The following is a 230686-nucleotide window of genomic DNA, read 5'->3' as shown; positions in this document are numbered from 1 at the left end:
AAAGGCCCCGGCCACGCCAAATGTTATGATCGGAAACATTATTCGCCCGATCAAGCGCATACCTGACCAGCGGCAAGCCTCATGGACACCCACCTCACCAAATCCGCCGACACGTCCTCCACCGATCTCGGCCGGCGCGTGCGCGCCGCCCGTCAAGCGCAGGATCTGACGCTCGAAACCGCGAGCCGCCTGTGCGGTGTCTCGCGCTCGACGCTGTCGAAGGTCGAAAACGGCCTGATGTCCCCCACGTTCGACGTGCTGCAAAAAATCGTGCTGGGCCTGAAGATCGAAATTGGCGAACTGTTCGGCTCGACGCCGAAAGTCAGCGCGAGCGGCCGGCGCGCGCTGACGCGCAAGAACGAAGGCCAGCGCCACGCTTATCGCGGCTATCAGATGGAGTTGCTCGCCACCGACCTGGCGCACAAGGCGATGCTGCCGTTTCGCATCCGCATCTCGGCGCACACGCTCGATGCATTCGACGACTGGGGCCGCCACGAAGGCGAGGAGTTTCTCTACGTGATCAGCGGCAGCGTGTGCCTCTATTCGGAGCTGTACGCGCCGACACATCTGAACACGGGCGACAGCCTCTACTTCGACAGCCGCACGGGTCACGCGGCGGTGTCGACCAGCGAGGAAGACGCCGAAGTGTTGTGGATGGCGACCAATGCGGACCTTCCGCATACACCGCCTGCCGCGAACGAGTCAGCGAAGAAATAAAATAGCGCGCCCTGCACTCAGCGCGCCGCCAGCGCCCGTTGCGCGAGTTGCGCGATATGCAGTGCGTGTCGCCCTGTGCCGTGCTCGATCTGCTCGCGACAACTGAAGCCGTTGGTCAGCACGATCGTTTCCGCATTCGCCGCCATAGCGTCGCGCACGGCCTCAAACATGTCCTCGCCGATCTTTTCCGACAATGCGTGATGCTCGGTGTTGAAGCCGAACGATCCCGCCATCCCGCAGCAGCCGGTATCGAGCAGCTTCCATTTGACGCCGAGCTTGTTCAGCAACGCCGTGTCGCCCTGCATGCCGAATAGCGCCTTCTGATGACAATGGCCATGCACGATCACATCGGCCGCGAGCGTCGGCCACTCGAACGGCTGACGCGCGACGAAATCGGCAAACAGATATGTTTGCGCGGACAGCTTCTTCGCCAACGCATGATCGGGGAGTTGCTTCAGCAACTCGTCCTTGAACACCGATAGACAGCCAGGTTCCAGACCGACCAGCGGCACGCCGGCGGCGATGTCGTCCGCGAGGTCGTCGACGATATGCGTGAGCAGCTCGCGCGCGCGTTCGAGCAGGCCGAAGTCGTACAGCGGACGCCCGCAACACAAACGTTTCTTCGGCAACACGACGTGCCAGCCGAGTTGCGTGAGCACCTCAGCGGCGGCCTGCGCGATCTCGGGCGTGAAGTGCTCGTTGAATGTATCGACCCACAGGATCACCTTCTTTGCGTCGCCGCCGAGCGCATGAATCGCGGATGCTTGCGACGACGCACTCCGTCTATAAGTTGCAGCGGCGAACCGCGGCAACGCACGCGTCTGCGCCACACCCGCGATCCATTTGCCGAGCGCGGACAAAACGGGCGCCGTCGTCAGAAAGTTCGTCGCGCGCGGAAAACGTGCGGCCCACGGTGCCCATTCGCCGATTCGTCCCATGAACAGCGCCTGACGCGGCCGACGATTGTTCTCATAGTAGTGGGAAAGGAACTCCGCCTTGTACGACGCCATGTCCGTATGCGTCGGGCAATCGGACTTGCAGCCCTTGCATGCGAGGCAGGTATCGAGCGCTTCTTTCACTTCGCGGCTGTTCCAGCCGTCGGCGATCACGTCGCCTTGCAGCATTTCCCAGAACAGATGCGCACGCCCGCGCGTCGAGTACTTTTCCTCGCGCGTGCCGCGATAGCTCGGACACATCGTGCCGCCTTCGAGCGAGCGGCATTTGCCCATGCCGATGCAGCGTTCGATCGCACGCTGAAAGCCGTCGCCTTCCTGGCTCGCGAACGCGAGCTTCGTATGCAGCGTCACCGGCTTGTACGCAAGGCCCATGCGCAGGTTTTCGTCGGCGCGGTATGCATGCACGACTTTGCCCGGATTCAGACGATTCGCCGGGTCCCAGATCGCCTTGAACTGCTCCATCGCCTGCATCAGCTCGGGGCCGTACATGATCGGCAGAAACTCGGCCTTCGCCTGGCCATCGCCGTGTTCGCCCGACAGCGAGCCGCCGAATTCGACCACCAGTTCCGCCGCTTCGCGCAAGAACCCGCGCCACGTCGCGATACCTTCCGCGCTGCGCAGATCGAATGTGATGCGCGCGTGCACGCAGCCGTCGCCGAAATGGCCGTACAGGCTCGTCTCGTAGCCATGGCGATCGACGAGCGCCTGAAACGCGCGCAGATAATCGCCGAGCCGCAGCGGATCGACCGCCGCGTCTTCCCAGCCGACGACCGGATCGGGCTTGTCGCGATCCACTGACAACGCGACCGCCGACGCCCCTGTCTCGCGAATCGACCACACCTTCGCCTGCAAGGCGCGATCTTCGACGAGCATCGTCGAGATTTGCGGCCCGGCCGCGCCCGATTGGAAATACGCGGCCGCGTCGCGTGCCTGTTGCAGCACCTCGTCCTGTGTGTCCGCGCCGAATTCGAGCACGACCCACGCATCGCCTTCGGGCAGCAGTGCGATCTCGTCCTTCTTCAGGCCGCGCGACTGCAAGCCGCGAATGATCGCGCGGTCGAGTCCCTCGACCGCGATCGGCCCGCAGCGCATGAAATGCGGCACCGCGTCCGCCGCCGTATAGATGTCGGTAAAGCCGACCACGACGATCACGCGCCTGGCCGGACTCTTCACGAGCCTCACTTTCGCCTGCAACGTGACCGCGCACGTGCCTTCGCTACCGACGAGCGCACGCGCGACGTTGAAGCCGTTTTCCGGCAGCAGTTGATCGAGATTGAAGCCCGACACGCGCCGCTTGATCTGCGGGAATTTCGCGCGAATCCGTTCGGCGTAGGTGTCGCGCAGTTGCTCGAGCGCCGCGTAGATTTCGCCTTGTCGGCCACCCGCCGCGATGATGCGTTCGAGTTCTTCCCCGGAGGTCGGGCCGACCCAGAAACGCGCGCCGTCGAAGGTCGCGATTTCGAGCGCTTCGATGTTCTCGACGGTCTTACCGGCCATCACCGAATGCGCGCCGCACGAGTTGTTCGCGATCATGCCGCCGAGCGTGCAGCGGCTATGCGTGGCGGGATCGGGTGCGAACGTGAGGCCGTGCTGTTCGGCGGCATCGCGCAAGGAGTCGCACACCACGCCCGGCTCGACGACCGCGACGCCCGCGAGCGGATCGATCGAGACGACGCGGTTCAGATACTTGCTCGCGTCGGCCACGACCGCGACGTTTACGCATTGGCCGTTCTGCGACGTGCCGCCACCGCGCGCGAGAAACGGCACGTCGTTGCGACGGCATGCGGCGAGCGTTGCGAGCAGATCGTCGATATCGGCCGGCACCACGACACCGAGCGGGACTTGCCGATAGTTCGACGCATCCGATGCGTACAATGCTTTGGAACCCTGATCGAATCGCACCTCGCCGCGCACGTGCTGGCGCAGGTCGCTTTCGAGCGCCTGCAATAGCTCCGCGCTGGCCGAGAAAGGCGTGGCGACACGCGGTTCATTCAAAGCGCCCCGCTGCGCGCCAACCCGCCGCTCTTCATCCAATGACAATGACGTCCCCACTGCGCACCTCGTCTGCGATGCCGGCGCTCGCGCCGCCGTAAGCGCTCAGGCCGCCTGGCTCGCGGTCATCCGGAAGATGCCCTGTGCGTTGCCCGCGTCGAAACGCAGGTCCGTTTCCCAGCGGCGCGCGTCCTGATCGAAACTGCGCTTGCGCGTAATGAATTCGTAGAACGAGCCCGGCACGTCGCGCGTGACGACGCTGCCGTCGGCCGCGCAAAATTCACGCTGCACGACATCCGCGCGATACGCGGTCTGGAACACGCGGCCCGAACGCGAATGCTCGACTTCGGGCTTCATCGGCCGACCCTTCGCCTTCTGTTCGTCCGACAACTTGAAGACGTCCGCGACGCGATCGGTCGCGTGATTGAACGCGTTACCTTCGGTCGCGATCCACGCCATCTCCGCCGATTCCTTCAACAATACTTCGTAATCGGCTTCGCGTGGCATGTCGTGCTGACGCGCGAACGCACCGACGATCACCGGTAGCAACTCCTGCGCCGCATCGAGCGGCAGCACGCCATCGCGTTCGAGTTCCCACAAGAGGCCATGGGCGCGCGGCGTCAACGGATCGCGCGAGGCACCGATCACGTTCGTCACCGCCTGCTGGAACGCCGCGGAAAAACGCTCCGGGTGCAGTTCGCTGACGAAGAACTGCGCGATCTCGTCGGCGGCGTCCTCATGCGCCCACGCGCGGCCTGTCATGCCGAGACGATCGAGCGGGTAACGGCCGTTGATCCGAAAGCCGAGCGGCCGCAGGATGCGCGCGAACGCGGCCTCGCCGGGCGGCAGCGCGCCGCTGTGCGGCCAGCGCACGGTGCGCAGCGCGCCATGATCGAAGTACACGCTGCCGCCGGCGGCGACGGTTTCCTCCGTATAGCGGCGGCCGTTTTCCGAGCGCGCGAGCAGATCGTCGAACAGCGCCATGTTCATCGCCTGTGCGAGTTCGGCGCGCGTGACGCTGCCGCTTTCCCACTCGTTCAACACACGCGGATGATTCAGCGTCGCAAACAGGCGCGCGGCTTTCTCCGCGCCCAGCAGCTTCACCAGCAGTTGTTCGACGTTCGCATTCTTCAGGTTTCGCATCCGGCTTCTCCACGCTATACGTTGAGCGCTGCACGAGCGCCTCATAACGGGCGAAATTATTCAAAATGCGCTGTGCCCCGTAAAGCGAGATAAACTCGCCACTTGATGCGTTTCTGGAATTAACGTGCGAAAGTTCAAGATTCCCAACATGGGCGCGCTGCTCGCGTTCGAAGCCGCCGCGCGGCACCAGAGCTTCACGCATGCGGCGCGCGAACTGTTCCTCACCGAAAGCGCGGTGTCGCGACAGATCAATACGCTCGAAAGCAATCTCGGCGTGCGGCTATTCGTGCGCGTCAAGCAACGCGTGGTGCTGACGCGCGCGGGCAAGGTCTACAGCGCGCAGGTGCGACGCTCGCTCGAACACCTCGATCGCGACACGCTATCGATCATCGCGCACGGCAGCGGCGGCGGCTATCTGGAACTCGCGGTATTGCCGACGTTCGCATCGCAATGGCTGATTCCGCGCATGGCCACATTCAATGAACAATACCCGGACGTGCGCGTGAACATGGGCGTGCGTACCGCGACGTTCCCGTTCGCCGAGACGCATTTCGAAGCGGCAATTCACTACGGCAAGCCGACGTGGCCGGGTACGTCGGCCGATTTTCTGTTCCGCGAGGAAGTGGTGCCGGTCTGCGCAGAGAGTCTGCTGAAGCGGCCGGTTCGCAACGTCGCCGAACTACTCAACTATCCGCTGCTGCATTCGACGACGCGACCCGACGGCTGGGCGAGCTGGTTCGCGAATTTCGGCGTCGACGACAACCGCACGATGCAGGGCGTGCGCTACGAACTGCACACGATGCTGATCAGCGCTGCCGCGGCCGGACTCGGCATCGCGCTGGTGCCGCGCTTTTTCGTCGACACGCAGTTGCAGCAGTTCGGTCTCGTGATTCCGTTCGACACACCCGCGCTCGCCGAGGCCGCGTACTACCTTGTCTATCCGACCGAGTTGAGTCACGGCAAGCCGCTCGCGAGTTTCCGCGAGTGGCTGCTGCGTGAGGCCGCCGCATACGGCGCGATTTATCCGGAGTTGGTGGAGCGGCCCGAGGGGGCGTGAGGTGACGAAAGCCGCATGCGTAAGTGATCCAATCATGCATGCGACTACGCGCAGTGTTCAGCTGCCGGTGCGCGCCTGGGCCAATGCGGCGAGATTGCCTTCGCCGAAGCCATGATGTCCCTGGCGTTGCACGATCTCGAAGAAAATCTCGCCGGCGCGGCGGCGCACGAAGGTCTGGAAAAACAGCAGCGGCACGCCGTCCGCGCCGATCTCGCCATCTACGAGCACGTGCGTGCGCCGCAGTCGCTCGACATCGAGCCCGTGGCCCGGCAAACGTGCATCGAGCTGCTCGTAGTAGCGCGGCGGCGGCTCGACGAATTCGACGCCGTTCGCGAGCAGACGCTCGACGCACGCGAAGATGTCGTCGGTGGCGAGCGCGATGTGCTGCACGCCTTCGCCCGGATGATCGGGCAAATACTCGTGCATCAGGTCGGTCCGACCCGTGCCTTCCTCGTACAGCGGCACGCGGATCGCGCCGCACGGCGACACCATCACGCGCGATTCCGCCGACACATGCCAGTTGGCGTGCAGCTCGTGGATCTCGCGGAAATTCAGCAGGTCGCGATAGAAGTCGATCCACTCCTGCATGCGGCCTTCGCCAACGGTTTGCGTCAGATGGTCGACCGCGATCAGGCCGCTGCCCGCATGATTCAGATCGGCTGCGGCCGTGTCGATTTCGATGGGCCGGAAGTCGATGTCGAAGATCGAGATATCGCCGAGGCCGCCGCGCTGACCGCCTCGCCCGCGCCAACGATCGACGAAATAGATGTGCGAATCGCCGATGCCTTGAATGGCCGGAATCAGCAGTTCGCCGGCACCGAGGCGTTCGCCTTCGAACGCCCACGCGCCGAGTTCCACCGCGCGTTCGAACGCGCGCTGCGCGTCGGCGACGCGAATCCCGATCGCGCAGATGCCGACCCCGTATTCTTCCGCGTAGCGCGCTGCGAACGAATCGGGCTCCGCGTTGATCAGGAAATTCATCTCGCCCTGGCGATACAGCGTCACATCCTTGCTGATATGACGCGCGATCGCCTTGAAGCCGAGCCGCGTGAAGGTCTCGCCGAGCGCCTGCGGATCGCGCGCGGCGAACTCGACGAACTCGAGGCCGGCCGTGCCGAGCGGATTGTGCTGCGGCGCCAATACGGCGCGCTGCGCGGCCTCTGGAGTGGGCAAGTCGCTGGGCATGGCAATCTCCTTGTACGGTCTTTCGACGCGGGGCCGGTCTTTCCGGGTTCGGCGCGAAGTGTTCCGGTCGTTCGCGAGGGGCTGCGTGGTGCGTGCTCGCTCGTGGCGCGCACGCGGCGTGCCGCAGGAACAACGGTCTGCGGCGGCTTTCGCACCGTGTTTTTACACCGGGTCGCGGGGCGTTCGCAACCGTCTGCCCCGCGCGACCTCGCGCACCGCCTCGATGAACGCGCGTCCCACCGTCGACGGCTGCGTATCCGAGCGACGAATCAGCCCCACCGGCTCGCCGGTGCCCGCAAACGGCAGCGGCAAGCGCACCAGCATGCCGTGCGCGAGTTCGTATTCGACCGCGCTTTGCGGCACGAACCACACCGCGCCGTTTTCGAGCGTCAGCGCGCGCCCCGTCGATACCGACAACACCTCGACGAACGCCGACAACGGCGGCACGCCCCACGCGCCGAGCAGGCTCTCGGCCGATTGGCGGATCAGCGTGCCGAACGGCGGCAGCACGATCGGAAATTCCTCCAGCGACGTGGCGGGCGAGGCCTTCCCTTGCGCCAGCGGATGCCCGGCGCGCACGACCGCGATCAGCGGCTCGGTAAACAGTTGCTCGAAACTCAGGCCGACCATCCGCTCCGGGTCCGCGAGGCGGCCGATCGCGAATTCGATCGACCCCGCTTTCAGGCGTTCGAGCAATTCCGGATTTGCGCCGGTCGCGAGGCGCACGATCACGCGCGGCCACTGCGTCGCGAACTGTCTCAGCACGGGCGGTACCAGCACCGCGGCGACAGTGGGCAGCACACCGACTTCGAGCGTCGCGGCGGCCGCGCCCTCGGCCCGCGCAAGCAGATCGACGCCCTGGCGCAGCGCGCTCACGCAGGCGCTCGCGTGCGGCATGAAAAGCTGCCCCTCGCGCGTCGGCACCGCGCCGTGACGGCCGCGCTCGAACAGCTTCACGCCGAGAATGGTCTCCAGCTCGGCGACCGTCTTCGATACCGCCGGCTGCGTGATGGACAAACTGTCCGCCGCCCGCTGGACGCTGCCGAACTGCGCGACGGCCAGAAAGCACTGGAGATGACGGAATTTGACGCGGCTATCCGCGAGACTGCGTTGCATAACGGAAGGTTATACGAAACGGGCAAAAACGTCATTTTTCATAACCACACGCTTTGTATAAAGTGCGAGTCATAACGTCGCATCCCGCGATTCCTCCAACGGAGACACCTCATGGAAGATTCAATTCTTTCGCCGCGAGATTTCGCGTCCCATCCCGAGTACATCTATCCGCCGTACGGTTCGTCGGTCAAACGCGGTCCGTCGCGTCCGCTGATTCCGCTGAAGGAGCGGCTGCGCGACCAGCGCGTACCGGTCTACGGCACCGACGACCTCGACCCGCTCGACAGCGACCTGACCCGCAACGCGGTGCGCAATGGCGAACCGCTCGGCGAGCGCATCATCGTGACCGGCCGTGTGCTCGACGAAGGCGGCCGCCCGGTGCGCAACACGCTGGTGGAAGTGTGGCAAGCGAACGCCGCCGGCCGCTATGTGCACAAGGCCGACCAGCACGACGCGCCGCTCGACCCGAACTTCCTCGGCGCGGGCCGCTGCATCACCGACAACGAAGGCCGTTACCGCTTCATGAGCATCAAGCCGGGCGCGTATCCGTGGGGCAACCATCCGAACGCCTGGCGTCCGCAGCACATCCATTTCTCGCTGTTCGGCGACCACTTCGGCTCGCGTCTCGTCACGCAGATGTACTTTCCCGGCGATCCGCTGCTCGCATTCGACCCGATCTACCAGGGCACGCCCGAGCACGCCCGCGAGCGCATGATCTCGAAGTTCTCGCTCGACACCACGCAAGAGGCCTACGCGCTCGGCTACGATTTCGACATCGTGCTGCGCGGCCCGAACGAAACCCCGATGGAGCGCTAAGCCATGACGACTCTCAAGCAAACGCCTTCGCAAACCGTTGGTCCGTACTTCGCCTACGGTCTTTGTCCGCAGCAATACGATTTCGACTTCAAGAGCCTGTTCACGAACGTTCTGGCCGACATGGAATCGGCCGGCGAGCACATCACGATCGTCGGTCAGGTGTTCGACGGCGACGGCAAGGTGATCGGCGACGCGATGATCGAGATGTCGCAAGTCGACTCGAACGGCCACTATCCGGAATCGCGCGAAGAAATTTTGAAGACCGGCTTTCACGGCTTTGCGCGCGTCGGTACGGGCACGGATCCGCACAAGCGCTTCATCGTCGAGACGGTGAAGCCGGGCCGCGCGAATCCCGACGAAGCGCCGCACATCGACGTAATCCTGACGATGCGCGGCATGCTGCTGCACACGTTCACGCGCATCTATTTCGAGGACGAAGCGCAGGCGAACGAGCAGGACACCGTGCTGGCGTCGGTGCCGGCCGAGCGCCGTAATACGCTGATCGCGCGCCGCGTTGCCGGTACGGCCAACGTGTATCGCTTCGACATCCACATGCAGGGCGATCAGGAAACCGTGTTTTTCGACCTGTGATGCGCGATTCGTCGCGAGACTCCGAGCCGTAAAGATCGAGCCCGCCTTGCGCGGGCTTTTTTTCGCGCGGGCGTTTCGCGGTGCGCCTGCGCGCGCTCAGCAGCGGAAATGATCGATGCTTTGTCCGGCGTGAATCGCGCGCGCGAGCCACGCCGGTTTATCGCCGCGACCGTCCCACGTGTTACCGAACGCGTCGCGATACAGCACCGCGGCCACGGCGTTCGCATCGGCTTCGAGCGATTCGGCCAGCGCTTCGAATGTGATGCCGTGGTCGTCCATGCGTCGGCGGATCCACGCGATCATGCGCTCGCGCAGGTTCTCGTCGCGTTCGAACAGTCGTTGTTGTCCTTCTCGTTGTTTCATAACGTATTGGTGTCGCAGCTCTTGCTGGCATTAGACAAACGGGCAACTCGCATAGCAACGCGAGGCTCGTGCGTAATTCAATTTGAATGGAAGCAATTCGACGAATTCACGCGATCCATGCAAATGCGTGAAAACCCGCATTTGCTAGTGATGCCTGTCAGATCCTGAATTAAAGCGCCTGAAGTAAAGCGCCTGAGTTGAAGCGCTGGGATCAACCGAATCGGCTACTCGAAAAATCGGCGTGGCTCGAATTGCGCCCGTGTTTCGCGTCGTGCGTCGCCTCGTCGTGACCAGGGAGCTTCCGCGTATGGAAAGTCATTCTAGCATTCGATGTATTTTGGCCGCAGCAAAGAACTTTTTCTAATTTCACTGATTGCACGACTTCCGGGTTTTCGCTATTCGTGGCTTCCGCCGCGCGATTGGCGGACAATGCGAGACTCTGTATTCGCCCAGAACATCTGGCATCGGCCCGACATCAGGAGACACGACCATGCCCGCCTCGACCGCCATCCTCACGATCCTCGCCGCGCTGCTATTGGGCGCGATGAGTCCGGGGCCCAGCTTCGTCATCGTCGCACGCAATGCGATCGGTCTGTCGCGCGGCGACGGTCTCGCGACAGCGCTCGGCATGGGTATCGGCGGTGTGTTTTTTAGCGGCATCGCGCTGCTCGGGCTCTATACGCTGCTCGCGACGGTCGAATGGCTCTACGTCGGGCTGAAAGTGGCCGGCGGCGTCTACCTGGTCTATCTGGCGTCGAAAATCTGGCGCGGCGCCGCGAAGCCGCTCGCGTTCAGCGAAACGCGAACCGGCAGCGGCGGCAATCCGCGCAAGTCGTTCTGGATCGGCTTGAGCACGCAGCTCAGCAATCCGAAAACGGCGGTCTATTACGGCAGTATCTTCGCTGCGCTGCTGCCGCAGCATCCGCCGGTGTGGTGCTATTTCGCGCTGCCGCCGGCGATCTTCGCGATCGAGGCGGGCTGGTACACGATCGTCGCACTGTGCTTTTCGAGCCAACGGCCGCGCGAAATCTATCTGCGCTGGAAGGGGTGGATCGATCGGATCGCCGCGAGCGCGGTGACCGCGCTGGGCCTGCGGCTGATTTTTAACGCGCACAAGGTGGGAATTTGACGGCAACACGAAGCGGCGCGCACCGTCGCGACTCGATGCGCGCCACTCGCGCCGCCCTGAGTCAGCGGTAATCGCGGCGCGTTACCCTTTCCCCTCCGCCTTGATCCGCGCGCGCAACTCGAACTTCTGGATCTTCCCCGTCGACGTCTTGGGCAACTCGCCGAAGCGCACCGCCTTCGGCAACTTGTAGCCGGCCAGAAACAGCCGGCAGTGCGCGATGATTTCCTCCTCGGTCACCTGCGCGCCTTCCTTCAACTCGATGAACGCGCACGGCACCTCGCCCCACTTCGGATCGGCCATCGCGACCACCGCCGCCACCGACACCGCGGGATGCCGGTACAGCGTGTCCTCGACCTCGATGCTCGAAATGTTCTCTCCGCCCGAAATGATGATGTCCTTGCTGCGGTCGCGGATGCGGATATAGCCGTCGGCCGTGCGCACGCCGAGATCGCCGGTATGGAACCAGCCGCCTTCGAAAGCCGCTTCGGTCGCGCGCTCGTTCTTCAGATAGCCCTTCATGCAGATGTTGCCGCGAAACATGATCTCGCCGATCGTTTCGCCGTCGTCCGGCACCGGCGCGAGCGTGTCCGCATAGAGCACCGCGACCGCCGCCTGCAGGTGATAACGCACGCCCTGGCGCGCGGTCAGGTCGGCGCGGATTTGATCGTCGAGCGCGTCCCATTCGTCCTGCTTCGCGCAGACGGCCGCCGGCCCGTAGGTTTCGGTGAGCCCGTACACGTGCGTCAGATCGAAGCCGATCTGCTTCATCTTCGCGATCACCGCGGGCGGTGGCGCGGCGCCCGCGACCATCGTCGACACGCGATGCGTGATGCCCCCGCGCCATTCGGCCGGCGCATTCACGAGCGAACTCTGTACGATCGGCGCTCCGCAGTAATGCGTGATGTGTTCGCGGCGAATCAACTCGAACACGATCTTCGCGTCGAACTTGCGCAGACAGACGTTGACGCCCGCGCGGGCCGCCACCGTCCACGGAAAGCACCAGCCGTTGCAGTGGAACAGCGGCAGCGTCCACAGATAGACCGCGTGCTTCGGCATGTCCCATTCGAGAATGTTGCTCAGCGCGTTCAGATATGCGCCACGGTGATGGTAGACGACGCCCTTCGGGTCACCGGTCGTGCCCGATGTGTAGTTCAGCGCGATCGCGTCCCATTCGTCGGCGGGCGGGGTCCACTCGAAGGAAGGGTCGCCGGTTTGCAGGAACTGCTCGTAGTCGGTCGCGCGAATGAACTGCGCGGCGTCGGCGGGCTGCGCGTCGGCCACGCTGATCACGCGGAGCTCCGGGAATTCTAGCGCCGCGCGATGCGCGAACTCGCCGTATTCGGTGTCGACGATCAGCGCCTTCGCCTCACCGTGGCGCAGCATGAACAGCAGCGTCGCGACGTCGAGCCGCGTGTTCAGTGTATTCAGCACGGCGCCGGCCATCGGCACGCCGAAGTGCGCCTCGACCATCGGCGGGATGTTCGGCAGCAGCGCGGCGACCGTGTCGCCGCGGCCGATGCCGGCCTCGTGCAGCGCGCTCGCGAGCCGCCGCGCACGCTCATAGGTCTCGCGCCAGTTGCGACGGATCTCCCCATGGACGATCGCGAGCCGCTCGCCATACACTTGCGCTGCGCGCACGAGGAAATCGATCGGCGTCAACGGGACATAATTGGCCTCGCGCCGCCCGAGGCCTTCGTCGAACATGTGCTGTGTCATTGCTTCATCTCCTGAGGCGCGGGCCGCGCCGCCGATTGTTGTGACCGTGTTCTATGAAAGAACCAGGGCCTAGCCTAGCAATTGTCGTCATGAACTGTCTGTCATTCAAATGACAGAGTGGCGCCACTGACGCCCCGCCTTGACCTGGCTCAGCCGGCACCGCTCCCAAACCGCTTATCGCCGATGACCGACGCTCCGCTGACTGACCGCGCCGACACCCGGCCGCCCCAACGTGTCGCGCCCGCCGACCTCGCGCGACAGTTCGTCGCGTGCGCGTGGTTTCGCGCGCTCGCCGCCGATCATCAGGCGATGGTGCTCGCCAGCGCACACGCCGAGCACTTTGAAGGCGGTGCGTGGATCGCCCACCGCCAGCAACCGTCCGACTATTGGATCGGCGTGCACTCGGGGCTCGTCAAGCTCGCTATCTACAACGCGTCGGGCCGCAGCTGCACGCTGTCGGGCGTGCCGCCGGGCGGCTGGTTCGGCGAAGGCAGCGTGATCAAGCGCGAATTGCGCAAATACGACGTGGCCGCGATCCAGCCGTCGCTCGTGATGTTCGTGCCGTCCGCGACCTTCCATGCGTTGCTCGAACCGAGTCTGCCGTTCGCGGGCTTCGTGATCCGGCAATTGAACAACCGGATGGGGGAATTCATCGCGTCGATCCAGAACACCCGACTGCTCGACGTGGACGCACGCGTCGCGCAATCGCTCGCTCAGCTGTTCAATCCGGATCTGTATCCGGACACGGGTCGCACACTGGCGATTTCACAGGAAGAAGTCGGTCTGCTCGCGGGAGTGTCGCGGCAGCGCATCAATCAGGCGCTGCAGAACCTCGAGAAGCTGCGGATTTTGCGACTGTCGTATAACCGGATCGAGGTGCTCGATCTCGAGCGGCTGGCTGCGTACGGGCGGGAACAGATCTAGCGGCGCGACTGGCGCTCGCTACCCGGCGCGCACGCCGCCCTTGCGCGTCGCGCGCGTTTCGAGAGCGTCGTCGGTCTTGAACAGCGCGAGCATGATCGCGCTCAACACGCCCGTCTTTTTCCAGCGCAGATAGTAGCGATGCGCGGTCTGGTACGGGACGTAGTGCTCGGGCATTGCGCTCCACGGCGCGCGCGTGTGCAGCACCCACATCACGCTATTGAGCACGTGGCGAATTTCGATCGGCGGACGACCACGACGCGGGCCGTCATCATGCAAGGTTTCAGGTAACAGCGGCGCGACCCGCTGCCATTGCTGGTCGGTCAGCTCCTGAACGACTGGCGAGGTCGCGATGGATTCGGAAGATGGACTATTCATGCGTGAAAGCGCACGCGTAAAACGCGTGCTGGCGTCGCTCCGAAAGTCGCGTCGATACGTCAATTCGCTCGAGACTACTCGAAGCTTGCCTGGGAGAAAGTCAATTTTTGTCACCAGGAACGGCGCAATTGCCAAAAATGGCAATAGGTCATTGCGCGAGAGCGGCGATGGCGCGGCGCGGACGGCGATCTATCATCGGCGCGCCCGGCGGCGCCCCACTCGGCGCGCGCCGCGTCCGGCGTTTTTTTTTCAAAGGCCTGACGGTGGCCGCGATGTACTCATTCGGCACGAACTCGGAATCGACCGGCGGCGGCGGCTTCTCGGGCCAGATGCCAAGCCATCTCGGCGCGGGCAACATGTACGGCTTCACGCTGTCGTACGTGGCGGGTCCGCTATCGGTCGCGGCCGGCGTGCAGCAGAACAGCGACAACAGCAATCACAAGCAGACCATCTTCAACGCGAACGCGGTCTATGCGTTCAGCTCGACGAAGCTGTACGTCGGCTATCTGCATTCGAAGGACGACACCGGCTTCGTCGACAGCGCGCTCGCGCAGCAGACGCTCGTGCCGGGCGTCGATATCGTCAAGGGCTCGGGCCGCATCGACAACCGACCGTTCGCCGGCGTCACGTGGCAGACCACGCGCGCGCTGACGCTGACGGGCGCCGCGTACTACGACCACATGTCGAACGCGGCGATCGGCGCTGGTCAGCTCGGCAGTGGCTATCGCTACACGTTCGTCGCACTGGCCGAGTACGCGCTGTCGAAGCGCACCGAGGTGTACGGCACCGTCGATTTCGACAAGGTGTCGGGCGCGGCGTCGGTCGAACTGCCGGGCCGCGACAACCAGACCGGCGTTGCGCTCGGTTTGCGGACAATTTTCTGAATCGTTTCACGTCGTCATGGCAAAACGGGCGTCCCCAGGGACGCCCGTTTTTTTCGCCTCGCATACGGAAACCGGCTCACCGGTCTGCCGCGCGCATAAAAAAAGGTGCCGCGAACGGCACCTTTCTGTACTACAGGCAGCTTCTGCTGAAGCTTAGAAGCGGTGACGCAGACCGACCGTAGCAGCCGTCTGGTTCTTCGACGACGAGGTCGGAACCGTGTTGTCGCCGCTGTAGATCGAAGCCACGCCGCCGTCACCCATTGCGTGCTGGTACACAGCCTGAGCGTAGACGTCGGTGCGACGCGACAGCGAGTAGTCAGCCTGCAGGCCGATCTGGTGGTAACGGGTCTTCATGTCGTTACCGTCGGCGTTGATGCCGTAGCCGCGCGCGTCGGTGAACGTGTACGCGACGCCGAGAGCCATAGCCGGGGTCACGTTGTACTTGCCGTTGATTTCGTAGTTGTTGGTGTGGCCTTGACGCTGACCAGGAGCTTCACCAACCAGGTTGTCGACGCGCGATTGCGTCCATGCCACGCCAACCAGCGCCGGGCCGAAGCCGTACGAAGCGCCTGCGCCGAACTGACGCTGACGGAAGTCGCCTTGCAGCACGCCCGCGGTGTTCGCCAGAACGCCGTCCGATGCGCCGCTTGCGTTAGCAGCCGGGTTGTTTTGCTGAGCGTAGGCAGCACCGAGGTGCAGGCCTTGCCACTGGTATGCGGCGCCCAAGCTGTACTGACGGTTGTTTGCGAAGCCACCAGCCTGGTTCGAGAAGCCGTACGTGCCGCCGAACGTGAAGCCAGCGTAGTTAGCGCTCGAGTACTTGACCGAGTTGTTGACCGACAGACCACCGTTGGTGTTCAGGTTGTCGTTGTTGAAAGGGTGCGCGAAGTACGTGCCGCCCCAGCTGCCCGTTGCGGTCAGCGGTGCCAGGTAGTCCTGCGCTGCGTCGTACTGGCGACCCAGCGTGACCGTACCGAATTGCGAGCTCGACAGACCGACGAAGGCCTGGCGGTTGAACATGCCGTTGTTGTTAGCGTACTTGCCGTTGTTGATGTTGAAGCCGCTTTCCAACGTGAAGATTGCCTTCAGACCGCCGCCCAGATCTTCCGAACCACGCAGGCCGAACATGCTCTGGTTGATGCCGCCGCTACCTGCTGCCCACTTGGAGTTGTGGGCAACGTTGCTGGTGTACGTCAGACCTGCGTCGAGCAGACCGTACAGGGTCACGCTGCTTTGTGCGTGAGCGACCGAAGCGAACGATGCGGCAGCCGAAACGACGATGAGACTCTTTTTCATGGGAACTCCAATTCGAAAAATTTATACGGGGAGCAGGACCTGCTTCAGCAGCCGATGCATCGCATTTGCCGCCGCCCGCTTGGCCGAACCGTGGGGATCGACCGGGCACCCTTGAAGCGAAGCGTGAGTGTAGGGGGACACCCTGGTACCGACGCAGGCAATTCACGCAACAGGATTTTTCGAATTTCGCAACAATGTTGGACCCGATGGGGATAACTTCTTGTTTTTCCACCGTTTATTGCAAGATCTAGGTGCCGGATCGCCAGCTCCACCCAAAACGAATTTGCAACGCGTCAATATTCTAAGTTGCGCGTTTGCAACAGTGCTTTAATACGCGTGACGTAATCGGGTCGGAGCAAATTGACGAAAAGACCGGCCGATATTTTTTGTAATCAAATGGTTGAAGTGACGGTTTTCCGGGTCGTTTGAGATTTATTTTTGGAGCGTCGGAACTTAATAGAGTTAAATGCAGTCTTGCTCGCGCACCCGCCAATTGATGGTTTCCGGCGGGGCGATTAACTCGTCGAATCACCAAGACGGCTTATTCACCTAATCTTTATTGACCGAGTCAAGCAATCGCTGCCGCCCCCGGGCAGCGCAACGGTTCGAGCCCACCGCGTCGAATCGGCATTCACTATTGAGACACTGCCATTGCGGCGGTCTTCTGATTTCTCGCTTTAGCGAGCACCCTCTGTCACGTCTCTATAAGATGCGCGTGCGATTCGAAAAAACCTTCAGCATGGGCGTTGCCCGGAGGTGAATTGCGACGCCGGCCGCCGCGTGACAAGACCCGCACTGAAAGCGGACGGCATGCATCAACAAGCCTTCCGCATTCAATTAACGGCGGGGTTGCGCCCGCTTTTACACGGAGTTTCCCTGATTACGCGTGATCACCGCTTATGGCTGGCGCGGAGCGCGCTTAAGCGCCTCCTCGTCCGCGGGCGAGGCCCGGCGCGAGCGGGTCGGTGTCGGGCGGTGTGTGGGGCAACGGACGCGGCTCGCCGCGGTTGAGGCTGGACACTGGGTCGCCCAGCTGAGGCAGTCGAAGACCGCCCAAAAACAAAAAAGGGTTCCGGAATTCGGAACCCTTTTTTCGATACTTTGGTGGGCCGGGTGGGGTTCGAACCCACGATGTCCTTTCGGAGGTGGATTATGAGTCCACTGCCTGCAACCAACACGGCGTCCAGCCCAAGAAAAAAGACCCGGTCGTGAAGGCCGGGCCCGTTTCGTCGATTGGCCGACATACTACACGAAAAAGGAGCCTCCGCAACCGCTTCGCTTCGGCGAAACGACCGGGAGGCCCCTTTGATCGCATCATTTGCGGCCAACCGCGGCCGTCGCCGTCAATTCCCTTCGAGGAATGACTTCAGCTTGTCCGAACGGCTCGGATGACGCAGCTTGCGCAGCGCCTTCGCCTCGATCTGACGAATTCGCTCACGCGTCACGTCGAACTGCTTACCGACTTCTTCGAGCGTGTGATCCGTGCTCATCTCGATACCGAAACGCATGCGCAACACCTTCGCTTCGCGCGGCGTCAGCGAATCGAGCACGTCCTTGACGACGTCGCGCATACTCGCGTGCAACGCCGCATCCGCCGGGGCGACCGTGTTCGTATCTTCGATGAAGTCGCCCAGATGAGAATCGTCGTCGTCACCGATCGGCGTTTCCATCGAGATCGGCTCCTTCGCGATCTTCATGATCTTGCGGATCTTGTCTTCCGGCATTTCCATCTTCTCGGCCAGCGTCGCCGGATCCGGCTCGAGACCGGTTTCCTGCAGGATCTGACGCGAGATGCGGTTCATCTTGTTGATCGTTTCGATCATGTGAACCGGAATCCGGATCGTGCGCGCCTGGTCGGCGATCGAACGCGTAATGGCCTGGCGGATCCACCACGTCGCATACGTGGAGAACTTGTAGCCACGACGGTATTCGAACTTGTCCACCGCCTTCATCAGGCCGATGTTGCCTTCCTGAATCAGGTCGAGGAACTGCAGACCGCGGTTCGTGTACTTCTTCGCGATCGAGATCACGAGACGCAGGTTGGCCTCGGTCATTTCGCGCTTCGCCTGGCGCGCCTTAAGCTCGCCGGCCGCCATCTGACGGTTGGTTTCCTTCAGGTCCTTCAGCGGCAGTACCACGCGCGCCTGCAGATCGAGCAGACGTTGCTGCTGTTCGCGGATCGCCGGAATGTTGCGCGTGAGGATCGCGCTATACCCGTGACCTTCGGCGACGATCTTGTCGGCCCATTCGAGGTCCGTCTCGCTGCCCGGGAAACGCGCGATGAATTCCGCACGCGGCATGCCGCACTTGTCGACGACCGTATGCAGGATCTGACGCTCGACCTGACGCACTTCATCCACCTGCGCGCGCAGCGTGTCGCACAGACGTTCGACGGTACGCGCGGTGAAGCGGATCGTCATCAGCTCGTTCTGGATGGTTTCCTGCGCCTTCAAATACGACTTGGACTTGTAGCCTTCCTTCTCGAACGCGCGACGCATCTTGTCGAACCATTCGCTGATCGACGCGAATTTTTCGAGCGACGCGCGCCGCAGCGCTTCGAGCTGCGCGGCGTTGGCGGTGGCTTGCGCCGCGCCATCGTCTTCTTCCTCGTCCTGTTCGTCCTCTTCCTCGGCTTCCTCGTCTTCATTCTCGATCGCTTCCGCCTCCTGCGCGGAGAAGCCGTCGGCGTCTGCCGCGTCGGCGTCGATCAGACCGTCGACGAGTTCGTCGATGCGTGCTTCGTCGTTGGCGACGCGCTCGGCCATCGCGAGAATGTCGGCGATCGTGGTCGGGCACGCAGAGATCGCCATCACCATGTGCTTCAGGCCGTCTTCGATGCGCTTCGCGATTTCGATTTCGCCTTCACGCGTAAGCAGCTCGACCGTGCCCATTTCGCGCATGTACATACGCACGGGATCGGTGGTGCGGCCAAATTCGGAGTCGACGGTGGACAGCGCGACTTCAGCTTCCTCTTCGACTTCGTCGTCTGACGAAGCCGCGGGCGCGTTGTCGTTGAGCAGCAGCGTTTCAGCGTCCGGGGCCTGTTCGTAGACCGCGACGCCCATGTCGTTGAACGTGCTGATGATGCCTTCGATCGCCTCGGTCTCGGTGAAGTTGTCCGGCAGGTGATCGTTGATTTCAGCGTACGTGAGGAAGCCGCGCTCCTTGCCGAGCTTGATCAGGGCGCGCAGCTTGGAGCGACGCTCCTCGAGTTCCTCCACCGTGCCAGGCTGCGACGACGCGAACGCATCCTTCAGCAGCGCTTTTTCCTTTGCACGACGGTCGCGAGCCTTGACCTTCTCCGGCTTGCCCGGTGCGGCGGCAGCGGTTTCTTCGGTCTGGGTTGCATCGTCATCGACGGGTACTTCATTCAGCTTTTTCGTCATGGAGTTCGCCGTACCGGCTGTAGTCTCGACCCCCGGCTGTTGGACAACAGCCGGTTGAACCGTGGATACTGAAGTCACGCGCGCTGCCGCATCGTCCTGAACGGCAGCCGCTTCCCTTGCGCTTCTGACACCCGCCCGCTTGGCAGCCGGCGGTGCTACAGCTTTCGCCGCCCGAACCGGTGCGGCCTGCGCGGCCGCAGTGGTCGACGACTTCTTCCCGGCAGCCGGTGCAACGCTGACAGCAGACGTTCTTCTGGCGGATGCAGTCAGCCTGGCTTCGGTAACTTTTCCGGTGCGCTCTTTAGCGCGTGAGCCCGTTGCATGATTTCCGCCTGTCGTCTTTGCCATCGCATCGCCTTTCGCCTTTGCTAGGAAAACCCTTGAAAAACAAACCGCTAGAAACTTTTGATTATACCACCCGAGGTTTCGGCCTCTCCGCTACAGCCCGAGTTGACGCTTCATGTCGGCCCGCTTCCGGTTGAGCTCCGAAAACTCGGCAAACTCGTCCGGCGTATGCCGCGACTGTCGCGAAAGCTGTTCGAGACGATCGCAATAAGCGTCGTATCGCATCTTCAAAATCGCGGCTTTCAGCTCCTCGCCGACAATTCGTTCCTGCTCGCGCCGTTCCTCGATGACGGCCGCGTCCTGCGGGTCTTTCAGCAGCAAATCCCGGACGTTTTCATCATAGTCTAGAATTTTGCGAAAGATTTCCTCGAAAGTTGGGGCGTTCGCGCCATTTCGCAAGAGATCGGACAACAACTGGAACGCTGCCGAATCGCCTAGGGCTCGCGCGTGCGTCGTCACTTCCGCGAACAGTTCGCCGTGCCGGGTCACGGTGAGCAGCGCCTCTTCGGCCGCTTCGTCGAGCATCGCGACCGTGCGCGGATACATCACCAGATTGCGCAGCGTCTTTTCCTCGATGCCGGTCACGCTGCGCCGGTCCTTGCGGGCCGGCGCCTTGCGCGACGCGGCCGCGATCCGCGCGTCGACTTCGCAAAGCGCCGCGACTTCGCTGAATGGCACATCGAGCCGGTCTGCGAACATATGCATGATCTGCGCGCGCAGCGCATTGGCCGGCAACGCCTGCAGCAGCGGTTTCGCGTCGAACAGCGCGCGGGCCTTGCCTTCGGGCTGATCGAGCTCCTTGCCGGTCAACACCTCGTTGAGCATGAACTGCGACAACGGCATCGCCCGTTCGACCTGCTCGGCGACAGCCTCGGTGCCGAACTCGCGCACGTAGCTGTCGGGATCATGCTCGCTGGGCAGGAACAGGAAACGGATCGTCCGGTTGTCGGCGGCGTGCGGCAGGCACGCATCGAGCGCGCGACGCGCGGCGCGCCGGCCGGCCGCGTCGCCGTCGAAACTGAAGATGACCGTATCGGTCTGGCGCATCAGTTTCTGCACATGAATCGGCGTGCAAGCGGTGCCGAGGGTCGCGACGGCGTTCTGGAAGCCCAATTGGGCCAGCGCGACCACGTCCATATAACCTTCGACGACCAGCACGTAATGTTGCTCTCGAATCGCAAGACGCGCCTCGAACAGCCCGTACAGCTCGCTGCCCTTGTTAAACAGCGGCGTTTCCGGTGAATTCAAATACTTTGGCTCGCCGCCGTCGAGCACGCGGCCGCCGAAGCCGATCACCTGCCCTTTGACATTGCGGATCGGGAACATGATCCGCTCGCGAAAGCGGTCGTAGCGGCGGTTCTGACCCTGCGCGTCCGACTTTTCGCTGACGATCACGAGACCCGCTTCGACCAGGGCGTCGTCGCGATAGTTCGGGAACGCCGCCTCGAGGTTTTGCCACCCGTCCGGCGCATAGCCGAGACCGAAGCGCGCGGCGACTTCGCCGGTCAGGCCGCGCTTCTTCAAATATTGGATCGCGCCCGGCGCACCGCGCAGTTGCTTACGGTAGTAGTCGCAGGCGGTCTGCATGAGATCGGACAGCGCGGTTGTCACGGCCTTCGATGCCGCCGGCGCGTAGCCGCCGCCAGCTCCGCCACCACCGCCGCCGCCATATCCGGGAGAAGGCTCGTGCGGTACGGTGAGACCCACCGATTGCGCGAGCTCGTTGACCGCTTCGGGAAACGACGCGCCCACGTGTTCCATCAGGAAACCGATGGCCGTACCATGCGCACCGCAGCCGAAGCAGTGATAAAACTGTTTAGTCGGACTAACCGTAAACGAGGGGCTCTTCTCGTTGTGAAACGGGCACAGCCCCATGAAGTTCGCGCCGCCCTTTTTCAGCTGCACATACCGGCCGACCACGTCGACGATATCGACGCGGTTGAGCAGGTCCTGCAGGAATGACGGTGGGATCACAGTAAATAACGCTGCCTGGAAAGCTTCAAAATCCAAGCCCGGAGCCCGGGCTCGACACCGCGCCCGGGCCCCACGCCTCGCCTTCAGGAGGCGCGGGGCCCGGACAAATCGACAGAGTTACTTAGCGAGCGCGGCCTTGACCTGTGCGGAGACGGCGGTCATGTCGGCGCGGCCGGCCAGCTTCGGCTTCAGCACGCCCATCACCTTGCCCATGTCCTGCGGGCCGGCAGCGCCGGTTTGCGCGACCGCCGCCTGCACCTCGGCAACGATTTCCGCTTCGGACATCTGCTCAGGCATGTACGCGGAAAGAATGGCCAACTCGGCCTTTTCCTTGTCCGCAAGATCCGTACGTCCTGCGGCCTCGAACTGGCTGATCGAATCCTTGCGCTGCTTGATCATCTTGTCGATGACGGAGGTTATGGCGGCATCGTCGAGCGTGACCCGCTCATCGACTTCACGCTGCTTGATCGCGGCGAGCAGCAGGCGGATCGTCCCGAGACGTTCGGTCTCGCGCGCCCGCATGGCGGCTTTCATATCGTCGTTGATCCGGTCCTTGAGACTCATCACTCACCTGAATTGCGTTGAAAAGTTGAAAAACCGGCCGGTCGACGGCGGCGATACCGCCGCATCAGCACAAAAACCCGCTTGGGACTTCTTCCTCAAGCGGGTTGGCGCAATTTTGCGTAGTGGATGCGACCCTGCCGGTTGGCCCGATGGGCCGGGTTTGTCATGATGACACCTGTCGTGCCGCCATCGGCTTGGATGCTGCCGCGCCGCGTACAGCGGGCAACGCCAGAATCAGTAGAGCTTCCTTGGCAGCATCTGGCCACGCAGACGCTTGAAATGACGCTTCACTGCCGCCGCTTTCTTGCGCTTGCGTTCGGCTGTGGGTTTCTCGTAAAACTCGCGAGCGCGAAGTTCCGTCAGTAAGCCGTTTTTCTCCATGGTGCGCTTGAAACGGCGCATGGCGATTTCGAACGGCTCATTGTCTTTTACGCGGATGGTCGTCATTTTTCACAATAACGGAACTTTGTAAAGGTTCAGGAGTATAGCAGAGCTTTCTCACAAAGCCATTGCGCCGTCAAGCCCCCGGGCATATTCGGCCGCCGCCTCGCCCGCCGCGACACCCGACGCCCACGCCCACTGGAAGTTGTAGCCGCCGAGCCAACCGGTCACGTCGACCGCCTCGCCGATGAAGTAGAGGCCCGGCACCCGCGCGCTCATCATCGTGGTCGATGACAAACCGCGCGTATCGACCCCGCCGCGCGTCACTTCGGCCTTGCGATAACCCTCGGTGCCGTTCGGCGTGACGGTCCAGCGCGACAGCGCCTCACCGATGCCGCGCAGCGCCTTGTCCGGCAGATCGGCGACGCGGGCCTCGGCGGCCACCTGGTGAGTGTCGAGCCACACGTGCGCGAGCCGCTGCGGCACCCATTCCGATAGCAGATTGGCGATCTGCCGCTTCGTGCCGCTTTTCGCGTCGATGAGCGCAGTCGCGGCGTCGCGCTCCGGCAGCAGATTGATGTGAATCGGCTCGCCGGGCTGCCAGTAGCTCGAGATCTGCAGCACGCCTGGGCCCGACAGGCCGCGGTGCGTGAGCAGCAGATCTTCGGTGAATTCGGCGCCGGTCTTCGTATTGCCAGTCGACAGCTGTACTTCAAGCGACACGCCCGATAGCGCCGCGAACGGCTCCCAGTCGGCCGGAGCGAAGGTCAGCGGAACCAGCGCGGGACGCGTGTCGATCAACTTGTGGCCGAACTGCCTGGCGATCCGGTACGCGAAATCGGTCGCGCCGATCTTCGGGATCGACAGACCGCCCGTCGCGATCACGAGCGCACGGGCGGCGATCGTGCCCGCCGTCGTGCCGAGCAGGAACTGTCCTTCGGCGTCCTGGCGCACCTCTTCGACCGACAGCGGCGTGCGCCATGCAACCCCGCCGGCGTCGCACTCGTTCTTCAGCACGTCGATGACCGCGTCGCTCGACTGATCGCAGAACAGCTGGCCCTTGTGCTTCTCGTGCCATGTCACGCGATGCTGCTTCAGCAGCGCCATGAAATCGCGCGGCGTATAGCGCGCGAGCGCCGAGCGGCAAAAATGCGGATTCGCCGACAGATAATTGGCCGGCCCCGCATACAGATTCGTGAAGTTGCACCGGCCACCGCCGGAAATGCGGATTTTTTCCGCGAGACGCTGCGAGTGGTCGATCAGCGCCACACGCCGGCCGAGTTGACCGGCCACGGCCGCGCACATCATGCCGGCCGCGCCCGCGCCGATCACCGCGATATCGAAGGATTCCATGGGGCCGCATTGTACCTGCCGGGCCCTCGCGTCCATGCCCGTGCTCAGCCGACCGCCTGCGGCTGCCTGTCCGCGCTGGTATACTTTCAGGCTTACCTTTCACTTCCGGACGCGCGACGCGCGCGCCCGTCTCAAGCGATTCATCATGCTCGTTCTCGGCATCGAAAGCTCCTGCGACGAAACCGGTCTCGCGCTCTACGACACGGAGCGCGGCCTGCTCGCGCACGCGCTGCATTCGCAGATTGCGATGCATCGGGAGTACGGCGGCGTCGTGCCGGAGCTTGCATCGCGCGACCATATCCGCCGCGCGCTGCCGCTGCTCGAAGAGGTGATGGAGCGCGCCGGCGTCGCGCGCGGCGACATCGACGCGATCGCTTACACGCAAGGGCCCGGGCTCGCGGGCGCGCTGCTGGTCGGCGCGAGCGTCGCGAATTCGCTGGCGATGGCGTGGAACAAGCCGACCGTGGGCATTCACCATCTCGAAGGGCATCTGCTGTCGCCGCTGCTCGTCGACGAGCCGCCGCCGTTCCCGTTCGTCGCGCTGCTGGTCTCGGGCGGCCACACGCAGTTGATGCGCGTGACGGACGTCGGCTTCTACGAGACGCTCGGCGAGACGCTCGACGACGCCGCCGGCGAAGCCTTCGACAAAACCGCCAAGCTGCTGGGCCTCGGCTATCCGGGGGGCCCCGAAGTCTCGCGCATGGCCGAGTTCGGTACACCCGGCGCAGTCGTGCTGCCGCGCCCGATGCTGCATTCCGGCGACCTCGATTTCAGCTTCAGCGGCCTGAAGACCGCCGTGCTCACGCACGCGAACCGGCTGGGCGGTGCGAACATCTGCGAGCAGGCCAAGGCCGACCTCGCGCGCGGTTTCGTCGATGCCGCCGTCGACGTGCTGGCCGCGAAATCTCTAGCGGCGCTCAAGCGCACGAAGCTGAACCGGCTGGTGGTGGCGGGCGGCGTCGGCGCGAACCGGCAATTGCGCGAAGCGCTGTCGGCCGCCGCGCAGAAGCGCAATTTCTACGTCCACTACCCGGACCTGTCGCTGTGCACGGACAACGGGGCGATGATCGCGCTGGCCGGCGCGCTGCGTTTGCAACGCTGGCCCGAACAGGCCGGCCACGACTACGCGTTCACCGTGAAGCCGCGTTGGGATCTGACGTCGCTCGCGCACTGAACCGCCGCCCCAAGAGGACAAAAAGCCGCTTTACAAGCGGCTTTTTTGCTTCAATGCTTTCGCAACGAAACGGCGTGGAGCGATCAGGAACGTATCAGGCAAGGCGCTTGTCCCGCTCGATCACCGCATACGCGCTGTGATTGTGAATCGACTCGAAGTTCTCCGCTTCGAGCACATACGCGACGATGCGCTCGTCGGCATTCAGACGCTGGGCAACGTCGCGCACGAGGTCTTCGACGAACTTCGGATTTTCATACGCGCGCTCGGTGACGAACTTCTCGTCCGGGCGCTTGAGCAGGCCCCACAGTTCACACGACGCTTCTTCCTCGGCGATACGGATCAACTCTTCGACAGCGACGTCGCCGCTCAGCTCGGCATCGATCGTCACGTGCGAACGCTGATTGTGCGCGCCGTACTGCGAGATCTTCTTCGAGCACGGGCACAGGCTCGTGACCGGCACCAGCACCCTCAGGAACACCCGCGTCGCGCCATGGCGGGTCTCGCCGGTCAGCGTGACTTCATAATCGAGCAAGCTCTGCACGCCCGACACCGGCGCGGTCTTGTTCACGAAGTACGGGAACGACACTTCGATGCGGCCCGCCTCGGCCTCGAGTTTTTCGAGCATAGCCGCGAGCATCGTGCGGAACGTGGCCGGTTCGAGCGGCGCCTTGTTCTCTTCGAGCAACGCGACGAAGCGCGACATGTGGGTGCCCTTCTGCTCGGCCGGCAGATGCACGTCGAGATTCCACGTGCCGACCGACGGCTGCACTTCGCCACCTTGCGTGCGAATCGTCAACGGATGACGCACGCCCCTCACGCCGACCCGCTGGATCGGAATCTGACGCGTGTCGGGGGTGCTTTGCACGTCGGGCATCACGAAAGCGGGATTCATCTGATTCATTCTTTTGTCCTTTCTGGAAAGCGCCGGGCTGCGCCAAGGTCTCGCTGCATCGGCGACTATCGCGCAGCGAGTGCGAGGCACCCATCGGCCATGCGGATCAGTGCGCGCAACGGCGAACGCCGGCTCGCGCCGGCGTTGGGTGACGGGCCGCAACACCCGTCGGTTCAAACTGGAGATTGCCGAAGCCGCCGTCGCATGACGGCGGCATGAGTCGCACCTACGACGGCACGACAGCCGACAGCGCTTTACGCGACGCGCTTCACGGACGACTGACCGCCGACCGCGCCGCTCGCAAGGAAGCGTTCGCGGATCGACCGGGCGATACCCGCGGCGTCGAGACCGCACGCGGCGAGCAGCTTGGCCGGGTCCCCGTGATCGATGAACCGATCGGGGAGGCCCAATTGTAGTACGGGACGCATAACCCCACTTGCGAGCAGGGCTTCGACGCACGCCGAACCCGCGCCACCCATGATGCAGCCTTCCTCGACGGTGACGATCGCGTCATGCGTCTCGGCCAGCTTGCGCACGAGTTCGGTGTCGAGCGGCTTCACGAAGCGCATGTTCGCGACGGTGGCGTCGAGTTGCTCGGCGGCCGCGAGCGACGGCGCGACCATCGTGCCGAACGCGAGAATCGCGATGCGTTTGCCGGCCGGCGCCGACGTCTCGCGACGCACTTCGCCCTTGCCGAGCGGCAACGCGGCCATCTGCTTGACCGTTGCGACCCCGGTACCCGCGCCGCGCGGGTAGCGCACAGCGGTCGGATGCGACTGCTGCAACGCGGTGTACAGCATCTGGCGGCACTCGTTTTCGTCCGACGGCGCCATCACGGTCATGTTCGGAATACACCGCATGAACGCGAGGTCGTACGCGCCCGCATGCGTCGCGCCGTCCGCACCAACGAGACCCGCACGATCGATTGCGAACACCACCGGCAGGTTTTGCAGCGCGACGTCGTGAATCAGCTGGTCATACGCGCGTTGCAGAAAGGTCGAATAGATCGCGACGACCGGCTTCATGCCGTCCGCGGCAAGGCCGCCCGCGAACGTCACCGCGTGCTGCTCGGCGATGCCGACGTCGAAGTAACGATCCGGGAAGCGCCTTTCGAACTCGACCATGCCCGAGCCTTCACGCATTGCCGGCGTAATGCCGATCACGCGCGAGTCGAGCTCGGCCGCGTCGCACAGCCACTCGCCGAACACCTGCGTGTAGGTCTTTTTCGACGGCGTCGCGGCCGGTTTGATACCCTCGGCCGGATTGAACTTGCCGGGGCCGTGGTACAGCACCGGATCAGCCTCGGCCAGCTTGTAGCCCTGGCCTTTCTTCGTGACCACGTGCAGGAATTGCGGCCCGCGCAGTTCCTTGATGTTTTGCAGCGTCGGAATCAGCGAATCGAGATCGTGACCGTCGATCGGCCCTATGTAGTTGAAGCCGAACTCTTCGAACAGCGTAGCCGGCACGATCATGCCCTTCGCGTGCTCCTCGAGCTTGCGCGCGAGATCGAGCACCGGCGGCGCGACGCGCAGCACGCGCTCGACGCCCGCGCGCGCGGCCGCATAGAAGCGCCCAGACATCAGACGCGCGAGATGGCGATTCAGCGCGCCGACCGGCGGCGAGATCGACATGTCGTTGTCGTTGAGGATCACGAGCAGCGGCACGTCGTCTTCGACGCCCGCGTTGTTCATTGCCTCGAAGGCCATGCCGGCCGTCATCGCGCCGTCGCCGATCACGGCGATGCCCATGCGGTTGTCGCCTTGCAGCTTGCTCGCGATCGCCATGCCGAGCGCGGCCGAAATCGACGTGCTCGAGTGCGCGGTGCCGAAGGTGTCGTATTCCGATTCGTCGCGCTTCGGGAAGCCCGAGATGCCGCCCAACTGACGCAGCGTGTGCATCTGGTCGCGACGACCGGTCAGGATTTTGTGCGGATAGGTCTGATGGCCGACGTCCCAGACGATCCGGTCGTGCGGCGTATCGAAGACGTAGTGCAGCGCGATGGTCAACTCGACCGTGCCGAGGTTGGACGAGAGATGGCCGCCCGTCTGCGATACGCTGTCGAGCACGAAGGCACGCAACTCGTCGGCAAGCGGTTGCAATTGGCGGCGATCGAGGCGGCGCAGGGCTGCCGGGTCGTCGATGGTTTTCAGCAAGTCGTACATCGTCGTTCCATTGTAGGAAAACTTACGCGCCCGCACTTCATACATGCACCCCGGGGATGGAGGGTGCGCGGCGGCGGGCTTTCGCGTTCAGCTGACCCGGTTCACCACCAGGTCGGCCAGTTCGGCAAGACGCTGCGCGCGCGCGCCGAACGGCGCGAGCGCGGCGTGCGCGTCGCCGCGCAGTTGCGCCGCGAGCGCGCGCGACGCGTCGAGCCCAATAATCGACACGTAGGTCGGCTTGCCGTCCTTCGCGTCCTTGCCGGCGGTCTTGCCGAGCGTTGCGGAGTCGGTCGTGACGTCGAGAATGTCGTCGACGACCTGAAACGCAAGACCGACCGCGGCGGCGTAGGCGTCGAGCGACGCCAGACCCTGCGCGTCCGGCGTCTCGCCGGCCAATGCGCCCATGCGCACGGCCGCGCGCAGCAGCGCGCCGGTCTTCATGCGATGCATGGTCTCGAGCTGCGGGCGGGTCAGCGTGTGGCCGACGCTCGCCAGATCGATGGCCTGGCCGCCGCACATGCCGATCGAGCCGCTTGCGAGCGCGAGTTCGCGTACGAGCGAGGCCTGCTGCGGCCGGCCGAGTACGTCGGACGTGAGCACGATGAATGCTTGCGACTGCAGCGCGTCGCCAACCAGCAGCGCGGTCGCTTCGTCATACTTGACGTGGACCGTCGGCTTGCCGCGGCGCAGTTCGTCGTCGTCCATGCAGGGCATGTCGTCGTGCACGAGCGAGTACACGTGAATCATTTCCAGCGCCGCCGCCGCCGCATCGAGGCATTCGGCACGCGCGCCGGTCAGCTCGCCGGCCGCGTGGCACAGGAGCGGCCGCACCCGCTTGCCGCCGCCGAGCACCGCATAGCGCATCGCCTCGTGCAACCTGGCGGGTTCGGTCGTCTCGGCCGGCAGATAGTGTTCCAGAGCCGTTTCGACGCGTTCGAGCACCGAGCGCGTCCATTGTTCGAATGTCATAGGTCGTCCCCGCTCTCAGTCGCGGCTGTTCCTGCGGTATTCATGGGCAGCGGCTTGAGGGTCTCGCCATCGAGGACCCGCACCTGCTGCTCGACCTTTTCGAGCTGCTGTTGACAGAATGCGACAAGTGTCGCCCCGCGACGGTAAGCGGCCAGCGATTCCTCGAGGCTCAGACTGCCGCCTTCCATGCGCGCGACGAGCTCTTCCAGTTCGGTCTGCGCGGCCTCGTAGTTCTCCGGCAGCGGCGCGCTATCGCCGCTTTCGGCTGGTGCGGCGGCGGAATCGTTCGATGCGGTCTTCGCCATGAATAGTCGCAAAATTAAAACAAGTCGGACATTCTACGGCAAAAGCGACATTTTCGATCCGCTCGCCGGCCTGCGCCCCGCCGTGCTGTCTCGCTTCGAGCCTGTCCGATGCCCACCCTTGCCCCGCTTCGACCCTGAAGTCTCGCAGAAAAAAAGCTCGAGGTCTGCGGCGAAAATGCCGAACTTTCTTGACATTTTTAACCCAAATCAGGGACTTAAGTGCCCCTGTCACAGGGAAACGGGTATAATTGCGGGCTCCCTAAATCGAATCTTCGATGGTTGGGTTGTTCACTGCTTTCACGTCTTCATCGGGAGTGGGAATGTCCAATCTGAGCAATGCATTGCAGTTGCGGTCTGTTCACAGCCAGCTGCCAGTCACGGCTTACTTTGACGAAGCGCTTCTTACGCGCGAAATCGACACCCTTTTCAAGAAAGGTCCTCGCTACATCGGCCACGATCTCATGGTGCCCGAAGCGGGGGATTATTTTGCCTTGCCCAGCGAACGCGAGGGGCGGGTACTCGTCCGTAACCAGCAGTCGCAAGTCGAGTTGCTGTCGAACGTGTGCCGCCACCGGCAAGCCATCATGCTCAACGGCCGCGGCCAGACGCAGAACATCGTCTGTCCGCTGCATCGCTGGACGTACGACCTGAAGGGCGAGCTGCTCGGCGCGCCCCATTTCGCCGACAACCCGTGCCTGAATCTCGGCGCCACGCCACTGCAGAACTGGCAGGGTCTGCTGTTCGAGGCTCAAGGTCGGGATGTCGCGAAAGATCTCGCACGCCTCGGCACCAAGCGCCATTTCGATTTCTCGGGCTTCATGTTCGATCACGTCGAAGTCCATGAGTGCAACTACAACTGGAAGACCTTCATCGAGGTCTATCTGGAGGACTATCACGTCGCACCGTTCCATCCGGGCCTCGGCAGCTTCGTCAATTGCGACGATCTGACGTGGGAGTTCGGCGACTGGTACAGCGTGCAGACGGTCGGCGTGCACAAGGCGCTCGAGCAACCGGGCAGCCCGACGTATCGCAGGTGGCACGACGAAGTGCTGCGCTTTCGCGACGGCAATCCGCCCGAGTTCGGCGCGATCTGGATGGTGTACTACCCGGGCATCATGATCGAGTGGTATCCGCACGTGCTGGTCGTGTCGTGGCTGATTCCGCGCGGTCCGCAGAAGACCACCAACGTGGTGGAGTTCTATTACCCCGAGGAAATCGCGCTGTTCGAGCGCGACTTCGTCGAAGCCGAGCGCGCCGCCTATATGGAGACAGCCCGCGAAGACGACGAGATCGCCGAGCGCATGGACGCCGGCCGCCTCGCGTTGATGGAGCGCGGCGAATCACAGGTCGGACCGTATCAGAGCCCGATGGAAGACGGTATGCAGCACTTCCACGAGTTTCTGCGGCGCGAACTCGGCACGATCTGATCCGCGCCGCGTGGCGCATCGATCGACTCAAGGAAAGACGGGCTTCGACCCGTCTTTTTTTGTTTAGACTACCGATATAGACCGGCCATGCGCCAGCCGCGTGAACGACGCGGCCCGCAGCCGCCATCGCCCGTATCGAGGAGACGCTCATGCCCCACACTCATTACACCACCCTGATCTCCGCGACCAATCTTGCCGGGCGGCTCACGGCCGCGCCGGGCAGCGTGTTCGTGATCGACTGCCGGTTCGACCTCGCCGATACCGACGCGGGCGAGAAAGCCTGGCTGGCCGGCCATCTGCCGGGCGCGCACTATCTGCATCTCGATCGCGATCTGTCCGGGCCGAAGAACGGCTCGAACGGCCGGCATCCGCTGCCCGATCGCGCGCGGCTCGTCGAAACGCTGGAGTCGCGGGGACTGAAGCAAGGTCAACAGGTCGTCGCATATGACGCACAAGGCGGCATGTACGCAGCGCGCGTCTGGTGGCTTTTGCGCTGGCTCGGTCACGACGCGGTCGCGCTGCTCGACGGCGGGCTGCAGGCATGGGAAGCGGCTGGCCAACCGCTGACGCAGGACGTGCCCGCGCAGAACACCGGCGACTTCAAGGCGGCCGCGCCGCTCGCCGTGACTATCGATACCCAGGCGGTCGAGCGCAACCTGGGTTCGAAGGAGCGAATCGTCGTCGATGCGCGCGCGGCCGATCGCTATCGCGGCGAAAACGAGACGCTCGACCGCGTCGGCGGCCATATCCCGGGCGCGCTGAACCGCTTCTTCAAGGACAACCTGACCCCCGACGGCCGCTTCAAGCCGGCGCACACACTGCGTGAGGAATTCCACGCGCTGCTCGGCGACACGCCGCCCGAACACGTGGTGCTGCAATGCGGCTCGGGCGTGACCGCCTGCATCAATTCGCTTGCGATGGAGGTTGCCGGTCTGCATGGTTCAGCGTTGTACGCGGGCTCCTGGAGCGAATGGAGTTCCGACCCGAAACGGCCGGTGGCGACGGGGGCGAAACCTTGAGCGCGAGCCGCCGCTCGTCGTAACCAGACGCGAGGAATTCGAGCAGCGCTTCAAGCCACGCCGTGCTGCTTGAACCACACGAGCGCGCGACGCCAGCCATCCTCGGCATCGGCCTTCCTGTAGCTCGGACGGTAATCGGCGAAAAACGCGTGACCCGCGTCGTCATAAACGACGAACTGCGAGCCGCGTCCTGCTTGCGGCCCTTGCGCGATCGCCTGCTTCATCTGCTCGAGCGTGTCCTGCGGATTGCTTTGATCCTGGCGCCCGTACAGGCCGAGCACCGGCGCATGAAGGTCAGCGACGAGATCGATCGGATTGGCCGGCGTCATCGCATTCTTCGCGCCGGTCACGCGACCGTACCAGGCGACCCCCGCCTTCACGCGCGGATTGTGTTCGGCATAGAGCCACGAGATGCGCCCACCCCAGCAGAAGCCGTTCACGCCGAGCCGGTTCAGGTCGCCGCCGTTTTCGCCGGCCCACGCGACGGCTGCGTCGAGGTCGGCCAGCACCTGCTCGTCGGGTACCTTGCTGAGCAGTTGCTCGCTCAGTTGCTGGATGCTCGTGTAGACGGTCGGATCGCCCTCGCGCTCGAACAGGTTCGGCGCGATTGCCAGATAGCCCAGCTTCGCGAAGCGCCGGCAGACGTCCGCGATATGCTCGTGCACGCCGAAAGCCTCATGCACGACGAGGATCACCGGCAGATGCGTCTTGCCCTTCGGCTGCGCGCGGTAGGCCGGTATCAGCGTGCCGAGCGAATGGAACGCCACCTCCCCTGCTTCGAGGCCGTCGCTGTCGGTATGAATGGTTTGCGCCGAGACCGGCAGCACCGCCGCCGCGAAGCCGGAGCCCAGCGTCGCCTTGATGAAGGTGCGCCGATCGAAAGGAACGTGCGGGATCAGACAGTCGACTTCAGGCTTCAGCACGGGACGCTCCTCGAAGTATTGTTAGAGGCAACAGGATACGCCTTGCGCGCATCCCGTTGCACATTCAACTGAGGAGATCGTCCGCGCGCGTCAGTGCAGCTTGACGCGCGGCAGCGTGGTACGGCGCAACCAATGCGCGAAGGTGTCGAGCACCATGCGCGGATAGCCGTGCAGCGCCGCGATATGCAGCCGGTACAGCGACATGTACATGAAGCGCGCGAACAGCCCTTCGATCAGCATATTGCCGCCAATCACCCCGCCCATCAGATTGCCGACCGCGCTGAAGTGGCCGAGCGAGACCAGCGAGCCGAAGTCGCGATAAGTGAATTCCGGTAGTGGCCTGTTGTCGAGGCGCGCCGCCAGTCCTTTCATCAGAAAGCTCGCCTGCTGATGCGCGGCCTGCGCGCGCGGCGGCACGTTGCGCTCGTTGCCCGGCCACTCGCAGGCCGCGCAGTCGCCGAGCGCGAAGATGTTGTCGTCGATCCCGGTTTGCAGCGTACGGCGCACGACCAGTTGGCCGAGCCGGTTGACCGGCAAGCCGTCGAGCTGACCGAGCACCGCCGGCGCCTTGATGCCCGCCGCCCACACGGTCAGATCGGCCCGCACGGTGTGACCGCTCGCGGTGCGGATATAGCCCGGCGCGACCTCGGCCACCGTCTCGCCGATCATCAGCTTCACGCCGAGCCTGGTCAGCAATTCGGCGGTGGCCGTGGAAACGCGCTCCTGCAACGCGGGCAGAATGCGCGGCCCCGCCTCGATCAGCACGATGCCGACGTCATGCCGCGGATCGAGCTTGTGCAAGCCATACGCGGACAACACCTGCGCGGTATTGCGCAACTCCGCCGACAACTCGACCCCCGTCGCGCCGCCGCCGACGATCGCCACCTGAATGCGCGGCTCGCTGGACGTCCACGTGCCGGGTCCCGGTCTCGACTCGACGGGCTCGTGTGCCTGATGCTCGGCGCGCATGCACGCCGCGATCAGGCGCTTGCGGAAACGCTCTGCCTCGCTAACCGTATCCAGTGCAATGGAGAATTCGGCCGCTCCCTTGACGCCGAAGAAGGCCGTGGTACTGCCGATCGCGATGATCAGCGTGTCGTACTCGAGCTCGCGTTCGGGCAGCAGTTCAGCGCCGTCGTCGTCCAGCACGGTGCCGAGCGTAATGCGTCGGTTCGTGCGGTCGAGTGCGGTCAGGTCGCCTTGCTGGAATGCGAAGCCATGCCAGCGCGCCTGCGCCGCGTACGGGAGCTCCTGCGTGAACGGGTCCATGCTGCCCGCCGCCACCTCGTGCAGCAGCGGCTTCCAGATATGCGTCGGATAGCGGTCGACCAGCGTCACCTGGGCCTGCGCGCTGCGCCCCTTCTTGTCGGCCCCATAGCGATCGCCAAGACGCGTCGCCAGTTCCAATCCTCCCGCACCTCCGCCAACGACGATAAATCGATGCATTGCACTTCTCCGTGTAGCCGATGAATTATCTGTCGCGACGCTGCGCATGAATGCGCCGTCCTGAACCGATTGTCCTCGACCCGCCTAAGAAGTCACAAGTCGCCAAAACCCATGTGTCACATGCGCACGACGTTATCGTGCGCATGTCACGGGCATGTCAATGCGCTTCCTCCCAGTTCAGGCCCGCACCGACCTCGGCGACGAGCGGCACCTTCAGCGCGGCGACGCCGCACATCAGTTCTGGCAGGCGCTTGCGGACTTCGGACAACTCAGCGTCGGGCACTTCGAGAATCAGTTCGTCATGCACCTGCATGATCATCCGCGTGCCGATCTTCGAGTCTTCGATCCAGTTCTGCACGGCGATCATCGAAAGCTTGATCAGGTCAGCCGCGGTGCCCTGCATCGGCGCGTTGATCGCGGCACGCTCGGCGGCCTGGCGGCGCGGACCGTTGCCGCCGTTGATCTCGGGCAGCCACAGACGACGGCCGAACACCGTTTCGACGTAGCCCTTCGCCTTCGCGCTCAAACGCGTCTCGTCCATATAGCGCGCGACGCCGGGATAGCGCGCGAAGTAGCGGTCGATATAAATCTTCGCCGCGTCGCGCGTGATGCCGAGGTTCGACGCGAGTCCGAACGCGCTCATGCCGTAGATGAGCCCAAAGTTGATGACCTTCGCGACGCGCCGCTGATCGCTCGACACTTCGAGCGGCGTCACGCTGAAGATTTCCGACGCGGTGGCGCGGTGAATGTCCTCGCCCTGCGAAAACGCGCGCAACAACGATTCGTCGCCCGAGATGTGGGCCATGATGCGCAATTCGATCTGCGAATAATCGGCGGAGACGAGCTTGTGCCCGAGCGGCGCGATGAACGCCTCGCGGATGCGCCGACCTTCGCCGGTACGCGCCGGAATGTTCTGCAGGTTTGGATCGTTCGATGCGAGCCGCCCCGTCACCGCGACGGCCTGCGCGTAGTTCGTATGCACGCGGCCGGTGTGCGGATTGACCATGCGCGGCAGCTTGTCGGTATAGGTCGACTTCAGTTTCGACAGGCCGCGATGTTCGAGCAGAATCTTCGGCAGCGGATAGTCTTCGGCGAGCTTCTGCAACACCTCTTCGTCGGTGGAAGGCGCACCGCTCGGCGTCTTCTTGATGACCGGCAGTTCGAGCTTCTCGAAGAAAATCTGACCAATCTGCTTTGGCGAGCCGAGGTTGAATTCGCCGCCGGCCAGTTCGTACGCCTTGCCTTCGAGTTCGATCAGACGCGTGGCGATCTCACTGCTCTGCTGACGCAGTTTCTCCGCGTCGATCAGCACGCCGGTCCGCTCCATCTTGCGCAGTACGCGCGAAGTCGGCACTTCGATCTCGCGATACACGTGGTCGAGCGACTTCTCCGCGGCGATCTGCGGATACAAGGCCTGATGCAAACGCAGCGTGATGTCTGCGTCTTCGGCCGCATATTCGGCGGCTTTGTCGAGCGCGACTTCGTCGAAGCCGATCTGCTGCGCGCCCTTGCCCGCGACCTCTTCGTACTTGATCGTCTTCACGCCGAGATGACGCAGCGCGAGGCTGTCCATGTCGTGCGTGCGATGCGATTCGAGCACGTACGACTCGAGCAGCGTGTCATGCTCGACGCCGCGCATTTCGATGCCGTAATTCGCGAGCACCTGTTCGTCGTACTTCAGATGCTGGCCGACCTTCTTGTGGCCGGCGCTTTCGAGCCACGGCTTGAGCTTCGCGAGCACTTCGTCGCGCGGCAGCTGCACCGGCGCGTCGGGGCCGCGATGCGCGAGCGGCACATACGCGGCGCGGCCCGCTTCGACCGACAGCGACAAGCCGACGATCTGCGCGATCATCGGATCGAGCGACGTGGTCTCGGTATCGAACGAGGTCAGCTCGGCCGCATTGATCCTGTCGAGCCACGCGTCGAGCTGCTCCCATGTTTGCACGGTCTCGTAGTGGCGCTCGTGATCGACGGACAACGCGGGGGGCACGTCGGTTTCCGGACCTTCGACCGCATCGGCGATTTCGACTTCGCGCAGCCACGTCTTGAAGCCGTGGCGCGTGAACACCTCGCGCAACTCTTCGCGCGATTCGGGAAGGCTCGGCAAACTCTCCTCGATCGACACGATGTGCCCGGTCAGATCGCAATGACGCTCGACTGTGACGAGCTTGCGCGCCATCGGCAAAAAGTCCAGCGCGCGGCGCAGATTCTCGCCGACCGCGCCCTTGATCTCGCTCGCATGCCCGACGATGCCATCTAGCGACTCATATTGCGTCAGCCATTTGACCGCGGTTTTCGGACCGCACTTCTCGACGCCCGGCACGTTGTCGACGGTATCGCCGATCAGCGACAGATAATCGATGATGCGCTCCGGCGGCACACCGAACTTCGCGACCACGCCGTCGCGGTCGAGCGTTTCGTTGGTCATCGTATTGACGAGCGTCACGCGGTTCGACACGAGCTGCGCGAGGTCCTTGTCGCCGGTCGACACGACCACGTTCATGCCGAGCTTTTCCGCTTCGGTGCACAGCGTGCCGATCACGTCATCCGCTTCGACGCGATCGATCATCAGCAGCGGCCAGCCGAGCGCACGCACCGCGACGTGAATCGGCTCGATCTGACGGGCAAGATCTTCCGGCATCGACGGACGGTTCGCCTTGTATTCCGGATACCAGTCGTCGCGAAACGTTTTGCCCTTGGCGTCGAACACGCACGCGCTATACTCTGCTGTGACTTCCTTGCGCATGCGCCGCAGCATGTTGATCATCCCGTAGAGCGCACCCGTCGGGCCACCCTCGGGACCGCGCAGATCAGGCATCGCATGGTAGGCCCGGTACAGATAACTCGAACCGTCGACCAACAGCAGGGTCTTACCTTCAAGGCTTCGTTCTTCAGGCATTATGACTAAGAGAAAAGTGATTCCGAGTCTGCGATCGCTCGCAGATCAAGAGCGCGCAACGGCCAAGAAAGCCCGCGCATCGTGGCAGATGTTCACGATTATGGCAGAGTTTATCGAGGCGACCGAGTACCTGTCGGAGATTCGCCCGGCGGTCAGCATCTACGGTTCGGCGCGCCTGAAACCGAACTCGCCGTACTACAAACTCGCCACGCAGATCGCGCGCAAATTGTCGGATGCTGGCTTCGCGGTGATCTCCGGCGGCGGCCCCGGCATCATGGAAGCGGCCAACAAGGGCGCGCATGCGGGCAAGGCGCCTTCGGTCGGTCTGAACATCGAGTTGCCGCACGAGCAGTCGGGCAACCAGTGGCAGGACATCTCGCTGCGCTTCCGCCATTTCTTCACGCGCAAGGTCACGTTCGTGAAGAACTCGGACGCGGTGATCGTGATGCCCGGCGGCTTCGGCACGCTCGACGAACTGGCCGAAGTGCTCACGCTGATCCAGACCAAGAAGTCGCGCCATGTGCCGATCATTCTGGTCGGCGCCGAGTTCTGGGAAGGTCTGCTCGCGTGGTTCAAGAGCGCTCTGATTCCGATGGGTTTGATCAATCCGACCGACATCGATCTGATGCAGGTGATCGACAATCCGGACCAGGTGCTCGAAGCGGTGCTCAAGTTCTACGAAGACCGCGAGGAAGGCGAAGTTCATCCGGTCAAGTCGGAAGAAGACCGGATGTTCTACCTGTGATGGCAAGAGGCTGCGCGCCTCGCATTGCGCGTAGCACGATGCCCATCGTCGCGCACATGGCGGGCAGCCTTCGGGCTGCCCGCTTTCGTTTAGCAGGCCAGTTTGCGGCGCGCTGACTGTCAACCGGATTGGCGAACAAATCGTTTGCACGCTTGCCGTCCGGCGCTAACGTGCTCAGCTGGTACTCGAAGCTCGCAATCTGAACGAACTCACCTCACCCGAAGCCGCGCTCGCGCGCCGCGCACTCGTCGATGCTGCGACTGCCGCTGCTGCCGACGATGCTCGTGCTCACGCCGCTCAGCATTTATCTTGCTGCAAGGAGCGCGCGATGAACGACATGCTCGATTCCCTTGCGGCGATTTTTAGTCAGCTGTCGCTGCTCGCGTTCGGCGGCGGCAATACGATCCTTCCGGAGATGCAGCGGCAGGTGGTCGACGTGCATCACTGGATGCCGGCCAGCGAGTTCAGCGCGCTGTTCGCGCTCGCTCAAGCCGCGCCCGGCCCGAACCAGATGATCGTCACGCTGATCGACTGGCATGTGGCCGGCTGGGCCGGCATGCTCGTCACGTCGATTGCGAAGTTCGGGCCGTCGTCGCTCCTGACGATCCTCGCGCTGCATGCGTGGGACCGCTTCAAGGACCGTCCGTGGCGCCGCTTTGCGCAGCTGGGACTCGTGCCGGTGACGACCGGCCTCGTCGCGGCGAGCGCGGCGCTGATCGCACGCGCGTCGAATCCGACCGCGATAGCGTGGGCGATTACTGCGTTCACGGCCGTGATGGCGACGAAGACGCGGATTCATCCGCTGTGGCTGCTGGCGGCGGGGAGCTTGATCGGGTTGACCCGGTTTCGGGCAGGGTTGAGCCGGCGAGCGTCACCTCGACAACCAACGAAGATTGGTTCCGACGTCGCTCGCGAGCCATCTTCAAAGCGGCACATCCAGCGTAAGCGGGCTGTTTATCAGTGCCTCGGTCTGAGTTACTGAAACGCGACTTCCGCGAAACTGCGCAGCTTGCGGCTATGCAATCGATGCAGCCCATTCATCCGCAGCAGTTCCATCGCCTTCACGCCGATCTGCAGATGCTGATCGACCTGCGCGCGATAGAACTGATCGGCCATGCCCGGCAGCTTCAGCTCGCCGTGCAGCGGCTTGTCCGACACGCACAGCAACGTGCCGTAAGGCACGCGGAAGCGGAAACCGTTCGCGGCGATCGTCGCGCTTTCCATATCGAGCGCGATTGCACGGCTTTGCGACAGCCGCTGCACCGGCTCGCGATGATCGCGCAGCTCCCAGTTGCGATTGTCGACGCTCGCCACCGTGCCCGTGCGCATCACGCGCTTCAGCTCGACGCCGTCGAGCTGCGTGACCTGCGCGACCGCGCGCTCGAGCGCGACCTGCACTTCGGCGAGCGCCGGAATCGGCACCCACAGCGGCAGATCGGCATCGAGCACATGATCTTCGCGCACATAGCCGTGCGCGAGCACGTAGTCGCCGAGACGCTGCGTGTTGCGCAGTCCCGCGCAGTGGCCGAGCATGATCCACGCATGCGGACGCAGCACCGCGATGTGATCGGTGATGGTCTTCGCATTCGACGGCCCGACCCCAATGTTGATCATCGTGATGCCGCTGCCGTCCGCGCGTTTCAGGTGATAGGCCGGCATCTGCGGCAGACGTGGCGGCAGCGTGCCCTCCTGCGCCTGCTCGCCGAGATTCTCGTTGTAGGTGATGACGTCGCCGGGCTCGACGAACGACGTGTATTCGCTGCGATAGGCGCGCAATTCCTCGTCGTCGGTACGGGCCATCATGCCCCGGCCGAGCTTGACGAATTCGTCGATATAGAACTGGTAGTTGGTGTACAGCACGTAGTTCTGCACATGCGTCGGCGAGGTCGCCGTGTAGTGCTTCAGCCGATGCAGTGAAAAATCGACGCGCGCCGCCGTGAACAACGCGAGCGGATGCGGCTCGCCCGGCAGCGGCTCGTACGTGCCGTTGACGATGCGGTCGTCGAGCAGCGCGAGGTCCGGTATATCGAAGATGTCGCGCATCAGGAACAGGCGCTCGCGGTCCAGATCGCCTTCGAGGTGGATGCCCTCGGCGAACGCGAAATGAATCGGAATCGGCTGGTCCGACACACCGACTTCGATCTGCACGTGATGATTCTTCGCCAGCAGCCGCAGTTGCTCGCGATAGTAGTTGCCGAACAGGTCTGGCCGCGTGACGGTCGTCTCGAACACGCCCGGCCCCGCGACGAAACCGTACGAGCGGCGTGAATCGACGTGCGTGTTGACCTCGGTACGCACGCGCACGAACGGATAACAGGCGCGCACGCGATGGTCGAACTGCTCGTTGCGGCGATAGCGCGCGAACGCATCGCGCAGGAACGACGTGTTCGCCTCGTAGATCGCGGCGAGGCGGGTGACGGCCTCGGCCGCGTCGTCGAAGCCTTCGGTTGGGAAGCTGTTGGCGGGAGTCTGCACCGTGCGCTGATTGATATCGTTGTTGATCATCATCGTTCACCCTTTTTGATGAGACGACATTACCACGGAACCCGCTGTTGCCAAATGTCGGCGGCGACGCTTGCAACAGCGCCCGCGAGAACGCGCAGGTTGCGCGAAACCGGCGCAAAATAAGGCTTGGCGCCCGTGCGTCAGGCCGGATTTGCTAGAATCCGGGCACCCAATCGGAGAATCACCATGAAGCTGCTCCTTCCCATCGCTGTTGCGCTGGCTCTGGCCTTCGGCAACGCCGCGATGGCTGCCCAGCCCGTCGATGAACCGCCGGCCGCCGGCGTGCCCCAGTCCGCCAATGAACGGGCCGGTCTGCCGGACCTGGACAAGATCAATCGTCCGGGCGCAGAGGTCAGCTCGAAGGTCGACATCAACGTTCCGCGCACGCCGAGCTTTCACGAAGTCAGCCCGAACGGCACCGAAATCACTGAATTCCGCGACAAGGGCAAGCCGGTCGAAATCAACGTGCATTCGAATTTCGGCACCCGCTACCAGATGAGCGCGTCGCCCGACACGTCGCCCACCGTCCACGACAGCGGCAAGCCCAGTACGCGCTTGCCATCGGTGAATCTCCACTATTGATCGTTACGAAAGCGGCACGCCGGCAACGGCGGCCGCGGCGCGAGCGCGCCCCCGCTTAATCCGATCGCGGCCGCTGCGCGATGAACCCGCGCTGAATGCGGCGACGCTTGCACTTCGCCGTTCCGCATTCGTCGCCCGCTCCGCCACATTCGTTTGTCTCACCTCGCACTGGCCGCACCGCGCCAGCCCGAACAACCTGATCCGACGTTTCCGCATGGCCGTCTTCACCGCTGTCAACGAATCCCAACTCGCAGAATGGATGAGTCACTACGATCTCGGCGATGTCGTCGAGTTTCGCGGCATTTCGTCCGGCATTGAAAACAGCAACTTCTTTCTGACGACGACGCGCGGCGAATACGTGCTGACGATTTTCGAAAAGCTGACAGCTGAACAACTGCCGTTCTATCTGAACCTGATGCGGCATCTTGCCGCGCATCGCGTGCCGGTACCGGATCCGATGCCGCGTCTCGACGGCGCGCTGTTCGGCATGCTGCTCGGCAAACCCGCGACCATCGTGACGAAGCTCGAAGGCGCACCCGAACTCTCGCCGGGCGTCGAGCATTGCGTCGAGGTCGGCCAGATGCTCGCGCGCCTGCACCTCGCGGGCCGCGACTATCCGCGCTATCAGCCGAACCTGCGCAGCCTGCCGTGGTGGCGCGAAGCCGTGCCGACGATCCTGCCGTATCTGGAAGGCGAGCAGCGCGATCTGCTGGCGTCCGAGCTTGCGCATCAGGAAGCGTTCTTCGCCTCCGCCGATTACGCGGCAATGCCCGCGGGCCCGTGCCACGCCGACCTGTTCCGCGACAACGCGATGTTCGCTCACGCGGCGCCCGACACCGGCCACGAAGTGCGGCTCGGTGGTTTCTTCGATTTCTATTTCGCCGGCTGCGACAAGTGGCTGTTCGACGTCGCGGTGACGGTCAACGACTGGTGCGTCGACCTCGCGACCGGCAAGCTCGACGCCGAGCGCACCGAGGCGCTGTTGCGCGCGTATCAGACGGTGCGGCCGTTCACCGTCGAGGAAAACCATCACTGGGGCGACATGCTGCGTGCGGGCGCATACCGTTTCTGGGTCTCGCGCCTGTATGATTTTCATTTGCCGCGCGCGGCCGAACTGCTGAAGCCGCACGACCCCGGTCATTTCGAACGCATTCTGCGCGAGCGCCTGCAGGGCGTCGCGAATCCAGGCATCCATACCTCATGCAACTGATCGAAGTCCCCGCGAAAACCGGCTATGTGTGGTTCCGCCAGGGTATCTGGCTATTCCGCAAGAATCCGCTCGCCTTTCTGACGCTGTTCTTCACCTATTTGCTGGTGATGACGCTCGTGTCGCAGATTCCGGTGGTCGGCGGCGTGTTGCCGCTATTGTTCATTCCCGGTGTCGCGGTCGGCTTCATGGCCGCATGCCGCAACACGATCGCGGGCAAACCGGTGTTTCCGACCATCCTTGTCGACGGCTTTCATTCGTACGGCCCGGTGGTCGCGCGGCGGCTGCTCGTGCTCGGCGTGCTGTATGTCATCGCCATGGCGCTCGTGCTGGCAGGCTCGGCGCTCGCCGACGGCGGCATGCTGCTGAAGGTGATGCTCGGCAACGCGTCGATGGACGAGAACACGATCGCCAACAGCAATATCCCGCTCGCGGTGATCACCGCGCTCGCGTTCTACATACCGGTCGCGATGCTGTTCTGGTTCTCGCCCATCCTCGCCGCCTGGCACGACGTACCGCCCATCAAGGCGATGTTCTTCAGCGTCGTCAGTTGCTGGCGCAATCGCGGCGCTTTCGTCGTATTTGCGGCGCTGTGGTTTGCAGTCGCAACGGTCGTGTCGATCGGACTGTCCGCACTGATGCAGGCGCTCGGCGCGGCCGACTTCGCGTTCGCGATCCTGATGCCCGCGACGATGATCGTCACGACCATGCTGTACTGCTCGTTCTACGCGACCTATCGCGGCTGCTTCGGCGTGCAGACGCCGCAAACGCCGGATCTGCCGACCACGCCGGCGGCCTGATCCGTCGTTCCGGCGCGGGAGCCGTTCTGGCGCCCGCGCGCGCCGCGTGTTCCGCGCGCACCTTCCCGACGTCTCTGTCGACACACCTGTTCCCGACGCTCGGCATCCTGAATCGACTTGCGGCACAATGGTTTGCGTGCAATCCATTTGCACGCTCTTTTTGCCGAGATGAATCATGACCCAGCGCCCCGCTCTCCCCTTCACGCTCGACGAGCAACTGTGCTTCGCGCTCTACTCGACCTCGCTCGCGATGACGAAAGCGTACAAGCCGCTGCTCGAAAAGCTCGGACTCACGTATCCACAGTATCTGGCGATGCTCGTGCTGTGGGAAACCGACGAGGTCACCGTCAAGGACATGGCCGCGCGCCTGAATCTCGATCCGGCGACGGTCACGCCGCTGCTCAAGCGTCTCGAAGCGCAAGGACTCGTCGCGCGCGCGCGCGGCACCGACGATGAGCGCCTCGTCTACATTCGCCTGACGGGCGCGGGCAAGGCGCTCAAGCGTCAGGCGCGCGACGTGCCCGGCGAAATCTTCTGCGCGACGCAGCAGACGGCGGACTTCCTGCTGCGTCTGCGCGACGACCTCACACGCCTGCGCACGACGCTCAACGACTTCATGGACCAGTAGGGCGATAACTGAAAAGGACTAGTTCCGGTTCCATCGCAAAATTCATTTGCACACAAATGATTTGTGTACTATCTTGCTCACATGCCGCTTCGCTAGCGCTTCGCCAGACCGGCGAACCGGCAGCCAGCGGCAAACAAACCAACCCTGACACCCCAGACTAGGAACCGCACCATGAACATCCTCTACAAGGCAAGCGCAACGAGCACCGGCGGCCGCGACGGCCGCGCCGTATCGTCGGACGATGCATTGGACGTGAAGCTGGCGGCACCGCGTGAACTCGGCGGAAATGGCGCAGCAGGCACGAATCCCGAACAGCTGTTTGCAGCCGGCTACTCGGCCTGTTTCCTGAGCGCCATGAAGTTTGTCGCCGGCCAGCGCAAACAGGCCCTGCCGGCCGACACGCAGGTTTCCGGCGACGTCGGCATCGGTCCGAACGACAAGGGCGGCTTCGCGCTCGACATCGACCTGCGTATCACTCTGCCGGGTCTGGCTGCGGACGCTGCCAGGGAACTGGTGGATGCAGCGCACCAGGTCTGCCCGTACTCGAACGCTACGCGTAACAACGTCGCGGTTCGTCTGCACGTCGCTTGAGGTCAGGTCGGCCGTTGCGCCGATCAGCAATGCTCAAGAAGAACCGCTCACGGCGCATTACCCGGTGCCGTCGCGAGCAGCGCCCGCACCCTGCACAATAGGGCCGGGCGCTGATTGTTTTCGCGCGCACGGCACGCATCCTGCGTAGCCGGTCCTCGACCACCTTCAGCCCGACCGCCTCTCCCGATGACATGCGCCCGCCGCCTGCACGACAGCTTCGACTCCGGCCTCGTCTGGTTCCGCCGCGATCTGTGCAGCACCGATCATGCCGCGCTGTAGTACGCGCCCAAGCATTGCGAGCGTATCTGGTGCGTGTTCGTATTCGACACGACGATCCTGCAGCCGATTGTCGATGCCTGGCAGACGCGCCACCCAGGCGAGCCGGGGCAGGATCGCCACACTCGACCAGCTCGGCTTCGCGCCTGGCAACCTGACGGACTTGCAACTGCCCGCCGGCATGAGCGGCGCCCAACAGCCGCTCGACGATTTCCTCACGCGCATCGACAGCTACGCGGAACGGCGCGATTTCCCCGCTGTGAAAAGCCGAGCTATCTGTCGGTGCATCTGCGCTTCGGCACGGTGTCGATCCGCACATTGGCGCGGCTCGCGTACGAGATGTCGCTGCAACCCGACGGCAAAGGCGCCGCGACATGGCTGTCGGGACCGATCTGGTGGGATTTTTACTTCATGGTCCTCGCGCACCACCCGCGCCTCGCGAAAAGCGCGCCGTTCAAGCCGGAATACGAGCAGTTGCACCAGGAAAAAGGCCGCTCGGCCGACGCAGCGTTCGCCGCCTGGTGCGACGGCCGCACCGGCTATCCGCTCGTCGATGCCGCGATGCTGCAGTTGAACCAGACCGGCTATATGCACAACCGTCTGCGGATGGTCACGGCAAGCTTCCTCGCGAAGGATCTCGGCATCGACTGGCGGCTCGGCGAGCGATACTTCGCCGATTTGCTGAACGACTTCGATTTCTCGGCGAACAACGGCGGCTGGCAGTGGGCCGCCTCGACCGGCTACGGCGCGCAACCTTACCCCCGTATTTTCAATCCGGTCACGCGAGCCGAAAAATTCGACCCCGACGGCGCTTTATCGAACGATATCTACCGCAGCTCGCGAACTTGCCGGCAAAATGGATTCACGCGCGGTGGCTGGCCGGCGCTGAGCGGCTCGCGGAATTCGGTGCATGGTACTGGGCGGGAATTATCCCGAACGGATCGTCGACCAGGCACAGGCCCGCGAGCGCACACTGGCCTGATACGGAAAGTGAGTGCCTGCTCACATTATTGAATAAGAAGGTCTGAAGGGGGCGAAGATGCGCCGTCTGCCGTCGCTGCTCGTGTTTTTGATCCTGACGCTGGCGGCCGGCTGGGCCGCGAGTCTGTCTCTGCCGGACGCGTGGTACACGGGCCTGCAAAAGCCTGTGTTCAATCCGCCGATCTGGGTTTTCCCACCGGTCTGGACCGTACTTTACGTGCTGATGGCGTTTTCCGCGTGGCGCGTGTGGAAGCGCGACGGCCTGACCGCGGCGATCGTACTGTGGGTCGTGCAGCTGGTGTTCAACGCCGCGTGGATGTGGCTGTTTTTCGGCCTGCATCGGCCGGAGACGGCGCTGATCGACATCCTGATTCTGCTGCTACTGATCGTGATGCTGACGTATGTGTTCTGGCGGCGCGATCGCCTCGCGGGCATTCTGCTCGTGCCGTATGTCGTGTGGGTCGCGTACGCCGCGCTTTTGAACTACGCGTTGTGGCAGTTGAATCCGGCTGCTTGAGTGGAGTCTGCCAAGCGGGCGCGAAGGCCGCGCGATGAGTAAAGGGGAGTGCGCGATACGGGCAATGGCCTTGATGGCCAACCCCAAACACCAGCGCCTCACCACGCGCCGATGTTCCGATTGCTGACGGCCTGATCCCGGTTACAGGCAGTCGGCTTAGCCGTAGTGCTGGCTCATCCACGACGGACGCGCGTTCGTCTCTTGATCGAGCTTGCGCATGCGGAATTCGAGATCGTAGAGATCGGTCGCTTCAGCGAGATAGGCGTCAGCGCGCTCCTTCGCGAGCTGGTCCGGCGACTTGGTCAGAAACAGGAACAGGCGGCTGATCAGATACATGGTTCACCTCGGCAGTGATAGCTAGGCGTTTACGCCTAAGGGATAACCCGCATTATAGGGAAAACCCTGATTTCATGCCACTGCTCATTTTCGAGGTGTTGCGCGGACGTCACCGCCCGACCGACGATGCCGCCAATCCTTCCGCGATGCGGCCCGCGTCCGTGCGACGCTGATGCCGGAAAAACTCCCACAGCATGGCGCTCGCGTCCGGGCCCTTGGACGAGTGGAAGGGCAGCGCATCGTCGCCGCCGGCCCATGCGTGACCCAGCCCCTGCACACGACAAACCCGTACCACGCGCCGCCCGCCGCGCAGATAATCGCGCATCACGACGCCATTTTTGCGGTCCTCGCGCGTCTCGCCGGCTTTGCGCGCGCCGTTTACGTCAATGAGGCGGTTCAGACGCAGAAACTGTGTCGCCAACTGGTCCGCGTTGACCGGCGCCACCACATGGTCGGCATCGCCGTGGACGATCAATGCCGGCATGCCCGGGTATTGCGCGACGTTCGTGGTTTCGTCGACGAGTTCCGCCGGCTCGCGACGCGCGCCGCGCCGCATCACGTCCATCGCGGTAATGCCGGAGCGCGCCTCGCCGAAAGCGGGGCCGGAATGCAGCGCGACCGCGGCGAAATGGCCGGGGTACTTGACGGCCAATAGCGCGGTCAGCCCCGCGCCCGCTGAAATCCCCGCCACGTAGACACGCGCGCGGTCAAAGCCGTGTTGCTCGACCAGCGAATCCACCAGCGACACGACCGCGCGCGCTTCCGCGCCGCCCGCGTTATCGCCGGCATCGTACCAATGCCAGCAGCGGTGCGAGTGCGCGTGCTTCGATTGCTCCGGATACACGACCGCGAAGCCGTAGCGGTCGGCGAGCAGGTTCATGCGCGTACCCTCGGCGAATTCGTCGATCGACTGCGTGCAGCCATGCAGCATCACGACCAGCGGCATCGCCTCATGCGCATGCCCGGACGGGATATAGAGCCCGTACTGCAGGTGATTGACCAGCCGGCCCGGCGCGGCCGGCGCGGAATGGAACGAGCGCGTCCACGCGCCGCTCGCCCACGCGGCCGCGCGTGGACGCACGCGCGACTCGCGCGGCGCTTCGCGTTTCATCGGCGTGCGTAGCGCGGCAGCCGGCTTCAGTGGATGAGCCTTGCTCGACGGTTTGGTGGTGGCGGCGCGAACCGGTCGCGCCTGCGCTCGCTTGGCGGTTTTTTGCGCGTGTTCGGTTTGGATCGCGAGCAGGCGCTTGAAACCACGCAGCCAGATTTTCGACAGGCTTTTTGCCATCGGCGATAACCTCGCAAAAGGGACAAAGGCGGACCCCAAAACTGCGGATCAGATGAAGTTGTGCAATGCACAATAACATCATTTTTCCTGCGGTGCTGAACACAGCGCCGCTCTTCGTGCCCCATTTCGATCGTCGCGAACCTTGCCGGGGCCCTGTCGTCAAACCACGTCGACAGCCGTTCGGCAGCTCACATTCGGCGTGCAAAAGCGCTGTGCGCCGCAAGACCGTCGCGCGACACCCGACTATACTGGCGGTTGATCTCCCGACGTGTCGATCCGGGCCGCATCGGCGTTTCGTGCCGGCCGCGCGCCGATTTCCACCAACCCGATTTCACGCGACCCGCGTCGCGCTCCCGCCATGCCCGATTTACCGATCCACCTGTGGTATTCGATCACCAGCCTCGGCGGCGCCGGCTTGACGCTGCCGCTCGCGCTCGCCATCGCGCTGTGGTTGGCGGTCGGCTACTCGTGGCGGCTCGCGGCCTGCTGGCTCGCGCTGCTCGGTACGGCGATCGGCGTCGTGACCGTGACCAAGCTCGCCTTCCTCGGCTGGGGCGTCGGCGTGCGCGAGCTCGATTTCACCGGCGTCAGCGGTCACTCCATGCTGTCCACGGCCGTCTATCCGGTCGCGCTGTTTTTGATGCTATTGCCCGCGCGCCGCGCCGTCCGGCTGCTCGGCGTGCTCGGTGGGCTTGCCGCCGGCCTGGCGGTGGGCTTGTCGCGCGTCGTGCTGAGCGCGCATTCGCCGTCCGAAGCCGTGACTGGCTGCCTCGTCGGCGCGCTCGCCGCGCTCGTGTTCGTGCGCATCGCGTGGAATGCGGAGCCGGGCCGGCTGTCGGCGCTCCCGGTCACCGTCAGCCTGATGGTGCTGGCAATCCTGATGCACGGCGTGCACGTGCCCACGCAGCGCTGGGTCACGCATATCGCATTGAAGGTGTCCGGCCACGACCGGCCGTTCATTCGCGCGAAATGGCTGTCCCCACGCGACATTCGACCGTCGGCCGCGCCGCTGTCGCAAACGCGCAATACGCTCCAGCCGATGCGCGCGTCGGACATCTGAGCACGCTGCGCCGGCCCTTCCGCCGCGTTTTCAAGCTTCCTTTTACAGTTTCGTAGCACTTCCCTCGCGCTTCACGCCATACGTGAAGCGCTGCGCCGAATCGACCGTTTCGCCCACCGCTATAACCGCGCATATATTACGATAGCGTTTTTAAGCTACTGCTTCCCGTTCACGTCAGACTCCAGGTCCTTCATGACACTCTCTTGCCATCTGAAGCAGTACGCGCTGTGCGTCGCAGCCGCCGTCGCCGTCGTGGTCAGCGTCAATGCCCACGCCGATGAACTGGTGGTCTCGGCCGCCGCCAGCCTGACCAATGCGTTCAAGGCGGTCGGCGACGCGTTCGAGCAACAGCATCCGGGCACCAAGGTTCTGTTGAACTTCGGCGCGTCCGACGTGCTGATGCAACAAATCGTCAAAGGCGCGCCCGCCGACGTATTCGCGTCCGCGGATCAGAAGGCAATGGACAAGGCCGCCGCCGAAAAGGTGATCGTGCCGTCGACGCGGCGCGACTTCGCCGCCAACTCGCTGGTGCTGATCGTGCCAGCCGACAGTCATTTCGCGCCCGCCAACCTCAATGCGCTGACGACCGCGAACGTCAAGCGAGTCGCGTTCGGCGATCCGGCCTCGGTGCCGGTTGGCCGCTACACGCAGGGCGCGCTTCAGGCCGCCGGCGTATGGGACGCGGTCAGCGCGAAGGCGGTGCTCGCGTCGAACGTGCGTCAGAGCCTTGATTACGTCGCGCGCGGCGAAGTCGACGCCGGCTTCGTGTTCGGCACCGATGCCGCGATCATGCCCGACAAGGTCAAGGTCGCGCTGAACCTGCCGACGCAAACGCCGATCGGCTATCCGATCGCGCAGGTCGAAGGAAGCCATCACGCGGCCGACGCGCAAGCCTTCATCGACTTCGTGCTATCGCCGGCCGGCCAGGCGGTGCTCGCGAAGTACGGCTTCAAGCCGGCGCATTGATTCACGGGGAGAGCACACGCTCATGCAACAGGCCTGGGTTCCGCTGCTGCTATCGCTGAAGGTCGCAGGATGGGCCACCGCGCTCACTCTCGTGCTCGGCGTCGCGGCCGCGCTCGGCCTGTCGCGCTGGCGCTCCGGCGCGCGCGACGTGATCGATTCGCTGCTGATGCTGCCGCTCGTGCTGCCGCCCACCGTGCTCGGCTATTACCTGCTCGTGCTGCTCGGCCGACGCGGCGTGATCGGCGCGTGGCTCGACCGCTTCGACATCCAGCTCGTCTTCACGTGGCAGGGCGCGGTGATCGCGTCGACGGTGGTCGCGTTTCCGCTCGTGCTGAAGTCCGCGCGCGCCGCCTTTGAGGGCGTCGATCCGCAGTTGGAGCGCGCGGCGCGCACGCTCGGCGTCAGCGAAGCCGCGGTGTTTTTCCGCGTGACGCTGCCGCTCGCCGCGCGCGGGATCCTCGCGGGCGGCCTGCTCGCGTTCGCGCGCGCGCTCGGCGAATTCGGCGCGACGCTGATGATCGCGGGCAATCTGCCTGGCCGCACGCAGACACTGTCGGTCGCGGTCTATTCGGCGGTGCAGGCCGGCGACGACAGCACCGCCAACTTCCTCGTGCTCGTGACATCGGTCGCGTGCGTGACGATCCTGCTGCTCGCGGGGCGTCTCGTGCCGCAGCACACGCTTCTGAGAGCCCGCTGACATGCCGCTCAACGTCGCCATCCGCAAGACCTTCGAGACCGCCGAGCGGCGCTTCACGCTCGACGTCGCGTTCAGCGCGAGCACGCAGCGGCTCGTGCTGTTCGGGCCGTCGGGTGCGGGCAAGAGCCTGACCTTGCAGGCGATCGCCGGCTTGCTGCGTCCCGATGAAGGGACCATCACGCTGCACGGCACCACCTTGTTCGATAGCGCGGTCGGCATCGATCAGAAGCCGCAGGCGCGCAAGATCGCGTATCTGTTTCAGGACTACGCGCTGTTTCCGCATCTGAATGTGCGGCAGAACATCGGCTTCGGGCTGCACCGGGGCTGGCTCAATCCGCGTGCGCGCGGCGCGCATGCGCAGGTCGATTACTGGCTCGATGCGCTCGAATTGAGGGGCTTGGCGGGCAATCACCCGGCGCAGTTGTCGGGCGGGCAGAAGCAGCGTGTGGCGCTCGCGCGCGCGCTGGTTTCGCAGCCGCGCCTGCTGTTGCTCGACGAGCCGTTTTCCGCACTGGATAGTGAGTTGCGCCAGCGCATGCGACGCGAGCTATCGGACCTGCAAACGCGGCTCGATATTCCGATGGTGCTGATCACGCACGATCCGGACGACGTCGCCGCATTCGGCGATCAGGTCGTGCGGGTCAGCGACGGCCGCGTGCGCGAGGATCATCCGTTCGCAGGATATGCGCGCAGCGAGGCGTCGCCTCGTTGAGCGGGTGGCATTGCGCCTTGGTTACGCCCCGGCAACCTCAATCCTTCACGCCAAGTATTACGCTCGACGCCTTGAACACCGCGACCGCGCTCGCGCCTTCCTGCAAACCGAGCATGTCGACGCTGCCGTTGGTGACGACCGCCGTGACCACCGCGCCGCCTTCGAGCCCCAGCGACACTTCCGCGCTCACCGCGCCGCGCTTCACGCTGTGCACGGTGCCACGCAACTGATTGCGCGCCGACAGGTTCAACGGCGCATCGCGATCGCCATCACCCGGTACGAGCAAAACGACCCACGACGCCTTGATCAGCGCAAACGCCGCCACGCCGATCGCGAGCCCGAGGGCTTCGGTGCTCTCGTGCGTGAGCACGGCGACGATCGTGTGGCCGCCGGGCAGCGCGAGCGACACTTCGTCGTTGACGGTGCCGCGCTCGATCGCCGACACCGTGCCGTAGAACTGATTGCGCGCGCTCGTCTTCACGCCGATGCGGCCGATCAGGTCCCAGTCCGTCGCGAAGCCCTCGCCAATCGCCGCGCCCGCGCGTTCGAGAAAGCGTCGATGCTCGCGCTCGACCGCGCGAAACGTCTCGATCAGCTTCACCGCGCGCGGCGTCAGCGTCGTGCCGCCGCCGCCCTTGCCGCCGGTCAGACGCACGACGAGCGGCTCGCCGGCGAGGTTGTTCATCGTGTCGATGGCATCCCACGCGCCTTTGTAGCTGATGCCGACCGCCTTCGCCGCGCTCGTGATCGAGCCGGTCTCGCCAATCGCCGCAAGCAGCGCGATGCGGGCCGCGCCGCCGAGCGTCTGCGTGCCCGCCTGAAACCAGACGGAGCCGCCGAGTTCGAGGGCATCGCGGGGAGGTTCGGGGCGGTCGACGGTCATGGCAGAGAGTGGTTGAGGGTACGTGGAAGGGCGGCGAATCATTATAGCGACGCGCTCTTCCGCCGCTGGCCCCTACGCTTGCCGCTCACCATGGCACGACTCTGCCGAGGTAGTCGAGGTAATGCAAACCGGCACGGCCGTCGTAAGCGTCGATCGTGCTGACCAGGTTCGGGATGCTTTCGTCGATGCTCAGACGCGCGTCCGGCCCGCCCATATCGGTTCGCACCCAGCCGGGCGCCATCAGCAGCAGGGTTCTGGTATCGCTTCGATGACGCGCGGCAAAGCTTCGCATGAACATGTTGAGCGCGGCCTTGCTGCCGCGATAGACCTCGTAGTTGCCGTTCTCGTTGTTGGCGACGCTGCCCTGCCCCGACGACATCACGCCGATCGTGCCAGTCGGCCGAACGAGATCCTGCAGCGCCTCGACGACCCGCATCGGACTCAACGCGTTCGTCACCATCACGCGCACGAATTCGTCGGTCGATACATCCGCGATCGTTTCACTATCGTCGTTCTTGACGCCGGCGTTGACGAACAGCAGGTCGATCGGACGTCCTTCGAGGCGGCCCCGCAACGCGGCGACCTGTTCGGGCATCGTGATGTCGACCGTTTCGACTTCGAGTGCGTCATGTGACGCCGTCGCAAGCTGAAGGAGCCTGGTCGTGGAATTTTGCCTGCCGGTCGCGATGACTCGCCAGCCGCGCTTCAGATACTCCTCGACCATCGCAAAGCCGAGGCCGCGCGAGGCGCCGATCAGAAGCACGGTTTTTTGCTGGTTTGCGGGTTGCATGGAACGTTTCCTGTCGATGGACTCGGGTTAAAGCCGGTCCAGGAAATATAGTCCCGCGTGATACAGGGCGGAAGATGCAATGCTTGCACTTACCGACCGTGAATCGTCGACAATGAGCAAGCGCCCGAACCAGGAGACCCCGCGATGTCACCCTCTCGTGAATACTGGTTCCCAGCCAAACGCTATGGCTGGGGTTGGGGCCTTCCCGTGCGCTGGCAAGGATGGGTGACGCTGCTCGCGTATTTCGTGTTGCTCGGGGTGGTCGTATTCCGGTTTCAACCCGCGGGTCATCCGCTCACGTTCGCCTTGCTGGTCGCGCTATTAACCGTGGCTCTCGTGGTCGTGTGCTGGCTGAAGGGCGAGCCGCCGCGCTGGCGGTGGGGTAAGGACTAGCAAGTCCGCTCAGCCACGCCAGCACCCACGTCTCTAGCCGGGTTTGCAGGTGGTCGGGTTCATTCGGTTTCGCTGTCGTCGGTGTCGGCATTGGAGTTGATTTCGTGTCGCATCGCCGAGCCTGCAAGTACGCTTGCTTGCAGGGGCGCGGCCTCCTTGCGCTCGCTGTACCGATCGGTCAGATAGTCCGAACGGTCCCGCACGAGCAGCGTGAACTTGATCAGTTCTTCCATCACGTCGACCACGCGATCATAGTAGGACGAGGACTTCATACGGCCATCGGAATCGAATTCCTGGTATGCCTTCGCGACCGACGACTGATTGGGGATGGTCACCATCCGCATCCAGCGGCCAAGCACGCGCAGCGCGTTTACCGCATTGAACGATTGCGAGCCTCCGCACACCTGCATCACAGCCAGCGTGCGCCCTTGGGTCGGCCGTATTCCCGCGCTTTCGAGCGGCAGCCAGTCGATCTGATTCTTGAATACGGCCGTGAGATTGCCGTGGCGTTCCGGGCTGCACCAAACCTGCCCCTCCGACCACTCGGACAGCTTGCGCAGTTCGACGACCTTCGGATGATCTGCCGGGACGCTATCGGCGAGCGGCAGGCCGTGCGGGTCGAATACCCGCGTTTGCGCTCCGAAATGACGGAGGATGCGCTCGGCTTCGAGCGTCAGCAGCCGGCTATACGACGTTGCTCGCAGCGACCCGTAAAGCAGCAGGATGCGTGGCGGATGCGTTGAAGTCGTCACGGGTGCCAGCTTGTCCACGTCCGGTATATCGAGGTGAATAGGGCTGACGTTCGGCAGATCACTCATCACGATCCGTTTCTCCCCAAGTTGGGCGCGGCGTTCCGCTGCCCTGATTCGTACCATGCTTGCGAACGGTTCACGACCCCCACGACGAGCAGCATCACGGGGACCTCGATCAGAACCCCAACCACCGTTGCCAGTGCGGCACCCGAATGAAAACCGAACAGGCTGATGGCCGTGGCCACGGCGAGTTCGAAGAAGTTGCTTGCGCCAATCAGACTCGACGGGCCAGCGACGCAATGTGCGACGCCCAGCTGGCGGTTGAGCAGGTAGGCCAGTCCCGAGTTCAGAAACACCTGAATGAGGATTGGCACGGCGAGCATCGCGATCACCAGCGGCTGCTCAACGATCTGCTGACCCTGAAACGCAAACAGCAGGACCAGCGTCACGAGCAAGGCGCAGATGGACCAGGGACCGAGACGGGCAACGACGCTACGGAAATGCTCTTCGCCCTTTCGAAGAAAGCGTTGGCGCAGCAGTTGCGCGAGGATGACCGGGATCACTATGTAAAGGCCAACCGAAGCGATCAGTGTGTCCCAAGGCACTGTAATCGCGGACAGCCCGAGCAGTAACGCGACGAGTGGCGCGAACGCCACGACCATGATCGAGTCGTTCAGCGCGACCTGCGACAGAGTGAAATACGGGTCGCCCTTGCACAGCTGCGACCACACGAAGACCATTGCCGTGCACGGCGCGGCGGCGAGCAGGATGAGACCTGCGAGGTAGCTGTCGAGTTGCTCGACGGGCAGCCACGGCCTGAACACGTGACGAATGAACACCCAGCCCAACACGGCCATCGAGAACGGTTTGACGAGCCAGTTGACCGCGAGCGTCACGCCGATGCCGCGCCATTGGCTGCCGACCTGCTTCATCGCCGAGAAGTCGATCTTGATGAGCATCGGGATGATCATCACCCAGATCAGCACGCCGACGGGCAGGTTGACGTGCGCGACTTCCATGCGCCCGAGCGCCTGAAATGCGCCCGGCAACAACTGGCCGAGTATCACGCCTGCCACGATGCACAGCGCGACCCACACCGTCAGATAGCGCTCGAAGAAGCCGATAGCCGGGCGCGCGGCGGCACGAGCCTCAGCGCGACTCATTGGTTTCCTCTGCCGGACGCTCGCCAATGGCGCGCATTTCGCGCTGGATTGCGTCGTGGTTGAGCGCGTGCAGCGGCAGGTTCACGAACTGGCTCACGCGATTCATGATCTGTCGATAAACCTTGTCGAAAACTTCGCGCTTCTCGTCGTCGGTTCCCTGGCAGGCTGCGGGATCTTCAAAGCCCCAGTGCGCGCTGATCGGCTTGCCGGGCCAGATCGGGCAGACCTCGCCCGCGGCCTGATCGCATACGGTAATGACGAAGTCCATCTGCGGCGCGTCGGGCGTTGCGAACTCGTCCCAGCTCTTACTGCGCATCTTCGCGGTGTCGTAGCCCAGTGCCGCGCATTTCTCGATCGCGAACGGATTGACTGCGCCGGATGGATGGCTGCCCGCGCTGTACGCGCGAAACTGTCCTTTGCCAAGCACGTTGAACAGCGCCTCGGCCATGATGCTGCGTGCGCTGTTGCCCGTGCAGAGAATCAGTACGGAATATGGTTTGCCGCTCACGTGCGGCTCCGAAATGAAATGCTTGTCTGGGACGGAGCGCAGCAGGCTGCCGCGGATTCGTTTGCTGCCAATGCCTCTTGGGTATGAGATTGCCCATAGATGGGAGCCGATTCGAGGGTCAGAAAGGTTTCCCAGGCCACGCCTTGCGGATCGACGGTCCACGCCTTGTCCGACTTCGCGTAACAGCATGTCGTGCCGCTCTGGTGCTGCACGGGAACTTCAGCGGCGGCGAAGCGCGCGTTCATCTCTGCCAGTTCTTCATCGGTTTCGACCTGGATGCCAATGTGATCGACGCCAGGTTTCGCCCCGCGTTGCGAGATCGCGAAGTTCACGACGGGGTCGCTCAACTCCCACTTGCAGTAATCGCTCTTGATGACCGTCGGCTCGACGTTGCCAAACATCGCGCTGTAGAAGCGGATGCTGTCGGCAAGATTGTCCACAGCCACGTGAATGTGCATGCGTTTCATGTTTCGTCTCGGCAGCAGTTGGAAAGGTCGCTCGCGGCGCACGATGCACCGGAGCAGCAGTTCTCTGTGAGGAAGCCGATCAGCGACGTCATCGCGTCGAAGTTTGCGGTGTAGATGACGAAGCGCCCTTCCTGTCGCGGACTCACCAGTCCGGCGTGTGTCAGGTCTTTCAGGTGGAATGAAAGGCCGGAAGGCGAAATGCCTAACTGCTGCGCTATTTCACCAGCCGCCATGCCTTCGGGGCCGGCAACGACGAGCTGGCGAAAGATCGCGAGACGGGATTCGTGAGCGAGCGCGCCGAGCGCGCGTACGGCATTGATCGTGTCCATAAAGACACTATATCCACTTCACCGTTATATTTCGATATTTGTTGAAATATCGCAATTTGGTCGGTGGTTCGCTCTTTGATGACGCATGGCCGCTAGTCGGGACGGCTTGCGTACTGCGCAATCCAATTGCCGAGCGATACGCAAAATAGCACGCTCCGAAAACCGCGAAAAGCCAAGCCAGGCAATGCTTAAGCAGATTCTTGCGGCTCATGAAAGGACGGTAACGATCTGCGCCGCCGTAAGCCCGAGATTGACCGCATGACGCGGCGCAACCATCGAAAGGCGTGTGTGTGGACACGGCCAGCTGCGGCCTTTCGGTCTTTTGTGTTGGCCGGCCGTCTAAGCTTGAAAGCAGACGTTGTGGCCCTATTACGGTAGAGGCTAAAGGGCTAGCTGGATTAGAGGGCTTCCGAAGGCCCTGGCGCGTGGCAAGGCTTGTCGTCCATCTCGACGACGGTCGTGTGCCAACGGGCGCCCCGAACGTTCACCACTTAACAGTAAGCATCCGGGTTCCTGTAGCATGTGCCCCAACAAAAGGAGGCCCCTTAAGCATGGCTATTTACGCGGTCTGGAACAACAAAGGCGGGGTAGGGAAAAGCTACCTAACCTTTCAAATTGCCTGCGAATACGCGCGGCAAAACCCTCTCAAGAAACAAAAGCTATTCGGCGGTAGCTTTTACGTTGTCACCGGAACTGATTCAAGGCGGAACCCAAGCTTGGCGGCGCGACGTTTGAGGGCAGCGATACTTCGTTGGTGTTGCTGCTCTTCGTAGCGCTGCTGCCCTTGATCGACGAAGGCCTCGCCGCGAGTAAGCATGAAGTACACCATGCGCGCGAGCTTGTGTGCGACTGCGGTGTTGGCGCGCGGCTTGTCCATGCGGGCGCACAGGCGGCGGTAAAACGCGCCCAGCGCCGAGTCGCTATGGGAAAGGGTCATGGCCGCCATCTTGAGCGCCTGCCGCGCCCGGTTGGCCGAGCGCTTCGTGGCCGAGGACAATACCTTGCCGCCGCTGATCTTTGTGCCGGGTGTCAGCCCCAGCCACGAACAGAATTGCTTGACGCTGGCAAAGCGGCTCAGGTCCGGGCCGATCTCGGACAGCAGTGTCAGGACGGTGGACACACCCAAGCCGTTGATGCGTGTGAGATCGACGCCCGCCCAGTTGGCGAGTCTCTGCCGCTCGTTAAAGTTGATTCGCAGCCTGGTGCCGGCCTTCGGCGCCTTGCCCAGGTCGACGTGGTGCCCGCCACGCTCGTCCACCAGCGTCTGCAGGCGGGTATCGCATTCGCCAAGATGACGGGCAAGGTCGTCGTACATCGCCAGCGCCTGCTTGAGCACAAACAGGTGCTCCTCGCGCCAGTTGCCTGTTAATGCACGCGCGATATCGTCGGCGCTGCGCCTGATCCGGCCGTGACGAAAGCGGGCCAGCACCTTCGGATCGCGTTCGCCCGCGACGATGGCGCGGATGATCGCCTGTCCCGTCGTCCCCATGATGTCGCTCAGCACCTCGGTAAGCTGGATATTCATCTGCACCAGCGCTTTCTGCATGCGCTGCACCCAGCTGCCCTGTTCAGTGAGCAGCACCTCGCGCTGGCGTGCCACCGCGCGCACCACGCAGACCTCGTCGCCGGGGCGCCAGGCCGCCCGCAGCAGCCCCAGGCTCATCAGCTTCTGCAGCCACTGGCAGTCCTGCACGTCGCTCTTGCGGCCCGGTACGTACTTCATCTGCCGCGCGTCAACCAGCCACACCGCCAGCCCGCGCCGCTCCAGCACCTCGTACACCGGTATCCAGTAGGTTCCGGTCGATTCGAGTGCCACCGTATCGACACCGCACGCCAGCAACCAGTCGGCCATCGCGTTCAGATCGTCGGTCATCGTGCCGAATTCTCGCACCGGCCCATCGTCCGCGGTCCTGGGTACCGCTACCCAGTGGCTCGAACTACCTATATCGATTCCCGCTGCGTTCGGAAACACTTCGGGACCGTCTTCCCGCTTGCGCATTGCCATCGTTTGTCTCGCGATCGTTGATGAATGGCAGCGCCATGGGAAGCGTCGTATAGGACTCGATCTCTCAAACGGGATGCGGCTCGCGCCGCTCGCCACTGTCACCGACGATTCCCGGACCATGCTGAGTGCCGGGCTCGCTTCACGACGCTTGCCAACGTCGTAAGCTCGCACCAATGGGTTTTCGGTCATCGCGGCGCTGCTGACCACGTTATAGCCCATCGCCATCGCAACATCGTTTCTTCAGGAACACCGTACCCGGCACGGGTTTGGGACGCTGAGTATTCGTTATCGCGCGCAAGGGCGCCGGTGGACTCGAAGCTAACTCAGCAATCGTCCAGCGTTTGGGTCGACTTATTCGTAGTCCACGGGTGCATGTTCCGCCTGCACTGGCAGCTCGCTGCCAGTGCCACCAGTATCGATGAAAGTGGGACGGACTATCTATAAAGGGTCGTCTTCAGCCGCCCACTGTATGCTTACTGCCCTGAGCAGTACTGGCACAGTCCATTCCCAAACGACCAGTTCTCCTTCTCGACCTCGACGAGATTGATGAACACATCCTCGGACCGCACGCCCGGCGACTTCCCGAGTTCATCGACGATGCGCCGGTACAGCGCCTTCTTCTGCTCGACCGAGCGCGTGTTGCTGACGGTCAGCTGGATCACGACGAGATCGTCGCCGCGCTCGATATTCTGGTACTGCCGGTCGTAGATCATGTTGTCGGCCGTGTGCTCGGTGATCAGCATGAACATGTCGTCCTTCGGCACGTTGAACGTGTCCGCCAGCGAGCGCTGGATGCCGGCGCTCAGCGCCTGGCGGTACTCGGCCGGCTTGCCGGCGCGCAGTGAGATCCGGGTGAGCGGCATGATGGCCTCCTTGTTTGCGGTGTTGGGTTGAACACAGCTTAGGCGCGCTCGGTCATAATAAACAGATATCCCTGTCTATTTCATCCATTTCCATCCGAAATGAAAGTCCTCGATCTCGATGCGGTGCGCGCCTTCGTGCTGGTCGCCGATCTGCGCAGCTTCACGCGCGCCGCGGACGCGCTCGACACCACGCAATCGGCCGTCAGCCTGAAGCTGAAGCGACTGGAGGCGCACCTGGGCAAGCAGTTGCTGGAGCGCACGCCGCGCATCGTGCGCCTGTCCGCCGACGGCCACGCGTTTCTCGGCGCCGCGCGCGAGTTGCTGAACGCGCACGAGCGCGCGCTCGGCGCGCTGTCGGTGGAGCGGCGGCGGCTCGTGCTCGGGCTCAGCGAGCACGTCGCGGGCTCCGATCTGCCGCACCTGCTCGGCCGGCTCAACGCACACGATCCGGGCCTCGTGGTCGAGTTGCATATGGGCACATCGGCGGCGTTGCTCGCGCAGTTCGACGAACGCCGGCTCGATGCGGCGATCGTCCGCTACGGCGCCGACGAACCGCCGCGCGATGACGCGCAGACGCTGTTCAGCGAACCGCTCGGTTGGCTCGCGACGCCGGCATGGCTGCCGCGAGTCGGTGAGCCGCTAGCGCTCGCGCTATTGAGCCCGCCGTGCAACGTGCGTGACGTCGCGTTGCGCACGCTGACGGCGGCGGGGATCGCCTGGCAGGAGGTGTTTGTGGGTGGTGGCGTCGCGGCAGTGGGCGCGGCTGTGGCCGCTGGGCTCGCCGTGTCGCCGCTCGCGCGTCGGGTTGCGCCGCGCGGTCTGATCGACGTCGGCGCGCGGCTCAGCTTGCCGGCGCTGCCGGAATCGCGTGTGACGCTGCATTCGCGCGTGCGCGAGGCCCGCTCGGCGGAAACGCTGCGGCTGCTTGCAAACGGCCTCGCCACGGCGTGACGCCAAGACCGATGCCACACCGCGCCGCGCCGCGCCGCTCGAAGCAGCCTTAGTGGATGATTGGCGGCAGCGAACCGCTGCTGGCGGTCGCCGGATTGGGCACGGAGGCCATCGGCGCGATGTCGCTAACGTTTGCGGACGCGTCCGACGAAGTCCGCACGGGCGGTTTGATCAGATTCGCACGGGAAATCACGGGCTTCGCCGCGACCTTGTCCACATGCGGACGCGCGGTGTGAGCCGCCGCGAAATCGGCGTGCACGACCTTGCCCTGAGCCGGCTTCGCGTGCGCCAGTTGCACATGTGGCTGCGCGTGCTTCGCGGTCACGGTGGCGTGCGACCGGTTCGGGCCCGACGCCGCGACTTTCGTACCGCCTTTCACGTTCCCGCCCGCCACGAGATGTTTCTCGCCGTTCCCATGCGCCGCAAGTTTGCCGCCGTGGGCCGCGCCGGCCGACGCGACATGGGTTGCCGCGTGCCGGGCGCTCGCCGTCTGCCGCGCATGCGCACCAGTTTTGGTCTTGATGCCGCCCTTGGCGCCCGCCTTCACTTTCACCGCCTCGGGTTTTTTCCGCGCGTGCGCCTGTTGGGTAACGTGTCCGCTCGCGATATGCCCGCTCGCCTCCGGCGGATTCCACACTTCCCCATAACCGGCAGCCAACGCCATCTCCGACACACACCACACGGCCAGCGCCGCTGCTACTGCTCGAACCCGCATCTGCTGCTTCTCCTGATCGACGACTGCCAAAACGAGCCGGGATTATATTCTCTTGCAAAAATCCACTTTTGGACTAATATTCTTAAAAAGTACACATAGGGACTTACCCGCAATGGCTCACGCTGCCCGAATTTCCTCGCCCGAGGCATCGCCGCGACGATCGCTTTCGGAACCCACGCTGACGCAGATGTCCTCGGCCGGTCTGCGTGCGTTCTTCAACATCGCGCGCGACTGGGACCTGAGCGCCGACGAGCAGATCGTGCTGCTCGGCAAGCCGGGCCGCTCGACGTTCTTCAAGTGGAGGGCGACGCCCGAGACCGCGCGCCTCAGCCACGACACGCTGGAGCGATTGTCGCTGCTGCTCGGCATCTACAAGGCGCTGCAGATTCTGCTGCCGCAGCCGAGCGCCGCCGACACCTGGGTCAAACGCCCCAACAGCGCGCCGCCGTTCGGCGGCAAACGCGCGCTGGACCGCATGCTGGCGGGCAACATCAGCGATCTCGTAGCCGTGCGCCAGTATCTCGACGCAATGCGAGGCGGCTGGGCGTGACGCAACCGCAATGGCAGGACCGCTGGACCAGCGCCGCGCTCGACTGGTCGCCCGCGTATCGCGTGATTCCGACGCGCTTTCCGGCCATCAACCTGTTCGATCGGGTCGCATCGCCGGAGGATTTCGACGCGCTGTACGCGCTCGAAGCGATGACCAACGACCGTTTGCGCACAGAAATCGGCGAACTCGATCTGGTGCCGCGCGAGGAGCGCCGTTTCGGGCCCGGCTACGGACCGATCATGGCCGCGCTCACGCATCTGAATCCGCTCGGCAGCCGCTTTTCCGACGGCACCTACGGCGTGTTCTATTGCGCGCGTTCACGCGCGACGGCGATCGCCGAAACACGCCATCACACGGGTCAATTTCTCCAGGCGACCGCCGAGCCGCCGATGCGTCAACAGATGCGTCTCTACACGGTAGTCGCACAAGGCAGCGTGGTCGACTTGCGTCGCGACCCCGAGTTCGATCCCGCCGTGCTGTCGCCCGACGACTACCTTCCCGGACAGGCGCTCGGGCGCGCGGTACGCGCGGCGGGCGCGCCGGGCATCGTGTATCCGTCGGTCCGCGACAGCGCTGGCGAATGCCTCGCGGCATTCCGCACGATGCTGCTGCGCGACTGCCATCACGCGGCATACCTCGAATACAACTGGAACGGCAGGAGCGTCGATATGGTGTTCGAGTTGAATCAGGTCGGGTGACAGAAGAGCGGCGAAGCAGCGCGGGGACTTCAGCCGTTCAAGGCAAGGCCAATTCCGCCGCCCCTTCCGCGCGCGCGGCCTCGACCGAGATCGACCAACGACGCAACGCCTGCGGCTGCACGATCGTCAACGTGCCGTCCGGCCCGAACGCGCCCGTATCGATGAACACTTGCGAGCCGATCTGCGTGATGTCGCGCACCGGCGTATGGCCGCAATAAGTCAGCGACAGCCCGCGCTGCCGCAGCGGATCGCCGTTGCCCAGCGCGAGCTCGCGACCCCACAGCAATTGCTGGCGCGTTTCGGCCGAATAATTGCCCGCGTCGAGCTCGGCGTCGGAGCCGAAAAATTCGGCGTGCAGAACGTTGAAGCGCGCCTTGCCGCTGCCGATCACGCGCACGAGCGGCAGCGTGCGCAGATGCTCGGCGTAATAGCGCAGACGCTCGTCGGGCACGTCGGCCGCCCACGCGCCGCCGATGCCGTACCACCACTGCCGCCGCAAGCGGCCGTCGGCGACCGCGCACAGCGCGTCCTCGTGATTGCCGAGCACCGCATGGAACCACGGCTTCGCGAGCAGCGCGAGCGCCTGCTCCGAGTGCTCGCCCCGATCGACCAGATCGCCGACCGAAAACAGCCGGTCGCACGTCGGATCGAACGCGATCTGACGCAGCAGGTAGCGCAAAGCGTCGACGCAGCCGTGCAGATCGCCGACCACGAAATCGCGGCCGGCCTCGTTGGCGTCGTGATGCTGAACGAAGTTGGCGGGGATGGAATTCATCCCACCATGATAATGCGGCCGACGCGCACGCGTATGCGGGGTGCCTATCGTATTCGCACGCTTCATCGATCAAGAAAGACATCGAACGACGCAAAAATGACGCTGAAACGCCACATTTGCGGTATGCGTTACCGGAAATGCACGTTTGCGCGAGTCACTCCTGGCGCGCGCCCGAGTCGTCCCGCGCGCTATTGCAGCGTGCGCAGCTTCGCCACCTGGTCGGCCGCGATCGTCGCCTGCGGATTGCCGAACTGTTTCGTCACGTAGTTGGTGATCGCCGCGATCTGCTCGTCGTCGAGATGGCCGCCGAACCCGGGCATCAGCACGTCCGCGTGCGCGGTCGTGCGATTCACGCCGTGCAGAATGACCAACGCGAGATTGTTCGCGTCGTTCGCGCCGACCGTCGAGTTGTGGATCAGCGACGGATACGCGCCCGGCGCGCTCGCGCCCACGCCCTGCCCGGTCCAGCCATGACAGGTCGCGCAATTGGCGACGAACAGCTGCGCGCCGTTCACGCCGGTGATCGCGGTGCCGCGCATGGCGGTGACGTCGCTGGCCGGCTTGCCCCATTGATGACGGGGACGCGCGTCGCCGCCGCTCACGGCCGGCACCGAGCGCAAGAACACGACGATCGAGCGCAGATCCACCGGCGTCAGGTACTGCGTGCTGTTCGCGACCACTTCGCCCATCGGGCCGGCCGCGTTTGCGCGGCTCGGCGCCGCGCCGGTCGACAGATACGACTTGAGTTCGTCGTCGCGCCAGTCGCCGACGCCGCTCAGCTTGTCCGGCGTGATATTGAACGCATGCCAGCCGGCCTGCACCGCACCGGAGAAACGCGCGCTCGACTTCAGCCCCTGCATGAAATTGCGCGGTGTATGGCATTCCTCGCAATGCGCGAGCCCTTCGACCAGATACGCGCCTCGGTTCCATTCAGGGCTCTGTTTCGGGTCCGGCACGAAGCGCCCCTCGGTGAAGTTGAACAGGTTCCAGAACACCATTAGCCAGCGCTGATTGAACGGGAACTTGAGGCTGTTCGAGGGCGGCGTGTAGTGAATCGGCGCGAGCGTGTTCAGATACGCGCGAATCGCGAGCACGTCCTGTTCGGTCACGCGTGTGTAGGCGGTGTACGGGAACGCCGGATAGAGCCGCTCGCCGCCTTTGCCGATGCCTTCGTGCATCGCGCGCATGAAATCGGCGTCGCTCCATTGGCCGATGCCGGTGTCGGGATCGGGCGTGATGTTCGGCGTCACGATCGTGCCGAACGGTGTGCTGATCGGCAGGCCGCCCGCGAATGGGCGCGACTTGTCCGCCGTATGGCAGGCCGCGCAATCGGCAGCACGGGTCAGGTATTGGCCGCGCTTCACGAGTTCGCCATTCGCGGCCTTGCCGGCGAGCATGGCCGGGCCGCCGACCGAAGCCTGCGCCGCGTCGTCGGCGCGCGCCTGGGTGATCGGCATTTCGTCGGTCGAGTTTGCGTCCGGGCCGTGCGACTCGTGCCACGCCATCGACAGCGCAAACAGCGAAAACGCGGCCGCGAGCGCCGCGCCGCCGAAGCGGCGGCGCTGGTTGACGTGCATCAGCACAGGGTCCGGCTGCGCGCGACAGGTGTTCTTCGTCATTGTGGCTCTCCGGTCGGCGCTCAGATTTCGCGCTTCAGCTTGTCGCCCAGTTTCAGCGACAGTGCAGCGATCGTCAGCGTGCAGTTCACCGACGCGGCGGTGGGCATCACGCCGCTGCTCGCGATGAACAGGTTCGAATGATCGTGCGTGCGGCAGTCCGCGTCGACGACCGAACTCGCCGCATCGCTGCCCATGATCGTCGTGCCCATGATGTGATTGTTGGGCGCGAAGCTGTCGTCGAACGAGACCTCGGTGCCGCCGAATAGCGTCGCGATCTGCGCATACAGTTCGTGCGTATTGGCGGCGCTCTTCTTCACGTAGTCGTTGATCGAGTAATAGATCTCGGGCTGAGGAATCCCGAGCGCGTCCTTGTGATCTGTCGACGGCACGATGCGGTTCTGAGGCTCCGGCAGATGTTCGTGAAAGCTGTTGATGTTCAGCGTGCGCGCCGCGCGGTCGCGAATCTGCCGGTCGAGCTCGGCGCCGGTCAGGCCTTTTTTCAGCAGGTCGGCGGTGACGCCCATCGTCGGCACGCCGTTCGACAAATGCAGCTTCTTCGCCGCGTGATCGGAGCGGAACGCGCCGTCGCGGAAGTTGACGATCGAGGTCATCTCCATCGGGCCACGGCCGGGCCACAGCGGTTCGTTGGCGAGAAACGTGACGCCGGTGCCGGGATGGTCCATCAGGTTGCGGCCCACCTGATCGGAGCTGTTGCCGACGCCGTGCGGGAATTTGTCGGAGGTCGACATCAACATCAGCTTCGGCGTTTCGATGCCGTTCGCCGCGAGCACGAACAGCTTGCCGGTGACGCGTGTGCTATTGCCGTTCGGGTCCTTGTAGTGGACCGCCGTGATGAGCCCTTTGTCGTCCGCTTCGATGCGATACACGACCGCTTCGGGAATCAGTTTCGCGCCGGCCTGCTCGGCCTTCTCCGCGTGAATCACGCCGTTGTACATCGCGGCGATCGGGCAGATCGGCATGCAGTTGTTGTTGCCGCAGCAGGTGGGCCGCGCATCGTACGGCCGGCTGTTGCGCGCGACCGGTTCGGGCACGACCTTGAAGCCCCGCGCGTTGAGCACGTCGCTGAACCGCTGATCCATGTACGACAGTGGCAACTGCTGCATCGGATAGGGCTTCGAGCGCGGCGAACCGAGATCGATCGAACTATCGGGACCGGACACGCCGAGCTGCACTTCGGCGGCCACGTACCACGGCTCGAGCGTTTCGTACGGATACGGCCAGTCGCGCCCGACGCCATACAGCTTGCGCAACTGGAAGTCCGACGGCAGCAGCCGCCACGCGGCGGCCGCCCAGTGCCAGGTCGTGCCGCCGACCAGCCGCACGTATTGTGAGTTGTACGGATAATCGCCCTTCTGGATCAGGTAGTTGTTCGCGGGCGCGTACTCGGGATGCGGCGCGTAAGGCGTCGACGGATACGGCGTCGCGAAGTCGGACCTGGCCGGCGAGTTGCGAAAGTTCTCGACGATCTGCCAGCGCGGAATGCGCGGCCCCGCTTCGAGCAGGATCACCGACGCGCCCGCCAGCGCCAGCTGATGCGCAACCAGACTGCCGGCGACGCCGGAGCCGACCACGACGATATCGGCGGATTGTGTGTTTGCCATCGTTTCTCTCTTCGATGCCCTGCCAGTTGCGGGCTTTGTTCGTGCGACGCTTGCGGGTCCGGCGTGCTGGTTGCGCTGCTGGCGTGGCCCGCTCGCGAGCTCGCGCGGCTCACGCGGGCGTCGGCTTCTGCGTCCAGTAGAACGGCACGTCGCGGCAATAGGAGGGAATCGTGAGCACGTCTTGCACGGGCTCGAACATCAGCGCCTTTTCATACGCGATCACCTGGACGTGCGGCATGTCGCCGACGAGGCCCAGGTACCACGCGCGCATGATCGCGCCGACCGTTTTCGCGAGCGCGGGCTGGTCGGTCTGCAGCGCCTGCGTGACCGTATCGGACGGCACGCCGCCGTGGCCTTGCAGCCACGTGTTCAGCGCCGCGACGTTCTGCGCGAACTGGTTATCGGCACGCGACAGCGCATCGTAGACACGTTGGCCAAGCACGGTATCGAAACTGCTACGACCGGTGAGGTGTTGCGAAAGCGCGAGGAAGGCATCGAGTCCGCCCCCGGCTGGCCGCGTATCGGCGAAGGCGGGCGCGATCCACGCCAGCGAACGGCTCGCGCCGGCGAACGCGAGCGCCGCGGCCGTCGCGCACGAGCCGAGCACCCAGGCCCTGCGCGAAGCGGAAAACGACGGCGGCAAGCCGGTGAAACGTGTGGCATTGCGATAAGACTTCGCTCCTTGCCGATGCGTCACGTGGGGATGCGCATCGTTATCCTCAGGAACATCTGTCATGGGGGCTCCAGATGATGAGTCGTTCTCGACGAGCAGCGCGGCGAGGGCATGATGCCGTTCGCCCGCCGCTTCGTTTGCTCTTCCCCAAACCTGGTCTTACGCCGCTTCAGCGGTCTCGTATCCGTGCGCGTGATTCACGCGCGCCGCATGTGCGGTGTTGCATGCATGATCGCAACGATTGCTGCCGTTATCTAGCAATCGCCTTTCAACTGAAAGCGGCGCGCAAGGCCGCCGCGAAAGACTATAGCCTGTGACCCACCATTCGACAATCGGTCCGCGTTGCACGCGTAGAATCCGCGACACCGACTGCCCTACACTTCGTCGTTCATCGAATCCATGTCCATCAACTACTATCCCCAGCTTCTTCGCAATCGGCCCCGCACGGTGATCGGCCTCGTGATCGGGATCGTCGTCGCGTTCCTCGTGCCCGGTCATACGAGTCCGATCGCCCGCACACTGATCGGCTGGGACGCGGCCATCTGGAGCTACCTGCTGATGATCTGGGTGCATATGGCTCTTGCCGACGAGCACCGCGTGCGCGAATACGCGATGCGCGACGACGAAAACGCGGGCGTCGTGCTGGTCGTCATCTGCGTCGCGACGATCGCGAGCGTCGCCGCGATCGTGCTCGAACTCGCGTCGGCCAAGGGCGCGGGCGGCGCAACGACCGTCTGGCACTACCTGCTGACCGGTCTGACGCTGATCGGCGCATGGTTTCTGATTCCGACGATCTTCACGCTGCACTACGCGCGCCTCTACTACGACACGGACGCGCAAGAGACCGCGTTGAAGTTTCCCGATCACCATTTACTGCCGAACTACTGGGACTTCCTGTACTACTCGTTCACGATCGCGGTCGCGTCGCAGACTTCCGATGTCGTGTTGCGCTCACGCGAAATTCGCCGCGCGACGCTCGCCCAATCGGTCCTGTCGTTCTACTTCAACGTCGCGGTGCTCGGCCTGTGCGTGAACATCGCGGCGGGGCTGCTGGGTTCGTGACAAGGCCGCTGCGCGGCGTTCGGATGAATTTCATGCGAGTGCCACGCGCGTGCCACATGGCTGCCACGTGAGCGGCACCAGGCTTCACGGGTCCGCTTGAACCGCATTCCGTGCAACGCGGGCCGCCCGTGTAAAACCGGCCCCACACCACCCCGTTTTACATGCCGGCCACCCGCGGCGTGCGTAACAATGCCCGCATTTTTGCGCGCGCTCCGTGCGCGCGCGCACCTTCGGCACCCGCCATCTCACCGTAACCTCCCCGTTTCCGCGCTAGCGCGGTGCCCGGCTGCCCGCGCGTTGGCACACGGTTTGCTCCTTTCCGCGACGAGTGGCGACCAGTCCCGCGAGACCGGCGTCTGGCGTCAAAGCACCCGCGACTGGCCAGCGGCGCGACGATCTTTGCACTACATTGACCAGTACGTGCCCCCGCGGACGCATGGCGCGGTATCCGGCTCGGGAAGCCCAATGAGCGCTGTGATCGCATGCCAAGTGCATCCACACCGCAGCAGGACAACTCTGGAAACGACCGATGGAATCTCCAAACGGGTACGCGCCGCGGATTTACTTTTTTCATTCTCTTCTCGTCGGGCCCCTCGATGCCTGGCCCGCGCAGTTCGCTCATGCGGCCGGGCTCGGCTTCGATCATGCGTTGATCGGCGGGCTGTTCGAGCCCGGCCAGGCCGGCCATGGCCAGGTGGTCGGCAATCACGCTCGGCTGCATCCGGTGTTCGAGGCGCAGCATTCGGTGCACGACGCCGTGCGCATGCTCGCCGATGCCGCGCGCCGCAACAACCTGACGCTGCTGGTCGATCTCGTGATCGACCGCATGGCCGCCGACGGCGTGCTGTACAGCGAGCATTCGGACTGGTTTCACGCGCGTGAGTCCGAGCTCGCACGGCTCGATCCGCGCCACGTGCATCGCGAAGACAACGTTGCCTACGCGAATTTCGACGACCCCGCGACGAGTGCCTCGCTGAGCGTCTGGTGGACCCAGCAACTGCTCGCGCTCGCCGAGGCGGGTGTCGGCGGCTTCCGTTTCGATTCGCCGCATCGCGTGCCGGCTGCCGTATGGCTGCACCTCGGCGATGAAGTGCGAGCGAAGCATCCGCGCGTGCGCTTTCTCGCGGCAACGCCGGGCCTGTCGCGCGGCGATCTGCCCGGTCTCGAAGCAGCCGGCTTCGACAGCGCGTTTTCGTCGGTGCGCTGGTGGGATTTCCGTTCGAGCTGGATGGCCGAGGAACATGCGGCGCTCGCGCGCGTTGGTGCGCCGATCGCCTTTCCCGAAGCGCCGTACGGTATGCGCCTCGCCGCCGAGCTGAGCGACGTGCATGATGCGGCGATCGTCGAGCGGGCGTATCGACGCGCGCTGTTCACGTCGGTTGCATTGGGCAGCGGCTGGATGATGCCGATGGGCTTCGAATACGGCATCGCCGAACCGATGTCGCAAACGCGCGGCGACGCCGCGCAGTTCGCCCGCGCCGCGCAGTCGCGCCGCTTCGATCTGAGCGCCGCCGTCACCCAGGCCAACGACTTCGCGCGCAACACGCCGACGCTGCACGCGAACGGTGAATTGCGCCCATTGAGCGGCCCCGGCGCATCGGCCGCGGTTCTGCTGCGCGGCGACGCAGCCGATCTGCGCGACGCCAGCGAAGCAGTCCTGATCGTCGTGAATCCCGAACTCGGCGCGCCAGTGCGCGTCGATCCCGCGCGCTTCCTCGCGGGCGTGCCGGGCAGCTTTACGCGCTTCGCGCCGCTCGATGCGCGCGGCCGAACCGAACCCGCGGCACTCGCGCCGTTCGCGCTCGCGCCCGGTGCGGTGCGGCTGCTGCGCGCGTTCGCGGAACAGCCGATCTGCCTCGCGCCGCCGATCGACAAGGCGAACAGCAAGCGCAGCGGCCGCAAGACAGTGCTCGACGCGATCGAAGCGCCGCGCGTCGCGATCGAGAGCGTGTCGCCGTCCGTGGAAAACGGCCGCTTCGCGGCGAAACGCAGCGTCGGCGAGCGCGCGGAAATTCGCGCGGCGATCTTCGCCGAAGGTCACGACAAGATCGCGGCTGCCGTGCTGTGGCGCGCGGCCGACGAAACCGCGTGGCACGAAGAACTGATGTCGCCCGCGCCGCCGGTCGGGCTCGACTTGTGGAGCGCGCGCATTCCGCTCGAGCGGATCGGCCGCTACGAGTTCACCGTGATCGCGTGGCGCGACGACTTCGCGTCGCTCGTCGAGCACATCCAGAAGAAGCTGAAGGCGAACCAGACCGTCGAGATAGAACTCGACGAAGCCGCGCATCTGTTCGCGCTCGTGCTCGCCGAAGTCGAGACGACCGAAGGCGCCGACAAGGAGCCGCTCGAACACATCGTGCGCGACTTCCAGAAGGCCGACGCCGAACAGAAGCTCGCAGTGATTCTCGCGCCCGCCACAGCGAAGGCAATGACCGCTGCGCGCCATCGCCCGTTTCTGAGCCGCGACCAGGTGACCTACAAGATCGACGCGGAACGCACGGCCGCCCATTTCGCGAGCTGGTACGAGATCTTCCCGCGCTCGATGAGCGACGACGAATCACGCCACGGCACGTTCGCGGACGTGAGCGCGAAGCTGCCGCGCATCCGCGACATGGGCTTCGACGTGCTGTACTTCCCGCCGATCCACCCGATCGGCCTCGCGAACCGCAAGGGCCGCAACAACACGCTGACCACGCAGCCGGGCGATGTGGGCAGTCCCTATGCGATCGGCGCCGCCGAGGGCGGTCACACCGCCGTGCATCCGCAACTCGGCACGCTCGACGATTTCAAGGCGATGCTCGCCGCCGCGCATGCGCATGGCCTCGAGATCGCGCTCGACTTCGCGATCCAGTGCTCGCCCGATCACCCGTGGCTGAAGGAGCATCCGACGTGGTTCGCGTGGCGCCCCGACGGCACGCTGCGCTACGCCGAGAATCCGCCGAAGAAGTATCAGGACATCGTCAACCCGGACTTCTACGCGCACGACGCCAAGCCCGGCCTGTGGCTCGCATTGCGCGACGTGATCCTGTTCTGGGTCGACGCGGGCGTGCGCATCTTCCGCGTCGACAATCCGCACACCAAGCCGCTGCCGTTCTGGGAATGGATGATCGCCGACGTGCGTGCGCGCCACCCCGACACGATCTTTCTCGCCGAAGCCTTCACGCGGCCGCGCATGATGAACCGGCTCGGCAAGATCGGCTTCTCGCAGTCGTACACGTACTTCACGTGGCGCGAGTCGAAGCGCGATTTCACCGAGTACATGGGCGAACTCACGCAGACCGGCGCGCGCGATTTCTATCGGCCGAACTTCTTCGTCAATACGCCGGACATCAACCCGCGCCATCTGCAATCGCAGGGACGCACGGGCTTTCTGATCCGCGCGGCGCTGGCCGCGACCCTGGCCGGCCTGTGGGGCGTGTATAGCGGCTTCGAACTGTGCGAGGCCACCGCGCTGCCGAACAGCGAAGAGTATCTGGACTCCGAAAAGTATCAGTTGCGGGCGTGGGACTGGCACCGGCCCGGCAATATCGTCGGCGAGATCACCGCACTGAACCGCATCCGTCGCGCGAATCCGGCGCTGCAAACGCATCTCGGTCTCACGTTCCTCGCCGCGCACAACGACCACATCCTGTGCTTCGAGAAAGCGACCGAATCGCGCGACAACGTGATCGTCGTCGCGATCAATCTCGATCCGTTCAACGAACAGGGCGCGGACATCGAGTTGTCGTGGGACACGTTCCAGCGCTGGCATCTACACGATCACGCCACGCTCGAAGTGATCGACCAGATGACCGGCGCACGCTTCGAATGGCACGGACGCTGGCAACACGTGCGGCTCGGCTCGGGCCAACCGTTCTCGATCTGGCGAATCGCGCCGCTAGGCGGCCTGCCCGCCGATCGCCCCGAGGACAGCGACCACGATCCCGACAGCGCTCCTCACGCAGACGCTGCCAACCCAACCTGGATGGAAGGTGGAACATGAAGCGCGACGATCCAGCCCAAACCGCGCACGAGGCGCAAACGGCCGTGGCCGTCGGCACCGCGGCGAAGGTACGCACGCGCCGCCGCGGCAAACCCGCGGCCCTCAGCGACGATCCGCTGTGGTACAAGGACGCGATCATCTATCAGGTGCACATCAAGTCGTTCTTCGATGGGAACAACGACGGCGTCGGCGATTTCCCCGGTCTGATGGCCAAGCTCGACTACATCGCCGAGCTCGGCGTCAACGCGATCTGGCTGCTGCCGTTCTATCCGTCGCCACGCCGCGATGACGGCTACGACATCGCCGACTACCGCAACGTGCATCCCGACTACGGTCAGCTCGCGGACGTGCGGCGCTTCATCCAGGAAGCGCACGCGCGCGGCATCCGCGTGATCACCGAGCTCGTCATCAACCACACGTCGGATCAGCACCCATGGTTCCAGCGCGCGCGGCGCGCGAAGCCCGGCTCGAACTATCGCAACTACTACGTGTGGTCCGATACCGATCAGAAGTACCCGGAGACTCGCATCATCTTCATCGACTCGGAACCGTCGAACTGGACGCACGATCCGGTTGCGGGCGCGTACTACTGGCACCGCTTCTACTCGCACCAGCCCGATCTGAACTTCGACAATCCGGCGGTGTTGAAAGAGGTGCTGCAGGTGATGCGTTTCTGGCTCGACATGGGCATCGACGGGCTGCGGCTCGATGCGGTGCCATACCTCGTCGAACGTGAAGGCACCAACAACGAGAACCTGCCTGAGACGCACGAGATCCTGAAGAGGATTCGCGCGACCATCGACGCCGAGTACCCGAACCGGATGCTGCTCGCCGAGGCGAACCAGTGGCCCGAGGACGTGAAGGAGTATTTCGGCAACGAAGACGAATGCCATATGGCGTTCCACTTCCCGCTGATGCCGCGCATCTACATGTCGATCGCGAGCGAAGACCGCTTCCCGATCACCGACATCATGAAGCAGACACCGGAACTCCCCGAATCGAACCAGTGGGCGATCTTCCTGCGCAATCACGACGAGCTGACGCTCGAAATGGTCACCGATTCCGAGCGTGACTATTTGTGGAACACCTATGCGAGCGATCGCCGCGCACGTTTGAATCTCGGCATTCGCCGCCGTCTCGCGCCGCTGATGGAGCGCGACCGCCGCCGCATCGAGCTGATCAACTCGCTGCTGCTGTCGATGCCCGGCACGCCGGTCATCTACTACGGCGACGAACTCGGCATGGGCGACAACATCCACCTCGGCGACCGCGACGGCGTGCGCACGCCGATGCAGTGGTCGTCGGATCGCAACGGCGGCTTCTCGCGCGCCGACCCTGAGCAACTGGTGCTGCCGCCCGTGATGGGGACGCTGTACGGCTTCGATGCGGTCAACGTCGAAGCGCAGAGCCGCGACCCGCATTCGCTGCTGAACTGGACCCGCCGCATGCTTGCGACGCGGCGCGCGAAGCAGACCTTCGGACGCGGCACGATCCGCTTTTTGAAGCCGGAAAACCGCAAAATTCTCGCGTATCTGCGCGAGATGCCCGGCGAGGCGCCGATCCTGTGCGTCGCGAATCTGTCGCGCGCGCCGCAGGCGGTCGAGCTCGAGCTGTCAGAATTCAACGGCTTCGTGCCGATCGAGATGACCGCCGATTCGGTGTTCCCCGCGATCGGCCAGCTGACCTATCTGCTGACGTTCCCGCCCTACGGCTTCCTGTGGTTCATGCTGTGCGAAGGCGGCGGGCGTCCGACATGGGCGCAGGCGCATTCCGTGCCGCTGCCCGAGTTCGTCACGATCGTGATCCGCGAGGGGCAGACCGGGCCGACTCCCGAAAACGTGCGGCTGCTCGAATCCGAGGTGCTGCCGTCGTGGCTGAGCCGGCGCCGCTGGTTCGCGTCGAAAGATCAGAAGATGCACGCGGTGCGGCTCGCCGCGCTGACCACGATCCCGAACGGCGGCTTCGCGTTCACCGAAATCGAAGTGGACGTCGGCAACCACACCGAACGCTACGTGGTGCCGATCGCGCTCACATGGGGCGGCGAAACCACCACGCCGCTGTTCCTGCAATTGGCGCTTGCGCGCGTGCGGCGCGGCCGCACCGTCGGCCATCTGACCGACGCGTTCTCGCTGCCGATCTTCGCGCACAACGTGCTGCGCAAGCTGCGCGAGCGCGCGGTCGTGCCGACCGTGCAGAAGAGCGAGATCAAGTTCCTGCCGACCGAGCGCTTCGCCGAACTCGACGCTCTCGGCGAGCGGCCCGAGATTCGCTGGCTCGCGGCCGAACAGAGCAACAGCTCGCTGATCGTCGCCGATGCCGCGGTGCTGAAGCTGGTGCGACGGCTCGTCAGCGGCATCCATCCGGAAGCGGAAATCAGCCGCTATCTGACGCAGCTCGGCTATGCGAACACCGCGCCGCTGTATGGCGAAGTGGTGCGCGTCGATCCCGAGGGCGTGCCGCATACGCTGGCGATCCTGCAGGGCTTTATCGACAATCAGGGCGATGCGTGGAACTGGTCGCTCGACTATCTGCGCCGCTCGGTCGACGAACTCGCGATCGCGATCGACACCGAAACGCAAAGCGTACCCGATCGCACGAACGAGTCGATTCTGCTGGACGGTTACGGCGAACTCGCGGGCATCATCGGCCGCCGGCTCGGCGAGTTGCACGTCGCGCTCGCCACGCCGAGCGACGACCCCGCGTTCGCGCCGGAACCGGCCAACGCCGACCAGGTGAAGGCGTGGGTCGACGCGACGCAGACGATGCTCGCGGCCGCGCTCGATCTGCTCGCGACGCGCATCGCGGGCATGAGCGACGCGGACACGAAGGGGCTCGCGCAAAGTCTGATCGATCGCCGCGCCGCGCTCGTCGAGGTCGTCGCCAAGCTGGTGCCGGGCGACGCGGGCGCGTTGCGCATCCGCATCCATGGCGACTTCCATCTCGGCCAGGTACTGGTCGCGCACGGCGACGCGTATCTGATCGACTTCGAGGGCGAGCCCGCGCGTTCGCTCGACGAGCGTCGCCAGAAATCGAGCCCGTTGCGTGACGTGGCCGGTCTGATGCGCTCGCTCTCGTATGCGAGCGCGGCCGCGCAATCGACCACCGAAAGCGCGCCGCAACAGACCGCCGATCGCAAGCGCGCGCTGTTCGAGCGCTTCCGCGCGCACGCGACCAGCGCGTTCCTCGCGGAATATCGCGCGGCCGCCGCGCAGTCGCCGACGCCGCTCGTCGCGCCCGAATCCGAGGAGGCGCTGCTCGATCTGTTCCTGATCGAGAAGGCCGCTTATGAGATCCGCTACGAAGCGGCCAACCGACCGACGTGGCTCGGCTTGCCGGTGCGCGGCCTCGCGGCGCTCGTGAGCCGTCTGCTCGGCGACACCGGTGCGCCGCCGCACAGCGTTCCGTCAACCCAGGCGCCTGGCGCCGCCACGCCGCCTAACCCGGCCGAGGGCGACTATGAGTGAGCATGATGCGGCCGCAGGCCTTCAACCCGTCGATATCGACGCGCTCGTCGAAGCGCGTCACCCCGATCCGTTTTCGCAGCTCGGGCTGCATCAGACGGACGCGGGGCCGATCGTGCGCGCGCTGCTGCCGAACGCCGCGCACGTCACCGTGATTTCGCGCGCTGATGGCGCGACGCTCGGCGAACTCGAACAACTGCGCCCTGGCCTGTTCGCGGGCCGCATCACGTCGGCGATGCCGTATCGCTTGCGCATCGACTGGCATGGTGTGGTGCAGGAAGTGGAGGATACCTATTCGTTTGCTCCGGTGCTCGGCGACGAGCCGCTCGAACGTCTCGCGCGCGGCGATCCGTACGCGGTGCTCGAATGTCTGGGCGCGCGGCCGGTCGACGTCGACGGTGTGCCGGGTGTGCGCTTTGCGGTGTGGGCGCCGAATGCGCGGCGCGTGTCGGTGGTCGGCGACTTCAATGCGTGGGACGGCCGCCGCCATCCGATGCGGCTGCGTCACCAGGCGGGCGTGTGGGAGCTGTTCGTGCCGCGCGTCGGCGCCGGCACGCGCTACAAATACGAGCTGCTGTCGCGCGACGGCCATCCGCTGCCGCTGAAGGCCGACCCGTGCGCGATGCAGACGGAAAAGCCGCCGGGCACCGCATCGATCGTCGCACACGTCGACGAGATCGAGCAGTTTCCGTGGAGCGATCACGAGTGGATCCAGTCGCGCGCCGACAAGCAGACCGCGCGCACGCCGATCACGATCTACGAAGTGCACGCGGAGTCGTGGCTGCGCGTCGCCGAGGAAGGCCAGCGTGGTCTCGTCTGGGAAGAGCTCGCCGAGCGGCTGATCCCCTATGCGAAGAGCATGGGCTTCACGCACATCGAATTTCTGCCGATCGCCGAGCATCCGTTCGGCGGTTCGTGGGGCTATCAGCCGCTCGGGCAGTTCGCGCCGTCCGCGCGCTTCGGCAAGCCCGAGCAGTTCGCGCGTTTCGTCGATCGCGCGCACGAAGCAGGGCTCGGCGTGATTCTCGACTGGGTGCCCGCGCATTTCCCGAACGACGCGCATGGCCTGATCGATTTCGACGGCACGCCGCTCTACGAGCATGCCGATCCGCGCGAAGGCTATCACCAGGACTGGAACACGATGATCTACAACCTCGGCCGCAACGAGGTCAGCGCGTTCCTGATCGCGTCGGGGCTCGCGTGGTTGAAGCGCTATCACGTCGACGGCCTGCGCGTCGATGCGGTCGCGTCGATGCTGTATCGCGACTACTCCCGCGCGGCCGGCGAGTGGGTGCCGAACATCTATGGCGGCCGCGAGAATCTCGAATCGATCGCGTTCCTGAAGCGGTTGAATCACGAGGTCCGCTATGTGCCGGGCGCCCCCGGCGCGATCACGGTCGCCGAGGAATCGACCGCATGGCCGGGCGTGACCGCGCGCCTCGCGGACGGCGGCCTCGGCTTCGACTTCAAGTGGAACATGGGCTGGATGCACGACACCCTGCACTACATGCACGAAGACCCGATGTATCGCCAGTATCACCACCACAACATGACGTTCGGCATGGTGTACGCATATTCCGAGCACTTCGTGCTGCCGCTTTCGCACGACGAGGTGGTGCACGGCAAGGGCTCGCTGCTCGGCAAGATGCCCGGCGACCGCTGGCAGCGTTTCGCTAATCTGCGCGCGTACTTCGGTTTCATGTGGACGCACCCAGGCAAGAAGCTGCTGTTCATGGGCGGCGAATTCGGTCAGATGGCGGAGTTCGACCATGACGGCTCGCCGCATTGGCATCTTCTCGACGATTCGAACCACCACGGCGTGCAATTACTGGTGCGCGACCTGAACCATCTGTATCGCAACGAGCCCGCGCTGCATCTGCTCGACAGCGAACCGGGCGGCTTCGAATGGTTGATCGGCGACGACAGCGGCAACAGCGTGTTCGCCTATCGGCGCACCGACGGCGCGGGCCAGGAGTTCGTCGTGGCGTGCAACATGACGCCGGTGCCGCGGCTCGGCTATCGGCTCGGCATGCCGCGCGGCGGACGCTGGGTGGAAGTGCTCAATACCGATGCAGGCGTGTACGGCGGCTCGAACATGGGCAACGGCGGGCTGATTCATTCCGACCATGTATCGAGCCACGGCAGGCCACATTCCGCCGCGCTGACCTTGCCCCCGCTCGCGACGATCGTATTGCGCGCGGACTGAGGAAACGTGCCGTAACCCGGGCGCGCGGCGCACAGGCAGCCGCCGCGCGCCCGTTGCATGAAGACCCAGGCAGACCCGAGCTCTAGCTCGACAATCAGAACAGGAAAGGGAAATCATGTCGCATGCGTTGCCCGACCGGTTGCTGCCCGGCTCGCCGTATCCGCTCGGCGCGAACTGGGATGGGCTGGGCGTCAACTTCGCGGTGTTCTCGGCCAATGCGCAGAAAATCGAGCTATGCCTGTTCGACTCAACCGGCCGCAAGGAGATTCGCCGCTTCACCATGCCCGAATGCACCGACGAGATCTGGCACGGCTATCTGCCGAACGCGCATCCGGGCACCGCGTACGGCTTTCGCGCGCATGGGCCGTATCAGCCGCATTTCGGGCATCGTTTCAATCCGCACAAGCTGCTGCTCGACCCGTATGCGCGCAAGCTCGTCGGGCAGTTTCGCTGGTCCGACGCGCTGTTCGGCTATCGCGTGCATTCGAATCGCGCGGACCTTTCGATCGACCGGCGCGATTCCGCGCCCGCGATGCCCAAGTGCGTCGTGATCGACGAGGCGTTCGACTCGTCGCACGACAGGCGGCCCGACGTGCCGTGGGGCGAGACCGTGATCTACGAAACGCACTTGCGCGGCGCGTCGATGCTGCGCTCTGATCTGCGCCAGCATGAACGCGGCACGTTCGCGGCGCTCGCGTCGCCGGAGTTCGTCGAGCATTTGCTGAAGCTCGGCGTGACCGCGGTCGAGCTGCTGCCCGTGCACGCGTTTCTGAACGACCGCTTCCTCGTGGAGCGCGGCCTGCGCAATTACTGGGGCTACAACACGGCAGCGTTCTTCGCGCCGGAGCCGACCTATCTGAGCACGCACCGGCTCGACGAAATGCGCATCGCCGTGCGCCAGCTGCACGCGGCCGGCATCGAGGTGATTCTCGACGTGGTCTACAACCACACTTGCGAAAGCAATGAGATGGGCCCGACCATTTCATGGCGCGGCCTCGACAATGCCAGCTATTACCGGCTGATTCCCGGCGACGAGCGTCACCATATCAACGACACGGGCTGCGGCAACACGGTCAATCTGCCGCATCCGCGCGTGCTGCAGATGGTGATGGATTCACTGCGCTACTGGTCGACCGCGTTCAATATCGACGGCTTCCGTTTCGATCTCGGCGTGACGCTCGGGCGCGAAAGCCACGGCTTCGATCCGGGCTCGGGCCTGTTCGACGCGTTGCGCCAGGACCCGGTGCTATCGCAACGCAAGCTGATTTCCGAGCCATGGGATCTCGGCCCTGGCGGCTATCAGCTCGGCAATCATCCGCCGGGATTCAGCGAATGGAACGACCGTTTCCGTGACACGGTGCGACGTTTCTGGCGTGGCGATGCCGGCCTGCGGCCCGACCTCGCCGCGCGCCTGACCGGGTCGGCCGATCTGTTCAACCGGCGGCATCGCAAGCCGTGGGCGTCGATCAACTTCGTCACGTCGCATGACGGCTTCACCTTGGCCGATGTCACCGCGTACGAGCAGAAGCACAACGAAGCCAACCTGGAAGACAACAACGACGGCCACAACGAGAATTGCAGCCGCAATTGGGGTCTCGAAGGCGCGACCGACGACCCCGCGATCCTCGCGACCCGCCGTCGGGTGTCGCGCTCGCTGATCGCGACAGTGATGCTCGCGCTCGGCACGCCGATGCTGCTCGCCGGTGACGAAGCGCTGCGCACGCAGCGCGGCAACAACAATGCGTACTGTCAGGATAACGACCTATCCTGGATCGACTGGGACCTCGCGGATTCGCCGGAAGGTCAGCGCATGACCGAGTTCGTCGCGCGCGTGATCGGGTTGCGCAAGCGCCATCCGCTGCTGCGTGAAACGCGCTTTCTGTTCGGCGACCGCGAAGTGCTGCCCGGCCTGTTCGACGTCGGCTGGTTCGACGAACACGGCGATCCGCTGACGATCGAAGCGTGGCAGGACCCCGAGGGACGCGCGTTCACGTTGCGTCGCGCGGGTCCGGGCCTGAATGGCGAAACCGAAGTATTGTTATTGATGCTCAACGCTCACGAGGAACCGCTGCAGTTCGCGCCTCCCGCGCCGCACCTGGAATGGCATGTGCTGTTAGACACGGCCGATCCGGAACGCGCGCCGCAGCGGCTCGCGACGGCCGAACTCGAGGTCGCCGCGCACGGCCTCGTGATACTCGCCGCGCAACCGACCGGTGAAGCGGATTGGCAAGCCGGCTGGGTGGCCGGCGCGCAGCACGGGCCGCGGCTGTTGACCGCGCTGCCGCCCGATCCGGGCGCGCAGACCGCAAACGACGATGGTTCGCAATGAACGATGCACTGCGGCGACCTGGTTCGAGCGTGGACAAATCGCACCGCAGCCCGGGTGGCAAGAATGTTGCGTCGCAATGCCTGCTTGCGTTGCGTCGCATTGCCGTCCAGGCTCGTTAGCAGATTCGAATGGTGAAGACATGTCTGAAAGTCCGATTGATCCTCACGCGCATCATCACGCGCACTGCCTGCCGTTCAGCGCGCAGTTGATCGGCGCGAGCGGCCAGCGACCGCGCACGCGGTTCCGTTTTTGGGCACCGTCGTGCAACAGCGTGCAGGTGGTCGTCGAAAACGGCCCCGCGCAAGGCGCGCACGACATGGCTCCGACCGGCAACGGCTGGTTCGAGACCACCGTCGAGAGCGGCGCGGGCACGCTGTATCGGTTCCAGCTCGACGACGGGCAGGCGGTGCCCGATCCGGCCTCGCGGTTCCAGTCGCGGGACGTGCACGGCCCGAGCGAGGTCATCGATCCGCGCGCCTACCATTGGGAACACACCGAATGGCACGGGCGGCCCTGGGAAGAAACGGTGCTGTACGAATTGCACGTCGGTGCGATGGGCGGGTATGCGGGCGTGCAAAAGCGCCTGCCCGAGCTCGCCGCGCTCGGCGTCACCGCCATCGAACTGATGCCGTTGAACGACTTTCCCGGTCGTCGCAACTGGGGTTACGACGGCGTGTTGCCGTACGCGCCCGACTCCGCATACGGCCGCCCCGAAGAACTGAAGGCGCTGATCGACGCCGCGCACGGTGTGGGCCTGATGGTGTTTCTCGACGTCGTCTACAACCACTTCGGACCGGACGGCAACTATCTGCATACTTACGCGGAGCCGTTTTTCCGCGCAGGCGTGAACACGCCGTGGGGCCCCGCGATCGACTTCGAGCGCAGCGAAGTCAGCGACTTCTTCACCGACAACGCCGTCTACTGGATCAACGAGTACCGCTTCGACGGACTGCGCTTCGATGCGGTGCATGCGATCGACAATCCCGGGTGGCTGCGCGAGCTGTCGGACCATATCCGCGCGCGCGTGCAGCAGGGCCGTCACGTGCATCTGGTGGTCGAAAACGAGCACAACAGCGCGAGCCTGCTCGACGCGCATTTCGACGCGCAATGGAACGACGACGCGCACAACACGCTGCACGTGCTGCTGACCGGCGAAACCGAAGGCTATTACCACGCGTATGCCAACGAACCGATTCGCCGGCTCGCGCGAGTGCTGGCCGAAGGCTTCGCGTATCAGGGCGAGCCGTCGCCGCTGCACGATGGTGCGCCGCGTGGCGAAGCGAGCGCGCATCTGCCGCCGACGTCGTTCGTGATGTTTTTGCAGAACCACGATCAGATCGGCAACCGTGCATTCGGCGAACGTCTGCGCAAGCTGACCTCGGATGACGCGCTGCGCGCCGCGACCGCGTTGCTGTTGCTGTCGCCGCAAATTCCGCTGCTGTTCATGGACGAGGAGCATGGTTCGACGCAACCGTTCCTGTTTTTCACCGATTACACCGGCGATCTCGCCGACGCCGTGCGCGAAGGGCGGCGCCGCGAATTCGCCCGCTTTGCCGCGTTCAGCGATGAGAAACGCCGCGCACAGATTCCCGATCCGAACGATGCCCAGACCTTCGCCGCCTCGTCGCCACCCGCGCCCGATGTAAAGCCGACGCCGGATCGGCTCGACTGGATGCATTACTACAAGTCCGCGCTCGCGGTGCGCGCGAAGCTGATCACGCCGCGCCTGAAACATACGAAGGCGTGCGGCGCGACCGTGCTGCGCGATGCCGGTGGCGGCGACGCGAACGCGCTGATCGCGCGCTGGAAACTCGGCGATGGCGAAACGCTGTCGATCGCGCTGAATCTGTCGCAGCAGAACGCCGCGTTCGACGCCATCCCCGACGGCAAGATCATTTTCGAAACACCGCCGCGCGCGCGCGAACAGGCCGACGCGCGGGTGTTGCCCGCGCATGCGTGCATTGCGTGGCTGACCGGCGACATCAACGAATTCGCGAGCCGCCACGATGCGCGCATCGCATCGCACGAGGAGCAGCGCGCGTGACGACCCGACGCCCCAACGACAGGCTCGCCGCGCTCGCCACCCGCGCAGGCTTCGAGGTGGAGTGGCAGGACGCGCACCACAATACGCAACACGTGCCCGAAAAGACACTTGGCACGCTGCTCGCACGCATGGGTCTGCCGTGCGGCAACGCCACGGATATCCGCCACAGCGCCGCTGCTCTGGAGGCCGAACTATCGGGCCGCCGGCTGCCGCCGCTGATGACCGCGGTGATCGGGCGCGGCATCGCGCTGCCCGCGGCCGCGGTCAGGTCGGGCAGCCATTACCGGATCGAGCTGGAGAGCGGCTCGATCATCGACGGCCGCTTCACCGCACCGAAAGGCGAGGAAGCGCTGCTCGCGCCGATCGACGAAACCGGCTATCACACGCTCGTGATCAACGACCAGCGCATGACGCTCGCGGTCGCGCCGCCGCGCTGCTACACCGTCGCCGACGCGTGGCGCACGCTGCACGGCGGCGGCGGAGAAGGCGAACGCGAAGCCGCGCCGCCCGCGCCGCCACTGTGGGGCATCGCCGCGCAACTGTATGGCTTGCGCCGCACCGGCGACGGCGGTATCGGCGATTACACGGCGCTCGCGCAGCTTGCGCGGCACGGCGCGCAGCGCGGCGCGCACGCGCTCGCCGTCAGTCCGACCCACGCGATGTTCAGCGCGCAGCCCGAGCGCTTCAGCCCGTACGCGCCGTCGTCGCGTTTATGGCTCAACGTCACGCATATCGATCCGGCCGCGGTGTTCGGCGCGGATGCGTCCGCGTCCGCATCGGCGCAGGCCGGCAACGCGTGGTCCAAATATGAAGAGCTGCCGCTGATCGATTGGCCGCACGCAACCCCGCTGAAGCTCACGGTTTTGCGCGCGCTGTACGAGCAGTTCAGCGCCAACGAGCGCCCGCAGCACTCGCCGCGCGCGCTCGAATTTCACGGCTTCTGCGAACGCGCGGGGCGCGCGCTCGAAGATCATGCGCGCTTCGAAGCGCTGCAGGCCGCGCAGCTCGCGCAAGGCTGCGACGGCCATTGGCGCAATTGGCCCGATGCGTTGCGCGACCCACGCAGCCCCGAAGTCGAGGCGTTCGCCGCCGCGCATCGCGACGAGGTCGACTTTCATCTGTTCCTGCAGTGGCTGGCATCGCGCGGCCTGTTGCACGCTCAGCACACCGCGCGCGAAGCCGGCATGGCGGTCGGCCTGATCGCCGATCTCGCGGTTGGTTGCGACAGCGCCGGCAGTCATGCATGGTCCTATCCCGACGACATGCTGCAGGGCGTGTCGGTCGGCGCGCCGCCCGATCTCTTCAACCAGGCCGGCCAGTCGTGGGGACTCACGACCTTTTCGCCGCGCGCGATGCGCACACAAGGCTTCGCCGCGTTCATCGACATGCTGCGCGCGGCGTTCGCGCATGCCGGCGGCATCCGCATCGATCACATCCTCGGCTTGCGGCGTCTGTGGCTCGTGCCCGAAGGCGAAAGCGCGCGCAATGGCGCGTATCTGCGCTATCCGCTCGAAGACCTGCTGCGGCTGATCGCGCTCGAATCGTGGCGGCATCGCGCGATCGTGATCGGCGAGGACCTCGGCACCGTGCCGTCCGGGTTTCGGGAGCGGCTCGACGAGCACGGCATCGAGGGGATTCGCGTGCTGTGGTTCGAAGGCGCCCCCGACGGCAACGGCTTCAAGGCGCCGGCCGATTGGGACCGCTACGCGGTCGGCACGACGACCACGCACGATCTGCCGACCGTCGCCGGCTGGTGGCGCGGCAGCGACATCATGTGGCGCAACCGCATCGGCCAGACGATGGCGCGCGCCGACGGGCGCGATCCCGAGGAAGCGGCGCTCGAAGAGCGCGCGCAGCAGCGCGCCGACTTGTGGCGCGCGTTCCAGCAAGCGGGCGTGGCCGCGCCCGATGTCGCGCCGCCGGACGCCGACAACGCGCCGGTCGACGAAGCGCTCGCATTCGTCGCCGCGACACCCCGGGCCGCTCGTCACGTTTCCGCTCGAAGACCTGCTCGCGCTCGACGAGCAGCCGAACCTGCCGGGCTCGATCGACGAACATCCGAACTGGCGCCGCCGCATGACGCTGCCCGTCGACGCGATGTTCGACGACCCCGTGTTCACCGACCGCCTGCTGGCCGTCGACGGCGCGCGCCGCGCCGCCGCGCGTTCATCCAACACTTCCGCGGAGCCTGACACGCCATGACCGTTCCACGCTCCACACTGCGCCTCCAGTTCCATCGAGGCTTCACGTTCGACGACGCCGCGCGGCACATCGACTACTTCGCCGCGCTCGGCATCAGCCACCTGTACGCGTCGCCGATCACGACGGCCGAGCCCGGCTCGATGCACGGCTACGACACCGTCGACTACACCGAGGTCAGTGCCGAATACGGCGGCGAGTCGGGCCTGAAGCACCTCGTCGACACGCTGCGCGCGCACGACATGGGGCTCATCGTCGACATGGTGCCGAATCATATGGGCGTCGGCGGGTCGAGCAACGCGTGGTGGCTCGACATCCTCGAATGGGGCCGCCACAGCGCGTATGCGCGTCATTTCGACGTCGACTGGCATTCGCCCGATCCCGCACTGCGCGGCAAGGTGCTGCTGCCGACGCTCGGCGCGTCGTACGGCGAAGAACTGGCGGCGGGCCGCATCGGGCTGCATTTCGCGGCCGACAGCGGACGCTTTCATATCGGCTACGGTCCGCACGTGTTCCCGATCTGCCCGGTCGATTACGCGGCCATCCTGCAAGGCGCCGACCGCGCCGATCTGAGCGCGCTCGCGAATCGCTTTCAGGGGCTCACCACGCAGCCCGCCGATCAGGCGCGCGCCGCCGAGGCGCGTGACGCGCTGCGCGAGTTCGTCGCGCGCGAAGGCGAGTCGGCGATCGAGTTCGTGCTGGAGACTTACGCGCCTGAGGATCCGGTCACGCGCGACCGGCTGCATCGGCTGATCGAGCGGCAGCATTTCCGGCTCGCGTGGTGGCGCACCGCCTCCGACGAAGTGAACTGGCGGCGCTTCTTCGACATCTCGACGCTCGCCGGCGTGCGCGTCGAGCGGCCCGAGGTGTTCGAGGCGGTGCACGCGCTGATCTTTCGCCTCTATCGCGAAGGGCTCGTCGACGGCTTGCGGATCGATCACATCGACGGGCTCGCCGAGCCGCGCGAATACTGCCAGCGTTTGCGCCAACGGCTCAGCGAGTTGCGCGACACCGCGCCGTATGTGGTGGTGGAGAAGATTCTCGGCCGTGGCGAGCCGTTGCGCGACGACTGGCCCGTCGACGGCACGACGGGCTACGACTTCATGAACGACGTCGGCGCGCTGCTGCACGATCCGGCCGGCGCGGACCCGCTCGCCGGTACGTGGGCCGAACTCACCGGCCGCAGCGCGCGCTTCGCCGATGAAGCGCACGCGGCGCGGCGCAAGATTCTCGCGGAAAACTTCTCCGCGGAACTGGACCGCGCGGCGCGCGCGCTGCATCGGATCGCACGCGATTCGCTGAGCACGCGCGACTTCACGTACCCGGCGCTGCGCCGCGTGCTGACCGAACTGGTCGTGCATTTCCCCGTGTACCGCATGTATCCGCCGGGCGGACTGCGCAGCGCCGCCGACAACGTCTATTTCGAGGAGGCGCTCGCGGGCGCGCGCGCTTCGCTGCCGCGCTCGGACCATGCGGCGCTCGAGCGCGTGAATGCGTGGCTCGGCGGCAGCGCCGAAGAGGCCCCGGCCGCGCGGCCCGGCGCGCAGTCGCAGCAGCAGGCGCAAGGCGGCGGAGCGTCGCCGCATGCGGGCTCGTCCCGGCGCAGCGCGCAAACGCTGTTTTCGCAGCTGACCGCGCCGCTCGCCGCCAAGGCGATCGAGGACACCGCGTGCTATCGCTACGGCCGTCTGCTGTCGCGCAACGAAGTCGGCTCGGACCCGGGCGAGTTCGCGCTGTCGGTGGAGCAGTTTCATGCGGGCAATCTCGAGCGCGCGCAACGTTTTCCTCATGCGATGCTTGCGACCGCCACGCACGATCACAAGCGCGGTGAAGATGTGCGCGCGCGGCTCGCGGTGCTCAGCGAGATCGCCGACGAATGGGGCGCGACGTTGCGTGCATGGTCGACGTTGAACGCGCCGCAGCGTCGAGCGCTCGACGGCACGCCGATCAACAGCGTGAGCCAGGACAAGAGCGACGCGTGGGCTCCCGGCCCCGCCGCCGAGGCGATGCTGTATCAAACGCTGGTGGGCTGCTGGCCGCCGCCGCTGCGCGCCGACGACGAAGCCGGCGTCAAGGAGCTGGCCGAGCGCGTCGCGCAATGGCAGTTGAAGGCGCTGCGCGAGGCGAAGCTGCAGACCAGCTGGCTTGCGCCCGACGAAGCCTACGAAGCCGGCTGCCGCGAATTCCTGTTCGGCATCCTTGCGCCGCAGCGGCGCGACGCCTTTCTGAAGGAGCTGTCGGCGTTCGTCGAGCGCATTGGTCGCGCGGGCGCGCTCAACAGCCTGCAGCAGACGGTGCTGCGTGTCGCGTCGCCCGGGATCCCAGATCTTTATCAAGGCACCGAGCTGTGGGACTTCAGCCTCGTCGATCCGGACAATCGGCGGCCCGTCGATTTCGCGAAACGCGAGGCGTGGCTGCCGCAGACGCAAACGCCGCCGTCGGAATTTCTGGCGGACTGGCGCGACGGGCGCGTAAAGCTCGCGGTGATCCAGCGCGTGCTGGCGTTGCGCGCGCATCTGCCGGAGCTACTGAGTCAGGGCGCGTATCTGCCGCTCACGGTGCGGGGCGCGCATGCGTCGAGTGTGATCGCGTTCGCGCGGCGGCATGGCAATGCGTGGGCCGTGGTGATTGCCAGCCGGTTGGCCGCGCGACTGCTTGGCGATGATGCTGATCTGCCGCTCGTCGAGCCGGCGCAATGGGCGGATACGGCCATCGAAATGCCGCCCGATCTGTCGGCGCGTGCGCTGTTCGATTGGCTGAGCCCCGCCGCGCCGAAAGTCGACGATCACGGGCTGCTGTATCTGCGCGACGCGCTCGCCGCGATGCCGGTCGCGGTGCTGGTGGAGGATGGGGTGCCTCGAAGCTGAGGCGGCTAAAAAGGGTTGAAGCTTCGGGTTGGCTCGGCCCTCAACCGCCCTCGTCGTCGAACAGCTTCGGATACACGCGCACGAGCACGATGCGCGGTCCCTTCATCTTCTTGACCACGACGTCGAAGTCTTCGAACTCGACGCGCTGCCCTTCGCTCGGCAGATCGTTGAGCGCCTGGATCACGAGCCCGCCCACCGATTCGGCCTTGCCTTCCTCGATGTCGATACCCAGAGCACGTTCGAGCGACACCACCGGCAAGCTGCCCTTGCCCATCAGCGTGCCGTCGTCCATGCGGGTCCAGTCGGCGTCTCCCTGGCGGAATTCATCGTGGATCTGCCCGACCAGCGCGCCGAGCAGGTTGTCGAGCGTCAGGAAGCCGATCGGTTTCGCGTTCTTGTGGCCGACCAGCGCGAAGTGCGGCGCGCCCTTGCGAAAGCGCCGGAACAGTTCGAGCGCAGGCATGTCCGGCTTCACGTACTGCACGGGGCGGACGTAGCGCGACAGGTCGTCGAGCGTGCTGCCCGCCTGGCGCGCGAGCAGCAGGTCCTTCAGATGGATCATGCCGGCCACGCGTTCGCCGGATGCATCCTCGAATAGCGGATAGCGGCTGAAGCGGTGCCGCGCGACCACCTGCATGTTGTCGCGCAGCGGCAGATCGCGCCGCAGGCACACCATTTCATGCGACGGCCGCATCAGGTCCGATACGGTCATTCGCGAGAAGTCGAGCGAGTGCGCGATCGTGTTCCATTCGTCCTGGCTGTACGCGCCGGTCGACGCACCGAGTTCGCTCGCGACGTTCGCGCGGCGGCCGCGCAGGATCAGCTTGAGTTCCTCGGTCGAGTAACGCGAGTCGTGACCCTGGTCGGTATCGAGCCCCGCGGCCTTCAGCACCGCGTTCGCGCTCGTGTTGAGCAGCCAGATGGCCGGGTACATGGCCCAGTAGAAACCGTACAGCGGCGTCGCGGTCCACAGCGAAATTTTCTCCGCCTCGCGAATCGCGAGCGACTTCGGCGCGAGTTCGCCGACCACGATATGCAGGAACGAAATACACGAAAACGCGAAGAACAGTGAAATGCCATGCATCAGCTTCTCGGACTCGACGCCGATCACGGTGAAAAGCGGCATCAGCAGTTGCGCGAACGCCGGTTCGCCGATCCAGCCGAGGCCGAGCGACGCGAGCGTGATGCCGAGCTGACACGCCGACAGATACGCGTCGAGCTGTCCGTGCACCTTCGCGAGCAGACGCCCGCGCATGCCATGCTGGGTGGCAAGGCTTTGCACGCGGGTCTGCCGCAGTTTGACCAGACCGAATTCGGCGGCGACGAAAAAGCCGTTGAGTGCAACCAGAAACATTGCACCGATAAGAGCGACAACCTGGATCAAAGCGACGGGCTCCGGCAACAAAAGTTGTCAGTATAGGGGCTGAAAGATCGATGAAATCTTGATTGTGCGCCAACGCATTCGCGCGCGACGCTCATTTCGGCGCCGCCGCGCTGAACGGCACGCGCAGCACGAGCGTGGCGGGGGTCGCGGTGACGCCGTCCGCTTCCGTCGTATCGCTTTGCTCGAAGCTTCCGCCGTGCGCCTCCGCGACGCGTTTGCACAACGCGAACACCCACGCGATGCGCTTCGCCTCGCGCGGTTCGCCCGCCTGCTTGCGCGCGAACGCTTCGAGCACATGCGGCAGCGCGGCGTCGTTCAACGCGGCCTCGTTCGGCTCGTACGTGACGCTCGCATGCCATGTGCCGTTGTCCGCGCGCGCGGCCAGTGCGACCTCGGTGCCCCGCGCGCTCGCTTCGACGGCGAACGTCAGCATCAGCCACACCGCGGCGGCGAGCCGGGCGCGGTCGCCGTTCAGTTGCTCGGTGGCGATCTTCGAGTCGAGCCGCACTTCGACGCCGCGCGCGCGGGCGAGGCCGGCGCGGACTTCCTCGACGGTTTCGTCGAGCAGCGGATGCAGCGGAAAGGGTTCATACGTGAGCGCGAGCGATTTCGTTTCGGCGCGCGTCGCATCGACGATCGTCTCGAGCAGCTTCACCTGCTGATCGACGCCGCTGCGAATGCCGGTGATCGCGCGCTGTGAATTGGGATCGTTCGCGTCGAGCTTGCGCTCGAGCACGTACGCCCAGCTATGAATTGCATTCAACGGACCGCGCAGGTCGTGCGACACCAGCGACAGCACGTGATCGCGCATGAACAACGCGGTTTCCGCGCGCAGCAGCGCGCTGCGTTCGGTGATGACGAAGCCGGCCGACGCCGGCTGGGCGCCAGCAGTCCCGTTGGGTGACGTAGTCACGATCGAGTCCTCTCAGGCAATGCTGGATGATGGGGGGAAGCCCCATTATAGGCATCCCGTTCGGACCGACCAGTCGAGGCCGAATCGCGACACGGAATGCAATCCGCATGCCATGCGCGGAACCGGACCCGACTCCGCGATCGACGTCAACGCGCCTACAATGTCGGTTTTACGTTTTGATCTGAGGAGCAACGCATGTCGACTGTGACGACCGAATCCGGCCTGAAGTACGAAGATCTCGTGGAAGGCACCGGCGCCGAAGCCGTGGCCGGCAAGACCGTGACCGTGCATTACACGGGCTGGCTGACCGACGGCCAGAAGTTCGATTCGAGCAAGGACCGCAATGACCCGTTCGCGTTCGTGCTGGACGGCGGCATGGTCATCAAGGGCTGGGACGAAGGCGTGCAAGGCATGAAGGTCGGCGGCAAGCGCAAGCTGACCATTCCGCCGCAACTCGGCTACGGCGTGCGCGGCGCGGGCGGGGTGATTCCGCCGAACGCGACGCTCGTGTTCGAAGTCGAACTGCTCGAAGTCTGAGTCACGTCTGAGTATTGTCGTGAGCCACGCCGCCGTCACCGCCCCCAACGTTTCGCTGCGCTGCTATGGCGCGATCGAAGCGTCGGACGTGCACGACTTCCACCAGGTCGTGCTGGGGCTCGACGGCGCAATGGTGATGGCGGTTGACGGTGTCGCCGAGCAGATCGACGCCGGCTCCGCATGGCTGATCCCGGCCGGCGCGCGGCACGATTATGCGGGTGTCGGCACGAACCGGCAGCTCGTGCTCGATTTGCCTGCGGCGTCGCTGGCGGTGCCCGAGCGGTTGTTCGAGCGCGCGCGCGCCGTGGCCGTTGATCCATCGCTCGCACAGCTCGTGCACGCGATTGCCGCGCATGCTGCGGGCGGCGTGGGCGAAGCGCAAGATAATGCCTTCGGTCACCGTCGCTTTCATTGGGATGCTGCGGCACGCCTGGGCGCCGCGCTTGTCGCCGATTCCGGGGCACTTGCCGGTGTGCAGAGCGAAGGCGTTCGTCTCGATTTCGCGCGCATCGACCGCTGGCTGCGCGCGCATCTGTCCGAGCCGCTGAAGATCGCGGACCTCGCCGCGCACTGCGGCTTCGGCATGCGGCGTTTTCATCAACTGTTTATCGATGCGTTCGGCGAGACGCCGCATCGCTATTTGCAGCGGCTGCGGCTCGACACGTCGATCACGCTGCTTGCGGACGCGCGTCTTTCGTTGACCGATATCGCGCTCGAGATCGGCTTCGGCGATCAGAGCGCTTACACGCACGCGTTCACGCGGCGTTTCGGGCTGGCGCCCGGGCAGTGGCGCGCGTTGCGGCACTGAGCGCGGCGGAGGTGGCGCGGAGGGCTTTGAGACCCTTGAGGCCATTTGAAGCCTGTATGCCGCGCACAGGTTTTGCCCTGCCTGTCAGCTTTCGAGCCCACATTGCAGATCCGCACGGATATCGCCCGCGTTTTCAAGCCCCACCGCAAATTCGAGCCCCGGATAGAACACGCGATTGACGGCCGGATGCGAGTCGAGCCAGCGCGCGATTTCGAGCACATTCGCCGACTGCTTCTCGACGCGCAGCGACAACGTTTCCATGCCTTTCAACAGTACCCACGCGTTGAACGCGGACAGCGTCGGCCCGGCGCTGCGTACGAACGGAAACACCTTTTCCATGATGATTTTCTTCGAACCGACCAGCGCGCCGCCGAGCACACGGCCCTGGCCGTCGAGGAAGCTGGTCGCAGAATGCATGACGACGTCCGCGCCGAGCTTCAGCGGCTGCTGCAACGCCGGGCTGCAGAAGCAGTTATCGACGACGAACAGCGCATTCGCGTAATGCCGAACTTGCTGAAGATCTGCGAGAACATGCCGAGCGTCGAGCCGAACAGCGCCCGCGAGCTGACGAGGTGATCGCCCGCCTGCAACGTCGACATCGCGACCGACATGATCGCGGCCATGCCTGAAGCCGTCGCGATGCGAGCCTCGCCGCCTTCGAGTTTGGTTCTGGTCTCCAGGTTTCCGTGGCTGCCTCCGCGGCTAAATAAGGCAGCAACAAAAAAGCCCGCTTTTGCGTCGGCATAAGCGGGCTTCATGTGCGGGGAGGCTGGAGCCAGGGCGGACGACTGTCGCGTTCCGCCCTTCGCTTTAGCTGTTTCGGGTTGCCCCGCGTCCGCAAGCCGGGATCAAATCGACGCAAGCCAACATGTTAATGCGCTCGGGGCGCGGTGTGTACGCTCAACCCACCGACAGTTGCAGATGCAGCTGCGAACGCGCCGGGCCGCCACCGTCGATCGCTTCGCTCGCGGCATCGCGATCCGATTGCGACGACGGCGCGAGACGCGCGCTTTCGATGCGGTCGAGGTATTCGGTCGTGATGTCGCCGGTCACGTAGTTGCCGTCGAAGCACGAAGCCTCGAACTCCTTCAGCGCCGGATTGATATCGCGCACCGCCTGCTTCAGCGCATCGACGTCCTGATACACGAGGTGGTCCGCGCCGATCATGCGCGCAACTTCCTCGTCCGAGCGGCCGTGCGCGACCAGTTCGCCGCGCGTCGGCATATCGATGCCGTAGACGTTCGGGAATTTCACCGGCGGCGCCGCCGACGCGAAAATCACCTTGTTCGCGCCCGCATCGCGCGCCATCTGCACGATTTCATGCGACGTCGTGCCGCGCACGATCGAGTCGTCGACGATCAGCACGTTCTTGCCCTTGAACTCGATGTTCATCGCGTTCAGCTTCTGGCGCACCGACTTCTTGCGCACCGCCTGTCCCGGCATGATGAAGGTACGGCCTACATAGCGGTTCTTGAAGAAGCCCTCGCGATACTCGACGCCGAGCTTCTTCGCGACCTGCATCGCGGCCGGGCGCGACGAATCGGGAATCGGCATCACCACGTCGATTGCGACGTCGGGCAGCTCGCGCCTGATCTTCTCGGCGAGGTAGTCGCCCATGCGCAGACGCACGTTGTAGACCGGCACGCCGTCGAGCACCGAATCCGGACGCGCCAGATACACGAGTTCGAAGATGCAGGGGTTCAGGCTCGTAGTCGTCGCGCATTGCTGCGAATGCAGCTGGCCTTCGGCGTCGATGAAAATCGCCTCGCCCGGCTGCACGTCGCGCACGAATTCGAAACCGACGCCTTCGATCGCCACCGATTCCGACGCCAGCATCCACTCGACGCCGTCAGCCGTTTCCCGTTTGCCGAGGCACAGCGGACGGATGCCGAACGGGTCGCGGAGACCAAGCAGGCCGTAGCCAGCGATCAACGCGACGATCGCATACGAGCCGCGCACCCGGCGATGCACGCCCGACACCGCCTTGAACAGCGCGGCCGGATCGAGCTGCAGACCCGAGCTCGACAGTTGCAGCTCGTGCGCGAGCACGTTGAGCAGCACTTCGGTATCGGAATTGGTGTTCACGTGGCGGCGATCGATGCGGAACATCTCATCTTTCAGCTGCTGCCAGTTGGTGAGGTTGCCGTTATGCGCGAGGATGATGCCGAACGGCGCGTTCACGTAGAACGGCTGCGCTTCTTCTTCGCTCGACGCCGAACCGGCGGTCGGGTAACGGACCTGGCCGATGCCCGTCGTGCCCGGCAGGCTGCGCATGTTGCGCGTGCGGAACACGTCGCGCACCATGCCGTTGGCCTTGTGCATGTGGAAATTGCTGCCGTTCGCCGTCGCGATGCCGGCGGCGTCCTGACCGCGATGCTGCAGAAGCAGCAGGCTGTCATAGATCAGCTGGTTGACCGGGGAATGGGAAACTACGCCTACGATGCCGCACATGGCATGTCCTTCAAAGGTACGAAATTCGTGATGGCGACCGGTGCCTGCGACCGCGCCCGCGCTTTCATGCGACGGCACGCGCTACGACGTCAAGGCAGCCGGTATGCGCCGGAGTCCTGTTGCGCATTGCTCGGGGCGCCCGAATCGTCCACATGGACGTAAGCGGCGAGCGCCTCGGGGAGCAGCGGTTTCATTGCGCGTACGCCCGCAACCGCATACGGACGAAGCAGCGCGTTGCGCCAGAATTCCTCTTTGGGCAGTTCGGTCAAGCCTGCGAGGGCGACCAGAATCAGCACCAGAACGACCCCACGCACGAGGCCGAACATCAAACCGAGCGAGCGATCCGCACCACCCAGTCCCGTGACCTGCACGAGGCGGCTGAGCAGCGCGCTCACCACGCTCGTGACCAGCACTACGCCGATCACCACGAGCGAAAAAGCCAGCAGCCACTGCGTCAACGCGCCGCCCGGCCAGGTAGACGGGATATACGGGACCACGTAGCCCACGAACTCGCAAGCGATGAAAAACGCCGCGACCCAGCCGATCAAACCAAACACTTCCGACAGCAAACCGCGCCAGGCGCCTCGCAGCGCCGACAAACCGATCACCGCCATTACAGCGTAGTCGAAGGCAGTGAACATCGCTCGCTTACTGTGCTCTGCCGCCGTTCGAGCCCGACACGAGGCCCGCCTCGCGGACCTTCGCGACAGCGGCGGTGGCCGCGGCGCGGTCGGCGAACGGGCCTGCACGCAGCAATGTCAGCGTCGAGCCGTCGGCTTGCTTCCTATGTTCCGTATATGTGGGCACGCCTGCCGCTTTCAACTTCGCGGCCCAATTGCGCGCGTTCGCTTCGTTCGAGAAGGCGCCGAGCTGCACCGCGAAACGGTTGCCCGGCGGCGAGGCCGGCGTGCCGGAGTTCGCGTCGGCGCTGGCGGTGGCCGGGTTCGCTTCGTCGTCGGTCGACGCCGACGGTGTGGTGGCGGGTGCCTTCGTCTGTTTGGCGGGGACAGCAGGCGCGGTGTTGGCTGCGAGCGATTGCGTTTGCGGCTTCGCGGCGGGCTTCGGCGTCGCGGCGGTAACAGCGCCAGTTGCGGCGGAGGGAGTCGCGCCTTGTTTCGCTGCGGTCGATTGCGTCGATTTGGCGGCGGAGGCCGAGGCTGCCGCCGTGGTCGCCGCGCTCGTTGCCGGCGCGAGGCCGGACGCAGCCACGCCCGTGTCGGCGGCCGGCGGATTGTCCAGCGCGACGCCGGCCTGCACGTCTTCGTTGGCGGTGGATCTGGAGAGCTTCGGCGCGGGCCGGTTCGGAATGTCGATCGAGATGTCGTCGGTGACGGGCTTGGGGTGCGAGTCCAACACCATCGGCAGGATGATCACCGCCGCGACAACCAGTGCGATTGCGCCGACGAGCCGGCGGCGCGCGCGCTGCTTTTCCGGCAGCGTGGGGTCGAGCAGCATTGCATCTGCATCGACGGTGCGCTCGGTGCGGCGGGTGCGCCGCTCGACGCGTTCAGCCCGGGTGGCCCGATTGGAACTGGTGTTTGCGCCGCGCCGGCTGGGCGCGTCGTCTTTCTTGCCGAACGAGAAAATTCCCATGAATCGCTTGGTTCGAGCCTGGTGCCCGCTCAGTGTTGCTGCGATTTCCGGTAGGCCATCACACCCGCTACCGTATAGAAACTGCCGAAAACGACGATTCTATCATTCTCTGACGCACGTTTTAGTGCGCCCTGGAAAGCCTGCGCCGGCGTCGCATAACGCATGACGCTGCTGTCGGCGCCATCTTCCACGCCCAGCTCGCGCAACACGGTTTCCAGCTCTTGCGCGGACGCGGCGCGCGGGGTCGGCAGATCGGTCACGCACCAGTGATCGATCTCGCCTTTCAGATGATTTAGCACGCCGGCGATGTCCTTGTCGCGCATCGCGCCGAACACCGCGTACGTGTACGGGAAAAAGCCCATGTTGCCGAGGTTTTGCCCGAGCACCGCGGCGGCATGCGGATTGTGGCCGACGTCGAGCACGATGGACGGCTTGCCCGGCAGCACCTGGAAACGGCCCGGAAGATCCACGTTGGCGATGCCGAGCCGGATGTCCTGCGCGGACACCGGCAGACGGTCGCGCAAAGCTTCGAGCCCGGCCAGCGCCGCCGACGTGTTGATCAGCTGATTCGCGCCGCGCAGCGATGGATACGCGAGCGCCGAGCGCCGCAGCGTCGGGCCGACATAGCTCCACTGCTGTCGCTCGCTGCCGGCCTGGCCTTCGTAACGGAAATCGCGGCCGAACAACCACAATTGCGCCCCGATCTTTTCCGCGTGATCGATCAACGATTGCGGCGGCACCGGGTCCGCGCAAATCGCGGGCTTGCCCGGACGGAAGATACCGGCTTTTTCGAACGCGATTTTTTCGCGCGTGTCGCCGAGATAGTCGGTGTGGTCAATATCGATGCTCGTGATGATCGCGCAGTCGGTATCGAGGATATTGACCGCGTCGAGACGGCCACCGAGGCCAACTTCGAGAATCACCGCGTCGAGGCCGCGCGACGCGAACAGGCTCATGATCGCGAGCGTCGTGAATTCGAAGTAGGTCAGCGTGACCGGTTTGGCGAGGCTCTGGCGCGCGGCCTCGACGGCTTCGAAGTGCGGCAGCAGATCTGCGTCGCTTGCCATTGCCCCGTTGATGTGCGCGCGCTCGTTGAACGACAGCAGATGCGGCGACGTGTGGCAGCCGACCGTATAGCCCGCGCGCAGCAGGATCGCTTCGAGAATCGCGCAGGTCGAGCCTTTGCCGTTCGTGCCGCCGACCGTGATGATCGGGCACGCAAACGATAGCTGCATCGCATCACGCACCTGGGAGATTCGGCCCAAACCCATGTCGATGCCGACCGGATGCGCGGATTCAAGGTGCGTGAGCCACGCGTCGAGAGTGGGGAATGTCGTCATCGGGTGAATCTTGAGTGAGTCGCGGTAGTTCGGTTCTACAGTGCTGCGAAGGGTGCTGGTCAGGCGGTTGCGGTCGAGGGTCGCGGGTCGCCGGTCATGGGCGTAGGCCGTTGCGCGGTTTATGCGCACAAACCCGCGCCTTGAGCCGCGCCAGCTTCGGCTTCGACCGCTGCCGCATCGCAGGCGACGGTAATTATCCTGGAAATGACAGCGCGCCGCTTGATTGCTCACGCGGCGCGCTATTTTTTTGATTGCTTCTCTGGCTCCGCCGCGTCTTCGACAGCGCGGCGAAAGAGCGGCAAATGCGGTGCTGCCCGGCTTTTACGCGACCGCGTCCGCCGGCTGATGGCTCAACAGCGCCAGTAATTGCGCGATCTCTTCGCGCAGCTTGCGACGATCGACGATCATGTCGATCGCGCCCTTTTGCAGCAGAAACTCGGCGCGTTGGAAGCCTTCCGGCAGTTTCTCGCGCACGGTCTGTTCGATCACGCGCGGGCCAGCAAAGCCGATCAGCGCCTTCGGTTCGGCGATCACGACGTCGCCGAGGAATGCGAAACTCGCGGACACGCCGCCCATCGTCGGGTCGGTCAGCACCGAGATGAATGGCAGCCTGGCTTCCGCCAGCTTCGTGAGCATCGCGGTGGTCTTTGCCATCTGCATCAACGACAGCAAGCTTTCCTGCATCCGCGCGCCGCCCGAAGCGGTGAAGCAGATGAACGGCACTTTCTGTTCGAGCGCGTTCTGCGCGCCGCGCGCGAAACGCTCGCCGACCACCGAACCCATCGAGCCGCCCATAAACGAGAACTCGAAGTTCGCCACGACGACCGGCAGCGTGTGAATCGCGCCGCCCATCACGACCATTGCGTCGGTCTCGTCGGTTTCGTCCATCGCCTCTTTAATGCGCTCAGGGTACTTGCGGCTATCTTTGAACTTCAGCGCGTCGACCGGAACGATTTCCTGGCCGATTTCGTAGCGGCCTTCCGGATCGAGCAGGCTGTCGAGCCGCTCACGTGCGCCGATGCGCATGTGATGGTCGCACTTGGGGCAAACATGCAGATTGGCCTCGACGTCGTTGCGATACAGCACGGCTTCGCACGACGGGCACTTGATCCACAGGCCTTCCGGAATTCCCTTGCGGTTTTTCGGGTCGGTTTGTTTGATTTTCGGCGGCAGCAGCTTATCGAGCCAGCTCATAGAGAATCCTTCTGGGTCAGCAGTCGCGCGAACGGCGGGACGAGCCCGCCGCTCACGTTAACGCGACAAAAAATAACTGTTATCGGGCAGTCGCGACGCTATCGAGCGCCTCGCGCACCTCGGCAACGAAACGCGTGAGCGTCTCGGCAGCGGCGTCGGGCGCTGCCTGTTCGAGCAATTGAACGATACGGCTGCCGATCACGACGGCATCGGCCACCTCGCCCACCGCACGCGCCGTTTGCGCGTCGCGAATGCCGAAACCGACGCCCACCGGCAGGGGGACGCGCGACTTGATGGCCGGGATTTTACTCGCGATGCTGGAAACGTCCAGATTTGCGGCGCCGGTGACCCCTTTCAGCGACACATAGTAGACGTAGCCGCTGGCGATGCGGCCGACTTCGGCGATACGTTCGTCGGTTGAAGTCGGCGCGAGCAAAAAGATCGGATCGATCCCGGCAGATTGCATCTGTTCCGCGAAGTTTGCGCACTCTTCAGGCGGATAGTCGACCACCAGCACGCCATCGACACCGGCTTCCTTCGCGGCTTTCGCGAAGGCCTCGGCGCCCATTCGCTCGATCGGATTCGCATAGCCCATCAGCACGACCGGGGTTTTGTCGTCGGCTTCGCGGAAGCGTTTGACGTCGGCCAGCACATGGCGTAGCGACACGCCCTTCGCGAGCGCACGTTCAGACGACTGCTGAATGACAGGACCGTCTGCCATTGGGTCGGAAAACGGCACGCCTAGTTCGATCACATCGGCGCCGCCGGCGGCGAGGGCGTGCATGAACTCGACCGTGCGAGCCGGGTCCGGGTCGCCAGCGGTCATGAACGGGATCAGGCCTTTCTTACCCTGGGCGGACAGCGCGGCAAACGTGTTCTTGATACGGGACATGGAAGTACTCTCGAATTAGGGCTATTGCGCGCCCATTGCCGCGCGCTTTTCAGCGAACTTAGCGGCGCATCTCGCGCTTTTCACTGCACTTCGGTCGACGGCTGCACTTTTGGCCTGGCTCGGGTCCGACGGGGCGCAGCAGGCGTAGCGGCGGCGCTGACGCGCTCGCGCGCTATCGCACAATAGCTCTCGTTGATCTCATAGCCGACGAATTCGCGCTGATGACGGACGCAAGCGACTGCGGTGGTGCCGCTGCCCATGAATGGGTCGAGCACGCGGCCGCCCTTCGGGCAGCTGGACAGTACCATCCGCTCGACGATTTCCAGAGGTTTCTGGGTTGGATGCGCAACGCGCTCGGCATGCTGCCGATGCAGACGCGATACCGACCAGACATCCTTCGGATTATAGCCAAGCTCCAACCACTTGCTTCCTTCGAACAACTTTCGCGAACGCGCCTTCTTCGTGACTGCATCGTACGGGATGCGGACGGGATCGAGATCGAAGAAGTAGTCCTTCGACACCGCGAAAAAACCGATGTTGTCATGCACTGACGTGAAGCGGCGCGTGGTGCCGCCCATACTCGGCACGCGCCGGTCCCAGATGATTTCGTTGACCATCGTGAGTTTCGTCTTCAGGAAACTGAAGATTTCCGGCGCGTATTGCCAGGTGCAGAAAATATAGAGCGACCCTGTTGGCTTGAGCTTCGGTACAGCGAGCTCGAGCCAGCCGCGCGTCCAGACGAGAAATTCCTCGCCCGTGCGCATGTCCGAGTCGTTGCCATAGTCCTTCCCCAACCCATAAGGCGGATCACAGACGATCAGGTCGATCGACTCATCGGGAATGTTCGCTACATCGGTTAGAAAATCGCGGTTTAACAGCTGAATGCCGGCCGGCACCTGCGCCAGCAGCGGTGCAGATGCCGCGGCCGCCGGGACTTCGGCGTCCGGATTCGTGGATTCAATCGCCGGCTGCGGCTCGTCGAACTCGTCGCGCATCGTCGCGGCTCAGAACTGGATACCCGATCGCTCAGCGACCGTGTGCATGTCCTTGTCGCCGCGGCCCGACAGGTTGACCAGCAGAATCTTGTCTTTCGACAAGGTCGGCGCGAGTTTCGTAGCGTAAGCGAGCGCGTGGCTCGACTCCAGCGCAGGAATAATGCCCTCGATGCGGCAGCAATCGTGGAACGCCTTCAGCGCTTCTTCGTCGGTGATGCCTACGTATTGAGCGCGATTGCTCTCTTTTAGCCACGCGTGCTCGGGGCCGACGCCCGGGTAGTCGAGGCCTGCCGACACCGAATGCGTCTCGATGATCTGGCCGTCTTCGTCTTGCAGCAGATACGTGCGGTTACCGTGCAACACGCCGGGACTACCGCCGATCAGCGATGCCGCGTGACGACCCGTTTCGAGGCCGTCGCCGGCCGCTTCGACGCCGATCAACTGCACGGAACTATCGTCGATATACGGGTAAAAGATCCCCATCGCATTCGAACCGCCGCCAACACACGCGATGACGGCGTCCGGCTGACGGCCAGCGAGTTCTGGCATCTGCACGCGGCATTCGTCGCCGATCACACGCTGGAAGTCGCGCACCATCATCGGGTACGGATGCGGACCCGCAACCGTGCCGATGATGTAGAACGTGTTTTCGACGTTGGTGACCCAGTCGCGCATCGCTTCGTTCAGCGCGTCCTTCAGCGTGCGCGACCCCGATTCGACCGGCACGACCGTCGCGCCGAGCAGTTTCATGCGATAAACGTTCGCGGCCTGGCGGCGCACGTCCTCGGCGCCCATGTAGACCACGCACTCCATACCGAAGCGCGCGCAGATTGTCGCCGTGGCCACGCCGTGCTGACCGGCGCCGGTTTCCGCGATCACGCGCGGCTTGCCCATGCGCTTGGCGAGCAGCGCCTGGCCGATCACGTTGTTGATCTTGTGCGCCCCCGTGTGATTCAGGTCTTCACGCTTCAGATAAACCTGCGCGCCGCCGAGCAATTCGCTCCAGCGCTGGGCGTGATAAATCGGGGACGGGCGACCGACGAAATACTTCAATTCGCGCTCGTATTCGGCGACGAACTCCGGGTCTTTCTGATATTTCTCGTACGCTTCACGCAACTCGTTGAGTGCGGAAAACAGCGTTTCGGCGACGAACACACCACCAAATTGGCCGAAGTGGCCTCTTTCGTCAGGCAAGTTGTACATGGTGATCACTCTTCTCAGGATGGCTCGCGGCTTTCATCGGAAAGCGCCCGCGAGCCTGAATCATTCAGCGTCCGCAGCGCGCACCGCGCGTACGAACGCCGCCATCCGGGCGTGATCCTTCACGCCCCGGGCGCCCGCTACTTCGATGCCGCTCGAGACATCGACCGCGTACGGGCGCACGCGATGGATCGCATCACTGACGTTTTGCGCGTTCAACCCACCACTCAAAACGGCCCGATGCGCGAGTTCTGCTGGAATAAGTGACCAATCGAAAACCTTCCCACCGCCGCCGTAGCCTTCGACATGGGTGTCGAACAGAAGACCACTGGCTGCTGAATAGTTGAATGCCGATTTTACCAAATCGGCCGCTCGAGTATCCGCCGCAACACGCAACGCGCGCAACCAAGGCAAACCCGCAACGCCGGCGAGCGCCTCGCACTGCTCAGGCGTCTCGTCGCCGTGGAACTGCAACAGCGTCAGGTTCACGTTGCTCGCGACTTCGTGAACCCATTCCGGCGTCGCGTTGACGAACAGACCGACGACCGACACGAACGGCGGGACCTCATGCACGAGTTCGACCGCTTGCGCGACGCTCACCGAGCGCGGGCTCAGCGGATAGAACACGAGGCCGATCGCGTCGGCGCCGAGGTTGATCGCGTGTGCAATGTCGACGGGTTTCGACAGTCCGCACAGCTTGATGCGCGTGCGATGTGGCACGCCTTGCAAGGCGGTGGCGTCGGTCTGAATGGCGGGGTTCTCTGCTGCTTTCATGTTTCCGGTTGCTCGGTCCATACGCTGCTCCACGGCACGCTGCCCGTCGCCGGGTCGGGCACGCCGAATTGCTCAGGATAGCCCACTTGCGCGAGGTACAAGCCGTCGGGCATGAAGGTCGGCGCCGCGCAATCGCGGCTACGGCTCGCGAGCACGTCGGCCATCCACGCGGCCGGGCGGCGGCCGCTGCCGATTTCGATCAGACAGCCCATCACGTTGCGCACCATGTGATGCAGGAAGGCGTTCGCGCGGAAGCGGAAATGCACGAAGTTACCCTGTCGTTTGACGTCGATCTGGTACAGGTGCTTGAACGGCGTCTTCGACTGGCATTGCGACGAACGAAACGCCGAAAAGTCATGCTCGCCGATCAGCTGCTCGGCGGCCGAGCGCATCGCGTCGACGTCGAGTGGCGTGTGCACCCAGCCGGCGCGCGTCGTGAGCATCGGCGAGCGAACCGGACTTACGTACAGCACGTAGTAATAGGTCCGCTCGAATGCCGAAAACCGCGCGTGAAAATCGTCGGGCATCGGCTTGGCCCATTGCACGCCGATCGTCTTCGGCAGAAACGCGTTCGGGCCGCGCACCCAGGAGATGTCGAGGCGATCGAGGTCGGTGTCGAAATGCACGACCTGACCCAAGCCATGCACACCGCGGTCGGTGCGGCCGGCGACCACCGTCTGCACGGGCGTGCGCATGAATTCGCGCAGCGCCCGTTCGAGCTCGTCCTGTACCGTGTTGCCATGCGGCTGCGACTGCCATCCAGTGAACGCGGCGCCGTCGTATTGCACGCCTAATGCGATGCGCTTCACGACAGCGGTGCGAGAGTCGAAAGCAACGCGCGGGCTTCGGTGCGCGTGGCTGGATCGTTTGCTTCGATCACTTCGTTGATGAGCGCGCGGGCGCCCGCCAGATCGCCGAGCTCGATGTACTCGGAGGCCAACTCCAGCTTGTTGCGCGCGATGCGGCCGAGATCGGCCGGTGTGAAGGCCGGCAATGGCTGAGCCGGGCTCGGCGGCAACTCGAGGTCGAAGTCGAGCTTCAGCGCGCCGAAGCCGGCCGCGCCGAGGCCCGCGACGGCGCCGTGGCCGGCTGTGCCGGCGGCGATCTGGTCGGCGATGTGCGGGGCGTCGTCGTCCGCGCCATGGACGCCGAAGGCCTGCTGCGCGGTCGTGTCGGGCGATGCGACCGGTTGCGTCGAAAGCGACGTGGAAGGCTCCGCTTCGCCGACGGTGGGCACGTCGATGCGCGGCGGCAGCGGCATGTTGAGGCTGCCGAACGCGTCGACCGCGTCGCGCGGGAACTCGGTCGGTGCGGACGGCGCGGGTTCCGTCGGCACGGGGATGTCGCTGAACGGCTGACCGAACGACGTAGTGGCGCGCGGTTCGATCTGATGTTGCGTGAAATCGATTACTGGGGGTGGAACGTTCAAGGGGGACTGCGGTTCGGCCGTCGCGGTGTGCGACGCTGTCGAGGGCGGTTCCGCGGCGCTTGGGCTCGGGGTTGTCGTCGTGCCTGTCGTTTTCTCTGCGGTCGGACTTTCTGTGGGTTCCTCGTCCCATTGCAGGCGATGCGCGTTCTCGTCCTGCGCCGCGGCGCCAACCGGTTCGAGCGGTCCCAGCGGCAACGCGTCGGCGCCGAGTTCTGCCGCGGCGGCGAGATTGGCGGCCGTCGCGGCCGAGCGCAGCGTCTCGTCATGGGCGGGTGCGACCGCCGGTGGTTCGCTGGACAGTTCGCTTTGGCTGGGTAGCGGGATGCTGGCGAGTGGCGCCATTGGTGCAGTAGGTTCGGGCGTGCCTGCTTGCTGTGCCGCCTGTTCTTCTGCGGCGCGCTCGGATGCGCTGCGTTCTGCTGCGATGCGTTCCGCTTCCGCATGTTCGGCGGCGACGCGTGCTGCTGCTTGTTCGGCTGCTGCTTGTTCGGCTGCTGCTTGTTCGGCTGCTGCTTGTTCGGCTGCTGCTTGTTCCGCTGCTGCGCGTTCCGCCGCGGCGTGTTCTCCGGCCGCTGCTCGCTCTGCTGCGGCTCGCTCCGCTGCCGTCTGTTCGGCTGCTGCACTTTCCGCTGCGGCTTGCTCGACTGCTGCACGTTCGGCTGCCGCGCTTTCTGCTGCGGCTTGCTCGGCTGCTGCACGTTCCGCAGCCGCACGTTCCGCTGCGGCGCGCTTGGCCGCCGCCTCCTCGGCCACCGCGCGCTCCGCTGCTACCCGCTCCGCAGCCGCGCTTTCTGCCGCTGCCTGTTCGGCTGCCGCACGTTCCGCAGCCGCACGTTCCGCAGCCGCACGTTCCGCAGCCGCACGTTCCGCAGCCGCATGCTCTGCTGCTGCGGCCTGCCGTGCAACCTCTTGATCTTGCGCGTCCGATCCTTCCGTGACCGCGGCCTGCCCCGCCGCCGCGCTGCCATTGCGCGAATCGGCCTCACGCGCGGATCTCGCCATTTCTGCATCAGTTGCCTGGGCGGCCCGTGCCGCGGCCTCTTGATCGCGCTTGCGGCGACCCATGCGCAGAGCAGCGAGCAGAACGATCAGTGCCGCGCCCACGGCGGCCGCGATGCTCAAATCGCGCTGAGAGATGCCGCCCTCATTCGACGGCGACGTCGTCACATTCGCGTGCTCCGGCGCCACGGCCACGGTCGCCGCGGAACCTGCCGGTGCCGGCTGCTCAGCGCTCGTCGGCGTTGGGCCTGAAGCGACGGGCGCCCCGCCGATACCGTGCTTCTGCAACTCCATCAGCACGCGGTTTTTCAGCGCCAGCAATTGCTGCAGACTCGACACCTGCGGATGCGGCTGCGAAGCCGCCTGCGCGGCCGCGGTCGCTGCCGACGGCGCTTGTCCGGCGGGCGCGCTCGCCGCCGGTTGAATCGATTCGGCCCATTCCCGCGTGCCACTCGTCGCCACCGGCGCCGAACCGGCCACTGGCGCGGACGAAACCGCACCGCCCGCCGCCGCGCCGGTCGATACCGCCGCGCTGGCCGCGCCGGAAACCGTGGATGCGGCCGGCGTCGTCGCTTGAGCCGCCGCGCTGGCCGCACTCGCGGCGGCGGCGTTGACCTGCGCGACTGCACTCGCCGTGCTGGCGGCAGCCGCCGCGGCCGGCGCGGCAGTCGGCGCGGAAGCGGGCGCAGCCGCCGTGGACTCCGACGCCCCTGCCGCGGCCCCAGTCGACGAAACCGCCAAGGCCCCCGACGCATCGAGCGCCGGCACGATCAACACCGCTCCTACACGCATCCGGCTCGGATCGTGATTCATGAACGCGGCCGGATTCGTGTCGAACAATGCGTGCGTAGCGCGCGCGAGTACCGCCCGGTCATGCGACTGCGTAATAGCGATCGCGACATCGTTCAGCGACTGCCCTGCGTGTACGGTGTACTGAGAGCCCGCAGCGACAGCAACGACAGCGGTAGTGGAACTGACAGCGGAAGCGGCATCCGGCGCGCTCGCGGCACTAGCCGGCGCGGCAAGCGCATTGCCCGCGCCACCGCCGAGCAGCGCAAGGGCGAAAGTGGCACAAGCGGCCATCGCCGCCGGACGGCTGCTGAATCGCACCTTCTCGTGACGAATGGACATAGCCCGAAGAGCGGAGCGTCGAAAGTTCATCGGGACACCTGGGCGCGTCAGCGCGCAGCCTTTTTTGCGAGTGGAAAGAGACAAGATGATCGGAGCACACAATGAAAAAAGCGCCGCGCAAGCGCGACGCTTCTTGAGTTGTCTACGCGTCGTGAGCGCGTAGTTTACTTTACTTGTCGAGCACAATGCGAAGCATACGACGCAGCGGTTCAGCCGCGCCCCACAGCAGCTGATCGCCGACCGTGAAGGCCGACAGATACTCGCCTCCCATCGCGAGCTTGCGCACGCGGCCGACCGGCACCGTCAGCGTACCGGTGACAACCGCCGGGGACAGGTCGCGCATCGACGCTTCGCGTTCGTTCGGCACAACCTTGACCCAGTCGTTGCCCGACGCGAGGATGCTGTTCACTTCGTCGAGCGGCACGTCCTTGGTCAGCTTGATCGTGAGCGCTTGCGAATGGCAGCGCATTGCGCCGATCCGCACGCACAGACCATCGACGGGAATCGAACCCGGCGTGCCCATGGCCGGCTTGCCGAGGATCTTGTTGGTTTCCGCGCCGCCCTTCCACTCTTCCTTCGACATGCCGTTGCCGAGATCCTTGTCGATCCACGGAATCAGCGAGCCCGCGAGCGGTACGCCGAAGTGGTCGGTCGGCATGCTGTCGCTGTTCATCGCTTCGAGCACGCGGCGGTCGATGTCGAGAATTGCCGAAGCCGGGTCTGCCAGTTCGTTCTTCACCGCGCCGTGCAGCGTGCCCATTTGCGACAGCAATTCGCGCATGTTCTGCGCGCCCGCGCCGGATGCGGCCTGATAAGTCATGGCCGTCATCCAGTCGACGAGGTTTTCGCGGAACAGGCCGCCCAATGCCATCAGCATCAGGCTGACCGTGCAGTTACCGCCGATGAAATTCTTCTGGCCTTTGACGAGCGCGTTCTTGATCACGTCGAGGTTGACCGGATCGAGAATGATGACCGCGTCGTCCTTCATGCGCAGCGACGATGCCGCGTCGATCCAGTAGCCGTTCCAGCCCGCCGCGCGCAGCTTCGGGAACACTTCGTTCGTGTAGTCACCGCCCTGGCAGGAAATGATCGCGTCGCACTTCTTCAGGTCGTCGATGCTTGTCGCATCTTTGAGCTTGGTCTCGTTTTTGGCGAACGAAGGCGCGTTGCCGCCCGCGTTGCTGGTGCTGAAAAACACCGGTTCGATCAAGTCGAAATCGCCTTCCTGCTGCATACGTTGCATCAGGACGCTGCCGACCATGCCGCGCCAACCTACGAGACCTACGTTCATGACTTCATACCCTTCGAATGGAAACTTCCCCGCGTCTTTGCCCGCAGTGACCGCGCGGGGAAGATGGGCGGGCACGACGGACGATCAGCGCTTCGTGATCGTTTTCGGGGTAATGGTTTTGATGGTAATGGCGAACTCGATCGCACGGGCCGTTGTGCCGTGCATTTTGGAAATCGAGGAGATTTGGGAGATCTGAGCCATCACAACAATATACACGAAAACGGAAAACTGGCGGCGTTCTTCGCCGTATGACGTGCAAATCGGCCTATTTAAAGGCCCGATTCGCGTTTTTAAAAGGCCAGTATTGTTGAGCTGACCACCGCATGCCCTCGCTCTGCGAGCGCATGCGGTGCACGCGTTTTACAGCGCGGCCACGACGGCATCGCCCATCGCGGCGGTGCCGATCTGCTTGCAACCCGGCGTGAGAATGTCGCCGGTGCGATAGCCCTGTTCGAGCACCTTCTTCACCGCGGTTTCGATGCGATCGGCCTGCTCCGCCTTGTTCAGCGAATAGCGCAGCATCATCGCGGCCGACAGGATCGTGGCGAGCGGATTGGCAACGCCCTTGCCGGCGATATCCGGCGCGGAGCCGTGCGACGGCTCGTACAAGCCCTTGTTGTTCTTGTCGAGCGATGCCGACGGCAGCATGCCGATCGAGCCGGTCAGCATGGCCGCCTCGTCGGACAGGATGTCGCCGAACATGTTGCCGGTCACGATCACGTCGAACGACTTCGGCGCCTTCACGAGCTGCATCGCGGCGTTGTCGACGTACATGTGCGACAGTTCGACGTCCGCGTATTCCTTCGACACGTCGATCATCACGTCCTTCCAGAACTGCGACGTTTCGAGCACGTTGGCTTTATCGACCGAGGTGAGCTTCTTGCCGCGCTTTTGCGCCGCCTGGAATGCGACGTGCGCGATGCGGCGCACTTCGGGTTCCGAATAGCGCATCGTGTCGAAGCCTTCCTTCGCGCCGGCGAACAGGCCGTCCGGCGACGTACGCACGCCGCGCGGCGCACCGAAGTAGATGTCGCCGTTCAGTTCGCGCACGATCAGGATGTCGAGACCCGAAACGATCTCTTCCTTCAGCGACGACGCGCCCGTCAGTTGCGGGTAGCAGATCGCCGGACGGAAGTTCGCGAAAAGTTCCAGGTGCTTGCGCAGACCGAGAATCGCCTGCTCAGGGCGCAGCGCGCGTTCGAGCTTGTCGTACTTCCAGTCGCCGACCGCGCCGAACAGGATCGCGTCGGCTTCCTTCGCGAGCGCGAGCGTCGAGTCCGGCAGCGGGTGGCCCTTCGCTTCGTAGCCCGCGCCGCCGACCGGCGCTTCTTCGAGTTCGAACTTCTCGCCGAGCACGTTCAGGACCTTGACGGCCTCCTTGACGATTTCGGGACCGATGCCGTCGCCCGGCAACACTGCGATCTTCATGCGAATTCCTTAATGATTTTTTTCGGATCTTCTGGCGCAAACCGACATTGGCGCGCGGACTTCACGCCCCTGACGCCCTCACGGTTTCGCTTAGCGGACGAGGCGATTGTTCAGCCACGGTTGCTTCGCGAGACGCTCCGCTTCGAATTGGCGGATCTTGTCCGCGTGACGCAGCGTGAGGCCGATGTCGTCGAAACCGTTCAGCAGACAATACTTGCGGAACGCCGCGACTTCGAACGGATATTCGGTGCCGCCGTCGGCCGTGCGCACGACTTGCGCTTCGAGGTCGATCGTCAGCTCGAAGCCGTTGAACGCATACGTCTCGTTGAACAGATGATCGACCTGCTGTTCGGTCAGCACGATCGGCAGCACGCCGTTCTTGAAGCAGTTGTTGTAGAAGATGTCCGCGAAGCTCGGCGCGATCAGCGCGCGAAAGCCGTATTGCTGCAACGCCCAAGGCGCGTGTTCGCGCGAGCTGCCGCAGCCAAAATTCTTGCGCGCGAGCAGCACCGAGGCGCCCTGGTAGCGCGGCTGATTCAGCACGAAATCCGGGTTCAGCGGACGCTTCGAGTTGTCTTGACCCGGTTCGCCGTGGTCGAGGTAGCGCCATTCGTCGAACGCATTCGGACCGAAACCCGTGCGCTTGATCGACTTCAGGAACTGCTTCGGAATGATCGCGTCCGTGTCGACGTTCTCGCGATCGAGCGGCGCCACGACGCCGGTGTGTACGATGAAATTATCCATGACGCTTGCGCCTGTTCAGGACCGGGCGATGCGACTGGCGGCTGGAACCCCCGCGCCGTATCGCCGGCAAAAATCAAAAACCGCTTATTTCTCAGCGTGATTGCTGATCGAATTGCCGAGGTGCGACATGTCCTGGCCGAATCCGTGCACCGTGTTGCAGCCGGCAAGACCGAGCAGGAGCCCGGCGAACGTGCCGAGTGCGAAGCGGCGCAATAGAGTGATGCGATTCATGTTCTTCATCATGCGGTTTATCCGAGCTTGCGAATGTCGACGAAATGCCCTTCGATGGCCGCAGCCGCGGCCATTGCGGGGCTCACCAGGTGCGTGCGGCCACCAGCGCCCTGACGACCTTCGAAATTGCGGTTCGACGTGGATGCACAACGCTCGCCCGGCTCGAGCCGGTCGGCGTTCATTGCCAGACACATCGAGCAGCCCGGCTCGCGCCATTCGAAACCGGCCTCGGTAAAGACCTTGTCGAGGCCTTCACGCTCCGCCTGCGCCTTCACGAGACCCGAACCCGGCACGACCATCGCCAGACGGATGTTCGGCGCGACGCGACGGCCGAGCTTCTTCACGACGTAAGCCGCGGCGCGAATGTCTTCGATGCGCGCGTTGGTGCACGACCCGATGAAGATTTTATCCGGCTTGATCGACTCGATCGGCGCGTTCGGCTCGAGCGCCATGTACTTGAGCGCGCGCTCCATCGCGTCGCGCTTGACCGGGTCCTTTTCGCGCTCCGGATCCGGCACGCGGCCGTCGATCGGCGTGACCATTTCCGGCGACGTGCCCCAGGTGACCTGCGGCACGATTTCGGCGGCGTTCAACTCGACCACGCGATCGAAATGCGCTCCGTCGTCCGACTTGAACTGCTTCCAGTACTCGACCGCGTGATCCCACTCGACGCCCTGCGGCGAGAACGGACGGCCTTTCAGGTATTCGACCGTGGTGTCGTCGACGGCGACCATGCCGGCGCGCGCGCCCGCTTCGATCGCCATGTTGCAGACCGTCATGCGGCCTTCCATTGTCAGCGACCGGATCGTCGAGCCGCCGAATTCGATCGCGTAGCCGGTGCCGCCCGCGGTGCCGATCTTGCCGATGATCGCGAGCACGATGTCCTTCGCGGTACAGCCGCGCGGCAATTGGCCCTCGACCTTCACGAGCAGGTTCTTGCTCTTCTTCTGCAGCAGCGTTTGCGTGGCCAGCACGTGCTCGACTTCCGACGTGCCGATGCCGTGCGCGAGCGCGCCGAACGCGCCGTGCGTGGACGTGTGCGAGTCGCCGCAGACGATCGTCATACCCGGCAGCGTGGCGCCCTGTTCCGGCCCGATGATGTGAACGATGCCCTGACGCAGGTCGTTCATCTTGAACTGTGTGATGCCGAAGGCGTCGCAGTTGGCGTCGAGCGTGTCGACCTGCAGCTTCGACACCGGATCGGCGATGCCGTGGCTGCGGTCCGTGGTCGGCACGTTGTGGTCGGACACGGCCAGGTTCGCGCTGATGCGCCACACCGGACGCTCGGCCATCTTCAGGCCTTCGAACGCCTGCGGGCTGGTCACTTCATGCAGCAGGTGACGGTCGATGTAGAGAATCGTGGTGCCGTCGTCTTCCGTGTGGACCACGTGCGTGTTCCACAATTTGTCGTAGAGAGTCTGTGCCATGGTATGCGGGGTAGTAATGACTGCGGGCTGACTGTGTCGATTGATTATGCCACGCTGCGCACCGCGATGGGCTGCTCAGCCGACGAAAAAACCGATAAAAAACATGGAGTTGGCTGGTAGTGGCAATACCTGTATCGTCGTTACCCGGCAAGCGTTGGCCCCAGCGACGCCAATGCGCCGCATGCGCGACGCGTGGCTGCCGCCGAAACGGAAAACGCCCCGACGGTAGACCCGTCGAGGCGTTTTATTCACTCGGATTTCGCGCTTTTGCACGGCACGAATGCCGCTGCGAAGCGCGCGTATCGAGGTCGATCAGCGATCAGCGCTGTGCGATCGGCTTCGCTTCACGCAGCGTCTCGCCGATGAACAACTGACGCGGACGGCCAATCTTCTGCTCGGGATCGGCGATCATTTCGTTCCACTGCGCGATCCAGCCGACCGTACGCGCCATCGCGAAGATACAGGTGAACATCGACGTCGGAATGCCCAGCGCGCGCTGCACGATACCCGAGTAGAAGTCGACGTTCGGGTACAGCTTGCGCGACACGAAGTATTCGTCTTCGAGCGCGATCTTTTCGAGTTCCATCGCGAGCTTGAACAGCGGATCGTCGTGCAGGCCCAGCTCTTCGAGCACTTCGTAGCAGGTCTCGCGCATCAGCTTCGCGCGCGGGTCGTAGTTCTTGTACACGCGGTGGCCGAAGCCCATCAGCTTCACGCCCGAGTTCTTGTCCTTCACCTGCTTGATGAACTCAGGAATGTTGTCGACCGAGCCGATTTCTTCCAGCATGGTCAGCGCGGCTTCGTTCGCGCCGCCGTGCGCCGGGCCCCACAGACACGCGATACCCGCCGCGATACACGCGAACGGATTCGCGCCCGACGAACCGGCGAGCCGCACGGTCGAGGTTGATGCATTCTGCTCGTGGTCCGCATGCAGGATCAGGATGCGGTCGAGCGCGCGCACCAGCACGTCGTTGACCTCGTACTCTTCGCACGGGTTCGAGAACATCATGCGCATGAAGTTCGCGCTGTACGACAGGTCGTTCTTCGGATACACGAACGGCTGGCCGATGCTGTACTTGTACGCCATCGCGACCAGCGTGGGCAGCTTCGCGATCATACGGATCGCCGACACTTCGCGGTGACGCGGGTTATTGATGTCGAGCGAGTCGTGATAGAACGCGGACAGCGCGCCGACCGCGGCGACCAGAATTGCCATCGGATGCGCGTCGCGGCGGAAGCCGCGGAAGAAGAACTGCATCTGCTCGTGCACCATCGTGTGGTTCGTGACCGTCTTCACGAATTCGGCCTTCTGCTGCGCGTTCGGCAGTTCGCCGTTCAGCAGCAGGTAACAGGTTTCGAGGAAGTCGGCGTTCTGCGCGAGGTTGTCGATCGGGTAGCCGCGGTAGAGCAGTTCGCCCTTGTCGCCGTCGATGTAGGTAATCGCCGAATTGCACGCCGCCGTCGACATGAAGCCCGGGTCGTACGTGAATTTGCCGGTCTGGCCGTACAGTTTGCGAATGTCGATCACATCCGGGCCAATCGTGCCCTTGTAAATCGGCATTTCGACGCTCGGCGAATTGTCGCTGAACGATAGCGTGGCTTTAACATCTGACGGGGTCATAGCACATCCTCAATCGAAGTATGGATACAGGGTTTCGATAATTGCACGCCTGGAACAGCGGACTGGCGGCGCTCAAGCGTTGCGCAGCAACTCCAGAACCCGGACCACGTCCGGGTCGGCCAGATCGCCTTCTGGTTCCTTGCGCGCGAGCAGCAAGTCCATCAGGTCGTTATCGCTCAGCTCGAGCAGGCGCGTGAGTGCGCCCACGTCGGCATCGCTGAGGTCATGCTCATATCGGCTGAAAAAACGCTCGAAAATCAGGTCGTTTTCCAGCAGGCCCCGCCGTGCGCGCCAGCGAAGACGCGCGCGGCGGAGAGGGTCGGACTGATGCGATGTTTCGGTCATGTCGGTACATCCCGCGCCGCGCCCGGGCGCACTGACCGCCCCCTCGGGGGCAGCGCGCGCCAGGGAGCGCGGAGCTCATTGATACTAGACAGCGCGGCGAACCATCAATTCCTTGATCTTGCCGATTGCCTTGGTCGGGTTAAGGCCCTTCGGGCAAACGTCGACACAGTTCATGATCGTGTGGCAACGGAACAGACGGTACGGATCTTCCAGGTTGTCGAGGCGCTCGCCGGTTGCCTCGTCGCGGCTATCCGCGATGAAGCGGTAGGCTTGCAGCAGACCAGCCGGGCCGACGAACTTGTCCGGATTCCACCAGAAGCTCGGGCACGACGTCGAGCAGCTCGCGCACAGAATACATTCGTACAGGCCGTCGAGCTCGTCGCGTTCTTCCGGCGACTGCAGACGTTCCTTTTCCGGCGGCGGCGTATCGTTGATCAGGTACGGCTTGATCGAGTGATACTGGTTGAAGAACTGCGTGAAGTCGCAGATCAGGTCGCGCACGACGGGCAGGCCCGGCAGCGGACGCAGCACGATCTTCTGCGGCAGGTCGTTCAGGTTCGTCAGGCACGCGAGGCCGTTCTTGCCGTTGATGTTCATTGCGTCCGAACCGCACACGCCTTCGCGGCACGAGCGACGGAACGACAGGGTTTCGTCGAGCGCCTTCAGCTTGATGAGCGCGTCGAGCAGCATGCGTTCGTGCGAGTCGATTTCGATCTCGTACGTCTGCATGCGCGGAGCGGCGTCCTTGTCCGGATCGTAGCGGTAAATTTCAAATGTACGCTTGGCCATTTCTCTGAATTCCTTTGACTTGTGCCTTAGAAGGTACGCGCTTTCGGCGGAACCGATTCGACGGTCAGCGGCTTCATGTGAACCGGCTTGTAGTCGAGGCGATCGCCTTCGCTGAACCACAACGTATGGCGCAGCCAGTTTTCGTCGTCGCGATGTTCGAAGTCGTTCTGCGCGTGCGCGCCGCGGCTTTCCTTGCGCGCTTCGGCGGAGACCATCGTGGCGCGTGCCACTTCGATCAGGTTCGCCACTTCGAGCGCTTCGATGCGAGCCGTGTTAAACACCTTCGACTTGTCCTTCAGATGGATGTTGTCGACGCGTGCCGCCACTTCACGGATGGCCTCGACGCCTTCGGACAGCAGAGCCGAGGTACGGAACACACCAGCGTGCTTCTGCATCGTGCCGCGGATGTCGTTCGCGACCGACTGCGCGTACTCGCCCGACGACGAGTTGTCCAGCTTCGCCAGACGCGACAGCGCGAAGTCGGCTGCATCGGCCGGCAGCGGCTTGTGTTCCTTCAGTTCCTTCACGTGCTTGACGATGTGGTTGCCGGCAGCGCGGCCGAACACCACGAGGTCGAGCAGCGAGTTCGTGCCGAGACGGTTCGCGCCGTGCACCGACACGCACGAGCATTCGCCCACTGCGTAGAAACCGTTGACGACTTCTTCGGGGCCGCGCGGCGTCCCGACGACCTGGCCGTTGATGTTCGTCGGAATACCGCCCATCTGGTAGTGGATGGTCGGCACGACCGGGATCGGCTCCTTGATGCAGTCGACGTTCGCGAACTTCAGCGCGATTTCGCGGATCGACGGCAGACGCTTCATGATCGTCTCGGCGCCGATGTGCGACAGGTCGAGCAGCACGTGATCCTTGTTCGGACCGACGCCGCGGCCTTCCTTGATTTCCTGGTCCATCGAACGCGAAACGAAGTCGCGCGGCGCCAGATCCTTCAGCGTCGGCGCGTAGCGCTCCATGAAGCGTTCGCCGTTCGAGTTACGCAGAATACCGCCTTCGCCGCGCACGCCTTCGGTGATCAGCACGCCCGCGCCGGCCACGCCGGTCGGGTGGAATTGCCAGAATTCCATGTCCTGCAGCGCGATGCCCGAACGGGCCGCCATGCCGAGGCCGTCACCGGTGTTGATGAACGCGTTGGTCGATGCCGCGAAGATCCGGCCCGCGCCGCCCGTGGCGAACAGCGTGGTCTTGCCTTCGAGGATGTAGACGTCGCCGGTTTCCATTTCCAGCGCGCTCACGCCGAGCACGTCGCCGTCGGCGTCGCGGATCAGGTCCAGCGCCATCCATTCGACGAAGAATTGCGTCTTGGCAGCAACGTTCTGCTGGTACAGCGTGTGCAGCAGCGCGTGACCGGTACGGTCAGCCGCCGCGCAGGCGCGTTGCACCGGCTTTTCGCCGTAATTCGCGGTGTGGCCGCCGAACGGGCGCTGATAGATCGTGCCGTCCGCGTTACGGTCGAACGGCATGCCGAAGTGTTCGAGTTCGTAGACGGCGTTCGGTGCTTCACGGCACATGAATTCGATCGCGTCCTGGTCGCCGAGCCAGTCGGAGCCCTTGATCGTGTCGTAGAAGTGGTAGTGCCAGTTGTCTTCGCTCATGTTGCCGAGCGAAGCGCCGATGCCGCCCTGGGCCGCGACCGTGTGCGAACGCGTCGGGAACACCTTGGACAGCACGCAGACCGACAGACCGGCACGCGCGAGTTGCAGCGACGCGCGCATCCCCGAGCCGCCCGCGCCGACGATGACGACGTCGAAGCGGCGACGCGGCAGAGAATTCTTGATTGCAACCATGCTTTTATACTCTCCAGAGAATCTGCGCAGCGTAGCCCGCACATGCGAGCAGCCAGAGGATCGTCAGCACCTGGAGGACGAGACGCGTGCCAACGGGCTTCACGTAATCCATCCAGATGTCACGGATACCAACCCACGCGTGGTAGAACAGCGAGAGAAGCGTGACGAACGTGGCGAGCTTCATCCACTGCGTCGCGAAGATCGACGCCCAGCCGTCGTACGAAAAGTCGCGCGCGAGGAAGAACCACGCGAGCAGAATCACCGTGTACACCGCCATCACGCAGGCGGTGACGCGTTGCGCGAGCCAGTCGCGCAGACCGTAATGCGCGCCGACGACGAGACGCTTCGAACCGATTCGGTTATTGGCTGACATTTTTTAGAATGCTCCGAACAGTTTTGCCGCGAATGCGATGGTAAGCAGCGACGACACGACGATCACCACGATGGAGGTCGATTTGCCCTTCTCTTTCGACACGGCATCATGATTCGTATCCATCACGAGGTGACGGATGCCGGCGCAGAAGTGGAACAGGAAGGCCCACGCGAGAACCAGCGTGATCAGCTTGACGATGATGTTGGAGAGGAAGCCTTTGAATACTTCGAAGCTCAGTTCGGAAGTCAGGCTCTGATCGAAGAGGAACAGCAGGAACGGAAGGAAGAGAAACAACAAGGCACCGCTCACGCGATGCAGAATCGACACGCCCGCCGCCAGCGGGAAACGGTATGCCGTCAGTATTTGCCCAATACCGATGTTCCGGAATTCCGGCCTCGGTTTTTTTACGGCTTCTGCCATGCTAGACCCCTTACTATGTAGTCACACTAATCCGCAAGTTTAGCGCCTTTTTATATCGCGCTGCAGCGAAAACCACGCTAGGTCCTTTGCTGCGCGCGCAATGAAAGCGCCTTCCGATCGGCGCGCGTGTGGGACGCCGCGCCTCGTTTCAGCCCGATTCAGCTCAGATCGTTCTGATAGTAATACCCGGTTGTGACATACCAACCTCGCCGGACTTCGACCGGCCGGTCCCCATAGGTATAGGACACGCGCTCGACCGACAGCAACGGAAAACCCGCCGGCACATGCAGCAGGTCCGCCACGGAAGGCTCCGCCGCGACCGCGCGGATTTTTTCCGTCGCGCGAATCATGCGGGTACCGAATTCCGTCTCGAACATCGCGTAGAGGGGACCCTTGTACTCCGACAGCCGCTCGAGCGTGAGCCCGCGGAACACGACGCCGGGCAGCCAGATTTCGTCGAGCACGGTGACTTCGCCGTCGAACTGCAGCAAACGCTTGATCAGCACGACCGGATCGGCCGGCTTCAGATCGAGCTGCCGCGCGATTTCCGCCGATGCGCGCAGCCGCCGGCATTCGAGCAGACGGCTCACGTGCGGATGCTCGGCGCCGTCGTCGGCGAGCAATCTCAGGAAACGGAACTGCGCGCGCTCTTCGTTGTGCGTTGCAACGAATGTGCCCTTGCCCTGGCGGCGCACCAGCAGGTTGTCGGCGGCGAGTTCGTCGATCGCCTTGCGCACCGTACCCTGACTCACCTTGAAACGCGCGGCCAGTTCGACTTCACTAGGAATGATCTCGCCCGGCTTCCATTCGCCGCTTTCGAGGCTCTGCGTAATCAAGCCCTTGATCTGCTGATATAAGGGGCTGAAGGTAGGCGACGCGGCAGCGGAAACAGCGGATACGCCTTCGCCGGCGGCCCCTTGGCCATTCGGGTTCACAGGATTCGCCGGGTTCGAATTCATGCGCGCATTTCATCATAAAGGGCTGGGACACGTCTAGGGTTTTCCCCGCGATAGATGTGTCTTATATAAGACATAAGATACTGTTGACTTTGTCTGTTTCGACTCCTACACTCCTTGTCGAGCAAGGGTTTGCGGGATTTTGCGGCGGCTGTTTGATGCAGCGCCGCGACGCTCCGGCAGCCACTCTGCACCACGCCGTCCCCTACGCAGTCCAGGTTTCGATTCGCCGCCATCCGTTGCATTCGCGCGCTGTCTCCGTGTTGCACCCGCTGGCCCGACGCTTGCCGAAACGCGCTGTTTGCAGGAGCCCGCACCGTGCAGTTGCGGCCCCGGCCCGGCGTAAGCCCTGGGCCATCCCGTCCCGCTCCGCAGTACAGCTTTCCGGCACGGCGGTCTTGCCGTAACGCGCCGCCCGGTCTCGCCAATTCCGAGCCCGCACGCGAACAGTGAATTCCGCCGTGTTTCATCACGCTTCGCTGAACGCGCATATAGAATGGCGTTTTCCCTAGCGTCTAACGCATCGTCCTGGAGATTTCTCAATGGCTAAGCCCGCAAAGCGCGTTGCCGTCACCGGCGCCGCAGGTCAAATCGCTTACTCCCTGCTATTCCGCATCGCCAATGGCGACCTGCTCGGCAAGGACCAGCCGGTGATCCTGCAACTGCTCGATCTGCCGCAAGCGCAAGCCGCCGTCAAAGGCGTCGTGATGGAACTGGATGATTGCGCATTTCCGCTGCTGTCGGGCGTCGTGATCACGGACGACCCGAAGGTCGCGTTCAAGGACGCCGACATTGCCCTGCTGGTCGGCGCGCGTCCGCGTTCGAAGGGTATGGAGCGCAAGGATCTGCTGTCGGCCAACGCCGAAATCTTCACGGTTCAGGGCAAGGCGCTGAACGACGTCGCCAGCCGCGACGTGAAGGTTCTGGTGGTCGGCAACCCGGCCAACACGAACGCATACATCGCCATGAAGTCGGCGCCGGATCTGCCGAAGAAGAACTTCACCGCGATGCTCCGTCTGGACCACAACCGCGCGCTGTCGCAACTGGCCGCCAAGTCGGGCAAGCCGGTCGCGTCGATCGAAAAGCTCGCAGTGTGGGGCAACCACTCGCCGACCATGTACCCCGACTTCCGCGTTGCAACGGCTGAAGGTCAGGACCTGACCAAGCTGATCAACGACGAAGAATGGAACCGCAACACGTTCATCCCGACCGTCGGCAAGCGCGGCGCGGCGATCATCGAAGCGCGCGGCCTGTCGTCGGCGGCATCGGCGGCTAACGCTGCGATCGACCACGTGCGTGACTGGGTGCTCGGCACGAACGGCAAGTGGGTCACGATGGGCATCCCGTCGGACGGCTCGTACGGCATCCCTGAAGACATCATCTACGGCGTGCCCGTGACCTGCGAAAACGGCGAGTACAAGCGCGTCGAAGGTCTGGCAATCGACGCGTTCTCGCGCGAAAAGATGGACGGCACGCTGCAGGAACTGCTGGAAGAGCGCGACGGCGTTCAGCACCTGCTCGGCTAAGCATCTGATGCCGATGAACCGGAACTCCGAAGCGTCAGCGCGGCGGGTTCCGGTTTTTTTCGTGTAAATGGCCGTGCGATCATCGCCATTCGCCTCTGATTCGAACGTGCTTTGCCGTTGCCCGACAGCACTCGCGCAGAGCACGCCCGAATCCGACATCCTTAATTTTCACCACGCCCCACACGCCGAAGATGCGCGTTCTCACACCCGCCGAAGTGCTGTTTGAGGGCGAAGCGCCGCCCGCTGTGCTGCCTGCCTGCGATCACTACGCGGGCAGCGAAAAGCTGATGCTGAAGTCGCTCGCGTTACAGCAGCAACTCGGCCCGGTGTTCGATATCACGCTCGATTGCGAAGACGGCGCGCAGGTCGGCCGCGAGGCCGAGCACGCGGAACTGGTCGCATCGCTACTGGGCACCGTGCATGACCGCTTCGGCCGCGTCGGCGTGCGCATCCACGACTTCGCTCACGCGCACTGGCGCGACGACGTACGCCTCATTCTGCGCGCCGCAAAGCGAGCACCCGCTTACATCACGCTGCCGAAAATCCGCAATGTTCACGATGCCGCCGAAATGATGGCGTTCATCGAGGCGACGCGGCGCGAGCTCGGCCTCGCGCAGCCGGTGCCGGTGCAGTTGCTGGTCGAAACCCACGGCGCGCTTACACGTGTGTTCGAACTCGCCGCGCTGCCGGGCGTCGAGGCGCTGAGCTTCGGCCTGATGGACTTCGTCTCCGCGCACGACGGCGCGATCCCCGATACCGCAATGCGCTCGCCGGGCCAATTCGATCATCCGCTCGTGCGGCGCGCGAAGCTCGAGATTTCGGCGGCCTGCCATGCGTTCGGCAAGGTGCCGTCGCACAACGTCAGCACCGAAGTGCGCGACATGAGCGTGGTCGCGAACGACGCACAGCGCGCCCGCAACGAGTTCGGCTACACGCGCATGTGGAGCATCCACCCCGCGCAGATCGAGGCGATCGTCGCCGCGTTCGCGCCGCGCGACGAAGAAATCGCGACGGCCACCGAAATCCTGCTGGCCGCGCAGTCCGCGCATTGGGGCCCGACGCGTCACGGCGATACGCTGCACGACCGCGCGAGCTACCGCTATTACTGGTCGGTGCTGCGCCGCGCGCAAACCACCGGCCGCGCTGTTCCACAAGAAGCGGCGCCGCTTTTTGCGCAAGTGGGCGCCAACTGACACTCGGTGGCATAAGCGACGCGTTTTTCAAACGGCAGCGATGAGCCGGCACACAGGAGAAGGCGGAACATGAGCGAGACGACGCAAGCCGCTGGCGCAACAGGCGGCAACGAAACGCAAAGCGGCTTCAAGCCAAAAAAATCCGTCGCGCTGTCGGGCGTGACCGCGGGCAACACCGCGCTGTGCACGGTCGGCAAGACCGGCAACGATTTGCACTATCGCGGCTATGACATTCTCGACATCGCCGAGGCGTGCGAATTCGAGGAGATCGCTTATCTGCTGGTCCACGGCAAGCTGCCGACCCAGGCCGAACTGACCGCGTACAAGACGAAGCTGAAGTCGATGCGCGGCCTGCCGGCCAACGTAAAAGCCGCACTCGAATGGATTCCGGCCGCCGCGCATCCGATGGACGTGATGCGCACCGGCGTGTCGGTGCTGGGCACCGTGCTGCCCGAGAAAGACGATCACAACCTGCCCGGCGCGCGCGATATCGCCGACAAGCTGATGGCCTCGCTCGGCTCGATGCTGCTGTACTGGTATCACTACTCGCACAACGGCAAGCGCATCGAGGTCGAGACCGACGACGATTCGATCGGCGGTCATTTCCTGCATCTGCTGCATGGCGTCGAGCCGTCGAAGGCGTGGGTCGATGCGATGCACGTCTCGCTGAACCTGTACGCGGAGCACGAGTTCAACGCGTCGACGTTCACCGGCCGCGTGATCGCGGGCACGGGCTCGGACATGTACTCGGCGGTCACCGGCGCGATCGGCGCGCTGCGCGGCCCGAAACACGGCGGCGCCAATGAAGCCGCGTTCGAAATCCAGTCGCGCTACCAGACGCCTGACGAAGCCGAAGCCGACATCCGCCGCCGCGTCGAGAACAAGGAAGTCGTGATCGGCTTTGGCCATCCGGTCTACACGATCTCGGACCCGCGCAACAAGATCATCAAGGAAGTCGCGAAGAAGCTGTCGAAGGAAGCGGGCAACACGAAACTGTTCTCGATCGCCGAACGGCTCGAATCGGTGATGTGGGACGCGAAGAAGATGTTCCCGAACCTCGACTGGTTCAGCGCGGTGTCGTATCACATGATGGGCGTGCCGACCGCGATGTTCACGCCGCTGTTCGTGATCTCGCGTACGGCAGGATGGAGCGCGCACATCATCGAGCAGCGCGTCGACAACAAGATCATCCGCCCGAGCGCGAATTACACCGGACCCGAGAATTTAAAGTACGTGCCGCTAAATAGGAGAAAATAGCGATCGCTGCGCGCTCCACAGCGCGTGCAGTTCAACCCGCGCGGCCGCCGGACCGGTCGTCCGCGCACTGTTTAACTGATTTTGATAGAAAGGTTTTCTCCATGAAAAAGCTGATGATCGCCGCCATGATTGGCGCCCTGTCCACGACGATGCTGACCGTCGCGACTGACGCCACCGCTGCGGACACGGCCACCACCACGAAGAAGCCGGCCACCAAGGCCGTCGCGAAGCGCCCGGAGCCGCACCGCCTGATCAAGCGCAAGCCGAATCCGGCGAAGGAAGCGAAGGTCGATCCGATCCCGGAAGGCGCTGAAAAGTGGGCGTGCAAGGACGGCCTTGCTTTCGAAATGAAAGGCGACATGAAGCGTGACCAGATTGTCACCGTTCACTGGGCGAACAAGAACTACAACCTGCCGCGCGAAGCGACCACGACGGGCGCCGACCGCTTCCACGACGCAGCATCCGGTATGGACCTCGTCGTGATCCCGACGAAGGCCATGCTGTTCCAGGACAAGGACAGCTCGCGTCTCGCCGACGAGTGCAAGACGGTCGCCATGGAACAGGGCGCGCCGGCTGCAACGCAATCGAACGCGATCAACAAGACCGGCAACTGATTTTCGCCGCCAGGGAAGCCCCCTATGCCCGCCCCGATCTCCAACGTACGACCCGCCCCGGACGCCGTCCTGGTCGAGATCGTCGACTACGTGCTGGATTACCGGATCGACAGCGCGCTCGCGCTGGAAACCGCGCGTCATTGCCTGATCGACACGCTCGGTTGCGGACTCGAGGCGCTTACCTACCCAGCCTGCACCAAGCTGATGGGACCGATCGTGGCAGGCACGATCGTCCCCAACGGCGCGAAGGTGCCGGGCACGTCGTTCCAGCTGGACCCGGTTCAGGCCGCCTTCAACATCGGCGCGATGATCCGCTGGCTCGATTTCAACGACACCTGGCTCGCCGCCGAATGGGGCCATCCGTCCGATAACCTCGGTGGCATTCTCGCGACGGCCGACTGGCTCTCGCGCACCGCCATCGCAGCCGGCAAAGCGCCGCTGACGATGAAAGACGTCCTGATCGCCATGATCAAGGCGCACGAAATTCAAGGCTGCATCGCGCTCGAGAACTCGTTCAACAAAGTCGGGCTCGATCATGTGCTGCTCGTCAAGCTTGCGTCGACCGCCGTGGTCGGCCAGCTGATCGGCCTTACGCGCGACGAGCTGATCAACGCGATATCGCAGGCGCTCGTCGATGGGCAGGCGCTGCGCACCTACCGTCATGCGCCGAACACCGGTTCGCGCAAATCGTGGGCCGCCGGCGACGCGACCTCGCGCGCCGTGCGCCTCGCGCTGATCTCGAAGACCGGCGAGATGGGCTATCCGTCGGTGCTCAGCGCGAAAACGTGGGGCTTCTACGACGTGCTGTTCAACGGCAATGCGTTCCAGTTCCAGCGTCCGTACGGCTCGTACGTGATGGAAAACGTGCTGTTCAAAATCTCGTTTCCGGCCGAGTTCCACGCGCAAACCGCCGTGGAAGCCGCGCTCGCGCTGCATGTGCAGCTCGCCGCGCAGGGCCGGCGCGTCGAAGACATTCGCCGCATCACGATCCGCACCCACGAAGCGGCGATTCGCATCATCGATAAAAAGGGTCCGTTGAACAATCCGGCTGACCGTGATCATTGCATCCAGTACATGATCGCGGTGCCGCTGATTTTCGGCCGTCTGACGGCTGCCGATTACGAAGATTCAGTCGCGCAGGACTCGCGTATCGATGCATTGCGCGCGAAGATGGAATGCGTCGAAGACCCACAGTTCACGAAGGACTATCACGACCCGGAGAAGCGTTCGATCGCCAACGCACTGACGCTCGAATTCAACGACGGGTCGAAGTTCGGTGAAGTCGTAGTCGAATACCCGATCGGTCATAAGCGCCGTCGTGAAGACGGTATTCCGTTGCTGGTCGAGAAGTTCAAGACCAACCTCGCGCGGCGCTTTCCGGTCAAGCAACAACTGGCGATTCTCGACGTATCGCTCGACCAGGCCAAGCTCGAAGCGACGCCGGTCAATGAATACGTCGATCTGTACGTCATCTAGGTTGAGTACTGTAGTTCCGCGATCCAAACCAAGGAAAACACCATGGCCCACAACCTCCACAAAACGCTCAAGGAATTCGACAGCGGTTCCGGCAAAGGCAAGTTCTACTCCCTGCCGCAACTCGGCAAGGCTCTGAACCTCAAGATCGACCGCCTGCCGGTCTCGATCCGTATCGTGCTGGAATCGGTGCTGCGCAACTACGACGGCAAGAAAGTCGCCGAAGAACATGTCACGCAACTCGCGAACTGGAAGCCGACCGCGGCGCGCGTCGACGAAATTCCGTTCGTCGTGTCGCGCGTCGTGCTGCAGGACTTCACCGGCGTGCCCCTGCTCGCCGACATCGCCGCGATGCGCGGCGTCGCGAAGGCCGTCGGCAAGAACCCGAAGTCGATCGAGCCGCTGGTGCCGGTCGATCTGGTCGTCGACCACTCGGTGCAGATCGACCACTTCCGCGAGAAGAACGCGCTCGACCTGAACATGAAGCTGGAATTCCAGCGCAACAACGAGCGCTATCAGTTCATGAAATGGGGCATGCAGGCGTTCGACACGTTCAAGGTCGTGCCGCCGGGCGTCGGCATCGTTCACCAGGTGAACCTCGAGTACCTCGCGCGCGGCGTGCACAAGAAGGCCGACGGCGCGGACACCGTGTACTACCCGGATTCACTGGTCGGCACGGACAGCCACACGACGATGATCAACGGCATCGGCGTGGTCGGCTGGGGCGTGGGCGGTATCGAAGCCGAAGCAGGCATGCTTGGCCAGCCGGTGTACTTCCTGACGCCGGACGTCGTCGGTGTGCACCTGAAGGGCAAGCTGATCGAAGGCGTGACCGCGACCGACCTGGTGCTGACGATCACCGAACTGCTGCGTAAGGAGAAGGTCGTCGGCAAGTTCGTCGAGTTCTTCGGCGAAGGCACGCGCTCGCTGTCGGTGCCGGACCGTGCGACGATCGGCAACATGGCGCCGGAATATGGCGCAACGATGGGCTTCTTCCCGGTCGACGAAAAGACCATCGACTTCTTCCACGGCACGGGCCGCACGGACGCGGAGATCTCCGCGTTCGAAAACTACTTCAAGGCGCAGGAGCTGTTCGGCATTCCGGGCGAAGGCGATATCGATTACACGAAGGTCGTCACGCTGGATCTCGCGACGGTCGCGCCGTCGCTGGCAGGCCCGAAGCGCCCGCAGGACCGCATCGAGATCGGCCACGTGAAGTCGACCTTCACCGACCTGTTCTCGAAGCCGGTCGCCGAAAACGGCTTTGCGAAGAAGGCCGCCGATCTCGACGCGCAATACACGACCAGCAACGGCGTCGACGTGAAGAACGGCGACGTGCTGATCGCCGCGATCACGTCGTGCACGAACACGTCGAACCCGAGTGTGCTGCTGGCCGCCGGTCTGCTTGCGAAGAAGGCTGTCGAAGCTGGCCTGACGGTCGCTCCGCACATCAAGACGTCGCTCGCTCCGGGGTCGCGCATCGTCACCGAGTACCTGACGAAGACCGACCTGCTGAAGTACCTCGACAAGCTCGGCTTCACGCTGGCCGCTTACGGCTGCACGACCTGTATCGGCAACGCGGGCGACCTGACGCCGGAACTGAACGACGCGATCACGAAGAACGACATCGTCGCGGCAGCGGTGCTGTCGGGCAACCGTAACTTCGAAGCGCGTATCCACCCGAACATCCGCGCGAACTTCCTCGCGTCGCCGCCGCTCGTAGTCGCGTACGCGATCGCCGGCAACATCACGCGCGACCTGATGACCGAGCCGGTCGGCAAGGGCAAGGGCGGCAAGGACGTCTACCTCGGCGACATCTGGCCGACCAGCGAAGAAGTCAACGCGCTGCTGAAGTACGCGATGGATGCCGACGCGTTCCGCAAGAACTACTCGCAGCTCACGAAGAAGGGCGACCTGTGGAGCAAGATCGAGGGCGAAGAAGGTCAGGTCTACGACTGGCCGAAGTCGACCTACATCGCCGAGCCGCCGTTCTTCGGCAAGGACTTCTCGATGACGCCGGCTTCCAGCATCGCGCCGGTCAAGGGCGCACGCGCGTTGGGCATCTTCGGTGACTCGGTCACGACCGACCACATCAGCCCGGCAGGCTCGATCAAGGAAGACTCGCCGGCAGGCCGCTGGTTGAAGGAAAACGGCGTGCAAAAGGCCGACTTCAACAGCTACGGCTCGCGGCGCGGTAACCACGACGTGATGATGCGCGGCACGTTCGCGAACGTCCGTATCAAGAACCTGATGATCCCGGCGAAGGCGGATGGCTCGCGCGTCGAAGGCGGCCTGACGATTCACCAGCCGAGCGGCGAACAGCTGTCCATCTATGACGCAGCGATGAAGTACATCGGCGCCGATACGCCGACCGTCGTGTTCGCGGGCGAAGAGTACGGCACGGGCTCGTCGCGAGACTGGGCGGCCAAGGGCACGCAACTGCTGGGCGTGAAGGCTGTGGTCGCACGCAGCTTCGAGCGGATCCATCGTTCGAACCTGGTCGGCATGGGCGTTCTGCCACTGCAGTTCAAGGGCTCAGATAGCGTGCAGTCGCTCGGCATCACCGGCGAAGAAACGTACGACATCGAAGGCCTCGGCGACGACTTCAAGCCGCAACAGGAAGTCACGCTCGTGATCCACGGCAAGGACGGCGACAAGCGCGTTCCGGTGCTGCTGCGTATCGACACGCCGATCGAAGTCGACTACTACAAGCACGGCGGGATTCTGCCGTTCGTGCTGCGCTCGCTGCTGGCTGCTTAAGCCTCGCGGCAACGCATACAGCCTCGCTGTTTTGCAGGGGCTGCGTCCTGTGGAGGGCGCAGCCGACTTTGAAGCCCGACCTCAGGTCGGGCTTTTTTTTACCGGCTCGCCGAACGCCACGGCTCACGCGCCGCGACTCCTCCATCACTTCAAGCCGAAATCGACCCGCGTCGTCGCACCCTTGTCCTTGATGTCGTCGGCATTCATCTTCGGCGCGACGATAAACACGCGGCTGCTGTCGATCTTGCCTTGCAGGTACTGCTGCACACTCTGCGCGCGCCGCTGCGCGAGTTGCCGCAAGCTCGCGTCGTCGATCGGCGCGTTGGCCGCGAGCGCGCTCTTCATGTCGTCGTCGGGCAGCGTCTTCGTCATGCCGATGAAGTTGTGCGGCTTCTTGAAGTCGGAGGACTTGTAGGCCTTGGTCAGATATTTGTCGTAGTCTTTCTGATCGACCGTGACCGTCGATGGATCGACGCTCTCACCATTACCCACCGTGTCCTTGATCTTCTGCCGCTTGACCATCTGATCGACGTACTGCGTGCGCAGCGCCGGCTCGTCGACCTTCGGATCGACGCGTCCGATCAGGTCCATGCGGATCGACGGCTTGTCGGTGAGTGCCTTCACGATCGTGTCGAGTTTCTGCTTGTCGGCATCGGTGAGCGTCGCCGAGCCGGCCTCGAATTCGACGTAACCGAGGTCCTCACCATTGCCGCCGAACGCGTGCGCGATCAGCGAGAACGGCGCGGTCACCGCCTTTTCGAGCAGATTGAGCACCGCATGCCAGATCAGCCCGCCGATGCTGAACTCGGGGTTCGACAACGAGCCCGACACTGGCAGGTTCACGTCGATCTCGCCGCGCGAGTTCTTCAGCAGCGAGATCGCGAAACGCACCGGCAGTTTGGTCGCGGTGTCGTTGTCGATGTGATCGCCGAACGTCAGTTGATCGATGAACAGGTGGTTGTTCGCGTTCAGCTGGTCGTTCTCGAGCTTGTAATGCAAATCGACGTTGAGCTTGCCCTTCGTGATCGGATAGCCCGCGTATTTCGCCGAGTACGGCGTCAGGTTGGTCAGCTCGATGTCGTGCGCGCTCGCGGTCAGATCGAGCGCCGGTTTCGCGATCAGCGGATTGATGGTGCCGCGGATCGTCAGCGGACCGTTGGCCGCGAGCTTCGCGGCCACGTCGACCGGCGCGGGCGTCGTCGATTCCGTACCGAACGCGCCGATCGTGCCCTGAATGGCGACAAGGTTCGCCGTGTAGTTCGGCTTGACGAAGTTGTCGGTATAGGTCACGCGGCCCTGCTGCAACACCAGTTGCCCGAAGTGCATCTTGACCGGGTTTGCTGGCGGCCTCGCGGCCGTGGCGCTGGCGACGGCCGTGGCGGCAGGCTTGCCGGGCGTTGCGGCAGATGCCGCGACCGGCGCCGACGCCGCGACTGCCTCAGACACCGCCTCGGGCGTCAGCGGAATCGGGTGCGAGCCGCTCTTGTCGCGCGTCAGCGACTGCGTCGTACCGCCCTCGTGCGCGACCACATCCTTCAGATTCAGCTTGCCTTGCGCGTCGAGCAGTACACGCCCATAGAACTTCGAGAACGTCACGCGGCCCGCGTCGACGACGGTGCCGTGCTCGTCGTAATCGGCCTTCAGGTTCGACAGCGCGAGCGAGCCCCAGCCCGCGAACGGGTCCGACGTCACCTTGTCGAGCATGCGCACGGCGACGAGCGCCATGTCGCCGCGAAAGTTCGCTTTCAGCGACTTCGCCTGGGTGACCGCGAGATCGCCGTTCGCGTTCAGCAGCGCGCTTGCGAGCGTCGCGTTCAGGTTGCTGCCGAAGTACGGCTCGAACGCGGCCGCGTCGAGCTGGTTCGCGTTGATCTTGACGGCCAGCTTTAGCGGCGTCGCGGTCACGTCGCCCTTCACAGCGAGCGTGCCCTTCTTGTTCAACGTCGCCTGCAGGTCGACCGGCAGCGGACGGCCCAAGTCGTCGCTGATCTGCCGCACCTTCAGCTGCACTGGCGTAAAGCTCAGCTTGACCGGCTGCGGCGTCGTGTTGTCGGTGAAATCGGCGGTCGCGTCTTTGAGCGTCAATTCGGCGATCTTGTAGCGCCATGCGGGGCCTTCGGCCTGCGCTTGTTTCGCCGCGTGGATCGCCGTGCGCTCGGTCGCCTGTTGATGCGCCCTCGCGAGCGCATCCAGATTGATGGTGCCGTCCTTCAGGCGCTGCGCGTCGACCGCGAGACCGGTTACGTCTACGCTCGTCACGTCGGCCGTGCGCGCCGCGACGTCGACCTGTTTGACTACCACGTTGCCCTGCGCGAGCGAAATCACCGGCGTCTTGCCGCCGCGCGCCGCGAGCTTCACCGCCTGCATGTCCAGCTGCGTGTCCGCGACCGTCAGCGCCATCGGCGACTTCGACCAGTTCGCGTCGATATTCGTCGTCGCGGACAACGCACCGTCCAGCACCTGCGCGGACGTCGCGGTATCCAGATACGGCTGCAACGGCGGCAGCTTCAGCGACTTCAGATCGAGCTTCGCGCTCGCCGTCTTCGCCGCGAGGCCGACCGTGCCATCGGCGGCGAGCGAACCGCCGCTGTTCTTCAGGTTCGTGCTCAGCGTGTAGTGCGCTGGCGCCGACGCGAGCGTCGAGAAATCGGTCAGCGTAACCGCGAGGTTTTGCAGCCCGGTTTCTACCGGATGCGACACGGCTTCGTCGTGTACGTTCACGGTGCCGTCGTTGAGTGTGAAACGTTTGATCGCGACGTCGAACGGCGGGGCCGCCTTTTCGGCGGCGGCGGTTTTGGCGTTGGCATTCGCGTCCGCGGTTTCCTTTGCCGTGGTTTTTTCCGGCGCGGGCGCGAACATATGCTCGACGCTCAATACGCCGTCCTTGTCGCGCGCGAGGCTCGCGCTCGGCGCGTCGATGCGGATATCGTCGAAGTGATAGATGCTCTTCAACGGTTCGAGCGATGCCGCCGCCACATGCACGGCGCGCGCCGCGAAAAACGGCGCCTTGCCCTGATCCTGCACGTTGACGTCGTTCAGATCGACGGTGCCGGCGACGCGCAGCGACGGCGTGTCGTTCGACATCTCGAAGTTCAGCTTCAGGTCGGTGGACAGCTTGCCCGACTGCACGATCACCGGCAGCTTCGACGGCGCGTAAGACACCAGTTTCGGCACGTCGAGCTCGTCGAAGCGCAGCGACACTTCCGACTCGCGCGACGCCGCGAACGGCTTGGTCCTGCCGTCGATCGCGAGCTGACTGTCGCCGTCGATGCGCGCGCGCAGCAGCGGCTCGACGAAGATATCGGTCTTCGACGGCAGCGTCGCGATGAACGGAATGCCGAGCTTCCATTGATCGATCACGTGGCTCGTGCCGAGCAGCCGGTCGTCGAACCTGATCTGGCCGTTTTCGACGCGAATGTTGGAGACGGAGAACTGCGTCGGCTTGCTATTCGGTTTTGCCGGCTGATTCGCGAATTTCTCGATCAGGTCGCTGAAATTGAAGTGCTGCGCATCGAGGCGAACGATATGAAAGCGCGGCGAGTCGACCTGCACTTCGTCGACGATGGGCGCGCCGCGAAACAGCGAACTCCACGACGGCTTCACGATGAGCCGCGAAATATCGACGAAGTCGCCCGCGCCGCCGCGCTCGCCGATATGCACGTTGTCGGCCTCGAAACGCAGTGTGTACGGATTGAGCGCGATACGGCCGATCGACGCCGGCCGGTCGAGCTGCTTGCTCAGTTGCTGGCTGGCGATGTGGCGAATCAGCGGCGGCGCCGCGAAAAAGCCGAGCAGGCCGAACAGGACGACGAAGATCAGCAGACCGACGAGAATCCGTCGCGTACGGCGCGACTGCGCAACTGCGCGCATGGTCTGTATGGAGGAGGCTAACGATGCTTTATTGAGGCTTGCCATGCTCGATGTGGAGGAATGCGGCGGCAAGCCCGCCGCGAAAAACAGAGATCCCGCAAGCGGCAGTATAAGGCGTGAATCAATGGTTAGACAGGAATGTCAGGCCCGCCTTGACGATTCGTGCTGCTGACTGACTGGCTTTCCCGCGAACGAGATTTTCGCGAGCGTTAGATAATGAAACCGGACGGCGCGCGGTTTGCCCGCGCGCCGTTCACATCATTGCCGCACGACCGGCGGCGGCTGCCAGCTGCCGTCGGTGGCTTGCGGCTTCGGCGCATACAGGCGTAGCACCAGTTGCATGTCCGCGCGCGGTGCGGGCAGCCAGTTACCGGTCCGGCTGCGCGTCGACGACACGACCACGTCGAGCGAACCATCGCGATTGCGGCGCGCGCCATTGCGATCGCCAACCGCGAGCCGCGCCGGCGCGTTCTCGCTCAGCGCGCCATCCTTCGTATACGCGGTGATCGTCCAGAAACCGCGCACCGGCGGCAGCTGGTTCGCCGCGAAGTGGATCACATAGCGATTCGCGCCGTTCAGCGTGTTGCCGTCGCTGTCCTGCGTGACGAACGCGCGTACTTCGTCGTCCTTCGTACCGAGGCCTAACTGTGTGCTTGCCGCATACGCGCGCAACCCATAGTCGGGACCGTAGTTGCCGACGGTATCGCCGAACCAGCTCCAGCCGTTCGCGCTCAGCAGATTCGACGGCGGCGTCGCGACGCGATCGCGACCGTCGGCGAGACCGGCCGCGAGCGCATCGGATGACTTCGGCAGCTTCACAGGATCGCCCGGCGTCACGCCGAGATCGGCGAGAAATTTGAGCGCGTGCGGATCGGCCGGTGTCGGCGGATTGTCAGGCAACGCGTCGGCGAGACGACCGAAGAAGCCGCTCGCGTCGAGCGCGGCGACCTGCTGCGCCGGCGTGCCGCTCGGGCCCGCGACGCCGCTTGCGTAACCGCGCGGCGGCACCGCCGGCTCGGCGTCGCCGACGAACACGCTCAGCGGCTCCAGACGGATCGCGTGCTGCAGCTTGCGCACCGCGTTCAGATCGCGCGCGCCGTTCGACTGGATGCGCACGCTGATCCATGCATTGCGCGTCGGCACTTCGACGCGCTTTGCGCCCTTCGGCAGCTCGCCCTTCCAGCCCGGTGCGACGAACGCGATCGTCTGCGCGCGCAAGCCCTTCGCGGTGCCCGTGCCCGCGGCGAACTGTGGCCCGGTCGACCACGCGACGTTGGTCCACATGTCGAGCACGCGCGCATCGACGTAACGGCCATGCGAGTCAGGTAGCGCAAGGATCACCGGCTCGGCGGCAAGGTCGAGCCAGCCGGTCGAGTCGAGCGTGTCGAGGCTCGGCTGCGGCGGATTGGTCGCGCCGATCGGCGGCAGCGCCTGCGCGTGACGCAGCGTGTTGAAAGGTGCCTGACCCGGCTCGGTGCCGACCGCCGCATCGCGCGCGGCGCTCATCAGCACGAGCGGATAGCCGAATACGTAGGAGTCGGCGACTTCGTCCTTGATCCAGCCGGTGCGTTGTTGCGTCGCGGTGGGGGTCGACGCACAGCTGGCCAGCAGTGCCAGACCCGCGAGCGACGCGCAGGTTCGTTGAAGCAAAAACAGTTCTCGGAGATTTTTTATCATTCGTTCAGAGTGCGGAACGTGCAGTCCTATGGGGGATGCCGGTGTGCAGCGCCTGGCGCATGCGCGGTTCTCCCGAAACACTGCGCAGCGAGTCCGCGGATTGCGATTCCGACAACATCGCGTTGTATCGTATCCTTGCTAGCCAGGCAAGCACAAAGCAGGGAATTGTGGCTGACAGCGCGCAGGCGCGTCACCGATGTGACAATCGGCGTCGCTGTCACATTATGTTCCCGCGCCAACGGCTCGCGCGAGCGCGCCATGCTTTTTTGGATTCGCGCATTCGTCGATCCCCCAGCTTGGCCGTTCGCCTCCACTCTTTCGTCGTCCTGCATTCGGAACACTTCAATGTACATGCCCGCCCATTTCGAAGAGAACCGTCCAGGGGTTCTTCATCGCCTGATCGTCGAGCACCCGTTCGGCGCGCTGATTACGCACGGCCCCAACGGGCTCGATGCGAATCATCTGCCGTTCGAGGCCCAGGCGGATGCGGCGGATTCGTCACGTCTGGTGCTGCGCGCGCACGTCGCGCGGGCGAACCCCGTCTGGCAGGAAGCCGCGACCCATGCCGAAGCGCTCGTGATCTTCCAGGGGCCGACCGCCTATATTTCCCCGAGCTGGTATCCGAGCAAACACGAAACGCACAAGCAGGTGCCGACCTACAACTATATGGTCGTGCATGCACATGGCAGGATCGTGGTGCATGACGATGAATCGTTCGTGCGCGGTCTCGTCGCGCGACTCACGCGCGAGATGGAAGCCGGCGAGCCGGTGCCATGGAAGATGGGCGACGCGCCCGCCGACTACATCGCGCAGATGCTCGGCGCGATCGTCGGTATCGAGATCGAGGTAACGCGGCTCGTCGGCAAATGGAAGCTCGGGCAGAACAAGGCGGCCGAAGACCGGCGCGGCGCCGCGCAAACGCTGCTCGCGCGCGACGGCGAGCAACAGAAGGCGGTGGGACAGGCGATGCTCGATGCGCCGCCGGCGTTCTGACGGCGGCCGCATAATCCGGCCTTGACCTTCCCGTCATGGGAAGGTCGATACTGGATTCACGATGCGGCCCAATGCCGCCACGAGCCTCGCCTGCCATGACCGCACTTGCCAACCCGCAGCGCCCCGCCGACGCTGCCGCTTCTTCTTCGCCCACGCGCGTCGTCGAACTCGACATCGGCGGGATGACTTGCGCGTCGTGCGCGAGCCGCGTCGAGAAAGCACTGACCAAGCTGCCGGGAGTGACGCGCGCGTCGGTGAATCTCGCGACCGAGCGCGCCCGCGTGGAAAGCGACGCGACGCTCGGGCCTCAGCAACTGGCCGATGCCGTGCGCAAGGCCGGATACGAAGCGACGCCGGTCGCGAACGCCGAGCTTGCCGCGCCAAGCGCGACGCAAACCGCGACACCCACCGCGACGCCGGGAACCATTGAACTGGAGATCGGCGGCATGACCTGCGCAGCCTGCGCGTTGCGCGTCGAAAAAGCGCTCGCGAAGGTGCCTGGGGTCGCGCGCGCGTCGGTCAATCTGGCGACCGAAACCGCCACCGCTCATCCGCAAGGCACCGCATCCGCCGATAGCGGCGCGCTGATCGCCGCCGTCAGGAAAGCTGGCTACGAAGCGACGTTGAGCGCGCCGCTCGCTGCTGCCGCTCCAGCCGAGACAACGGCCGCTATCGCCGCGTCCGGCGACCAAAGCGACATCCTCGACACGACCCACGCCCCCGTCGTCGACCGCAAGCGGATTCAAACCCGCCGCGACCTCGCGAGCGTCGTTGCGTCCGCGCTGCTGACGCTGCCGCTCGTCGCACCGATGTTCGGCGAATGGTTCGGCCTCCACGCGATGCTGCCAGCCTGGCTGCAATTCGTGCTCGCGTCGATCGTGCAGTTCGGATTCGGCGCGCGCTTCTATCGCGCAGCCTGGCGCGCCGTGCGCGCCGGCGCGGGCAACATGGACCTGCTGGTCGCGCTCGGCACATCGGCGGCGTACGGCATCAGCGTCTACGAACTCGCGATGCATCCGGGCGACACGATGCATCTGTACTTCGAGGCATCGGCGGTCGTGATCACGCTGGTGCGCTTCGGCAAGTGGCTCGAGGCGCGCGCCAAGCGCCAGACCACCGACGCGATCCGCGCGCTCAACGCGCTGCGCCCCGAGCGCGCGCGCATCCGCGACGGCGCCGGCGAACGCGAGGTGGCGCTCGCGCAGGTGCGGGTCGGCACCGTCGTGATCGTGCTGCCGGGCGAGCGCGTACCGGTCGACGGCGCGGTGCTCGAAGGCCGCACGCATATCGACGAAGCGCTGATCACCGGCGAAAGCCTGCCGGTGCCGAAACAGACCGGCGACGCCGTCACGGCCGGCTCGATCAACGGCGAAGGCGCGCTCGTGGTGACGACCACCGCGATCGGCGCGGAGACGACACTGGCGCGCATCATCCGGCTCGTCGAAAGCGCGCAGGCCGAGAAGGCGCCGATCCAGCGGCTCGTCGACCGCGTCAGCGAAGTCTTCGTGCCGGCGATTCTCGCGCTCGCCGCGCTAACGCTGATCGGCTGGCTGCTCGCCGGCGCGGGCGCGCAAACCGCGATCCTGAACGCGGTCGCGGTGTTGGTGATCGCCTGCCCGTGCGCGCTCGGCCTCGCGACGCCCGCCGCGATCATGGCCGGCACCGGCGTCGCCGCGCGCCACGGCGTGCTGATCAAGGACGCTGAAGCGCTCGAAATCGCGCATCGCGTGTCGATCGTCGCGTTCGACAAAACCGGCACGCTGACGCTCGGCCAACCATCGGTAACGGCGTTCGAGCCGATCGGCGGCTTGAGTCGCGACCAAGCGCTCGCGCTCGCGGCGGCGGTGCAGCGGCATAGCGATCATCCGCTCGCGCGGGCGGTGATGCGCGCGCACGAGGCTCAGCTCGGGCGAATGGCCGGCGAACACGAGGGCGGGCCAGACGCCACCGCCGCTCGCGCCGTCGCCGGCCGGGGCGTCGAAGCCGACGTCGACGGCCGCACGCTCGCCCTCGGCAGCACGCGCTGGCTGCGCGAGCTCGACATCGCGCTGCCGACCGCGCTTGCCGCGCGCGCGCAGGAACTCGAAGCGGCGGGCAACACGGTGTCGTGGCTGATGACGCGCGCGCCTCACGCCCCCGAAGCGCTCGCGCTGATCGCGTTCGGCGACACGGTGAAGCCGACCGCGCGCGCGGCCGTCGCGCGGCTCGCGCAGATGGGCATCCGCAGCGTGCTCGTGACTGGCGACAACCGCGGCAGTGCGGCGAGCGTCGCGCGGGCGCTCGGCATCGACGAATTCCACGCCGAGGTGCTGCCCGACGACAAGGCCCGCGTGATCCGCGACCTGAAGATGCGCCACGCCGGCATCGTCGCGATGGCGGGCGACGGCATCAACGACGCGCCCGCGCTCGCCGCCGCCGACATCGGCATCGCGATGGCGAGCGGCACCGACGTCGCCATGCACGCCGCCGGCATCACGCTGATGCGCGGCGACCCGGCGCTCGTCGCCGACGCGATCGACATCTCGCGCAGAACGTGGCGCAAGATCCAGCAGAACCTGTTCTGGGCATTCGTCTACAACCTGATCGGCGTTCCGCTGGCCGCGTTCGGCTTGCTGAATCCGATGCTCGCGGGCGCGGCGATGGCGTTTTCGAGCGTCAGCGTCGTCACCAATGCGTTGTTGTTGCGGACGTGGCGAAGCGCGCCCGGCCGAACCGTCGATCCGGTGCGCTGAGCAACGCAGCAACACCTTCCGCATTCCGCCTCGTCCCTTTTTCGGGGCCGGTTTTTTGTGGCCCCTTTCAGCCTATTACGGGCTGCTTTCAGTCGCCCTAAAGCCGCCGTCTCCCGAGCCGTAAACCAGTAAATCGATGCCGTTCGCGGCCATGCCCGACGCGCGCATCGCCTGTCCCCCTTTTCGCGCCTGCCCATGAACTCTCTCTTCTTGCGCCGCGCCAGCGTCGGCGCGCGGCTTGCCGTGCTCTCGTGCGTGCTGGTCGCGTTGATTTTCAGCACCTTCGCGTGGGCGCTCGCACGCGCCGCCGGCGACCAGGTGCGCGACCAGGTGCTCGCCCGCATCGCCGAAAAAGACCGCTCGATCGCCGCGATGATCGAGCTGTTCGACAAGGCGCTGTCGGCCGAAGTCGATCGGTCGATGGCGCTGTTCGCGAGCTTCCTGCCCACCGACTTCTCGCTCGACGTCACGCAGAAAGTCGACATCGGGAGCACCGCGACGCCGACTTTCAAGGCCGGCGACAAGGTGCTGAATCTCGACTTCACGATTCCCGACCAGTTCCTCGAACGTAGCGGCGCGGTCGCGACCGTGTTTGCGCGCAGTGGCGACGACTTCGTGCGCGTGACCACCTCGCTGAAGAAGCAGGACGGCACCCGAGCGGTCGGCACGCTGCTCGACCGCAAGGGGCCGGCGTATGCGCCGCTGCTCGCGAACCGCTCGTACACCGGCCTCGCCATGCTGTTCGGCAAGCGCATGATCACGCAGTACCGGCCGATCGCCGACGCGAGCGGCCGCGTGATCGGCGCGCTGTTCGTCGGTGTCGACGTGGACAAGGAGATCCAGTCGGTCCAGGACGGCATCCACGCGCTGAAGATCGGCGCGAGCGGCTATTACTTCGTGCTCGACGCGTCGAGCGGCGCGGAGCGCGGCAAGCTGCTCGTGCATCCGGCCGCCGCGGGCCAGAAAGCCGACGACGCCAACGCGCCGTATCAGCGCATGCTCGACATGAAGCAGGGCGAGCTCGACTACCGCTCGGCCGACGCGACGCTCGGCGAGAGCGACGCGCGCGACAAGTTCGTGTCGTTCGTCACGGTGCCGGAGTGGCAGTGGCTCGTCGGCGGCGTCGCGCCGCGCGACGACGTGATGGCCGAGGTCGTGCGTACACGGAACACGTTTATGCTGCTCGGCCTCGTGCTGGTCGGCCTGTTCGCGATCGTGTTCCTCGTCGCGGTGCGGCGGCTCGTCAGCCGTCCGCTCGACGAAGCCGCGCGTGCGTCGGAGCGTCTCGCCGCGGGCGATCTGAGCGTGCGCGTCGCGCAGCACGGCCGCGCGCGCGCCGACGAGATCGGCCGCCTGATGCTGGCGATCGACGGCATCGGCGAAGGCCTCGCGCGCATCGTCGCGCAGGTGCGCAACGCGTCGGCCGACATGTCGGCGGGCACCGAGAAGATCGCCACCGGCAGCGGCAACATCGCGATGCGCATCGCGACCCAGGCGAGCAGCCTCGAAGAAACCGCGGCGAGCATGGAGCAGATCACGTCGACCGTGCAGCAGAATGCCGATCACGCGACCGAAGCGAACACCCTCGTCACCCACGCCGCCGACGCCGCGCTCGAAGGCGGCCGCGCGGTCGAGCGCGTGGTGTCGACGATGGGCGAGATCGGCCGCTCGTCGCAGAAGATCGCCGAGATCACGACGGTCATCGAGGGCATTGCCTTCCAGACCAACATCCTCGCGTTGAACGCGGCCGTCGAAGCGGCGCGCGCGGGCGAGCACGGCAAGGGCTTCGCGGTCGTGGCGTCGGAAGTGCGCGCGCTCGCGCAGCGCAGCGCGGCGGCGGTGAAGGAGATCGAGGGGGTGATCGCGGCGTCGAGCGCGAACGTCGACAGCGGTTTTCGCATCGCCGAAGAAGCGAGCGCGACGATGCAGGGAATCGTCACTCAGGTCGGTCAGGTCCGCGCGATCATGAGCGAAATCAATGTCGCGTCGCGCGAGCAGTCGGGCGGCATCGAGCAGGTCAACCTGGCGGTCACGCAGATCGGCGAGGCGACGCAGCAGAATGCGACGATCGTCGTCGATGCGGAAGCCGCGGCGGCCGAGTTGCGCGAGCAGGCTGCGCGGCTCGCGCAGCTGGTCAGCGTGTTCAAGCTCGAAGGCGAGCGCGGCTGACGGATCTGCTTGATGTGGACGGCGACGGAAGGCGGCCGCCGCGCTCAGAACTCGACGTCCAGTTCATCGATCTCCTCGACCTCCTGACGCGCGAGCGCGATCCACTCGCGCATTTCGGGCAGCGCCATGATGCGCTGCCCGTATTCGACCATATCCGGATCGAGTTGCACGTCATAGGTCACGAAACGCGTAACCACCGGTGCGTACATCGCGTCCGCGGCGGTCCGCTCGCCGAACAGGAACGGGCCGCCGTACTCCTTCAGACATTCACGCCAGATCGTCACGATCCGCTCGATATCCGATTGCGCGCGCGCCCATACCTTGAAGCCCGGGAAATGCGCCTTCAGGTTCATCGGCAGCGCCGAACGCAACGACGCAAACCCCGAATGCATCTCGCCGCAGATAGAGCGGCAATGCGCGCGGGCGCGGATCTCGTGCGGCAACAGCGCGGCTTGCGGCTTCAGCTCGTGCAGATATTCGGCGATCGACAGCGTGTCCCAGACCTTGACGCCGTCGTGCACGAGGCATGGCACCAGAATCGACGGCGACAGCAGCAGTAGTTCGGCGCGCGTCGCGGGGTCGTCGATCGGCACCACGATTTCTTCGAACGGCAAGCCGCTGAACTTCGTCAGCAGCCAGCCGCGCAGCGACCACGACGAATAATTCCTGCTGCTGATCGTGAGCGTAGTATTTCCCATACGTGTGTCCTCCAGATCGGGCATCGCGCCGCGCGTGCCTGCACCCATGCACGCCGCGGTGCGCGCGCGCACCAAAGCGCGGCAAGGCCGGCCCATTTCGCCTATGCACGCAAGTGATATGCCGACCCACGCAGATATGACGCGACACAGGGGCAACGCGCGCCAGCGCCTGGCGCACCACTTGCTTTTATTCGAGTTCCTGTCTTTCTGGCGCATTCGAGTGAAAGTATGAATCTGTTCGCCTATCCTGCCTATCAGGCCTGCGCCGACCTGCTGCTACCGCTGCGGCACGGCGCGGCGCTGGCGAACCGTTCGCTCGATGCATGGTCCGCATTCGCCGCTACGCCGCACGGACGCTCGCTGCGCGCGACGTGCGAACTTCTGATGCTCGGCGGACTCACGCCGAAACGGCCGCCGTTCGGCATCGATAGCGTCGTCACCGAAGGCGAGCCGGTCGCGGTGGTCGAGGAAGTCGTCGCGCGCACGCCGTTCTGCTCGCTGCTGCATTTTCGCAAGGACGCCGTGCTTTCCACGCCGCAGCCGCGCGTGCTGATGATTGCGCCAATGTCGGGCCACTTCGCGACGCTGCTGCGCGCAACCGTGCGCACGATGCTGACCGAGCACGACGTCTATATCACCGACTGGCACAACCCGCGCGACGTGCCGCTCGGCGAAGGCCGCTTCGGCTTCGACGAATTCGTCCGCCACGTGATCGACTTCACCGCGGCGATCGGGTCCGGCACGCATCTTCTCGCGGTCTGTCAACCGACCGTCGCGGCGCTCGCCGCCGTCGCGCTGATGGCCGCCGACGACCATCCCGCGCAGCCGGCCAGCATGACGCTGATGGCCGGCCCGATCGACACGCGCATCAATCCGACGCGGCGTCAACGAACTGGCCAGGAGCCGGCCGATCGAGTGGTTCGAGCGTAATCTGATCAGCGCGGTGCCGTTCGGGTTTGCCGGCGCGCAGCGTCGCGTGTATCCGGGTTTCGTGCAGCTGGCCGCGTTCATGGCGATGAATCCGGGCCGCCACGCCGACTCGTTCGAAACGATGTACTACGAGCGCGGCAAGGGCGATCCGCGGAAAGCCGACACGATTCGCACGTTCTACGAAGAGTACTTCGCGACGATGGATCTGACCGCCGACTTCTATCTGGAGACCGTCGACACCGTCTTCCAGCAGCATGCGCTGCCGTTACGCGCGCTCGAAGTCGAGGGGCGGCTGGTGGAGCCGTCGAAGATTCGCCGCACCGCATTGCTGACCGTGGAAGGTGAAAAGGACGATATCTGCGCAGTCGGTCAGACGCTCGCCGCGCAGGACATGTGCGATCGTCTGCGGCCGTATCTGAAGACGCATCACGTGCAAACGGGCGTCGGCCACTACGGCGTGTTCAGCGGACGTCGCTGGGAGCGGGACATTTATCCGCGCGTGCGGGCCGTGATTTACGACAATGAACCGCGCGCGGTGCTCGTCAGCTCGCGTGCGCGCCCGATCCAGCCGGTGCCCGCGGCGATTGCGGCGGAAGTCACGGCGGCCGCGCCGGTCGCGGCTGCGGTCGTCGAGGTCGAAGTGGATGCGCCCGTGGGCGGGAGCGGGAGCGGGAGCGGGAGCGGCAACAGTGACTCCGCGGCAGAAACGTCCGCGCAGTCCCCACGCAAGCCGCCGCCGGTGACACCCTGAGCGATCCGCTAATCAGCGGAAGCTGCTGAGGACGAGTTCAGGCCGTTGGCCGGATCATCTGGAACATCTCGCCGATCTGCGCATAGTCCGCGCGATAACCCGCGCGCATGATCGGCTGCGCGGCGTGCGTGTCGAACAGGCCGTCCTTCAGATACGCGTCGTCGATATGCACGCCGACCACCTGGCCGAGCGACAGATAGTTGTCCATCGGCTTGCCGTCGACATCATGCAGACGCACGATCTGCAGCAGTTTGCATTCGAGCGCCGCCGGCGATTCGGCTACGTGCGGCACCGCCACGTTGCGGCCCGGCGCGGGCGTGAGCCCGGCCAATGCGAACTCGTCGACATGCGGCGCTACCGGGGCCGACGAGCGGTTCATCTGCTCCGCGAGCGGCCGGGTGGCGAGATTCCACACGAATTCGCCGGTCGCCTCGATGTTGGCGAGGCTGTCCTTGCGGCCCTCGCTGCTAAAACCAATGATCGGCGGAAAGGTCGCGAACGCGCCGAAAAAGCTGTATGGCGCAAGATTGAGCGTGCCTTCGGCATCGCGCGACGAAATCCAGCCGATCAGCCGCGGCGCGACGATCGCCTTGAAAGGATCGTGCGGCAGGCCGTGACCGGCGGCGGGGTCGTAGAAGTAGTGAGGCATGAAGTGGCTTGAGGTTGGCTTGGAGTTGATTTAGGTTCGCTTGCGACGCGTGGGGCAGTTAGCGCGAAAAGCGGCGGAGTACCAGGCACGGAACGGCTATTTATACCGCACTAGCCGCGCCCGATCACGCGCTTGCGCCCTTCCTTTACCCGCGCGATGCGCGCTTCATCCCAGTCATGAAACCCCGCGCCGCTGCGCACGCCGACACGCCCCGCGTCGACCTGCGCGCGCAGCAGATCGATCACGTCCTCGTCTTTCGCGAGTTGCGGCATCAGATGCGACGCGATGTCGACGAACGTGTCGAGTCCGCCCATGTCCGCGCCCTCGAATGGTCCGACGATGCCCCAGCGACGTCCCAGCGAAGCTTTCATCACACGATCGACGACCTCGGGCGTCGCTGCCCCCGAACGCACGATGTGCAACGCCTCGCGCAGCACCGCGAACTGCAGCCGATTACCGACGAAGCCCGGAATCGCCTTCGCGAGCACGACCGGCTCCATGCCGATCGCGCTCATCAGTCCGGCGGTTTGCCGCACGACTTCGGGCGCGGTCTCGGTGCCCGGCACGACCTCGACGAGCGGAATCATGTGCGGCGGGTTCCAGAAATGCGCGATCACGAAGCGTTCTTTCGCGCGCAGCGGGGTGGCAAGCTGGTCGGGCGGGAAGCCGCTGGTGTTGCTCGCGAGGATCCCATCATCGGCGAGCAGGCTGGTCAGGGTCGCGTAGAGGCGGTGTTTGAGTTCGAGCACTTCGGGAATCGCCTCGATCACGAAGCGCGCTTGCCCGATCGCATCGAGTTGCGCATTGGTTTCGATGCGCGCGAGCGCCGCCTGTTTGGCAGCATCGTCGATACGGCCCGCGTCGATCAGTTCGTCGAGCACGGCTTGCGCTTTCGGCGCGACGCTCGCGAGTCGCGCCGGATCGACGTCGTGAACGATCGTCCGGTATCCATGCAACGCGGCCTGCGTCGCAATGCCGACGCCCATCAGTCCCGTGCCCACCACCCCTATCGCTACATCCTGTGTCGTCTTGTCCACACGCGCTCCCGCTGCCGTCGATGAAAGCCCCGAAGCATAGCGCAGCACGCGCAATACCACGGTCTGACTCGCACGCCCAAATGCGACGAAGCCGGCCTTCCCCTCGAGGGAAGACCGGCTTCGTGGACTCACGCCGCCTGTTGCGACGCCATCAGGCGCGCTTTAGTAGCGCGAGGGCGGGGTGCGGTGATCGTCGCCGCGGTGGTGCGGATCGTAGTCGTGCGGATGATGGCGCATCCACTCGTCGTGCTCCCAGTAGCGGTGGCCGTCCCAGTAACGATCGCCGTGCCAGCCGATGTTGATCGACACGCCCACCGGCATCATATGCGGTTGGCCGTACACGACAGGTGCCGGACCGTGTTCGACGATCACGCGGTCTTGCGCGAATGCGCTACCAGCCGCGACGAGTGCGCCGCCCGCGAGCAGCGTTGCGATCAGCGAGCGCGATGCCTTGCCAAAGTTTTTCATCATGACCTCCCGTCAAAGTTTTATTCCAGGCCAGCGTCCGTGTTTGCTCGGATCGTGCGATTCGCTTCGTTCGCTTCGCTTGTGAGCCGAACCAGACGCCGTACGCTTGAGACTCACTTTAGCGGCCCGGATCGCGTGAAGACGTTAGCACTTGTAAGCGAGCATTTCATAGATGGGGCCTGTTGATGGAAGCGCGGTGTCGCTTTCGCGCTTCATTCAACAAAGGTTTACGGGCAATGCTTTCATTCGACTCGCTGAATCAGCGTGAAAGCTGGTTACATTCATTTCGGCCCCGAAATAATTCGCAAGGAGTCGGACAGACACCGGAGGCCTGGCGCTGATACGTCTGTCTCGTCGCGCAATGGTGCATCGCGACAAGAGAGCCCCGAAAAACAAAAAGCCACGATCCGCATTTCGCGAATAGTGGCTCAATGAGAAGCGCACTCGAGGTGCGCGCCCCGGCGCGTTGTCGCGCGCTCGGGAGGTGCGGCTGGTTTTTAGTCCGTCAGCTTGATGCCGAACAGCGTGGCCTGCGCGCGGCGCAGACGCTCTGCTTCACGGGCACGCGCTGCGTACGAGTAGTCCGAATCCAGCGGCAGATGGGGCGACGCAAAGAAGTCGCTGACCTTTTGGAACAGTGCAAAGATGTAGCTCATGGCGACTCCCGGTTAGTGACTGCATTGCTAGGGTTTTCCCTTAGTCGTGATTATAGGGGTTTTCCCTAGGGAAAAGCTAGTGCAATGCAGCAAATTTTCGCTGCTGCGGGTTGCCGCGATGTCATTGAGCCGGGAGGCGTTGCATCGCTACAACGTCCCCGATTTAGTGACTCGGCGGCCGCCGGTGCGAAGCGCGAGCGTGCCTCGCGCGCGTCGGCGTCGCGCCGGGCTGTAGGGGCGCGGCGGGGGGCGCTGCGGTGGGGGTCGTGGCGGCGGGCGCCGACGCGGCGTTCGCTGTCGCCGCATGCGCGTCGAGCAGGCTCACCATCGCCGCTTGCTGGTTCTGCATCATCTGTTCGATGCGGTGTTGCTGCGCCGTCGTCTCGCGCGTGAGGCGCATTAGCAGCAGCGTCTGCGCGATGCCGATCGCCACTGTCACCAGCAGCGCACCGACCACGATCGACAGCATCCATTTCACGCGCCGCGAATGATCGGTCGCGGCGCGGCGTTGATCGGCGATCACGCCATAAAGCGCATCGACCGTATCGGCGAACGCGGTGGCACGCGCGCGGTCGAGTTCCGGCTCCGAGCGTAGCGCGGCGGCGGCCGCGTCGGTGCGGCGCGCGTCACGCGAGGAAGTGGCGAATCCGGCGTGGTTGTCTGCGGACGAGGACCGGGGTGTCGTCAACAGCGCGGTGGCGGAGAGCTTGTCGTCCTGTTTCGTGGTCACGGCCTCTGGCGAGGCGGATTGCGTACGCGTCGCGGGCTCGTCGGCGCACTGGCTCATGCTACTGCCGTCGGTCGCAGCGGACGTTGCAAGCGAAGCCGGGGCGGTAGCCGCTGCGGCATCGCGCGATGCCGTCGCGGCTTTCGCGAACGTCGCGGCGAAACGCTGCTGCGGCTTGCCCGCGCCCGCCGTCGCAGCCGACTCCGCTTCGGCCGCCTGGCGCAACGCGGTCACGCTGCGCGCGACGGTCGCGGCGGCCATCGCCGAGTTGAGCGGCGCGGATGGCTCACGCGACGTTGCCGCGGGCTTGTCGTCGGTGTTTGCTGCGGCGTTCGGCGCTGAGCCGTCGGGGGCGCCGTTCGCGGGCTCGTTAGCGGGCTTGTTTGCAGACGCATCCGCAACCGCCCTCACCGGCTCGGCGTCAAACCCGCTCAACTGCCCGTTCACCGGCATCGGCGCATCCAGCTTCGCCGCACGCGGTGCGCGGCGCGCAGTTTTGTCGAGCGACCCGTGTTCATCGAATACGCCGACCGCCTGCAGCACCACGTCCGGCAGTTCGAAGCCGTGCAGCGTGCCTTGGCGGACGTCGATGTTCATCGCCTCGAGCGTCGCGCGGGTCGGATCGTCGGGGAACAGGTCGAGCGTGCTGTCGTCGCGCGCGACGCCGCTCAGTTGCGCGAGGCGTTGCGCCGAGCGCGCCGCGCGCGCCAGCTTGTTTTCGGTTTCGGTGGAGACGGCGCCCTGGCGCTGCTTCTTCGAAGCGACGCGCGGGGGCATGGACTGCGGGGATGCTGCGGAATCTGCCATAGAGGAAAAAGCGGTCGTCGCCAGGAACGGGGCGCCGGATGCCGCTTGTCATTGCCATTGGAATATTTAGAGCCAGCATTGTCGCATGGCGCTCCGCCCGTGCCGAAGCCATTCCCCGTCGATTTGCGCCCTTTCGCGCGCCTCGCGCCTTTCACGACCTCGCGTCGTCGCCCTGGAATTCCCGCACGCCGTGCAATTGCCGAAGGCGAGCGCAGCGTCGAGCATTTCGGATGCTTGACCCAAGCTGTCAGCGCGAGGCGTTTGCTTTATGCTAGGCCGCACACCGCAGCAGTCTCGGCGAGCGGAATCCTGAAACGCCGCCCTGAACACTGCCTCGACACACTGCGCGCGTTGCGCGCCCGAACCAACCGACGATGCCAAGCACGCTCCCTCCCCCTGCTTCGACGACCACCGCCGCGACCGCGCTGCGCGAGCACTTCGCGAACGTGGTGCTGCCGATGTGGCGCGGGCCCGGCTTCAATCACGCGTTGCAGCTGCCCTACGAAGCGCTCGACGTCACCGGAGGCGAGCCGCTGCCCGCGCAACGCTATCGGGCGATGGCATGCGCGCGGCAGCTATTCACATTTGCACAAGCGGGCGACATGGAACACGCGCGCGTGCTGTTCGATTCGCTGACCCGCACCTTTCGCGACGCCGACCACGGCGGATGGTTCTACAGCGTCGACGCGCTCGGCCTGCCGCTCGATACGACCAAGGACCTCTACACGCACGCGTTCGTCGTGTTCGCGTGCGCGGAATACGCGCGGCGCTCCGACAACCTCGACGCGCTGAAGCTCGTGCACAGCACGACCGCGCTGATCCAGTCGAACTTCGCGGCCGACGGCGACCTGTTCAACGCCGCGCTCAATGTCGACTTTTCGAAGGTCACCGCCACGCCGTTGCAGAATCCGCTGATGCACCTGACCGAAGCGTGGCTCGCCGCCTGCGAGGCGACGCGCGACAACGTCTTCGGCGCCGCGTTGCGCCGCCTCACTGGCGCGGTCGCGCGACACTTCGTGCATGCGCCGAGCGGCTGTATCGCCGAATTGCCGATCGGCGCGAGCGGCAACCGTCTGGAGCCGGGACATCAGTTCGAGTGGTACTGGCTGGTCAGGCAGGCGGGCGCGCTGCTCGACGGCACGGGGCTAACCGACGCGCTGGCGCGCGCCTTCACCTTCGCGCAGCAGCATGGCGTGGACCCGGACAACGGCGGCGTGTGCGCATCGCTCGACGAGGCTGGCAAGGTCAGCGACGCGACCCAGCGGATCTGGGCGCAGACGGAATATCTGCGCGCGCTCGCCAGTCACGACGATCCGGCCGTGCGCGCGGCGCTGCCGCAACAGATCGCACGTTTTCAGCGATGCTTTTTGCATGAACACGGCTGGTTCGAATGCAAGACATCGAGCGGCGAAATTGCACGTACGGACATGCCGTCAACGACGCCTTATCATCTGGCCACCGCTTACGCGACGCTGCCTGTGGACGCCGAATTTCGAGCGCGAACTTAGCCGAATTTGGCCAGTGATAGATGAAGTTCGATGCTTGATCGTCTCAATAAAGTGCGGCATGCACGAACGAATGTCCGCCGCCGGCTCGCGGGAGAAATTTTATGTCGCTGGTAAACCCTGGCGCAAAAAAGTTCTCCTCAGACGTTCTCAAAGCGCGAAAAAACATCAAAACCGGGGAATACCCGGATGCAGGTTGATTGGCGTCTGTCATAAAGACGTGATACAACTCTTCCCTCGCGCTCGCTCTCGCATTGGAGCGATTGCGGTCGCGATGCAATACACAACATTTATTTGGATCAAAAATGGCAACAGGTACTGTTAAGTGGTTTAACGATGCAAAGGGCTTTGGCTTCATCACCCCGGACGACGGCGGCGAAGACCTGTTTGCACACTTCTCGGAAATCCAGTCTTCGGGCTTCAAGTCCTTGCAGGAAAACCAGAAAGTGTCGTTCGAAGTCAAGCAAGGCCCGAAGGGCAAGCAGGCTGCAAACATCCAGCCGGTCTAAGTTCCTTCGGGTACTTTGAGACAGACTTGGACGTCACGATAGGCGCCTCTACAGGCGCTTGCGTCTAATGCAAAATGGCTCGCTTTACGCGGGCCATTTTCTATTTCTGCGTCGTTTTCAAGCGTTCGCCGCTTTAAAGCGCGTGCATTCCGGTTAATGCGAATTCTGCGTTTGCGACGGACATTGCTCCGCGCTGTTGCGTACGCAACACACTTTCAGAAATTTCGAACACGGAAACGGCCTGCTTCAGTTGCTCGGTTTGCTGATGCAGCGAAGCCGCCGCCGCCGCGGCCTGCTCGACGAGCGCCGCGTTCTGCTGCGTCATCTCGTCCATCTGCACGACCGCCTGATTCACCTGCTCGATGCCGGTGCTCTGCTCGAGTGACGACGCGCTGATTTCGGCCATCATCTGCGTGACGCGCGAGATCGACGCCGACACATGACTCATCGCTTCGCCGGCGCGCTCGACGAGCGTCGAGCCGCCCTGAATCTCCGCGACCGATTCGCTGATCAGCGTCTTGATTTCCTTCGCCGACTGCGCGCTGCGTTGCGCGAGGCCGCGCACTTCGCCGGCCACGACCGCGAAGCCGCGGCCCTGCTCGCCCGCGCGCGCCGCCTCGACGGCGGCATTCAGCGCAAGGACGTTGGTTTGGAACGCGATGCCGTCGATCACCGAGATGATCTCGGCGATCTTGTCCGAGCTCTGCGCGATGCCGCGCATCTTGTCGACCACCTGATTGACGACTTCGCTGCCGCGCGACGTCGCGCCAAGCGCGGTCTCGGCGAGCGCATTGGCTTCGCGCGCATGATCGGCGTTCTGGCGCACGGTCGCTGTGAGTTCCTCCATGCTCGATGCCGTTTCCTCGAGCGATGCCGCCTGGTTTTCGGTGCGCGCCGACAGATCGGCGTTGCCGGTCGCGATTTCGTTGGCGCCAAGATGGATCGAGTCGGCCGATTCGCGCACGCTCTTGACGGTGCGTGCGACGCTTGCCTGCATCGTCGCGAGGCCCGAGAACAGACGGCCGATTTCGTTGCTGCCGCGTGCGGCGATCGGTTGATCGAGACGGCCTTGGGCGATGCGCTCGAAGTGGCGGCCCGCTTCCTCGAGCGGTGCCACGACGCCGCGGCGCAGCGCCGTATAGACGGCGAGCGTGCCGGCGACGAGTACGAGCAAAATCACCACGCTGACGATGCGAAACGCCGCCACGCGCGCATCGATCGAATCGAGCGACGCGCGGCTCGCGGCGTCGCCGAATTGCCCGAAGTTGTGCACTTCCGCCAGATAAGCGTCCTGAAACGACTGCGTCGGCTGATCGAGGAAGGCCTGGATGTTGTTCGAGTCGAGATACTGCGCGAGCTCCGCGAGCGCGCCATGCAGCGTCTTGTAGCGTTCGGCGAGCGCGGCGGCGCGCGCGCTGTTTTCGTCGCTGGTCTTCTGCGCGCTCATGAAGGCCGCGAAAGACTGATCGGCGGCGGCGAGCTGTTCGCGAGCGTGCTGCACGATGTCCGTGGGCTCGGTGCCCCCGCGCACCATGCGCGTGCCGGCACGCGACAGGTTGATGCGCGCGTCCATCAGGCGCTGCGTCGTCTGGTTGACCGCGTCGACCTGCTTCAGCGCGATGTTCGACAGATCGCCGACGTCGTCGTGCGTGCGCGTCAGTGACCAGAAGCCCAACCCTACCGTGACGAGCTGGAAGACGCAGAACGCGGCCAGAACACATAGCAGGCCGGATGCGACCTTGATCTTGCTGAACATCGTGGACACCTGGGAACAAAGGATAACGGAGGTACACCAGGGTTAACGGCAGGCCGATTGGCGGCTTGAGGCCAATTCCCGCAAAAAGCGCTCTACGTGCAGGTTTCATCGTCGATCGTCGCGATTGCGGTTGTTTTGCGCAACAATGCGCCGCTGGTCGCGCGGAATCACCTTGCGCAGTGCAGCGGCACTTCCTAGAGTGGGTAGGGGCCGCATGGCACGCGCCGCGCGGATGTTTTGTTGCACCGATGCACTACCCAGACCCTGCACGAAGGAACCACGATGACCGACCTACTCGACCGGGCGCGCGGCGCACTGCACGCCCAGCCGTTCAGCATGCTGCTAGGCGCGGAGCTGATGCACGCCGGCAGCGACGAGCTCACCCTATGTCTGCCGATTCGAGACGAACTGCGGCAGCAGCATGGCTTCGTACATGGCGGCGTCATCAGCTATCTCGCCGACAATGCGTTGACGTTCGCTGGCGCGCTGTCGCTGGGTCCGAGAGTCGTGACCGGTGAGTACAAGATCAATTATCTGCGCCCGGCAGTGAAGGGCACGCTGATCGCGCGCGCCAGTGTGGTCTATGCGGGCAGGCATCAAGCGACCTGCCAGTGCAGCGTGTTCGTGATGGAGGGGAACCGCGAGAAGCTGGTGGCGGTTGCGCAGGGCACTGTGAATCGGATTGGAGAGGACGGGGAGCAGGAGGCGGGGGCTTAAAGCCGGGACGCCATGAAAAAAGCCGCTCCTGCGCGAAACAGGAACGGCCTTTCATTTCACAGCGATATGACGGAAAGAGAAAGCGCGTTACTCCGCCGCGTAAGTCTTCTGCGTCTGCTCGCCCAGCCCTTCGATACCCAGACGCACCGTCTGCCCCGGCTTCAGAAACACCGGGTTCGGCTTCACGCCCATGCCGACGCCCGGCGGCGTGCCGGTCGAGATAACGTCGCCCGGCTGCAGGCTCATGCACTGCGACACATACGACACCAGCTTCGCGACACTGAAGATCATCGTCTTCGTGCTGCCGTTCTGGTAGCGATGGCCGTCCACTTCGAGCCACAGGCTCAGGTTCTGGGGATCGGCGACTTCGTCGCGCGTGACGACCCAGGGGCCGATCGGGCCGAACGTGTCGAAGCCCTTGCCCTTGTCCCACGTGCCGCCGCGCTCGATCTGCCATTCGCGCTCCGACACGTCGTTGATGACGCAATAGCCGGCCACATGCTCGAGCGCGTTCGCTTCGTCGACATACTTCGCTGCCTTGCCGATCACGACGCCGAGTTCCACTTCCCAGTCGGTCTTCTTCGAACCGCGCGGGATTTCGATGTCGTCGTTCGGGCCGCTGATCGCGCTCGTCCACTTGTTGAAGATGACCGGTTCCGCCGGTACCGGCAGATTCGATTCCGCCGCATGATCCGCATAGTTCAGGCCGATGCAGACGAACTTGCCGATCTTGCCGACGCACGGTCCAACGCGCGGATTACCTTCGACGACCGGGAGCGTTGCCGGATCGAGCGCGCGCAGTTTCGCGAGACTTTCATCGCCGAGCCCAGCGCCGTCGATATCGCCCACCACCTTCGACAAATCGCGAATCTTGCCTTGCGCGTCGAGCAGGCCCGGCTTTTCCTGGCCTTTCGGCCCATAACGAAGCAGTTTCATCGTTGCACTTCCCTTTACGTTCAGTAGTGTCCGGTTCGTCAGTCAATCAGAATCAGTTCGACCATCCGCCGTCGATTACATGGAGTTGGCCCGTCGTGAACGACGACTCGTCGGACGCGAGATACAGCGCGAGCGCGGCGATCTCCTCCGGCTTGCCGATGCGGCCCATCGGCTGACGCGCGACGAAGGCGGCCTGCACCGCATCGAGCGACGCGCCCTGCGCCTGAGCCTGCGCGGCGATTCGCTGTTCGAGCGACGGCGAGGACACCGTGCCCGGGCAAATCGCGTTACAGCGTACACCACGCGTGACGAAATCCGCAGCGACGGACTTCGTCAGCCCGACCACCGCGGCCTTCGACGCGCCGTACGCGAAGCGATTCGGCACGCCCTTCACGCTCGACGCCGCCGACGACATGTTGATGATCGAGCCGCCGCCCTTCTCCAGCATGGCCGGCAAGAACGCGCGAATCATACGGTACATGGCCTTCGCGTTGAGGTCGAACGCGAAATCCCAGTCCTCCTCGCTGCATTCGAGGATATTGCCCGAGTGTACGAAGCCCGCGCAGTTGAACAGCACGTCGATCGTGCCGACTTCCGCGGCGAGCGCCTTGATCGCCGCGCCATCGAGCACGTCGAGCTTGCGCGCCTCGACCGGCTTGCCGGCGAGTCCGTCGATGCGGATATCGGTGGCGATCACGCGCGCGCCTTCGCGCGCGAACAGTTCGGCGGTGGCGAGACCGATACCTTGTCCCGCCGCGGTGATCAGGGCCGTTTTGCCGGCCAGTCTTTGTGTCATCTACGACTCCAGTTGAATGGGCTGCCAACGAAATCAAAGCCGATAAAACGCGGCAGCGTTCTCGCCGAACACGGCGTCGCGCTCGGCGTCGCTCAACGACGCGACGAGCGTGGTCGCCACCGAATGCCAGAGCAAATAGTCGCCGTTCAGTTCGAGCACCGGCCAGTCGCTGCCCCACATCAGCCGCGTGGGACCGAAGGTGTTCAGCAGATGCTCGACGTAGGGCCGCAGCGTGTCCTCGGTCCAGCCGGGCGAGGCCTCGGTCGCGAGACCCGACAGCTTGCAATGCACCTGCGGCAGCGCGGCGAGCCGCGTGATCGCGTCGCGCCATACCGGGTAGCCCGCCTGGCCGTAGCGGATCGGCGGCTTCGCGCCATGATCGACCACCATGCGCAGCGCCGGAAAACGCTGCACAAAGACCTCGACGTATTGCACGTGACGCGCGTAGATCAGCGCATCGAACGCGAGATCGTGTGCGATCAGCGCTTCGATCGCCGGCGCAAGATCGGGGTTCGCGATCCAGCCGTCGTCGGGCAGATCCTGAAGCATCGGCCGCACGCCCTTGAACTTCGGCTCGCGCGCGAGCAACTCGATCAGATCGGGCGCGTTCGGCAACAACAGCGGCACCCAGCCGACCACGCCCGCGATCGACGGCTCGTGACGCGCGATGTCGAGCAGGTAGCGGGTTTCGTCGAGCGTCGGCGCGGCCTGCACGACCACGGTCCGCTCGATGCCGGCCTGTTCGCGCAACGGCTTCAGATCATCAGGCCCGAACGGCCGGTAGAGGATTTTCAGCTCCGGCGTCAGCCACTCGTAGTCACCCCGCGCGGGGTCCCAGTAGTGCTGGTGAGCGTCGATCGGCATGGTCGGGTCAGTCCTCGGGCGCGGGCGCACGGGGGTCGAGCAGGCCCGCGTCGCGCAATGCGGACCACAAGGCCGCGGAAATCGGCAGCTCGAACGACGCGACGTTCTCGCGCAATTCGTCGGCGCTACGCGCGCCGGTCAGCACGGTGGCGACCGCCGGGTGCGCATACGGAAACTGCAACGCGGCGGCGGCGAGCGGCACGTCATGCGCCCGACATACCGCCTCCAGACGCGCGACGCGCTCGATCACCCCGGGCGGCGCGGCGCCGTAATTGAACTTCAGATCGCCTTCGACGCCCCGCGCCAGAATGCCCGAATTGAACGCGCCGCCGAGCAGGATGCTGACGCCGCGCGCCTCGCAGGCGGGCAGCAGGTCGTCGAGGGTGGTCTGCTCGAGCAGCGTATAGCGGCCCGCGAGCAACGCGCAATCGATATCGCACTCGGCCATCGCATCGAGGATCACCGCGCCCTCGTTGACGCCGAGGCCGAGCGCCTTGATTGCGCCCGTCGAGCGCAGGCGCTCGAGCGCACGGAAGCCGCCCCCTTCGGTCAGTTGCCGCCAGTAGTGCGGATGCTGGTCGCCGTGCGTGACGCGACCGATGTCATGCACGAGCAGGACGTCGATATCGATGATGCCGAGGCGCTGCTGGCTGTCCTCGAACGAACGCAGAATGCCGTCGTGCGTGTAGTCGTAGATCGCTTCGAACGGCAGCGGATTCTGCCAGCCTTCGCGGTCGTCGAATGGCGACGTGCGCGGCACGAAGCGGCGGCCGACCTTGGTCGACAGCACATACTCGCCGCGCGGATAGTGGCGCAGCGCGGCGCCGAGCCGATGCTCGGCCTTGGTGTTGCCGTAGTGCGGCGCGGTGTCGAAGTAGCGCACACCCGCGTCCCAGGCGGCGGCGATCGTCGCTTGGGCCTCCTCGTCGGACAGGTCGCGGTACAGGCCGCCGAGCGGCGCCGTGCCGAGCCCCAGTCCGCTCACCTGCAACGAGCCGCGGCCGATACGGCGCCGCTGCCCGATTTTCGATCCGATCGATGCCGACATGAGCGTGTCTCCAGATTTGTGGTCTTTTTACCATGCGGCGGCGAGGGTGCGGCGGTCACACTCCGCGCACCGCTTGGGAAGTGCGTTCATTCACCAATGAACGTATTATTCATATTCGAATTTTTCCAAGTCAAGAAAACTACGCGGCGCGGATGCCTGGGTTTTCCCTGGACATAGGCCCTCCAGTTCGCGAAATGCTACGCACTCGCCCGCGCACACCAGATAATAAAAACTCCACACGGAATTCTCGGACCCTCACGATGGACGCCGAAGACAAGGACGACGACCGCTATCGCGCCCCCGCGCTGGATAAAGGCCTCGACATTCTCGAGCTACTGTCCGCGCAGAAGGAAGGACTCACGCGCGCCGAAATTACGCGGCAGCTGGGCCGCAACGCGAGCGAGATGTACCGGATGCTCGAACGCCTCGTCGCGCGCCAATACGTGGTGCGCTCGGCGGCTGGCGACCGCTACTCGCTGAGCCTGAAGCTGTTCGCGCTCGCGCACCGTCATCCGCCAATGAACCGGCTGATCGCGGAAGCGCTGCCGCTGATGCAGCGTTTCGCCGACGCGGCCGAGCAGTCTTGCCACCTCGTCGTCTACGACCGCGGCAACCTGCTGGTGATCGCGCAAGTCGACGGACCGGGCACATGGGGCATGTCAGTGCGGCTCGGTTCGCGGGTCGGCCTGATCGACACCGGTTCGGGGCGCGTGATGCTCGCGTTCCAGAGCGTCGAGCAGCGCCAGCAGATGCTGGCGGAGCACACGAAGGTGAAGGGCGAAGTGACGCTCGATCGCGACGCGCTGGAGGAGGCCTGCGAGCGCATCCGCGCGGCGGGCTTCTGGCAGAAGGACAGCCAGCAGACCTTCGGCGTCACCGACGTGACGTTCCCGATACTCGCGCCGTCGGGACAGGCGATCGCGGTGCTGACCTGCCCGTATCTGCGGCGGATCGACGAATACGTCGCGCCGACGCTCGAAGCGGCCACCACGCTGCTGCGCGACACGGTGCAGGCGCTGTCGATGTTCCGCGAGCAGGCGGCGTGATCGGTAAGTTGCGCGGTAAGTTGCGCGGCGGCGCGCACGCGCACATGGTTTAGAATGGCGGCCCTTCCAAAATAACGCCGCATGACGGGCTCATGCGCGCGCATCGATTGAGCAATGGCCAAACTTCTGACCGATTCCGAATTCCAGCGTTTTTCCGAACTCCAGCAGAAGCAGTCGAGCTTCACGATCACCGCCGAAGAAGCCGACGAACTGCGCGACATCGTCGCCCACGCGCAGAAGCGCCGCGACGACCGCGCCGCCGCGATGCAAAGCATCGAGACCTTCATCCAGCAGTTCCACATCACGCCCGACGAGCTGTTTTCGCCCGAGCAGATCGGCGAAGCGGCGCGCACCTACGGCCTGATTCCGGCCGCGCGCAAGGAGCGCGTGCTGCCGCCGTCGCTGACGTTCAACGGCAAGCCGTACCAATGGACCACCCGTGCGCTGCCCGACGAAATTCGCGTGCCGCTGTTCGACGCGTTCAAGGGCGGTGAGTCGGTGAAAGCGTTCATTTCGACGCTGAAGGACGCGAACCGCTGCGCCGCGACGATCGCGCGGCTCGAACGCGAAACCGGCGCCGTGTATGCGCAGGCATGGCTCGACGAGCTGTCGGTCACGCGCGCGCAGGTCGATGAGGCGGCTCAGAAGCTGGCGGCGTGAGGCGGTGAAGCCATGCGTTGAGCGGCTCGCGACGTCAGCCGCTCAACGCGCCGGCTGGTTCTGCGCGGCGGACTTCGGGTCCGCCCCCGCCGTTTCGTCGAGCGCCATCCGGAAGCCGACCACACCGGGGTCATCGGTCCGCGTGATCGTGAAGCCGCTGGCCTTCGCGAGCGCGATCATCGCGGTGTTCTCGCGCAACGCTTCACCGATCAGCCAGTGCGTGCCGCGCGCCCGCGCGTACGCGATGATCCGCTGCATCAGCAACTGGCCGAGGCGCCGCCCTTTCTGATCCGAGCGCACGGTCACCGCGAATTCGGCCGTCTCGTTGTCGGGATCGGCCACCGCACGCACCACGCCGAGCGTCTGCGCGACGCCGTCTTCGTTGTCGACCGTCGCGATCAGCGCCATTTCCCGGTCGTAGTCGATCTGCGTCATGCGCGCGAGTTGCGAGTGGTCGAACGCGCCGACTGAAGCGAAAAAACGCAGCCGCAAATCTTCCGGCGTCATCGCCTGCACGAACTCGCGATGCGCGTTTTCGTCTTCGGGGCGAATCGGCCGCACCGTTACACGCATCCCCTGCCAGTCGATCGTTTCCTCGAAGCGGCGCGGATACGGCACGATCGCGAGACGGCTGCGCTGCGCGCCGAGCCGCAACACGGGATCGACCACCGTCACGCGGTCCCGGTAGACCCTGAGCTTCAACGACAGGCCGACGATCTCGCGCACGTCGCAAACCGCTTGCGACACCGCCGTCAACGCCGCGAGCGTCGGCTCCGGCGCGACCAGCCTCGCGTAGTGCGAACGCGTGACGATATCGCGCGCGAGCATCGGATTGAGCGGCGGCAGGCCGTACACGTGCAACCCACTGGAAACGCCGTCGATCGGCGGTGCGGCGAAGCGGAACACGGGGCCGAAGTTGTCGTCGTCGTGCAGTTCGACGGCGACGTCGACGATGGGTTTTGCGGCGCCGTCGGCATCGGCGCCCGGCGCATCGGCGCCCGACGCGTGGGCGCCCCCGCCTTGCGCGCCCTCCACCCGCAATCCGAACCGCGACAGAAACCGCGCCGCCGCTGCCCCGGCCAGCTCGCTCGCGCCCGCCGCCAACGCTTCGCGAGCCTGCGCCTGGGCGGCGTCGATCGACTCGGGAATCTGCGCAGGCAGGCCTTCCGGCGTTTGCATCAGCAGTTCGCGGCCCAGCCGGTAATCGACCAGACGGGCGAAGGCGCGCGCGAGCCGCTGCGGCGTCGTGTGCACCGGGATGCCCTGCGCATGCAGCGCGTCGCGCCTCGTCGCATCGACACCGCCGAAAAAGCACGCGAGCAGCCCGCGATACGCAAAGCGCTGATGCTCGATCAGCGCCTGCGCGACGTCGTCGACGGGCGCGCCATGCGTCGATGCGTGCACCACGACGGCGGTGCCGGTCTCGCGATACTCGCCGAGAAGCTTCAGCGCGGTGCCGAAGTGCTCAGGACGCGCGCCGTCGCCGAGCAGCAGCGGATTGCCGCCGACCGCGAGCGGCAGCGCCTCGCCCAGCGCGTCCGACGCCGCGGCCGGCCACGGCGCGAGCAGGCCGCCGGCGGCGGTGAACGCGTCGCGCGCGAGCGTCGCGAGACCGCGGTCGCTAGTGATCAGCGTGGCGGTGGCGCCCGCCGCCACGCGGCCGACGCCGAGCGTTTCGATTTCGTCGAGCAGATCGTCGAGCGCGTCGACGCGCACGAGGCCCGCGCGCCGGAACGCCGCTGTGTAGAGACCGTCGGCGGGATCGTCGCGACCGGAGCGCAGCGCGAGCACCGGCTTGTTGCGCGCCGCCGCGCGCGCGGCCGACATGAACTTGCGCGCCGCCCGCACGCTGTCGAGTTCGAGCAGGATCGCGCGGGTGCCGGGGTCGCTCGCGAGGTAATCGAGCACGTCGCCGGCATCGACGTCGGCCTCCGCTCCGAGCGCCACCGCGTGCGAAAAACCGAGCCCGCGCGCTCGTGCCCAGCCGAGCACTGCGTTGGTCAACGCATTCGACTGCGACACCCACGCGACACCGCCCGCCTTGACCGTGCACGACGGCGCGCCCAGATGCGCGCCGAGCGCCGGCGACACCACGCCGAGACTGCCGGGTCCGACGATGCGCAACAGATGCGGCCGCGCCGCCGACAGCGCGTGCCGCAGCTCGAGCCGGTCTTCATCGCTGCGCACCTCGCCGACGATGATGACGGCGCGCGTGCCCATGCCACCGAGCTTATGGATCAGCGAGGGCCACGTCGCGGGCGGCGTGCAGATCACCGCGACGGTGGGCGCCTGCGGCAGATCGCCGACGTCGGGAATCACCGGGTGGACGCCGAGCGTCGCGTGCTTCGGATTGACCGGCCACAGCGGGCCGTCGAAGCCGCCTTCCAGCACACGCGCCCAGACCATCGCGCCGGTGCTGCCCGGCCGCTCGGACGCGCCGATCACGGCGACGGATTTCGGGCGAAACAAGGCGTCGAGGTTGCGAACGGTCACGGGCGCTCCATGCGGTTGGACAGGAATTGGAGCCGGCTTCGCGGCGAGGCGGGTGGTTCCGTCAGCATAGGCGAAGTCGCGCGCTGGCGCGGGACGTTGTTGCGGCGGAAAAGTAAAAAGCCGCGTCGAACGACGCGGCTTTTTTGCTTCGAAACCAGCGGACTCGCGGTTTTACATCGCCTTTCTGAACGGCGCCCCCGAGTGCTCGCGCAACTCGTTGAACACGATCTTCGGCCACGCCTTCTGCGCGACTTCGATCTCCGATACGTGCGAGGCCAGATAGGTCGGCGCATCGGACGCATCGAGCGCGATCCGCGCCGAGTACGAGTCGGTGAAGCGGCGCAGTTCGGCCGCATCGTCGCAGGTCACCCAGCGCGACAGCCGGTAACGCGCCGGCGCCATGCGCACGTCGACCTTGTATTCCGTCGACAGACGGTGCGACACCACTTCGAACTGCAGCTGCCCGACCGCGCCGAGAATCATCAGACCGCCGGCTTCGGGACGGAACACCTGGATCGCGCCTTCCTCGCCGAGCTGCTTCAGCGCTTCGCCGAGCTGCTTCGCGCGCATCGGATCGACCACTTCGACGGTCTGAAAAATTTCCGGCGCGAAGAACGGCAGGCCGACGAACTGCAGCTGCTCGCCTTCGGTCAGCGTATCGCCGAGACTCAGCGTGCCATGGTTCGGAATACCGATGATGTCGCCCGGATACGCCTCGCTCACCGTCTCGCGACGCTGCGACAGGAACGTGACCACGTTGTTTGCGCGGAACGTCTTGTTCGAGCGCGTGACCTTCACCGCCATGCCGCGCTCGAAACGTCCCGAGCACACGCGGATGAACGCGACACGGTCGCGGTGCGCGAGGTCCATGTTCGCCTGCACCTTGAACACGACGCCGGTGAACTTCGACTCTTCCGGCTGCACCGGACGCTGCACGGTCATGCGCATCGACGGCGGCGGCGCGAGGTCGACCAGCGCGTCGAGAATCTCCTTCACGCCGAAGTTGTTGATCGCCGAACCGAACAGCACCGGCGACTGCTGGCCGGCGAGGAACTGCTCACGGTCGAACTCGGGCGTCGCGCCGGTGATCAGATCGATTTCTTCCTTCGCACGCACCCACGCGTGGCCGAAACGACGCTCGCCTTCCTCGTTGCTCAGCGCCTGCAGCGTTTCGACCGCGCCGCCGGCCGTGTCCTGACCGGCGCGGAACACGCGCACCTGATCGCGCTGGACATCGTAGACGCCCTGGAAATCCTTGCCCATGCCTATCGGCCATGTGAAAGGCACCGCCGCCACGCCGAGGTGCTGCTCGATCTCGTCGAGCAGTTCGAGCGGCTCGCGCACTTCGCGGTCGAGCTTGTTGATGAACGTGACGATCGGCGTCTTGCGGCTGCGGCAGACTTCCAGCAGCTTCAGCGTCTGCGCTTCGACGCCGTTCGCGCCGTCGATCACCATCACGGCGGCGTCGACCGCGGTCAGCACACGATAGGTGTCCTCGGAGAAGTCTTCGTGGCCCGGCGTGTCGAGCAGGTTGATCACGCAATCGCCGTACTCGAACTGCATCACCGAGCTCGCGACCGAAATGCCGCGTTGCTTTTCGATTTCCATCCAGTCGGACGTCGCGTAGCGGTTGCTCTTGCGGCCCTTCACGGTACCGGCGATCTGGATCGCGCCCGAGAACAGCAGCAGTTTTTCGGTGAGCGTGGTTTTACCCGCGTCCGGGTGGGAAATGACCGCGAACGTGCGGCGGCGTTTGAGTTCGGAGACTGACATCGGGTCTGGCGGTCACGGAAAGGGGTTCAGGCGGTTCCCGGCGGCCGTGGGCGGCCGGTATGCCGCGCGTGGCGCGGCGGCGTCGAGCTGCGAGAATCGGGCGCGGGCCCGGATCGGCCGGCGCTCGCGCCGCGTCCGAAAACGGTGGCGAACGGGTCACGACCCAGCGTTCGACAATGCGGGAATCGCTGGCGCAAAACGGCGCAAGGTGCGAATGATACACGTCTGGCGCGACGGCCGGGGGAAAGGGCCCCGGCGCCGGACGGGGCGACGGCGCGAGGGTCGGCGCGCCGCGCATGCTGGTGGCAAAGGTGAGCGTTTTCGGGACTTGCGGCGGCGAATATCGATTTGCGGTCAAAGGTGAGGATCGCGAAGCGCGTGCACGCACCTGCCAGGTCGCGGGCGCCACCAACCCGATGCGCGGGAAAACGGCGATAAAGCTTCGCACCGCTATGAACGGGTTCCGGCTCGACGCCTGGAAACGCCCGCCAGCAAAGGCTGTCGCGGGTTTGCGGCGAGCGGCGCGGGGCGGTGCGGCACGATGGCGATTCGCACCCGCGGAGGTGCGTCGCTCGACAAAGCCTGGCTCACCGAAGCATCCCGCGAGGTTCGAATGCATCGGTAAATATCGCCGTGTACGTTCGGGCGTCACGCAAAGGTGAGCGTTTTCGGGACCTTTGCAACGGTGCGGAACGGATCAAACCACACATCACTTCAGAGAACACGGACGCGTCGGCGCCCACGACGAAGCTCAACCTTCGATCAGAAACCGCTCGCGATTTTTGCCGACGAGCCAGGCCGGCGAGCGCCCACGGCCGCTCCAGGTTTCGCCGGTCTTCGGATTGCGGTACTTGGCGGCCGACGTCGTCGACGACTTGCGGCGCGGCTTCGGCGAGGCGCTCGTCAAGCCGAGTTCTTCGGCGGTCAGGTCGTATTCGGCAATCTTCTGCTTGATATCGGCGATAGCTTGCGAAACTTCTTTTTCGCGCGCGGCTGCGACTTCCTTGTGGAGTTTTTCGAGTTGCGCAGTCAGCTGTTTGTAAGAGGCCATGCCGTTGTTCCCCCTCGGTTGGACGCACTGCGATGAATCGCGATGAATGGTTGGCGGACACTATCAGACGAATAAATCACAGGATAGTGAATCGCGCGGCCGAGCGCATGCGCGGCGGCTGCACTCAATCGTCGATCGCATCGTAGATGCGGCGTTCGAAGTCGATGGCCATCGGGAAGGGGTCGATCGAGCGGCGCTGGATCAGCATCAGGCCGATCATGTTCTCGACCGGATCGGCGAACCAGCTCGTGCCGTACGCGCCGGGCCAACCGAACGAGCCCAGCGAGCGGTAGCCGAGCGGCAATTGCTGCGCCGGATCATCGACGATCGACAGGCCGAGGCCGAAGCCTTGCCCCGCCCAGATCACGTGACCGAAGGCAGGCAGGCGGCGCTGGTCGCGGCTCAGGAAATTGCTGCGCATCAAGTCGACCGAGCGATGCGACAGCAGCCGCGTGTCGCCGACGCGGCCGCGCCCGAGCAGCAGTTGCGCGAATCGCAGATAATCCTCGGCGGTCGAGACCAACCCGCCGCCGCCGCTCTGAAAGCGTCGTGGATTGGCCCAGCGGCTCGCCGCCGCATGATCCTCGACCACACGACGCCGCGTGCCGGGATCGATGTTGTACGCGGTGGCGAGGCGCGCAAGCTGTGCGTCGGGCACCCAGAACGCGGTGTCGCGCATGCCGAGAGGCGCGAAAATGCGCGTGCGGAAAAACTCCCCAAGAGTCATGCCGCTCACGCGTTCTATCAGCACGCCGAGCACGTCGGTCGCCACGCCGTAGTGCCAGCGCGAGCCGGGCTGGAACATCAGCGGCAACGCGGCGATGCGCGCGAGCCACGCGCTGTTGCCGCCGCTCGCCTCGAAGCCGTTGAACGCGGCTGCGTAGGCTTCGCCAAGCGGACCCGTCGCCGTGAAGTGATACGCGAAGCCCGCGCGATGCGTGAGCAGGTCGAGCACCGTAATCGGCGCGCGTACCGGATCGGTCTGGTCGAGCGGGCCGGTCGGGTCACGCAGCACGCGCGGCGCGGCAAGCTCGGGCAGCCACCGCGAAATGGGCGCATCGAGCGCGAGGCGGTCTTCCTCGATCAGCATCATGATCGCGGCGCTCGTCACCGGCTTCGTCATTGACGCGATGCGAAACAGCGTGTCGCGCTCCATCGGCAATTGCGCCGCTTCGTCGCGTAGGCCCGCCGGTTCGAAGTAGCCGATTTCACCGCGCCGCCATACGAGCGACACCACCCCCGCCACTTCGCCCCGCTCCACGTAGCCCTGCATCGCGTTGGTCAGCGTCGCGAGGCGGGTCGCGGCAAGTCCTGCTATCTGCATGTACATCCTGTGTCGGTCAAAGAAAACGTGCGCGCGCCCAGGTCGCTTTGGGCGATCAAACCGAAAGATAAACCCTGTCCGGCGAAAGCGCACACGACGGCTTTCCTAATTGCCGAACCCGATTGGCGGACACAATGACGACCCTCAGGCTTTCTGCCGTTTTTCCAATGCGCAAAGCGCGGCATCGAGGCGTTTGACGCGGGTTGCCTGCGCCGGCACGAGAACCGCGCCGGAAACGTGCTGAAGGCGGTTACGCCAGTAAGACAAAGGAATACGGTCTTCTGCGGAAATATGGGAAATTATCTGCTCGAGATGCTCGATGTCTTTTTCGAGTTGCTGATGATTCATTGCTTTCCCCGGATTCTATTGAATTAGTGTTGAAGCAAAAAAATCGAAAGCATGAAGCCGCGTTGGCCCGCGCGGCCCAAAGTAATGCCCGCCAGCAGCGGAAAAACCTTCCTGAACTTCTTCTACGTCGGAAAAAACCGGCAATTTCTGCTTGCCGGGTTAAATCCCAACGGTTTAAAAAAGAATACTGCCGTCAAATTTCACGTTCCGTTGCCTGCCGCACTGACTGCGTTCGACGTCCCGAGGGTAAAGATAAATCATGGTCCGGGCGCAAAGAATAATCGGTGCGCGGTGACTCAACGTTGTAAAAATGCCGCATGCGGCTTACTTATCCAATTCGCATGCACACCGCTTATCGGACACACATTAGGCGCATGAATTTATGACGGCCATGTGGTAACCGGAATGACACGAGCGTGGTCAGCGAGCGTATCGGGAATTGCCAGGGAATAACTGCGAACAGGTGAAAAAAACCGAAGGCCGCCAACGGATCGGCCAGCCGCGCGCGCCGGCATTGCACCGGCACGGCATCAGGTACTTACTTCGCGGTCGCGCGGCAGGCGTAGATCAGGCTCAACGTACCGCCCTCGCTCGACTGGCGCACGACGTCGAACGCGCCATTGCAACTGGCGGCCGCCTGTTGCGAGCACAAGTCGGAACCGACCGGGCATTGCACGAGCGTGGTCGCACGGCCGTCCGGCAGGAACAGCGGCGCGCTGCTGCTGCAACCGCCAAGCGCGACGATCGCGGCGACGGCCAGTATGCCGCGCGAGCGGCGCGCGAAGAAGGAATGGCATTTCATGGAGACCCCGGTCACGTCTTGTTTTTCGATCTCGCGATTGTGCCACGCTGCTCTCGTGCTGCGTCAGTTGGCGTGGTGCGGCTGGCCGGGCGCGGCGAGTCAAACGTCGATGCCGTGCGCGGCGATCTTCTTGTACAGCGTCGCGCGGCCCATGCCGATCTGTTTCGCAGTGTCAATGACGCGGCCGCCGTTCGCGCGCAACGCGTCGCAGAGAAAGCGCTTTTCGAACGCGGCCATCGCGTTGCTCCACGAGGTGGGTTCGGCGGTCGCGGCCACGTCCACGCTGGCGGCCGCGACAGACGGGGTCCGCGCCGGTGCCACCGCACCGCCCTGCCCCGAGCCGATGAACGGCGCGAGCACACGCGCATCGATGCGCTCGCTGTCGGACAGCATCACGGCGCGCTCCAATGTGTTGCGCAGTTCGCGCACGTTGCCGGGCCAGTCGTACGCGCACAGCAGGCGCAACGCGTCGTCGTGCAATTCGAAGTGGCTGCCGCCGCCTGCCTGCGCGGCCAGCTCCTCGAGCATCGCGTAGGCAAGCGCCTCGATGTCGGAGGGACGCTCGCGCAGCGCCGGCGCATGGATCGTCAGCACGTTGAGCCGGTAGAACAGGTCCGCGCGAAAACGCCCGGCCGCGACGAGCGCCGGCAGATCGGCCGATGTCGCCGCGATGAACCTCACATCCGCGCGCACGATCCGATTCGAGCCGAGCGGCTCGAATTCCTTGTCCTGCAGCACGCGCAGCAGCTTGCCCTGCAACGGCAGCGGCATGTCGCCGATCTCGTCGAGAAACAGCGTGCCGCCGTTGGCGAGCTCGAACTTGCCGACCCGGCCCCTGCGATCCGCGCCGGTGTACGCGCCGGGTGCGGCGCCGAAGAACTCGACTTCGAGCAGCGTGTCGGGAATCGCCGCGACGTTGACGCTGACGAGCGGCTTGTGCGCGCGCGCCGAGCCGCCGTGAATCGCATGCGCGAGCAGCTCCTTGCCGGTGCCGGTTTCACCCAGCAGCAGCACCGGCGCTTCGAGTTGCGCCGCGCGCCGCGCCTGGCGCTTCACTTCGAGCGACGCCGCGCTCGTGCCGACGAAGCTGCCGAACGTATAGCGCGCGCGGCGCGCCTGCGCAAGCGACTGACGCGTCGCGATCAGCTCCTGCTGCAACCGCGAGTACTGCGAAAAGAGGGGCGACAGCGCTTTCAGCTCGTCGAACAGCGCGAAGCCGACCGCGCCGATCGTCACGCCGGCATCGTCCTTGAGCGGCAGGCGCGTGACGACGAGCGGCTCGCGATCGGTCTCCATGATGTCGAGCAGGATCGGCTTGCCGGTGTTGACGACCTCGCGCATCAGACTGTTTGGAATCACCGCTTCGCAATCCCGGCCGATCGCCTGCTGCGGGTCAGCAAAGCCGAAGCGCGCCGCATACCGCTTGTTGATCCAGACGACGCGCGCCTGCCCATCGACGATGAAGGTGCCTTCGCTGAAGTTTTCGAACGTGCGAAACAGCGAATCCATCGCCCGACGAAGCACGTCGTCATAGGTGGCGGGCAGGCCCGTCCAGTCGGTCAACATGCTGTCGCTGTCTCCGCTTATCGTTTTGATTGCATCAATCTCAATCAGTGGACGAATTTATCTCCAAATTGAGACACACGATAGGCCTTATGCATCATGACTTACCCTGGTTTCAGGTGTTCTTCACCGGATGGAAGTCCCGTTTCGGAGACACTTGGGTACAATCCGCCCACGATGCCTCGGCCCGCCGCTGCGCGGCCGCGCCATGCGCCACGGCGGACCAGCAGCAAAACGGCAGCCATGGCATGAAACCTGCTTTCCGACCGCGCCGCGCCGTCGCTCGATCGGGACGGCAAACTTGTAGAACAACCGGGCTATGGAGACTCAATGACCTTTCTCATCGTTATCGCCGCGCTGGCGTTTCTGATGTTCGCTGCGTATCGCGGCTACAGCGTGATCCTGTTCGCGCCGATCGCGGCGCTCGCCGCCGTCCTGCTCACCGAGCCCGCCGCCGTCGCGCCGGTCTTCACGAGCATCTTCATGGACAAGATGGTCGGCTTCGTGAAGCTGTACTTCCCGGTGTTTCTGCTCGGCGCCGTATTCGGCAAGGTGATCGAGCTGTCGGGCTTCTCGGAGTCCATCGTCGCGGCCGCGATCCGCTATATCGGCCGCTCGCGCGCTAACGCGGTGATCGTCGCGGTGTGCGCGCTGCTCACCTACGGCGGCGTGTCGCTGTTCGTCGTCGTGTTCGCGGTCTATCCGTTCGCGGCCGAGCTGTATCGTCAGAGCAACATTCCGAAGCGGCTGATGCCCGGCGCGATCGCGCTCGGCGCGTTCTCGTTCACGATGGACTCGCTGCCCGGCACGCCGCAGATCCAGAACATCATCCCGACGACGTTCTTCAAGACCACCTCGTGGGCCGCGCCGACGCTCGGCGTGCTCGGCTCGCTGTTCATCATCGTGGTCGGTCTGTCGTATCTGGAATGGCGCCGCCGCGCCGCGATGGCGACCGGCGAGGGTTACGGCACCGACCTCGTCAACGAGCCGGAGCGCGTCGAGTCGAAGCAGCTGCCGCATCCGCTGCTGGCGCTCGCGCCGCTCGTCATGGTCGGCGTCGCGAACTTCCTGCTGACGCGCTGGATTCCGACCTGGTACGGTCCGTCCTTCACGGTCACCCCGGACATCCTGCCGGGGCTGCATGCACCGGTAGAAACGAGCGTCAAGGCTCTCGTGGGGATTTGGGCCGTGCTGGGCGCGCTGCTGCTCGGCATCGTGATGGTCGTCGTGACGGCGTTCAGTCGCGTCAGCCAGCGCTTCGCGGTGGGCACCAAGGCGGCAGTGGCGGGCGCGCTGCTGGCGTCGCTCAACACCGCGTCGGAATATGGCTTCGGCGGTGTGATCGCGGCGCTGCCGGGCTTTCTCGTCGTCAGCAACGCGCTGAAAAGCATTCCGAATCCGCTCGTCAACGCCGCGGTGTCGGTCAGCACGCTGGCGGGCATCACGGGTTCGGCATCGGGCGGCATGAGCATTGCGCTCGCCGCGATGTCGGATACGTTCATCAAGGGTGCGGAAGCCGCGCATATTCCGCTCGAAGTACTGCATCGCGTGGTCGCGATGGCGAGCGGCGGCATGGATACGCTACCGCACAACGGCGCGGTGATTACGCTGCTCGCCGTGACGGGTCTCACGCACCGGCAGTCGTATCGCGACATCTTCGCGGTCACCGTGATCAAGACGCTCGCGGTGTTCTTCGTGATCGCGGTGTATTACACGACCGGCCTCGTGTGAACGCCGAACCGGAAAACAGTACTTTGATCTGATAGATCCGCATTACTCCCACCTCGACAGCCGGCCAACGAAGCACGAGGATGGAGCCGTCAGCGCCCAATGTTGCAAGGGCAGGCTGACCCGAGTAACAACGGCGTTTAACGGCCCGTCCCTGTCCGGACGGGCTATTTTTTTGCGCGCGCCCAACGCTTCCTAGCCCGCCCCCGCGTCACCCGCATGACAAAACCCGAACGCACGACGCGCCACCGCGGGGCATGAAAAATGCGTCCGTCGCGACGAGGAGTCGCGTTAAACTGGTTGCTCGCTCCGCAACCGCGAATCCGCTAGCGGCAGCGTCACACTCGACTAAAACCCCGGCGAGACAGAGGCAGACGCGACACGGCACGACGACGCGGCAGACGGCACGCCGTCCGCCCCGTACAATGGTTCCATCACCAACGCAACAAGGACAACTTCGATGCGCATCACCGGGTCCTCCGGGTCAATGGCCCTGCTCACCGAATACGACGACGCAACGGCGCGCGAACTTCGCTCGCTGCGCCTCGAATCGACCGAAGACGGCAAAGGCATCCTGCTGATCGAGGTCGATGAGCGCAAGCCGGGCATCCATCGCGAAGTGCGCTACGAAATCACGCCCGCGGAGCTGATCGCCGCGATCCGCGCGCATGGCGCCGAGTTGCCGGGCGAGCAGCACAATCATCGTCAGTGAAGCAGGCGCGCGGCGGGTGTGACCGTCGCGTGACTCGGCAGCCTCTCGCGCCGGTTGCGTCGCGCTTCGACGCGCCAGTGCGGGATTATTCGCATTGGGCGCGCCTGCGCTCGTCGCCGTGCTTCCGTTTGTTCCGTTCACGCCGCCAATCCCCGCTTTCCTACGGGTTTTTGCAAGCGCCTTCGCGTCTCGTCGAGCGCGCTTACCCGGCCTTCAGCAACTTGTCACAAGCGGTTGCCACGCTTGTGTATCGAGGCATGCGGCGACATAGGGCGACCTGATCGCAGCCAGAAGACGGGCCAATTTCCGGGCCGGTTGCACGTCTCGAAAATACGTCCATAATCCTTGCATTCCCCTTTGCATTCCTTACCGCGCTGCGCCCGCAAGGGCCGCGGATGTTAAACCGATGCTACATGACCTCGTCGCGCAATATGGACCGGCGCTCGTCTTCCTCAATGTGCTGGCCGCCGCGCTCGGGCTGCCGGTGCCGGCCATGCCGTCGCTCGTGCTGTTCGGCGCGATGGCCGCGATGCACCCCGGCTCGGTCGGCACGCAACTGCTGCCGGTCCTCGTGCTGTCGATCTTCGCGACGCTGATCGGCGACAGCGCGTGGTACGTCGCGGGCCGCATCTACGGCGGCAATACGCTGAAGACGATCTGCCGGCTGTCGCTGTCGCGTGACACCTGCGTGAAAAAGACCGAGCGCTTCTTCGGCCGCTGGGGCGTGCGCGTGCTCGCAGTCGCGAAGTTCGTGCCGGGGCTGTCGATCGTGTCGATCCCGATGGCCGGCGCGATGGGCACGCGCTACCGCACCTTCCTCAGCTATGACGGCGTTGGTGCCGCGCTGTGGTCCGGCACCGGGCTGATCATCGGCGCGCTGTTCGCGCGGCAGATCGACATGCTGTTCGCGATTGCCGGGCGGCTCGGGCGCACGGCGGCGCTCGTCGTCGTCGCGTTGCTGGTGCTGTACGCGGTGTACCGGTGGATCCGGCGCCGTCAGTTGATCGCGAAGCTCGCGTCCGCGCGCATCGAGGTCGACGAACTCGCGAAGCTGTTCGCGGCTGACCGGGCGCCGGTCGTGTTCGACATCCGTTCGGAGGAGAAGCGCAAGCTCGATCCGTTCGTGATCCCCGGCGCGCAATTCGCCGATGAACGGCAACTCGACGACATCGTCGCCACCTACGCGCACGATCAGAAGCTCGTGATCTACTGCTCCTGCCCGAACGAGATTTCCGCGGCATGGATGGCCAAGCAGCTCAACGAAGCCGGCTTCTCCGACGTGCTGCCGCTGCGCGGCGGCATGGAAGCCTGGCGCGATTCGGGCAAGCCGGTCGACTCGCTGCCCGCGATGCCGCCGCCGGAAGTCGCGGTCGACGACATCGCGCCCAAAGCCGTTTAGCCGTAATCAGCGGCGGCATCGGCCGCCTGACGCGCGCGGCACGGCTCGTCCCGGCGTGCGAGCGCGCATCGCGTTGCCTCGCGTTCAATCGCGCAATGAATATCGAAGGAGCGGTTCAATGCTTTCGACTCAGGACGTTTCGACTCAAGAGGTGGAAGGACAGCAGGGGGTCGTCGCCGACGCGCCGTTTTCGTCGCTATCGACGCGCATGCACCAGATGTTTCCGGAGCTCAGTTGCGCCGAGATCGACCGACTCCGCCGCTTCGGCGAGGTCGGTCACTGGAAGTCCGGCGAGCTGCTGTTCGAGACCGGTCACACCGGCCCCGGCATGTTCGTGCTGCTCGAAGGGCGCGTGAAGGTCTATCAGCGTGACGGCATCGGCCGCGAAGTCTTGATCGGCGAGAAGGGCGCCGGACATTTTCTGGCCGAGGTCGGGCAACTGTCGGGCAAGCCCGCGCTCGTGAACGGCCTCGCGATCGGCCCCGTCGAAGCGCTGCTGATTCCGCCCGAGCGCCTGCGCGCGCTGATCGTCGCCGAAGCGGAACTCGGCGAGCGCATCATGCGCGCGCTGATTCTGCGGCGCGTGTCGCTGATCGAAAAGGGCGCGGGCGGGCCAATCCTGATCGGCAATAGCAGCGACGCACGGCTCGTGACGCTGCAAGGCTTCCTGTCGCGCAACGGCCATCCGCATTCCGTGATCGACGAACGCGACGAAGACGCGCTGCGTCTGATCGAGCAGTTCGCCGCGCAGCGCGAGGACCTTCCGCTCGTGATCTGCCCGGACGGCTCGGTGCTGCGTCATCCGAGCATGCCGGAGCTTGCCACTCGCTTAGGTATGCTGCCCGATCTCGACGACGCGTACGTGTACGACGTCGCGATCGTCGGCGCGGGGCCGGCGGGACTTGCCGCCGCGGTGTACGCGGCCTCCGAAGGACTTTCGGTGATCGTGCTCGACAGCCGCGCGCCGGGCGGCCAGGCGGGCGCGAGCTCGCGCATCGAAAACTACCTCGGCTTTCCGACCGGCATCTCGGGCCAGGCGCTCGCCGGCCGCGCGTTCGTGCAGGCGCAGAAGTTCGGCGCGCACGTTGCGATCCCAGTCAACGTGAAAGCGCTGCATTGCGGGCAGTCGCCGTATCGGCTCGAGCTGAAATGCGGCGGCCACATCAGCGCGCAGGCGATCGTGATCGCGAGCGGCGCCGTGTACCGGCGCCCGGCGCTCGACGGGCTCGAACGCTTCGACGGACGCGGCGTCTACTACTGGGCGTCGCCGGTCGAGGCGAAGCTGTGCAAGCGCCAGGAGGTCGTGCTGGTTGGCGGCGGCAATTCGGCCGGCCAGGCGATCGTCTATCTGGCGACGCACGCGGCCAAGGTTCACGTACTGATCCGCCGCAGCGGTTTCGAGGCGACCATGTCGCGCTATCTGATCGACCGCATCCGCTCGCTGCCGAACGTGTTCGTGCATCCGAATTCGGAAGTCGGCCGGCTCGAAGGCGATGAGGACGGGCTCGTGTCGGTCGCGCTGAAGCGGCCGCTGCCCGGCGGCGTCGATCACTTCGACACCCGGCATCTGTTTCTGTTCACCGGCGCGGACCCGAACACCGAATGGCTGCGTACCTGCGGCGTGCAGCTCGACGCGAAAGGCTTCGTGCTGACCGGCATCAGCGCGGATGGCTCGGCCACCGCGTGCGATCTCGGGACCACGGTCGAAGGCGTCTATGCGATCGGCGATGCGCGTGCCGGCTCGACGAAACGCGTGGCCGCGGCGGTCGGCGAAGGCGCGGCCGTGGTCGCGCAGATTCACCAGTTGCTGGCGCAGACGAGCGGTGAAGAGGTGGCGCTCGGGGCGTGAGCCTCAGAGAGCATGAAAAAAGCGCACGGTGAGTTACACAGTGCGCTTTTGTATAACAGACGGCACGACGGTTGCGCCGGAGCGGACCCGCGTGTTCAGCGGTCCACTCAGCGGTCCAACTTCGCGCGCAACTCGCGCGCGGCCTCCAGCAGTCCCTCGTAACCCGAACGTGCGTGCTCCGGCAGATCGGGATCGCCGACCAGTGCGCCGAGCGTTTCGATCAGACTGTACACAATGCCTTTCGCGGCGCCCGATGCAATGCCGCCAGACGACACCTGCTGATCGACGTGACTGAGCGCCGCGTCGAGCTGCTCGATCTCGGGACGATCGTCGGGGGGCGGCTTGGGAGAAACGTCTTGCGTCATGATCGAACATCGCTCCATTGAGTGCATCGGTAAAGTTGTTATATACCGATCGTGCGCCGCCGTCTATTCGTGTTCGGCGCGACAGCGATCCACGTCAAGGCGTCCAGCGATACATCAGCAGCTTCGCGCGCGCGTCGTCTTCGACCAGCACCACGTACTCGCCGTTATCGCGCTGCACCGCGCTGATGCCGAGATACACGTCGACCCAGCCGCTCGTGCCGCCGACGCTCGCGCCCGGCGTCATGTAACCGACCGCCGTGCCGTTGCGCGCGTCGTAGACGTCGATGCGATCGGTGTAGAGCTCCGCAACGAAGATATAGTTGCCCGCCACCGCGACGCCGACCGTGGTGGTCTGCGGATCGCTTTGCGTGTTCCACGGCAGCGAGACCGTGTATGTCAGCGTCGGGTTGCCGCTGCTCCAGTTGTCGTAGCGGGCCAGCACCGGACCCGCTTCCTTCCAGTGCGTCGGGTCCCACGGAATCGCACTCGTGAAACCGGACAGATACATCGTGTCGGTCGCTGCGACGTAGACGAGTCGCGCGAGCCGCGTGAATGGCGCGGGCATCGCGAACATCTTCGCACTCGCGTACGTGTAGATCGGATTGCCGGCGGAGTCGAGACCTTGCAGCGGCATCTCGCGCACGCCGCTCAATGGCGTGGCAAGCCACACGTTGCCGGGTTCGTCGACCCACCAGAAGCCGTCGCCGACCGTGCTGCCGGTCGACGGATTGCCGCTGATCTCGCTCGCGTCGACGGCGCCATTGCCATTGCTGTCGCGCCACAGCCATTCGCCGTACGTCGGTTGCGCGGCGGGCCATGCGCCGGGCAGCGGATTCTGCGCGAGCATCCCCGACGGTATCGCGATCTCGCCATGCGCGGCATCGAAGCGATAGACGTTCAGATAGTGCGCGCCCGGATCGAGCGTATAGAGAAAGCGCTGGCCATCGAATCTGCGCACCATCGGTTCGCCACGCACGCCGCGCGGCTCGTGAAAGGCGGGATCGTCGGGGTAGTCGAAGCGATCGAGCGTGAACGCCGCATACGACCATTCGTGGCCGACCGGCTGCCTGTAATCGAGCGTGAAGCGCTTCGAACCCGTGTAGATGGAAGCGGGCGTGGCCGGGTCGAACGCGCCGCTATCGACGAAGCTCAGACCGTAGAGCCGCCAGTTGAGCACGCGCGTGCCGTACACGTAGCTCTCCAGCACTGCGCCCTGCCCTACGGATGCCGAGCCGAGCGCGCGCGGTCCCTCGCCGTTTTGCGCGACGTACAGATTGCCGGCCGCGTCGACGCCGATGCCGGTGATGCCGTTGAAACGCGTATCGCCGGGCACGCCGCGCACCGGGTGGAAAATGCCGTTGCGCGTGCCGATCGACGCGCCCGCCTGCATCTGGCCGCCAGCGCCCTTGTTGAACACGAGGATCTGCTGCGAAACGCCGTTGTCGGCGACCAGCAGTTGGCCGGATGGCGTCACTGTGAGGTCGCTCGGCACGGTGCCGGCGGGCAGCGTCAATGGACCGGCGAGCGCGGTGCCGTCGGCGCGGTAGTGCAGGATGCTCAGATTGGCTGTGCCGAAGCCGCTGATGATCCACAACGTCGAGTCGGTGTCGATCGCGATGCGGGCCGGCGACGCGACGCTCCACGAACGCAGCGGCTGCATGGACTGCGCGTCGTACACGGCGATCCGGTTGCCGTACGTGTCGGCCACGTAGAGCTCGCTGTCGGTTGCGGCGAGGCCGCGAATGCTCGCGTCGGTGCCAGTCTTCACCGTATCGACCGCGACGAAACTGTTCTTCGTCGCATTCGCGCTATTGCCGATGCCGCCGGAAAACGGCGCGCCGGTCGCGAGATTCGCAAGCGTGCGTCGCGTGATGCCGTACCAGGTCTGATTGGCCGGCGGATAATCGGCGCCGACCAGCGCATTGTTCTCGTTGCCGATCGACATCGCCGCATAGAGGTACGTCTGGTTGACGGCCACCGCGTCGCCGCCGGCCGCGCCCCAGCCATGCGTCGAGCCGGCCACCGCGAGCTTGTCGCCCGCGCGATAGGCGGCGATTTCACTGCCGCTTTCGTCCCACGGCGCATTCGTATAAACGGTGCCATTGGCGCCGACGCTAATGGCCTGAATATCCTGCTGCATCCATTTGCCGTCGCCGAATCCGAAACTATTACCGATCCATGAGGTCGTGTAATTCAATTGGGATTGCGCGGAAACATTCGGCGAGATCAGGCTGTGGATTAACACCACGGCCAAGCCAAGGCGGGAGAAAGGCTTCACGGCAGTCGATCCTTGCGAGGTGCGAGACGCGCACATCAGATTTGGCGTTTTATCCTCTCATATAAAAATAGTAAATTTATTGATAAAAAAATGATTATTGAATGCCGATTCATTCAATTCATTCCATTTGCATCGAATCATGTTTCCGACACAATCTTTCCTTCACGAAACCGGTAAAAACCGGTTCCCGTAAAGACTCACCGATCAGAGATTCAGTCGCTTTTTCTGCTCCTGTAAATCCTCACCTTGAGCGAGACGCTCATCATGTACGCGCCGCCCGGCGACGCTCGAAAATCCGCCGCGTCAGATCGAACGCCACCAGATTGCCGGCCACCACGAGCATTAGACCGACCACCGCGAGCGCTGACCACCGATAGCCCTCGAACAGCGTCGATGCCGCGAGCGCGACGATCGGAAACAGCACCGTGCAATAGGCGGCCCGCTCCGGGCCCATACGGCCGACGAGCATCAAGTACGCCGTAAAGCCGATCACCGAGCCGAACACCACGAGATACGCGAGCGCACCGAGATAGCGCGCCGACGGTTCCACCGCGAACGAATAGCCGGCGAACAGACTACCGAGCGTCAGGACGGCAGCACCGATCAGCATCGCCCAGCTGTTGGTCGCGAACGGATGCAGGCCCATCGACTGCATGCGGCTCGACAGCAGGTTGCCGGCCGAGAAGCACAGCGTGCCGAGAAACGCGACGCCGAGCCCGAGCCATGCGGTGTGGTCGCCGAGATGCCCGGCCATCTGCTGCACGAACAGACAGACGATGCCGACGAGCCCGAGCAACGCACCCGCAATCGCGCTCGGCTGCAGAGGCCGGCCCATGAACAGCCGCCCGTTGATCGAGTTCAGCAGCGGCGCGGTCGAGAACACCACCGCGACGAGCCCGCTCGGCACGAGCTGTTCGGCGTAGTAGAAGCACAGGAAATTCAGGCAGAACAGCGCGAGACCCTGCGCGGCGAGGTAGCGCCAGGCGTCGCGCGGCGGCCAGATCGGGCGGCGCATGATGCGCGCCAGTGCGAACATCAGCAGCGCGGCGATCCAGAAACGCCACGCAATCGATACCGGTGGCGGCACCGCGCCGAGTTGCCATTTGATTGCGATCCACGTGGTGCCCCAGATCAGCACGGTGATGGCATAAAGGAGGAGATTCATGGTCGGGCCTCAGACTGCAATGACGGACTGCGATGACGCGCAGCATGGAAGAAAGCCCGACTATGGAACCGCGCCGCCGCCCGCAATTGTCCAAAATTGCGCACTTTTTCGCGCCGATGCGCAGGCTGACGGGACGCGCCGTATACTGGCCGCTCAACCAGCACCGTACACCGGAAAACCTCCGCGCGCCGCCGTGAACCCCACCCCGTCCGTCCCCGTGATATCCACCGCCGGCATGCCTTTTGGCCTGCAGTCGGTCTGTCACACGCTCGCCAGTGCGAACGCGCATCTGGACCGCTTCGCGTGGCTCGGCGACGGACTCGCGATCGCGCTATGGACTCGCGACACGAAGGAGGACGAGACCGTCTACGAACGGCCCGGCCATCACACGCTGTCGTGCTATCTGGACGGCGGCTATCGCACCGAGCGCCAGAAAATGCCGGGCCACTACGGCGCGCCGTCGCGGCTGTGCGCACTGCCCGGCGATCACGAATCGCGCTGGTGGGTGCGCGGCCACATGCACTTCATGCATCTGTACTTCCTGCCCGAGCACTTCACGCGACGCGCGGTGCAGGAGCTCGACCGCGAACCGCGCGAACTGACGCTCGCCGATCGCACCTATTTCGAGGACCCGCGCATTGCGCGTCTGTGTCAGTCGCTCGTCAACGAGGAGTGGGAAAGTCCCGACGCTCTGCTGCGCACCAACGAGACCGCGCACGAAGTGTTGAGCCTGCTATTGCGCGGCCAAGGCGTACGGCGCGCGAACGTGGCGCTGAAAGGCGGGCTGTCGGCCGCGACGCGGCGCCGCCTGCGCGACTATATCGACATTCATCTTGCGCAGCCGTTGACGCTCGGGGAGTTGTCGGGTGTCGCGGCGCTGTCGGAGTTTCATCTTGCGCGGATGTTTCGCGAGTCGTTCGGGTTGCCGCCCGCCGCCTGGATCGCGCGGCAGCGGCTCGATCGCGCGCGCACGCTGCTGCGCACGACGACGTTGCCGCTCGCGCAGATCGCCGGGCAGTGTGGCTATGCGAACGCGAGTCACTTTAGTCACCGGTTTCGCGAGGCTGTCGGGGTAACGCCGAGTGGGTTCCGGCAGGCTATCGGTGTTTGAGATTCGCGTTTGAGTTTCGCTTTGCGGTTAGCTCCGTGTCATCGCAGCGCCATCGCCAGCACGCGCGCGACGTGGATCGCGTCGACGCCCGCGCCGTCGTGAATCTGATGCCGGCAGCTAGTGCCGTCGGCGACCATCAGCGTGGCCGCGTCCAGCTTGCGCACCGCGGGTAGCAGCGACAGCTCGGCCATCGCCTGCGAGCTCGCGTAGTGCTCCGCTTCATAGCCGAAGCTGCCGGCCATGCCGCAGCACGACGATTCGACCGTCGATACCTTCAATTCGGGAATCCACTTCAGCACGGTCTGCACCGGCGTGAATGCGTCGAACGCCTTCTGATGGCAATGGCCGTGCACGAGTGCCTGCTGCATCGGCAGCGGCTTCAATTCGAGCTGCAATCGTCCGGCCTTTTCTTCGCGCACGAGGAATTCCTCGAATAGAAACGCGTGCTGCGCGAGGCGCTGCGCCTCTTCGCCGAAACCGTACTGCAGGAATTCATCGCGCAACGACAGCAGACACGATGGCTCCAACCCCACCACCGGCACGCCACGTTCGACGAACGGCCTGAACAGCTCGAGCATGCGCCGCGCTTCCTCTTTCGCTTCGTCGACGAGACCCGCCGCGAGAAACGTGCGGCCGCAACACACCGGACGCTCTCCCGGGCGTGCATTGAAGTGGACCGTGTAGCCCGCCGCTTCGAGCACCTGTTGCGCGGCGCGCGCGTTGTCGGGCTCTAGGTGATTGTTGAAGGTATCGACGAACAGCAGGACTTCTTTCAGCGCGCACGCCTGCGCAGCGTTGCGTGCAGGCTTCGCGGACACCGCATCGGCCAGAAACGCCTTCTTGAACCGCGGCAAACTCCGCTCGGTCGCGAAGCCGACCGAGCGCTTGAACCACGTCGACAGCACCGGCACGTTGTCCGCGAGCGCCAGCAGCCTCGGCATGCGGCTCGCCGCGCCCGCATAGCGCGGCATGAACGCGACGAGCCTGTCGCGCAGCCGCACCCCATGCGTCTTGACACGCGCCGCCCGCGCCTCGATCTTGAACTTCGCCATATCGACGCCGGTCGGGCAATCGCGCTTGCAGCCCTTGCACGATACGCACAGGTCGAGCGCTTCCTTCACGTCATCGCTCGCGAGCCCGCTTTCGCCGAGCTGCCCCGAAATCGCGAGCCGCAACGTGTTGGCCCGCCCGCGCGTCAAATGTTGCTCGTCCTTCGTCACGCGATAGCTGGGGCACATCGTGCCCGCGTCGAACTTGCGACAGTGGCCGTTGTTGTTGCACATCTCGACCGCTTTCGCGAGGCCGCCGCTCAGATCGTCGCCGCTGCCGGGCGCGCTTTCTTCTCCCGTCAGCGGGTCGCGCTTCACGTTCCACGTCGACCAGTCGAGCGCCGTTTCGATGCGCTGTTCGCGATAGCCCGGCGCAAAGCGGAAATTGCGCGCGTCGTCCATCTTCGGCGGACGCACGATCCTGTCGGGATTGAAGCGGTTGTCCGGATCGAACAATGCCTTGATCTCGCTGAACGCCTGGTTGAGCCGCGGCCCGTATTGCCATGCGACCCATTCGCCACGGCATAGCCCATCGCCATGCTCGCCGGAATACGCGCCCTTGTACTCGCGCACGAGCGCGGCCGCTTCCTCGGCGATCGCGCGCATTTTTGTCGCCCCGTCGCGGCGCATGTCGAGAATCGGCCGCACGTGCAGCGTACCGACGCTCGCATGCGCGTACCACGTGCCTTCGGTGCCGTGGCGATGAAACACGTCGGTCAGCCGGCTCGTGTAGTCGGCCAGATGTTCGAGCGGCACCGCGCAATCTTCGATGAAAGACACCGGCTTGCCGTCGCCCTTCATGCTCATCATGATGTTGAGACCAGCCTTGCGCACTTCCCACAGCGCTTTTTGCGCATTTGCGTCCGCCATCTCGACGACCGCATCGGGCAGGCCCAACTCGCCCATCAACTCCGTGAGCTGCTTCAGCGACGCGAGCTGCGCGTCGCGATCCTCGCCCGCGAATTCGACGAGCAGAATCGCCTGCGGCTCGCCGACCAGCGCCTTCTCGATCACCGGACGAAACGCGGGATTGCTCAACGCGAGATCGATCATCGTGCGATCGACGAGTTCGACAGCGACCGGCTTCAGCTTGACGATGTGCTGCGTGAGCGCCATCGACTGCCGGAAGGTCGGAAAGTTGACCACGCCAAGCGCCTTGTGCGCGGGCAGCGGCGCGAGCTTCAAGGTGATCTGCCGGCTGAATGCGAGCGTGCCTTCCGAGCCGACCAGCAGATGCGCGAGGTTCGCGCTGCCGTCATCGGTATAGGCGCGCGGATTCTGGCAATCGAACAGATCGATGTTGTAGCCCGCGACGCGGCGCAGCACCTTCGGCACGCGCGCGATGATTTCGTCACGCTCGCGCTGCGCGATCCGCGTGACGCCCGCAACGATCTGCTGCAAGCGCTCACCTTGCGGCGGCTCGCGCAGCGACGCGAAGCGCGCTTCGCTGCCGTCGGCGAGAATCGCGTCGATCGCGTCGACGTTGTGCACCATGTTGCCGTACTCGATCGAGCGCGAGCCGCACGAGTTGTTGCCGGCCATGCCGCCGATCGTGCACTGGGCAGCCGTCGATACATCGACCGGGAACCACAGTCCATGCGGCTTCAGCCACGCGTTCAGATGATCGAGCACGACGCCGGGCTCGACCGTCACGGTGCGCGCGCCGGCATCGAACGCGACGATGTTGTTGAGCCACTTGCTCGTATCGACCACCAGCGCTTCGCCGACCGTCTGCCCACACTGGCTCGTGCCCGCGCCGCGCGCGAGCAGCGGTACTTTCTCGCTGCGCGCGATCTCGAGCGCGATGCGCAGATCGTCCTGATCGCGCGGCACCACGACGCCGACCGGCGTGATCTGATAGATCGACGCATCGGTCGCGTAGCGGCCGCGGCTGGCGAGATCGAACAGCACGTCGCCGCGCAGCGCTTTGCGCAGATGCTGCGCGAGCGGACTCGTTGCGCGCGCGGCGGACGGGACCAGATGGATCGGCTTGACGAGCAAGCCCGCAGTGGGATTCGTCATTTCGTCGGCCTGTGAGGAGCGCGCCTGAACCGCGCAGCTCGAATTACCTAGTACAGCGTCAGATGCACCGGCGCGAGTCCTTCGATATGCGCGCTCACGTCGCCCGCCTCGCGCGGAAAGAACATGCCGGTGTACGAACCGGCGGTGATCACCATCTCCGGCGTCACCGCAATGCCGCGCGAACTCGCGTGATTGACGAGCCACGTCAACAGCCGCCGCGGATCGCCGGCCGGATTCGCGGGCGTCGTTTCGACGACATTGCCTCCGTTGAACGCGAAACGCAGCGACGGCGCGACGAACGGAAAATCCTCGCGATACCGTGTGAATTCACCGACGATCAGCGCGCCGTGATTTTGCAGGTCCGCGAGCTGCTCGAGTTTGTCGATGGCGGGCCACGCGGCATGGCGGCTCGCGACGATCTCGATGGTCGCGCCGATCGAGCCGATGCCCGCGAGCACTTCGTCCTCGCCGTACGGTTTCGTGGACGGCTCGAAACGCCGGCCGAAACGGAACGCGACTTCGAGTTCGAGCCCGAGCGGCGCGAAGCCTTCGCGCGACAGACGCTCGCCGTCGGCGTGCAGATCGGTGTCGGGCAATGGCGCGCCTTGAATCGGTCCGCTCGCCGATTTCGCGCCGATCTTCCAGCCGCCGATTCGCGCGCCGCATGCGCTCAAGATTTCGTGCTGGATTGCGTAGGCCGCGTCGGCATCGGAAGGAAGCAGCTCCGGCGGCAACGTATCGAGCACCGTACGACTGCGACGCGCATCGGCAAGCAGCTGACTCAATGATGAAGTCATGTTTTACACGCCCATCCGTGTGGAAACGTGCGCCTTCTCCGACGCGCCAACTTCGAAGCGGCTCTCCGGCTGCATGCGGAACGCGAGCACGACGCCGATGCCCATCAGCAACATGCTGCCCACGAACGGCAGATCCCAGTTGCCAAAGCGGTCGATCAGAAAGCCGCCCATCACCGGCGAGATGATCGCGGCGAGCGCCGAGCCCGTGTTCATCATGCCGCTCGCGGTGCCGGCGAAGTCCGGCGCGATATCCATCGGGATCGCCCACATCGGGCCGATCGTCATCTCGGCGAAGAAGAAGCCCGACGCGAGACAGGCAATCGACAGCGTCAGGTCATGCGTGAACATCAGAGGAATCAGCGACAGCAGGCAGAACAGCATGCACACCGACACCATCCAGCTGCGCGCGCGTTTGAGGCTGCCGGTGCGCTTGAAGATCGCATCGGTGACGATGCCGCCGAGCGTGTCGCCGATCACGCCCGCGAAGAACACGACCGACGCGAAGATCGCCGACTTCTGCAATTGCAGATGGTGGTTATGCAGGAAGTACAGCGGAATCCAGCTCAGGAACAGCCACAGCGTCCAGCCGTAGCAGAAGTAGACGATCGTGACCGGCGTCATGCGGCGAAACAGCTTGCCCCACGGCAGGCCGCAGACTTTCGGCTTCGGCGTGGGCAGCACCGCAAGTTCCTCGGGCGTGATGCGCGGATGATCTTTCGGATGCTCGGTGAATGTGAGCGCCCACATGACCACCCACACCAGACTCAGCGCGCCGCAGATAAAGAACGATTCGCGCCAGCCCCAGTTGGTCATCACGATCACGATGAGCGCCGGCGCGACCGCGTTGCCGACTCGCGACGCCGCGTGCGTGATGCCCTGCGCGAAGCCGCGCTTTTCTTTCGCGACCCAGCGCGACATCGCCGACGTTGCAGCCGGGAACGTCGCGCCTTCACCGAAACCGAGCACGAGCCGCGCGGCGAGCAACGAAGCGAGCCCGCCCGCGAAGCCCGTGAACACCGTCGCGAGACCCCAGATGGCGCCACAGAACAGCAGCGTGCGTCGCGCGCCGAAGCGATCGCTTACCCAGCCGCCGATCACCTGAAACAGCAGATACGGATACGCGAAGGCCGAGAACACGAGCCCGACCTGCGTATGCGTGAGATTGAATTCCTTGCCGAAACCCGCCGCCGCGGTGCTGACGTTTACGCGATCGAGGTACGTGATGAAGTACATGATGCAGAGCATCACTAGAACGATACTGGTCGCACTGGTCAAACGAAACCGCTTCATCGTCTCTCTCCATGGCATGTGTCGACGGCGCGTCTGAAGTGGCGCGCTGCGTCGTCGCCCGTCGGCCGCGAGAGCCGCTATGGACGCATTGCATGTTGTTCTGGCCGCGTTCTGCGCGCGGCTCGATGAGGGAAGCGCTCCCTGCGCCCGACAATCAGGCCGCGGCCTTCAATCCCGGCGTCTTCGGTGCCTGGCTCAGCCACTCCATCGCGGCCGGCATGCCGCTTTCCTTGAGCGGCACGCCAGCAAGCCGCAGACCCATTTCGCAGCCAGCCAGTGTGGCGAGCAGCATCAGATCGTTGCAATCGCCAAGATGGCCGATGCGGAACATGCGGCCTTTCATCTTGCCGAGGCCCGTGCCGAGCGACATGTCGAAGCGTTCGTAGATCAGCTTGCGCACCGCGTCGGCATCGACGCCGTCGGGCATCATCACGCCCGTCAGCACCGGGCTATAGACGGCGGGATCGGCACACTGGATGTCGAGCCCCCACGCGCGCACCGCGCGGCGCGTCGCTTCGGCGAGCCGCTCGTGGCGCGCGAACACGTTGTCGAGCCCTTCGCCGAGAATCATTTCGATCGCTTCATGCAGCCCGTACAGCAGGTTCGTGTTCGGCGTGTACGGCCAGTAGCCGGATTTGTTCATCTCGACGATTTCCGTCCAGTCCCAGAAGCTGCGCGGCAGCTTCGCGTGCTGGCTGGCGGCCATCGCCTTCGGCGAGATCGCGTTGAAGCTAATGCCCGGCGGCAGCATCAAGCCCTTTTGCGAGCCCGACACGGTCACGTCGACACCCCACTCGTCATGACGATAATCAGCGCACGCGAGACCGGAGATCGTGTCGACGAGCAGCAGCGCCGGATGGCCCGCGGCGTCGATCGCGCGACGCACGGCGGCGATGTCGGACGTGACGCCGGTCGAGGTTTCGTTGTGCACGACGCAGACCGCCTTGATCGCATGCTGCGTGTCGGCGCGCAGACGCTCTTCGATCATCTGCGGCTGCACGCCGCGCCGCCAGCCTTCGATGCCTGGCAGCCCCAGGAATTCGGGCTTCAGGCCAAGCTGCACGGCCATTTTTTTCCACAACGTCGCGAAGTGGCCGGTCTCGAACATCAGCACGTGATCGCCGGGGCTCAGCGTATTCGACAATGCGGCTTCCCATGCGCCCGTGCCGGACGCCGGATAGATGACGACCGGCTGCTGCGTCTTGAAGATCTTCTTGATGCCGTCGAGCACCTTGAGACCCAGCTCGCCGAATTCGGGTCCGCGATGGTCGATGGTCGGATAGCTCATCGCGCGAAGGATGCGATCCGGCACCGGACTCGGCCCCGGAATCTGCAGGAAGTGACGGCCAGCGGGATGAAAATCTAGCTTCAGCATCGAACTCCTCCAATTGAATTTTGCATGCAAAAAACTATATCAGAGGAACCGTGATGCTCCCAAGACGAAAATTGGCCTCTAAGGCCCGTGTTTACCCGCGTGTGCGCATGGATTAACTAATCGATATGGTTCCGATAAAATCCTATTCATATGAAGCTGAGGGTTTTTGTATGCAAAATTCGCATCTCGACGCGGGTCTGACCGCTGCCCCGCTGATGCCGAAGGTCGAGCGTCAGCGCCTGCACGACACGGTGGTGGAGCACATCCGCCGCTTTATCGTCGAGGGAGCGCTGCAGCCCGGCAAGAAACTGAACGAGCGGGAGTTGTGCGAAACGCTCGGCATTTCGCGCACGCCGCTGCGCGAGGCGCTGAAGGTGCTGGCTGCCGAAGGTTTGATCGAGATTTCGCCGAACCGGGGCGCGTCGGTATCGAAGATGTCGGAAGCGGAGGTGCGTGAGACCTTCGAGCTAATGAGCGGCCTCGAAGCGTTTTCCGGCGAACTCGCGGCCGAGCGCATCACCGCGGCCGAACTCGCAGAGATCAAGGCGCTGCATTACGCGATGCTGGCGTGCCGCGCGCAGAACGATCTGCCGGGCTACTACAGTCGCAACCAGGCGATCCACGACAAGATCAACGAAGCGGCGAGAAATTCGGCGCTGCGGCAGACGTATGTGTCGGTCAACCGGCGGCTGCAGGCGCTGCGCTTTCGCTCGAACTATCAGACGCCGAAGTGGGACCGCGCGATTCACGATCACGATGAAATGCTGAAGGCGCTCGAGGCTCGCGACGGCAAGAAGCTCAGCGCGATTTTGCGGCAGCATCTGCTCGATAAGCGGGATGCGGTTTTGCAGGTGCAGGTGCAGGCGCAGGAGGAGGTGGTCGCTTCGGCCTCCGGGTTGAAGGCGTGATGCGGACAACTGATTCCGAATCCCGCTCCTCGCCACTCCGTCGGCAACAAAACTTGTCCACCTAAATTGTTGGCAAGCCTGTGGACAACCTTCGCACAGCGAGCTTAAGTGCTTGAAGCATGAGAACTATCCGCGCGCGGTGCACGCGTAGGCAGTGAGCGTCGCTGTGGAGTCCGTGATACTGGCGAGTGGGCTTCGCAAGGATGCCGTTTCACTCGCGCCGACCTCGAAGTCCAGTTGTCCACATAATTTGGGAACAAGCTTGTGGACAACCTGCGCACAGGCCTGCCAAGTGTTTGATACGGCAGGCCTATCGTGCGCGGATGCGGGAGCGGGCAGCGGCGCGGCACCTCACGCGATGCAAGCCAACGGCCGCGCCCTCCACCCTCGATTTCACTGCGTCGTTTCACGACTGCGCAACGACTCCGGCAACCCATACAGCACGATCAGCGCGCACACCACGCTCATCGCGCCGATCACATACAGCGCCGGCGTCGTGCTGCCGGTCAGATCCTTCACACGTCCGACCATCACCGGGCTCACGATCCCGCCGAGTTGCCCGAGCGTGTTGATCAACGCGATACCGCCCGCGGCGCCCGCGCCCGTCAGCAGCTTTGGCGGCAGCGCCCAGAATGCCGGGATCGACGCGACCACGCCCGCGCCCATCACGGCAAGCGCGACCACCAGCAAGGTGGTCTGCTTGTCGAAGAATCCCGCGGCGAAGAAGCCGAGCGCCTACGATTGCGGCTTCGGCACCGCCGACCGCATGCGCATCGTGTTTACGAAGCGGCTTGGCGTGACGCCGATGCGGTATCGCGAGCGCTTTCGCCCGGTGTGAATACGGCGTGAGAAAATCGTCGACTCTGCACGTCAACGATCACCAGGAACGACATGACCTCCTCTTCTCCGATTCGCGCGATCGTCACCGGCCATACGCGCGGCCTGGGCGCGGCGCTCGCCGAACAACTGCTCGCGCGCAACGTCACGGTGCTGGGTCTGTCGCGCTCGCGGCATGCCGCGCTGAAGGCGCGCTTTGCCGCGCGGCTCGAAGAGATCGAGCTGCCGCTGGCCGAGCCCGCACGCGTCGCGCAATGGATCGCCACCGACGCACTGAGCAACTTCGTGCGCGGCGCGCAGACGGTGCTGCTGATCAACAACGCGGGCATGATGCAGCCGATCGGGCCCATCGAAGGACAGGACGCCGCGAGCGTCGCGGACGCGGTGAGCCTGAACGTCGCGACGCCGCTGATGCTCGCGAGCGCGCTCGCCGCCACGGCCGTCGACGCAACCGACCGCCGCATCGTGCACATTTCGAGCGGCGCGGCGCGCAACGCGTATGCGGGCTGGAGCATCTACTGCGCGACCAAGGCCGCGCTCGATCATCACGCGCGCGCCGTCGCGCTCGACGCGAATCGCGCGCTGCGCATCTGCAGCCTCGCGCCGGGTGTGATCGATACGGACATGCAGGCGCAAATTCGCGGTAGCGGCGCAGAGCAGTTCCCGATGCGCCAGCGCTTCGACGAGCTGAAGCGCAACGGCCAACTGTCGACGCCCGAGCAAGGCGCGGCGCAGCTGATCGACTATGCGCTCAGCGATGCGTTCGGGCAGACGCCGGTCGCGGACATTCGCGAGATCGCGAAATCGGCCTGAACGGGCTATTGCTGCAGGGTATTTGCGCTCCCGAAAAGCCTCACCTCAAGCACGGAGCAGTGGCGGATCGGCGCCTGCTACCGTCGTCGTTTCTCCCGAAAAGCCTCACCTTTGAGGTGAAAAGAGGACTCGAGGAGGCATTTCAGCGAGCGCATTGCGGCACTCACACACCGCTCCCGAAATCCCTCACCTTTGATCGAACGCAGCCGGATCGCTTCGCCGATGCCGGCCGCGTACGCGGCAGATCGCCTGGACATTCAACGACTTACGTTACACAGCCGGCGCACGGTCACCGCGACGGATGCCATGATTGGCGACTGCATGAAGCGCGTTTTGTGCGTCGCACGACGGGCCGTCGCCCGATACAGCATCGACGGCTCCCGAATATCCTCACCTATGGCTGACAGGCATAAATGCGCGCATTCCCGCGAGCCTCTTGCCGCGCGGTTTGTGCCGTTCCTGGCCCGGCCGGTTAGTTGCAAAAGAACCGCCCGCGCGCGACTCCCGAAAGTCCTCACCTTTGACGCGATCCACGCGCCACGTTCATTCGATCGGCACGTTCTTCAGCCCACGCACCGCGACGACGTTCTTCATCGCGTCGACGAGCGCCGTTCTAACCTGCGCGGGCAGATGGCCGCAAAATTCGTCGTCGTTCTGATCGTCCAATTGCGCGAGTTCGGGGACGAGCGCCTGTGCGGCATCGCTTAACGCGATCAGATGATTGCGACGGTCTTCGTCGACCGTCTCGCGTTCGAGCAGCCTCTTTGTCTCTTGTGCGCGCCGCCTTCGCCGGCTTCCGGCGAGACGGCCTGACCGCATGACGCCTCTGACGGAAACGTTGCATCGACGTGGGCGAACCTGACGAAAAGGAAGCAAGGTTGGGAATGCGATATTAGTTTCTCAGGAAAGCATTCGCAATTTGTAGCGCCGTCCGGGCGACTCCCGAATTCCCTCACCTTCAATTTTGAAGTGCGCGTACAGGTGCGCATATTCTCACCTCGGCGGCTCCCGAATCTTCTCACCTATCAGTATCGGCGCGTGCGCCGCAGAATATAATCGGAGCCGACGGTCGATGACTCGTCGCGAGGCGGTAGTGCGTTGCGCCGCCTCTTCCCCGCTGGCAGCACGCGGCTCGAACGGCAGTTCCTGACAAACCGGCAAAGGAGGAAGAATGAAAACAAACGGCGCGAGCAGAATCCTCGGTGCACTGTTCGCGGTGGCCATCGCGACTTGCGCGACCTATGCAAACGCACAGACGCGCGAGATGCCGAACGATGCGTCGATGCAAAGCCAGTCGGTCCCAGCGGCTTCGAACCGGAACAACAACCGGTCCGACAGCGCAATCGTCCGCGACGTCCGCCGCGCTTTCACGCGCACCACGAACCTCAATTCGGCGAACATCCGTGTCGAAGCGCGTCACGGCATCGTTACGCTGACCGGCACCGTGCCGCGGCAATCGCAAATCGCGCGAGCCGGCAACGCCGCGCGATCGGTTCGCGGCGTCAGAAGCGTGCATAACCGGCTGACCGAGCGACGGCGCGCCAATCAGTGAGCACGGCGTGGTGGCATCGGCCGGACGGATCGGTGCCGCCTGTTCGACCTCCCCCTATATCGGCCTCGACCCGCATGTCATTCAAAGTGCCCACCGTCGCGCGCCGCACATTTTTTCTGCTCTGCTTAAGAAACAGGTTGACCTCGGCGGAAGGCGAACCCTAGAATTCAAAAATCATCACCAATGGGGCTCATGCCTTGGACACCTGCAGTAGCCGACTTTCGAACAGATTCGCTGCCTGACCGGCAGGACGTCCGCGCTCTCTTCATCAGCCGCCGTCTTGCCAGTTGGCAGACGGTGTGCGCCGCAGTTTCTTCCCGTGCACCTAAAGCAACGTCGTATCCGCATGACAGGAACGCCGCGTTCACGCGCGTTCCCGCGCCGATACGGCGTCGCATCGCGAGCCTTGCGCTTGCGGTCGCGTTTGCGCGCGCGTTGTCAGTCAACGCAATGCGCGCGAACGCGTGGATAAACACGTGCGTAGCGAACGTGCGTAGCGAACGCTTCACACGCTCGAACGCAGTCCCCGCTACACACCGACAAGGAGCCGCCATGCCCGACAGTGACAGTTATCCCTTATGCCGCTTCCCCGTTCTATCAACCGAGGAAAGCGAGTAGACCTCCACCGCCGCGCCCGGACATACGCGGCCTCCGTGTCTGCTGGCTTTCCACCAGCGCGTCGAAACCGGCGCACGGAGATCCCTCATGCAATTCGGCCTCCTTCTTTCGCAGTTCCCGCGTGTGCAGGAATCGCGCGCCCATTACGACGGCATGCTCGTGCTGCACGCACCGCATCCGTTCATCGCCTTCTGCCGTCGCGTGATGTCGCGCGTGGCATAGCGTTTCGCGATCCTTCGACAAATACAACCAGGAGAGAACGACATGTCTACTCCGACGAACATTTCCTCCGCGCGCAGCGCCGTGCTCGATTCGGCACACGTCGGCGATATCAAGGGCGCGCTCGGCACGATCGCTCACCATGACATCGCGCCACGCACGAGCTGGTGGGCGCGCCTGCGCACGCTGCTCGCGATCCTCGGCCCCGGTCTGATCGTGATGGTCGGCGACAACGACGCGGGCGCATTCGGCATCTACACGCAGGCCGGCCAGAACTACGGCACTACGTTGCTGTGGACCATGCTGTTGCTGGTGCCGGTGCTGTTCGTCAATCAGGAGATGGTGTTGCGGCTCGGTGCGGTCACGGGCGTGGGCCACGCGCGGCTTATTTTCGAGCGCTTCGGCAAGTTCTGGGGCGCGTTCAGCGTCGTCGATCTGTTCCTGCTGAACGCGCTAACCATCGTGACGGAATTCATCGGCATCACGTTCGTGCTCGACTTCTTCGGCGTCTCGAAGATCGCGGGCGTGTGCATCGCCGCGGCGCTGACGATGGCCGCCGTCAGCACCGGCGACTTCCGCCGCTTCGAGCGTTTCGCGGTCGCGCTGTGCGTGTTGAGCCTGCTGCTCGTGCCGGTGCTCGTGTCGATTCATCCGCCGGTCGGCCAGATCGCGCGCGACTTCTTCATTCCGAACTGGCCCGCGCACTCGAAGCTGTCCGACGTGATGCTGCTCGTAATCGGCATCGTCGGTACGACGGTTGCTCCGTGGCAGCTGTTCTTCCAGCAGAGCTATGTGGTCGACAAGCGCATCACGCCGCGCTTCATGAACTACGAAAAAGCCGACCTGTGGATCGGCATCGTGTTCGTACTGATCGGCGCGGTCGCGATGATCTCGTTCAGCGCGGCGCTGTTCGACGGACGGCCCGGGTTCGGCAACTTCACGGACGCGGGCGGTGTGATCGCCGGTCTCGATAGATACGCGGGACGTACCTCGGCCGTGCTGTTCGCGATCGCACTGTTCGACGCGTGCGTGATCGGCGCGGCGGCTGTGTCGCTATCGACCGCCTATGCGATCGGCGACGTGTTCAAGATCCGCCATTCGCTGCACCGTAGCGTGTCGGATGCGAAGGGCTTCTACGTCGTGTACTTCGCGATCGTCGCGGCCGCCGCGGCATTGGTGCTGATTCCAGGCAGCCCGCTCGGTCTGTTGACCGAAGCGGTGCAGACGCTCGCCGGCGTACTGCTGCCGAGCGCGACCGTGTTCCTGCTGCTGCTGTGCAACGATCGCGCGGTGCTCGGTCCGTGGGCCAATTCGAAGAAGCTCAATCTGTTTACCGGCGCGGTGATCTGGGTGCTCGTGATGCTGTCGATCATCCTGACCGCGTCGGTGATCTATCCGGACATCGCGGCGGAAACGATCATCGAAGTCCTGGCGGGCGGCACGTTGCTCGCGGTCGTCGGGTATGTGGCGAGCTTCGGGATGCGCAAGCTGCGCGGCGAGTCCGCGGCCGAGCCGGCTCCGGTCTATGCGAAGGACGCCCGCAACACGTGGCGCATGCCGCCGCTCGACGAACTGCCGCCGCCGCGTCTGACGCTCGCCAAACGCGTCTGGATGGGCGTGCTGCGCGGCTATCTGCTGCTCGCGATCGCGCTCGTGATCGTCAAGGTGGTGCAGATGGCGTTGCCGAAGTAGTGCGAATGGTGAGGAGTTCCAGGAGGTCCGGGCAATGGTGAGGTTTTACGGGAGCCATGTCGGGAGCGACAACGTAAGCGCTGCCGGAGCCTGAGCTGGCCGGCAGCGCCTCAAATCACTCATTGCCCCTTCCACGCGCGCGGCACCCGGTGAAAATTCCGGTCGAAGTAAATCAGGCTGTCGCCGTCGGCGCGCACGCGAATCTGCGTGGTCTCCACGAACATGACCGAGTGCGAGCCGACTTCCTTCGCTTCCACGATCTTCCCCTGCAAGCTCGCGAGCGCGGCGTGCTCGAAGTATGGAGCCCGTCGGACGAGCGGCCGGAATGACCCGGCCGCCTCGGCCCTTGCAGACGCATCAGCGCATGTACAGGCCTCCGTTGACGTCCCAGCACGCGCCATTGGCGAAATAAGCGTCGCCGGAAGCGAGCATCACGGCGACATCGGCAACATACGACGCGGCCCCGAGCTTGCCGACCGGTATCGCTTCGATCACTTTTGCCAGCTTGTCCGCCGCCACGCTCTCGTGAACGATCGGCAAATCGAGCGGCCCCGGCGAGATCGCGTTGACTGTCACACCGCGCGCGGCGAGATCGCGCGCGAAGACCTTGGTCAGCGTCAGTACGCCGCCCTTCGCGGTCGCATAGTGCGCGCCCGTTGCCGAGCCGCCATTCTGCCCCGCCAGCGACGCGATATTGACGATGCGGCCCACGCCGCGCTGCGCGAAGTACTGCCCGAATACCTGGCAGCCGAACAGCACGCTGCGCAGATTCACGTTGATGACCTGATCGAACTGCTCGGCGGTAATGTCCATCACGGGCACGACCTTCGAGGCGCCCGCATTGTTGACGAGCGCGTCCACGCCACCCCAACGTTCGAGCAACGCGTCGCGCGCCGCTTCGAAGTCTGCCTTGCGCGTGACGTCGAGCCGGATTGCGCAGGCGCTCGAGCCGTCGCTGCTGAGTTCATGCGCGAGCGCTTGCGCGGGTTCGATCGCGATATCGGCCAGCGCGACCCTGTAGCCTGCCTCGTGAAAACGACGCGCGACAACGGCGCCAAGTCCGCGCGCGGCGCCCGTCACGAGCGCGATTCTGTTCGACATGTTGCCGACTCCTTGATTGCGTTCAGGCGGATTGCGCGAGGCGCGCTTCGAGGTGCGCGGCGACCGCGCACACCGTTTCGTCATCGTTCTTGCGACCGATGATTTGCAGGCCCGCCTTCAGCGTCGAGCGTTCGATCGGAACGGGCAGGCTCAGCGCCGGATGCCCGCTCAGGTTGAACGGCCGGATCAACGACGACATGCCGATCACCGACGTGCCGGCGCGTGCCGCTTCGAGCGTGATCGGCAATGAGGGCAGCGTCGGCAGCACGAGTACGTCGACCCGGTCGAGCGCGCGGTCCACTTCGTCGGTGAAGGTGCGGCGCACGCGTTCCGCCGCGTCGAGATCGGCGGCGCTCGTGGCCGCGGCCGCGCGCAGGCGCGCTTCGATATCGGCGCCGAGCTTGCCGCTTGCCACCAGATGGCCGAATGCGCGCGATGTCTCCGCGTTGATCACCGCGAGGCCGGCCGTGAATGCGTCCTTCAGCGACGCGAGTTCGATCGCTTGCGTGGCGAGTTCGGACTTTCCGACAGCGTCGGCGATTGCTTTGGCGATGTCGTCATCCGCGTCGACTGCGACCATGCCAATGCGCAACTGCGAAACGTCACGACGCGCATCGTCAGCGCGAAACGAAGGATCGATCGCCGTCATCACGCGAATCAGCGTGTCCGTCTCGCGCGCAAACGGTCCAACGCAGTCGAGTGTCGTGACGCGCGGCGCCACGCCGTGCCGCGACACGCGGCCGAACGTCGGCTTCAGCCCGATAACGCCGCAGCATGCGGCCGGGCCGCGGACCGAGCCACCGGTGTCGGTACCGAGCGCGGCGTCCACGAACTTCTGCCCGACCGCCGACGCGGACCCGCTCGACGATCCGCCCGGAATGCGTGCCGCGTCCTGCGGATTGACCGGCGTGCCGGAAAAGTCGTTGATGCCGGTCATGCCGAACGCGAGTTCGTGCATGTTGGTCTTGCCAGTGACGCGCCAGCCGGCTTCGAGCAAACGCCGCACGACTTCGGCGTGCTGCGATGCAAGCGGTGCGTCGGCAAGCGCGCGGCTTGCCGCTGTCGTCGCGTAGCCGGCGACGTCGATGCTGTCTTTGATCGCGATCGTCGGCGCGTCGGCGCTGTCCGTCGCGCTCAGATCGAATGTCTGCAGAAATGCGCTCATGCCGAAACTCCCTGGGCCGGGTTGACTTGCCACGGTGCATCGAAAAGACGCTCGGTACGGAAATGGCGGATCAGCCATGTCGCGCCCGCATCGTGAGTGGCGGGCACGAAGTCGACTTCGAGGCGCGCCGCGATCAGTTCCGCTTTCGCATCGACATAACCCGAAGCCTGCAACATGATCCAGCGACCCTTCGCCGTGTCGCCGTTCACCTCGATATGCTCCGCAGTCAGAAAGTGCACATTGGTCGCGAAGTGCGGCGTGGGCGGCAGATAACGCTGCAGCATCGCGACGATCTGCGCCGGCCCTTCGAGACGCCCGAACTTGTTCGCGTACTGCGGGCCGATGCCTTCCCAGATCGCGTCTTCGGCGAACAGCGCGGCGAGCGCCTCGCCTTCGAGCGCGCGCATGGGCACATCGCACAGCGCCATGTAGCGGGCGATCGTCTTACGCACCGCGTTCTGTGCTTCTAGCGCTTTGACACGCGCGAGCAGCGCGTCGATAGCCGGATCGGTCATCGCGTCACGCATGGTTGGCGACCGCTGGCGGCACCGTCAGCGCACGGCCCACGCGCGCCTCGATCTTGCCGTAGCGCCACAGGTTGTAGTCGCCGACCGGCGTCGTCCGATACAGATTGCACACGGCCACCGCGGTATCGAAGTCGGCGACGTCGGCCATGATGTAGAACGTCCACGGCGCGCCATCGGCGTTGCCGACCACGAGCCGATCGTCGTCCATCACGCCCAGCACGCGCACGTTTTCCATCGCTTCGATCGCGTTCAGCATCTTGCCGTACGCTTGCCACACTTCGCCGATCTGTTCGCGCGGCAAGTCGAAGAAGTTCTGCGAGACGCCGCAGCAGAACAGCACACGCAAAGGCAGGTTTCGGTTGTCGCTCATGGGAACGTTCCTTGGTTCGATTGATTGAAGAGAGCTCACAGGTAGCCGGGAATCGGCTGCACGCCGACGAACACGGCGCCGGCTCCGTCGTAATTGCCTTCGCCGAGGAAGGCGTGTTGCGTGACGACGATCGCATCGCGCGCGAGACGTTGCAGCGGATGGTTGCGATAGATCGCCATCGTGCCGCCCAGCCGATACGCGCGGTTCACGACGTCGGCGCCTTCCCGCACGATCTGCGTGAGCGCCGCGCGCGCGAGGCCCAGATTGACGACCGCCAGCACTTGCGCCTGCAGTCCCAAGCCTGAGCGCATCGCGAAGCTAGCGGCCCAGCGCCCGCGCGGTCTTGCCGCCGATGCCGAAGTCCCTGTTGGGAATGTCTTTGATCATCACGCGCGTGGAAGGCAGCGGCAGGTCGAGGATCGCGGCGATCGTTTCGGATAGCTGGGCAATCAACGCGACTTTCTGCGCGTCGGTGCGACCCGCTATCAGGATTGCGATGATGACCGGCAACGCGGCAGGCGTGAGCTTGCCGGCAAGACCGGCATTCGTTGCCGCCAGCTCCGATAGCAGAATGCGCACGGACTCCGCGGGCGCGGCGATTGCCTCGACGGTCGCATCGGTCAACCCTTGAATCAGTTTCGCCTTGCGTTCGTCTGGACGGCCTTGCGGCAAATAGACTTCGAGTGTCGGCATGATGACCGGTCAGAGCAGGAAGCCGATCGCGCTCAGCGCATCGGTGGAATCGATCAGGCGGATCACTTTCTCGGCGAGACGCGGCTCGCCGCTCGCCATGCTGATCTTGTGCGTCAGATCGGCCGCGAAGATCGTCGACGTGCCGCGCTTGTACGCAATGATGATCTGCGACGACTTCACTTCGACCACGTCCGCGCTATCGCTCGCGAGCGTGAAGCGCGACACCGTGCGCACCGTGCGCGCGGCATCCGACGCGGATGCCGAATAGCCCGACGTCATGCGCTGCACGCGCAGCTCGCGCATGTGCCGATCGTCGTACGCGTAGTTCAGCGTTGCCGCGTAATCGGTCGCCTTCGGATCGATCGGCACCACGTAGTGGCCCGCCGGGTCCCACAACTCGAGCCACTCACGATAGTCGCGTCGATCGAGCAATTCGGCTTCGCGCCAGATGAACTCGATCGCGCGCGCAAAGGTCTGGTGGGAAAAGAGTGCGTTTCTGTCGTCCATCATGCCTGCTCCATCATTGCGCGCCATTGCTTGTAGGCTTCGCGCATGCCGGTTTCATCGGTTGCGTGAGCGGTTTTCTCGCCGTTCGCGGCGGTCGTTTCGCGATTCAGACCGCGATTGACGAGGATCGGTACGTCCGGTCCCGCATGCGAGCCGCGCTGCACGCGCTCCCACGCTTCGGCGTCGTCGGGACTGCCGAAGCCGAAGGGGCCCTGGAAGTGCTCGTGAATGCGCAGGCGCACGCGGTTCGCTTCTTCAGGACCGCCGTCCATCGCGAGCGCGACGTGGCGAATCTCCGTTTCCTCGGCGGAAATCGGCCGCAGCACGCGGAAGAACGCCATCGACAGCGCGAGATTCGGGAACAGGTTCAGGTTGAAGCCGACGCCCATCAGCGAGCGCACGATGCGGCGCACTTCTTCCGGCGGGTGCTTTTGCGCGAGTTGCGCGGCGAGTTCGCTGAAGCGCTCGGGCAGCGGCGCGCCATCGTCGCGGTCCAGATCGACGATCTCGGGCATCAGCACCGCGAGGCTGTGACCGTTGCCGAGCGAGCGGCAGAACGCCTGGTCGCTCGTCATGAAGCTGGTGATCGCGGCGGCGGTTTCGTCGTCGATGGACTTCATCCACGACTTGTGCACGACCGGGAAGTGGTACAGATCCGTCGTGTTTTCGAGCTGGATCTTCCAGTTGCCCTTGAACTTGAACTTGTGCTCGCCGTTGGCCTTGATCGGATAGCCCGCGCCCTGCTTCATGAACAGGTCGATCCACGGCTTCGCGCCGCCGAGGAAGTCTTCGAGCGGTTCGATCGTTTCGTTGAAGCTCGCGAAAATGAGGCCCTGATAGACGCCCACGCGCAGCTTCTTGAGCGGCAGATCGCCCTTTTCGCATACGCCTTCGTAACCGTCGCCGTACGGCAGAGCGCGCAGCGTGCCGTCGAGCGCATAAGACCAGCTGTGATACGGGCACGTGAAGCCCTTCGCATTGCCCTTGTGCTCTTCGCACACGGTCGCGCCGCGATGCCGGCAGCGGTTTTGCAGTACGTTGACCGCGCCGCTCTTGTCGCGCACGACGATCACCGGCTGCCGGCCGATCGTCGTCGTGATGAAATCGCCGGGCTTCGGCAGCTCGCTGTCATGCGCGACCCAGATCCACGTCTTGTAGAAAATGCGCTCGAGTTCGACTTCGAACAGCTCGGGATCGTAGTAGAGGGAAGGCGCGATGCGATCGGCCTCGGCGCGCCTGGCTAAAGCGCTGGTGTCGATGGTTTGATAGGTCGGCGTACTCATCGTATGCGGGGGACAGTTGCGTGGTTGGAATGAAGACGCACATCGACGCGACGAGTCGCGTGCCACACATCAGCGCATCCTCTCGTTGACATCAGTCTCGCTTTGCGACGATCATGCGTCAAATCGATTAAAAACAGGTTGCCGAATAAGTTCGGCTGATATCACAAGAGACCCCATGACCTCCATCGACCACGTCGATCTCAATCTGCTGAGGGTGTTTCAGGCGATCGTCGAGGAGCGCAGCCTGACGAAAGCGGGCGAACGCCTCGCGCTGTCGCAGCCCGCGGTCAGCTACTCGCTCGGCCGTCTGCGCACGATGTTCGACGATCCGCTCTTTATCCGCACGCGCGCGGGTATGCAGCCGACCCCCGTCGCGCTCGAGCTCGCGGAAATCGTCGGCCACGCGCTCGACACCGTGCGTCAGGCGCTGCGTTACGCGGAACGTTTCGATCCGGCGACGAGCACGCGCACGTTTCGTCTGTCGCTGTCGGATGCGGGCGAAATGGCCTATCTGCCCGCGCTGTGCGCGGCGCTGCAGAAGTCCGCGCCGCGCGCGAAGCTGGTCGTCGAGCCGTTGCCGGTGGAGGAGATCGAGGAGGCGCTGCGCTCGAGCCGGTTGGACTTCGCGATCGGCAATCTGCCGTCGCTGCTGCCGCGCACGCGCCATAGCCTGCTGTTCGAGGAATCGTATGTGTGCATGACGCGCAAGCGCCGCGACCTGCCGAGCGGTGACACGCTGAAGCTCGAACGGTTTGTGGCCGCGTCGCACATCCAGGTGCGCTCGCTCGAACACAGTCACCATGCGCTCGACGACGCGCTGCGCGCGCAAGGCGTCGGCCGCAATATCGCGTTCGCGTTGCCGCACTTCGTCGCGGTGCCTGGCGTGCTGGCCGCGACGGATCTGTTCGCGACGCTGCCCGAACGGCTCGCGCATATCCTCAATCGCGGCGACGCGTTCCGGATCTATGCACTGCCCGTGCCGCTGCCGAAGGCCGCCGTGACGATGCACTGGCACGAGCACTTCCACGAAGACGAAGGTATCGCGTGGATGCGCGGCCTCATCACCGAGATCCTCGCGGGATTCGAGAAAATGTGATTGCGCGCAGGTGAATCAGAGGTCGAGCACGAGCACGGGGGTTCGCGAGCGTGACACGCAGCAGCAGATCACGCTATTGCTTGCGCGCTCGGCCTTGCTCAGGCAGTGATCGCGATGCTCGGGCTCGCCGCTGACCACATCGACCATGCAGGTACCGCACACGCCTTCGCCGCATGACGTGTCCACTTCGATACCGATCGACGCGAGCGCATCGACGATCGACGTGTTCGCATCGACTCGCACCGTCTGACCGCTGCTCGCCAATTGCACGTCGAAGCTGTCGAGCGATGCTTCGGCCACGGGAGCCGGCTCCGCCTTGAAGCGTTCGAGATGAATCGCTTCCGCGGGCAAGCGTTGCTGAGCGCTCGCTACGACAAAATCCATGAACGGCGAGGGACCGCACGTGTAGACATGCGCGTTCGCGCCTGCATCGAGCAGGCACGCGTCGAGCGCGGGTTTCAGCTCCTCGGGCTGCACGCCGAAATGCAGCTTCACATGCCGTGCGAACGGCTCGCGCGTGAGCAGCGTCATGAAGGCCGCGTGCGCCTCGCTGCGGGCGAAATAGTGCAGCGTGAAGCGCGCGTGCCGCGCGGCGAGCCGATAAGCCATCGACAGCAACGGCGTAATGCCGATGCCCGCGCCGATCAGGATGTGCTCGTCCGCGCTTTCTTCGAGACGAAAAAGGTTGCGCGGCGCGCCGACCGACAGCTCGGTGCCGACGCTCACCTCTTCATGGAGCGAGCGCGAGCCGCCGCGCGATTGCTCCTCCTTCTTCACCGCGAAAATCTGCGACTCGATACACTCCGGGTCGCCGCACAACGAGTATTGCCGCGTGACGCCCGAAGGACTCGTGACGTCGATATGGGCGCCGGGTTCGTAGCGCTCGAACGGCAGCCCATCGAGCCGCGAAATGCTGAACGAGCGGACCCCGTGCGCTTCTTCGCACAAGGCGTCGACCCGAACCTTCAGGGTTTGCGCTTGCATGATTGCCTTCCGATGTATTCCTGGGGGGGACGATATGCCGAGATTAGCGCCCCGCATCGGATAAGCAAAATAGACTAAAAAACCGTGCTTGCATCAATGCGATTTATTTTATGCTGAAGTGTCGAGCGCCCGACAGCGCGTCCTCCTTGCGTTGCGATTCGCTGCGCGGCTGCGTCGCGTCATTCGAAAACGGTATGTTCGGCTTCATGAAGAAGCTCAGCACGATGCCGAAGAGCATCACGCCGATCGACAGTGGCCTTCAGCGACAGGCGTTTCATGTGTCGTCCTCCAGATGCGGTTTATTTTTTGTGGTGAAGCCACGCGATTGCGCGTGCGATCCGGGACGCTCAGCCTTTCGGCGTTCCCGAGCCGAAGGCCGCGACGGCGTCGCGGAACCGCTGGCTGCCGTACACCTGCTCGACGAGATCCTCGTCTGCGAGGCTTTGATCGATCACGATGCGCCGCAAGCTCTCCTTGACCGCATGCTGCGTCACGGGCGATAGCGCAACGAGCCGCTCGGCGAGCGCGCACGCCGCGTTGCCGACCTGTTCCTTCGCCGTGACGTCATACACATAGCCGCACGCGTGCGCTTCGGCGGCGCTGAGGAAATCGGAGAGCAGCAGCATCTTCTTCACGCGCGGCACGCCGAATGCCGCCACGAGCCTCGCGAGATTGCGTGACGACAGCGTGTTCGATAACGTCTTTGCGATCGGCGCGCCGAAGCGCGAGCCCTCCGCACAGATGCGGAAGTCACACGCGGTAGCGATGGCGAGTCCGCCACCCACGGCCCAACCGTCGATCGCGGCGACGGTGGGCACCGCAATGCGTTCGACCGCGTCGATCACCTGTTCGACGAGCGCTTCGTATTCGACGCCCTGCGAGCCTGCCGTAAAGTCGCGGAAGTAGTCGATGTCGGTGCCCGAGATAAAGGACTTGCCGCCCGCGCCGCGTAGAACGATGCAACCTACGGTTTCGTCCGCGCGGCATTGGTCGATCAATGCCAGCAAGGTCTCGTACATCGGAATCGACATCGCGTTGTGCCGCTCGGGGCGGTCGATCACGATCTGCGCGACCGACTCCGTCAGACGTTCGAGCCTGACTTTCTCACTCGTCGCTTCGCTCATTTCGCGGCCCCGTTGATCTCTGCGTAAAGCTCGTCGTTGTGTTCGCCCAGCCGCGGCGGATGGCGTCGCACGCGCTGCGGCGTACCGAGCATCTTGACCGGAAAGCCGATGTTCTTGACCTTGCCTTCAACCGGATGGTCGATCTCCATGCACATGCGGCGATACTGCGCATGTTCGCTGCTGAAGGCTTGCGGATACGACAGGATCGGTCCGGCGGGAATGCCCGCGGCCAGCATCGTCTCGATCCATGCCTCGCAGTCGCGCTGGCCGAACGACTTCTCGAGCGATTCGATCAGCGCTTCGCGGTTCTTCAGGCGCAGGGAAACGGTCTCGAACTCGGGATTCGTCAGCAGATCGGTCCGCTCCAGCAGTTCGCAAAGACGCGACCACAGCTTCTGGTTGGTTGCGCCCATCACGAAGTAACCGTCGCGCGCCTTCACGGCCTGATACGGCGCGCTCATCTTGTTGCTTGTGCCAAGCGGCGTCGGCTCGACACCCGTTCCCCAGTAATCCGACATGTCCCAGATCGAGAAGGCCATCGCCGAATCGAACAGAGACGCGTCGATGTGTTGCCCCTGCCCGGTCTTCTGCGCGCCGATATAAGCGGAAAGCACGCCGTACACGGCGAACAGCGCACAGCCGATGTCCGCCACCGGCACGCCGGCCTTCACGGGCTTGCCGCCTTTGTAGCCCGTCACGCTCATGACGCCTGACATGGCCTGCGCCATCAGGTCGAAGCCGGGGCGCTGCGACCACGGGCCGCTTTGACCGAAGCCCGAGATGCTCGCGTAGACGATCTTCGGGTTGATTTCACGGATCGTCTCGTAATCGATCCGCAGCCGCTGAACCACGCCGGGCCGATAGTTCTCGACGATCACGTCGGCGGTCCTGGCCAGCTTGTAGAAAAACTCGCGCCCTTCGTCGGTCTTCAGGTCCAGCGCGACCGAGCGCTTGTTGCGGTTCATGTTCAGAAAGCCCATGCTGTCCGGGCCTTTCATCTTGAAGCCCATGGCGCCGCGCGTCTGGTCGCCTTCGAGGGGTTCGACCTTGATGACGTCCGCGCCGAGATCGGCGAGCATCATGCAGGCGAACGGGCCGGCCATCACCTGGCTGACGTCGAGCACACGGATGCCCTGCAGCGGCAACGGCCGGTTGTCCGTATCCGCGTCGTCGCTGGATGGTGTTTGTGCGTGGCTTTGCGTCATGTCGTCTCCTGTTTTTCCTGCCGGGCCGCTGTCGCGCGAAGCGCGTCGCGCGGCCGGCCGTTGCAGCACCGTGTTGGCGTGCGTCAACTGTCGCGCACGCGAGGGTGCCGCCGCAAGAATGCGACGGTCATACCTGGTTTCGCAAAAGACGAAGGGGGTGCTTTGCAGTCGAGGGTGTCGAGCGCAGGAACTGCTGCGCCCGCGCTTCAGCGGCCGGCCACGCGCCGTCCGGCCGTGAGCGCGGCTTCGACGTTGCGCAGCGTCTGCGCCTGCGCATGTCCTTCCACACAAGACAGTACGTAGCTACGTTGATGCCAGTCACCCGCGAGCTCGACGACGCCGAGGCCGTCCTCGGGATGGAAGCTGCGCAGCACGTCGGGCGGCATCAGACCCACGCCGAGCCCGTGGCGCACGACGGCGAGCATCGTGTCGAAACCATTGACCAGATAGTCGCAATCGAAGCGGCGGCCGCGGCTGTGAAACGCGCGCTGCACGGCGGCAAGGATTGCCGAGCCCTTGCCGAGGCTGACGAGCGGAAGCTCGAGCAAGGCGTCGAGCGTGATCGGCTGCGGATCAAGATGGAAGTGTGCGCGGCTATAAACGAGCACCAGCTGGTCCTCGCGATAGCGCATTTGCGGCAGATCGAGAAAGCCGCTCTTCTTTTCGTAGATGCCGATGTCGATCATCTTGTCGCGCAACATCTGCTGCACGATGCGGCTGTTCTCTTCGACGATCTTCAGCGAGATGCCCGGATAGGCATTCCGGATCGCGGCGATATCCGCGGCGAGAAACTCGATGATCACGGCCTTCGGCGCGCCGATCACGATGCGTCCGTCGAACCCGCTCACGAGTGCCTGCGCCTCGCTCGCGAGCCGGTCCACCAGCGTGTCGACCTGCTGCAGATAGCCGAGCAGCTTGCCACCCGACTCGGTCATTTCTACGCCATGCGGTACGCGCCTGAAGAGCTTCGTGCCGAGTTGCTCCTCGAGATCCGACACGCGCCGCGACGCCGCCGCCACCGCGAGCCCCAGCCGGTTGGCCGCCCGCGAGATGCTGCCCTCTTCGACCATCGCGACGACGAGACGAACGGTGGTGGTGTCGACTTTCATGCGCTGACATGAGGACCGGGTCTTTGGGGGAGTGCCATGTTACCGCACTCCTTTACCTCAGACTGCGCGGGCCAAAGCGAAGCCTTCGCGCGATACACGTCACCGCGCGAAGGCTTGCACGCCAGGCAGGCGAAGCATTACGGCTGACGCGTTTCGTGCGTGAACTTCAGCGTGACGACGGTAACGAGACCGAGCAAGATCAGGAACACGGCAACCGGCCAGTAGGCCTGGTAGTGCGCGAGCAGCGCGGTCGCGATCAGCGGCGACAGGCCGCCCGCGAAGATCGACGCGACTTCGTGACCGAGCGCCACGCCGGAATAGCGGACTTCGGTGCTGAACAGTTCGCCGACGAGCGCTGGCAGCGTGCCGATCATCGCGCCGTGGCAGACGGCCGTGCCGAGCAAAAGCGCGAGCCAGATCAGCGGCGTGGACTGCGTGTTGAGCAGCCAGAAGAACGGAAACGCCATCACCACGAGCGACACCGCGCCGATCATATACACCGGCTTGCGCCCGATGCGGTCCGACAGCTTGCCCCACGCGAGCATCGCGCCCATTTCGACCACCATCGCGAGCATCACGCCGGTCAGCATCACCGAATTCGAAATGCCGACGAACTTGCCGTACACGAGCGAGAACGCGAGAAAGATATAGGCGCCGCCGTTTTCCGCGACCCGCAGACCCATCGCCATCAGGATCTCTTTCGGGTGACGCTTGATCGCTTCGAGCACCGGCATATGCGCGGTCTTGCCGGCTTTCTCCGCGTTCTCGAAGTCGCGGCTCTCCGGCAGGTTGTGACGGATGTACACGCCGAGCGCGAAAATCACGATGCTCGCGAGAAACGGCAGACGCCATCCCCATGACATGAACTGATCGTGCGGCAGCGCTTGCGCCGCGAGGAACGCGCCCGCCGACAGCACGAAGCCGCCGCCCACGCCGAGCTGACTCCACGCCGCGAAATAGCCGCGTTTTTCGGGCGGCGCGTTCTCGCTGATCATCAGCACGCCGCCGCCCCATTCGCCACCTGATGCGATGCCTTGCAGCAAGCGCAAGCCCACGAGCGCCGCGGGGGCGGCCAGACCGACGTGCTCATAGGTCGGCAACAGCCCGATGCCGAAGGTCGCAAAGCCCATGATCAGCAGCGTCCAGACGAGCGACGCGCGGCGTCCATAGCGGTCGCCGATATGCCCGAACACGATGCCGCCCAGCGGACGCGCGACGAAGCCGATCGCAAACGCGGCAAACGCCCCGATCGTGCCGATCAGCGGGTCCGTGTGGGCGGGAAAGAACAGTTGCCCGAGCACGAGCGCAGCCGCGGTGCCGTACACGAAAAAGTCGTACCACTCCATCGCGTTGCCGGCCACCGACGCAATGATGATTTTCCTGAGTGCGCGATCCGACTCTGCCGTGGCGCGCCCGGCCGCGATCGGGGATTGAACGGAGGACATGTCTGCTCGCATCTGAAGTGGGGGGATGGCGGCCTTTCAGAAAAGGCTTCGCACGATACGCAGTGTCGAGGCGACAGATAGTGGCGTCAAATTAGCCGAAAAGCAGGGCGGGTATCAGTGCAGCTAATATGCCCGGCGTGCCCGGGCACCCGCGGGCAAGCTCACGGGCGCTCAGCGTGCCGGCTGATGAAACATCGTATGGATGGTCTCGCGCAGCCACGCGATGCCGGGGTCCGCCGCGAACTGCGAGTGGCAGTGCACCTGAATTTCGATCGGCGGCAGCGGAAACGGCAGCGGCAGAATCCGGAACGCCTTGCCGCGGTTGAAGCGCTTCGCGATGCTTTTCGGAAAGATCACGGCAAGATCGGTATTCATCACGATCTCGGGCGCGACGACGAAATGCGGCAGCCGCAGCACGACCTCGCGCTTCAGGTTCAGCTCGTCGAGCCATTGCTCGACCATCCGATGCCCGGTCGCATTGGTGCTCGCGTACACGTAGCGTAGCGCGCTCAGATCTTCGCGGCTCGGCCTCGTCTTGCGCAGCGGATGACCGGCGCGCACCACGCACACGTGCTCGTCGACGAACAGCGTCCGGCTCACGCAGCCCGCGTCGAGACCCGGCACATAGCCGAGCGCGAGATCGACTTCGCCGGCGCGCATCGCCGCACTGACCGACTCGACCGGCACATTGGCAACCTCGATGCGGATGCCGCGCGCTTCGCGATCGAGCAGCGCGGCGAGCGGGGGCAAGAAGTAGAACTCCGACATGTCCGACATCGACACGCGAAACACCCGTCGCGCGGTCGACGGCTCGAACTTCGCCAGCTGCTGCACGGCTTCGTTGATGATCGCGAACGCTTGCGCGAGCGGCGGATAGAGGCGGTACGCGGCATCGGTGGGGACCATGCCGTTGGGCGTGCGCGAAAACAGCGGGTCTTCGAACAGAGTGCGCAGACGGCGCAGCGCATGACTGACCGCCGGTTGCGTGAGACCGAGCCGATCGCCGGCCGCCGTCAGACTGCGCAGGTCCCAGATCGCGAGGAACACGCGCAGAAGATTCAGATCGGCGATGCCGGGATTCAGCTTGTTCATGCGCAGCTCTCGCAAACTAAGGCATGTCGCTGGCCGCGCGACGCGCCGGTCAATATGCGGCGAGGTTACCGTAGATGCTGCGCATTGCAAAATGCGGCGTCGCCCCGCTGTACGGCGGCAGCGCCTGGAAGTCGCGGCGCATCGCATCGCGCACCGGCGACGCGAGCGCATCGGTGAGCGCGCTCGCATCGTCGAACACGACCTTGTTGCGTTGCATCGCGCTCGTGCGCGCAAACGGCAAACCGCTGCGGCTGTCGATGCGCGTGTAGATCTCCATTTCGCGCAGCGCCGGCAATTGCAGCATCAACGGCGGATGATGCGCTAGATAGTGCGTCAGCCACGCGTTGAAGTCTTGCGCGACGCCTTCGTATGCGACCAGATAGGTGCAGCGTTGCGCGTTGTCTTCGACCGACGCAGCCTGCGGTGGCGCGAAGATGCGCACGGCCATCACCTGCTGCGAGAAGCTTTGCGGGCTGAATTCGGCGCGCATGGCCGAATGCAACGCGTGCGCGATCGCGCCGTCAGGTTCGAGCGCGGCTTCGAGCGGCTCGAGTTCGTCGAAGTACCACTGCAGCACGCACGACGGCGCATCCGCCGCCGGCGCGATACGCGCATCGACCCGTCCCGCGATCGGCTCGTGCACGATCAGCTTGCGCAGCCCCGCGACTTGCGTGGCGGCCCGCAGCAGCGCGGGCGGGTCCGTGAGCGATTGCCGCGCGTCGCTCGTGCCGATCAGAAAGAGACAGACCTGCATCGTCATGCCGCCTCGCAAGCCGCGACACCGGCACGCGCAAGCCGGTGGAACTGCCTGCCGAAGTAGACGAGTCCATCGCCGTCATCGCGCGTGGCGATCCGCTCGATCCGCACGAACATCACCGAGTGCGAGCCCACCGTCTTGCTGTCGACGATCTGTCCTTCGAGGCTCGCGAGCGCGTCGCCAAGCACCGGAGCGCCGAGCGCTCCCGGCTGCCACGCGCATTGATCGAAACGCGCGTCCATCGAGCAACCCGTCATGCCCGCGAACACGCGCGCCAGGTCCTGGCAGTGCGCGCCAAGGATGTTGATGCACAGGTTCGCGTTTTCGTGCATCACGTCATGCACATAGCTCGATTGATTGATGCACACCAGCATGGTCGGTGGCGTATCGGTCACCGAACAGACCGCGCTCGCGGTGATGCCGCAGCGCCCGCGCGGACCATCGGTCGTGATGATGTTGACGGCCGCGCCGAGGCAAGCCATCGCGTTGCGGAAGTGCGTGCGCGTTTCGTCGTGCGTCATGACAGTCGCTCCTACGTCGCTCAGGGATAGGGCGTGACCGGCGGTATGCCGACGAACAGCGCGCCCGACGCGTCGTAGGTGCCTTCGCCGAGAAACGCGTGTTGCGTGACGACGATCGAATCGCGCACCATCCGCTGCATGCGGCTCTCGCGATAGATCGCGCCGATGCCAGCCATCTTGTACGCCTGCATGACCACCTCGGCGCACGTATGCGCGGCATGCGTCGCGGAGAGCCGCAGCAGATTGGCCTCGCTGGGCGACACGGGGTCGCCCGCCATGACCGTGCGCCACGAAGTTTGCGCCGACTCGAAGAAGAACGCGCGCGCGCTGCGCAGATTCGCTTCCGCCTGCGCGAGACCCGAGCGATAGTACGCGCGGTCGGCAAGACGCGGCGCGCCGGTCGTCGTTCTGGTTACGCCGGACATAGCGGCCAGCAGGTCGAGCGCCGCGCGCGAGAGCCCGAGGTTCACCGCCGCATGCACCTGTGCCTGATATGCGACGGCGGGGTAGCGGTAGAGCGGCTCGTCGATCAGCGGCGCGCCGCCGCGCACGAAGGTCCATTGCTCGTCGACGAACTTGTTTTTCAGGCGCAGATCGTGGCTCCCGGTGCCTTGCATGCCGACCACGTTCCAGTTGTCGACGATCTCGACTTCGCTCGCCGGAAACACGGCCGTGAACGGCTTGCCCGCGTTCGCGTCGCCGACCTTGCCCGGCGCGCCACCGATGCCGACGCCGAGCCAGTCCGCGCCCTTGCAGCCGCTCGCGAAACGCCATTGACCCGACACGACGTAGCCGCCGGGCGCACGCCCGGCCGGTTGCAGGGGATACAGGCCGCCCGCGAAAACCTGGTCCGGACCGGACGCGTAGATGCGGGCCTGGGTCTCGACCGGCAGCGACGCAAGATACGTGTTCGCGGAGCCAAAGGCCGCGACCCATGCGGTCGAACCATCGGCGATCGCGATGCGTTCGAGCATCGCCAGAAACTGTGGCGGCGGCAGCGCGTCGCCGCCGAAGCGTTGCGGCGTGCTCGCGCGGAAGATGCCCGCGCGCTTCATCTTCAGGATCATGTCGCGCGGGACGTGTGAAACTGCATCGAACTCGTCGCGGCGACGCTCGACTTCGGTGATCAGGTCATCGAGCGACAGCGGGCCCGGGTATTCAGGGTAGTCCTCCTGCGTGTCGATGATGGGTGTGTCGGCGGTGCAAGCGCGGGCGCTGGCGGTATGAACGGCGTGCATGCGTGTTACCTCTTGATTCAGTGATGTGAACGATGTCATTCGGTTTCCTGATGCGCTTCGATGCGCATCGCTTTCGGATAGGTCTCCCGGGCGAGCAGCGTCGCGATCACGGTGATCAGGCCGAGCACGCCGAGATACAGAGCGACCGGCGTCGCGCTGCGATAGTGCGCGAGCAGCGCCGTGGCGATCATCGGCGACAGGCCGCCGCCGAGCACCGAGGAGATTTCGCGCCCGATGCCAAGCCCCGAGAAGCGCAGATGTACCGGCAACAGTTCGCTGATGAACGCGGGCTGCGCGCCTTCGAGGATGCCGAGCGTGAGGCTGTTCGCCAGCACGAGGGCCGTGATCACTTTCCAGTATTCGCCGGAGCCGAGCAGCGCAAAATACGGCCATGCGACGAGCACCATCGCGATCGCGCCGGCGAGATACACGGGCTTGCGTCCGACCTTGTCGGTCAGGTAGCCGAAGAACAGCGAGAACGGAATCATCAGCAGCATCGAAAGAGTCAGGCCGCCGAGCATCCAGCTCGACTTGATGCCGAGGAACTGGCCATACGCGATCGAGAACGCGAAGAAGATGTACGACGCACCGCCTTCGCCAAAGCGCAAACCGAAGATCGTCAGCACTTCGCGAGGACATTGCCGCAACACTTCGATCACCGGCATGCGGGTGTCGCGACGCGTTGCCTTCGCTCGGGCGAACGCGGCGCTTTCGCCGACCGAGCGGCGCATCCACAAGCCCAGTGCGACGAGTGCGGCGCTGCAGAGGAACGGAATGCGCCAGCCCCAGCTCAGGAAATCGGCAGACGACAGGTTCTGCACCAGCAGGAACGCACCGGTCGACAGCACGAAGCCGAGCGCCGCGCCGCACGGACTCCATGCGGCGAGCGCGCCGCGCTTCGATTGCGGCGCGTTCTCATGGATCAGCAGGATGCTGCCGCTCCATTCGCCGCCCGCGGCGAGCCCCTGCACGATGCGCAGACACACGAGCAGCGCCGGCGCGGCGAGGCCGATCTGCTGGTAGGTGGGCAGCACGCCCATCAACATGGTCGCCGTGCCCATCGCGAACAGCGTCAGCATCGTCACGAGCTTGCGCCCGTAGCGGTCACCGAGATGTCCGCACAGCACACCGCCGATCGGCCGCGCGATGAAGCCGACCGTGAAGCCGCCGAACGCGGCGACGGTGCCGGTGAGCGGATCGCTGCCGACGGGGAAGAACAGCTTGCCGAATACCAGCGCCGCGGCCGTTCCATACAGGAAGAAGTCATACCATTCGAGGATTTGACCCAGCACGGCGGTCGTGACCGCGCGTCGTACGCCGCTCGTCGCGGCGGCGGATCGGCGTGATGCGAGCGGGGCGCTCAGATCGGAATTCACGGCGTCAGAGTTCATGGCTCAGGGAGAACGAAGATTGAGGTTCCCGCATGACGATGGCTCTACGCAGCGGGGCGAATCACATTCGGACGACATGGCTGCACGATATGAGCGGCGATGAACGCGGTCAAATTCGGGCCAAAAATGATCGATATGAATGGCGTGCATGGGCGACGCCCGGATCGAGCGACGCGCGAATGGTGAGGAATTCCAGGAGATGGCGCTACGGTGAGGGTTTACGGGAGCGGTGGTTGCGTCGGAACGGCGATTGGGATGAGGTGCGTCGAAGCGCGCAGCGCGTGCTTCGCTGGCTTCAGCGTTGCGGTGAACGATTGCGTTTCGGACCAGCGAGCGCGGAGCGCGTCGGTGTCCAGTGCGCGAAGAGCACGCTGGAATGCAGGGCTATAAGTTGAAGCGAGCTGTTGAGGTGAGGTCTTCCAGGATGGTGAGGATTTCCAGGAGTCGAGAGAACGACGCTTTGTGCGCCATGGTGAGGAGTTCCAGGAGGTCGGCCCCGCATTCGAGACCTCGCGCTCGCGGCAATTGCTCAATCCGGGTAGAACGGAAGCCTTTGGCTACCGAAAAACCTCACCTTGGGGACAATCGCCCACGTTGCTTACGGCTCCTCTCGCTGGCAGTGTCGATTCCTTCCCCGTCGCCGGGGTGAACCGTCAGCGCAACTCGACTTCCAGGCATCAAAGAAAAACGCCGAGGTTGCGGGCTTTGGGCTATGGCCGGCGGCACGCCCGTGGCTGGCCTTCGACTTTCAACGTTGTGATCTTATGATACATGAACCATACAGTTCATTTAACTTGACGCGGACGACCTCTATAACTATACTGCTCAGTATTGAAAAGCGAGCAAGGGAGCAGGGAATCATGCAAGAAAGACATTTGACGACGCGCCAGACCACCCGGATCGTCATCGTCGGCGGCGGCATCGCTGGACTTCTGCTCGCGACCAGGCTGGGCAACACGCTTGGCCGCAGCGGCCGCGGTCAGGTCACGTTGATCGACAAAAGTGCAACCCATATCTGGAAGCCCATGCTGCACACCATCGCGGCAGGCACTCGCGATGTCCAGCAACAGCAGGTCATCTATCTCGCCCACGCCCGCGACCACGGCTTCAACTATCAGCCGGGCGAAATGGAAGGCCTGGACCGCAATGCGCGTATCGTCAAGCTGGCTGCGCTGCGTTCGCCGTCGGGGGAGGTCGTGATCGGGCCGCGCACGGTCGAATACGATGTGCTGATTCTTGCGTTAGGCAGTCGCGCCAACGACTTCGGCACACCAGGCGTACTTGATCATTGCCATTTCATTGACAGCCAGGCACAGGCTGAAGTCTTCAACGAAGCATTGCGAATCCGTATATTCCGGAGCGTTGTGACGAATAGCCCGTTGCGCGTGTCTATCGTCGGCGCCGGAGCGACCGGCGTCGAACTGGCAGCGGAATTGAGCCGCTTACTCGAAGTGGCGTCGAGTTACGGCGACCCCGGCATCCGCTCACGTCTGAACCTCACCCTTTATGAAAGCGCACCTCGCGTACTGGCGGCATTTCCGCCCGCGGTGTCGGAGTCCAGCGAGGCACAGTTACGGCATATCGGTTTCACGGTACGAACGGGCACGCGAGTGACCGCCGCCGAACCCGATGGATTCCGGCTGGCCGACGGCAGCAAGCAACCGGCGGATCTGATGGTATGGGCGGCGGGCGTCAAGGCCTCTGATTTTCTAGGCAAACTGGATGGCATCGAGAGCAATCGTTCCAACCAGATCATCGTCAGGCCAACCCTGCAGGCGCAGGGTGACGACGCACTATTCGCCCTCGGCGACTGCTCGACGTTGACGCTCGCCGGCAATGAACGTCCTCTCGCGCCCACGGCGCAGGTCGCCACGCAACAGGCACAACACCTCGCAAAGCACTTGCCGGACTGGCTCGGCGGTGGTTCATTGCCCGACTTTGCATTTCACGACTTCGGCGCGCTCGTGTCGCTGAGCGACTACAACGCTTTTGGGACGCTCGGGCAGTTCGGATTCTTTCGCGGCGGGTTTATCAAGGGCCGATTCGCGCAGCTCAGTCACGCCATGCTCTATCGACAACATCAGCAGGCTTTGCACGGTTTCGGCAAGGCCATGATGCTGTGGACTGCCGAGCGGATTAACGGCTTCGTGCAGCCAAAGATACGGCTGAGCTGAACGCCACCTCACTTTTGACGGGAGTACTGCCATGGATCAATGCGTGACGGCCGACACTGCATGGCAGCGCGCAGTGGGCCAACTCGATTGGGGATGCGCGCAACAATTGGCGGCTCGGGTCAGGCATATAGTCGATTCGCGTGGATCGAGCAGTCTGCCGGTCAAGAATGGCGACGTTGCGATCGCGCTGCTCGATCGACCCAGTCCACGAACAGCCACCGTATCGTGGAGCGACCCTCGAGGTTGCAAGTACGGCGAGCAGCTTTGGCGCCTTGCTACAGCGAAACGATCGGGTATATGCGCTTTGAGCGGACAAGGCATCGCCGCAGGCGATGTAATCTACCGCCCCGCAAAGGTCGAGCCGCCTCCCGCAAACGCGGCTGCCATGATGCTCGCACCATTAGTCGAGCTCGCCTTTAGCGATCCATCCTGTTGATTTTCGCGGGCGTGTTTCGCTGTTGATCCTTCCCGGATCAACACTGCGCGACAGCGCAGTTGCTGCCCGCGACCGATCAGTCAACTTGTCTCCTCGAGCCACATACAGGACGTCGCCGATGCGCGCGAATGTCGCTTAACAGGTGTGCGAGGGACGTTTGCAAATCTTGCGCGACTCGACGTGTTTAGTTTGTAGGTTGAGGGTGTCGAACGGAGCTTGTGCTGGGCGGCGCGCTACGTATCCAGCTGGCCTGTCGAGATCGGCTGGTCAAATCCGCCCCCATGCGAAAGTGATTGTCACGATCTCCGAATCGCGCCGTTATAGACGCGTGGGCAAATGGTGACGAAGACGAAACCGGCAATGGATCGTGCAAAAAAGTTGCCAATCTGATGTCGGTCAAGGGTCCGGGCACAGCGAAAGTGTTGAACCCCAGCATGGGCCGCGTTCGGCGCTTGATCCGCGTCAAGGGGGAATGGCGGTAACTCTACCAGCCAACAGAACCGTCATAAATGCCCCATTGGGCGAGTGATCGAGTGGCCTTCGTCGTTGCGCGCAGAGGGCTCAGTGCGTCACGACGGTCGTGTGCGCGGCGAGGCGCTCGACCTCGGGTAGCGCCTCGCCCAGCACATCGATAGCCCCATCGTGGTGGAGGCCGTAGCAGCGCTGCGCAACGCGTGCTGAACGACCTCATGAATGACTTCCGTGTTCGATGAACCGATCTGGAACGTGAGTTGGGTTTGTGCGAACCGCGAATCGCTGGCATCAGAACAACAAGCGGAAGGTATTCCAATATTCACGTAGCGGTCTTGACAACGAACTTCGATTGAAGCGTGCACGCTCGACGGCTGATCCCGCTTGCGTAACGCCCGGCTGGATAGCGTCGAAGCAAATGTGCTGCGTGTCATTCAGATGGTCCGCACGGCCCCTGCCTCCGGACACACTAAAGAACTGCACACCGCTCCAGGGCAATCGGCTAAAACCTTGCAGTGACGGCAACTATCCGTTGCCCCGCAGATGCTTGTAAGCCGACGGTAAGTGACTAGACTGGCAACGAACTGGCAAACAGCACTCATGCCTCGCCAGACCGTTGTTCCCCAAACACGGCGTCTCCTGCATCCGACGCTCGATATGGAGTCTGATCATGCCAAAGTCGAAGACCTTCATCCCCGTCCCTGTTGTCGCGTCGATCCTGTCCTTCTCGACCGCCGCATTCGCTAGCAGCAGCGGTCCCCAAACCTATGAGCAAGCGGCTGTGCAACCGGTTCAGCGTCAAACGGTCGGCTACCATGACCACACGGGCGCCAATACACAACATGCAATGGACTTTCAGGCGGTGTTAGCCCGCGTGGAAGCCCAGCGGCAAGCGTTCCACAACTGCGGCGGGGTGACTAGTTCGTCCGCTCCCCTCCCGTCAGACAACGTAGCGTCGGGTAGCCCCGTCGACTTCAGTACCGCAACAGCGTCCTGGCGTTACAAGGCAACCTTGGCCGCGCGTTGATACGGCCCGCGGCTGCTAATCGCATCAAAATCAAGACGACCAACTGTAGAGCATTGAAATGAAAAAGACCTTCCTTGTACTGTTCGCCTTCCTTACCAGCACATCCGTGCTTGCGCAAAGCAATCTGCCGCAGCAATTGCCGTCGCAGCAGCCAGCGTCCGCCGGGCAACCGTCCACGAAGCAGCTTTCACAAGGTGGGTCGCAGCTTCCGCAACCTCCGCAGCTTCCGACACAAGCGTCGACGCAAGTCCCGACCCAGCTTCCGAAATAACCCCGTATGACTGCGCACCCCGCGCAGCCATACCTGGGAGACCGGCGAATGTCGCGGCTAGCCGGATTCTGTTCATCGCCGTAGGCGCATGTGATGCACGACCGGCGTTTGCCGGCGATTCGTTCATGACGTCGGCAAATCGCTGGCCGCGAGACCGTGGTTGGTTCAGCAATGGACTGCTCTCAACCCTTCCTCAGCAATTCCTCAGCAATTCCTCAGCAATTCCTCAGCAATTCGATAAGGCGCGGCGTCTTCGCCGGCTGCCTGCGGGTTTCGGCGAGAGCATCGACCGCGATCGGCGTGCCCCGCCATCCGGGCATGATCCGGAGTAGCCGTCCACGGGCCATTCATCGTGACGATTGGCTCCGCAACGGGCTGATTACCCATGTCAGGCGTTGCAAACGGCGGATTTCGCCGACGCTGTGCAGGGTGAACCGTCCACCTGGCGACACGATGGCGGTTCGCTTGCCGTCTCCCAAGGTTCGCGACCGTCCAGGCACCTGGCCTATGCGGCGTCAGTCCCGTCCGTCGGCCCATATGCGGCCAGAAACACGTCGGCCGCTCTTTGAACGACTTTGGCGATGTTGCGCGCACTGATATCCGCCGGCACGCCCAGCAGGCAGAGTTCCAGCAATTCCGCTTCATACAGCCCACGCAAATGCGCTGTCGCGACGGCTGCGTTACAGCTGCGCAGCTTCCCGGCGTCAATCGATTGCTGCAGGAAGTCAGTCACCACTTGCCACCCGGGCTTCGGCCCGCGCTCATAGAACAGGGCGCCGACGTTCGACCGGCCACCTTCAAAATGCGCGAGACGGCGCACCGCGAGCAGTTGCGGTGTCAGGATCGCAACCAGACAGTGCTTGCCGAAGCTCACCAGTGCGTCGCGAACCGGCACAGTGGTCTTGAGTCGCTCGAGTGCAGCTTCTACTCCCTGTTGCGCGGCGACGCCCATGAACTCGGCGAACATCTCGTCCTTCGACTTGAAGTAGTTGTAGAGCGTGGCCTTCGACACGCCTGCCCGCGCCGCAATCTCGGACATCGACGCAAGCTCGAACCCCAATTCACTGAACACCTCAAACGCGGCGTCAACGATCACCTGCCGCTTTGCTTCTGTTTTCACTCTCATCTTCAATGCTCCTCCGGTCTGCGCGACCGATCGACGACATGGCCGGCGGCGACGCCCGTGACCGGCCTTCGACTTTCAATGTTGTGATCTTACCATACCTGAACCGTACAGTTTATTTCTGTTGACATGGATGATTTAGATAACTAGACTGTGCAGTATTGTAAAACGGAGCGAGGGAGCAGGAGATCATGCAAGAGAGCACGGACATTTGGAGCCAGGTGAAACCGGTGAGACTGGCCGCCGCATTCGCATTCGCCATCGTGGCGAGCGCCTGCGCGCAACTGCCTGATATGCCGCAAAAGCCGGTAACGAAAGACATCAGCAGGTACGAGACGGCAGAAAGTCTCGGTGCGGGCTCCGGCAAGCAGGCCGGCACCGCGTCCGCCTGGCCCACCGATCAGTGGTGGCTCGGCTATCACGATCCGCAATTGAACGCGCTGATCGCGGAAGCGCTCAAGGATGAGCCGACGCTGGCGGCCGCCGAGGCGCAGCTGCATAACGCCGAGGCGTCGGCGCAGGTGGCAGGCGCGGCGCTGTTGCCCGAAGTCAGCGCGCAGGGCTCGGTCGAAAAGAAGAAGCAGAGCTACAACAACGGCACGCCCTCCGCTCTCGTCCCTCACGGATGGCGCCCCTACGGCACCGCCGAGCTCGACTTCAGCTACGAGATCGACTTCTGGGGCAAGAATCGCGCGGCGCTAGCCGCCGCTACGTCGGAACTCGACGCGGCCCGCGCCGATGCGGCACAGGCCCGCATGGTGCTGTCCGCGTCGATCGCCGCAGCGTATGCCGACCTCGCGCGGCTGTTTGCCGAGCGCGACAGTGCGCAGGCGGCACTGCAGGTGCGCACGCAATCCGCACGGCTGTTCAGGGAGCGTTTCGCAAACGGGCTCGAAACGCAGTCCGGCGTCAAGCAGGCTGAGTCGAAGCAGCAAAGCGCGCAGGCCGACCTGCTCGAGCTGGATGAATCGATTGCACTGGAGCGCAACAAGATCGCCGCGCTGATGGGCGCGGGGCCCGACCGCGGCTTGCGCATCGAGCGTCCGGCCGTCGACCTGACCCAGCCTGCCGGCATGCCCGCCAACCTTGGACTCGGCCTGCTTGGCCGCCGCCCGGACGTGGTCGTTGCACGCCTGCGCGTAGAGGCGGCGGCCAAGCGGATCGACGTCGCGCGCGCCGGGTTCTATCCGGACATCACGCTCGGCGCGTCGATCGGCTACCAGTCGCTTGGCCTGAACATGCTGACGAACGCGGCTTCGCTGGCCGGCAACTTCGGGCCGGCGATCACGCTGCCCATCTTCAACGGCGGACGTTTGCGCGGCGAACTGCGCGGCAAGCGGGCGACCTACGACGAGGCGGTCGCGAACTACGACGAAACGCTGACGAAGGCGCTGCACGACGTGGCCGACGTTGCCGCAAGCAAACGCGCGCTGGCGGACCGGCTGCAAGCGACGCAGGCCGCCTACGACGACGCCGCCCAGGCGCACCAGGTCGCACTCGATCGCTATCGCGCCGGCCTTGCCGGTTACCTCGAAGTGCTGAACGCCGCCGACACGATGACTTCCGCGCAGCGCCAGCTCGCCGATATCCAGTCGCGCACCTTCTCGCTCGATGTCGCGCTCGTGCGCGCGCTCGGCGGCGGCTTTCAGGCCAGCACGCCGGCCGCGACCGACGCAACCCATCCCAACAAGCAAAGCTGATTTCAAGGACTCCGATCATGTCTGAAACCCAATTCGTCAAAACCAGCGAGTCGCTGATGCCGGACTCGCCCGCTTCCGCTGCTCCCGCTGCTCCCGTCGATACCGGCGCTGCGGCCGGCGCTCCCCCTTCGAACCGCAAGAAGCTGTTCGCGCTGCTCGGCGGCGCCATTCTCGTCGCCGGTCTCGGGTACGCGAGCTACTGGCACTTCGTCGCGTCGCATTACGTGTCGACCGACAACGCCTACACCGCGGCCGAAGTCGCATCGATCACGCCGGCGGTCAGCGGCATCGTCAAAAGCGTGCCGGTCGTGAATACGCAGCGGGTTCATCAAGGTGACGTACTGGCCGTCGTCGATGACACCGACGCAAAGATCGCGCTGGCGCAGGCCGAAGCCGATCTGGGCCGCGCCGAACGCAAGGTGCGCGGCTATGTCGCCACCGATACGCAACTGGCCGCGCAGGTCAGTGCGCGCGCAGCGGACGAATCCCGCATGGCCGCGCAGATCGCGTCGGCCCAGTCCGACTTTGACCGCGCGGCGATCGACCTGCAGCGTCGGGAAGTGCTCGCCCGCACCGGCAGCGTATCGGGCGAAGAGCTGAGCCACGCGCGCGCGGCGTTTGCCGCCGGCAGGGCGGCGCTCGACGCAGCCCGCGCTGCGGCCTCGCAGGCGAAGGCAAGCCGCGATGCCGCAGTCGGCTCGCTCGAGGCGAACAAGGTGCTGATTGCGGACACGACGGTCGATACCAATCCGGAAGTCCTGCTCGCACGCGCGAAGCGCGATCAGGCCCGCGTCGATCTCGATCGGACCGTGCTGCGCGCGCCGGTCGACGGTGTCGTCGCGAGCCGCCAGGTTCAGGTCGGTCAGCGCGTTCAGACCGGCACCACCCTGATGAAAGTCGTGCCGATCGAATCCGTCTACGTCGATGCGAATTACAAGGAAACCCAACTCGGCAAGGTGCGCATCGGTCAGCCGGTGGAACTGAAGTCGGACCTGTACGGCAGCAAGGTCGTCTATCACGGCAAGGTCGTTGGTTTCTCGGGCGGTTCAGGTTCCGCGTTCGCGATGATCCCCGCGCAGAACGCGACCGGCAACTGGATCAAGGTCGTGCAGCGCCTGCCGGTGCGCGTCAGGATCGATCCGGCCGAGCTTCGTGCGCATCCGCTGGGTATCAACCTGTCCATGGAAGCAACGGTCGACACACGCGGCGGCAACGACGCGTCCGCATACTAAGGATGCGCCATCATGTCTTCCAGTCAGGTCAATGACATCGCATTGCCGCCGCTGTCCGGCCCCATGCTGATTCTCGCGGCGGTGATGATCGCCGCCGCCAACTTTGTCGCGGTGCTGGACAGCACCATCGCGAACGTGTCGCTGTCGACCATCTCCGGTGCACTCGGCTCCTCGACGAGCCAGGGCACGTACGTGATCACCTCCTACGCGGTAGCCGAGGCGATCACCGTGCCGCTGACCGGCTGGCTCGCGAGCCGCTTCGGCACGGTGCGCGTGTTCATCACGGCGCTGGTGATGTTCGGGCTCTTTTCGGCACTGTGCGGGATGGCGACTTCGCTCGGCACGCTGATCCTGTACCGTGTATTTCAGGGGCTCGCGGGCGGCCCGCTCATGCCGCTCTCGCAAACCCTGCTGCTGCGCATCTTTCCGAAGGAGAAGGCCGCCGCGGCGCTTGGCCTATGGAGCATGACGACATTGATTGCGCCGGTGATGGGCCCGGTGCTGGGCGGTATCATCTGCGACGACTACCACTGGTCCTACATCTTCTTCATCAACGTGCCGGTCTCGCTGATCTGCGGATACGCCGGATGGATGATGCTCAAGCGCTTCGAATCGGAGAAGATCCGGATGCGGATCGACACGGTCGGGCTCGTGCTGCTGATCATCTGGGTCTCTGCGCTGCAGATCATGGTCGATGATGGCAAGGACAAGGACTGGTTCAGCTCGATGGAAATTCGCGTTCTCGCGATCGTTGCGGTGATTGGTTTCCTCGCCTTCCTCATCTGGGAGCTGACCGAGCGAAATCCCATCGTCGATCTGCGGGTGTTCCGTCATCGCGGCTTTGCCGCGAGTGTGGTCACCATGTCACTGGCGTTCGGCGCGTACTTCGGCGCCACCGTGCTCACGCCACTGTGGCTGCAGAACAATATGGGGTACACGGCCACGTGGGCCGGGTATGCCCAGGCGACGACGGGCATCTTCGCGGTGGTCGCCGCGCCGTTTGCAGCCAGGCTGTCGACGAAGTTCGATGGGCGCTGGCTGGTGTTTGCCGGCGTGATGCTGCTCGGCTCGGTGACGCTGTTCCGCACCCATGCGAATTCGGACATGGACTTCTGGCAGGTGGCACTGCCGCTGCTGCTGCAAGGCATCGGCCTGCCGTTCTTCTTCGTGCCGACGACGAGCATCGGCCTGAGCAGTGTCGACGAGCCCGAAACGGCGTCGGCGGCGGGACTGATGAGCTTCTGCCGGACCTTCAGCGGGGCGATTGCCACCTCGGTCGTCAATACGTTGTGGGAGGACAAGACCAAGTTCAACCGCGCGGAGTTGTCGGGCCTCGTCGATCAGGCCGGCCACTTCATGTCCTCGCTGACCGGTTCCGGCTGGAGTGCAGATCAGGCGCAGGCGCAGATCAGCAACATGGTTGAGTCGCAGGCGGTGATGCTCGCCACCAACCAGCTTTTCTTTAACATCGCATGCTGCTTCATCGCGGGGGCACTGGCGATCTGGCTTGCGCCCAGACCGACCCGTGTCGCGGATACGTCACAGGCACATTGAAGGCCAACGCGGGGCGCGCGCGCCCCGCTTTCGCCGATGCTGAATGACGACGACTGATGCCCCCTCGATACCCCGCCGCTTTTTTGCCTGTCACGTGCGGGTCACCTGAATACGACTCCCGACCATGATCCTGACTTCCTATCAGCGCCAGACCCTCGTCTGGGGCGCCATCGCGGCTGGCCTCGGTATCCTTCTATGGATCTTGCGCCCGGTTCTGACGCCATTCCTGCTCGGTGCGCTCATCGCGTACATGCTGCAGCCGGGCGTCGAGTGGCTGGTGCGCCAGCGTGTGCCACGCGCGGTGGCCGTCCTGCTGATGATGCTCCTCTTCGCACTGCTCCTGACCCTGCTGCCGTTGCTTGCGTTCGCCGTGATGCACAAGGAAGGACCCGAGCTCGCGAAGAACCTTCCCGTCTTCATCGCGAACCTGAACGCGTGGCTGCAACCGAAGCTGGCACTGCTTGGCGTCAGCTACTCACTCGACTTGCCTGGAGTGCGCCACCTGCTGACCGGCGACACGATCGGCGACGGCCAGACCGTCATACTCGCGGCGTTGCGTTATGTGCGCACAGGCAGCAACGTCGTGTTTCCCGTGGTAAGCAACGTCATACTGGTGCCGCTCGTCCTTTTCTATCAGCTTTACGACCGGCACCAGCTATTCGCGCGGATGGAAAGCTTTGTGCCGCGGCGCTGGGTCGGCAAGGTCCGGGCACTCGTGACCGAGATGGACCACATGCTGTCGCAATACCTGCGCGGCCAGTTGCTCGTGATGGGCGTGCTCGCCGTGTTCTACCCGATAGCGTTGACACTGGCCGGCCTCGACATCGCGCTGCCCATTGGACTCTTCAGCGGCTTCGCGGTGTTCATCCCCTACGTGGGTTTCGCCGTGGGACTCGCCCTTGCCCTGCTTGCCGCGCTTCTGCAGTTTGGCGTCTGGTACGGCATCGGCGTAGTCGCAGCCGTGTACGGAGTTGGACAGGTTCTCGAAAGTTCTTTTCTTGTTCCCAAACTCGTGGGCGACCGCATCGGGCTGCACCCGCTCGCGGTGATCTTCGCGCTGCTTGCGTTTGGCCAGCTTTTCGGCTTTTTTGGCGTGCTGCTCGCGCTGCCGGTGAGTGCGATCCTTGCAGCGGTGCTGGGCGACCTGCGGCGCCGCTATGTGGCCAGCGCGCTGTATAAGGATTGACCGCCGGTTTGCCCTGGATGTCGATCTGCCGCCCGGACAATGCGGGCGGTAGCCGGATAATCAGTGCTTGGTTTGTGCGGCGTCCGTCGGCCCGTATGCGGCCATGAACACGTCGACCGCTCTCTGGACGACCTTCGCGATGTTGCGGGGGCTGGTATCGGCCGGCACGCCAAACAGGCACAGCTCCATCAACTCAGCTTCATACAGGGTGCGCAGATGCGAGGTCGCGATAGCCGCATTACAGCTGCGCAACTGCCCGGCGTCAATCAATTGCTGCAGGAAGACAGCCACGGTTTGCCAGCCGAGCTTCGGCCCGCGCTCATAAAACAGGGCGCCGACGTTGGACCGGCCGCCTTCGTGATGCGCGAGACGGCGCACCGCGAGCAGTTGCGGTTTCAGCACTGCAACCAGATAGTGCTTGCCGAAGCTCGCCAGTGCGTCGCGAACCGGCACCGAGGTCTGGAGCAGCTCAAACGCCGCCCTGATTTCCTGTCGCGCGGCGACGCTCATGAACTCAGCGAACATCTCTTCCTTCGACTGGAAATAGCTGTACAGCGTGGCTTTTGATCCACCTGCCCGTGCCGCAATCTCGGACATCGACGCCTGCTCGAACCCCACCTCACTGAACACCTCGAACGCGGCGTCAACAATCGCCTGCCGCTTTTCTTCCGTTTTCACCCTCATTTCCGGTTCTCCTTCGGTCTATGAGACCGATCAAACGACACCGCTGGCGGCGGCGACGCACTTGACTGGTGTTTTCGATCAATACTGACAATCTTATCATAACAAAACCACTCGGTTTATTTGCGTTGACGGCAACAGTGGGTTTCACTATACTGAACAGTATAGTTATAACCATTTTGACTTACCTTGAATTGCGAGCACTTATGGACCACCTCGAAACGCTGCGAACCTTTTGTACCGTCGTCGAAATGCAAAGCTTCACGCACGCCGCGAATGCGTTGGGCATCTCAAAGGCAGTCGTCTCGCGCGCGATAACGGGGCTCGAAACCAGGCTCGGTGTGCGTCTTTTTCAGCGCACGACCCGACACCTCGCACTCACTGAATCCGGGGAGGAGTTTTACGGCGGCTGCTCGCGCGTGGTTGCTGAACTGGACGTGCTCGAGGCCGGTACCGGGGAGCGCGCACGGGCGCCTGCGGGGGTACTGCGGCTCGTCGCCCACACCACCGCGGCGCTGATAGAGTTGCCACCACTGATCGCCGGGTTCCGTGCCCGCTACCCAGCCGTGCAGCTCGAATTGACGCTGGCGGAACGGCCAGTCGATCTGATCAAGGAAGCCTTCGATCTCGGCATCGTGCTGCCGTTCATGCTCACGAGCGAGCTCACGATCACCCGTGCGTTGTGTCGCCTGCCCCTCGCCGTGGTGGGCTCGCCCAGCTATCTGCAGGGGCGCCAGCTACCGCAAAGGCCTATCGACCTCGCCGCATTCCGCTTCGTCACAATACTTGCGTCGATCAGCGAACCACAACTGCGGTTCCGGCGCGGTGGCGAACAGATCGCCGTGCCACTCGAACACGACGTGTCGAGCAACAACGCCGCGTTGAACAAGGAACTGGTGATGAGCGGTGCTGGTCTCGGCGCGTTGCCTCTTACGATGGTCGGCAAGGAGCTGGACGATGGCCGGCTGGTACAGCTGCTGCCCGACTTCGAGCTCATGAGCGGCGACGCCGAACTCAGGCTCGCATATCGCGACAGGGGCCTGATGACGGCGAAGGTCCGGGCGTTCATCGACTATGCGACGTCGTACTTCGACGCGCGCGCGGCTCAGATGGGCCACGTCCAACAGCAGCGGACGGTGGCCGGCGGCAGTGGCAGGCCGTCCTGATTGCCAGATGCTCATGCAAACCTTCCCTACGCTCGTCGTTTGCGAGCAGTGTGACAGCGTGCTACGTCCGCAGCCCCAGGATAACGGCCGATACGAAGAGCGACCTGCTGTTCGACATTCTCAAGCGGTTGCGTGCAGCGGCCATTACGTTGGCGACCCCGCAGACTGTAATTATTCGAGACCTGCGGGAAGTTGACACCGGTAGCTCTGTCGTCTCTCGGGAGTGGAAACACGCTGGCAGCATCTGACGCGCATACAGATATATTCAAACCGGTCTCGCTAACGGCAACCCTAACCGGATCTTCCCTCACGTGTGCGGTGAGCAATTCCAGGAGGTCCTCATCAGTTGTGAACGGTGTGCTGAATCTAAACTGGGGCCGCCCATCTCACGGGTACACTGAGCAGTAGTTTTAGGAGGTCACGGTCAGAAAACAACCGCGCTCCTCGTGGAACACATCAAGCGCTTGTTGCAAAGGCTGTCAGTCAAGTCAACGGGCACCCCGCCCTTAAACCCAGGGCGGTTTCAAGGTCGAAGCGCAACGGCGGGTTTAATGTTTAGAGCCTTGAGGTTGAGCTGCTGAAGCAAGTGTTGCGGCAAAGACCTCGAATGGCGAAAGGAAGTCTCAACTGTCATTCGGCGAACGAAGTAATCTGGCACGCGCGAAGCACTAAAGTTTTATAGCCGCATTCCCGCTCACCAGGGCAAGTCGCGACTGTTTTGCCAAAAATCAGTGTTTTTCTGTAGGTCGCGACTGTTTTGCCAATTGAGAGCTCCGTCAGAACTTTACCTTCAGCTGAAAACCAATCGTAAAGGGCAGATTGTCCGATGGGATCGGCGGAATGACGATGAAGTTCGCGCCGACGCGCTTGTATTCGAGCATCACGATTGGCGCGACCACCGGGCCGATCGTGTGATTGCTGCCAAGCCCCCAGTTGCCATAGTTATAGCCGGAGATGATCCCGCCGATCGCCGCGATCCGCACGATGCCCCAATGCGCGAACTCCGGCGCCCATACGCCGCCGCCGTAGTAGGACGGTCGACGCAGCGAGTTGCGAAAGCCGCCGGCCGTCAGCGCCCACTGGTTGTTCAGCCAGCATTCGACGCCAAGCCCGGGATTGAACTGCTCGAAGTGCGTATCGGGATCGGGGTTGATGTGATACGAGCCGAGCATCGCGTCGACCCATACACCGCCGTCACACCAGTTGCCCGCGTGCGCCGCGGAGAGCGCCGCGAAGCTGGCGAAAAGCGCCACCGCGGCGCGCCGGATATTCTTGTTCATCTGCCTGAAGTGCATTTCTTCTCCGTCACCGGTCGAGCGCCGGTGTCATGGTGTTCTGGCGATCCGCGTGCCGCCCGTCGCGCACTGTACCTGAAGCCGTGCGGTCGATGTCGAGGACTCGCTCGGCCGGCCGGGCACGCGACGTGCCCCCGCAGCCGGAACCGCCACGATAACGGAGAACCGATGGCGCCGTGATGAACAAGCGGTAAAGAAGTTCGCGGCGCGCATCGGGTGCGCCGCCGGCGATGAATGTGGTGGGAACGTCTACAGACCGAGATCGGACAGGCTGGGGTGATCGTCGGGCCGCCGGCCGAGCGGCCAGCGATACAGGCGGTCGGCTTCGCGGATCGGCAGGTCATTGATGCTTGCGTGACGATGCGCCATCAGACCATGCTCGTCGAACTCCCAGTTCTCATTGCCATACGAGCGGAACCAGTTGTTCGAATCGTCGTGCCATTCGTACGCGAAGCGCACGGCGATGCGGTTATCGGTGAACGCCCACAGCTCCTTGATCAGCCGATAGTCGAGCTCCTTCGCCCACTTGCGGCGCAGAAAGCCGACGATCTCCGCGCGGCCATGCACGAATTCGGCGCGATTGCGCCACACGCTATCCGTCGTGTACGCGAGCGATACGCGCTCGGGTTCGCGGGTGTTCCACGCATCTTCCGCGGCGCGCACTTTCTGGATCGCGGTATCGCGAGTGAATGGCGGCAGCGGCGGGCGAGCTTCGATCGTATCGGCCATGATGGTTCCTCAGTCAGGTTATGGTGCGCCGCGATGGCGGCCGTTTGGTTGCGGCGGGTTTCGCTGCCGCATCGAGCAAGGTCTTGCCGACCGCCTGCGCGTCGAGCGCCGCATCGGCTTCGCCGCTCACGAGCGCCACCGCGATCGCGCCGTCGAGCAGCACGAGCCATTGCCGCGCGAGCGGCGCCGCGCGACGCGCATCGATTTGCGCTTCCGCTACGAACGCGACGCATTCGGCACGCACGAAACCGAGCAGCCGTGCCTTGTGTCTGCGCGCGACGACGCGGATCGGATCGTCGGCGGATTCGATCTCGCCGGCCGCGCTCAGAAACGCGCAGCCATGAAAATCCGCCGATGCGAACCACTCGCGCAGCACGTCGAACATGCCGAGCAGGCGTCTGCGCGCGCCCTTGCCGCGCCGTTGCGTGCCGGCGATAAACCAGTTCATCCAGCGCTCGTCGCGCCGTTCGAGCGCGGCCGCGATTAGCGCATCTTTCGACTCGAAATGCGTGTAAAAGCTTTTGCGCGCGGTGCCGGACTGCCGCACGATCGCATCGACGCCGGTTGCATGGATGCCGCCGGCGTAGATGAGCGCCTCGGCGGCATCGAGCAGCCGCTCGCGCGCCGTGCCGGGCTGGGCCGCGTCGTTTGGATCGGTCGGAATCGTTTCGCGTGTCATGGACGAAAAGGTAGAACGATCATTCTCCATCGTCAAGTTTTTCTTCGAGCTTCGGCGCTGTGGGTGCGCTTGCTGCTATCGTGATGGAGTCGCTTGATCACCGCTCAACCAGAATCGCTTCGATGAAACCATCCTCCGTTCGCACCGCGTGGGTACGCGCGCTGCTCGGCGCAACGCTGCTGGGCGCGGTGGCCTGCACGCCGATCCAGGTGCTCACGCATTCGGTCAGTCAGAACGAGGCGCGCGTGCCGCCCGGACGCTACGAAATCGATCAGGACCATACGAGCATCACGTTCGATATCGATCACTTCAAATACACGCGCTTTACGATGCGTTTCGATCGCAAGCAGGGGGAGCTCGACTGGAACGACGGCGGCCTCGACCGCAGCACGGCGTCGGTCGCGATCGACGCCGCGAGCATCGACACGAACGTGCCGCTGCTCGACAAGATGGTGAAAAGCGACAGCATGCTCGACGTCGCGCGCTATCCGCAGATCCGCTTCGCGAGCACGCGTTTCGAGCGCACCGGCGAAGCGCGCGGCACGCTGAGCGGCGATCTGACGATCCGCGGCGTCACGCAGCCGGTCACGCTCGACGTCACGTTCAACGGCTTCGCGCCCGATCCGCTGACGAAAAAGGACACGCTTGGCTTTTCCGCGGACGGTCATTTCAGCCGCGCGAAGTTCGGTCTATCTACCTGGTATCCGGCCGTCGGCGACGATATTCACGTGCGCATCCAGGCCGAGTTCGTGAAAACGCCCGCAGGCGCGTAAGCGCGCTGCGGGCGTTAGCGTTCAGACGGTGAGGTGCCGACTCAGGCAGAGGTCCAGTCGAGAATCACCTTGCCGCTTTCGCCGGAGAGCATCGTCGCGAAGGCTTCCTGATAGTCGTCGACCTTGAAATGGTGGGTGAGGATCGGCGACAGATCGAGGCCGCTTTGCAGCATCGCGACCATCTTGTACCAGGTCTCGAACATCTCGCGCCCATAAATGCCCTTGATTTCAAGGCCTTTGAAGATCACCTCGGTCCAGTCGATCGCGGTTTGCGCGGGTGGAATGCCGAGCAGCGCGATCTTGCCGCCGTGGTTCATCGCTTCGAGCATGCCCGTAAAAGCGCTCGGCACGCCCGACATTTCGAGTCCGACGTCGAAGCCCTCGGTCATGTGCAGATCGTGCATCACGTCGCGCAACGATTCGCGAGACACGTTCACCGCGCGCGTCGCGCCCATCTTGCGCGCGAGTTCGAGGCGATAGTCGTTGACGTCGGTGATCACGACGTTGCGCGCGCCGACGTGCCTGGCGATCGCGACCGCCATGATGCCGATCGGCCCAGCGCCGGTAATCAGCACGTCTTCGCCGACGAGGTTGAACGACAGCGCCGTATGCGTCGCGTTGCCGAACGGATCGAAGATCGCGGCGAGATCGTCGGAGATTTCAGGCGGGATCTTGAACGCGTTGAAGGCCGGAATCACCAGGTATTCGGCGAACGCGCCCTCGCGATTCACGCCGACGCCGATCGTGTTGCGGCACAGATGCCGGCGGCCCGCGCGACAGTTGCGGCAGAAGCCGCAGGTGATGTGTCCTTCGCCCGACACCCGATCGCCGATCGCAAAGCCGCGCACTTCCTGCCCCATCTCGACGATTTCGCCGACGTATTCATGGCCGACGTGCATCGGCACCGGAATCGTCTTCTGCGCCCAGTCGTCCCACTTCCAGATATGAATGTCGGTGCCGCAAATCGCGGTGCGCGTGATGCGGATCATCACGTCGTTATGACCGACTTCGGGCTTCTTCGCGTCGGTCAGCGTGAGGCCCGGTCCGCGTTCGAGTTTTGCCAATGCTTTCATCTGCTTCTCCATTCGAATCACGCGGCGATCACGTGGTGATGACGCCGAGCTCGCGGCCGACGCGCGCGAACGCCTCGACGGCACGGTCGATCTGCTCCGGCGTGTGCGCGGCGCTCATCTGCGTGCGGATGCGCGCGCGACCACGCGGCACCACCGGGAACGAAAAACCGATCACGTAGACGCCTTGCTTCAGCAGCGCATCGGCCATCTTTCCCGCGAGTTGCGCGTCGCCGAGCATCACCGGAATGATCGGATGTTCGCCCGGCACGAGCGTGAAGCCGAGCGCGCTCATCGCGCGGCGGAAATGCGCGCCGTTTTCGCGCACGCGTGCGCGCAGCAGCGCCCCTTCATCGCTGGCGAGCAATTCGAGTACCTTCAGCGACGCCGCCGCGATGCTCGGCGTCAGCGTGTTCGAGAACAGATACGGGCGGGAGCGCTGCCGCAACAGTTCGACGACTTCCTTGCGCGCCGCGACGTAGCCGCCCGATGCGCCACCGAGCGCCTTGCCGAGCGTGCCGGTAATGATGTCGACGCGCGCCATCACTCCGCAATGCTCGGGCGTGCCGCGACCGTGTTCACCGATGAAGCCGACCGCGTGCGAGTCGTCGACCATCACCAATGCGCCGTACCTGTCGGCCAGATCGCAGATGCCGGCGAGGTTCGCGATGATGCCGTCCATCGAGAACACGCCGTCGGTCGCGATCAGTTTGAAGCGCGCGCCCGCCGCATCGGCTTCCTGCAGGCGCGCTTCGAGATCGCCGAGGTCGTTGTTCCTGTAGCGAAAACGCTTCGCCTTGGACAGCCGTACACCGTCGATGATGCTCGCGTGATTCAGTTCGTCGCTGATGATCGCGTCGTTTTCGTCGAGCAGCGTTTCGAACAGGCCGCCGTTCGCGTCGAAGCAGCTCGAGTAGAGAATGCAGTCGTCGGTTTGCAGGAACGCGGCGAGCGCCGCTTCGAGTTGCTTGTGCACGGTTTGCGTGCCGCAGATGAAGCGCACCGAAGCCATCCCGAAGCCGTCGCTGTCGAGGCCTTGCTTGGCGGCTTCGATCAGCCGCGCGTCGTCGGCGAGACCGAGATAGTTGTTTGCGCAGAAGTTCAGCACGTCGCTGCCGTCGGCAAGACGCACGTCGGCCGACTGCGGACTCGCGATCACGCGCTCGCTCTTGTAGAAGCCGTCGGCGCGGATCTGCTCGAGGGTGCCGCGCAAATGGGCAAGGTATTGGTCACGCATGAACGGGACTCCTGAGAGTGATGGCGCCCGCATTCGCATGCGCGCGGGAAGGGCGGCCTGTTATAGTCGGTTGTCAGCTTTATCGGATATTTTCGTTTTTCCGAACTAAAATCCGGTATATCGAACAACTCTAAACGATGGGTCAGGAAATGGCAAGTTCGGGTACACGCCGCACCGCGTCCAATGCGGCGCCCACCTCCGCCGGCGCGGCATTACCGCCGAGTGCGGGGATTGCGGCGCCGCCGCGCGTCGGCGAACAGATTCAACGGCTACGCGCCGAGCGGCGCATGACGCTCGACGATCTGTCGCGCGCGGCCGGCGTGTCGAAATCGATGCTGTCGGAAATCGAGCGCGACAAGGCCAATCCGACGATCGCGGTTGCATGGCGGCTGACCAATGCGCTTGGCGTAAGTCTCGATTCGCTGTTTGCGCCGCCGAAGTCGCCTGAGGCAATCGCCGTTTCCGGACCGCGCGATATTCCTACGCTAAGCGGTCACGAAGCGAAATACCAGTTGCGTGTGTGGGGACCGATCGAGCTGGCCGGCAAGTTCGAGTGGTACGAGTTGACGCTGCAGCCAGGCGGGGCCCTCGTGTCGAACGCGCACGAGCCAGGCACGCGCGAGCATCTGACCGTGCTGCACGGCTCGCTCGAAATCGAGGCGGCCGGCGCGACGAAGCGGCTCAAGGTCGCGGACACCGCGCGCTACGTCGCGGATGTTCCGCATGCGATCCGCAACGTCGGCAAGAGCGAGGCGAAAGCGCTGCTGGTCGTGATTCACGGTTAGGCCGTTCGGCCAGGTTGCGCCCGGTACTGTATGTTTGTACAGTATCAGGTGTCGATTGGAGCCGAGAATGAACAACCTGAAAACCGACCCTACCGATCAAACTCTCGCCGCGCTGCGCTTCCAGACCGCCGCGCGCGATCTCGAACATATCGTGCGCAGCATTGCCGCGCGCTACATCGTCAGGCAGGTGCCGCTCACGTGGCGTCTGCTCCATGCCATCGAAGCCGAGGCGCTGGCCGATCTCGGTTTTGCCAGCCGGCACGACGCGCTGATGCTCGGACTGTTCCAGCGCCCGTCCGATCTGCCTTATCCAGAAACCGATGACGGCGTGGATTTCGGCACCTCCAACGCATTGCCGGCCGTTTTTGCGTTTGCCGTCAATGCGTACGAGGAAGCGGCTCGCCGGGCGGCGCTGCCACGGCCGGCCGATGCGCCCTTAAAGCGCGCCCGGGCGTGGGGCGGCTAATGGCGGCACCACGTCGGGATGGCTCGGATCCTCTTCCATTCCTCGCGGTCGGCCTTGCAGCGGTCAGCGCCTACAATACGCGGACCAAACGGTGCAACTAACGGAAGGATTGCCCATGTCACCTCCTCATCTGTCCGACCCCGTTCCCCGTCCCGCGCCCTCTACCGATCTGTTCGATCAGCAACGCGAAGACTGGCGTCGCGACCCGCAGGTCGCGTTCGATGCGTGGCTCGCGAAGCAGCACTTCCGTCGCTCTTCGGCGTTGGTCTATCAGGCGCAGTGGGGTCAGTTTCTCGATTGGCTCGACGCGCGGCAACAAAGCCTCGCGACGGTCGACACACCCGCGATCGCCGAATTCGTCGCCAGCCTCGAGATTCGCAGAACGCAGCGGATCCGCTATTTGCGGCTTATCGAGCGCGTGCTCGATCACGTGCGCGAGATCGAATCGGCGTCGACCAACCCGGCTCGTTTCATCGCTCAGGACGGGGAAGCCGCGTGGCGCAATGCGCGCGACAACGAGCCGACCGGGTTTCTCACGCATGCGGAACGCACTGCGTTGATCGCGCGGCTGTTCGCGCCGTTGCCGGCGTTGTCGACCGCGCAGCGCTGGAGAGAGCGACGCGATCGCGCGTTGATCGCGGTGTTTCTGGGCGCAGGACTGAAGACGGGCGAAGCGGGAGCGCTTACGGTTAGTTGCGTGAGAGAGGGCTCGCCGTGGGTCACGATCGAGTCCGCGAATCCAGTGCTGACGCGGCGCACGCGACTCGCGCCGTTCGCAACGGCGACTCTCGACGCCTGGCTAGTCGAACGCCGGCTGACGCAGCTGGCCGGCAAGCTTGTGTTTCCCGCATCGCCGTCGGGCAGGCCGATGCATAAGGCCACGATGCTGCGCGCGGTGGATGCGCTCGTCGATGCAGCGGGGATTGCCACGTCGCGCCAATCGCGCGCGAGTCCGCAGACCTTGCGCAACACGTTTGCGGCGGACCTTTTCGAAAGCGGGGTAGAGGCCGAACAGGTCGGTCAATGGCTCGGCTTCGTGCAGGCGGTGTCCGCGAACCGGCTATATCGCGCGTGGCAAACCTGGATTGATCAGCAGGATTCGCCCGCGACAGAGGAGCCGGATCCAGCTGCGGCGCCGTTGGCCGGGCCCCGCCGTGACGGGCGTTTGACGAGGAAAACGGGAGCCGGCGAACCCTGAAGAACCTCACCGTTGCGGTCCCGAATTTCCTCACCTTTGACGTTTTTCCGTTGGATTGGCCGCCTCTGGTTAACGCATCGCGTGGACGGAGCGGGACGACGGCGCGGTGGCGCCATCGTGCGACAGAAACTGGTTCACCGCCGCGAGCCTCGATTCGCCGAGGCCGGAAGAGTGCTCGCATTCCGGGCACAACAGTTCGAAACGGTGATCGACCTGCGACAGCTCCGGCTCACCTTCCTCGCATTTCGGGCATCTCGCGGGCAGCGTCACGTGGCCGTCAGCCGCGGTGCCGATCATGCTCAACTCTTTGCTCGTGAGCCGCCCCTCAGTAACCAGCGAGCACAGCAGTACGGCGATGGCTGGATCGATGCCCTGCTGGCCACGCAGGGTGGCGACTTCCTTCGTCAGCGCGTCGACTTCGTCCGACTGCTCGCGCAGCTGCGCGTCGAGCCGATCGGCGCGCGCCTTGGCGGCGGCAATCTGCTGAATGAACTCGAATTCCTTGCGGCTCGCATCACGCACGCCAGACTGATACGTCGCGGCCATGCTACGCAGCGAGTCGAGTTCGACCAGCATCGGCTTGACGCGCCGCTCGGCTTCGGCCACCGCATCCTTGATCTGCTGTGCATAGTGCTCCGTGCTTTGCCGCAATTCGACGTGCAACGCGTCGATCCGGTCCCGCAAGGCAGCATTGGCAGTCTGTTCGTTTTCGAGCCGTTGCCGCAGCGCCTCGTTCTCCTGGTCGAGCCGGCGCGTGGTTGCCTGCATGCCTTCGAGGTGAACGCTGCCGTGCGTAGTCGCGCTCGATAACTGGGTTTCAAGTGCGCGAACCCGCTCCCACGCGGCTTCGGCGCGCGCTTCGCTGCGCCTGATGGCGTCGTCGGCCGCATCCCGACGAATTTCCGCCTCGCGTACGCGTAGATCGGCGGCGCTGATCTGCGAGCGGATCTCTTCACGTTCGCCATCGAGCGACGCTTTGGCCTGCACGACCGCTTCTTCGAATAGCGCGCCCAGCAGTTCGCCGGCGCGATCTTCGAGTGCCTTTGGTATCGCGCCCGCTCCGACCTTGACCCGCGACACACTGCGGATGCGCTCCCAGAAATGATCGATGTCCTTCGGGATGTCGCTCGCGCTGCCGGTTTGCGTGAGATCGCGCACGGCCGCCATCGATGGCCGGATGCCGAGATCGAAAAAGAGTCGTTTGCATGCATGCAGCGACAGATCCTGGCGGCGCACGCCCTGCGCACGCATTGATTCAAGCTCGTCGCGAATGGCTTGCCGCTCCTGATCCAGATTCATGTCTACCTCGATGTGGCTCGAATTGGATGGATCATAACAATTTACGTAGTGTTTGCTACCGATTTATCGATGGCGAACGGATTGGCGTATACCGACGGGCTTTTGCGTGCAAATGGCGATAGTAAACCCGCGCCTACCGTTTTTCTCCGTGAAACAAAACGAAGAATAGCTAATAAGCCATTGTATTAGAAGCATTTTGTTTGATCTTCGCATGATCGCGCACTGTTTCACGATTGATCGGCAATGGCTGCGGGGGATGGTCTTCTGTTTCACGGGGCTCGCGGGGTGTAAGGCTTGAGAGTAATAAAAATAAACACCTTTGAACCCTTGTTAAAGACGTTAACGACTCGGCAAACCCTTATCTGGCGGGGTTTTCAGGCCAGCAAGGTGAAGCTTTGCGGGAGACTTGGTGAGGGTCTGCGGGAAACTCGAGTGATGGGGTTCGGGATGCTCGGTGAGCGGCTGCGGGACGGAACGTGAGCGGGTTCAGGAAGCGCCGTATACGTGGGGTTTGGGCAAAGGTGAGGTTTTGCGGGACTTCGCAGCCGCGAAGCGCCCGACACCCCTCAAAGTGTCTGTTCGGTTTGGTCTGCAGCAAGGTGAGGGCTTTCGGGAGGCTCGCGAGCGTGGTTTTTTGCCGGTTTTTTGGGGTGGTTAACCGCTTTGGTGAGCCGTGGCGGGAGAAAACGGAAAACGAAGGTGAGATTTTTCGGGGCGCGGGGTCCAGTTTTGCTCTCTTTTTGAGCATCCATAGTGCTGAGGTGAGGTTTTACGGGAGTCAAGATGGATTTCGACGCATCGATTGCCCGAAAGACTGGTCGGCGGGAACCGCCGGCGATTGGAAAGGTGAGGGGATTCGGGGAACTGGCTGATCAGCTAGATCCTCGAGCTGATTTGGCCGGCGATTCCGTCAAAGGTGAGGCTTTTCGGGAAGGTCTGGATAGGGTTCTGCGCATTAAGGTGAGGAGATTCGGGACTGAAACGCCGGCTATCGGCCGGAGATGCCCGGCGGATGGCGATTTGCAAGTGTAGGTATACCTGGTCTCTGATTGCAAAGGTGAGTCTTTTCGGGAGGTCCGCGGGGACGCAATGAAAAGTGCTGCGGTGCGAAAAACTCGCTTAAGGTGAGATTTTACGGGAACACCGATGGTTCGAGCGCTAGATGGGATTATCACAAGTCACTGAAATAATTGATTTTTTTCCTGTCCTCCAGCAAAGGTGAGAGTTTTCAGGAGTTCTTTGGAAGGGGGCGCCGGGGCCTCCGTAAACGTCAAAGGTGAGGCTTTTCAGGAGGTTGCATTGGGGAAATGCGGTACCGGCGCGGCATGAGCGCGTATCGTGTTGTGCCGTTCCGCGGTGCTACGGTGAGGTTTTTCGGGAGCATCGGAGCGGTGAGGATTTTCCTGTGCTTGGATCTCCCCTTTTTCGGCAGCTTCGGACGAAGCTCGAAGTCGAAACAGGTGATTAACGCCGGTAGGTTCTCGGTAGTGAGGGCTGAATCGTCAGCGGAGTCACCAAGCAGGTCGAATGGCGCGCCCGACGACAGGAAGCTTGATGCACCGACAACAGGGCTGACGGGGCGCCCGTCGCTGGCCCGCGCCGCGTTGCGGTCCCAATACCGTGCGGGCATTCCATCTATCGATCCGAAACTGTGCGTCGGCCGGCAGCACGCGACGATCGACGAAACGATCGCGAGGCCGCACGACGAAGTCATCACCCGCCCCGGACACCATCCGTTTACAGGAGGGTCTCGAAAAAATCCGCGAAATTTTTTGAGGTGAGAAGATTCGGGATCAAATGCTCCCCGTTGCCGCACGCGGCGAAACGAGCCCGATTCGCAAACGCCGCGACCGGCAAGGAGAGCCCGATCCTGGCGGCACGCACACGAGGTGAGGGTTTTCGGGAGTTGGTCGAGGTGAGTTGCGCTTCGTAATCTCGCTTCACCGGCAATGGTGAGATGGACGCTATAGACGCGTATCACCACAGCCGGTATGCTCTCGCGAAATCCCCTCCTCACCTCGACGCATGGCCACGAAGCGCGCGAAAAAGACCGATGTTGTCAGCCCGAGCTCAGCTGAGCTGCGCAAAGCCGTCGAGGCGATCGCGATCCAGCCCAAGAGCGGCAAGATCACGCTGCTCACGCGCAAGCTATTTAACGTGTTACTCGCGGTGGCCCAGCAAGCGGATGAATCGGGCGACACCTATCGGGCGCTGCTGTCCGACATCGTCGCCAATTCCGCGTTCGATTCCAATGACACCGCGCTCGTCAAGGAGCATCTGCGCCGCATGGTGTCGGTGCAGGTCGAGTGGAGCACCGGCACGTCGAGTCAGAAGCCTGGCCGCAAATGGGGTATTTCGACGCTGATCGCGGACGCGGAAATTCTCGAAGATCCGACCACGCGTCGCGTCTGGGTCGAGTTTTCGTTTGCGCCGAAGATCAAGAAGAAACTGCTCGATCCGGTTCAGTATGCGCGGCTGAGTCTGCAGTTCCAGAGCCAGCTGCGCAGTAGCGCGGGCCTCGCACTCTACGAGATCTGCGTGCGCTACCTGACCAACCCCAGCCACCTGACGATGCGCGAGACCTGGGAATGGTGGCGGCCGATTCTGTCGGGCACGCCGGACACTGAAGCCGGCGACGAGGCGAAGCGCGAGTACAAGTATTTCAAGCGCGACTACCTGCGCCCGGCCATCGCGGAGGTCAACGCGGTCACGAACATTTTTGTCGAGCTGATCGAGCATCGCGAGGGTCGGCGCGTCGCTGAAATCCAGTTCCGCGTGACCGAGCGCAAGCAGCCGATGCTCGCGCTCGACGAACATCCGAACGTGTTCGACAGCACGTTGGTCGACCGGATGGTGAAGATCGGCATTCCGCTCAAGGAGGCGCAGACGCTTTATGCGGACAGCGAGGAGAACCGGATCCGCGCGGCGCTGCAGATGACCGAGCAGCGTATGCGCAGCACGTCACTGCCACCGGTGCGCAGTGCGCCGGCGCTGTTCAAGGATGCGTTGAAGAAAGGCTATGCGCCGCCGGTCGAGGCGCTGCCCGCGGGTGGCGGCACCAGCAAGGCCGCGGCGTCGCCGGCCGACGATCTGAAGGCGCGTCTGCTCGGTGAATACTCGGCTTACCGTCGCAAGCAGGCCTACGAGTTGTACAACGAACAGGGCGAGTCGGAGCGCGATATCGCGCGACAGTCGTTCGAGGAAGATGAATTGCCGGGGCTCGGCACGCACATGCGCGACGACTGGCGGCGTCGCGGGCTCGACTCGAAGATCGTCGAAACGGCGTTCTTCGATTGGCTCGCGCGCAGGACCTGGGGCGAACCGACCGACGGCGACCTGCTCGCCTTTACGCTGAGCCAGTCGCGCGCGGCGTGATGGGTCGATAACTGCCTTTGAAATCCAGGCGGCGGTGCATGCGCACCGCCCTCACGTTTTACTTCAGCATCTTCTCGATCTGCCGCAGGATGTCGTCGCGCTTTTCACGCGTGAGGCCTTTCAGGCGCAACTCGAGCCGGTCGTCCCCATACGACTTCAGATCGCCGACCGACACACCACCAAGCTTGATTTCCAGACGTTGCGCGTAGCGCTGCCGGCCCGCCGGTTTGACGCTTTCCTGCGAGGTCGCTCGGCCTTTGACGATGTCGGCGACCTGGCGTGTGCTCAGATCGTCGGAAAGGATCCGGTTGATCAGTCGCAGTGTCGCCTCCGCGCCGCGAGCCGTGTGGTAGCGGCCCACCTGATACGCCATGTTCGAGCCGAAGCGGTCAGGGCGCGCGACCATCTCCTGCATCACGGTTTCCGGGAGTTTGGCGATGGACAGCGCGACTGCGACCGTCGATTCGTCGAGGCCGAGATGTTCGGCCAGTTCCTTCTGGCTCTGGAAATGTCGCTCGTCGAGAAAGCGTCGCCACACGACCGCGTTGTCGAACACCGTCTGCGAGTCGCGCTGCACGTTGAGGTCGTAACCGAGCTTGTAGCTCTGGATGCCGATCGGCAGATCGATGACGAGCGCTTTCACCGACTCCTTGTTCGCTTCTTTCAGCGCACGCACCCGTCTGCCGCCGTCGCTGACGAAGTAGGTGCCAGGGTTGTCATAGTCGGGAATGACGTGAATCGCCTGCTGCTGCCCCTGCTTCGCCAGATTGACGGCAAGCTCCGCAATCGACGACTTCACATAGAAGTACCGTGGATTGAACGGGCTCGGCTTGATCGTCTTGAGCGCCAGT

General features: G+C 64.3%; 189 protein-coding genes, 1 tRNA gene and 9 pseudogenes. 77 read left to right on the top strand and 122 right to left on the bottom strand.

Annotation, left to right across the window (positions count from 1 at the left end; translation table 11 throughout):
- The first annotated feature begins 81 nt into the window (after positions 1-81).
- Positions 82-717, top strand: coding sequence for a helix-turn-helix domain-containing protein (locus OKW30_RS24530; protein ID WP_090808454.1), 636 nt, complete (start codon positions 82-84; stop codon positions 715-717).
- 17 nt (positions 718-734) lie between these two features.
- Here the strand turns inward: OKW30_RS24530 and OKW30_RS24525 are convergent, their stop codons facing one another.
- Together OKW30_RS24525 and OKW30_RS24520 are read right to left on the bottom strand one after the other, a co-directional pair.
- Positions 735-3707: an FAD-binding and (Fe-S)-binding domain-containing protein gene (locus OKW30_RS24525; protein WP_429349165.1), complete on the bottom strand. Its 2973-nt coding sequence runs from the start codon at positions 3705-3707 to the stop codon at positions 735-737.
- A 63-nt stretch (positions 3708-3770) separates the two neighbouring features.
- A complete protein-coding gene (locus OKW30_RS24520) occupies positions 3771-4808 on the bottom strand; it encodes a DUF1338 domain-containing protein (protein WP_184072163.1) in 1038 nt (345 codons plus the stop codon).
- Between the two features lie 124 nt (positions 4809-4932).
- Here OKW30_RS24520 and OKW30_RS24515 point away from each other — a divergent pair, with 124 nt between their 5' ends.
- Positions 4933-5865: a LysR substrate-binding domain-containing protein gene (locus tag OKW30_RS24515; protein ID WP_429347863.1), complete on the top strand. Its 933-nt coding sequence runs from the start codon at positions 4933-4935 to the stop codon at positions 5863-5865.
- A gap of 57 nt (positions 5866-5922) precedes the next feature.
- On the opposite strand, the gene OKW30_RS24510 is transcribed toward OKW30_RS24515, so the two are convergent.
- Complete coding sequence (locus OKW30_RS24510; RefSeq protein WP_429347862.1) at positions 5923-7050, bottom strand: 4-hydroxyphenylpyruvate dioxygenase family protein; 1128 nt, start codon at positions 7048-7050, stop codon at positions 5923-5925.
- A 162-nt stretch (positions 7051-7212) separates the two neighbouring features.
- Positions 7213-8166: a pca operon transcription factor PcaQ gene (gene pcaQ, locus OKW30_RS24505; RefSeq protein ID WP_429347861.1), complete on the bottom strand. Its 954-nt coding sequence runs from the start codon at positions 8164-8166 to the stop codon at positions 7213-7215.
- A 111-nt stretch (positions 8167-8277) separates the two neighbouring features.
- Here pcaQ and pcaH point away from each other — a divergent pair, with 111 nt between their 5' ends.
- Positions 8278-8982, top strand: coding sequence for a protocatechuate 3,4-dioxygenase subunit beta (gene pcaH / locus OKW30_RS24500; RefSeq protein ID WP_184072166.1), 705 nt, complete (start codon positions 8278-8280; stop codon positions 8980-8982).
- 3 nt (positions 8983-8985) lie between these two features.
- A complete protein-coding gene (pcaG, locus tag OKW30_RS24495; RefSeq protein ID WP_187628843.1) occupies positions 8986-9573 on the top strand; it encodes a protocatechuate 3,4-dioxygenase subunit alpha in 588 nt (195 codons plus the stop codon).
- Positions 9574-9669: 96 nt separating this feature from the next.
- On the opposite strand, the gene OKW30_RS24490 is transcribed toward pcaG, so the two are convergent.
- Positions 9670-9936 carry an H-NS family nucleoid-associated regulatory protein gene (locus OKW30_RS24490; protein WP_090808437.1) on the bottom strand — a complete coding sequence of 89 codons (267 nt, stop codon included), beginning with the start codon at positions 9934-9936 and terminating at the stop codon, positions 9670-9672.
- 490 nt (positions 9937-10426) lie between these two features.
- On the opposite strand from OKW30_RS24490, the gene OKW30_RS24485 reads away from it, so the two are divergent.
- Complete coding sequence (locus OKW30_RS24485) at positions 10427-11065, top strand: LysE family translocator (RefSeq protein WP_184057444.1); 639 nt, start codon at positions 10427-10429, stop codon at positions 11063-11065.
- Between the two features lie 81 nt (positions 11066-11146).
- Here the strand turns inward: OKW30_RS24485 and OKW30_RS24480 are convergent, their stop codons facing one another.
- Positions 11147-12781 (bottom strand): acyl-CoA synthetase, encoded by a 1635-nt coding sequence (locus tag OKW30_RS24480; protein WP_429347860.1) that lies wholly within the window; start codon positions 12779-12781, stop codon positions 11147-11149.
- 183 nt (positions 12782-12964) lie between these two features.
- Between OKW30_RS24480 and OKW30_RS24475 the strand changes: the two genes are divergently transcribed.
- Positions 12965-13705 carry a Crp/Fnr family transcriptional regulator gene (locus tag OKW30_RS24475; RefSeq protein WP_429347859.1) on the top strand — a complete coding sequence of 247 codons (741 nt, stop codon included), beginning with the start codon at positions 12965-12967 and terminating at the stop codon, positions 13703-13705.
- 18 nt (positions 13706-13723) lie between these two features.
- Here OKW30_RS24475 and OKW30_RS24470 read toward each other — a convergent pair whose 3' ends face one another.
- Positions 13724-14080, bottom strand: coding sequence for a transposase (locus tag OKW30_RS24470; RefSeq protein ID WP_187628847.1), 357 nt, complete (start codon positions 14078-14080; stop codon positions 13724-13726).
- A gap of 248 nt (positions 14081-14328) precedes the next feature.
- On the opposite strand from OKW30_RS24470, the pseudogene OKW30_RS24465 reads away from it, so the two are divergent.
- Positions 14329-14964, top strand: a pseudogene (locus OKW30_RS24465) (porin); the annotation flags it as partial.
- Positions 14965-15117: 153 nt separating this feature from the next.
- Here OKW30_RS24465 and OKW30_RS24460 read toward each other — a convergent pair.
- The 7 genes from OKW30_RS24460 to OKW30_RS24430 all read right to left on the bottom strand — a co-directional run bounded on the left by OKW30_RS24460 (position 15118) and on the right by OKW30_RS24430 (position 24263).
- Entirely contained in the window at positions 15118-16260 is a 1143-nt protein-coding gene (locus OKW30_RS24460) for a porin (RefSeq protein ID WP_090808426.1), read from the bottom strand.
- A gap of 1102 nt (positions 16261-17362) precedes the next feature.
- Positions 17363-17450 (bottom strand) — tRNA-Ile (locus OKW30_RS24455).
- Positions 17451-17603: 153 nt separating this feature from the next.
- Positions 17604-19994: an RNA polymerase sigma factor RpoD gene (gene rpoD, locus OKW30_RS24450; protein WP_429347858.1), complete on the bottom strand. Its 2391-nt coding sequence runs from the start codon at positions 19992-19994 to the stop codon at positions 17604-17606.
- Between the two features lie 90 nt (positions 19995-20084).
- Positions 20085-21965 (bottom strand): DNA primase, encoded by a 1881-nt coding sequence (gene dnaG / locus OKW30_RS24445; RefSeq protein ID WP_429347857.1) that lies wholly within the window; start codon positions 21963-21965, stop codon positions 20085-20087.
- 117 nt (positions 21966-22082) lie between these two features.
- Positions 22083-22529 (bottom strand): GatB/YqeY domain-containing protein, encoded by a 447-nt coding sequence (locus OKW30_RS24440; RefSeq protein ID WP_184057455.1) that lies wholly within the window; start codon positions 22527-22529, stop codon positions 22083-22085.
- A gap of 234 nt (positions 22530-22763) precedes the next feature.
- The gene (gene rpsU, locus OKW30_RS24435) at positions 22764-22976 is read right to left on the bottom strand and encodes a 30S ribosomal protein S21 (RefSeq protein ID WP_429347856.1); all 213 of its coding nucleotides are present in this window, start codon (positions 22974-22976) and stop codon (positions 22764-22766) included.
- 51 nt (positions 22977-23027) lie between these two features.
- Entirely contained in the window at positions 23028-24263 is a 1236-nt protein-coding gene (locus OKW30_RS24430; protein WP_187628850.1) for an NAD(P)/FAD-dependent oxidoreductase, read from the bottom strand.
- 145 nt (positions 24264-24408) lie between these two features.
- Here OKW30_RS24430 and tsaD point away from each other — a divergent pair, with 145 nt between their 5' ends.
- The gene (gene tsaD, locus OKW30_RS24425; RefSeq protein WP_184054832.1) at positions 24409-25437 is read left to right on the top strand and encodes a tRNA (adenosine(37)-N6)-threonylcarbamoyltransferase complex transferase subunit TsaD; all 1029 of its coding nucleotides are present in this window, start codon (positions 24409-24411) and stop codon (positions 25435-25437) included.
- Between the two features lie 94 nt (positions 25438-25531).
- On the opposite strand, the gene folE2 is transcribed toward tsaD, so the two are convergent.
- From folE2 to OKW30_RS24405, 4 genes are all read right to left on the bottom strand, one after another.
- Positions 25532-26338 (bottom strand): GTP cyclohydrolase FolE2, encoded by an 807-nt coding sequence (gene folE2 / locus OKW30_RS24420; protein WP_429347855.1) that lies wholly within the window; start codon positions 26336-26338, stop codon positions 25532-25534.
- Between the two features lie 245 nt (positions 26339-26583).
- Positions 26584-28491, bottom strand: a complete 1908-nt coding sequence (dxs, locus tag OKW30_RS24415; RefSeq protein WP_184072175.1) for a 1-deoxy-D-xylulose-5-phosphate synthase — start codon at positions 28489-28491, stop codon at positions 26584-26586.
- Between the two features lie 87 nt (positions 28492-28578).
- Positions 28579-29460 carry a polyprenyl synthetase family protein gene (locus tag OKW30_RS24410; RefSeq protein ID WP_184072176.1) on the bottom strand — a complete coding sequence of 294 codons (882 nt, stop codon included), beginning with the start codon at positions 29458-29460 and terminating at the stop codon, positions 28579-28581.
- A complete protein-coding gene (locus OKW30_RS24405) occupies positions 29457-29765 on the bottom strand; it encodes an exodeoxyribonuclease VII small subunit (RefSeq protein ID WP_187628852.1) in 309 nt (102 codons plus the stop codon). Before OKW30_RS24405 ends, OKW30_RS24410 begins: the two co-directional genes overlap by 4 nt.
- A 320-nt stretch (positions 29766-30085) precedes the next feature.
- Here OKW30_RS24405 and OKW30_RS24400 point away from each other — a divergent pair, with 320 nt between their 5' ends.
- On the top strand, positions 30086-31192 hold the full coding sequence (locus tag OKW30_RS24400) for an aromatic ring-hydroxylating oxygenase subunit alpha (RefSeq protein ID WP_184072178.1): 1107 nt from the start codon (positions 30086-30088) through the stop codon (positions 31190-31192).
- 149 nt (positions 31193-31341) lie between these two features.
- Positions 31342-32211, top strand: a complete 870-nt coding sequence (locus OKW30_RS24395; protein WP_429347854.1) for a sulfurtransferase — start codon at positions 31342-31344, stop codon at positions 32209-32211.
- A 50-nt stretch (positions 32212-32261) separates the two neighbouring features.
- On the opposite strand, the gene OKW30_RS24390 is transcribed toward OKW30_RS24395, so the two are convergent.
- The 3 genes from OKW30_RS24390 to polA form a co-directional block, all read right to left on the bottom strand.
- Positions 32262-33134, bottom strand: a complete 873-nt coding sequence (locus tag OKW30_RS24390) for a dienelactone hydrolase family protein (RefSeq protein WP_187628853.1) — start codon at positions 33132-33134, stop codon at positions 32262-32264.
- 90 nt (positions 33135-33224) lie between these two features.
- Positions 33225-34580, bottom strand: coding sequence for an NAD(P)/FAD-dependent oxidoreductase (locus OKW30_RS24385; protein WP_187628854.1), 1356 nt, complete (start codon positions 34578-34580; stop codon positions 33225-33227).
- Between the two features lie 157 nt (positions 34581-34737).
- Entirely contained in the window at positions 34738-37479 is a 2742-nt protein-coding gene (polA, locus tag OKW30_RS24380) for a DNA polymerase I (protein ID WP_429347853.1), read from the bottom strand.
- Position 37480: 1 nt separating this feature from the next.
- Here polA and OKW30_RS24375 point away from each other — a divergent pair, with 1 nt between their 5' ends.
- Positions 37481-38224: a TIGR00730 family Rossman fold protein gene (locus OKW30_RS24375; RefSeq protein WP_035471771.1), complete on the top strand. Its 744-nt coding sequence runs from the start codon at positions 37481-37483 to the stop codon at positions 38222-38224.
- Positions 38225-38552: 328 nt separating this feature from the next.
- Positions 38553-39065, top strand: a pseudogene (locus OKW30_RS24370) (chromate transporter); the annotation flags it as partial.
- 134 nt (positions 39066-39199) lie between these two features.
- On the opposite strand, the gene OKW30_RS24365 reads toward OKW30_RS24370, so the two are convergent.
- Positions 39200-40726, bottom strand: coding sequence for an AMP nucleosidase (locus OKW30_RS24365; RefSeq protein WP_409259241.1), 1527 nt, complete (start codon positions 40724-40726; stop codon positions 39200-39202).
- 189 nt (positions 40727-40915) lie between these two features.
- Between OKW30_RS24365 and OKW30_RS24360 the strand changes: the two genes are divergently transcribed.
- The 5 genes from OKW30_RS24360 (at position 40916) to OKW30_RS24340 (ending at position 44537) form a co-directional block, all read left to right on the top strand.
- A complete protein-coding gene (locus OKW30_RS24360) occupies positions 40916-41311 on the top strand; it encodes a hypothetical protein (RefSeq protein WP_429347852.1) in 396 nt (131 codons plus the stop codon).
- 214 nt (positions 41312-41525) lie between these two features.
- Positions 41526-42521, top strand: coding sequence for a homoserine kinase (locus tag OKW30_RS24355; RefSeq protein ID WP_429347851.1), 996 nt, complete (start codon positions 41526-41528; stop codon positions 42519-42521).
- Positions 42512-43318: a BPSS1780 family membrane protein gene (locus OKW30_RS24350; RefSeq protein ID WP_184072184.1), complete on the top strand. Its 807-nt coding sequence runs from the start codon at positions 42512-42514 to the stop codon at positions 43316-43318. Before OKW30_RS24355 ends, OKW30_RS24350 begins: the two co-directional genes overlap by 10 nt.
- A gap of 175 nt (positions 43319-43493) precedes the next feature.
- A complete protein-coding gene (locus tag OKW30_RS24345; protein WP_184072185.1) occupies positions 43494-43946 on the top strand; it encodes a MarR family winged helix-turn-helix transcriptional regulator in 453 nt (150 codons plus the stop codon).
- Positions 43947-44117: 171 nt separating this feature from the next.
- Entirely contained in the window at positions 44118-44537 is a 420-nt protein-coding gene (locus tag OKW30_RS24340) for an organic hydroperoxide resistance protein (RefSeq protein ID WP_429347850.1), read from the top strand.
- A gap of 165 nt (positions 44538-44702) precedes the next feature.
- Here the strand turns inward: OKW30_RS24340 and OKW30_RS24335 are convergent, their stop codons facing one another.
- On the bottom strand, positions 44703-44996 hold the full coding sequence (locus OKW30_RS24335; protein WP_429349235.1) for a hypothetical protein: 294 nt from the start codon (positions 44994-44996) through the stop codon (positions 44703-44705).
- Between OKW30_RS24335 and OKW30_RS24330 the strand changes: the two are divergent.
- Positions 44929-45795: pseudogene (locus OKW30_RS24330) on the top strand (cryptochrome/photolyase family protein); the annotation flags it as partial. The gene OKW30_RS24335 and the pseudogene OKW30_RS24330 overlap by 68 nt on opposite strands.
- 57 nt (positions 45796-45852) lie before the next feature.
- Positions 45853-46311: a TspO/MBR family protein gene (locus tag OKW30_RS24325; RefSeq protein WP_429347849.1), complete on the top strand. Its 459-nt coding sequence runs from the start codon at positions 45853-45855 to the stop codon at positions 46309-46311.
- Positions 46312-46467: 156 nt separating this feature from the next.
- Here OKW30_RS24325 and OKW30_RS24320 read toward each other — a convergent pair whose 3' ends face one another.
- Together OKW30_RS24320 and OKW30_RS24315 are read right to left on the bottom strand one after the other, a co-directional pair.
- A complete protein-coding gene (locus OKW30_RS24320; RefSeq protein WP_090808381.1) occupies positions 46468-46647 on the bottom strand; it encodes a DUF3563 family protein in 180 nt (59 codons plus the stop codon).
- Positions 46648-46756: 109 nt separating this feature from the next.
- Entirely contained in the window at positions 46757-47935 is a 1179-nt protein-coding gene (locus OKW30_RS24315; protein ID WP_184072187.1) for an extracellular catalytic domain type 1 short-chain-length polyhydroxyalkanoate depolymerase, read from the bottom strand.
- A 358-nt stretch (positions 47936-48293) separates the two neighbouring features.
- On the opposite strand from OKW30_RS24315, the gene OKW30_RS24310 reads away from it, so the two are divergent.
- The 4 genes from OKW30_RS24310 (at position 48294) to OKW30_RS24295 (ending at position 51370) form a co-directional block, all read left to right on the top strand.
- Positions 48294-48995 (top strand): phosphatase PAP2 family protein, encoded by a 702-nt coding sequence (locus OKW30_RS24310; protein WP_184057481.1) that lies wholly within the window; start codon positions 48294-48296, stop codon positions 48993-48995.
- A 192-nt stretch (positions 48996-49187) separates the two neighbouring features.
- Positions 49188-49961: a molybdate ABC transporter substrate-binding protein gene (modA, locus tag OKW30_RS24305; RefSeq protein WP_184072189.1), complete on the top strand. Its 774-nt coding sequence runs from the start codon at positions 49188-49190 to the stop codon at positions 49959-49961.
- 22 nt (positions 49962-49983) lie between these two features.
- The gene (modB, locus tag OKW30_RS24300) at positions 49984-50658 is read left to right on the top strand and encodes a molybdate ABC transporter permease subunit (RefSeq protein ID WP_090808372.1); all 675 of its coding nucleotides are present in this window, start codon (positions 49984-49986) and stop codon (positions 50656-50658) included.
- Between the two features lies 1 nt (position 50659).
- Positions 50660-51370, top strand: coding sequence for a sulfate/molybdate ABC transporter ATP-binding protein (locus OKW30_RS24295; RefSeq protein WP_187628864.1), 711 nt, complete (start codon positions 50660-50662; stop codon positions 51368-51370).
- A gap of 37 nt (positions 51371-51407) precedes the next feature.
- Here the strand turns inward: OKW30_RS24295 and OKW30_RS24290 are convergent, their stop codons facing one another.
- Both OKW30_RS24290 and OKW30_RS24285 read right to left on the bottom strand, forming a co-directional pair.
- Positions 51408-52253, bottom strand: coding sequence for a TOBE domain-containing protein (locus OKW30_RS24290; protein ID WP_429347848.1), 846 nt, complete (start codon positions 52251-52253; stop codon positions 51408-51410).
- An 85-nt stretch (positions 52254-52338) separates the two neighbouring features.
- Positions 52339-53043 carry an SDR family NAD(P)-dependent oxidoreductase gene (locus OKW30_RS24285; protein ID WP_429347847.1) on the bottom strand — a complete coding sequence of 235 codons (705 nt, stop codon included), beginning with the start codon at positions 53041-53043 and terminating at the stop codon, positions 52339-52341.
- A 144-nt stretch (positions 53044-53187) separates the two neighbouring features.
- Here OKW30_RS24285 and OKW30_RS24280 point away from each other — a divergent pair, with 144 nt between their 5' ends.
- Positions 53188-53436, top strand: a complete 249-nt coding sequence (locus OKW30_RS24280) for a hypothetical protein (RefSeq protein WP_184054868.1) — start codon at positions 53188-53190, stop codon at positions 53434-53436.
- A gap of 59 nt (positions 53437-53495) precedes the next feature.
- Here the strand turns inward: OKW30_RS24280 and arsH are convergent, their stop codons facing one another.
- The 7 genes from arsH to OKW30_RS24245 all read right to left on the bottom strand — a co-directional run bounded on the left by arsH (position 53496) and on the right by OKW30_RS24245 (position 59523).
- Positions 53496-54257: an arsenical resistance protein ArsH gene (gene arsH / locus OKW30_RS24275; protein ID WP_429292010.1), complete on the bottom strand. Its 762-nt coding sequence runs from the start codon at positions 54255-54257 to the stop codon at positions 53496-53498.
- Positions 54254-55351 (bottom strand): ACR3 family arsenite efflux transporter, encoded by a 1098-nt coding sequence (gene arsB / locus OKW30_RS24270; protein ID WP_184072196.1) that lies wholly within the window; start codon positions 55349-55351, stop codon positions 54254-54256. The genes arsH and arsB overlap by 4 nt, the downstream gene beginning before the upstream one ends.
- The gene (locus OKW30_RS24265) at positions 55338-55859 is read right to left on the bottom strand and encodes an arsenate reductase ArsC (protein ID WP_184036097.1); all 522 of its coding nucleotides are present in this window, start codon (positions 55857-55859) and stop codon (positions 55338-55340) included. The genes arsB and OKW30_RS24265 overlap by 14 nt, the downstream gene beginning before the upstream one ends.
- Positions 55856-56326 carry an ArsI/CadI family heavy metal resistance metalloenzyme gene (locus tag OKW30_RS24260; protein WP_184057496.1) on the bottom strand — a complete coding sequence of 157 codons (471 nt, stop codon included), beginning with the start codon at positions 56324-56326 and terminating at the stop codon, positions 55856-55858. Before OKW30_RS24260 ends, OKW30_RS24265 begins: the two co-directional genes overlap by 4 nt.
- A complete protein-coding gene (locus OKW30_RS24255; protein WP_018424160.1) occupies positions 56323-56655 on the bottom strand; it encodes an ArsR/SmtB family transcription factor in 333 nt (110 codons plus the stop codon). Before OKW30_RS24255 ends, OKW30_RS24260 begins: the two co-directional genes overlap by 4 nt.
- 676 nt (positions 56656-57331) lie before the next feature.
- Positions 57332-58660 carry an IS110 family transposase gene (locus OKW30_RS24250; RefSeq protein WP_184071579.1) on the bottom strand — a complete coding sequence of 443 codons (1329 nt, stop codon included), beginning with the start codon at positions 58658-58660 and terminating at the stop codon, positions 57332-57334.
- Between the two features lie 473 nt (positions 58661-59133).
- Positions 59134-59523, bottom strand: coding sequence for a tautomerase family protein (locus OKW30_RS24245; protein ID WP_429347846.1), 390 nt, complete (start codon positions 59521-59523; stop codon positions 59134-59136).
- A gap of 99 nt (positions 59524-59622) precedes the next feature.
- Here OKW30_RS24245 and OKW30_RS24240 point away from each other — a divergent pair, with 99 nt between their 5' ends.
- On the top strand, positions 59623-60474 hold the full coding sequence (locus OKW30_RS24240; protein ID WP_429347845.1) for a LysR family transcriptional regulator: 852 nt from the start codon (positions 59623-59625) through the stop codon (positions 60472-60474).
- Between the two features lie 49 nt (positions 60475-60523).
- Here the strand turns inward: OKW30_RS24240 and OKW30_RS24235 are convergent, their stop codons facing one another.
- Entirely contained in the window at positions 60524-61189 is a 666-nt protein-coding gene (locus tag OKW30_RS24235; protein ID WP_184072200.1) for a hypothetical protein, read from the bottom strand.
- A 187-nt stretch (positions 61190-61376) separates the two neighbouring features.
- Between OKW30_RS24235 and OKW30_RS24230 the strand changes: the two genes are divergently transcribed.
- Positions 61377-61739 carry an MbcA/ParS/Xre antitoxin family protein gene (locus tag OKW30_RS24230; protein ID WP_187628897.1) on the top strand — a complete coding sequence of 121 codons (363 nt, stop codon included), beginning with the start codon at positions 61377-61379 and terminating at the stop codon, positions 61737-61739.
- Positions 61736-62437: an RES family NAD+ phosphorylase gene (locus tag OKW30_RS24225; RefSeq protein WP_429347844.1), complete on the top strand. Its 702-nt coding sequence runs from the start codon at positions 61736-61738 to the stop codon at positions 62435-62437. Before OKW30_RS24230 ends, OKW30_RS24225 begins: the two co-directional genes overlap by 4 nt.
- A gap of 37 nt (positions 62438-62474) precedes the next feature.
- On the opposite strand, the gene OKW30_RS24220 is transcribed toward OKW30_RS24225, so the two are convergent.
- The 4 genes from OKW30_RS24220 to OKW30_RS24205 all read right to left on the bottom strand — a co-directional run bounded on the left by OKW30_RS24220 (position 62475) and on the right by OKW30_RS24205 (position 67189).
- The gene (locus OKW30_RS24220) at positions 62475-63212 is read right to left on the bottom strand and encodes a metallophosphoesterase (RefSeq protein ID WP_262421482.1); all 738 of its coding nucleotides are present in this window, start codon (positions 63210-63212) and stop codon (positions 62475-62477) included.
- Between the two features lie 188 nt (positions 63213-63400).
- On the bottom strand, positions 63401-64831 hold the full coding sequence (locus OKW30_RS24215) for a cytochrome c (protein ID WP_184072203.1): 1431 nt from the start codon (positions 64829-64831) through the stop codon (positions 63401-63403).
- A 20-nt stretch (positions 64832-64851) separates the two neighbouring features.
- A complete protein-coding gene (locus tag OKW30_RS24210; RefSeq protein ID WP_429347843.1) occupies positions 64852-66453 on the bottom strand; it encodes a GMC family oxidoreductase in 1602 nt (533 codons plus the stop codon).
- A 109-nt stretch (positions 66454-66562) separates the two neighbouring features.
- On the bottom strand, positions 66563-67189 hold the full coding sequence (locus OKW30_RS24205) for a sugar dehydrogenase complex small subunit (RefSeq protein ID WP_187617544.1): 627 nt from the start codon (positions 67187-67189) through the stop codon (positions 66563-66565).
- A gap of 336 nt (positions 67190-67525) precedes the next feature.
- Between OKW30_RS24205 and OKW30_RS24200 the strand changes: the two genes are divergently transcribed.
- The 8 genes and pseudogenes from OKW30_RS24200 (at position 67526) to treY (ending at position 87276) form a co-directional block, all read left to right on the top strand.
- Entirely contained in the window at positions 67526-68188 is a 663-nt protein-coding gene (locus OKW30_RS24200) for a DUF1345 domain-containing protein (protein ID WP_184072206.1), read from the top strand.
- Positions 68189-68717: 529 nt separating this feature from the next.
- A complete protein-coding gene (locus OKW30_RS24195; protein ID WP_429347842.1) occupies positions 68718-72170 on the top strand; it encodes a maltotransferase domain-containing protein in 3453 nt (1150 codons plus the stop codon).
- Positions 72167-75634 carry a maltose alpha-D-glucosyltransferase gene (gene treS / locus OKW30_RS24190; RefSeq protein ID WP_429347841.1) on the top strand — a complete coding sequence of 1156 codons (3468 nt, stop codon included), beginning with the start codon at positions 72167-72169 and terminating at the stop codon, positions 75632-75634. Before OKW30_RS24195 ends, treS begins: the two co-directional genes overlap by 4 nt.
- Complete coding sequence (gene glgB / locus OKW30_RS24185) at positions 75627-77837, top strand: 1,4-alpha-glucan branching protein GlgB (protein ID WP_429347840.1); 2211 nt, start codon at positions 75627-75629, stop codon at positions 77835-77837. The genes treS and glgB overlap by 8 nt, the downstream gene beginning before the upstream one ends.
- A 115-nt stretch (positions 77838-77952) precedes the next feature.
- Positions 77953-80166: a glycogen debranching protein GlgX gene (gene glgX / locus OKW30_RS24180; protein WP_184072210.1), complete on the top strand. Its 2214-nt coding sequence runs from the start codon at positions 77953-77955 to the stop codon at positions 80164-80166.
- Between the two features lie 139 nt (positions 80167-80305).
- Positions 80306-82210 carry a malto-oligosyltrehalose trehalohydrolase gene (gene treZ, locus OKW30_RS24175; RefSeq protein WP_429347839.1) on the top strand — a complete coding sequence of 635 codons (1905 nt, stop codon included), beginning with the start codon at positions 80306-80308 and terminating at the stop codon, positions 82208-82210.
- Positions 82207-84412: pseudogene (gene malQ, locus OKW30_RS24170) on the top strand (4-alpha-glucanotransferase). Before treZ ends, malQ begins: the two are co-directional and overlap by 4 nt.
- Complete coding sequence (gene treY, locus OKW30_RS24165) at positions 84409-87276, top strand: malto-oligosyltrehalose synthase (protein WP_429347838.1); 2868 nt, start codon at positions 84409-84411, stop codon at positions 87274-87276. The pseudogene malQ and the gene treY overlap by 4 nt, the downstream one beginning before the upstream one ends.
- Positions 87277-87316: 40 nt before the next feature.
- Here the strand turns inward: treY and OKW30_RS24160 are convergent, their stop codons facing one another.
- On the bottom strand, positions 87317-88660 hold the full coding sequence (locus tag OKW30_RS24160; protein WP_184036049.1) for a hemolysin family protein: 1344 nt from the start codon (positions 88658-88660) through the stop codon (positions 87317-87319).
- A 91-nt stretch (positions 88661-88751) separates the two neighbouring features.
- Entirely contained in the window at positions 88752-89573 is an 822-nt protein-coding gene (locus OKW30_RS24155; protein WP_184072214.1) for a sensor histidine kinase, read from the bottom strand.
- 195 nt (positions 89574-89768) lie between these two features.
- Here OKW30_RS24155 and OKW30_RS24150 point away from each other — a divergent pair, with 195 nt between their 5' ends.
- Together OKW30_RS24150 and OKW30_RS24145 are read left to right on the top strand one after the other, a co-directional pair.
- A complete protein-coding gene (locus OKW30_RS24150; RefSeq protein WP_090808322.1) occupies positions 89769-90110 on the top strand; it encodes an FKBP-type peptidyl-prolyl cis-trans isomerase in 342 nt (113 codons plus the stop codon).
- Positions 90111-90129: 19 nt separating this feature from the next.
- Positions 90130-90918, top strand: a complete 789-nt coding sequence (locus tag OKW30_RS24145) for an AraC family transcriptional regulator (RefSeq protein WP_184072215.1) — start codon at positions 90130-90132, stop codon at positions 90916-90918.
- 84 nt (positions 90919-91002) lie between these two features.
- Here the strand turns inward: OKW30_RS24145 and OKW30_RS24140 are convergent.
- From OKW30_RS24140 to asd, 13 genes and pseudogenes are all read right to left on the bottom strand, one after another.
- Positions 91003-91541: pseudogene (locus tag OKW30_RS24140) on the bottom strand (PLP-dependent transferase).
- 277 nt (positions 91542-91818) lie between these two features.
- Positions 91819-93369: an amidophosphoribosyltransferase gene (gene purF / locus OKW30_RS24135; protein ID WP_090810350.1), complete on the bottom strand. Its 1551-nt coding sequence runs from the start codon at positions 93367-93369 to the stop codon at positions 91819-91821.
- Between the two features lie 89 nt (positions 93370-93458).
- Entirely contained in the window at positions 93459-94010 is a 552-nt protein-coding gene (locus tag OKW30_RS24130) for a CvpA family protein (protein WP_090808318.1), read from the bottom strand.
- A gap of 7 nt (positions 94011-94017) precedes the next feature.
- Positions 94018-94962: an SPOR domain-containing protein gene (locus OKW30_RS24125; protein WP_429347837.1), complete on the bottom strand. Its 945-nt coding sequence runs from the start codon at positions 94960-94962 to the stop codon at positions 94018-94020.
- Positions 94963-94991: 29 nt separating this feature from the next.
- Positions 94992-96302: a bifunctional tetrahydrofolate synthase/dihydrofolate synthase gene (folC, locus tag OKW30_RS24120; protein WP_429347836.1), complete on the bottom strand. Its 1311-nt coding sequence runs from the start codon at positions 96300-96302 to the stop codon at positions 94992-94994.
- 321 nt (positions 96303-96623) lie between these two features.
- Entirely contained in the window at positions 96624-97496 is an 873-nt protein-coding gene (gene accD, locus OKW30_RS24115) for an acetyl-CoA carboxylase, carboxyltransferase subunit beta (protein WP_090808311.1), read from the bottom strand.
- A gap of 79 nt (positions 97497-97575) precedes the next feature.
- Positions 97576-98388: a tryptophan synthase subunit alpha gene (gene trpA, locus OKW30_RS24110; RefSeq protein WP_184036040.1), complete on the bottom strand. Its 813-nt coding sequence runs from the start codon at positions 98386-98388 to the stop codon at positions 97576-97578.
- 80 nt (positions 98389-98468) lie between these two features.
- The gene (locus tag OKW30_RS24105) at positions 98469-99383 is read right to left on the bottom strand and encodes a DNA-methyltransferase (protein ID WP_184072218.1); all 915 of its coding nucleotides are present in this window, start codon (positions 99381-99383) and stop codon (positions 98469-98471) included.
- 9 nt (positions 99384-99392) lie between these two features.
- A complete protein-coding gene (gene trpB, locus OKW30_RS24100; protein ID WP_184036034.1) occupies positions 99393-100586 on the bottom strand; it encodes a tryptophan synthase subunit beta in 1194 nt (397 codons plus the stop codon).
- A 60-nt stretch (positions 100587-100646) separates the two neighbouring features.
- Positions 100647-101357, bottom strand: a complete 711-nt coding sequence (locus tag OKW30_RS24095) for a phosphoribosylanthranilate isomerase (protein WP_429347835.1) — start codon at positions 101355-101357, stop codon at positions 100647-100649.
- Entirely contained in the window at positions 101354-102166 is an 813-nt protein-coding gene (gene truA, locus OKW30_RS24090; protein ID WP_429347834.1) for a tRNA pseudouridine(38-40) synthase TruA, read from the bottom strand. The genes OKW30_RS24095 and truA overlap by 4 nt, the downstream gene beginning before the upstream one ends.
- A complete protein-coding gene (locus OKW30_RS24085) occupies positions 102163-104916 on the bottom strand; it encodes a FimV/HubP family polar landmark protein (protein ID WP_429347833.1) in 2754 nt (917 codons plus the stop codon). Before OKW30_RS24085 ends, truA begins: the two co-directional genes overlap by 4 nt.
- 169 nt (positions 104917-105085) lie before the next feature.
- Positions 105086-106207: an aspartate-semialdehyde dehydrogenase gene (asd, locus tag OKW30_RS24080; RefSeq protein WP_184036025.1), complete on the bottom strand. Its 1122-nt coding sequence runs from the start codon at positions 106205-106207 to the stop codon at positions 105086-105088.
- Between asd and OKW30_RS24075 the strand changes: the two genes are divergently transcribed.
- The gene (locus OKW30_RS24075; protein WP_429349234.1) at positions 106154-106459 is read left to right on the top strand and encodes a hypothetical protein; all 306 of its coding nucleotides are present in this window, start codon (positions 106154-106156) and stop codon (positions 106457-106459) included. The two genes, asd and OKW30_RS24075, sit on opposite strands and share 54 nt — an antisense overlap.
- A 108-nt stretch (positions 106460-106567) precedes the next feature.
- On the opposite strand, the gene leuB is transcribed toward OKW30_RS24075, so the two are convergent.
- The 11 genes from leuB to OKW30_RS24020 form a co-directional block, all read right to left on the bottom strand.
- On the bottom strand, positions 106568-107635 hold the full coding sequence (gene leuB / locus OKW30_RS24070) for a 3-isopropylmalate dehydrogenase (RefSeq protein WP_090808296.1): 1068 nt from the start codon (positions 107633-107635) through the stop codon (positions 106568-106570).
- Positions 107636-107725: 90 nt separating this feature from the next.
- Positions 107726-108379 carry a 3-isopropylmalate dehydratase small subunit gene (leuD, locus tag OKW30_RS24065; RefSeq protein WP_429347832.1) on the bottom strand — a complete coding sequence of 218 codons (654 nt, stop codon included), beginning with the start codon at positions 108377-108379 and terminating at the stop codon, positions 107726-107728.
- A gap of 84 nt (positions 108380-108463) precedes the next feature.
- A complete protein-coding gene (locus OKW30_RS24060) occupies positions 108464-108622 on the bottom strand; it encodes an entericidin A/B family lipoprotein (protein WP_018424119.1) in 159 nt (52 codons plus the stop codon).
- Between the two features lie 5 nt (positions 108623-108627).
- On the bottom strand, positions 108628-110037 hold the full coding sequence (leuC, locus tag OKW30_RS24055; protein ID WP_429347831.1) for a 3-isopropylmalate dehydratase large subunit: 1410 nt from the start codon (positions 110035-110037) through the stop codon (positions 108628-108630).
- 319 nt (positions 110038-110356) lie between these two features.
- Positions 110357-111658 carry a citrate synthase gene (gene gltA / locus OKW30_RS24050; protein ID WP_429347830.1) on the bottom strand — a complete coding sequence of 434 codons (1302 nt, stop codon included), beginning with the start codon at positions 111656-111658 and terminating at the stop codon, positions 110357-110359.
- Between the two features lie 72 nt (positions 111659-111730).
- The gene (locus OKW30_RS24045; protein ID WP_018424116.1) at positions 111731-112003 is read right to left on the bottom strand and encodes a succinate dehydrogenase assembly factor 2; all 273 of its coding nucleotides are present in this window, start codon (positions 112001-112003) and stop codon (positions 111731-111733) included.
- 84 nt (positions 112004-112087) lie between these two features.
- Positions 112088-112792: a succinate dehydrogenase iron-sulfur subunit gene (locus OKW30_RS24040; protein WP_090808286.1), complete on the bottom strand. Its 705-nt coding sequence runs from the start codon at positions 112790-112792 to the stop codon at positions 112088-112090.
- Positions 112793-112818: 26 nt separating this feature from the next.
- The gene (gene sdhA, locus OKW30_RS24035; protein ID WP_184073129.1) at positions 112819-114594 is read right to left on the bottom strand and encodes a succinate dehydrogenase flavoprotein subunit; all 1776 of its coding nucleotides are present in this window, start codon (positions 114592-114594) and stop codon (positions 112819-112821) included.
- A 4-nt stretch (positions 114595-114598) separates the two neighbouring features.
- On the bottom strand, positions 114599-114967 hold the full coding sequence (sdhD, locus tag OKW30_RS24030) for a succinate dehydrogenase, hydrophobic membrane anchor protein (RefSeq protein WP_184038008.1): 369 nt from the start codon (positions 114965-114967) through the stop codon (positions 114599-114601).
- A gap of 3 nt (positions 114968-114970) precedes the next feature.
- Entirely contained in the window at positions 114971-115387 is a 417-nt protein-coding gene (gene sdhC, locus OKW30_RS24025) for a succinate dehydrogenase, cytochrome b556 subunit (protein ID WP_184038005.1), read from the bottom strand.
- A 158-nt stretch (positions 115388-115545) separates the two neighbouring features.
- On the bottom strand, positions 115546-116346 hold the full coding sequence (locus tag OKW30_RS24020) for a GntR family transcriptional regulator (RefSeq protein ID WP_184038002.1): 801 nt from the start codon (positions 116344-116346) through the stop codon (positions 115546-115548).
- Positions 116347-116885: 539 nt separating this feature from the next.
- Here OKW30_RS24020 and OKW30_RS24015 point away from each other — a divergent pair.
- The 6 genes from OKW30_RS24015 (at position 116886) to acnA (ending at position 125166) form a co-directional block, all read left to right on the top strand.
- Positions 116886-117869 (top strand): malate dehydrogenase, encoded by a 984-nt coding sequence (locus tag OKW30_RS24015; RefSeq protein WP_090808272.1) that lies wholly within the window; start codon positions 116886-116888, stop codon positions 117867-117869.
- 191 nt (positions 117870-118060) lie between these two features.
- Positions 118061-119062 carry an HpcH/HpaI aldolase/citrate lyase family protein gene (locus OKW30_RS24010; RefSeq protein WP_429347829.1) on the top strand — a complete coding sequence of 334 codons (1002 nt, stop codon included), beginning with the start codon at positions 118061-118063 and terminating at the stop codon, positions 119060-119062.
- A 69-nt stretch (positions 119063-119131) separates the two neighbouring features.
- A complete protein-coding gene (gene prpC / locus OKW30_RS24005) occupies positions 119132-120319 on the top strand; it encodes a bifunctional 2-methylcitrate synthase/citrate synthase (protein ID WP_090808268.1) in 1188 nt (395 codons plus the stop codon).
- Between the two features lie 101 nt (positions 120320-120420).
- Positions 120421-120933, top strand: a complete 513-nt coding sequence (locus OKW30_RS24000; RefSeq protein WP_187618449.1) for a hypothetical protein — start codon at positions 120421-120423, stop codon at positions 120931-120933.
- 24 nt (positions 120934-120957) lie between these two features.
- Positions 120958-122409, top strand: coding sequence for a bifunctional 2-methylcitrate dehydratase/aconitate hydratase (locus OKW30_RS23995; RefSeq protein WP_184073123.1), 1452 nt, complete (start codon positions 120958-120960; stop codon positions 122407-122409).
- A 42-nt stretch (positions 122410-122451) separates the two neighbouring features.
- A complete protein-coding gene (gene acnA / locus OKW30_RS23990; protein ID WP_429347828.1) occupies positions 122452-125166 on the top strand; it encodes an aconitate hydratase AcnA in 2715 nt (904 codons plus the stop codon).
- A gap of 144 nt (positions 125167-125310) precedes the next feature.
- Here acnA and OKW30_RS23985 read toward each other — a convergent pair whose 3' ends face one another.
- Both OKW30_RS23985 and OKW30_RS23980 read right to left on the bottom strand, forming a co-directional pair.
- Positions 125311-129081 carry a DUF748 domain-containing protein gene (locus OKW30_RS23985; protein WP_429347827.1) on the bottom strand — a complete coding sequence of 1257 codons (3771 nt, stop codon included), beginning with the start codon at positions 129079-129081 and terminating at the stop codon, positions 125311-125313.
- A 213-nt stretch (positions 129082-129294) separates the two neighbouring features.
- A complete protein-coding gene (locus OKW30_RS23980; RefSeq protein ID WP_429347826.1) occupies positions 129295-130713 on the bottom strand; it encodes a DUF1254 domain-containing protein in 1419 nt (472 codons plus the stop codon).
- A gap of 345 nt (positions 130714-131058) precedes the next feature.
- Here OKW30_RS23980 and OKW30_RS23975 point away from each other — a divergent pair, with 345 nt between their 5' ends.
- The 3 genes from OKW30_RS23975 to OKW30_RS23965 all read left to right on the top strand — a co-directional run bounded on the left by OKW30_RS23975 (position 131059) and on the right by OKW30_RS23965 (position 136607).
- Positions 131059-131706, top strand: a complete 648-nt coding sequence (locus tag OKW30_RS23975; protein WP_187618454.1) for an FMN-binding negative transcriptional regulator — start codon at positions 131059-131061, stop codon at positions 131704-131706.
- Positions 131707-131801: 95 nt separating this feature from the next.
- Complete coding sequence (locus OKW30_RS23970) at positions 131802-134438, top strand: heavy metal translocating P-type ATPase (RefSeq protein WP_429347825.1); 2637 nt, start codon at positions 131802-131804, stop codon at positions 134436-134438.
- Between the two features lie 195 nt (positions 134439-134633).
- Entirely contained in the window at positions 134634-136607 is a 1974-nt protein-coding gene (locus tag OKW30_RS23965; protein WP_429347824.1) for a methyl-accepting chemotaxis protein, read from the top strand.
- A gap of 44 nt (positions 136608-136651) precedes the next feature.
- Here the strand turns inward: OKW30_RS23965 and OKW30_RS23960 are convergent, their stop codons facing one another.
- Entirely contained in the window at positions 136652-137305 is a 654-nt protein-coding gene (locus OKW30_RS23960; protein WP_090810346.1) for a glutathione S-transferase family protein, read from the bottom strand.
- Positions 137306-137533: 228 nt separating this feature from the next.
- Here OKW30_RS23960 and OKW30_RS23955 point away from each other — a divergent pair.
- Positions 137534-138986: pseudogene (locus OKW30_RS23955) on the top strand (polyhydroxyalkanoate depolymerase).
- A 37-nt stretch (positions 138987-139023) separates the two neighbouring features.
- Here OKW30_RS23955 and OKW30_RS23950 read toward each other — a convergent pair.
- The 5 genes from OKW30_RS23950 to OKW30_RS23930 all read right to left on the bottom strand — a co-directional run bounded on the left by OKW30_RS23950 (position 139024) and on the right by OKW30_RS23930 (position 143330).
- Positions 139024-139635, bottom strand: coding sequence for a flavin reductase family protein (locus OKW30_RS23950; protein ID WP_090808250.1), 612 nt, complete (start codon positions 139633-139635; stop codon positions 139024-139026).
- Between the two features lie 110 nt (positions 139636-139745).
- Positions 139746-140621, bottom strand: coding sequence for a 3-hydroxyacyl-CoA dehydrogenase family protein (locus OKW30_RS23945; protein ID WP_429349164.1), 876 nt, complete (start codon positions 140619-140621; stop codon positions 139746-139748).
- A gap of 213 nt (positions 140622-140834) precedes the next feature.
- Positions 140835-141140, bottom strand: coding sequence for a hypothetical protein (locus OKW30_RS23940; RefSeq protein WP_187631471.1), 306 nt, complete (start codon positions 141138-141140; stop codon positions 140835-140837).
- A 497-nt stretch (positions 141141-141637) separates the two neighbouring features.
- On the bottom strand, positions 141638-141796 hold the full coding sequence (locus tag OKW30_RS23935) for a hypothetical protein (protein ID WP_187631470.1): 159 nt from the start codon (positions 141794-141796) through the stop codon (positions 141638-141640).
- A 163-nt stretch (positions 141797-141959) separates the two neighbouring features.
- Positions 141960-143330 (bottom strand): hypothetical protein, encoded by a 1371-nt coding sequence (locus OKW30_RS23930; protein ID WP_429347823.1) that lies wholly within the window; start codon positions 143328-143330, stop codon positions 141960-141962.
- Positions 143331-143704: 374 nt separating this feature from the next.
- Here OKW30_RS23930 and OKW30_RS23925 point away from each other — a divergent pair, with 374 nt between their 5' ends.
- Both OKW30_RS23925 and OKW30_RS23920 read left to right on the top strand, forming a co-directional pair.
- Positions 143705-144838, top strand: coding sequence for an AGE family epimerase/isomerase (locus OKW30_RS23925; protein WP_429347822.1), 1134 nt, complete (start codon positions 143705-143707; stop codon positions 144836-144838).
- A 302-nt stretch (positions 144839-145140) separates the two neighbouring features.
- Positions 145141-145344 carry a cold-shock protein gene (locus OKW30_RS23920; protein WP_018424088.1) on the top strand — a complete coding sequence of 68 codons (204 nt, stop codon included), beginning with the start codon at positions 145141-145143 and terminating at the stop codon, positions 145342-145344.
- A gap of 133 nt (positions 145345-145477) precedes the next feature.
- Here the strand turns inward: OKW30_RS23920 and OKW30_RS23915 are convergent, their stop codons facing one another.
- Positions 145478-147100, bottom strand: a complete 1623-nt coding sequence (locus OKW30_RS23915) for a methyl-accepting chemotaxis protein (protein WP_429347821.1) — start codon at positions 147098-147100, stop codon at positions 145478-145480.
- Positions 147101-147382: 282 nt separating this feature from the next.
- Here OKW30_RS23915 and OKW30_RS23910 point away from each other — a divergent pair, with 282 nt between their 5' ends.
- On the top strand, positions 147383-147817 hold the full coding sequence (locus tag OKW30_RS23910; protein ID WP_184037950.1) for a PaaI family thioesterase: 435 nt from the start codon (positions 147383-147385) through the stop codon (positions 147815-147817).
- An 87-nt stretch (positions 147818-147904) separates the two neighbouring features.
- Here OKW30_RS23910 and OKW30_RS23905 read toward each other — a convergent pair whose 3' ends face one another.
- Genes OKW30_RS23905 through OKW30_RS23890 form a run of 4 tightly spaced genes read right to left on the bottom strand, consistent with a single transcriptional unit; the run spans position 147905 to position 151461 of the window.
- The gene (locus tag OKW30_RS23905; protein ID WP_187630555.1) at positions 147905-148753 is read right to left on the bottom strand and encodes an ureidoglycolate lyase; all 849 of its coding nucleotides are present in this window, start codon (positions 148751-148753) and stop codon (positions 147905-147907) included.
- A 52-nt stretch (positions 148754-148805) separates the two neighbouring features.
- Entirely contained in the window at positions 148806-149549 is a 744-nt protein-coding gene (locus tag OKW30_RS23900; protein ID WP_018424084.1) for an SDR family oxidoreductase, read from the bottom strand.
- Between the two features lie 33 nt (positions 149550-149582).
- Positions 149583-150413: an amidohydrolase family protein gene (locus OKW30_RS23895; RefSeq protein WP_429347820.1), complete on the bottom strand. Its 831-nt coding sequence runs from the start codon at positions 150411-150413 to the stop codon at positions 149583-149585.
- 7 nt (positions 150414-150420) lie between these two features.
- Positions 150421-151461, bottom strand: a complete 1041-nt coding sequence (locus tag OKW30_RS23890) for an aldo/keto reductase (RefSeq protein ID WP_429347819.1) — start codon at positions 151459-151461, stop codon at positions 150421-150423.
- Positions 151462-151721: 260 nt separating this feature from the next.
- Here OKW30_RS23890 and OKW30_RS23885 point away from each other — a divergent pair, with 260 nt between their 5' ends.
- Both OKW30_RS23885 and OKW30_RS23880 read left to right on the top strand, forming a co-directional pair.
- Positions 151722-152507: an IclR family transcriptional regulator gene (locus OKW30_RS23885; RefSeq protein ID WP_429347818.1), complete on the top strand. Its 786-nt coding sequence runs from the start codon at positions 151722-151724 to the stop codon at positions 152505-152507.
- A gap of 114 nt (positions 152508-152621) precedes the next feature.
- Complete coding sequence (locus OKW30_RS23880; protein ID WP_184004394.1) at positions 152622-153167, top strand: hypothetical protein; 546 nt, start codon at positions 152622-152624, stop codon at positions 153165-153167.
- A 42-nt stretch (positions 153168-153209) separates the two neighbouring features.
- On the opposite strand, the gene OKW30_RS23875 is transcribed toward OKW30_RS23880, so the two are convergent.
- From OKW30_RS23875 to OKW30_RS23845, 7 genes are all read right to left on the bottom strand, one after another.
- The gene (locus OKW30_RS23875) at positions 153210-155660 is read right to left on the bottom strand and encodes a GNAT family N-acetyltransferase (protein ID WP_429347817.1); all 2451 of its coding nucleotides are present in this window, start codon (positions 155658-155660) and stop codon (positions 153210-153212) included.
- A 171-nt stretch (positions 155661-155831) separates the two neighbouring features.
- Positions 155832-157433 (bottom strand): peptide chain release factor 3, encoded by a 1602-nt coding sequence (locus OKW30_RS23870; protein ID WP_184037933.1) that lies wholly within the window; start codon positions 157431-157433, stop codon positions 155832-155834.
- 751 nt (positions 157434-158184) lie between these two features.
- Positions 158185-158484: an H-NS family nucleoid-associated regulatory protein gene (locus OKW30_RS23865; RefSeq protein ID WP_184037930.1), complete on the bottom strand. Its 300-nt coding sequence runs from the start codon at positions 158482-158484 to the stop codon at positions 158185-158187.
- A gap of 124 nt (positions 158485-158608) precedes the next feature.
- Positions 158609-159808: a serine hydrolase domain-containing protein gene (locus tag OKW30_RS23860; RefSeq protein WP_429347816.1), complete on the bottom strand. Its 1200-nt coding sequence runs from the start codon at positions 159806-159808 to the stop codon at positions 158609-158611.
- A gap of 144 nt (positions 159809-159952) precedes the next feature.
- Positions 159953-160156 (bottom strand): hypothetical protein, encoded by a 204-nt coding sequence (locus OKW30_RS23855; RefSeq protein ID WP_090808221.1) that lies wholly within the window; start codon positions 160154-160156, stop codon positions 159953-159955.
- 538 nt (positions 160157-160694) lie between these two features.
- Positions 160695-160958 (bottom strand): hypothetical protein, encoded by a 264-nt coding sequence (locus OKW30_RS23850; RefSeq protein WP_184037925.1) that lies wholly within the window; start codon positions 160956-160958, stop codon positions 160695-160697.
- 99 nt (positions 160959-161057) lie between these two features.
- Positions 161058-162524: a sigma-54 interaction domain-containing protein gene (locus OKW30_RS23845; RefSeq protein WP_429347815.1), complete on the bottom strand. Its 1467-nt coding sequence runs from the start codon at positions 162522-162524 to the stop codon at positions 161058-161060.
- Positions 162525-162851: 327 nt separating this feature from the next.
- Here OKW30_RS23845 and OKW30_RS23840 point away from each other — a divergent pair, with 327 nt between their 5' ends.
- The 4 genes from OKW30_RS23840 (at position 162852) to OKW30_RS23825 (ending at position 168209) form a co-directional block, all read left to right on the top strand.
- Entirely contained in the window at positions 162852-164252 is a 1401-nt protein-coding gene (locus OKW30_RS23840) for a GntP family permease (protein WP_429347814.1), read from the top strand.
- A 457-nt stretch (positions 164253-164709) separates the two neighbouring features.
- Complete coding sequence (locus OKW30_RS23835; RefSeq protein ID WP_008921056.1) at positions 164710-164961, top strand: hypothetical protein; 252 nt, start codon at positions 164710-164712, stop codon at positions 164959-164961.
- Between the two features lie 406 nt (positions 164962-165367).
- On the top strand, positions 165368-166360 hold the full coding sequence (locus OKW30_RS23830) for a DedA family protein/thiosulfate sulfurtransferase GlpE (RefSeq protein WP_184073079.1): 993 nt from the start codon (positions 165368-165370) through the stop codon (positions 166358-166360).
- A gap of 118 nt (positions 166361-166478) precedes the next feature.
- Positions 166479-168209 (top strand): FAD-dependent oxidoreductase, encoded by a 1731-nt coding sequence (locus tag OKW30_RS23825; RefSeq protein WP_429347813.1) that lies wholly within the window; start codon positions 166479-166481, stop codon positions 168207-168209.
- A 107-nt stretch (positions 168210-168316) separates the two neighbouring features.
- Here OKW30_RS23825 and OKW30_RS23820 read toward each other — a convergent pair whose 3' ends face one another.
- The 3 genes from OKW30_RS23820 to OKW30_RS23810 all read right to left on the bottom strand — a co-directional run bounded on the left by OKW30_RS23820 (position 168317) and on the right by OKW30_RS23810 (position 172017).
- Positions 168317-168574 (bottom strand): hypothetical protein, encoded by a 258-nt coding sequence (locus OKW30_RS23820; protein WP_184073075.1) that lies wholly within the window; start codon positions 168572-168574, stop codon positions 168317-168319.
- Positions 168575-168668: 94 nt separating this feature from the next.
- Entirely contained in the window at positions 168669-170852 is a 2184-nt protein-coding gene (locus OKW30_RS23815; RefSeq protein WP_429347812.1) for a hypothetical protein, read from the bottom strand.
- A 262-nt stretch (positions 170853-171114) separates the two neighbouring features.
- Positions 171115-172017, bottom strand: a complete 903-nt coding sequence (locus OKW30_RS23810; RefSeq protein WP_184037909.1) for a DMT family transporter — start codon at positions 172015-172017, stop codon at positions 171115-171117.
- A gap of 235 nt (positions 172018-172252) precedes the next feature.
- Between OKW30_RS23810 and OKW30_RS23805 the strand changes: the two genes are divergently transcribed.
- Positions 172253-173128: a helix-turn-helix domain-containing protein gene (locus OKW30_RS23805; RefSeq protein WP_429347811.1), complete on the top strand. Its 876-nt coding sequence runs from the start codon at positions 172253-172255 to the stop codon at positions 173126-173128.
- A 38-nt stretch (positions 173129-173166) separates the two neighbouring features.
- On the opposite strand, the gene OKW30_RS23800 is transcribed toward OKW30_RS23805, so the two are convergent.
- The 4 genes from OKW30_RS23800 to OKW30_RS23785 form a co-directional block, all read right to left on the bottom strand.
- On the bottom strand, positions 173167-176199 hold the full coding sequence (locus OKW30_RS23800; RefSeq protein ID WP_429347810.1) for an FAD-binding and (Fe-S)-binding domain-containing protein: 3033 nt from the start codon (positions 176197-176199) through the stop codon (positions 173167-173169).
- Positions 176200-176246: 47 nt separating this feature from the next.
- Positions 176247-176996 carry a 2-keto-4-pentenoate hydratase gene (locus tag OKW30_RS23795; protein WP_429347809.1) on the bottom strand — a complete coding sequence of 250 codons (750 nt, stop codon included), beginning with the start codon at positions 176994-176996 and terminating at the stop codon, positions 176247-176249.
- Between the two features lie 3 nt (positions 176997-176999).
- Complete coding sequence (locus OKW30_RS23790; RefSeq protein WP_429347808.1) at positions 177000-178286, bottom strand: MFS transporter; 1287 nt, start codon at positions 178284-178286, stop codon at positions 177000-177002.
- Between the two features lie 154 nt (positions 178287-178440).
- Positions 178441-179661 carry a pyridoxal-phosphate-dependent aminotransferase family protein gene (locus OKW30_RS23785; RefSeq protein WP_184073061.1) on the bottom strand — a complete coding sequence of 407 codons (1221 nt, stop codon included), beginning with the start codon at positions 179659-179661 and terminating at the stop codon, positions 178441-178443.
- Between the two features lie 170 nt (positions 179662-179831).
- Between OKW30_RS23785 and OKW30_RS23780 the strand changes: the two genes are divergently transcribed.
- Positions 179832-180569, top strand: a complete 738-nt coding sequence (locus tag OKW30_RS23780) for a GntR family transcriptional regulator (RefSeq protein ID WP_429347807.1) — start codon at positions 179832-179834, stop codon at positions 180567-180569.
- Positions 180570-180962: 393 nt separating this feature from the next.
- On the opposite strand, the pseudogene OKW30_RS23775 reads toward OKW30_RS23780, so the two are convergent.
- Positions 180963-181304: pseudogene (locus tag OKW30_RS23775) on the bottom strand (MFS transporter); the annotation flags it as partial.
- Between OKW30_RS23775 and OKW30_RS23770 the strand changes: the two are divergent.
- Together OKW30_RS23770 and OKW30_RS23765 are read left to right on the top strand one after the other, a co-directional pair.
- Positions 181285-181407 (top strand): annotated as a pseudogene (locus OKW30_RS23770) (AraC family transcriptional regulator); the annotation flags it as partial. The pseudogenes OKW30_RS23775 and OKW30_RS23770 overlap by 20 nt on opposite strands.
- A 53-nt stretch (positions 181408-181460) precedes the next feature.
- Positions 181461-182219 carry an SDR family oxidoreductase gene (locus tag OKW30_RS23765; protein WP_429347806.1) on the top strand — a complete coding sequence of 253 codons (759 nt, stop codon included), beginning with the start codon at positions 181461-181463 and terminating at the stop codon, positions 182217-182219.
- Between the two features lie 543 nt (positions 182220-182762).
- On the opposite strand, the gene OKW30_RS23760 is transcribed toward OKW30_RS23765, so the two are convergent.
- On the bottom strand, positions 182763-183038 hold the full coding sequence (locus tag OKW30_RS23760) for a hypothetical protein (protein ID WP_429347805.1): 276 nt from the start codon (positions 183036-183038) through the stop codon (positions 182763-182765).
- Between the two features lie 352 nt (positions 183039-183390).
- Between OKW30_RS23760 and OKW30_RS23755 the strand changes: the two genes are divergently transcribed.
- From OKW30_RS23755 to OKW30_RS23745, 3 genes are all read left to right on the top strand, one after another.
- Positions 183391-183771 carry a BON domain-containing protein gene (locus OKW30_RS23755; RefSeq protein ID WP_090808180.1) on the top strand — a complete coding sequence of 127 codons (381 nt, stop codon included), beginning with the start codon at positions 183391-183393 and terminating at the stop codon, positions 183769-183771.
- Between the two features lie 705 nt (positions 183772-184476).
- Positions 184477-184611 carry a hypothetical protein gene (locus OKW30_RS23750; RefSeq protein ID WP_018424053.1) on the top strand — a complete coding sequence of 45 codons (135 nt, stop codon included), beginning with the start codon at positions 184477-184479 and terminating at the stop codon, positions 184609-184611.
- A 42-nt stretch (positions 184612-184653) separates the two neighbouring features.
- Positions 184654-186300 (top strand): NRAMP family divalent metal transporter, encoded by a 1647-nt coding sequence (locus OKW30_RS23745; RefSeq protein WP_429347804.1) that lies wholly within the window; start codon positions 184654-184656, stop codon positions 186298-186300.
- A 119-nt stretch (positions 186301-186419) separates the two neighbouring features.
- Here the strand turns inward: OKW30_RS23745 and OKW30_RS23740 are convergent, their stop codons facing one another.
- The 9 genes and pseudogenes from OKW30_RS23740 to OKW30_RS23700 all read right to left on the bottom strand — a co-directional run bounded on the left by OKW30_RS23740 (position 186420) and on the right by OKW30_RS23700 (position 191946).
- Positions 186420-186701 (bottom strand): flavin reductase, encoded by a 282-nt coding sequence (locus tag OKW30_RS23740; RefSeq protein ID WP_429347803.1) that lies wholly within the window; start codon positions 186699-186701, stop codon positions 186420-186422.
- Positions 186658-187401 carry an SDR family NAD(P)-dependent oxidoreductase gene (locus tag OKW30_RS23735; RefSeq protein ID WP_429347802.1) on the bottom strand — a complete coding sequence of 248 codons (744 nt, stop codon included), beginning with the start codon at positions 187399-187401 and terminating at the stop codon, positions 186658-186660. The genes OKW30_RS23740 and OKW30_RS23735 overlap by 44 nt, the downstream gene beginning before the upstream one ends.
- A 22-nt stretch (positions 187402-187423) precedes the next feature.
- Complete coding sequence (locus tag OKW30_RS23730) at positions 187424-188566, bottom strand: amidase (RefSeq protein WP_429347801.1); 1143 nt, start codon at positions 188564-188566, stop codon at positions 187424-187426.
- The gene (locus OKW30_RS23725) at positions 188563-189093 is read right to left on the bottom strand and encodes a nuclear transport factor 2 family protein (RefSeq protein ID WP_409340061.1); all 531 of its coding nucleotides are present in this window, start codon (positions 189091-189093) and stop codon (positions 188563-188565) included. Before OKW30_RS23725 ends, OKW30_RS23730 begins: the two co-directional genes overlap by 4 nt.
- Positions 189086-189463 (bottom strand): hypothetical protein, encoded by a 378-nt coding sequence (locus tag OKW30_RS23720; RefSeq protein WP_184073051.1) that lies wholly within the window; start codon positions 189461-189463, stop codon positions 189086-189088. Before OKW30_RS23720 ends, OKW30_RS23725 begins: the two co-directional genes overlap by 8 nt.
- Positions 189464-189498: 35 nt before the next feature.
- A pseudogene (locus OKW30_RS23715) lies at positions 189499-189726 on the bottom strand (flavin-dependent monooxygenase); the annotation flags it as partial.
- 55 nt (positions 189727-189781) lie between these two features.
- Positions 189782-190156 (bottom strand): tautomerase family protein, encoded by a 375-nt coding sequence (locus OKW30_RS23710; protein ID WP_429347800.1) that lies wholly within the window; start codon positions 190154-190156, stop codon positions 189782-189784.
- A 9-nt stretch (positions 190157-190165) separates the two neighbouring features.
- The gene (locus OKW30_RS23705; protein ID WP_429347799.1) at positions 190166-190666 is read right to left on the bottom strand and encodes an aromatic-ring-hydroxylating dioxygenase subunit beta; all 501 of its coding nucleotides are present in this window, start codon (positions 190664-190666) and stop codon (positions 190166-190168) included.
- Complete coding sequence (locus OKW30_RS23700; RefSeq protein ID WP_184037866.1) at positions 190663-191946, bottom strand: aromatic ring-hydroxylating oxygenase subunit alpha; 1284 nt, start codon at positions 191944-191946, stop codon at positions 190663-190665. Before OKW30_RS23700 ends, OKW30_RS23705 begins: the two co-directional genes overlap by 4 nt.
- Positions 191947-192121: 175 nt before the next feature.
- Here OKW30_RS23700 and OKW30_RS23695 point away from each other — a divergent pair, with 175 nt between their 5' ends.
- The gene (locus OKW30_RS23695; protein WP_429291947.1) at positions 192122-193042 is read left to right on the top strand and encodes a LysR family transcriptional regulator; all 921 of its coding nucleotides are present in this window, start codon (positions 192122-192124) and stop codon (positions 193040-193042) included.
- A gap of 15 nt (positions 193043-193057) precedes the next feature.
- Here OKW30_RS23695 and OKW30_RS23690 read toward each other — a convergent pair whose 3' ends face one another.
- The 10 genes from OKW30_RS23690 to OKW30_RS23645 form a co-directional block, all read right to left on the bottom strand.
- Complete coding sequence (locus OKW30_RS23690; RefSeq protein ID WP_429347798.1) at positions 193058-194026, bottom strand: PDR/VanB family oxidoreductase; 969 nt, start codon at positions 194024-194026, stop codon at positions 193058-193060.
- Between the two features lie 347 nt (positions 194027-194373).
- Complete coding sequence (locus tag OKW30_RS23685) at positions 194374-195150, bottom strand: enoyl-CoA hydratase (protein WP_184004534.1); 777 nt, start codon at positions 195148-195150, stop codon at positions 194374-194376.
- Complete coding sequence (locus OKW30_RS23680) at positions 195147-196355, bottom strand: CaiB/BaiF CoA transferase family protein (protein WP_184073037.1); 1209 nt, start codon at positions 196353-196355, stop codon at positions 195147-195149. Before OKW30_RS23680 ends, OKW30_RS23685 begins: the two co-directional genes overlap by 4 nt.
- 206 nt (positions 196356-196561) lie before the next feature.
- A complete protein-coding gene (locus OKW30_RS23675) occupies positions 196562-197464 on the bottom strand; it encodes a LysR family transcriptional regulator (RefSeq protein WP_429347797.1) in 903 nt (300 codons plus the stop codon).
- A gap of 137 nt (positions 197465-197601) precedes the next feature.
- Complete coding sequence (locus OKW30_RS23670; RefSeq protein WP_184073033.1) at positions 197602-198909, bottom strand: MFS transporter; 1308 nt, start codon at positions 198907-198909, stop codon at positions 197602-197604.
- 171 nt (positions 198910-199080) lie between these two features.
- Positions 199081-200001: a LysR family transcriptional regulator gene (locus tag OKW30_RS23665; protein ID WP_184037845.1), complete on the bottom strand. Its 921-nt coding sequence runs from the start codon at positions 199999-200001 to the stop codon at positions 199081-199083.
- Between the two features lie 49 nt (positions 200002-200050).
- Positions 200051-200755 carry an EthD family reductase gene (locus OKW30_RS23660; protein ID WP_429349163.1) on the bottom strand — a complete coding sequence of 235 codons (705 nt, stop codon included), beginning with the start codon at positions 200753-200755 and terminating at the stop codon, positions 200051-200053.
- Between the two features lie 2 nt (positions 200756-200757).
- The gene (hpaC, locus tag OKW30_RS23655) at positions 200758-201279 is read right to left on the bottom strand and encodes a 4-hydroxyphenylacetate 3-monooxygenase, reductase component (protein ID WP_429347796.1); all 522 of its coding nucleotides are present in this window, start codon (positions 201277-201279) and stop codon (positions 200758-200760) included.
- Between the two features lie 20 nt (positions 201280-201299).
- Complete coding sequence (locus tag OKW30_RS23650) at positions 201300-202517, bottom strand: acyl-CoA dehydrogenase family protein (RefSeq protein ID WP_429347795.1); 1218 nt, start codon at positions 202515-202517, stop codon at positions 201300-201302.
- A 35-nt stretch (positions 202518-202552) separates the two neighbouring features.
- The gene (locus OKW30_RS23645; RefSeq protein WP_429347794.1) at positions 202553-203908 is read right to left on the bottom strand and encodes an MFS transporter; all 1356 of its coding nucleotides are present in this window, start codon (positions 203906-203908) and stop codon (positions 202553-202555) included.
- Positions 203909-204783: 875 nt separating this feature from the next.
- Here OKW30_RS23645 and OKW30_RS23640 point away from each other — a divergent pair.
- Both OKW30_RS23640 and OKW30_RS23635 read left to right on the top strand, forming a co-directional pair.
- Positions 204784-206082 (top strand): NAD(P)/FAD-dependent oxidoreductase, encoded by a 1299-nt coding sequence (locus tag OKW30_RS23640; protein ID WP_429347793.1) that lies wholly within the window; start codon positions 204784-204786, stop codon positions 206080-206082.
- 31 nt (positions 206083-206113) lie between these two features.
- Entirely contained in the window at positions 206114-206518 is a 405-nt protein-coding gene (locus OKW30_RS23635; RefSeq protein ID WP_429292094.1) for a DUF3331 domain-containing protein, read from the top strand.
- A 2274-nt stretch (positions 206519-208792) separates the two neighbouring features.
- Here OKW30_RS23635 and OKW30_RS23630 read toward each other — a convergent pair.
- Positions 208793-209413 (bottom strand): TetR/AcrR family transcriptional regulator, encoded by a 621-nt coding sequence (locus tag OKW30_RS23630; protein ID WP_184074528.1) that lies wholly within the window; start codon positions 209411-209413, stop codon positions 208793-208795.
- Between the two features lie 188 nt (positions 209414-209601).
- Here OKW30_RS23630 and OKW30_RS23625 point away from each other — a divergent pair, with 188 nt between their 5' ends.
- From OKW30_RS23625 to OKW30_RS23610, 4 genes are all read left to right on the top strand, one after another.
- On the top strand, positions 209602-211110 hold the full coding sequence (locus OKW30_RS23625; RefSeq protein WP_429347792.1) for an efflux transporter outer membrane subunit: 1509 nt from the start codon (positions 209602-209604) through the stop codon (positions 211108-211110).
- 56 nt (positions 211111-211166) lie between these two features.
- Positions 211167-212342, top strand: coding sequence for an HlyD family efflux transporter periplasmic adaptor subunit (locus OKW30_RS23620; protein WP_429349162.1), 1176 nt, complete (start codon positions 211167-211169; stop codon positions 212340-212342).
- Between the two features lie 12 nt (positions 212343-212354).
- On the top strand, positions 212355-213896 hold the full coding sequence (locus OKW30_RS23615; RefSeq protein WP_429347791.1) for a DHA2 family efflux MFS transporter permease subunit: 1542 nt from the start codon (positions 212355-212357) through the stop codon (positions 213894-213896).
- Positions 213897-214005: 109 nt separating this feature from the next.
- A complete protein-coding gene (locus OKW30_RS23610; RefSeq protein WP_429349161.1) occupies positions 214006-215082 on the top strand; it encodes an AI-2E family transporter in 1077 nt (358 codons plus the stop codon).
- A gap of 60 nt (positions 215083-215142) precedes the next feature.
- Here OKW30_RS23610 and OKW30_RS23605 read toward each other — a convergent pair whose 3' ends face one another.
- The gene (locus OKW30_RS23605; RefSeq protein ID WP_184074524.1) at positions 215143-215766 is read right to left on the bottom strand and encodes a TetR/AcrR family transcriptional regulator; all 624 of its coding nucleotides are present in this window, start codon (positions 215764-215766) and stop codon (positions 215143-215145) included.
- Between the two features lie 68 nt (positions 215767-215834).
- On the opposite strand from OKW30_RS23605, the gene OKW30_RS23600 reads away from it, so the two are divergent.
- Positions 215835-216929, top strand: coding sequence for a LysR family transcriptional regulator (locus tag OKW30_RS23600; protein ID WP_429347790.1), 1095 nt, complete (start codon positions 215835-215837; stop codon positions 216927-216929).
- 776 nt (positions 216930-217705) lie between these two features.
- Here the strand turns inward: OKW30_RS23600 and OKW30_RS23595 are convergent.
- The 3 genes from OKW30_RS23595 to OKW30_RS23585 all read right to left on the bottom strand — a co-directional run bounded on the left by OKW30_RS23595 (position 217706) and on the right by OKW30_RS23585 (position 219632).
- Positions 217706-218224: a hypothetical protein gene (locus OKW30_RS23595; RefSeq protein WP_090808157.1), complete on the bottom strand. Its 519-nt coding sequence runs from the start codon at positions 218222-218224 to the stop codon at positions 217706-217708.
- A 249-nt stretch (positions 218225-218473) separates the two neighbouring features.
- The gene (locus OKW30_RS23590; RefSeq protein WP_429347789.1) at positions 218474-218953 is read right to left on the bottom strand and encodes a DUF1348 family protein; all 480 of its coding nucleotides are present in this window, start codon (positions 218951-218953) and stop codon (positions 218474-218476) included.
- Positions 218954-218966: 13 nt separating this feature from the next.
- Positions 218967-219632 carry a TetR/AcrR family transcriptional regulator gene (locus OKW30_RS23585; protein ID WP_429347788.1) on the bottom strand — a complete coding sequence of 222 codons (666 nt, stop codon included), beginning with the start codon at positions 219630-219632 and terminating at the stop codon, positions 218967-218969.
- Between the two features lie 122 nt (positions 219633-219754).
- Here OKW30_RS23585 and OKW30_RS23580 point away from each other — a divergent pair, with 122 nt between their 5' ends.
- Positions 219755-220405 carry a YceI family protein gene (locus OKW30_RS23580; protein ID WP_429347787.1) on the top strand — a complete coding sequence of 217 codons (651 nt, stop codon included), beginning with the start codon at positions 219755-219757 and terminating at the stop codon, positions 220403-220405.
- Positions 220406-220446: 41 nt separating this feature from the next.
- On the opposite strand, the gene tdh is transcribed toward OKW30_RS23580, so the two are convergent.
- Positions 220447-221478, bottom strand: a complete 1032-nt coding sequence (gene tdh / locus OKW30_RS23575; protein ID WP_429347786.1) for an L-threonine 3-dehydrogenase — start codon at positions 221476-221478, stop codon at positions 220447-220449.
- A gap of 28 nt (positions 221479-221506) precedes the next feature.
- Positions 221507-222712 (bottom strand): glycine C-acetyltransferase, encoded by a 1206-nt coding sequence (locus tag OKW30_RS23570; protein WP_429347785.1) that lies wholly within the window; start codon positions 222710-222712, stop codon positions 221507-221509.
- A 137-nt stretch (positions 222713-222849) separates the two neighbouring features.
- Between OKW30_RS23570 and OKW30_RS23565 the strand changes: the two genes are divergently transcribed.
- The 3 genes from OKW30_RS23565 (at position 222850) to OKW30_RS23555 (ending at position 225161) form a co-directional block, all read left to right on the top strand.
- Positions 222850-223497 (top strand): helix-turn-helix domain-containing protein, encoded by a 648-nt coding sequence (locus tag OKW30_RS23565; protein WP_187630197.1) that lies wholly within the window; start codon positions 222850-222852, stop codon positions 223495-223497.
- 67 nt (positions 223498-223564) lie between these two features.
- Positions 223565-223963 (top strand): DUF2471 family protein, encoded by a 399-nt coding sequence (locus OKW30_RS23560; protein ID WP_184073414.1) that lies wholly within the window; start codon positions 223565-223567, stop codon positions 223961-223963.
- Between the two features lie 115 nt (positions 223964-224078).
- On the top strand, positions 224079-225161 hold the full coding sequence (locus tag OKW30_RS23555; RefSeq protein ID WP_429347784.1) for a tyrosine-type recombinase/integrase: 1083 nt from the start codon (positions 224079-224081) through the stop codon (positions 225159-225161).
- Between the two features lie 69 nt (positions 225162-225230).
- Here the strand turns inward: OKW30_RS23555 and OKW30_RS23550 are convergent, their stop codons facing one another.
- The gene (locus OKW30_RS23550) at positions 225231-226460 is read right to left on the bottom strand and encodes a DNA-binding protein (RefSeq protein WP_429347783.1); all 1230 of its coding nucleotides are present in this window, start codon (positions 226458-226460) and stop codon (positions 225231-225233) included.
- A gap of 2025 nt (positions 226461-228485) precedes the next feature.
- Between OKW30_RS23550 and OKW30_RS23545 the strand changes: the two genes are divergently transcribed.
- On the top strand, positions 228486-229835 hold the full coding sequence (locus OKW30_RS23545) for a replication initiation protein (protein WP_184057688.1): 1350 nt from the start codon (positions 228486-228488) through the stop codon (positions 229833-229835).
- 58 nt (positions 229836-229893) lie between these two features.
- Here OKW30_RS23545 and OKW30_RS23540 read toward each other — a convergent pair.
- On the bottom strand, positions 229894-230686 hold a 793-nt coding region (locus OKW30_RS23540; RefSeq protein WP_429347782.1), incomplete at its 5' end, for a ParB/RepB/Spo0J family partition protein.

It is taken from the genome of Paraburkholderia sp. Clong3, assembly GCF_050436485.1.
Lineage (GTDB): Bacteria > Pseudomonadota > Gammaproteobacteria > Burkholderiales > Burkholderiaceae > Paraburkholderia > Paraburkholderia tuberum.
The sequence above is the reverse complement of the archived record's forward strand: the minus strand, read 5'-3'. Positions and strand labels throughout refer to the sequence as shown.

Excerpts from the sequence above, each read along its gene's own strand:
- OKW30_RS24530 (WP_090808454.1), top strand. The coding sequence starts at position 82 with ATGGACACCCACCTCACCAAATCCGCCGACACGTCCTCCACCGATCTC.
- OKW30_RS24520 (WP_184072163.1), bottom strand. The coding sequence starts at position 4,808 with ATGCGAAACCTGAAGAATGCGAACGTCGAACAACTGCTGGTGAAGCTG.
- OKW30_RS24510 (WP_429347862.1), bottom strand. The coding sequence starts at position 7,050 with ATGCCCAGCGACTTGCCCACTCCAGAGGCCGCGCAGCGCGCCGTATTG.
- pcaQ (WP_429347861.1), bottom strand. The coding sequence starts at position 8,166 with ATGCAACGCAGTCTCGCGGATAGCCGCGTCAAATTCCGTCATCTCCAG.
- pcaH (WP_184072166.1), top strand. The coding sequence starts at position 8,278 with ATGGAAGATTCAATTCTTTCGCCGCGAGATTTCGCGTCCCATCCCGAG.
- pcaG (WP_187628843.1), top strand. The coding sequence starts at position 8,986 with ATGACGACTCTCAAGCAAACGCCTTCGCAAACCGTTGGTCCGTACTTC.
- OKW30_RS24490 (WP_090808437.1), bottom strand. The coding sequence starts at position 9,936 with ATGAAACAACGAGAAGGACAACAACGACTGTTCGAACGCGACGAGAAC.
- OKW30_RS24485 (WP_184057444.1), top strand. The coding sequence starts at position 10,427 with ATGCCCGCCTCGACCGCCATCCTCACGATCCTCGCCGCGCTGCTATTG.
- OKW30_RS24480 (WP_429347860.1), bottom strand. The coding sequence starts at position 12,781 with ATGACACAGCACATGTTCGACGAAGGCCTCGGGCGGCGCGAGGCCAAT.
- OKW30_RS24475 (WP_429347859.1), top strand. The coding sequence starts at position 12,965 with ATGACCGACGCTCCGCTGACTGACCGCGCCGACACCCGGCCGCCCCAA.
- OKW30_RS24470 (WP_187628847.1), bottom strand. The coding sequence starts at position 14,080 with ATGAATAGTCCATCTTCCGAATCCATCGCGACCTCGCCAGTCGTTCAG.
- OKW30_RS24460 (WP_090808426.1), bottom strand. The coding sequence starts at position 16,260 with ATGAAAAAGAGTCTCATCGTCGTTTCGGCTGCCGCATCGTTCGCTTCG.
- rpoD (WP_429347858.1), bottom strand. The coding sequence starts at position 19,994 with ATGGCAAAGACGACAGGCGGAAATCATGCAACGGGCTCACGCGCTAAA.
- OKW30_RS24440 (WP_184057455.1), bottom strand. The coding sequence starts at position 22,529 with ATGAGTCTCAAGGACCGGATCAACGACGATATGAAAGCCGCCATGCGG.
- rpsU (WP_429347856.1), bottom strand. The coding sequence starts at position 22,976 with ATGACGACCATCCGCGTAAAAGACAATGAGCCGTTCGAAATCGCCATG.
- OKW30_RS24430 (WP_187628850.1), bottom strand. The coding sequence starts at position 24,263 with ATGGAATCCTTCGATATCGCGGTGATCGGCGCGGGCGCGGCCGGCATG.
- tsaD (WP_184054832.1), top strand. The coding sequence starts at position 24,409 with ATGCTCGTTCTCGGCATCGAAAGCTCCTGCGACGAAACCGGTCTCGCG.
- folE2 (WP_429347855.1), bottom strand. The coding sequence starts at position 26,338 with ATGAATCAGATGAATCCCGCTTTCGTGATGCCCGACGTGCAAAGCACC.
- dxs (WP_184072175.1), bottom strand. The coding sequence starts at position 28,491 with ATGTACGACTTGCTGAAAACCATCGACGACCCGGCAGCCCTGCGCCGC.
- OKW30_RS24410 (WP_184072176.1), bottom strand. The coding sequence starts at position 29,460 with ATGACATTCGAACAATGGACGCGCTCGGTGCTCGAACGCGTCGAAACG.
- OKW30_RS24405 (WP_187628852.1), bottom strand. The coding sequence starts at position 29,765 with ATGGCGAAGACCGCATCGAACGATTCCGCCGCCGCACCAGCCGAAAGC.
- OKW30_RS24400 (WP_184072178.1), top strand. The coding sequence starts at position 30,086 with ATGTCCAATCTGAGCAATGCATTGCAGTTGCGGTCTGTTCACAGCCAG.
- OKW30_RS24395 (WP_429347854.1), top strand. The coding sequence starts at position 31,342 with ATGCCCCACACTCATTACACCACCCTGATCTCCGCGACCAATCTTGCC.
- OKW30_RS24385 (WP_187628854.1), bottom strand. The coding sequence starts at position 34,580 with ATGCATCGATTTATCGTCGTTGGCGGAGGTGCGGGAGGATTGGAACTG.
- polA (WP_429347853.1), bottom strand. The coding sequence starts at position 37,479 with ATGCCTGAAGAACGAAGCCTTGAAGGTAAGACCCTGCTGTTGGTCGAC.
- OKW30_RS24375 (WP_035471771.1), top strand. The coding sequence starts at position 37,481 with ATGACTAAGAGAAAAGTGATTCCGAGTCTGCGATCGCTCGCAGATCAA.
- OKW30_RS24360 (WP_429347852.1), top strand. The coding sequence starts at position 40,916 with ATGAAGCTGCTCCTTCCCATCGCTGTTGCGCTGGCTCTGGCCTTCGGC.
- OKW30_RS24355 (WP_429347851.1), top strand. The coding sequence starts at position 41,526 with ATGGCCGTCTTCACCGCTGTCAACGAATCCCAACTCGCAGAATGGATG.
- OKW30_RS24350 (WP_184072184.1), top strand. The coding sequence starts at position 42,512 with ATGCAACTGATCGAAGTCCCCGCGAAAACCGGCTATGTGTGGTTCCGC.
- OKW30_RS24345 (WP_184072185.1), top strand. The coding sequence starts at position 43,494 with ATGACCCAGCGCCCCGCTCTCCCCTTCACGCTCGACGAGCAACTGTGC.
- OKW30_RS24340 (WP_429347850.1), top strand. The coding sequence starts at position 44,118 with ATGAACATCCTCTACAAGGCAAGCGCAACGAGCACCGGCGGCCGCGAC.
- OKW30_RS24335 (WP_429349235.1), bottom strand. The coding sequence starts at position 44,996 with ATGCCGGCGGGCAGTTGCAAGTCCGTCAGGTTGCCAGGCGCGAAGCCG.
- OKW30_RS24325 (WP_429347849.1), top strand. The coding sequence starts at position 45,853 with ATGCGCCGTCTGCCGTCGCTGCTCGTGTTTTTGATCCTGACGCTGGCG.
- OKW30_RS24320 (WP_090808381.1), bottom strand. The coding sequence starts at position 46,647 with ATGTATCTGATCAGCCGCCTGTTCCTGTTTCTGACCAAGTCGCCGGAC.
- OKW30_RS24315 (WP_184072187.1), bottom strand. The coding sequence starts at position 47,935 with ATGGCAAAAAGCCTGTCGAAAATCTGGCTGCGTGGTTTCAAGCGCCTG.
- OKW30_RS24310 (WP_184057481.1), top strand. The coding sequence starts at position 48,294 with ATGCCCGATTTACCGATCCACCTGTGGTATTCGATCACCAGCCTCGGC.
- modA (WP_184072189.1), top strand. The coding sequence starts at position 49,188 with ATGACACTCTCTTGCCATCTGAAGCAGTACGCGCTGTGCGTCGCAGCC.
- modB (WP_090808372.1), top strand. The coding sequence starts at position 49,984 with ATGCAACAGGCCTGGGTTCCGCTGCTGCTATCGCTGAAGGTCGCAGGA.
- OKW30_RS24295 (WP_187628864.1), top strand. The coding sequence starts at position 50,660 with ATGCCGCTCAACGTCGCCATCCGCAAGACCTTCGAGACCGCCGAGCGG.
- OKW30_RS24290 (WP_429347848.1), bottom strand. The coding sequence starts at position 52,253 with ATGACCGTCGACCGCCCCGAACCTCCCCGCGATGCCCTCGAACTCGGC.
- OKW30_RS24285 (WP_429347847.1), bottom strand. The coding sequence starts at position 53,043 with ATGCAACCCGCAAACCAGCAAAAAACCGTGCTTCTGATCGGCGCCTCG.
- OKW30_RS24280 (WP_184054868.1), top strand. The coding sequence starts at position 53,188 with ATGTCACCCTCTCGTGAATACTGGTTCCCAGCCAAACGCTATGGCTGG.
- arsB (WP_184072196.1), bottom strand. The coding sequence starts at position 55,351 with ATGAGTCGCGCTGAGGCTCGTGCCGCCGCGCGCCCGGCTATCGGCTTC.
- OKW30_RS24260 (WP_184057496.1), bottom strand. The coding sequence starts at position 56,326 with ATGAAACGCATGCACATTCACGTGGCTGTGGACAATCTTGCCGACAGC.
- OKW30_RS24255 (WP_018424160.1), bottom strand. The coding sequence starts at position 56,655 with ATGGACACGATCAATGCCGTACGCGCGCTCGGCGCGCTCGCTCACGAA.
- OKW30_RS24250 (WP_184071579.1), bottom strand. The coding sequence starts at position 58,660 with ATGGCAATGCGCAAGCGGGAAGACGGTCCCGAAGTGTTTCCGAACGCA.
- OKW30_RS24245 (WP_429347846.1), bottom strand. The coding sequence starts at position 59,523 with ATGCCGCTCACCCGGATCTCACTGCGCGCCGGCAAGCCGGCCGAGTAC.
- OKW30_RS24240 (WP_429347845.1), top strand. The coding sequence starts at position 59,623 with ATGAAAGTCCTCGATCTCGATGCGGTGCGCGCCTTCGTGCTGGTCGCC.
- OKW30_RS24235 (WP_184072200.1), bottom strand. The coding sequence starts at position 61,189 with ATGCGGGTTCGAGCAGTAGCAGCGGCGCTGGCCGTGTGGTGTGTGTCG.
- OKW30_RS24230 (WP_187628897.1), top strand. The coding sequence starts at position 61,377 with ATGTCCTCGGCCGGTCTGCGTGCGTTCTTCAACATCGCGCGCGACTGG.
- OKW30_RS24220 (WP_262421482.1), bottom strand. The coding sequence starts at position 63,212 with ATGAATTCCATCCCCGCCAACTTCGTTCAGCATCACGACGCCAACGAG.
- OKW30_RS24215 (WP_184072203.1), bottom strand. The coding sequence starts at position 64,831 with ATGACGAAGAACACCTGTCGCGCGCAGCCGGACCCTGTGCTGATGCAC.
- OKW30_RS24210 (WP_429347843.1), bottom strand. The coding sequence starts at position 66,453 with ATGGCAAACACACAATCCGCCGATATCGTCGTGGTCGGCTCCGGCGTC.
- OKW30_RS24205 (WP_187617544.1), bottom strand. The coding sequence starts at position 67,189 with ATGACAGATGTTCCTGAGGATAACGATGCGCATCCCCACGTGACGCAT.
- OKW30_RS24200 (WP_184072206.1), top strand. The coding sequence starts at position 67,526 with ATGTCCATCAACTACTATCCCCAGCTTCTTCGCAATCGGCCCCGCACG.
- OKW30_RS24195 (WP_429347842.1), top strand. The coding sequence starts at position 68,718 with ATGGAATCTCCAAACGGGTACGCGCCGCGGATTTACTTTTTTCATTCT.
- treS (WP_429347841.1), top strand. The coding sequence starts at position 72,167 with ATGAAGCGCGACGATCCAGCCCAAACCGCGCACGAGGCGCAAACGGCC.
- glgB (WP_429347840.1), top strand. The coding sequence starts at position 75,627 with ATGAGTGAGCATGATGCGGCCGCAGGCCTTCAACCCGTCGATATCGAC.
- glgX (WP_184072210.1), top strand. The coding sequence starts at position 77,953 with ATGTCGCATGCGTTGCCCGACCGGTTGCTGCCCGGCTCGCCGTATCCG.
- treZ (WP_429347839.1), top strand. The coding sequence starts at position 80,306 with ATGTCTGAAAGTCCGATTGATCCTCACGCGCATCATCACGCGCACTGC.
- treY (WP_429347838.1), top strand. The coding sequence starts at position 84,409 with ATGACCGTTCCACGCTCCACACTGCGCCTCCAGTTCCATCGAGGCTTC.
- OKW30_RS24150 (WP_090808322.1), top strand. The coding sequence starts at position 89,769 with ATGTCGACTGTGACGACCGAATCCGGCCTGAAGTACGAAGATCTCGTG.
- purF (WP_090810350.1), bottom strand. The coding sequence starts at position 93,369 with ATGTGCGGCATCGTAGGCGTAGTTTCCCATTCCCCGGTCAACCAGCTG.
- OKW30_RS24130 (WP_090808318.1), bottom strand. The coding sequence starts at position 94,010 with ATGTTCACTGCCTTCGACTACGCTGTAATGGCGGTGATCGGTTTGTCG.
- OKW30_RS24125 (WP_429347837.1), bottom strand. The coding sequence starts at position 94,962 with ATGGGAATTTTCTCGTTCGGCAAGAAAGACGACGCGCCCAGCCGGCGC.
- folC (WP_429347836.1), bottom strand. The coding sequence starts at position 96,302 with ATGACGACATTCCCCACTCTCGACGCGTGGCTCACGCACCTTGAATCC.
- accD (WP_090808311.1), bottom strand. The coding sequence starts at position 97,496 with ATGAGCTGGCTCGATAAGCTGCTGCCGCCGAAAATCAAACAAACCGAC.
- trpA (WP_184036040.1), bottom strand. The coding sequence starts at position 98,388 with ATGTCCCGTATCAAGAACACGTTTGCCGCGCTGTCCGCCCAGGGTAAG.
- OKW30_RS24105 (WP_184072218.1), bottom strand. The coding sequence starts at position 99,383 with ATGCGCGACGAGTTCGACGAGCCGCAGCCGGCGATTGAATCCACGAAT.
- trpB (WP_184036034.1), bottom strand. The coding sequence starts at position 100,586 with ATGTACAACTTGCCTGACGAAAGAGGCCACTTCGGCCAATTTGGTGGT.
- OKW30_RS24095 (WP_429347835.1), bottom strand. The coding sequence starts at position 101,357 with ATGAAAGCAGCAGAGAACCCCGCCATTCAGACCGACGCCACCGCCTTG.
- OKW30_RS24085 (WP_429347833.1), bottom strand. The coding sequence starts at position 104,916 with ATGTCCATTCGTCACGAGAAGGTGCGATTCAGCAGCCGTCCGGCGGCG.
- asd (WP_184036025.1), bottom strand. The coding sequence starts at position 106,207 with ATGAACGTAGGTCTCGTAGGTTGGCGCGGCATGGTCGGCAGCGTCCTG.
- leuB (WP_090808296.1), bottom strand. The coding sequence starts at position 107,635 with ATGAAGATCGCAGTGTTGCCGGGCGACGGCATCGGTCCCGAAATCGTC.
- leuD (WP_429347832.1), bottom strand. The coding sequence starts at position 108,379 with ATGGATAATTTCATCGTACACACCGGCGTCGTGGCGCCGCTCGATCGC.
- OKW30_RS24060 (WP_018424119.1), bottom strand. The coding sequence starts at position 108,622 with ATGATGAAGAACATGAATCGCATCACTCTATTGCGCCGCTTCGCACTC.
- leuC (WP_429347831.1), bottom strand. The coding sequence starts at position 110,037 with ATGGCACAGACTCTCTACGACAAATTGTGGAACACGCACGTGGTCCAC.
- gltA (WP_429347830.1), bottom strand. The coding sequence starts at position 111,658 with ATGACCCCGTCAGATGTTAAAGCCACGCTATCGTTCAGCGACAATTCG.
- OKW30_RS24045 (WP_018424116.1), bottom strand. The coding sequence starts at position 112,003 with ATGACCGAAACATCGCATCAGTCCGACCCTCTCCGCCGCGCGCGTCTT.
- OKW30_RS24040 (WP_090808286.1), bottom strand. The coding sequence starts at position 112,792 with ATGGCCAAGCGTACATTTGAAATTTACCGCTACGATCCGGACAAGGAC.
- sdhA (WP_184073129.1), bottom strand. The coding sequence starts at position 114,594 with ATGGTTGCAATCAAGAATTCTCTGCCGCGTCGCCGCTTCGACGTCGTC.
- sdhD (WP_184038008.1), bottom strand. The coding sequence starts at position 114,967 with ATGTCAGCCAATAACCGAATCGGTTCGAAGCGTCTCGTCGTCGGCGCG.
- sdhC (WP_184038005.1), bottom strand. The coding sequence starts at position 115,387 with ATGGCAGAAGCCGTAAAAAAACCGAGGCCGGAATTCCGGAACATCGGT.
- OKW30_RS24020 (WP_184038002.1), bottom strand. The coding sequence starts at position 116,346 with ATGAATTCGAACCCGGCGAATCCTGTGAACCCGAATGGCCAAGGGGCC.
- OKW30_RS24015 (WP_090808272.1), top strand. The coding sequence starts at position 116,886 with ATGGCTAAGCCCGCAAAGCGCGTTGCCGTCACCGGCGCCGCAGGTCAA.
- OKW30_RS24010 (WP_429347829.1), top strand. The coding sequence starts at position 118,061 with ATGCGCGTTCTCACACCCGCCGAAGTGCTGTTTGAGGGCGAAGCGCCG.
- prpC (WP_090808268.1), top strand. The coding sequence starts at position 119,132 with ATGAGCGAGACGACGCAAGCCGCTGGCGCAACAGGCGGCAACGAAACG.
- OKW30_RS24000 (WP_187618449.1), top strand. The coding sequence starts at position 120,421 with ATGAAAAAGCTGATGATCGCCGCCATGATTGGCGCCCTGTCCACGACG.
- OKW30_RS23995 (WP_184073123.1), top strand. The coding sequence starts at position 120,958 with ATGCCCGCCCCGATCTCCAACGTACGACCCGCCCCGGACGCCGTCCTG.
- acnA (WP_429347828.1), top strand. The coding sequence starts at position 122,452 with ATGGCCCACAACCTCCACAAAACGCTCAAGGAATTCGACAGCGGTTCC.
- OKW30_RS23985 (WP_429347827.1), bottom strand. The coding sequence starts at position 129,081 with ATGGCAAGCCTCAATAAAGCATCGTTAGCCTCCTCCATACAGACCATG.
- OKW30_RS23980 (WP_429347826.1), bottom strand. The coding sequence starts at position 130,713 with ATGATAAAAAATCTCCGAGAACTGTTTTTGCTTCAACGAACCTGCGCG.
- OKW30_RS23975 (WP_187618454.1), top strand. The coding sequence starts at position 131,059 with ATGTACATGCCCGCCCATTTCGAAGAGAACCGTCCAGGGGTTCTTCAT.
- OKW30_RS23970 (WP_429347825.1), top strand. The coding sequence starts at position 131,802 with ATGACCGCACTTGCCAACCCGCAGCGCCCCGCCGACGCTGCCGCTTCT.
- OKW30_RS23965 (WP_429347824.1), top strand. The coding sequence starts at position 134,634 with ATGAACTCTCTCTTCTTGCGCCGCGCCAGCGTCGGCGCGCGGCTTGCC.
- OKW30_RS23960 (WP_090810346.1), bottom strand. The coding sequence starts at position 137,305 with ATGGGAAATACTACGCTCACGATCAGCAGCAGGAATTATTCGTCGTGG.
- OKW30_RS23950 (WP_090808250.1), bottom strand. The coding sequence starts at position 139,635 with ATGCCTCACTACTTCTACGACCCCGCCGCCGGTCACGGCCTGCCGCAC.
- OKW30_RS23945 (WP_429349164.1), bottom strand. The coding sequence starts at position 140,621 with ATGGGCGTCGGCATTGCGACGCAGGCCGCGTTGCATGGATACCGGACG.
- OKW30_RS23940 (WP_187631471.1), bottom strand. The coding sequence starts at position 141,140 with ATGAAAAACTTTGGCAAGGCATCGCGCTCGCTGATCGCAACGCTGCTC.
- OKW30_RS23935 (WP_187631470.1), bottom strand. The coding sequence starts at position 141,796 with ATGAGCTACATCTTTGCACTGTTCCAAAAGGTCAGCGACTTCTTTGCG.
- OKW30_RS23930 (WP_429347823.1), bottom strand. The coding sequence starts at position 143,330 with ATGGCAGATTCCGCAGCATCCCCGCAGTCCATGCCCCCGCGCGTCGCT.
- OKW30_RS23925 (WP_429347822.1), top strand. The coding sequence starts at position 143,705 with ATGCCAAGCACGCTCCCTCCCCCTGCTTCGACGACCACCGCCGCGACC.
- OKW30_RS23920 (WP_018424088.1), top strand. The coding sequence starts at position 145,141 with ATGGCAACAGGTACTGTTAAGTGGTTTAACGATGCAAAGGGCTTTGGC.
- OKW30_RS23915 (WP_429347821.1), bottom strand. The coding sequence starts at position 147,100 with ATGTTCAGCAAGATCAAGGTCGCATCCGGCCTGCTATGTGTTCTGGCC.
- OKW30_RS23910 (WP_184037950.1), top strand. The coding sequence starts at position 147,383 with ATGACCGACCTACTCGACCGGGCGCGCGGCGCACTGCACGCCCAGCCG.
- OKW30_RS23905 (WP_187630555.1), bottom strand. The coding sequence starts at position 148,753 with ATGAAACTGCTTCGTTATGGGCCGAAAGGCCAGGAAAAGCCGGGCCTG.
- OKW30_RS23900 (WP_018424084.1), bottom strand. The coding sequence starts at position 149,549 with ATGACACAAAGACTGGCCGGCAAAACGGCCCTGATCACCGCGGCGGGA.
- OKW30_RS23895 (WP_429347820.1), bottom strand. The coding sequence starts at position 150,413 with ATGCCGATCGACGCTCACCAGCACTACTGGGACCCCGCGCGGGGTGAC.
- OKW30_RS23890 (WP_429347819.1), bottom strand. The coding sequence starts at position 151,461 with ATGTCGGCATCGATCGGATCGAAAATCGGGCAGCGGCGCCGTATCGGC.
- OKW30_RS23885 (WP_429347818.1), top strand. The coding sequence starts at position 151,722 with ATGGACGCCGAAGACAAGGACGACGACCGCTATCGCGCCCCCGCGCTG.
- OKW30_RS23880 (WP_184004394.1), top strand. The coding sequence starts at position 152,622 with ATGGCCAAACTTCTGACCGATTCCGAATTCCAGCGTTTTTCCGAACTC.
- OKW30_RS23870 (WP_184037933.1), bottom strand. The coding sequence starts at position 157,433 with ATGTCAGTCTCCGAACTCAAACGCCGCCGCACGTTCGCGGTCATTTCC.
- OKW30_RS23865 (WP_184037930.1), bottom strand. The coding sequence starts at position 158,484 with ATGGCCTCTTACAAACAGCTGACTGCGCAACTCGAAAAACTCCACAAG.
- OKW30_RS23860 (WP_429347816.1), bottom strand. The coding sequence starts at position 159,808 with ATGCAGATAGCAGGACTTGCCGCGACCCGCCTCGCGACGCTGACCAAC.
- OKW30_RS23855 (WP_090808221.1), bottom strand. The coding sequence starts at position 160,156 with ATGAATCATCAGCAACTCGAAAAAGACATCGAGCATCTCGAGCAGATA.
- OKW30_RS23850 (WP_184037925.1), bottom strand. The coding sequence starts at position 160,958 with ATGAAATGCCATTCCTTCTTCGCGCGCCGCTCGCGCGGCATACTGGCC.
- OKW30_RS23845 (WP_429347815.1), bottom strand. The coding sequence starts at position 162,524 with ATGTTGACCGACTGGACGGGCCTGCCCGCCACCTATGACGACGTGCTT.
- OKW30_RS23840 (WP_429347814.1), top strand. The coding sequence starts at position 162,852 with ATGACCTTTCTCATCGTTATCGCCGCGCTGGCGTTTCTGATGTTCGCT.
- OKW30_RS23835 (WP_008921056.1), top strand. The coding sequence starts at position 164,710 with ATGCGCATCACCGGGTCCTCCGGGTCAATGGCCCTGCTCACCGAATAC.
- OKW30_RS23830 (WP_184073079.1), top strand. The coding sequence starts at position 165,368 with ATGCTACATGACCTCGTCGCGCAATATGGACCGGCGCTCGTCTTCCTC.
- OKW30_RS23825 (WP_429347813.1), top strand. The coding sequence starts at position 166,479 with ATGCTTTCGACTCAGGACGTTTCGACTCAAGAGGTGGAAGGACAGCAG.
- OKW30_RS23820 (WP_184073075.1), bottom strand. The coding sequence starts at position 168,574 with ATGACGCAAGACGTTTCTCCCAAGCCGCCCCCCGACGATCGTCCCGAG.
- OKW30_RS23810 (WP_184037909.1), bottom strand. The coding sequence starts at position 172,017 with ATGAATCTCCTCCTTTATGCCATCACCGTGCTGATCTGGGGCACCACG.
- OKW30_RS23805 (WP_429347811.1), top strand. The coding sequence starts at position 172,253 with ATGCCTTTTGGCCTGCAGTCGGTCTGTCACACGCTCGCCAGTGCGAAC.
- OKW30_RS23800 (WP_429347810.1), bottom strand. The coding sequence starts at position 176,199 with ATGACGAATCCCACTGCGGGCTTGCTCGTCAAGCCGATCCATCTGGTC.
- OKW30_RS23795 (WP_429347809.1), bottom strand. The coding sequence starts at position 176,996 with ATGACTTCATCATTGAGTCAGCTGCTTGCCGATGCGCGTCGCAGTCGT.
- OKW30_RS23790 (WP_429347808.1), bottom strand. The coding sequence starts at position 178,286 with ATGAAGCGGTTTCGTTTGACCAGTGCGACCAGTATCGTTCTAGTGATG.
- OKW30_RS23785 (WP_184073061.1), bottom strand. The coding sequence starts at position 179,661 with ATGCTGAAGCTAGATTTTCATCCCGCTGGCCGTCACTTCCTGCAGATT.
- OKW30_RS23780 (WP_429347807.1), top strand. The coding sequence starts at position 179,832 with ATGCAAAATTCGCATCTCGACGCGGGTCTGACCGCTGCCCCGCTGATG.
- OKW30_RS23765 (WP_429347806.1), top strand. The coding sequence starts at position 181,461 with ATGACCTCCTCTTCTCCGATTCGCGCGATCGTCACCGGCCATACGCGC.
- OKW30_RS23760 (WP_429347805.1), bottom strand. The coding sequence starts at position 183,038 with ATGCGGTCAGGCCGTCTCGCCGGAAGCCGGCGAAGGCGGCGCGCACAA.
- OKW30_RS23755 (WP_090808180.1), top strand. The coding sequence starts at position 183,391 with ATGAAAACAAACGGCGCGAGCAGAATCCTCGGTGCACTGTTCGCGGTG.
- OKW30_RS23750 (WP_018424053.1), top strand. The coding sequence starts at position 184,477 with ATGCAATTCGGCCTCCTTCTTTCGCAGTTCCCGCGTGTGCAGGAATCG.
- OKW30_RS23745 (WP_429347804.1), top strand. The coding sequence starts at position 184,654 with ATGTCTACTCCGACGAACATTTCCTCCGCGCGCAGCGCCGTGCTCGAT.
- OKW30_RS23740 (WP_429347803.1), bottom strand. The coding sequence starts at position 186,701 with ATGGCGCGTGCTGGGACGTCAACGGAGGCCTGTACATGCGCTGATGCG.
- OKW30_RS23735 (WP_429347802.1), bottom strand. The coding sequence starts at position 187,401 with ATGTCGAACAGAATCGCGCTCGTGACGGGCGCCGCGCGCGGACTTGGC.
- OKW30_RS23730 (WP_429347801.1), bottom strand. The coding sequence starts at position 188,566 with ATGAGCGCATTTCTGCAGACATTCGATCTGAGCGCGACGGACAGCGCC.
- OKW30_RS23725 (WP_409340061.1), bottom strand. The coding sequence starts at position 189,093 with ATGCGTGACGCGATGACCGATCCGGCTATCGACGCGCTGCTCGCGCGT.
- OKW30_RS23720 (WP_184073051.1), bottom strand. The coding sequence starts at position 189,463 with ATGAGCGACAACCGAAACCTGCCTTTGCGTGTGCTGTTCTGCTGCGGC.
- OKW30_RS23710 (WP_429347800.1), bottom strand. The coding sequence starts at position 190,156 with ATGCCGACACTCGAAGTCTATTTGCCGCAAGGCCGTCCAGACGAACGC.
- OKW30_RS23705 (WP_429347799.1), bottom strand. The coding sequence starts at position 190,666 with ATGATGGACGACAGAAACGCACTCTTTTCCCACCAGACCTTTGCGCGC.
- OKW30_RS23700 (WP_184037866.1), bottom strand. The coding sequence starts at position 191,946 with ATGAGTACGCCGACCTATCAAACCATCGACACCAGCGCTTTAGCCAGG.
- OKW30_RS23695 (WP_429291947.1), top strand. The coding sequence starts at position 192,122 with ATGACCTCCATCGACCACGTCGATCTCAATCTGCTGAGGGTGTTTCAG.
- OKW30_RS23690 (WP_429347798.1), bottom strand. The coding sequence starts at position 194,026 with ATGCAAGCGCAAACCCTGAAGGTTCGGGTCGACGCCTTGTGCGAAGAA.
- OKW30_RS23685 (WP_184004534.1), bottom strand. The coding sequence starts at position 195,150 with ATGAGCGAAGCGACGAGTGAGAAAGTCAGGCTCGAACGTCTGACGGAG.
- OKW30_RS23680 (WP_184073037.1), bottom strand. The coding sequence starts at position 196,355 with ATGACGCAAAGCCACGCACAAACACCATCCAGCGACGACGCGGATACG.
- OKW30_RS23675 (WP_429347797.1), bottom strand. The coding sequence starts at position 197,464 with ATGAAAGTCGACACCACCACCGTTCGTCTCGTCGTCGCGATGGTCGAA.
- OKW30_RS23670 (WP_184073033.1), bottom strand. The coding sequence starts at position 198,909 with ATGTCCTCCGTTCAATCCCCGATCGCGGCCGGGCGCGCCACGGCAGAG.
- OKW30_RS23665 (WP_184037845.1), bottom strand. The coding sequence starts at position 200,001 with ATGAACAAGCTGAATCCCGGCATCGCCGATCTGAATCTTCTGCGCGTG.
- OKW30_RS23660 (WP_429349163.1), bottom strand. The coding sequence starts at position 200,755 with ATGCAGGTCTGTCTCTTTCTGATCGGCACGAGCGACGCGCGGCAATCG.
- hpaC (WP_429347796.1), bottom strand. The coding sequence starts at position 201,279 with ATGACGCACGACGAAACGCGCACGCACTTCCGCAACGCGATGGCTTGC.
- OKW30_RS23650 (WP_429347795.1), bottom strand. The coding sequence starts at position 202,517 with ATGCACGCCGTTCATACCGCCAGCGCCCGCGCTTGCACCGCCGACACA.
- OKW30_RS23645 (WP_429347794.1), bottom strand. The coding sequence starts at position 203,908 with ATGAACTCTGACGCCGTGAATTCCGATCTGAGCGCCCCGCTCGCATCA.
- OKW30_RS23635 (WP_429292094.1), top strand. The coding sequence starts at position 206,114 with ATGGATCAATGCGTGACGGCCGACACTGCATGGCAGCGCGCAGTGGGC.
- OKW30_RS23630 (WP_184074528.1), bottom strand. The coding sequence starts at position 209,413 with ATGAGAGTGAAAACAGAAGCAAAGCGGCAGGTGATCGTTGACGCCGCG.
- OKW30_RS23625 (WP_429347792.1), top strand. The coding sequence starts at position 209,602 with ATGCAAGAGAGCACGGACATTTGGAGCCAGGTGAAACCGGTGAGACTG.
- OKW30_RS23620 (WP_429349162.1), top strand. The coding sequence starts at position 211,167 with ATGCCGGACTCGCCCGCTTCCGCTGCTCCCGCTGCTCCCGTCGATACC.
- OKW30_RS23615 (WP_429347791.1), top strand. The coding sequence starts at position 212,355 with ATGTCTTCCAGTCAGGTCAATGACATCGCATTGCCGCCGCTGTCCGGC.
- OKW30_RS23605 (WP_184074524.1), bottom strand. The coding sequence starts at position 215,766 with ATGAGGGTGAAAACGGAAGAAAAGCGGCAGGCGATTGTTGACGCCGCG.
- OKW30_RS23595 (WP_090808157.1), bottom strand. The coding sequence starts at position 218,224 with ATGCACTTCAGGCAGATGAACAAGAATATCCGGCGCGCCGCGGTGGCG.
- OKW30_RS23590 (WP_429347789.1), bottom strand. The coding sequence starts at position 218,953 with ATGGCCGATACGATCGAAGCTCGCCCGCCGCTGCCGCCATTCACTCGC.
- OKW30_RS23585 (WP_429347788.1), bottom strand. The coding sequence starts at position 219,632 with ATGACACGCGAAACGATTCCGACCGATCCAAACGACGCGGCCCAGCCC.
- OKW30_RS23580 (WP_429347787.1), top strand. The coding sequence starts at position 219,755 with ATGAAACCATCCTCCGTTCGCACCGCGTGGGTACGCGCGCTGCTCGGC.
- tdh (WP_429347786.1), bottom strand. The coding sequence starts at position 221,478 with ATGAAAGCATTGGCAAAACTCGAACGCGGACCGGGCCTCACGCTGACC.
- OKW30_RS23570 (WP_429347785.1), bottom strand. The coding sequence starts at position 222,712 with ATGCGTGACCAATACCTTGCCCATTTGCGCGGCACCCTCGAGCAGATC.
- OKW30_RS23565 (WP_187630197.1), top strand. The coding sequence starts at position 222,850 with ATGGGTCAGGAAATGGCAAGTTCGGGTACACGCCGCACCGCGTCCAAT.
- OKW30_RS23560 (WP_184073414.1), top strand. The coding sequence starts at position 223,565 with ATGAACAACCTGAAAACCGACCCTACCGATCAAACTCTCGCCGCGCTG.
- OKW30_RS23555 (WP_429347784.1), top strand. The coding sequence starts at position 224,079 with ATGTCACCTCCTCATCTGTCCGACCCCGTTCCCCGTCCCGCGCCCTCT.
- OKW30_RS23550 (WP_429347783.1), bottom strand. The coding sequence starts at position 226,460 with ATGAATCTGGATCAGGAGCGGCAAGCCATTCGCGACGAGCTTGAATCA.
- OKW30_RS23545 (WP_184057688.1), top strand. The coding sequence starts at position 228,486 with ATGGCCACGAAGCGCGCGAAAAAGACCGATGTTGTCAGCCCGAGCTCA.